Raw genomic sequence first — 226,097 nt, forward strand, 5'->3', positions numbered from 1 at the left:
TCGCCGCGCTGAGCCCCGAGGAGCGCGAGCGCACGCTCGTCTCCTGGCGTCGGGGCCAGGCCTGGAACCGTGAGGAGGGCGGCTACGCGGCGATCCAGGCGACCCGGCCCCAGACGCTCGCCTACGCCCTCACCGACTCGCCGGTCGGCCAACTCGCCTGGATCGCGGAGAAGTTCCGGCAGTGGACGGACTCGGGGGACCGCCCCGAGGACGCCGTGGACCGGGACCTGCTGCTCACCGACGTGATGCTGTACTGGCTGACCGGAACGGCCGGTTCGTCCGCGCGGATCTACTACGAGCGGGCCCACGCGGACTACTGGGGCAAGCCCCCCGAGCCGTCGGTCGCGCCGACCGCCCTCGCCGTCTTCCCCGAGGAGAACTTCGTCCCGCTGCGCCACGTCGCGGAGCGGACCGACCGGATCGTCCGCTGGACCGAGTTCGACCGGGGCGGCCACTTCGCCGCGATGGAGGCGCCGGACCTGCTCGTCGCGGACGTCCGGGCCTTCTTCCGCGAGCTGAGCGCGACCTCCTGAGCGGTCGGTCCCGGCCGCCCGGCCGGGGGACCGGGCCGGCTGATTCGGGGGTCGTGCCGTGCGGCTCTGCCAGGGGCGAATCTGCCGTGGGCCGAGAAGGCGGCTCCGGCGGCGCGGGCGGGTCAAGAGTGGAGTGAGCGGCGAAGCCCGTCGCGCCACGACCAGGAGGAACCATGACGCCAATCGTCACCGGCCGGTCCCCGGCCCTCGCCCCACGGGCCGAGGAGGGCGACACCCCCGCCACCCGCTTCGACGACCATCTGGCCGCGCAGTTGCTGGCACAGCGGATCGTCTTCCTCGGCACCCAGGTCGACGAGGTCTCCGCGAACCGGGTCTGCGCCCAGCTCCTCCTGCTGTCCGCGGAGGACGCCCGCACCGACATCGCCCTGTACATCAACAGCCCGGGTGGTTCGGTGACCGCGGGGCTCGCCATCTACGACACCATGCGGCTCATCCCCAACGACGTCTCCACCCTCGCCATGGGATTCGCCGCCAGCATGGGGCAGTTCCTGCTCAGTGTGGGGACGCACGGCAAGCGCTTCGCGCTGCCGAACGCGCGAATCATGATGCACCAGCCCTCCGCGGGCATCGGCGGCACCACCGCCGACATCGAGATCCAGGCGCAGAACCTGGAGTTCACCAAGCGGGCCGTCGAGCGGATCACCGCGCAGCACACCGGCCAGAGCGAGGAGACGATCTCCCGGGACGGCGACCGCGACCGCTGGTTCACGGCCGAACAGGCCAGGGAGTACGGCATGGTGGACCGGGTGGTGGAGTCGCTCGAGGACGTCCGCCCGGCCGCGTCACGACGACGGATGGGGCTCTGACATGGGGACGTACACGATTCCGAACGTCGTCGAGCGGACCCCGCAGGGCGAGCGGTCGTACGACGTGTTCAGCCGGCTGCTGTCCGAGCGGATCATCTTCCTCGGCACGGAGATCGACGACGGCGTCGCCAACGTCGTCATCGCGCAGCTCCTCCATCTGGAGTCGGCGAGCCCGGAGAGCGAGATCGCCATCTACATCAACTCACCGGGCGGCTCGTTCACTTCGCTCATGGCGATCTACGACACGATGACGTTCGTGCAGGCGCCGATCTCCACGTTCTGTGTGGGGCAGGCCGCCTCGACGGCCGCGGTGCTGCTGGCCGGAGGCGATCCCGGACGGCGGTTCGTGCTGGAGCACGCGCGGGTCCTGCTCGGTCAGCCGGCGAGCGCCGGGCGTCAGGGCACGGTGTCCGACCTCAGCCTTCAGGCCAAGGAGATGCTGCGGATCCGCTCGCAGGTCGAGGAGGTCCTGGCGCGCCACACGCACCACGACCCCGCCACCCTGCGCGCGGACATGGACCGCGACAAGTTCTTCACGGCGCACGAGGCGGTGGAGTACGGGCTCGCGGACGAGGTGCTGAGCCGCCGGCTCGCGCTGATCTGACCCCGGGCCGCCCCGGGGCCGTGGACGTCAGGCGGCGATGCACATGCCGTCGTAGCGGGAGGTCGGGGCGGAGCGGCCCCGGCCGGACACGGCTCCGGACGCCGGACGGCGGGTCAGCTCCCGCTGGGCCAGCGACAGCAGGTCGGTGAGGCCGAGACCGAGGGCGCGCGCGGCGGCGGCGAGGACCTCGGAGGAGGCCTCCTTGCGACCGCGTTCCAGCTCCGAGAGATAGGGCATGGAGATGCGGGCCGCGTCGGCCACGTCCTTGAGCGTGCGTTCCTGCGCGAGCCGCTCACGGCGCAGGACGTCGCCGACGACGTCGCGCCAGAGCGGCTCCTTGGCCGGCGGCCCCGCCGGGACCGCCCCCGGCGCGTGGAGCGGCCAGGGCTCCCGCGGTGTCCGGACCGGGGCGTCGGCCGTGACCGGGTGGCGGGAGGACCCCGCCGCTCCGGCCGGATTCGGGGTCCTGGCCGGAGCCGGACGCAGCGGGATGACGCGGGCTTCGTTCGGCACGTGGTCGCTCACCCCTCCAGCCTAGGAGCCCCGGGCCGTACGGGAAGGGATCGGCGTTGCGCTCTCGGTGAATCCGGCGGTCGGGTCGGGCCATCCGCGGGCGTGCGAGCCGCTCGGGGCGCCGTGGCGGGCCGTCGCTCAGAGCTCCGGGAAGGTGCCCGACGACTTCGGCGCACCGCCGGTCGTGGTGGAGGACGAGAGGTCCGAGGAGGCCGACGACGAGTGGGTCCTCAGGTCGTCGGAGGCCGAGCCGGACGCCGGGGCGGACTCCGTCGCCGTGGAGGGAGGCGCGCTGGACGGGGTCTTCGGGGCCTCCGAGGACGGGGACGACGAAGGCGGCGAACTGCCCGGTGACGCGGACGACGGCGGGCACGAGTCCCCCGCGTCGCACGGGGACGCGGACGTCGACTCGCTCACCGACGGGGAGGGGCTCTCCGGCGGACGGGTCTTCTCGTCGCGGTGCGTGTCGGCGCCCTTGTGCCGGGCGATCCACTCGTTGTTCTCGGGGTCGAAGATGACGAATACGTTGATGACCGTCTTCGAGGGCGCGACGACCACGACGTTCTGCGGCCGGTAGCCCGGCCAGGTGTCTCCGGTCGGCTTCGGCGTGCCCTTCTGCGGAACCGGCGCGAGGAGCGGGTTGCCGCACGCGCAGCGCACCCGGGGCACCCCGTGCGCGTCCACGAGGACGGCCGTCCCCGCTTGGAGGACGGCCTGGTAGCCGGTGGGGGCCCCGGCACGGTAGCCGTGGTTGGTGACGCGGGTGTCCATCCGCAGCTGTACCGGGGTCAGGGAGCGCAGGTACGCGGGGACCGCGGACGGCTGGATGCCCTCCACGGAGGCGAACGCCTTGTTCTTCGCCGGGTCCGCCTTGAGGACGCTGATCTGCTTCTCCACGTCGCAGCTCGCGACGTTGCGGGTACCGCCGTAGAGGCCGGGCGCGGAGCCGCTCACGGCACGGGTCACGTTGGCGGGCTCCGACGAGCCCGAGGCGGTCGGGGTCTGTGGTTCGGTGGAACTGTCGTTCGCGGTCGACTCGGTGAACGGGTCGGGCCCCGTCTTGTCCGCGGCCTGCAGGAAGACCTCGTTGCCGGCGTTCTCGGTCTTCCCGGTCCCTCCGCCGCCGCTGCCGCCGTCGCTGCCGGTGAAGACGATGCCGAGGATCACCGCCGCCGCCACGACGCCGGTGATGAGCGCGACCCGCGGCGCCGACTTCCACCAGGGCCGGCCGGGTCCGCCGCCCTTGCCGTCCGGGCCGGACGATCCGTCACCGGGCCCGGACGGACCGCCCGGCCCGCCTGCTCCCGAGTCGCCCGACCCGTGTCCGCCGGATCCGGGACCGCCCGCTCCGCCGCCCGCGCCGGAGGCGCCGCTGGGTGGTCCGGACGGCGGGGTGCCACTGGGCTGAGTGGGTGTCGGCTCGGAGGGACCTGGCTGCGAGGGGCCCGACAGCGGCCCCGAGGGCGGGCCGGTGGGGCGGCCGGAGGACGGCGGTTCGACGCTCACGAGCTCCTCTTCCCAGTGGAGGGGGCGTCACGGAGCCGAGGCGATATGCACCGGTGTGCGCCTACTTGTTCCACGACGGACCCATTGTGTGCTCCGGTCCGGTGGCACCCGCAAGCTGACGCGGTCGGCCCTCCCGAGGGGCGGAGCCCGCCACGGCTGCTTAGCGTGGCACCGTGAGCCACCAGACGCCGTCCGACCAGCCAGTCGACCGCCGAGCCGCGCGTCCGGCCGCCCGACACGGATGGCTCCAGGCCCTTTTGGCCGTGCTGGCGGGTCTGATCGGCATGTGGGTGGTCGCCGCGCTCGGGCTGTGGGCGTCCGGCGCCACCGACCTTCCCGACAACGCCTACCCGCGGGTGATCGCGGCCACGGTCGTGACCGCGGTCGGCGGCACCATCGCGTTCACCGGAGACGCCGGGGCGATCGCGGACACCAAGGCCGGTCTGACGGTGATTCCGCTGTCGGTGACCCTGGTCGGAGCACTCGTCCTCGCGGCGGGATTCCTGCGGCCGCTGCGACACCGCGCCGTCGCCGGAACGACGGAACTGGCCGGATGGGCCGGGCGGATCGCCCTCCTGTGGGTGCTCGCCCTGGTCGGTCTCGCCCTCGCGGCCCGCCAGGACTTCACCGTGTCCCTCGGCGACGGCACCATCGGAGCGATCGGCGACCTGTTCGGCGCGACACCGAAGGTCGGCTTCGAGGCGGAGACGGGCCCGACCGTCGGGTTCGGGCTGCTGTGGCTGGTGGGGGTGTTCGTGATCGCCCTGCTCGTGTCGCGCGGCGCCCCGCTGCCCGCGCGCCTGTTGCGCTTCCAGGAATCGGTGCGCCCGGCCGCGTACGCCATGGTCGTCCTGCTGCTCACCTGCGTCGGTATCGGCGTGGTCGTCGGGCTGGTGGTCGCGGCGACCCGCGGTCATGTGTCCGAGACGTTCGCCGTGCTGCTCCTCGGCCTGCCCAACCTCGTCTGGCTCGCCTTCACCATCGGGCTGGGCGCCACCTGGAACGGGCGCGTGGACGGGCCGTTCGGGCTGCCGATGCCGCGGGTGCTCGACGAGGTGCTGCGCACCCCGGACGTCTCCACGCTCAACCTGCACAGCCTGGCCGAGCACGACGGCCGGGTCTGGTGGCTGGTGGTGGTCGACGCGGTACTGCTGCTCGGTGCGGCCTTCCTGATGGCGGCCCGCTCACCGGCCCGGATGCGCGCCTGGCAGCACGCGGTGCACATGGCGGTCGCGCTGGCGCTCACCGTCCTCATGATCTGTCTCCTCGGCCGGCTCTCGGCGCACTACGGCCTGTCGATCCTCGGTCTCGGTGACATCGGCGGCGGCCTGAGCGGGGAGATCTTCCTGAAGGCCCAGGTCTGGGGCGCCCTCGGATTCGCCGTGCTGTGGGGGCTCGTCGCCGGTTTCCTCGGCGCGCTCCTGGCCAAGCGGGTCCGCCGCAGGGGTGAGGTCGCACCCCGCTGACACCGGCGCGGGTGCGCCGTCGTCCCGCCGCCGGACGGGTGGCGGACGGGTCAGGAGTGGAACACCGGCCTGGCCCACTCCGGCGGTTCCGGAGGCGGCCCGGGTGGGCCGCCCGTGGAAGGGGCTCCCGCGCGCGCACTCGGCCGTACGCCTTCACCGGTCGCGTCGCCGTGGGCGGCGATCCGCAGCGCGCTCACGAAGCCGAGACAGGAGTCGTAGCGGTCGTCGGGGCTCTTGGCCAGCGCCTTCGCGAGGACGGAGTCGACCGCGACCGGGATGTCGGGACGCTTCGTCGTCAGCGCCGGCGGCTGGTCGTACTGGTGGGCCCACAACAGCGCCATGTCGTCGTCCCGCTGGAACGGCGGCCGGCCGGCCATCGTCTCGTAGACGACGCAGCCGAGACTGTAGACGTCGCAGCGGCCGTCGACGGGCTTGCCGGAGATCTGTTCCGGCGCCACGTAGTCGAGTGTGCCGACGAACTGGCCCACGCTGGTGAACCCGGTCAGCGACAGCGACTTCTTCGTCAACCCGAAGTCCGTGAGGTAGACGTGCTCGGGGTGGTCGCTGTCGGTGCCCTGGGCGACCAGGATGTTGCCCGGTTTCACGTCCCGGTGGACGAGTCCGTGGTCGTGGGCCGCGTCGAGCGCCGAGGCGACCTGGAGCGCGATCCGGGCGGCCACCGTCACGGACAACGGCCCCTCGCGGTCGAGGAGATGACGCAGGTCGCGGCCCGCGACGTAGCGCATCGCGATGTACAGGACGCCGTCCGTCTCGCCCGCCTCGAAGACCGGCACGATATGCGGATGGTCGATCGCCGCGGCCACGCGCGACTCATGGGTGAACCGGCCGCGGAAGGTGTCGTTGCGGGCGAGTTCGGGGGCGAGGAGCTTGAGGGCGACGGTGCGGTCCAGACGCAGGTCCTTCGCCTGGTAGACGACGGCCATCCCGCCGCGGCCGATCTCCCGCTCGATGCGGTAGTCCGCGATGCGCCGTCCGATCAGATCGGACGGCCGTCCCGCGAACGGGCTGGTCTCGCGCCGGGACTCTTCGTCGTCCATCAGCCGTCACCGCCCCCGCGCCCGGCGCGGGCCATCAAGGCCGGCCCCGGTCGTCGTCGAAGGTGACCACGCGGGTGGGTTCGTGCCCGCCCGGTGCGGCGTCCGGCACCGCCCGTGTCTCCTCCTCCTCACGTTCGCGGACCCGGCGCTGCTCCCGCTCCCCGTCCGCAACCGGCTCCCGCTCACGATCCTGCTCCCGCTCGGGCTCCCGGCCCACGACCTCGGTCTCCCGGCCCGCGTCCCGCCGTCGCCCGGGCTCCCCGCCCGCAGCCCGCTCCCCGTCCGCAACCCGCTCCCGCTCACGCTCACGCTCACGATCCTGCTCCCGCTCGGGCTCCCGGCCCACGACCTCGGTCTCCCGGCCCGCGTCCCGCCGTCGCCCGGGCTCCTCGCCCGCAGCCCGCTCCCGCTCAGGTTCCTGGCCCTGGTTCTGCTCCCACTCCCGTTCCCCTTTCCGCTCTCGCTCCTGCTCTCGCTCTCGCTCGGGCGTCTTGTTCCGGGGTGGCTGCCGGTCCCCGACCGGGCCGCGCGCCGGTTCGGGCCGCTGAGGCTCGCGGGCCCGCGCCGGCGGCTGGGGCGGCGACGTGCTCGGGGCGCGTTCGGCCGCGAACGTGCTCAGCCGTGCCCCGTCGCAGAACACCCACCGCTCGTGCGCGCCGTCGTACAGCCACATCGACTCGCCGTCGACGACGACACCGATCCGCCGCCCCTGCGTCCGGGCGCGGAAGGCCTCCCCGTCGACCTGTCCGGCGGCCAGTTCCTCGGCGACCCTGCGGTACTCGGTGAGCGCTTCCTCCACCCGCGCCAGCAGCGGGCGCGGGTCGGCCGTGCGGGCGGGCGGTCCGGTCGCGTCGGGCGGCACCTGCGGTACGCCGATGAGCAGCCGCCCGTCGACCCAGGCGGACCACCCGTTCGCGCAGACGACCCTCCCCCAGTCGCCGAGCCGGTCGACGAGCTGGACGGGAAGCAGCGCGTCGAGCGGGACGGTGGGCCGGGAGGTGTCCGGTGTCTCCCAGGCGGACAGCCCGTCCTGCGGCACGACATGCGTGGGGCGGAAGGCGGGGCTCGTCATCGGCGCCTACTTCCGCATGACGGCGGGCTCGCGCCGCCGCAGCAGGCGGACGACCAGGTAGCCGAAGACGACGGAGAGCACGACGAGCATGCCCATGTTGAGCAGCCAGACGCCCGCCGAGTGCTTGAACAGCGGGTCGCCGGTCAGCTCGCCGGGGACGATACGGGAGAGGCCGATGGTCCCCGCCATCGCGCCCAGGGCCCATCGCGAGGGCACCAGCCAGGCCAACTGCTCGATGCCGGGCACGCCGTGCAGTTTCAGGAGCGCTCCGCAGAACACCACCTGGACGATGGCGAGCAGCACCAGCAGTGGCATCGTCACCTCCTCCTTGCGCACGACGGCGGAGACGAGGAGGCCCAGCATCATCGCGGTGAAGGCGAGCAGGGCCACGGCCAGGGTGATCTCCACCAGCGGGGGCATCAGAACCCCTTTACCGCCGGGCGCGTTGAGGTCGACGCCGAACAGGGCGACGAGGGTCAGCACGACGGCCTGGAGCACGGTGATGGTGCCGAGGACGACGACCTTGGACATCAGGTACGCCGATCTGGACAGTCCGACAGCCCGTTCTCGCTGGTAGATCACGCGTTCCTTGACCAGTTCGCGTACGGCGTTGGCCGCGCCGGTGAGGACTCCGCCGACGCACAGGATGAGCAGCGCGTTCATCGCCGTCTCCTGGGTCAGCTTGCCGCCGGCCAGGGCACGCCCCATCGCGCCCATCACGAAGGGCAGCGCGATCATGATGGCGAGGAAGGTCCGGTCGGCGCCGAGCGCCGCGGCGTAGCGGCGGACCAGGGTGCGCAGTTGGGAGCCCCAGCTCTGGGCCTTGGGCGGCGGCCCGACCACGGCGGCGCCGGTGTCCTCCGAGCGGCGCGGCTGCGAGCTGGAGTTGTCGATGTACTGGCTGTGGAACGGCGAGTCCCGGTACTCCGTCGCCCAGTCCCGGTCCGTGTCGCGCTCGAAGGCCTCGAAGGCCTCGGGCCACTGCTGGTAGCCGAAGAAGGCGAGGGTGTCGTCCGGCGGGCCGTAGTAGGCGACCTTGCCGCCGGGCGCGAGGACCAGGAGACGGTCGCAGACGTCGAGGCTCAGCACGCTGTGGGTGACGACGATGACCGTGCGGCCGTCGTCGGCGAGCCCGCGCAGCATGTGCATCACCGAGCGGTCCATGCCGGGGTCGAGGCCGGAGGTCGGCTCGTCGAGGAAGAGCAGGGACGGCTTGGTGAGGAGTTCCAGGGCGACGCTGACGCGCTTGCGCTGGCCGCCCGAGAGACTGTGGATGGGCTGGTCCACCCGCTGTTCCAGGCCCAGTTCGCCGATCACCTCGTCGACCCTCGCCCGGCGTTCGGCCTTGGCCGTGTCCTGCGGGAAGCGCAGTTCGGCGGCGTAGCCGAGAGCACGTCGGACGGTGAGCTGGGCGTGCAGGATGTCGTCCTGCGGGACGAGGCCGATGCGCTGGCGCAGTTCGGCGTAGTCGCGGTAGAGGTCGCGGCCGTCGTAGAGGACGGTGCCGTGGTCGGCGGGCCGCTGACCGGTGAGCGCGTTCAGGAGGGTCGACTTGCCCGCGCCGCTCGGGCCGACGACCGCAAGGAGGCATTTCTCGCCGACGGGAAACGACACCTGGTCCAGGAGCGTCTTGCGGCCCCGGTCCACCTCGACGGTGAGGTCCTGCACGTCGAGGGAGACCTCGCCGCTGTCGACGTACTCCTGCAGCTCGTCGCCGACCAGACAGAAAGCGGAGTGCCCTATGCCCACGATGTCACCCGGAGTGACCGGGGCGCGGGCGACGGGCTGGCCGTTGAGGAACGTGCCGTTGTGGCTGCCGAGGTCGACGATCTCGTACGTCCCGTCGGGGCTCGCCAGCAGCTCGGCGTGGTGCCGGGAGACGATCAGGTCGTCGACGACGAGGTCGTTGTCGCCGCCGCGGCCGATCCGGACGGTGCGGGACGGCAGTGGCCGCACCGTCGTGGGCTGCCGGAAGGTGCCGGTGGCGGCGGGCACGGAGACGGCGGAGGGGCGTTCGGCGACGGGCGGCGGCCTGCCCACGAGAACGGCGCGCGGGCCGTCGGCTGGACTGCCGAAGCGGATGACACTGCCTGGTCCGACGCCCCATTCGTGGATGCGCCGGCCGTCGGCGTACGTGCCGTTCGTACTGTTCTCGTCCTCCAGCGTCCAGTGCCCGGAGTCGGGGCGCAGCACGGCGTGGTGCCACGAGACCCGGACGTCGTCGATCACGACCTCGCAGAGTGGATCGCGCCCGACGTGGTAGTCGTGGCCCGGACTCATGACCGTCGAGCCCGTCTCGGTTTCGAGGACGAGCTGGGGTGCGATCGCCGCGACGGACCTCTCTGCCATGCCTGAATTCTAGCTATTCGCCCACATCTGCGCCTGATCTGCGCGGGCCGGCGGAACCGCGCCGAGCCTCAGGCGGCGGAAACGCCGAGCGCAGCGGCGGTGCGGTGCATGCGCAGCGCGTCCACCGACTCGGCGAGCAGTTCGTACTCGGTGGTGTCGTCGCTGGTGGAGACGCGGACGAGCTTCCCTGCCGCCAACTCCTCTGCCACCAGCTCCTGTTGGGACGTGTCGCCGCACCAGGCGCGCAGCATGGTGGGGACGTCCGGGACGCTTTCCCCCACCGGGGCGATCGAGTTGGGCGGGAACGTGGGGTCCTCGGGCTGCGGGTCGAGCCGTTCGGCCATCCAGGCCGCCCGGTCCCGCATCCACCACAGGGCGAGGGCCAGCGTGGGGGCCCGATAGGTGCCGAGGGGTACACCGACGCGCCGACCTCCGCACACTCCGTACGCGGTGACGTGGCACAGGAATTCGTCGTGCACGATCGTTCCCCCATAGGCGTCGCTCGTCGCCGGTCCGGCCTCGCTTTCAGTGCGGCTCATGTGCAGTGCACCGTGAGGGTGCGAGGGCGTGGCTGAATCGCCCTGTTAATTGAGTATCGCCACTACTGACACTCTGTCACCATGTGATTCCAGCCAGTCTCTTGGCATATTCAGCGCGGCTCTTGGCCGAAAGGGCATCGGCACTCTTCCGGTCCGCACGGCGGCGGGCGGGCGGGCCATTACCCGCGGGGTAATCGACGCTCCGGCCGGCGCCCGGCAGGGTGGTCGCATCGCGTCCCGGAGCGACACGAAGGCCCGGGACGCGGATCCCGACCATGGATACGTCCCCCGCTGGAGGCTGGTTCACCATGTCCGCGAACTCCGACCGCTACGAGACCGCCGTCACCCGCTACCTGGAGGCCTGGAACACCGGCGAACCCGACGCGCTGGCCAAGGCGGTCGCCGCCGCCTGGACCGCGGACGGCCGTTACACCGACCCGCTCGCCGACGTCAGCGGGCACGAGCAGATCGCGGCCGTGATCGCCGCCGCGCACGAGCAGTTCCCGGGATTCGCGTTCCGGCTGCTCGGCACGGTCGACGGGCACCACGACACGGCGCGCTTCGGCTGGGAGCTGGTCGCCGAGGCGGACGGCTCGGCACCCGTCGCCGGCTTCGACGTCGTGGTCCTGGACGCCGAGGACCGGATCCGCAGTGTGCACGGTTTCCTGGACCGCGTACCGGCCTGAGCCGCCGTACGGCTGCTCGGCAACGGGGGCCGGCAGCGGCGGCGCGGCTTCTCGCGATGAGTTCTCGCCGCTCCGGTGGTCTCTTGAAGAGAGGACCACCGGACCGGGAGGACCACATGAGCACGGTGAGCAAGGTCGACGCGGAATTCACTGCGGTGCTGCGGAAGAGCCCCGAGAAGGGCGGCTGGACCTACGTCGTCTGGCCCGAGTCCGTGACGTTCTTCGGGACCCGCGGACTGGTCAAGGTCGGCGGCACGATCGACGGGACGCCGTTTCGCAGCTCGTTCATGGCACTCGGCGACGGCACCCACAAGCTGCCGGTCAAGGCCGAGGTCCGCAGGGCGATCGGGAAGGAGGAGGGCGACACCGTGACCGTGCGCCTCGAGGAGCGGCTCACCGCGTAGCGGCCGGGACCACGGTGTCCGCGCCGGTGACAGCCGCGCGGGCGGCGTCCCGGTACCGGCGCGGGGCGACGCCGGTGGTGCGCTTGAAGGCGTTGCTGAACGCGCTCTCGGAGGTGTAGCCGACCTGCTGGGCGAGCGCCGCGACGGGCGTGCCGCCCTCCCGCAGGGCACGCGCGGCCAGTCCCATCCGCCAGTTCAGCAGGTAGGTCAGGGGCGGCACCCCGACGGCCGCCTTGAAGCGCAGGGCGAACGTGGTCCGGGACATCGCCGCCGCGCGGGCGAGTTCCTCCAGCTGCCAGGGGCGTACCGGATCGGCGTGCATGAGACGCAGGGACGGGGCGAGGCCGTCGTCGGCCAGTCCGCGCAGCCAGCCCGCCGGCAGACCCGGCGTGCCGTCGAGGCAGACCCGCAGCACCTGGACGAGGACGAGCTGGGCCAGCTGGTCCGCGGCGAAGTCGGCGCCCGCCCGGCCCGCGGTCATCTCCGCGAGGAGCTGCCCGATCAGCCAGCTCAGGACAGGCGCCTCGGCCGCCGACGCGCGCAGCCGCATCAGCGGCGGCAGGGCCGCGCGCAGCAGGTCGCCGCTGTCCCGGCTCAGGTCGATGTGGCCGGAGACGGCGACGAAGTCGTCGCCTTCGCCCAGGTGCGCCATGCGACTGCCGGGATCCACGGCCACGTCGGCCGACCGCACCGGCTCCAGTCCGGGATCGCTGCACAGGACGTACGAGCGCCGTCCGTCGGTGACGACGACGTCGCCCGCGTCGATCCGCAGAACCTCGCCGCCGTCCTCGGCGACCAGCAGGCAGCTGCCGCGGACGACCGCGTTGATCTTGAGCTTGTCCCGTCCCCTCAGCCGGATGGACCAGTCACCTCCGGCCGTGAAACCGCCGGAGAAGACACAGCGGGCATCGGCCACGGCCAGGGCGTCGGAGAGGGGATCGGCAGACATGCCTGAACTATCGCGCAAGTATTGCGGACTCTCAAGCATTCATCGTCCCGATCGACGGATCTACGGTGGACGGGACGGCTCAGCGAACGCCCACGCGAGGAGACATCCCATGACCACCGCACAACAGCCCCTGCACTCCGGTTTCGGCCCCGCCTCCACCGCCGAGGAGGTCGCCGCGGGCGTCGACCTGACCGGCCGGGTCGCGATCGTCACCGGCGGCTACTCCGGCATCGGCCTGGAGACGGTCCGCGTCCTGCGTGCCGCGGGGGCCGAGGTCGTCGTACCGGCCCGGGATCCGGCGCGGGCCGCCGCCGCGCTGGACGGGATCGACGGGGTCGAAGTCGCGGCGATGGACCTGATCGACCCGGCGTCGGTGGACGCCTTCGCGGAAGGATTCCTGGCCTCCGGACGGCCCCTGCGCCTGCTCGTGGCGAGCGCCGGGATCATGGCGACGCCGCTGACCCGGGACGCCCGGGGGTACGAGGCGCAGTTCGCGACCAACCACCTGGGCCACTTCCAGCTGGTGTCCCGGCTGTGGCCGGCGCTGCTCGCCGCCGACGGCGCCCGCGTGGTCGTGGTGTCCTCGCGCGGCCACCGGTTCTCCCCCGTCGACCTCGACGACCCGAACTTCGAGCACACCCCGTACGAGCCGTTCCTCGCGTACGGCAGGTCGAAGACCGCCAACGCCCTGTTCGCCGTCGAGCTGGACCGGCGGGGCCGGGCGGAGGGCGTACGGGCCTTCGCCGTGCACCCCGGCACCATCGTCGACACCGGGCTGGCGAAGCACCTCTCCGAGGACGCGCTCCGGGCGGCCGGAGCCGTCGAGGAGGACGGCACGCCCGTACGGGACACCGCCCGGCAGCTGAAGACGGTCCCGCAGGGCGCGGCGACGAGCGTGTGGTGCGCGACCAGTCCCCTGCTGGACGGGCTGGGCGGGGTCTACTGCGAGAACTGCGACATCAGCCCGCTCGTACCGCCGGAGGACCGGGACGCCTGGCTGCGGGACGAGAAGGCGCCGGCCGGCGTCCTCGCGTACGCGGTCGACCCGGAGCAGGCCGCCCGGCTCTGGGATCTCAGCGAACGCCTGACGGCCCGCTGAACCCCGAGGGCCCGACGGCCCGGCACCTGGCACCTGGCACCTGGCACCTGGCACCTGGCCGGACCGTAAGGCCGGGGCCCTTCGGCCGGCCCAGGGTGCTACCGCTTGACCACCTCGTCGATCCGGGCGAGCTCGTCGGCGCCGAACTCCAGGTTGCCGATGGCCGCGACGCTGTCCTCCAGCTGCCGCGGGCTGCTCGCGCCGATCAGGGCGGAGGTCACCCGGCCGCCGCGCAGCACCCAGGCGAGGGCCAGCTGCGCCAGCGACTGGCCGCGCGAGGCGGCGATCTCGTTCAGGGTGCGCAGTCGGCCGACGAGCTCCTCGGTGACCGTGTCCGCGCTCAGGAACGGGCTGTCGCTCGCGGCCCGCGAATCCTCGGGGATGCCGTCGAGGTAGCGGCCGGTGAGCAGCCCCTGCTCCAGCGGCGAGTAGGCGATGGACCCCACCTGCAGTTCGTCGAGCGTGTCCAGCAGGCCCTCGTCCTCGGGACGCCGGTCGAGCATCGAGTAGCGCGGCTGGTGGATGAGCAGCGGGGTGCCCAGTTCGGCCAGGATGCGGGCGGCCTCCCGGGTCTGCTCGGCCGAGTAGTTGGAGACCCCGACGTACAGCGCCTTGCCCTGCTGGACCGCCGAGTGCAGCGCGCCCATCGTCTCCTCCAGGGGAGTCTCCGGGTCGGGGCGGTGCGAGTAGAAGATGTCGACGTAGTCCAGGCCGAGGCGGCCGAGGCTCTGGTCGAGCGAGGACAGCACGTACTTGCGCGAGCCCCATTCGCCGTACGGGCCCGGCCACATCAGGTAGCCGGCCTTCGTGGAGACGACCAGCTCGTCGCGATGGTGCGCGAAGTCGGCCTTCAGCGCGTCGCCGAGGGCGGACTCGGCGGCTCCGGGCGGCGGGCCGTAATTGTTCGCCAGGTCGAAGTGGGTGACGCCCAGGTCGAAGGCGCGGCGCAGGATCGCACGCTGGGTCTCCGCCGGCCGGTCCGGGCCGAAGTTGTGCCACAGGCCGAGCGACAGCGCGGGAAGCTTCAGACCGCTGCGTCCGGTGCGCCGGTAGGGCATGTCCGCGTAACGGTCGGGGTCGGGGGTGTACAACGCGTGCTCCTGGGGGCCGGGGAAAACTGGCCTCCACTCTCGCGTGCTCCCCGGGCATCGGTCCAACGGGAGGATCGGATGGGATTGAGCGCTCCCATCGCTGAATCGGGTCCGGCTCACGCCCCAGGGAGGCCGGTCCGGATCGGTCCTGGACCGCTGCGCCCGGCCGTCTACCCTTGTGCTCCATGGAACTGCGCCACCTACAGCACTTCGTCGCCGTCGCCGAGGACCAGCACTTCACCCGGGCGGCCGAGCGGCTGATGGTGTCACAGTCGGGTCTGTCGTCGTCGATCCGCGCGCTGGAGCGCGAACTCCAGGCGCCCCTGTTCGTGCGCACCACCCGCCGGGTCACCCTCACGGAGGCCGGGCGGGCCCTGCTCGTCGAGGCGGAGCGGATCCTCGCCCAGGTCCGCTCGGCGCACGACGCCGTGGCCGCCGTGCAGGGTGTCCTGCGCGGCACGCTCTCCCTGGGCACCGAGCAGTGCATCGCGGGCGTGCACTGCGCCACCCTGCTCGCGGCGTTCCGGCGGCGGCACCCGGACGTCGAGATCCGGCTCCGCCAGGCGGGTTCCGAGGCGCTGGCCGAGGAGGTCGCGGCGGGCCGCCTCGACCTGGCGTTCGCGGTGCGGACCCGGGCCGACTCCGACCAGCTGCGGTCCGTGCCGCTGACCAGCGAGCCGATGACCGTGCTGTGCCACCCGGAGCACGGCCTCGCGACCGCCGCCGTGGTGACCCCCGAGGAACTGGGCGGGGAGGACTTCGTGGACTTCCACCCGGACTGGGGCCCACGGCGCACCACGGACGCGGCGTTCGCGGCGGCCGGTGTGCAGCGGACGGTGGCCCTGGAGGTCAACGACGTGCACAGCCTCCTGGAACTCGTCCACGAGGGCCTCGGCGTCGCCGTCGTGCCACGCCACTTCGGCCTCAAGCGCGAGGCCGAAGGCCTCACCGCCCTGCCGTTCAAGGGCACCTCGGAGACGTCGTACGAGACCGTCGCCATGCTGCCGCCACCGGAGGCCACGAGCCCCGCAGCCCGCGCCCTCATGGCACTTCTCGACACCCCCGGACAGGGGGGCTGACACCACCCCGGTCCGGGCCCCAGCACTCCTGACCCGGCGCTGCCGCCGCAGCAGACTCGTGGACGACCTTCACGAACTGCCGGGCGGGAGTGCGGACATGACGGATCACACACGACGGACGGTGCTGCGGGGTGCGGCTCTCACCGCGGCGGCCGGCATGGTCGGCGGCGCGGGCCTCCCCGCGGCGGCGGCGACACGCTCGGCCGCGACCGCGTCGCGACCGAGCCACCATCCCTTCCTCGAAGGGGCGTTCAAGCCGGTGACCGAGGAGCTGACCGCCTTCGACCTGCCGGTCACCGGACGCATCCCGCGTGACCTCAACGGCCGCTTCCTTCGCAACGGCCCCAACGTCCTCGGCCTGGAGGACCCGCTCGCCCACCACTGGATGCTCGGCGACGGCATGGTGCACGGGGTGCGGCTGCGTGAGGGGCGTGCCGAGTGGTACCGCAACCGCTGGGTGCGCTCCTCCCAGGTGGCCAGGAAGCTGGGCGAGCCGTACCCGGGCCCGGTGCCGCCGGACGACTTCCCCTGCAACACCCATGTGATCCCGTACCGCGGGCGGATCCTCGCGCTCCAGGAGAGCGGGCCCCTGCCGTACGAGCTCGACCACGACCTGAACACCGTGGGCCCCTACGACTTCCGCGGCACCCTGACGGGAGCCTTCACGGCGCACACCAAGTTCGACGCGGCGGCCGGCGAACTGCACGCCATCGCCTACTACCCGGCCTGGGACCACGTCCGTCATCACGTGATCGACCCCTCGGGCCGGGTCGTACGGACCACCCGCATCCCGGTGGCGGACGCGCCGATGATGCACGACTTCGCGCTCACCGAGAGGTACGTGGTGATCTTCGACCTGCCGGTCACCTTCGACCCCGCGGGCGCCGAGCGCGGCGACCTCGTGCCGTACGTCTGGAACGACCGGCACCCCATGCGGGTCGGGCTGCTGCCCCGGGCCGGAGGCCCCGTCCGCTGGTTCGAGGCCGACCCGGTGTTCTACTCCCACACGCTGAACGCCTACGACGAGGGCGCGTCCGTGGTCGTCGACATGACGACCTATCCGGCGCCCTTCTTCGTGGCGGGCCGCGGCACCGACGGGCCCTACGACGCGGGCACCGCGTCCCTCCGGCGCTGGACGATCGACCCGGTCCAGGGCTGTGTCCGCACCCGCGTCCTCGACGACCGGCCCCAGGAATTCCCGCGCGTCCGCGAGGAGTTGGTGTCCCGACGGCACCGGTACGCCTACACGGCGGCGGCCGCCGACATGACGCTGGCGTATCTCGCGGAGGACGGCAACCCGCCCGACCGGGCCTTCGGGAACGCCCTCATCAAGCACGACCTGCCGCGCGGGAGCACGCAGGTCCACCGGCTGCCGCGGGGCGCCGCGGCCGGGGAGGCCGTCTTCGTCCCGGCGGAGGGCGCGGGCGCCGAGGACGACGGCTACACGCTCGCCTATGTGCACGATCCCGGGCGCGGGGCGGCCGACCTGGTCGTGCTCGCCGCACAGGACTTCACCGGCGAGCCGCTCGCCCGGATCCATCTGCCGGGCCGTGTGCCCCTCGGCTTCCACGGGAGCTGGATCCCGGACGCGTGAACGGCGGGAGGGCCGGGTGCCCCACGGCTCCCGGTCCTCCCGGACTTCCGGACGCAAGGACGGGCCCGATGCGCGATGGTGGACCCATGCATGCAAAGGACATCCTCATCGACGCGTTCGGCCGCATCCAGGAAGAAGTCCATGCCACCGTCGAGGGCCTCCAGCCGGACGCCCTCAACGCCCGTCCCGGCGAGACGGCCAACTCGATCTCCTGGCTGGTCTGGCACCTCACCCGCGTCCAGGACGACCATGTCGCCGACGCCGCCGGAACCGAACAGGTCTGGCTGACCGGGGACTGGTCGAAGCGGTTCGGGCTCGACCTGCCGCGCCGGGACACCGGATACGGTCACACCGCCGCGAAGGTCGCCCGGGTCCGGGTGGAGTCGGGCGAGCTGCTGACCGGCTACCACGACGCGGTTCACGAGCGGACGCTCGAGTTCATCGGCGGCCTGGCCGCCAAGGACCTGGAACGCGTCGTGGACGAGCGCTGGGACCCGGTGGTCACCCTGGGCGTGCGCCTGGTCAGCGTCCTGTCCGACGATCTCCAGCACGTCGGACAGGCCGCCTACGTCCGCGGTCTGGTTCAGCGGGCGTAACCCGGGAGCACGACGTCCTCGATGAGCGCCTTGCGCTCGTCGTAGGGGATGAACGCGCTCTTGACCGCGTTCACCGTGACCGTGCGCAGGTCGTCGATGCCCCAGCCCGCCTCCTCGACGAGCAGCGCCATCTCGCGCGTCATCGTCGTGCCCGACACCAGACGGTTGTCGGTGTTGAGGGTGACGCGGAAGCCCAGGTCACGCAGCGCGGTGATGGGGTGCTCGGCGATGGAACGGGCCGCGCCCGTCTGGAGGTTGGAGGTGGGGCACATCTCCAGTGCGACGCGGTGGTCGCGGACCCAGCCCGCGAGACGGCCGAGCTTGCCGTCCACGATGTCCTCGGTGATGCGCACACCGTGGCCGATGCGCTGGGCGCCGCACACCTGGAGCGCCTGGTGGATGCTGGGCAGACCATGCGCCTCACCGGCGTGGATGGTGAACGGGACGCTCTCGCGCCGCAGGTGCTCGAACGCGGCCAGGTGGTCGGCCGGCGGGAAGCCGTCCTCGGCACCCGCGATGTCGAAGCCGACGACTCCGGCGTCCCGGAACGCCACGGCGAGGTCGGCGATCTCCCGCGTGCGGTCGAACATCCGCATCCCGCACAGCAGCGTGCCGACCCGCACCGGGGTGCCGGCCGCGGCGGCCTTGGCCATACCCGCCGCGAGGCCCTGCTGCACGGTCTCGACGACCTCGGGAAGGTTCAGCCCGCCGTTCACCATCAGCTCGGGCGCGTAGCGCACCTCGCCGTAGACGACACCGTCCTCGGCGAGGTCGAGGACGTACTCCTCGGCCGTGCGCAGCAGGCCCTCGCGGGACTGCATCACCGCGAGGGTGTGCTCGAAGGTGGCTATGTAGCGCACGAGGTCACCGGAGTTGGCGGCCTCGTAGTACCAGTCGGCCAGCGCCTGCGGGTCCGTGGTCGGCAGCTGGTGGCCGACGGTCTGCGCGAGCTCGACCAGGGTGGCCGGGCGCAGGCCGCCGTCGAGGTGGTCGTGCAGCACCGCCTTGGGCAGGCGGCGGATGGTGTCGATGTCGATGCGGGGCGCGGTCATGTGCGGTGTTCCTCGGCAGGTCGTTCGGAGCGGAAGGGTGCGGGAGGTGCGGGGATGCGCCGGGGGCAGGTCACCCGGCGGGCTGGAGCAGGTCCCAGCGGTTGCCGTACAGATCCTGGAAGACGGCCACCGAGCCGTACGGCTCGTGGCGGGGCTCCTCCAGGAAGGTCACGCCGGCGGCGAGCATCCGGGCGTGGTCCCGGGCGAAGTCGTCGGTGTGCAGGAAGAAGCCGACGCGCCCGCCCGTCTGGTCGCCGATCCGGCCGCGCTGCGCCTCGTTCTTGGCACGGGCCAGGAGCAGCCCGGTCCCTCCGCCGCCGGTGCCGGGCTCGACGACGACCCAGCGGGAGCCGTCCGGCCGCGGGGTGTCCTCGGCCAGGCGGAAACCGAGGGCTTCGGTGTAGTGGCGGATCGCCTCGTCGTAGTCGTCGACGACGAGGGTGACCAGGGCGACGCGTCGCATGGGACCTCTCCAGGGTTATACGTAACACGTAGCGTACGGCATCCCGTCAAGTGCTCCGGCGAGAGATTCGGGGCGCGGGTGCCGCCGTCCTCCCGGTGGCCCAGCCCGCCGGGTGGGCCACCGGCTCCGCGTCACCGGTGGCCCACCCGCCGCGACGGCGACGCGGCGCTCACGCGCCGACAGGAGTCAGGCGGCTACAAGAGTCCGTACGGCGACGGGCGGCCCTTCGCCGTGACGGTGCACCGCGCCCGCGCCGTCCTGCCCGTGCGGGGCGGGGGCCGGTGGCGCGGGCGCGCATGGCAGGGTGGTGATCGACTCGGGGCCGGCCCGCCGCGCCCCGCCCGACGCCGTCCCCCACGGAAGTTGAGTGACATGTCCGAGCTGCCGCAGCCGACCGGATCCCCGGCCCACCAGAACGTGACGTTCCCCAGCGCGGGAGGCACCGCGCACGGCTACCTGGCGCTGCCTCCGTCGGGGCGCGGCCCGGGCGTGATCGTCATCCAGGAGTGGTGGGGTCTGACCGACCACATCGCCGACGTCACCGACCGGCTGGCGGCCGAGGGCTTCGTGGCGCTCGCGCCGGACCTGTACGGCGGCAACGTCGCGCACGACAGCGAGGAGGCGTTCCGGATGATGCGGGAGCTGCCCGTCGCGCGCGGCGTGGAGCTGCTCTCCGGGGCGGTCGACCATCTGCTGGGGCTGCCCGAGGTCACCTCGGCGACGGTGGCCTCGGTGGGCTTCTGCATGGGCGGCGGCTTCGTCCTCCAGCAGGCCGCGGCCGACCCGCGGGTGACCGCGGCCGTGCCGTTCTACGGGGTGATCCAGGGCGACATGCCCGACTTCTCGGGCCTCACCGCGCAGATCCTCGGCCACTACGGCGAGGCGGACGACTCCATCCCCCCGGAGAACCTGGACCGGCTCCGCGAGGCGATCGAGGCGCAGTCGGGCATCGTCCCCGACCTGCGCGTCTACCCGGCCGGGCACGCCTTCTTCAACGACCGCCGGCCGACCCACGACGCGAAGTCCGCGGAGCAGGCCTGGAAGAGCACCCTGGCCTTCCTGCACGAGCAGCTGGGCTGACAGCCGGGGCGACACCCTCCCCGGCCCCGCGCGGGTGCGGCCTCCTGACGTACTTCCCGACGACATCCTTTCCGTGCACGGGAGTTACCTGGCAGTAATCGCCGGTGATTTGATGTGCGGCGCCACTCAAGCCCCCCTCACCCTCAGGGAGACCCAGTGCCGCACTTCCCACTGCGCCGTGCGCAGTGCGCAGCCACTCTCGTTCTGTCGCTGACCGCCGCGGGGCTCGCCGGGGCCTCACCCGCGTCTGCGGCCGGGGCGACGACGCCCTTGATGAAGGTGCTGACGTACAACGTCTTCCTCATGAGCAAGAACCTGTATCCCAACTGGGGCCAGGACCATCGGGCCGCCGAGATCCCGAAGACCTCGTTCTTCCGCGGGAACGACGTCGTGGTGCTGGAGGAGGCCTTCGACAACTCGGCGTCGGACGCGCTGAAGAGCGCGGCGGCGGCCGAATACCCGTATCAGACGCCCGTGGTGGGCCGCAGCAGGAGCGGCTGGGACGCCACCGGCGGGGCGTACTCCGCGACGACGCCCGAGGACGGCGGGGTCACCGTGCTGAGCAAGTGGCCGGTCCTGCGCAGGGAGCAGTACGTCTACAAGGACGCGTGCGGCTCCGACTGGTGGTCCAACAAGGGGTTCGCCTATGTGGTGTTGAACGTGAACGGGACCAGGGTCCACGTGATCGGCACGCACGCGCAGTCGACGGACTCCGGGTGCGGCACCGGTGAGGCGGCGTCGATGCGCGGCCGCCAGTTCAAGGCGATCGACGCCTTCCTCGACTCCAAGAACATCCCGGCGGACGAACAGGTGCTGGTGGCGGGCGACATGAACGTCGACTCGCGGAGCACGGAGTACGCCTCGATGCTCGCGGACGCGGGCCTGGTGGGCGCGGACGCGCGGACCGGGCACCCGTACTCCTTCGACACCCGGCAGAACTCGATCGCCCTCGACCGCTACCCGGACGACCCTCGTGAGGATCTCGACTACGTCCTCCACCGGGCGGGGCACGCGCGCCCCGCCGGCTGGACGAACGAGGTCGTCGAGGAGCAGTGCGCGCCCTGGACGGTGTCCAGTTGGGGCACCGACTCCACGTACACGAACCTCTCGGACCACTATCCGCTGAGGGCCTCGGCCGGCTGAGTCGGCGGGCTCCACGGGCCTCCGGGCCCCTGCCCCCGCCTCCGCGTGACCGAGGCGGGTGCCGGGGCCCGGTCTCAGGCCTTCGGGTGCGACGCGTCGAGGCGGGCGAGGTCCGTGTCCGTCAGGCGCAGGGCGCCGGCCGCGATGTTCTCGGCCAGGTGGTCGGGGTTGCCCGTGCCGGGGATGGCGAGCACGTTCGGACCCTGCCGCAGGGTCCAGGCGATGCGGATCTGCGTGGGGGTCGCGTCGTGCGCCGCGGCGACGGCACGCACCTCGGCATCCGTCGCGTCGCCCTCCGGGCCCAGCTCGCCGCCCTTGCCCGCGATGGCGTAGAACGGGACGAAGGCGATGCCGAGTTCGCCGCAGGACCGCAGGAGGGCGTCGTTCTCCGGTGAGGTGCCGCCGAGCCCGTACCGGTTCTGCACGGACACGACGGGGGCGATGGCGCGGGCCTCGTCGAGGTGGGTGATGCCGACGTCGGAGATGCCGAGATGCCGGATCATTCCCGCGTCGCGCAGTTCGGCGAGTGCTCCGAAGTGCTCGGCGATGGAGTCCTGTCGCATACGGCGGAGGTAGACCAGGTCCAGGTGGTCGCGGCCGAGCTGCCGCAGGTTCTCCTCGACGTGGGCGCGCAGTTGGTCGGGGCGGGCCGAGGTGCCCCAGTCCCCCGCGTAGTCGCGGAACGGCCCGACCTTGGTGGCGATGACCAGGTCGTCGGCATACGGGGCGAGCGCGCTGTTGATCAGTTCGTTCGCGGAGCGCAGCGAGGAGAAGTAGAAGGCGGCGGTGTCGATGTGGTCGACGCCCAGTTCGACCGCCCGCCGCAGCACGGCGATCGAGCGCTCGCGGTCGCTCGGCGTCCCGTGGTGGAAGGCCGCGCTGCCCGTCAGCCGCATCGCGCCGAAGCCGATGCGGTTGACGGTGAGGTCGCCCAGGGTCCAGGTGCCCGCGGCGGACGCGGTGATCGTTTCTGCGGTCATCGCGGCAGTTTCGCACACGCCCGGCAGGAGGCCGTTCGGGGAGGCGTGGCCGGTCAGGGCGCACATGGCAGTCGTGCGACGGTGCGGCCGCGGCCGGCTCGGCGTCGCCGGTCAGCGCCCCCGCCACCGGCCTCAGTTGGGGGGCGGCGCGCCGAAGTGGCCTCCGGTGGGCCGGGGTTCAGGTGGTGCCGAGGCGGGCGATCCGCGCGGCGAAGGCGGCGACGTCGGCGACCACGCGTTCCGGCTGTTCCCAGTGGACGGCGTGACCCGTGTTCTCGTACGGGAGGAAGTCGGCTCCGTGGACCGCGTCCAGGACCGTCCGCTGGTCCTCGCGGGTCAGGAAATTGTCCTGCTCGCCCCAGACGACGAGGGTGGGCACCAGGATGCCCGCGAGGGTCGCGCCGAGGTCGGCGTCGAGGAGACCGCGCCCGGTCTCCTGCCAGACGTGGGCCGGGAGTTTGAGGCCCTCCTCGACCATCGTCTCGACGAAGCCGCGGGCGAGCGGGGCCGCGGTCATGCCGGTGACGAACTCCTCGACGAACGCGCGGGGCACGGGGTCGGCGAGCCCGTCCAGGCGCTTTCGCCACGCGTCGGCCGCGGGCTTGTCCGCGAGGGTCCCGGGGACGCCGAGCAGGACGAGCCCGGCGACGCGGTCGGGATGGCTGCCGGCCACGATCCGCGCGGGTATGCCACCGGTGGACGCCGCGACGAGTACGGCGCGCGGGATGTCGGCCGCGTCGAGGAAGGCGACCAGGTCGGCCGCGAAGTCGTCGGGGGCGTAGCCGTCCGGCGGCCGGCCGGCGTCTCCGTGGCCGCGCTGGGTGGGCGCGTATCCGTGCAGGGACGCCGGAAGGCGCCGCAGGAGGGGCTCGAAGGACCACCAGGAGTCGGCGAGACCGTGCACGAAGACGACCGGCGTACCACTGGGGTAGCCGGCTTCGGCGTACGGAAGGGTCAGCCCCTCGTTCACCTGCGCGGACTTCAGGGAGATCACGGTCACGGCGCCCTGCCTCCTTCCGCCCGGCCACCCGGGTCCGGGAACCCGGGAACGGAGAGCGGGCGGCGATCACCTCCGACAGTACCGACGGGAGGCACCCGGCGCGCTGCGGGTGGCCCGACCGGGGCCGGTGGAGCGGTGCGGGCGGGCGCGGGCCGTTCCCGGCGGTCCGGGCCGCCGCGCGAGGGAGGTCGGTGAGTCCGGGCGGACCGGAACGGAGCGATGGGCGCAGGTCCGCCATACACAGGAGCGCGGGGATGGGGTTAGTGTGTCCGTCGTACCGGACACGGGGTGCCCCGTCCGAGGGCTGAGATCACACCCGTCGAACCTGAACCAGTTCGTACTGGCGGAGGGATGTCTTTCATGCCTTTGGCGCATGTTTCCGGCGGGCTGCCCGCCGACAGCCGGCCGACCGTCTTCGACGGGTCGATGCCCGCGGCTCCCGGCGATCTGCGGGTGGAGGGGCACGGCATCGAGCCGGTCCCCGAGAGCAACCGCTACGGCGGGCCCTGGCGCCTGTTCACCGTGTGGTTCGCCCCGAACCTGACGATGACGGGCGTGTTCACCGGCACCATCGGCATCGCGCTCGGCCTGGACTTCGGCACCGCCCTGACGGCGGTCGTCGTCGGGACCGTGATCGGGGCGCTGCCCACCGCCTACCTGAGCACCTGGGGCGGCCTCACCGGCACCGGCCAACTCCCCCTCGCACGGCTCGCGTTCGGCCGGACGGTGGCCCTGCCCGGACTGCTCCAGTGGCTGTCCTCGGTGGCCTGGGACGCGCTGATCGGACTGTTCGGCGGGGACGCGCTGGCGCGGCTGTGCGGCTGGCCCTTCTGGGTCGGGGTTCTCGTGATGATGGCGGCGCAGGGGGCGCTCGGTGTCCTCGGCTACGAGGCCATCCATCGCCTGCAGATCGTCATGACCTTCGTGCTCGCGGTCGCGTTCGCCGTGATCGCCTGGCGGATGCTGGACGGCGTCCACCCCGCCACGACCGGCTCCGCGACCGGCGCGGACCACATGGGGGCGTTCGTACTCACCAGCACCATCGCGCTCAGCCTGTCGCTGTCCTGGGCTCCGTACGCCAGTGACTTCAGCCGCTATCTGCCGCGCGCCACCTCCCGTCCGCGGATGTTCTGGTGCACCCTGCTCGGCCTCGTCGTGTCCTTCGTCGCCGTGCAGGCACTCGGCCTGTGGGGCGCGTCCGTGCTGACCGACCAGACGGCGGCGGGTGTCGAGGAGTTGCTGGGCGGCGGGGCGGCGGGCGCGTTCGGACTGCTCGCCGTGGCGCTGGCGGCGGTGTGCAGCAACGCGATGAACGACTACAGCGGTTCGCTGGCGCTGCAGACCTTGGGTATGCGGATCCCGCGCCCGGTGGCGGCCGCGCTGGCCGCTGCGCTCGGGTTCCCGCTCGTGCTGTGGATGCACGCGTCGGACACCACCGCCCGCTTCCAGAACGTGCTGCTGTTCGTGGGCTACTGGATCCCCGGGTTCGTCGCGATCGTCGTCGTCGACTGGATCGCCCGCGCCCGCGAGCGTGCCGGTGCCCCCGTCGACCTCGCCGTCGAGGCCGCCCGCCCGTTCGCCGCGTGGCCGTCGCTGCTGGCCTTCGTCGCCGCGTTCGGCGCGGCCGTTCCGTTCATGGACACCGGCCTGTACGTGGGTCCGGTGGCCGACGCGCTGCACGGCGCCGACCTCTCCTACTACGTGGCGTTCCTCGTCGCCCTCGCCCTCTACACACCCCTGCGGCTGCGTCGCCGCGCCTAGGACGGCTCCGGAGACCTCGTGTCGTCGAGCCACGCGTCCCGCGGGTCGTGGACCCGTTGCCGTACCCCGAGAGGAACCCTCGTATGACCACGCCGCCCCGCGTCCTGACGATCGCCGGATCCGACTCCGGTGGAGGCGCCGGAATCCAGGCCGACCTGAAGACGATGCTGGCGCTCGGCGCCCACGGCATGAGTGTGCTCACGGCGGTGACCGCGCAGAACTCCGTCGGTGTGCAGGGGGCTTGGGAGTTGTCCGAGGACGCGGTGCGTGCCCAGTACCGCAGCGTCGTCGACGACATCGGCGTCCAGGCCGTCAAGACGGGCATGTTGTCGTCACCCGCCCTCGTCACGACGGTCGCCGAACTCCTGGCGGACGTGGGGGCACCGGTCGTCGTCGACCCGGTGAGCGTCTCCAAACACGGGGACCGACTGCTGGCCGACGACGCGCTCGACGCCGTACGGAACCGGCTGTTGCCGCGGGCGACGGTGGCCACCCCGAACCTCGACGAGGTCGCCCAGCTCACCGGGGTGAAGGTGACGGACGAGGCGGGCATGCGGCAGGCCGCCGACCGACTTCTCGCCCATGGCCCGCGCTGGGTGCTGGTGAAGGGCGGTCATCTGCCGGGAGAGGCCGTCGACCTGCTCACCGACGGGACGGCGGAGCACTGGCTGCGCGCACCCCGCCACGACAACCGGCATACGCACGGCACCGGTTGCACCCTCGCGTCGGCCGTCGCGGTGGGCCTGGCCGAGGGTCTGGCGGTACCGGACGCCGTGCGGCGGGCCAAGGGGTACGTGACCGCGGCGATCGAGGCCGGATTCCCCCTCGGCTCCGGCATCGGACCGGTGGACCACGGATGGGCGCTGCGCCGGGGAGCGTAAGCCGGGCTCGCTCTGCCGGAGTCGGCCGTCGGACCGCCCTCCGGACGGGCCGGACACACACTCTCGTGCACCAGCCGGTGCCGGCGGTGAACATCACGGCCCCCGCCGCGCGTACTGATCGGCACAGCGACAGTCGACTGCTCGCCCGTCAGGTACGCGGGGACGCAGATCCGGATCCAAGGAGCACACCATGAAGGCGACCGCGCAGATCGGCGTCACAGGGCTCGCCGTGATGGGCCGCAACCTGGCCCGCAACTTCGCCCGGAACGGCTACACCGTCGCCGTCCACAACCGCACCCCAGCCCGGACCAAGGCGCTGATCGAGGAGTTCGGGCACGAGGGGGCCTTCGTGCCCGCCGAGTCCGCCGAGGAGTTCGTCGCGGCACTGGAACGCCCCCGCCGTCTGATGATCATGGTGCAGGCGGGTTCGGCCACCGACGCGGTCATCGACGAGTTCGTCCCGCTCCTCGAGGACGGCGACATGATCATCGACGGGGGCAACGCGCACTTCACCGACACCCGCCGCCGCGAGCAGTCGCTGCGCGAGCGCGGCATCCACTTCGTCGGCGCCGGAGTGTCCGGCGGCGAGGAGGGTGCCCTGCACGGGCCGAGCATCATGCCCGGCGGCTCACCGGAGTCGTACGCCTCGCTCGGCCCGATGTTCGAGTCCATCAGCGCCAAGGTGGACGGCGAGCCCTGTGCCACCCACATCGGCACGGACGGCGCCGGCCACTTCGTGAAGATGGTGCACAACGGCATCGAGTACGCCGACATGCAGCTGATCGGTGAGGCCTACGACCTGCTCCGCCGGGTGGGCGGCTACACGCCCGCGCAGATCGCGGAGATCTTCCGGCGCTGGAACAGGGGCCGTCTCGACTCGTACCTGATCGAGATCACCGCCGAGGTCCTCGCGCACAAGGACGCGGCCACCGGGGAACCGTTCGTGGACGTCGTGGTCGACGCCGCGGGGCAGAAGGGCACCGGCCGCTGGACGGTGCAGACCGCCCTCGACCTCGGCTCCCCGGTCACCGCCATCGCGCAGGCGACCTTCGCGCGCGCCGCCTCCAGTCAGGCCGCTCTGCGTGCCGCCTACCGCGACCTGCCCGGCGGCACCCACTGGGACCTGTCCGCGACGGAGGCCGAGCGGTTCACCAGCCAGGTCGAACACGCCCTGTACGCCTCGAAGTTGATCGCCTACGACCAGGGCTGGAAGATGATCCTGGACGCTGCCGCCGAGTACGGCTGGGACATCGACCTCGGCGAGGTGGCGAAGATCTGGCGCGGCGGCTGCATCGTCCGGGCCGCGTTCCTCGACCGGATCCGGGCCGCCTACGCCGTCGATCCGGGCCTCGTCAGCCTGCTCTCGGACGCGGGCTTCGCGACCGAGATCAAGGACGCGCAGGTTCCGTGGCGCGAGGTCGTCGCCACGGCCGCCCGCAGAGGCGTTCCGGTGCCCGCCTTCTCCGCCGCCCTGTCGTACTACGACACCCTGCGCGCCGACCGGCTGCCCGCCGCCCTCACCCAGGGCCAGCGGGACTTCTTCGGCGCCCACACCTACCGGCGCACCGACCGCGAGGGCAGCTTCCACACCCTCTGGGGGGAGAGCTCGCGGGAGGAGACCGAGGTGCTGTGACACCTCCGGGGACCAGGGCCGACGCCCGGTCTGCCGGGCGTCGGCAGGACGGAGCCCCGGCAGGTTCGGCCGGTCCCGGCGGTGCGCCCCGCGTCGCCCGCTCGGGCCGGCCGCCGGACCGCCGGTCTTCGCCGCAGCCGGCGCCGGGGCCCCGGCCGTGAACGCACCGCCACGGGCGCGAGTCGGACGGCGGCGGTCCGCGACGGCAGGACGAGCCGCCCCCGGCGTCCGATCCGACGCCGTCCGCCATCGGCACCGCCCCCCGGCATCGCCCGCCTGACCGGGCCTGATGCCGCCGCACGACGCCGACCGGTCCGCGTCCTCGGGCCGGTCGGCCACCGCCCCCGCTCGCGCCCGTCCCGATCCGCTTGCACTGTTGGGGGTGTAGCTAGGAGGTGCGGTGCCATGCGCGGAGCACAGGGAGCACAGGGTGCGAGGCAGTGGTGCTGGCGCTGGCGGAGGAATCCGCTGCGGCGCCGGGACGACGTCCTCGAGGCGTGGATCGTGCTGATCGTCTGGACGGTGATCCTGCTGGGCGGCGCCCTCGCCGGCCTGATGACGGCCCGCGCCGCCGAAGAGTCCTTCGACCGCCTGCGCAACGACCGGCACCCCCTCCCGGCCGTGCTGGTGGACAGCACCGGCTCGACGGTGCCGTCCGGTGAGGGATCGGGCTACGAACAGGTCCGGGCGGCGGTGCGATGGACCGCTCCGGACGGCTCGCCCCGGACCGACCGCGCCCTGGTGGACGCCGGGCACAAGGCCGGCTCGCACGTCGTGATCTGGATGAACGGCAAGGGGCAGCTCACCGGCGCGCCGCCCACCACCGGCGCGGCGGCCACCGAGGCGGGCCTGCTCGGAGCGGGCGCGGCGGTGGCCCTCGGCGGGGTGGCCCTCGCCGTCGGCGGATTCGCCCGCTGGCGGCTCGACCAGCGTCGCTACGACCGATGGGCACGCGAGTGGGAACGGCTCGGGCCGCAGTGGGGGCACAAGACACCGTGACGGCTGTCCGGCCGCACCCCACCGCTGACCCTCTCCCGTCGGTCATCCCCTGATCCGGGCACGTCTCCCGGCCCTGGACCGACCGGCTCGCCCCGTTCTCCGGTCTCCGTTCTCCGGTCTCCGTTCTCCGTTCTCCGTTCTCTGTTTCCCGTTCTGCGTTTCCCGTCCCGCTCAGCCGCTCCACGTCCAGTCCGCGACCTCGGGCAGGTCGGTGCCGTGCTCGCGGATCCAGACGTGGTGGCGGGAGCGGGCGTCCTCCATCCGCTGGCGCACGGTGGCGGCGCGGACGCCGAGACCCGGGACGCGGTCGATGACGTCCATGACGAGCCGATAGCGGTCCAGATCGTTGCGGACGACCATGTCGAACGGTGTCGTCGTGGTGCCCATCTCCTTGTAGCCGCGCACATGGAGGTTCGCGTGGCCGTTGCGGCGGTAGGCGAGGCGGTGGATGAGCCAGGGGTAGCCGTGGTACGCGAAGATCACCGGTTTGTCGGCGGTGAACAGCCCGTCGTACTCGAAGTCGCTCATACCGTGCGGGTGTTCCTCGCGCGGCAGCAGCCGGGTCATGTCGACGACGTTGACGACCCGGAAGGTGACATCGGGCAGATGGCGCCGGAGCAGATCGGCGGCTGCCAGGACCTCCTGGGTGGGGACGTCGCCCGCACAGGCGAGCACGACCTCCGGTTCACGCTCGACGCCGGGCGAGCCCGCCCACTCCCAGATGCCGGCGCCGCGCGCGCAGTGGTCGCGGGCCTGGTCCATCGACAGCCAGTCGAAGCAGGGCTGTTTGCCGGCGACGACGACGTTCACGTAGTCGCGGCTGCGCAGGACGTGGTCCGCCACGGACAGCAGGGTGTTGGCGTCCGGCGGCAGGTAGACCCTGACGACTTCGGGGCTCTTGTTCAGGACGTGGTCGACGAAGCCGGGGTCCTGGTGCGAGAAGCCGTTGTGGTCCTGGCGCCAGACATGCGACGTCAGAAGGTAGTTGAGGGAGGCGATGGGGGCGCGCCATGCCAACTCACGTGAGGTCTTGAGCCACTTGATGTGCTGGTTGACCATCGAGTCGACGATGTGCACGAACGCCTCGTAGCAGGAGAACAGGCCGTGCCGGCCGGTGAGGAGGTAGCCCTCCAGCCATCCCTGGCAGAGGTGTTCGGACAGCACCTCCATGACGCGGCCGTGCCGTTCGAGGTGTTCGTCCACCGGAAGGGTCTCGGCCTGCCAGGCCTTGCCGCTGGCGCGGAACACGGCGTCCAGACGGTTGGAGGCGGTCTCGTCGGGGCCCACGAGCCGGAAGTCGCGGCGGTCCGTGGTCTCCCGCATGACGTGTTCGAGGAGGTCGCCCAGGACCCGGGTCGGCTCGTGCTGGGTGGCGCCCGGATGGTCGACGGGGACGGCGAAGCGGTCCAGGGGCGGCAGCGGCAGATCCCGGACGAGCAGGCCGCCGTTGGCGTGCGGGGTGGCACCGAGCCGCCGGTCGCCGTCGGGCACGCAGGCCAGCACGTCGGCGACCGGGCGCCCCTCGTCGTCGAAGAGTTCCTCGGGGCGGTAGGAGTGCAGCCACGCCTCCAACTGCCTCAGGTGCTCCGGGTTCTCGCGGACCTGGGCCAGGGGCACCTGGTGAGCGCGCCAGGTGCCCTCGACGGGCTCGCCGTCGACCACGGCGGGGCCGGTCCAGCCCTTCGGGGTGCGCAGCACGATCATGGGCCAGCGGGCGCGCTCGGTCACGCCCTCCTCGCGCGCCGTGCGCTGGAGGATCGCGATCCGGTCGAGTGCCCGGTCGAACGCCGCGGCCATGGCGCGGTGCACCTCGGCGGGGTCGTCGCCGGTGACGTGGATCGGGTCGTGGCCGTATCCGCGCAGCAGCTCGTCGAGTTCCTCCTCGGGGAGCCGGGCGAGCACGGTCGGGTTGGCGATCTTGTAGCCGTTGAGGTGCAGGATCGGCAGGACCGCGCCGTCGTTGACCGGGTCGAGGAACTTGTTGGAGTGCCAGGACGCGGCCAGTGGTCCGGTCTCCGCCTCGCCGTCGCCGATGACGCAGGTGACCAGCAGGTCCGGGTTGTCGAGGGCGGCACCGTAGGCGTGGGCGAGGGAGTAGCCGAGTTCGCCGCCCTCGTGGATCGAACCCGGTGTCTCGGGCGCTACATGGCTCGGGACGCCGCCGGGGAAGGAGAACTGCCGGAAGAGCTTCCCCATGCCCTCGGCGTCGCGGGACACGGAGGGGTAGGTCTGGCTGTAGCTGCCCTCGAGCCAGGAGTTGGCCAGCACGGCCGGCCCGCCGTGACCCGGCCCCCACACGCACAGCGCGTCGATCCCACGTGCCTTGACGACCCGGTTGAGGTGGGTGTGGACGAGGTTGAGGCCGGGCGACGTACCCCAGTGGCCGAGGAGGCGGGGCTTGATGTGGTCGGGGGTCAGGGGCTCGGTGAGGAGCGGGTTCGCGAGCAGGTAGATCTGGCCCACGGCAAGGTAGTTGGCGGCCCGCCAGTGGGCGTCGAGAGTCCGGAGTTCGTCGTCCGTCAGTGCGGTGCTGTCCTGGTGTTCGGCCTCGGGCATGGTGACTCCGTACGTCATCGGGCTACGGCGGCGAGCAGGGCGTCGGGGAGCACGTCGGCGGGGCGGGCGGCGCGGGTCACCGGGAGTGGGGCGCCGTGCGGGTCGGGTGAGGGGCAGGCACCGGAGAACCGTGCCCGCTCGGTCCACGGTTCCGGTGAGCGGTGCGGAGGGGCGGACGACCACGGCGGTCACCCTCCCTCGCCGGGGTCGAAGACGATCCGGGGCGCGCGCCGCCGATCCTCGCGCAGCGCACGGCCGGACGACCCGGCCCGCCCACGCCGGGGGCGGCCGCCGACTGGCCGGCTCTGACACCGGCGGCCTTCAGGGCCTTGTACGTGGTGGCGCCGGCGCAGGTCAGCGGGCCGCGTCCAGCGGCTCGATCCCGTGGGGCACCGGCTGTGCCAGGTCGGCCCAGGCGGGCATCTTCTCGGCGCAGTCGCCGCCGCACCCGTATCCGGTGTTTGATCCGTCGCTCGCGCGGCGTCTCCCCGCCGGAGAGGCAGTGCTCGCGGCGTCCGCAGGTCCTGCCCGGCCAGGGCACGGCGACCCGCTGTCCCGGCGTCAGGTGGGTGACGGCGTCGCCCAGTGCCGCGACCAGGCCGACACCCTCGTGTCCGGGCACGAACGGCCGGCCCGGCCTGACCGGCCAGTCCCCGCGGGCCGCGTGGATGTCGGTGTGGCACAGCCCGGAGGCCTCCGCCCGGCCCCGGACCGGCCCGGGCCCCGGCTCGGGGTCGGGGCACTGCTCGAAGACCGGCGGCTCACCGAACGCCCGGACGACTGCTGCCTTCATCGAAGCCTCTCCTCGCGCACGCACGTGCCCTCGATACGGTGCCCGCAACCGCGCAGATCCGCAGCGCCATACCGCCGATCAGGGCCCGCCCGATCCCGGGCGGGCCCTGCGGTGGACGGTGTTCCGGCCGCGTCTCACCCCTCGTGTGACGAGGGGCGAGACGAGGGGTGAGGCGTGTGGAGAGTCGTGGACGGGCCGACGAGGCTTCGCCTTCTGCTTCCGTCGGCCCGTCGCACGCCTCGGACCGCTCAGGCCAGCGGCTTCTCCAGCACGGCCTTGCGGTGGCTGAACGTCTCGATCGAGTACCGGCCGTGGTAGCTGCCCATGCCGCTCTCGCCGACGCCACCGAAGGGGAGGTCGGAGACGGTCAGGTGGGCGAGCGGCAGTCCGAAGCCGAGGCCGCCGGAGGACGTCTCGGCGGCGATCCGCTCCCGGGTGGTGGCCGACTCGGTGAACACGTACAGCGCGAGCGGCTTGTCGCGGTCGTTGATGAAGCCGATGGCCTCGTCGAGGTCCGTCACGGTGACGACCGGCAGGATCGGGCCGAAGATCTCCTCGCCCATCACGGGGGACTTCGGGTCGACGTCGGCGAGAACGGTCGGCGCGATGTACTTGGCGGCCCGGTCGCTGTCACCGCCGGTTACGGTGCGGCCGGAGCCGAGCAGTCCGGTGAGCCGGTCGAAGTGGCGCTCGTTGACGATCCGCCCGAACGCGGCGGACTCCTTCGGCTCGGGGCCGAAGAGCGCCGCGACGGCCTCGGCGAGCTTCGGCTCCAGTGCGCGGGCGGTCTCGGGGTCGGTGAGGACGTAGTCGGGCGCGACGCAGGTCTGCCCGGCGTTGAGGAACTTGCCGCGCACGAGCCGGTCGGCGACGACGGCCAGATCGGTGCCGCGGTCGACGAACGCCGGTGACTTGCCGCCGAGTTCGAGGGCGACGGGGGTGAGGTGCTCGGCGGCTGCACGCATGACGATCCGTCCGACCGTGCCGTTGCCGGTATAGAAGATCTGGTCGAAACGCTCGGCCAGCAGGGCCGTCGTCTCGGGTACAGCGCCCTCGACGACGGCCACCGCGTCGGTGTCGAGGTACTGCGGGAGGAGGCGGGCCAGGGCGGCGGAGGTGGCCGGCGCCAGTTCGCTGGGCTTGGCGACCACCGCGTTGCCCGCGGCCAGCGCGCCGAGCATCGGGGTGAGGAGGAGCTGGACCGGATAGTTCCAGGGGGCGATGACGAGGACGACTCCCAGCGGGTCGTACCGCGTCCAGGCCGTGGCGTCCGTGCCGAGGTGCGCGGGGACCGGCGCCGGCTCGGGGCGCAGCCAGCCGTCGAGGTGCTCCAGGGTGTGGTCGATCTCGCGCACGGTGAAGTCGATCTCGGTACGGAAGGCTTCCGCGGAACTCTTGCCGAGGTCCTCGCGGAGGGCGGCGGCCAGCTCCTCGCCGTGCGCGGTGAGCAATTCGCGCAGCCGGCCCAGCTGCCCGGTGCGCCAGGAGAGCGGCTGGGTGCGGCCGGAGCGGAAGGCGGCGCGCAGCCGGGCGACGGTGTCGGCGGGCTCTTCGGTGGTCGAGTGATTCACGGTGCCTCGCTGGTCGGGGCGCGGTCCGGGGGCCGGACGCGCACGTGATCCGTGGCCGGCAGGGGGCACCGGCCACAGCTGGATGTATATGCCAACCTTTCACGGAGGGTGCGCATTCCGGGCTCGTGCCACTACTTTCCGTGACCTCGCGCTTCAGAGCGTGCTGCGCGCGCCCGTCGCGTCGAGCGTCTCGGCCAGCCGCTCCAGCAGGGAGCGCAGCAGCGCGTCGTCCCCGTCGTCCAGCACCGGCCACCGCGCCCGGACCTCGCGGTCGACGCGCCGCCAGTACGTCACGCCCCGCGGCGTGAGGTGGGCGAGGACGCGGCGCCGGTCGTGCGGATCGATCCGCCGGTAGACGAGGTTCTGGTCGACGAGATGGTCGATCAGCTTGGTGAGGGTGGCCGGGGGCAGGAAGACGGCCTCGGCGACGGCGGTCATGGGGTGGCCTGCGCCGTCGGAGAGCAGGACGAGCACCCGCCAGGCGTCGAGGGAGCAGCCGTCCTCGTCCAGGACGGCGCGCAGCCGCCGCGCGGCGAGACGCTCGGCCCGCGTCAGCAGGTGCATCAGGTCCTGGGGCTGACGCGGCGATGAGGTCGGCATCCTGCTCCTCGCTCCCGTGGGGGTGTACATGCTACGAGACGGATTGGAGTTCACCGTGAGGAGCCGGAATCATGACGCCATGTTCCGGCCCGCTTCGCCTTTGCCCGAGTGGTTCACGGCAGACGACTCCGTGTTCGGGGTGGCTCTCGTCTTCCCGCTGCAGGGACCGGCGGGCATGTTCGGGCCCGCCTGCGAGTTGTGCGCGCAGTTGGCGGCGGAGGAGGTCAACAGGGCGGGTGGGGTGCTCGGCAGGGAGTTGCGGCTGCTGCCGGTGGACGGCGGTGGCACACCGCGCGAAGTGGCCGACCACGTCGAGGCGTTGGTGGACGTGGGAGCCGTCCAGGGGGTGACGGGCTGGCACATCTCGTCGGTGCGCCAGGCACTCGCGCCCAGGATCGCCCACCGCGTGCCCTACGTGTACACCGCGCTGTACGAGGGCGGCGAGCGGACGGCCGGCGTCTTCCTCACCAGCGAGACGCCGCGTGACCAGTTACGCCCGGCCATGCGCCTGTTGGCGCAAGAGCGGGGTCTGCGGCGCTGGTTCGTGGTGGGCAACGACTACGTGTGGCCGCGCCGCACGGCCCGGGCCGCCCACGGGTACGCCCGGGAGTCCGGCGGCAGCGTGCGAGGAGAGGTGTATCTGCCGCTGGGCACACACGATTTCGGGGCAGTCCTGCGCCGCATCGAGCGCACGGACGCGGACGGTGTCATCGTGCTGCTGGTCGGGAGTGACGCGGTGCGCTTCAACCGGGCGTTCGCCGCGGCGGGACTCGACGCCCGGTGCGTCAGGCTGAGCACGCTGATGGACGAGAACATGCTGATGGCCAGCGGCCCTTCGGCGACCTCCGACCTCTACAGCACGGCCGGGTTCTTCGCCTCGCTGGCCAACCCGGGCACCCTCGACTTCCACGGGCAGTACGCCGACCGGTTCGGGACCGAGGCTCCGGCCCTCGGCAGTCTCGGCGAATCCTGTTACGAGGGCGTGCTGTTGCTGGCCGCGCTCATCGGCCGGGCGAGGACCCTCGACGTGTCCGCGATCGGCGCGGCGGCCGAGACCGTGTCGTACGAGGGACCGCGTGGGCTGCTGCATCTGCGGGACGGCCATGTACGCCAACGGATCTATCTGGCGCGGGCGGAGGGGCTGGACTTCGACGTGGTCGCCGAGCTCGACCTTCACGAACCCCGCCCTTGACAGCCCGTCACGTCCGCCAAGATACTTCCCGCAGGAACTAATCAGAATGCCTTGGGCGCATCATGAATTCGGCTGCCGAATTCCGTCCGGGGCATTTTTCTGTTGCCCCGGCGTTCCCCGCCGAAACCCCCATGAGAGCGGGAAGATACGGCCGGGAAAGTACAGTGAAACACCATGGAAACAGGGTGACTTGAGGCTGTGGACCGCACTTCAGGAGGTTGTCTCCTCCACAGCCCGAGGGGGTTCTATTGTCCAGCGGTACCCGTATTCTGCGACGCCGGATGGCAGCCGGCGCCGCCGCACTCGCGGCCGTCGTCGCGCTCTCCGCATGCGGCGCCAAGACCGACGCGGGCGGCACGTCCGACAAGGCCGCGCAGGCGGACGTCGGCGGCGACACCGTCAAGGTGGGCCTGCTCAACTCGCTGTCGGGCACGATGGCGATCAGCGAGGTGACCGTCCGCGACTCGCTGAAGCTGGCCATCGACGAGATCAACGCCTCGGGCGGGGTGCTCGGCAAGAAGATCAGGCCGATCAGCGAGGACGGCGCCTCGGACTGGCCGACCTTCGCGGAGAAGGCCGGCAAGCTGATCAGGGAGGACCGGGTCGCGGCCACCTTCGGCTGCTGGACCTCCGCGAGCCGCAAGGCGGTCAAGCCGGTCTTCGAGAAGAACAAGTCGCTGCTCTTCTACCCCGTGCAGTACGAGGGTCTCGAACAGTCGCCCTACATCTTCTACACCGGCGCGACCACCAACCAGCAGATCGTCCCGGCCCTCGACTACCTCAGGTCCCAGGGGAAGAAGCGCATCTACCTGGTGGGGAGCGACTACGTCTTCCCGCGTACCGCCAACAAGGAGATCAAGGCGTACGCGAAGGCCAACGGCATGACGGTGCTCGGTGAGGACTACGCGCCGCTCGGCTCCACCGAGTTCAGCACGATCGCCAACAAGGTGAAGGCGTCGAAGGCGGACGCGGTCTTCAACACCCTGAACGGCGACTCGAACGTGGCCTTCTTCAAGGAGTACAAGTCCGCCGGCCTGACGGCCAAGGGCATGCCGGTCGTCTCGGTGTCGATCGCCGAGGAGGAGGTCAAGTCGATCGGCGCGCAGTATCTGGCGGGCCAGCTGACGGCCTGGAACTACTACCAGACCACCGCGGGGGCGGCGAACACCAAGTTCGTCAAGGCGTACAAGGCCAGGTACGGCAAGGACAAGCCGACCAGTGACCCGATGGAGGCCGCGTACACCTCGGTCTACCTGTGGAAGGCGATGGTCGAGAAGGCGAAGTCCTTCGACCCCGAGAAGGTGAAGGCCGCCTCCGACGGCATCACCTTCGACGCCCCGGAGGGCAAGGTCACCGTCGACGGCGTGACCCAGCACATCTACAAGACCGCCCGCATCGGCAGGGTCGGCTCCGACGGGCTGATCGAGCAGGTCTGGGACTCCGGCAAGCCGATCAAGCCGGACCCCTACCTGAAGGGGTACGACTGGGCCTCCGGCCTCTCCTGACCACCCGTCGCGGGGGGGCCTCGGCGCCGAGGCCCCCGCGTCCCGACTCCCCGGAGCCGCCGTATGACCGTGATCCTCGGGCAGTTGTTCACCGGCGTCAGCATCGGTGCCGTCCTGCTCCTCATCGCGCTCGGCCTCTCGCTCACCTTCGGCCAGATGAATGTCATCAACATGGCCCACGGCGAGTTCATCATGGCCGGCGCCTACACCACCTATGTCCTGCAGAAGTCCATTTCGAGCGCGGGAATTTCACTCCTCGTCGCGCTGCCCGTCGCTTTTGTCGTGTCGGGCGCACTCGGCGCGCTGCTGGAATGGCTGTTGATCCGCCGCCTCTATCTGCGCCCTCTCGACACGCTTCTCGTCACATGGGGTGTCTCCCTGATGCTCCAGCAACTCGCCCGTGACATTTTCGGGGCGCCCAATGTGCAGACCCGGGCGCCCGACGTCCTCACCGGGAACATCACGGTCGTCGGCGGTGACGACCCGCTCACCTTCGCCAACAGCCGGCTGTTCATCCTCGCGCTGGCCGTGGCGGCGGTCGTGGCGCTGTCCCTGACGTTGCGGCTGACCCCGCTCGGGCGGCGGATCCGCGCGGTGGTGCAGAACCGCGACCTGGCGGAGGTGTCCGGCATCTCCACCGCCCGGGTGGACCGCACCGCCTTCTTCATCGGCTCGGGCCTGGCGGGGGTCGCCGGGGTCGCGCTGACCCTGGTCGGTCCGATCGGGCCGACGATGGGCACCAACGTCATCATCGACGCCTTCCTGGTGATCGTGGTCGGCGGCATCGGGCAGCTCAGGGGCAGCGTGATCGTCGCCTTCGTGCTGGGCGCGCTGCAGTCGGTCCTGGAGTACTCGACGACCGTCAGCATCGCGAAGGTGCTGGTCCTCGTGGCCATCGTCGCGTTCCTCCAGTGGCGGCCGCAGGGCCTGTACACGCTGCGCACGAGGAGTCTCGTATGACCACGACCACTCCCCTCCCCCCGAAGGCGGCGCAACGGCCCGGTGTCCGGGGCCGTTTCGCCGCCGCCCGTCCGGCGGCGGGGTTCGCCGTGGCGGCCCTGGTGCTCTTCGCCGGCGCCCCTCTCGCGCTGTCCGACTTCCGGCTCGGGCTGCTCGCCAAGTACCTGTGCACCGCGATGGTCGCGGTCGGCATCTGTCTGGCCTGGGGGCGCGGCGGACTGCTGACGCTCGGCCAGGGGGTGTTCTTCGGCCTGGGCGGCTACGCCATGGCCATGCACCTGAAAATCGCGGACGCCGGCCCCGGCAACCTGCCCGACTTCATGCAGCTGTACGGCAGCGCCACCGAACTCCCCTGGTGGTGGGAGCCCTTCGCGAATCCGGTGTTCGCCGTCGCGGCGACGGTCCTGCTGCCCATGGCGGTCGCCGCGATCCTCGGCTCCTTCATCTTCCGGCGCCGCGTCAAGGGGGCCTACTTCGCGATCCTCAGCCAGGCGCTCACCGCCGCCTTCGCGATCTGGCTGGTCGGCCAGCAGGCCACGACCGGCGGCACCAACGGACTGACCGACATCCAGGGCTTCTTCGGCTACGACCTCGACGACCCCGTCAACCAGCGGATGGTGTACTTCGTCATCGCCGCGGTGCTGCTCCTGCTGATCGCCCTGGCCCGCCAGCTGGTGCACAGCCGCTACGGCGAACTCCTCGTCGCCGTAAGGGACTCGGAGGAGCGGGTGCGCTTTCTCGGCTACAACCCGGCCAACGTCAAACTCGTGGCGTACGTCGTCGCGGCGGGCATGGCCGGTCTCGCGGGGGCGCTGTTCGTGCCCGCCGTCGGCATCATCTCCCCCGCACTCGTCGGCATCGTGCCGTCCATCGAGCTGGTCATCGGCGCGGCGGTCGGCGGGCGGGCCAGCCTCACGGGCGCGGTGCTCGGCGCGATCGGCGTGGCCTGGGCGAAGACGGCCCTGTCGGAGGAGTTCCCGGCGGCCTGGACCTACTTCCAGGGACTGCTGTTCATCGTCGCCCTGGCGTTCCTGCCGGGCGGCCTCGCCTCGCTGGCCGCCGTCGTCAGGCGGCGCCGCGCGGGCGGACGACTCGCTGGAGACACGGGATGATGGAGATCGGGCACAACGGGCCCGCGGGTCTGGAGATCCGGCGACTGCGCGTGAGTTTCGACGGGTTCACCGCCGTCGACGGGGTGGACCTGGACGTCCGGCCCGGCGATCTGCGCTTCCTGATCGGGCCGAACGGCGCGGGCAAGACGACGCTGGTCGACGCGGTCACCGGGCTGGTGCGCGCGTCGGGCTCGGTGCGTTTCGCGGGCACCGACCTCCTCGGCCGCAGTGTGCACCGGATCGCCCGCTCGGGCATCGGCCGCACCTTCCAGACGTCCACCGTGTTCGAGGAGCTGACCGTCCTGCAGAACCTGGACATCGCGGCGGGCGCGGGCCGGAGTGCCCTGACCATGTTGCGCCGCCGCAGGGGCGTGCCCGAGCCGGTCGCCCACGCGCTGGAGACGGTGGGCCTGACCGGTCTCGCCGACAGCACGGCGGGGACGCTCGCGCACGGTCAGAAGCAGTGGCTGGAGATCGGCATGCTGCTCGTGCAGGACGTACGGCTGCTGCTGCTCGACGAACCCGTCGCGGGCATGAGCCACGACGAACGGCAGGCCACCGGCGAGCTGTTGCGGCGCATCAGCGAGGAACGCACCGTCGTCGTCATCGAGCACGACATGGACTTCATGCGCTCCTTCGCGCGCAGCGTCAGCGTGCTGCACGCGGGCCGGGTGCTGAGCGAGGGCACCGTCGCCCAGGTCCAGGCGGACCCGAAGGTGCAGGAGGTCTATCTCGGGCACCCGGCCACCGGACCCGTCCCGGCGACGGAGGCTCCTGCGGCGACCGTGCCCGCACCGACCGCCGTACAGGAGGCGTGATGCTGGAGATCGACACCGTCCACGTCGGATACCACCGCAGCCTCGTGCTGCACGGCGTGTCCGTCGAGGTGCCGCGGGACGGGGTGGCGGCCGTGCTCGGCCACAACGGTGCGGGCAAGAGCACGCTGCTGCGGGCCGCCGTCGGACTGCTCGGCCCGCAGAGCGGCACGGTCCGCCTCGACGGCGAGGACATCACCCGCCGCACGCCGCACGAGCGGGTGGCCCGCGGAATGGCGTACGTCCCCCAGGGCCAGCAGGTCTTCCCGCACCTCACCACCGCGGAGAACCTCCAGCTCGTCGCGGACGGACGGCGGCGCGGCAAGGAGGCCGTCGCGGAGGCGCTGGACCTGTTCCCCGCGCTGCGCACGCTCTCGGGCCGCCGCGCGGGTCTGCTGTCCGGCGGCCAGCGGCAGCAACTGGCCATCGCCCGGGCTCTGGTGACGGAGCCCCGGGTACTGCTCCTCGACGAGCCGACCGAGGGCATCCAGCCCTCCGTGGTCACCGAGATCGAGCAGACGATCCTCTCCCTGGCGGCCCGGGGCGGTCTGTCGGTACTGCTGGTCGAGCAGCATGTCGGCTTCGCGATGCGGGCTGCGCAGCACTACTACGTCCTGGAGGCGGGCCGGGTCACCTCCTCCGGAGAAGGTGGTCAGGACGCGGAGCGGTCGGTGCGGGAGGCGCTCAGCGTGTGACCGTCCGGGCCGCCCGTGCGGGAGGCGCCCGCCTCCGGCGCGGGCGGGCCCCGCGTGCCGTCGCGGTCAGCTCTTCGCGAGGCCGGCCCGCACCCGTTCGAGATGGGCGCGTTCCGGCGCGCTTTCGGTCAGCGCGACGGCGTCGTCGTACGCCTCGACGGCCTCGCCGGTGCGGCCGAGCCGGCGCAGCAGATCCGCCCGTACGGCATGGAAGGCGGGGTAGGCCGCGAGGTCGAGGTTCTCGACGAGGCCGAGGGCCGTCCCGGGTCCCTCGGTCTCGGCCACGGCGACGGCTCGGTTGAGGGCGACGACGGGGCTGGGCGCGAGGGCCATGAGCTGGTCGTAGAGGCGGCGGATCTGGGCCCAGTCCGTGGCGGCCGCGGTCGGCGCGTCGCTGTGCACGGCGTTGACGGCGGCCTGGATCTGATAGGCCCCCGGCCGGTTGCGGCGCAGACAGCGGCGTACCAGGTCCTGTCCTTCGGCGATCAGGTCGCCGTCCCAGCGGGAGCGGTCCTGGTCGGCGAGGAGGACCAGGTCGCCGTCGGCGCTCGTGCGGGCGGGCCGACGGGACTCGATGAGCAGCATCAGCGCGAGCAGGCCGAGCGCCTCCGGCTCGTCCGGCATGAGCTCGACGAGGAGGCGTCCGAGCCGCACCGCCTCGGCGCAGAGGTCGGCGCGGCCTCCGTACCCCTCGTTGAAGACGAGGTAGACGACGGCGAGGACCCCTTCGACGCGGTCCGGGAGGTCGGCGTCGCGGGGGATGCGGTACGGGATGCCCGCGTCGCGGATCTTGGCCTTGGCGCGGACGATCCGCTGGGCCATCGTCGGTTCGGGGACCAGGAAGGCGCGCGCGATCTGCGGCGTGGTGAGGCCGCCCAGAAGGCGCAGGGTGAGGGCGACCTGGGCCTGGGGGGCGAGCGCCGGGTGGCAGCAGGTGAAGATCAGACGGAGCCGGTCGTCGCGCACGGGACCCTCCTCCGCGGGTTCGTCCGGGGCGTGCAGCCGGACCGCCTCGGCGTGCCGGGCCTCTCGCGAGGACTCGCGGCGGAGCCGGTCGACGGCACGGTTGCGCGCGGTGGTGATGATCCAGCCGGCCGGGCTCGGCGGTGTGCCGGTCTCCGGCCAGTTCGCGACCGCCGTGGTGAAGGCGTCCTGTACCGCTTCCTCGGCGAGGTCGATGTCGCCGAGGAAGCGGATGAGGACGGAGACCGCCCGGCCGTACTCGGCGCGGAAGACGGCCTCGATCCCGGCGGCGTCCGTGGTCATCGGTCGTCGGCCTCGTGCATGAACGGGCGCACCTCGATGGGCAGGGTGGTCGCGAGCGTCGCCTTGCGCCCCCAGGTGAGCGCAGCGTCCAGGTCGGGCGCCTTGATCAGGCAGATCCCGCCCAGGTACTCCTTGCTCTCGGTGTACGGGCCGTCGGTGACCAGCACGTCGCCGTCCCGGGCACGCAGCACGGTGGCGGTCTCCGGGCCGTGCAGTCCTCCGGCGAACACCCAGGCCCCGGCCTCACGCAGCTCCGTGTGGAACACCTCCAGGTTGTGCATGATCTCCTGCATGACCTCAGGCGCGGGCGGCTCGCCCTGCGGCTGCATCACGCTCAGCAGGTAGTACTTCATGGTGTCTCCTCGATGCTCGCTCGGTCGGTGTCTCACTGACTACACGAACGGGAGGGCGCCGGATCGACACACGCCACGACGACAGCGGGAGATTCCTTCGATGACCGCCACACCGCATCCGCTCGTCACCGCCGCCCGCAGGCTCGCGGCCGACGTGCTGGCGCCCCGCGCGGAGCGCGTGGACCAGGACGGCGTGCCCGTGAGCAGCATCGAGGCGGTCAGGTCGTCCGGGCTTCTCGGGGTGAGTGCCCCCGTGGCGTACGGCGGGTCGGCGGCGCCGTCCGCGGTGGTGCGGGAGACCGCGGAGATCCTGGCCGGGGCGTGCTGCTCGACGTGGTTCGTGCAGACCCAGCACCACACACCGGTGGCGACCCTGGCCAGGGCCGACCTCCCCGTACGGGAACGGCTGCTCGGTCCGCTCGCGCGCGGCGAGTTGCTGTCCGGTGTGGCGTACGCCCAGCTGCGCGCCCATCCGCGGGTGCCTGTGCGGGTCACCCCGGAGCGCGGTGGCTGGCGCTTCGACGGGAAGGTCCCCTGGTTCACGGGCTGGGGACTCAACGACGTCATGCTGCTGGCGGGGGTGACGGACGCGGACGAAGCGCTGTTCGCGTTCACCGAGGCGCGTGAGCAGCCGGGGCTGCGCCCGTCGCCGCCGATGCGGCTCGCCGCGCTCTCCGCGTCCCGCACGGTCTCGCTGGAACTGGACGGGCTGTGGCTGCCCGACGAGGCGGTGGCGCTCCGCGTCCCGTACGCGTCCTGGGCGGTCACCGACCGGCCGAAGAACACGAACGCGTCGCCGGCCGTGTTCGGAGTGACGGCGACGGCGATCGGCCTGCTGGAGGGCGACCCGGCGGCGAAGGACACCGCGGAGGTGCTGCGGGCGCGTCTGGACGAGGTGCGGCGGCAGGCGTACGCGCTCGCCGACCACCCGGTGCCGACGGAGCGGATCGACGAGCGGCTCGTGTGCAAGACGCGGGCGTACGACGTGATGCGGGCGGCGACCACGGCGGCGGTCGTCGCCGGGGGTGGGCGGGCCATGGACCTGCGCAGCCCCGCACAGCGGCTGGCGCGCGAGGGGATGTTCCTGCTGGTGCAGGGGCAGACGGCCGAGGTGCGCTCGGCACACCTCGGCTCGCTGGGTTCGCTCTGAGCCTCTCGCCTTCCGGCCTTCCGGCCTTCCGGCTCTCCAGGTTCGCTCAGCCCTGGAAGGGCACCTGCGCGGCCGGGCCGGTCGCGAACGGGTGCCGCCAGCGGCCCCGCGCGGCGAGGCGGGGCAGCACGCCCTCGCCGAACCAGTAGGCCTCCTCCAGGTGCGGGTAGCCGGAGAGCACGAACTCGTCGATGCCCAGGGCGTGGTACTCCTCGATGCGGTCGGCGACCTCGTCGTGGCTGCCGACCAGGGCGGTACCGGCCCCGCCGCGCACGAGGCCGATACCGGCCCACAGGTTGGGGTGGATCTCCAGGCCGTCGCGTCCGCCGCCGTGCAGCGCGAGCATGCGCCGCTGCCCCTCCGACTCGCTGCGGGCGAGCCCCTCCTGGACGGACCGTACGGTCGCCGGGTCGAAGCCGTCGAGGAGCCGCCCGGCCTCGGCCCAGGCCTGCTCGGAGGTGTCGCGGGTGATGACGTGCAGCCGGATGCCGAAGCGCACGGTCCGGCCCTCCCGCGCGGCGAGCCCGCGGATCCAGGCGATCTTCTCGGCGACCTGGGCGGGCGGTTCGCCCCAGGTGAGGTAGACGTCCGCGTACCGGGCGGCGACCTCACCCGCGGCGGGTGAGGAACCGCCGAAGTAGACCTCGGGCACGGGGTCGGGAACCCGGGCGAGCCGTGCGTCCTCGACGCGGAGGTGCTCGCCGGCCAGGTCGACGGTCTTGCCGTCCCACAGGTCCCGGACGATCGAGAGGAACTCGCCGGTCCGGCGGTAGCGGGCGTCCTTGTCGAGGAAGTCGCCGTAGGCGCGCTGTTCGTGGCTCTCGCCGCCGGTGACCACGTTCAGCAGCAGACGTCCGCCGGTCCGGCGCTGGTAGGTGGAGGCCATCTGCGCGGCGAGCGTGGGAGACACGAAGCCCGGCCGGAACGCCACGAGGAACTTCAGGCGCTCGGTGTGCTGGCTGACCATGGCGGTGGTGAGCCAGGCGTCCTCGCACCAGGCCCCGGTCGGGGTGAGGGCGCCGGTGAACCCCATGTCCTCGGCGGCGCGGGCGATCTGGCTCAGATAGGCGACCGTCGGCGGGCGGTCCTGTCCGGAGACGGTGGCGGGCGTGCCGTGGCCGCCGCCGACGACATGGCGACTGTCTCCGTTGGTGGGCAGGAACCAGTGGAAGGTGAGGGACACGGCGGGTGTTCTCCGATCATGGGCCGGGCGGGGCGGGCGGCTGTGCCGCGGGGCGGGGTGGGCGGGGCGGAGCAGGCCGTGCCGCGGGGGCCTGCCGTTCAGGACGTGACGGCCGAGGTCCTGGGTCTTTCAGCGGGCGGGGTCGTCAAGCGTGTGGGCGCGGGCGCCGCGCCGGTTCCGGCGCGCGTGACGGCGAGCGGGCCGGCGGCCTGAAGGGCTTCCGACCCGGCGCGCGGAAGGCGTCGTTCGGCGGAGCGCACCGGGGCTTCCGGCCGGAACACCTCCGCGAGCCCCACGGCGAGGGCGAGGGCCCCGGCGTCGTCGGCCAGCACGTGGGCGGTCACGGACGTCATCCGGTTGCGGCGAGCAGCGGGGTGCGGCCGAGGGCCACCGAGAACTGGTCCACCACCTGGGCCAGTGCCTCGGCGGTGCCGGGCGCCACGGTGACGCTTCCGTCGGGTGCCGTGGTGATGTCCTTGTCGAGCGTGAACCAGCCCTGGACTATGTGGCTCGCGCCCATGGAGTTGAGGACCGGGCGCAGGGCGTAGTCCAGGGCGAGCACGTGAGCCGTGCTGCCGCCGGTGACCAGCGGCAGCACGGTCTTGCCGGCCAGGGCGTACTGCGGCAGGAGGTCGAGCAGGGCCTTGAGGACGCCGGAGTAGGCGGCCTTGTAGACGGGGGTGCCGATGACCACGCCGTCGGCGCGGTCGAACAGCGCGGCCGCCTCCACGATGGCGGGGTGCCGGAAGTCCGCGCCGAGCAGGGCCTCGGCGGGGATCGTGCGGACGTCGAGGGGAATCACCTCGTGGCCCTGTGCGGCGAGCCGGGTGTCGAGGTGACGCAGGAGCTTGGCGGTGCGGGAGGAGACGGAGGGGCTGCCGGAGACGGACAGGACGGTGGCCATGAGTCCTCATTCCAAAGGGAGTTCACGGTGGCGGGCGACCGGGAGGGGCGGGGCACGGCCGTGTGCCGGGTCGGGGGGTGCGACGGCGGACTGCGTTGTCCGGTCGGGCGCTGATCCGGCCGGCCAGGGCAGGCCGGAAGAAGGCCCGGGAGTTCGGCGGGAGTTCGGCCGGCGCACGGCGGGGACGGGCAGGGGACGTCCTGTGGCGCGGCGCGAAGGCCGGCGCGGGAGAAACGGTCCGTGCGAAGGGGACCCTGCCGTCGGGACCGTCAGACGTCGCGACGACAGAAGGAGCTGGAGACACGCGCAAGGTCGACATGGCGTCGCCGCGTGAGGTCCAGTCGCATCATCATGACGCCGATCGTCGCAGCCCCCGCTCGGAGCAGTCAAGGAACGGCGGGCAGGTCTCGCATCCCGGACCGGTTCCGCGGGCGCGGCACGACGTCCGTCCGCCGTGCCGCGTGAGCTGCGGCGACCCGGACGGCGGGACGGGCCGGGCCATGTCACGGGGGATCACGGAAGGTGCGGGAGACCGCTCCCCTTCGGCATCTTCGCCGCCCTCGCCGTCGACGCCTCGCCTGTCGGGTCAGTCGTCGAGGCGCCGCGCCCGGCCTCCCTGCGTGGAAGCTCCCTGCCTCCGCGCAAGCGGCTTCGGGCGCCGTCCTCGGACAGCCGTCCTGTGACCATCCGAAGAGTCACTCGTTTGACGGAGCGGCGTGACACGGCGTCAGCTCCTTCGGAAGGCATTCGTTCCATGCCCATCCCCTCGCTACCGCGTGCGGTCCTCCGCGGCAGGACAGCACTCGACCGGGCCGAGACCGCCCTCGTCGAGGAGTACAGCGACCTGGTGCGTCTCGCGTACCTCACGCTGCCTCCCTCGCTGAACAGGCATCGCCGCATCCTCGTCGCCCACTCTCTGGTGCAGCGCTCGCTGCCGGGCACCCGGGAACGGTTTCCCGGGCCGACCGTGCCGACCCCCCGCGGCACGGCTCGCCGGTCCGTCGCCGAGAAGGACCGGCTGCGCGCCGCGGTCCTGCGCTCGGCGATCGCGTACGGGCGCTCACCGCGCGGCTGGCCCCGTCGGCTGCCGCCGCCGCGCACACTGATCCCCGCGCTGCCGGTCGTGTGGGGGCTGCGGCTGTTCCCCCGCGCGGGCGGTGCGGAGGAGATCGCGCTGAGCCAGGCCCTGTCGGGGTCGACGGCCGCGGGACGAGCCGCCTTCGTCCTGCGCAGCGTGGACGGGCGGACCGAACCGGCGGTCAGGACCCTGCTGGAGGCGGCGGGGACCGCCGACCCCGAAGCGGCCCTGAGGTCCGCCGCACGGCTCGGTGAGACGGCCGGCACGGCGGCGCAGACGCTGCTCAGGTCACGGGAGTTCGACGCCTGCACGGTGCAGACCGCGCCCACCGACCTGCTCCGCCGCCGGCGCCGCTTCCGCGTCCTGTGGGGCGCGCTCTCGGTCGTCGCGCTCACCGGGGTGCTGCTGGCTGTCTCGCTTCCCGGCTCGGGCCCGTCGTCCGGCCGCGTCCCGGCGGGCGCGTCGCTGCCCGGCCCCGCGGACCTGGTCCGTACGCCCTCGGACTCCTGGGCCGACACCTCCCGGGTCGACTTCACCGCGTGGCCCGCGCGCGGGGCCCGCGCCGACGACCGGGGCCTGCTGCGCCGGGCGCTGTCGGCCTGGGCCCGGCCCGCCCGCGCCGTACAGGTCACGACGACGGCGACCACGTCCATGGACCCGCCGCCCCGGGCACCCCGGCTCCTGTACGCGGGGAACGTGGACGGCGACGCCGTGGTCCTGCTGCACGACGGACAGCGCGTGGTGCGCTACAGCGAACCCGTCGACGGCCCCGGGCGCCGCGCGCTGGCGCTCGCGCGGACCGACGACGCCGACGTGACGACCGCGGCCGCCCTGGTCGTCGGGCGCGGCCCGCGGGGGACCAGGTTCCTGCTGGCTCCCTGGATCGCCGAGGCGCAGACCCGCGACCTGATGCGTCCGGACTCTCCCGCCCGCCCGGTGGACGTCGGGCGGGACGGGGTCACCGACCCGCTCTCCGCCCCCTCGGGGGGCGCGGCCTGCGACCGGCGGCCGGTGCTCCAACTGCGGTCGTCCGAGCGCATCGTGGAGAAGCACGCGTTCCTGCTGACCGACCTGGGCGAGCCGTCGCCGGTGCATCTGACGTACACGCCGCTGCCGGGTCACGGAACGCCTCCGGCACGTCAGCCGCGGGAGGCGACGGGCACACCGGCGCTGGTGGCGTGGGCGCACATGGCGTGCGGGCTGGAGAAGCTGCGGGGCGGCGGAGTGCGGGAGGTGAACGCCTGGGACTTCGCCGAGCAGGATCTGCCGGAGAACGGCGGGCACGCGGTGTGGGCCTGTGCGCGGGCCGGCACCTGGCGCGGTCCCGGGGATGTGCGGGTGCTGCTGCGGCTGCCGGCGTCGTCGCCGTCCGCTCCGGCCCGGGAGGTCGCGCGGGCCCGGTCCACCGCGGCCTGCAGCCGGTTCGGCCAGCATGTGGTGGCGGCCGCCCACTGGCGGTCGGACGCGGGTCACTGGTTTCTGCTCGCCGCGGGCAGCCGGGCCGTCACCGGGATCGAGGTGACCGGCGCGGTCAGGGCCCGGCGGGACGGCCGTACTCTCGCGGTGCGGGCTCCGGAGGGCGCGCGCCCGGGTCTGACGGCCCGTCTGGAGAACGGCTCTTCACTGGCCCCGGTCGGTGACAGGGCGAGCCGTTGAGCCGGCCCGGACCCGCGCGGCGGGGATCAGTCCTCTTCACCGAGGGGGACGACCACGAGGAAGGCGTCCGACTTCAGGTCCATCACGACCGTCGCCGGCAGTCCCTCGGTGCGGCGCCGGGCCGCGTACTCCTCAGCCGACCACGATCCGCGAGGAGCTCCCGCGGGAAATCGTTCCAGCACCTTTGTCCCCATAGCGGCAGGCACCTCCACCTCTGACCTCGGACCCGGAGCGACGGGTCCCGTGGAATGCGCTTGCCCGCGTTTCTCCGAGACATGTCAGGTGTGTTCACCCCCGTCGGCGGACGGTGAACCGGTGTACGGCGGAACGCGGGACCTGCCCGCCCCGCGCGGTCGGCGCGGGGCGGGCCCCGTCACACCCCGACGCGCTCGCCCTGATGGGGCGCGGGCGCGGGTTCGCGACTCAGCGCCCCCGGCCACCACGCGCGGCGGCCGATGTCGCGGACGAGAGCGGGCACCAGCAGTGAGCGCACCACCAGGGTGTCGAGCAGGACGCCGAACGCGACGATGAAGGCGATCTGCACCAGGAAGGCCAGGGGGATCACGCCGAGGGCCGCGAAGGTCGCGGCGAGGACGACACCGGCCGAGGTGATCACCCCGCCGGTGGCGACGAGCCCGCGGAGCACCCCTTGGCGCACGCCGTGCCGCAGCGATTCCTCACGGACCCGGGACATCAGGAAGATGTTGTAGTCGACGCCGAGGGCGACGAGGAAGACGAAGCCGTACAGCGGCACGGACGCGTCGGTGCCGCTGAAGCCGAAGACGTGCCGGAACACGAGCGACGAAATGCCCAGTGTGGCGGCGAAGTTGAGCGCCACCGTGGCCACCAGGAGCAGCGGCATCAGCAGCGAGCGCAGCAGGCCCGCCAGGATGATCAGGATGATGGCGAGGACCACGGGGACGATGAGGGTGCGGTCCCGTTCGGCGGTCTGCCGGGTGTCGTACTGCTGGGCGGTGTAGCCGCCCACGAGCGCGTCGGCGTCCGGGACGGCGTGGACGGCGTCGCGCAGCCGGGCGACGGTGTCCTTGGCCGTGTCGCTGTCCGCGGCGGACCGCAGGGTGACGTCGACGCGCACCCGGCCGTCGACGACCTTGGGGTCTCCCCCGCCCGGCCGCCCGGACTCCGTCACCGCGGCGGCCGAGGCGACGCCGTCCGTGGTGCGCGCCGCGGTGATCACCTGCGTTACGCGGCCGGCGTCGGCGATGATCACGGCGGGGTTCCCCGAGCCGCCGGGGAAGTGCTCCGAGAGGGTCTGCTGGCCGGCGACGGAGGGCGCGTCGTCGACGAAGATCTCGTCGAGGGGGACGCCCTTCGCGGTGAGGGTGGGGGCGAAGGCCGCGCAGGCGATGAGGCCCGCGAGGGCGATCGCCCAGACCTTGCGGGGTGCGCGGTCCACCAGGTCCGCGACCCGGCGCCAGACTCCGCTGCCGGCCCCGGCGTCCCCGGTCGGGCGGGGACGGGCCGGCCAGTAGGCGGCACGGCCGAGAAGGACCAGGACGGCCGGCAGGAAGGTGAGCGTGCTCAGTACGGCGCAGACGACGCCGATGGCGCCGACCGGGCCGAGCGCCCGGTTGTTCGTCAGGTCGCTGAGCAGCAGGGCGAGCAGACCGAGGGCGACGGTCCCGGCGCTCGCGACGATCGCACCCCACGACTGCCGCAGCGCCGCCCGGACGGCGGTGAACCGGTCCTCGTGCAGGGCGAGTTCCTCACGGAAGCGGGCGGTGAACAGGAGGGCGTAGTCGGTCGCCGCGCCGATCACGAGGATGGAGAGGATGCCCTGTACCTGGCCGTCCACCCGGACGACGTCGTGGTCGGCGAGGACGTAGACGACGGCGCACGCCAGGCCGAGCGCGAACACCGCGCCGAGGATGATGACGAAGGGCAGCAGCACGCTGCGGTACACGAGGAGCAGGATGACCAGGACGGTCGCGAGGGCCACGCCGAGCAGCAGGCCGTCGATGCCGGCGAAGGCGTCGGAGAGGTCGGCCTGGCTGGCGGCGGGCCCGGCGATGCGTGCCGTCGTTCCCGGGACGCGGTCGGCGGCGGTGCGGACACGGTCGAGGGTGTCCGGCAGCTTGTCGCCGAGGTCGGGCCGGAGCTGGACGACGCCCTCCAGGGCCTTGCCGTCGCCCGACGGCAGGGCGGGAGACGCCTGGCCGACGACGCCGGGCGAACCAGCGAGGGAGGCGAGTGCGCGGGTCGCGGCGGCCTGGCGCTCGCCGCGGGCCGACCCAGCACCGTCCACCGTCCACACGACGATCGCGGGCAGGGTCTCGTCCTGCTGGAAAGCGCGCTGCTCGGAGACCACCTTGGTGGATTCGGCGCTGCGCGGCAGGAAGGCGGCCTGGTCGTTGGTGGCGACCTCGCCGAGCTTGCCAGCGTAGGGGCCGAGGGTTCCCCCGATGCCGAGCCAGGCGACGAGCAGGACGACGGGGATCAGCCAAAGGGCCCGTCGTGGGGTGATGGACATCTCTCTCCAGGTGTCACGGCAGCACGGCGTTCGACGTACAGGTGTCCAGGTATCTCAATGACAAACAATCTCAATCATTGAGTTATCTCGCGGCCGGATCGTAGACCACGGAGGTGCTTCCTGGGACGCCGCCCTGCCGGATGCGGCGGGCGGCCGGAGGTTCCCGCCCGCCGGAGTGACGGGCCGACGGACGTCAGCGCCCGGGAGACCGTACGCCGGAGAGCTGCTCGTTCATGGCCGTCAGGAAACGCAGGACAACCGACAGTTCGTCCTCGCTGAAGCCGGACCGCACGCTGGCGGTGACCTCGGCGAGCGGCCGGAAGTGGGCGCGGGCCACCGACTTGGCGTCGGGGACCCAGTGCAGGTGGACCACTCTGCGGTCGGGGCTCTCCCTGACGCGCCGGATGTGGCCCGCGCGTTCGAGCCGGTCCAGGCAGGCCGTGACGGCACCCGAGGTGAGCCCGAGGTGTTCCCTGAGCCGGCCGGGGGTGAGCGGCTCGGGAGCGTCGAGGATCGCGGCGAGCGCCTGGACGTCCGTGGCGTGCAGTCCGTGTTCGCCGGCGAAGCCGTGCACCATCCGGTTGACCTCGCCGTTCATCCGGCGGAGCTGCACGGCGAAGGCCTGCAGGTCCGTCGGCGCGGCGCGTTCGCGCTCCGGTCCCCCACCGGGGTCCGGCTCACCCGCCCGGTCGTCGGAGTCATCTGCTCTGGCCACGCGCTCAGCCTATAGAAGTCGGCGGGGCGTCCCCCGTACGGCCGCGCCCTGCCGGGAGCGCCCGTCCGGCGCATCCGTGGGGGGTGCGGGCGGGGAAGGGATGCAGGAGGGGTGACTGACCGGGAGCTACGGCGGACAGCGACGGAGGATCCATGAGCGACGACGACACCCGCATCGGACTGCGGTGTCTGGTGACCGGTGCCACCGGCTACATCGGCGGACGGCTGGTCCCCGAACTGCTGGCCGAGGGGCATCAGGTGCGCTGTCTGGCCCGCTCCCCCGCCAAGCTCCGCGACTATCCCTGGGCGGGCGAGGCCGAGGTGGTGCGCGGGGACGTCACGGACGCCGAGTCCGTCGCCGACGCGATGCGGGGGATCGATGTCGCCTACTACCTCGTGCACGCCCTCGGCTCGGGCCGCGACTTCGAGGAGACCGACCGCGGAGCGGCCCGGATCTTCGGCGAGCAGGCCAAGGCGGCGGGCGTCCGCCGCATCGTCTATCTGGGTGGCCTCACCCCCGTGGGCGTGCCGGAGGACGAACTGTCACCGCACCTCAGGTCGCGGGCGGAGGTCGGGCGCATCCTGCTGAGCTCGGGCGTCCCGACCACGGTGCTCCGCGCCGCGGTGATCATCGGCTCCGGCTCGGTCTCCTTCGAGATGCTGCGCTACCTCACCGAGCGGCTGCCGGTGATGGTGACGCCGAGCTGGGTGAGCACCCGGATCCAGCCGATGGGCGTGCGCGACGTACTGCGGACCCTGGTCGGCAGCGCCACGATGCCCGCCGAGGTCAACCGCGCGTTCGACATCGGAGGACCCGACGTCCTGACGTACCTGGAGATGATGCGCCGGTACGCGACCATCGCCCGGTTGCCCCGCAGGCTCATCTTCCCGGTGCCGGTGCTCACTCCGCGACTGTCCAGCCACTGGGTCGGACTGATCACCCCGGTGCCCGCGTCCATCGCGAAGCCGCTCACCGAGTCACTGCGCCACGAGGTCGTGTGCCACGAGCACGACATCGCCCGCTACGTGCCCGATCCCCCCGGCCGACCGATCGGCTTCGACGCGTCGGTGGCCCTGGCGCTCCAGCGGGTGCGGGACGCGCAGGTCACCACGCGCTGGTCGTCCGCCTCGTACCCCGGTACGTCGAGCGACCCGCTGCCCACCGACCCGGACTGGGCCGGCGGCAGCCTGTACACCGATCGCAGGGAGATGGCCGTCGACGCCTCGTCCGAGGCGCTGTGGCGGGTCATCGAGGGCATCGGCGGCGACAACGGCTGGTACTCCTTCCCGCTCGCCTGGGCCGTGCGCGGCTGGCTCGACCGGGCGGTGGGCGGGGTGGGGCTGCGGCGTGGCCGCCGGGACGCGACCCGGCTGCGGGTGGGCGACTCGCTCGACTTCTGGCGGGTGGAGGAGATCGAGCCCGGTCATCTGCTGCGGCTGCGGGCCGAGATGAGATTGCCGGGACTCGCCTGGCTGGAGATGTACGCGGAGAAGGGCGACGACGGGCGCACCCGCTACCGGCAGCGGGCCCTGTTCCATCCGCACGGTCTGCTCGGCCACCTGTACTGGTGGAGCGTCTCGCCCTTCCACTCCGTCGTGTTCGGCGGCATGGCCCGCAACATCGCCAAGGCCGCCGCCAAGAACGCGCCCAGTGGGGTGAAGGAACCCTCGCTCACCCGCTGAGCACGCATCCGGCGGAGCCGGCCGAGCAGAAGCAGATCGACGCCGTACCCTCGCAGCCCTGCACCGGAGCAACGCCATGACCCTCTCGATCGTCCTGTTCACCTCGGACCTGCGCCTGCACGACCACCCGCCGCTGCGGGCCGCGCTCGACGGTTCCGACGCGGTGGTGCCGCTGTTCGTGCGTGACGAGGCCGTCGCGGAGGCCGGGTTCACCGCTCCCAACCGGATGGCGTTCCTGGCCGACTGTCTGTCGGATCTGGACGCCGGGCTGCGTGAGCGCGGCGGGCGGCTGGTGGTGCGGTCCGGCGATGTGGTGGCCGAGGTGTGCAAGGTGGTCGCCGAGGCCGACGCGGACGAGGTGCACATGGCGGCGGGCGTCAGCGGCTACGCGCACCGCCGGGAGGAACGGCTGCGTGCGGCGCTGGAGGCCGAGGGCTGCCGCCTGCACGTCCACGAGACGGTCGTCACCGCCGTCGCACCCGGCGCGGTCACTCCGGCGTCCTCGGACCACTTCGCCGTCTTCACGCCGTACCACCGCCAGTGGGCGCGGCAGCCGCTCCGGGACGCGGCCGCCGCTCCCCGGGTCGTCCGGGTGCCGGACGGCGTCGGCTCGGAGGAGCTCCCCGCCCGCTCGGACGTGTCCGGCGTGTCCCCGGGACTCGCCGCCGGCGGTGAGACGGAGGGCAGGAGGCGGGTCACGGCCTGGCTGCGGAGCGGGATCGGGGCGTACGAGGACCGGCACGACGACCTGCCGGGAGACGCGACCTCACGGCTCTCCCCGCACCTGCACTTCGGTACCCTCTCGCCGGTCGAGCTGGTGCACCGCTCGGCCGCGGCGGGCGGCGCGGGCGCGGAGGCGTTCGTACGGCAGCTCGCGTGGCGCGACTTCCACCACCAGGTGCTCGCCGTGCGACCCGAGGCGTCCACCGCCGACTACCGCACACGGCACGACCGTTGGCGTTCCGAGGACGCGGCGCGCGACGACATCGAGGCGTGGCGGGAGGGTCGCACCGGCTATCCGGTGGTGGACGCCGCGATGCGCCAGCTGCGCCACGAGGGCTGGATGCACAACCGGGGCCGGCTCCTCACCGCGAGCCTCCTGGTCAAGACGCTGTACGTGGACTGGCGGGTCGGCGCCCGGCACTTCCTGAGCCTGCTGGTGGACGGCGATGTCGCCAACAACCAGCTCAACTGGCAGTGGATGGCGGGTACGGGCACGGACAGCCGGCCCAACCGCGTCCTGAACCCGGTGACCCAGGCCAAGCGCTACGACCCGGACGGGGAGTACGTGCGGCGCTGGGTGCCGGAGTTGGCGGGCCTGGAGGGGCGTGCGGTGCACGAGCCGTGGAAGCTTCAGGGCCTGGACCGGGCGGCCTTCGACTATCCGGACCCGATCGTCGAACTGTCCGAGGGGCTGGCCCGGTTCAGGGAAGGCCGCGGTCTGACCGACTGACGCCCCCGGGCGCCCGCTCCTCGCGGAGTCGACGCGCGATCCGGCGGCCGGAGTCGCGAGCGGCCGCCGCTGACGACGCGACGGGTGGCGCGACGGACGACTCGACGGCCGGCGGGCAGCGGGCAGCGGGCAGCGGGCAGCGGGCAGCGGGCAGCGGGCAAGGATTTTACCCGCCGTAGAGATTTCTCCCGGGTGTGCGGCCGTACTGGTGGGCGTCCGAACCACTCGTACCGGATCCGTCTGCACCGGATCCATCGCGCGGCGGACCGGAGCGTCCCGCTCCGGACGCCGCCCCGGCCGCCAGGAGACTCCATGCGCATCGCACGGAACGCGGGAACACTCTTCGTGACCGGCGCGTTGACCCTGACCCTCGCCGCGCTCGCCTACCCGGCCATGCTGGGCGTGCAGAACACGTCCAGTGCCTCGACACGGATCATCGCGAACACGCCGTCGGGCCCGCTGACCGAGGCCGACCGCGACTTCGTCGTCAAGGTGCGCGCGGCCGGTCTGTGGGAGTACCCCGTGGGTCAACTGGCCCTGGAGAAGGGGACCATTCCGTCGGTGCGCACAGCGGGGCAGCATCTGGTCTCGGGCCACGCGGGCCTCGACGAGGCCTGCCGCAAGATCGCCCAGCAGCTGGGCATCACCCTGCCCAACAAGCCGTCGCCGCAACAGCAGGGATTCGTCGCGACGTTGAGCGGCGACAGCGGCAAGAAGTTCGACACCGACCTCGCCAACATCCTGCGGGTGACACACGGTCAGATCTTCTCGGTCATCGCGAAGGTCCGCGCCACGACCCAGAACACGCTGGTGCGTCAGCTCGCCAACCAGGCCAACTCCACGGTGCTGGACCACATCACGGTGATGGAGAAGACCGGGCTGGTGAACTTCGACCAGGTGATCATCCAGGAGACGACGGACCCGAAGCTGCCGAAGAACAACCTGACGCCTCCCCCGCCGCAGCCCGGCGAACCGACGGTCGTGCTGACACCGCCGGCGAGCGGGTCGTCGGGCGCCGCGAAGCCGTCGCCGTCGCCGACGGTGGGGTGAACTCCGGAGCGTGCGGGTACCTTTCGGGGTCTCGCACGCGCGGCTGACCGCTCGGCTCAGCCCGCGGCCAGGCTCGCCAGCGTGGTGAGCGCGTCCCGCAGTCCCGGCGGCCGGAGCATCCCCTGCTCGGGCCGCCCGGCCCAGCCCGGCCCGCCCAGGAGCACGACAGGGTTGCGGCGGGCGCCTTTCACGCCCCAGCCGGTGGCGGCGATGTGCCGGGCCAGTGGGCGGTCGGCGGTCGAGCGCGTCTGCGACCACAGCACGACGGCCAGCGGGCCCAGCCTCTTTACCGCCGCGGTCAGCGCCTCCGGGGGTACGGCCGGGCCGAACATCCGGGTGGGCAGGCCCTGTTCCACCAGACCGGCGTGCAGCGCCTCCAGTGGCAGGCAGTGCTGTTCGCCCGGGACGCACGCCAGCACGACCGGTCCGGCCGCGGGCGTGTCCGGACCGGACGGGTCCGAAGGGCCGGACGCGCGGTGCAGCGCCCGGGAGATGTGCCAGGACAGCAGGTGCTCCACCTCGACGTAACGGTCGCCGGCGGACTCCCACTTGCGTCCCACCGCGTGCAGGGTCGGCACCATCACCTCCTCCCAGCCGACGACCACGCCGTGCCGCTCGACGAGCGAGGTCAGCCGGTCGTCCACGGAGGGCGCGTCTAGGCGTACGGCAGCGCGCGCCAGTCCCTTGCACTCCTGCCGGGCGTCACCGAGGGGCAGCGGGCCTGCCGCCTTCGAACGGGGCCGGTACGCGTCCGCCGACGGCTTCGCCTCGGCAGGGGCCGCGTCGGACCCCTCCATCGCCGCCCTGGCCGCCTCGGCCGGCGGCACGCCTGCGGAGGTCAGCCGGCACATCTCCTCCAGCATCGCGACGTCCTGCGGCGTCCAGCGGCGGTGCCGTCCGTCGGAGCGGACCGCGGGTCCCACGCCGTACCTGCGGTCCCAGGACCGCAGGGTGGTGGGTGACACGCCGAGGCGGCGGGCCAGCGCTCCCGTGGTGACGCCCGCGTCGACCGACACGGCGCCCGCTCCCCGCTCCCGATCCGACCGGCTCTCACCCATACGGCCGACTATACGACGCAGAAACGATGCGAGTTGTCGCTTCTGTCCAACGGTTCACACGATGGGGGTGTCGGGGCCCGGAGCAGGAGGTGCCCGGAGCGAGGAGCGTGTCATGAGCGCAGATGCGACCGCCGCACAGCGGTCCGCCGGGCCTGCGGGCCCGGGCACGGACGCCGACCTCGCGCGCGCCATCGTCGAGGGCGACGAGACCGCCCTCGCCACCGTCTACCGGCGCTGGTCGCCCCTGGTCCACACCCTCGCCCGGCGCTCGCTGGGCGACCCGCGCGAGGCGGAGGACGTCACGCAGCAGGTGTTCCTCGCCGCATGGCGGGGCGGCCGGGGCTTTCGCCCGGACCGCGGCACGCTGGCCGGCTGGCTCGTGGGCATCACCCGGCGGAAGATCGCCGACGCCCTGTCCGCACGGACCCGGCGCACCGAGCTGGTGGGCGTGGCCGGTGCCCTGCTGGCCCTGTCCGACGAGGGGCGGGCCCGTCCCGAGGCGGTGCTCGACCGGGTGCTGGTGCGGCACGAGCTGTCCAAGCTGCCCCCGCCCCAGCGCGAGGTTCTGCACCTCGCGTTCTACGAGGACCTCACACAGACGCAGATCGCCCAGCGCACCGGCTGGCCGCTGGGCACGGTCAAGAGCCACGCGCGGCGCGGTCTGCACCAGCTGCGGCGCTGTCTGCCGTCGCCGGCGGAGGTCTGACCACCGGGCCCGTGCGGCGGTTGCCCCGGCCCGTGGTCCCGCGGGCCGGCCGCTCCGCGTCGCGCCGTCCACCGACCCGTCCGGAACTTTCCCGGCCGCGGGGCAATCCGTCGGCCGATCAGCTTCGGATCACCTGCGAATCAACAGCGCGTCCTGGAGGACCACACCGTGAAGGAAGCCGTGGAGATCGGGAGAAACCCGTCTGCGGAGCCGGATCTGCCGGAACTGATGGCCCGGGTCGCCCGGGGCGACCAGCAGGCGTTCGCCTCGCTGTACGACGTCGTGGCGGGCCCCGTCCTCGGCATCGTGCGCCGGGTGCTGCGCGACCGGGCCCAGTCCGAGGAGGTCGCCCAGGAGGTTCTGGTGGAGGCGTGGCGCACGGCCGCCCGCTACCGGCCCGAGCGGGGTTCGGTGATGAACTGGGTCCTCACGCTCGCCCACCAACGGGCCGTGGACCGGGTCCGTTCGGTCGAGGCGTCGGCGGCCCGCGAGCACAAGGCCGCGCTGCTCGACAGGACGCCCGAGTACGACGAGGTGACCGAACAGGTCGAGGCCCGTCTCGAACGGGAACAGGTGCGGCGCTGTCTGCGCACGCTGACCGAGCTCCAGCGCCAGTCGGTGACCTTGGCGTACTACCGCGGGCTGACCTACCGGGAGGTCGCGGAGCTTCTGGCGCTTCCCCTCGGCACGGTCAAGACGCGCCTGCGCGACGGTCTGATCCGACTGCGTGACTGCCTGGGGGTGACGGCGTGACCACGGTTGACCTGCACACACTGACCGGCGCTTATGCCCTGCACGCCCTGGCCGACGACGAGCGCGAGCTGTTCGAGCGGCACGCCGAGGACTGCGAGTCCTGTGCCCTGGAGGTCCGTGAGCTGACGGCCGCCGCCGCGCGGCTGGGCATGGCGGTCACCGAGACGCCTGCTCCGGCGCTCAAGGAGAACGTGATGCGACGCATCACCACGGTCCGGCAGGAGGCGCCGCGGACCGTTGCGGTCGCCACGCCCCGGCGGGTGGCCGGTCGCGGACGCCGGCCCGCGCGGTGGGCGCTCGCCGCCTGCCTGGCCGCCGCGGCCGGACTCGGCGGCACCGCGGTGTGGCAGCACGACCGCGCCGAGGACGCGCGGCAGCAGGCGCGGCAGGCCGAGCGGCGGACGAACGAGGTGGCCGCGGTGCTCGCCGCGCCCGACGCGAAGTCGCGTACGGCGACACTGGCGGACGGGGCGCGCGGCACGGTCGTGGTGTCCGAGAGCCGGGACCAGGCGGTGTTCGTCGCCGCGGGGATGGCGAAGCCGCCGACCGGCAAGGTCTACCAACTGTGGTTCAACGACGCGGGGACCATGCGGTCCGCCGGTCTCATGGACCCGGCGCGTACGACGGAGGCGGTGCTGATGGACGGCTCCGTGGACGAGGCGTCCGGGATGGGGATCACCGTGGAGCCGGCCGGTGGATCGGCCGAGCCCACCTCCGATCCGGTGGCCCTGCTGAACTTCCCCGCCTGAGCGTTCGTCCCCCCGGTTTTCGGGGGAGGGGACGAACGCCGGAAACATGTCGCCCCGCCGGGTCGAACCCGGCGGGGCGACGTGTTTCCGGCGTGGGGGGTCAGCCGCGCCGCTTCGGGGGCAGTGGGAAGAAGCCGCTGGTCCGGGCCACGTACTCGGCGAAGCCGGGACGCTGTGCCATGTGCCGTTCCAGCATGGGCTTGCCGCTGCCCCTGGCGAGCAGGTAGCTCATCACCAGCGGGGACACCGCGGACACGGCCGCCGCGGCGCCGCTGTCACAGGTGAACAGGAACAGGCCCCACCAGACGCAGAAGTCACCGAAGTAGTTGGGGTGGCGGGTCCAGCTCCACAGACCGCGGTCCATGACCTTGCCCTTGTTGGCCGGGTCCCTCTTGAAGCGGGCGAGCTGGGCGTCGCCCACCGCCTCGAAGAACAGGCCGCACGCCCAGAGCGCCACGCCCGCCCAGGCGAATCCCGTCACAGGCCCCGGCACGTACTGCGCCGCCTGGACGGGCAGGGACACCAGCCACACCAGCGCGCCCTGCAGGAGGTACACCATGCGCAGGGCGTAGAGGTCACGGTTGCCGGGGGCCTTGGCGAGCATGGCGTCGTAGCGCGGGTCCTCGCCGTGTCCCCGGCCGCGGCGCGCGATGTGCGCGGCCAGCCGCAGCCCCCACAGCGTGGTGAGGGCGGCGACCAGCACGCGCCGTACGTCGTCGCCCTCGCCGGCGGACGCCGCGAAGGAGACGAGGGCCACCGCGGCGAACCCGATCCCCCAGGCGACGTCCACGATGCGGTGCAGGCCCTTGCGCACGGCGACGGCGAACGTGACCAGCATGACGGCGAACGCGGCGGCGGCCGCGAACCCGAGGTTCTGGGCGAACGCGGCCCAGGGGAAGCCGCTCATCGCTCGTCCGTGCCCGCGTACCAGGTGTGCGGCACGGCGGGCATCCCCGCGGCCCCGCCGGGTGTGGGCCGCACGCTCAGGATCTGGTCGACGCCCATGCGCCGCTCCTCGAAGGCGAGTGCGCCGCCGACCAGGTAGAGCCGCCACACGCGGGCGGTCTCCTCACCGACGAGCCGCACGAAGTCGTCCCACCGCTCCTCCAGTGTGCTGTGCCAGGCGGCGACCGTGCGGACGTAGTGCTCGCGCAGCGATTCCACGGAGCGCACCTCGAGCCCGGCGCCCTCCAGGAGTCCGACGGTCTCCCCCAGTGGCCGCATGTGCATGTCGGGGGCGACGTACGCCTCGATGAACGCGCCGCCGCCGGGGGCGACCGACCCCCGGGACATCTGCTGCACGAGCACCCGCCCCTGGGGGCGGACCAGCCGGCGCAGGGCGGCCGCGAACGCCGGGTACTCGGCGTCGCCGACGTGCTCGCCCATCTCGACCGTGGCGACCGCGTCGTAGGCGCCGCCCTCGATGTCGCGGTAGTCCTGGCACACCACGTCGACGAGGTGCTCCAGCCCGCGCTCGCGCACCTGCTCGCGTACGTGGGCGGCCTGCTCGGCGGCGAGCGTGACGGCGGTGACCTGGGTCTTGTACTCCTCGGCCGCGTACAGGGTGAGGGAACCCCAGCCGCACCCGATGTCGAGGAGCCGGGCTCCCGGCACGAGGGCGAGCTTGCGGCAGATCAGCTCCAGCTTGGCGCGCTGGGCGTCGGCGGGCCCGAAGCCGGGGTCCTCGCTCGTCCAGTAGCCGCTGGAGTAGGCCATGGTCTCGTCGAGGAGGAGGCGGTAGAACGCGTTCGACAGGTCGTAGTGGTGGCTGATGGCGGCCCGGTCGCGGGACCTGCTGTGCAGGCCGCCGCGCAGGCGGGCCTGGGACGCGGGTGTCGGGGGCCGGGGGCCGACGGCTCCGAGTCGCACGGCGGCGCCGACGGCCCGCCCCCGGTCGGTGAGGCCGATCCGGGGCGTTTGCAGGCCGCGTTCGCGGACGGCTCCCCACATCACGCGCAGGGCCTCGGCGAGGTCGCCCTCGACGTCGAGTTCGCGGGTGACATAGGCCTGCGCGAGGCCGAGTTCGCCGGGCTGCCAGAGCAGCCGCCGCAGGGCGCGTCGCGAACGCACCACGACGACGGGGGTGTCGGGCGGTCCGGCCTCGCTGCCGTCCCAGGCGCGCACCCGCAGCGGGAGGGGGCCGCCGAGCGCCTCCTCGGCCAGGGCGGCGAGACGTTGGGCGGCGCCGCGTCGGACGGCGCGGGCGACGGGCGCGGTGCTCATGGGATGGGGACCTCCTTGGTGAACAGGTACTGCTGGACGTCGAGATAGCCGGAGCGGAACCCGGCCTCGGAGTAGGCGAGGTAGAAGGTCCACATACGGCGGAAGGTCTCGTCGAAGCCGAGGGCGGCGACCTTCTCGGCCCGCTCGGTGAACCGCTCGCGCCACAGGCGCAGGGTCTCCGCGTAGTGGGCTCCGAAGGCGTCCCTGCGGGTGGTGCGCAGCGTGGTGTGTTCGCGGGTCACGTCCTCCACGGCTTCCACGGAGGGCAGCAGTCCGCCGGGGAAGATGTACTTCTGGATCCAGGTGAAGGTGTCGCGCGAGGCGCGCATGCGGTCGTGCGGCATGGTGATCGCCTGGAGCGCGACGCGGCCGCCGGGGACGAGCAGGGTGTCGAGTGCGGCGAAGTAGGTGGGCCAGAACTCCTCGCCCACGGCCTCGATCATCTCGACGCTGACCACGGCGTCGTAGGTCCCCACGGCCTCGCGGTAGTCGCACAGTTCGATGTCGACGCGATCGTCGAGTCCGGCCTCGCGGACGCGCTGCCGGGCCAGGTCGCGCTGTTCGCGGGACAGGGTGAGCGAGGTGACGTGGGCTCCGCGTGCGGCGGCCCGGATCGCCAGCTCTCCCCAGCCGGTGCCGATTTCGAGGAGGCGCGTGCCGGGGCCGACCTCGGCGAGGTCCAGCAGCCGGTCGATCTTGCGGTGTTGGGCGGCGGGGAGGAGGTCCCAGGTGGCGGGGAAGCCGCGGAAGAGCGCCGCGGAGTAGCTGAGGGTGTCGTCCAGGAAGAGGGCGAACAGGTCGTTGGACAGGTCGTAGTGGCGGCTGATGTTGTCGCGGGCGCCGGTGGGGGTGTTGCGCTGGATGTCGGGCCGGCGCAGCGCCCAGAGTCCCCGCAGTTTCTGGAGGGGGGCGGGGATCAGTCCGGCCGCGTTCCCGGCGAGGACGGTGAGCGCGGCGACCAGGTCGGGCGCGTCCCACTCCCCCGCCATGTAGGACTCGCCGAAACCGATGAGCCCCGTGGTGCCGATGCGGGCGTGGAAGGCGGCCGGGTCATGGATGTCGATGACCGGGCCGCCGAGGCCGACGCGGGTTCCGTCGGCGAACCGGGCCTGCAGGGGCAGGCGTTCGAGTGCTCGGCGCAGGACGGCTCGAGTGACGGCGGTGCGGGCGCGGGAGGCGTCCGGTCGCGTCATCACGTCCGGCCGGCCGACCGGGTCGGTGTCCTGTCGTGGTGTCTCGACGGGGCAGGACTCGGCTGTCCTCATTTCACGTTCTCCTGGGTTCGACGTGGGGTGCGGGGCTGCACGGGCAGTCCCCGCAGATACAGGCGGACGCCGTGCAGCCGGATGGCGGCGGACACGGCGACGGTGGACCAGGGGTGGCGCAGCGCCTGACGCAGCAGCGCGCCGACGGTGGCCGTCCGGCGCGTTCCGCGTACGGTCGCGGTGAAGGGACGGGTTCCCGCGCGTTCCAGATGTACCGCCAGGTTCAGCCGGCTGTCGGGCTCGGGCAGCCGCATCCGGTACGCGCCGTCGACGGGGAAGAACGGCGAGACGTAGAACTCCTTGCGGGTCCGCGCGGTGTTGTCGGCGTCGGGATGGAGCAGATAGGTGTGCCGTTCGCCGTACGTGTTGTGCACCTCGGCGACGACACAGCGCTGTGTGCCGTCGGGGTCGTGGCACCAGTACACGGTCAGGGGATTGAAGACGTGGCCGAGGACGCGGGCGTGGGCGAGCATCAGCACCTCGCCGCCGCGCAGGTCGATGCCGTGCGACGCGAGGTACCGGTCCAGGCCGGCGCGGATGGTCGGCTGGTCGCCGTCGAAGTGGTCGCGGGCGTCGAACCGGGCCAACGGACGGAGCAGGTAGGGCAGTTCGGGAGGGCTGTCCGGGTCCGTCAGCCACATGTACGTGCGGTGCCGCAGGGCGTACCGGCTGGGCGCGGTCCGTACGTGGGCGACCGTGCAGGGGTAGAGGGCGGGGGCCGCGGTCACCAGGTCACCCCGAGCGCGGCGGCGGCCTCGACACCGGAGCGGCAGCCGTCCTCGTGGAAGCCCCAGCCGTGGTACGCGCCGGCGTAGGCGGTCACCGGGTCGTTGAGGGCGGGGAGTTGTCGCTGTGCGGCGACCGACTCGGGGGTGTACACGGGGTGTTCGTACTCCATGCGTGCCAGCACCCGGGTCGGGTCGACGCGGTCGCCGCCACCCAGGGTGACGACGTACGTCTCGGGTGCGTCGAGCCGCTGGAGGCGGTTCATGTCGTAGCTCACCCGGACCCGGTCCGCGCCCGCGTCGCAGTCCGGCATCAGGTAGTTCCAGGAGGCGCGTGCTCCGCGGGCGCGTGGCAGCAGTGTCGTGTCGGTGTGCAGGAGAGTGGCGTTGCGCGAGTAGCGGAACGCGCCGAGCACCTCGCGCTCCTTACCGCTGGGGTCGGCGAGCAGTCGCAGTGCCTGGTCGGGGTGGACGGCGATCACCACGGAGTCGTACGAGGCGGTGGTGCCGTCCTCGGTGGTGATGTCCACTCCGTCGCTGTGCCGGCGGACGGCCCGGACGGGGGCGGAGGTGTGCACGGCGTCGAGCTGCTTGGCGAGTCGGTCGACGTAGGAGCGGGAGCCGCCGGTCACCGTGCGCCAGACCGGTGAGTCGCTTACGGACAGCATGCCGTGGTGGTCCATGAAGCGGAACAGGTAGGCGGCGGGATAGCGGCGGGCGGTGGCGGCGTCGCAGGACCAGACCGCGGAGACGAGCGGGGTCATGAAGTGCCGGGTGAAGTAGGCGGAGAAGCGCTGCCGGACCAGGAAGTCGCCGAGAGTGAGGGTGTCCTCGCCGTCCTCGGTGCCCTCGGCGAGGAGGCGGCGGGCGGCCCGGTGGAAGGCCGGTACCTCCGTGAGCATGCGCAGGTACGGGCCGCGCAGCGCGTTGCCGGGCCGGGGGAAGAGACCTGCGGGGCCGCGGGCGCCCGCGTATTCGAGGCCGCATCCCTCGCACCGTACGGACATGCTCATCTCGGACTCCTGGGTGGCGACGCCCAGTTCGGCGAACAGCCGCAGGAGGTTGGGATAGGTGCGGTGGTTGTGCACGATGAAGCCCGAGTCGACGCGGTGCACCCGTCCGTCGGAGGAGGCGAGGTCGTGGGTGTGCGCGTGGCCGCCGAGCCGGTCGTCCGCCTCGTAGACCGCCACGGACCGCGTCCGGCTGAGCACGTGCGCGGCGGTGAGGCCGGCCACTCCCCCGCCGATCACGGCCGTGCGTCCCGTCCCCCGCCGTCCGGCGGGCCCCGCGTCGCCGTCCGAAGCGTCTGCGGACCTGTGCATCGTCGTTTCCTCCCGCCCGGCTCCTCGTCAGAGCTCTCGGTGGTATTCCGAAGCTGGGCCCTCTACGGATTGCCTTGGGCGCGATCTTCCTCAAATCGGGTGAGCGGACCCCGGAAGGCGGTACGGGAGGGCGTCGGAGCGGGGTAGGGAGGTACGCCCGCGGGGGCGGTCGCGGCATGGCCCGGGGCGGCTGATCCACTCGCGTGTGGGCCGCCCCGGTGCCGTGTCAGGCGGTGTACCGGGCCAGCTCCCAGGGGTCGTGCGCGCTGAAGACCTCGACCTCGTCGCCGTGCAGGCGGACGAGTTCCCGCAGCCGGGCGTGATTGCCGAGCCGCAGGGGCCGGTCCACCTCGGTGAGCTGCTGGAGGAGGTCCGTCCCGGGGTGGCCCTCCGGATGGTCGGGGTCGATCTCGCGATGGAAGTAGTAGGCGTCCCCGCAGTGCAGGAGCCGGCGCCCGCCGTCCTGGACGGCTATCGCGCTGTGGCCGTGTGTGTGCCCGCCGAGCGGGACGAGCAGGATCTCGGCGTCCATGCCCTCCAGCGGGCGGACCGCGTCGAACCCGAACCAGGGGTCTCCCGCGGACCCCGCGTACGTGACCCAGTGCGGGCGGTGGGCCCACTGGGCCGGGCGGTAGCGGACGCGGTCCTCGGGGTGGGGCCCGGGGGCCGCCATCGCCGCGCGGTGCTCCGCCTCGTTCAGGTGGACCTTGGCCCAGGGGAAGTCGGGGAGTCCGCCGGCGTGGTCGAGGTCGAGATGGCTGAGCACGATGTGCCGCACGCCCTCGGGCCGGAAGCCCAGGGCGGTGACCTGGTGGAGGGCGGTCTCCGCGAGGTCCAGGACCGGCTGGGCGCGGGCGAGGAAGTCGGCTCCGAGGTTCTCCTCGGGGCGCGCCACGTCGGCCGTGCCGATCCCGCTCTCGACGAGGACGAGCCCGTCGCGGTCGGTCTCGACCAGCAGGCAGTGGCAGACGGCGGGCAGGCTTCCCTCCTCGCTGTCGATCGTGCGCAGGGAACCGCAGTTGAGATGGTGGATCTTCACGATGAGTCCCTTCAGGGGTCGCGGATGCCGTCGGCGGAGCGGTGCGGGAGGCGGGACGGGGCTCGGCACGGGAGCCGGGCGACGAGGCGGGCGAGCCGGCCCGATCCGCTCCGGCCTGGATAGCGAACGCTCGTAAGCTAAAAGCGAACGGTCGTGAGGTTAAGCTGTCCGCATGAGCCCGCGCAAGTCCGTCGCCGAAACCGCCGCCACCCGCGACCGGATCCTCGGGAGCGCGTTGGCCCTGGCCTCGACCGAGGGCCTCGAAGGCCTCACGATCGGACGCCTCGCCATCGGCCTGGGCATGAGCAAGGCGGGCGTGATCGGCCACTTCGGCAGCAAGGAGGCGCTCCAGCTCGCCACACTGGACGCGGCCGTCGAGCGGTTCCGGCTGCGGGTGCCGGGGCGGGCCGTCGGCGCGCGGCCCGGAACGGAGCGGCTGGCGCGCGCCTTCGACGAGTGGATCTCGTACATGGCCGAGGACGAGGGGCACGGGGGCTGCTTCCTCACCTCGGTGGCGAGCGAGTTCGACGGCCGCCCCGGGCCGGTCAGGGACGCGGTCCTCGACGCGCTGACCGCATGGACCGCGTATGTCACCGCGGAACTGGACACCGCGATCGGCACCGGACAGCTCCCCGAGCGCACCGATGTGGAGCAGCTCGTCTTCGAACTGGGCGGCGTGATCCTGGCGGCCGACCAGGCGATCCAGCTCCACCGCGACCCCCAGGCGCCGACGCGGGCACGCCGCGCGATCGCCCGCCTGCTCATCGCCTTCTGACGCGGGCGCGCGTCGAATCGGTCCGGTCGGCGAACGTCACGGACGTGGGCCCGGTCTTCATTCAAAGCCGACATCTCTACACATAAGGGAGAAATAAGAGCAGACTGAAGGGAGGCGGTCCTGACCGCACCCCCTTCGGGCGCGGTCCGGCCGTGGAGATCGGATCGGACCAGATCGGAGGAGACGAGTCATGGCCAACGTCTCGCATCACACGGGAGACATCACCGGCCACCCCGACGCATCGGAGATGCGTGCCCGGTACGACCGCGTGATGGGGGGCCGCGACGTCGCGCTGGTGGACGGGCCGGTGTTCCTGCTCGGCCTGTACTGCGCCGTGTCGCCGTGGATCCTGCACTACACGTCGAGCCAGTCCGCACTGGCGACCCACAACCTGATCATGGGCATCGCGATAGCGCTGCTGGCCCTCGGGTTCACCGTCACTCCGGAGCGGATGTACGGCCTCAGCTGGGCGATCTGCGCGATGGGCGCGTGGATGATCATCTCGCCGTGGATCGTCGGCACCAGCCCGGACACCGGAGTGGTGGTCAACAGCATCATCATCGGCGCGCTCGCCGTGGCTCTAGGAGCGGTGTGCGCGCTGACGGCGACCAGAGGCGCCCGGAGGTAGCGCCCGTCAGGTGGCGCGACGGAACAGCGAAGGGAAGGTCCGGCCGGCCCGCCGGGAACGCGGGCCGGCCGTCTCGCCGGAACCCGGCCGCCGTCCCCGCCGGGGCTCCAAGCGCGCCCGGCCGGGAAAGCGGCCGGGTTCCGGCCGGCCTCAGCGGCTCGGCATGAGCCACGGTTCCTGCGGGAGCGGACTGCCGGTCTCCAGCAGGGACTTCAGGTTGGACAGGACCGCCGCCCAGCCGGAGGCCGCCTCGCGTCGCGCGTCCTCGTCCGGCAGGTCCTCATGGGTCAACGTCAGCCGGACGATGTCGGCGTACGGCTCGACGGCGAAGGTGACACGGCTGTACGCGTCCTCGTCGCCCTCGCCGGCGGGAGCGGCCCAGGTGGTGACCAGCCGGGTCGGCCGCTCGCTCTCCACGACCGTGCCGACCACGTCGGCGACGCCGGAACCGTCCGTGCGCCGGTGCTCCCAGCGCGAGCCGGGCCGCCAGTCCGGGGAGATGTTGCTGTGGCCCCAGTAGGCCGCGGTGAGGTCGGCGTCGGTGAGCGCGTCCCAGACCTTCTCGGGGGCGCTCCGGATGTAGGTGACGTACTCGAACTCCGGCTTGTCGTTCATGGCTTCCTCGGCTCGTTCCTTGAGGGCGGTCGGCACACGCGGCGGCGGGCGCTCGAACCTGTCGATCGACCGCTCCCGCGTCTCGTGGAGCGCCGGCGGGTCTCGGTGGTCGAACCGGGGCGGTCCGTACGCGGTCAGTTGACGCCTCGGTCGCGTCCCTCCCAGTACGGCCGGCGCAGCTTGTACTTCTGGAGTTTGCCGGTGGCGGTCCGCGCCAGCTGGTCCCGGAATTCGACCGAGGTCGGCGCCTTGAAACCGGCGAGGCGCTCCTTGCAGTACTGGATCAGTTCGTCCTCGGTCGCCTCCGCGTCGGGCGCGAGCACCACCAGGGCCATGACGGTCTCGCCCCACTTCTCGTGGGGTACGCCGATCACCGCGACCTCGGCGACGGCGGGATGGCTGAAGAGCGTGTCCTCCACCTCGATGGAGGAGACGTTCTCACCACCGGTGATGATCACGTCCTTCTTGCGGTCGCTGATCGTCAGATAGCCGTCCTCGCCGATCGATCCGCCGTCGCCGGTGTGGAACCAGCCGTCGGCCAGGGCCCGTTCGGTCTCCTCGGGCTGCTCCCAGTAGCCCTCCAGGACCACGTTGGAGCGTGCGAGGATCTCGTCGTCGGCGGAGGTGCGCAGGGTGACGCCCAGGGCCGGGGCGCCGGCGCGAACCAGCTTCTCCGCCCGGGCCTGCGGGGCGAGTTCGTCCCACTCGGACCGCGCGCGGTTGACGGTGAGCAGCGGCGAGGTCTCGGTGAGGCCGTAGATCTGGATGAACTCCCAGCCCAGTTCGGACTCGACGCGCGCGACGGTCTTCGTGGGCGGCGGGGCACCGGCGACGATGATGCGGACCCGGTCACGGCCGGGGATCTCGCCCTCCCAGGAACCGGCGGCGGCCAGCACGGCGTTGACGACGGCGGGCGCGGCGCACATCACGGTCACGCCGTGCTCGGCCACCCGGCGCAGGATCTCCGTCCCGTCGACCTTCCGCAGGACGATCTGGGGAACGCCCAGGCCCGCCATGCCGAACGGCATCCCCCACCCGTTCGCGTGGAACATCGGAAGGGTGTGCAGGTACACGTCGCGGTCGGTGACGCCCGCGTGCAGGGCGAAGGTCGTGGCGTTGATCCAGATGTTGCGGTGGGTGATCTGGACGCCTTTGGGCCGTGCGGTCGTGCCGCTGGTGTAGTTGATCGTCGCGGTGGCGTTCTCGTCGGCGTCCCAGGGGGCCGGTTCCGTGTCGAAGCGGTACAGCTCGGCGTCCGCCGCGGCGCCGAGGGTGAACCGGTGCTTGCAGGCGACGCCCTCGAAACGGTCGGCGAGTTCGGGGTCGACGAGCAGGACGCTCGCCCCCGAGTGCTCGACGACGTAGCTCGCCTCGTCCGCCGTCAGACGGAAGTTGACCGGCACGAGTACCCGGCCGTGGCCGCTGACGCCGAAGAACGAGGTGAGCAGCCGGGCGCTGTTGGGCGAGACGACGGCGACCCGCGCGCCATGCGGGACCCCCAGGGCGTCGAGCCCGGCGGCCTGGGCTCTGGCCAGCTCCCCGACGCGCCGGTACGTCAGGCCCTCCCAGGCCTCGGCGGGCTGGTCGGGTTCGTCGACGACGCCGACACGGTCGCCGTACACGGTGACGGCGCGGTCCAGGAAATCACGGGCCCCCAAAGGGACGAACATCAAGGCCTCCCGACGATCCGAACAAGTCCAGGGTCCATCCTGGCCATGCCTCAGCGCATCCGGACAGCCCCCGGTCGGGGTGGCGTGCCCCACGAGGCGCTCTTGGCCGCCGTCCGCCCGACGCGTAAGGATCGTCCGATGAACAGCCGACCGACGTTCCACTTCCCCGGGCCGCTGCGCATCGACGGACTGGGGCTGCTCCTGCGGGAGTGGTCCGACGACGACGTGGCGGATCTCGTCGCCCTCTACGACGATCCCGAAATCGACCGGTGGACTCCGGTCGCCTCACCGTTCGACACGGCGGCGGCGCTCGCCTACCTCGCGGCCGCCGAGCAGAAGAGCGCCGAGGGGCGGGCGGTACAACTGGCCATCACCACGGACGGTGGGCTGCCCCGGGGGGAGATCCTGCTGTTCCCCGGTTCGGGCGACGAGCGCGATGTCGAGCTCGCGTACGGAGTGGGGGCGGCCCACCGCGGCCGTGGCCTCGCGACCCGCGCGGTCCGGCTCGCCGTGGACTTCGCGCGCCGGCACGTCGGCGGGCGACGCGTCGTGCTGTGCATCGAGGACGGGAACGCCGCGAGCGAAGGGGTCGCCAGGTCGGCGGGTTTCTTCCTGGCCGACGACGACCCGGTGGTCCGTACGGCGAAGGGCCGCGACGTCGTCCTGCGGACCTGGAGCCGTTCCGCGGACGGCGAGGGGCCGTACGGGTGACGGCCCGGGCGAACAGCGGCTCCGGCACGCTCAGGTCCGCACCGGGTGCCGGGCCGGCCGCGGGCCGCGGCCCCGGCACCCAGGTGTTCGCGCCGGGCCGGCCCTGCCCGTACGCGGTCGCCTCCGACCGGGCGGCTCCGGAACCGCGCGTACCGAGGCCGCCGGCACAGGCCGGACGCCCCCGGTGTCCGTCGTCCGGAGGCGTCCGCGCCGTCACGCGCCGGCGGGCTCCGTCTCCGGGGCGGGTGCCGTCAGGTACTCCTCGCTGATCTCCCTCGGGCCGAACGGCCACACCTTCTCCAGGCGTGCCCAGACGACGAAGGCGACCAGGCCGAGGAGGAGCCAGGCCAGCGACCACTCGATGGGGTGGCGGCCCGGGGAGTTCTTGTCGGCGTAGCCGTAGATGGTGAGCCAGCCGACGAGGGCCAAGAGGCTCGGTACCGGGTAGAGCCACATCCGGTACGGGCGCCGCAGTCCCGGCTGCCGCCTGCGCAGCACCGACAGGGCGACGATCTGGGCGAGGGCCTGGACGATCACCATGACGGTGGTCAGCAGCTGGATCAGGGTGGCGAGGTCGGTGTGGCGGCCGATGAGGAACCCGATCGCGGTGATCACGCCCATGGTGGCCAGGCCGAGCATCGGGAAGCGGTGCTTCGGGTGCAGCTTCGCGTAGGGGCGGAAGAAGACGCGGTCGCGGGCGGCGTCGTAGGGCACGCGCGAGCCGCCCAGCAGCCCCGTGAAGACCGAGGCGAACGCGGTGATCAGGATGAGGACCGTGACCGTGTCCGCCGCACCCTTGCCCCAGGTCTCCTCCAGCACGGCCGAGGCCACGGAGGTGGAGGCGATGTCGCCGGGGTCGGTCATCCGGTGCCAGTCGACGACTCCGAGGGTGCCGATCTGGAGCAGCAGGTAGATCGCCATGATGCCGAGGATCGAGTAGATGACCGAACGGGGCAGGGTGCGGCCGGGGTCCTTGATCTCGGCGCCCATGTAGGCGGTGGTGTTGTAGCCGAGGTAGTCGTAGATGCCGATGGTCAGTCCCGCGGCGAAGCCGATCCAGAAGTGGCTGCCCGACAGGTCGAAGGCGTGCGCCGGGTAGGTGAACGCCAGGTGGGCGCTGAAGTGCGTGGCCGCGGCGATGATCACCAGGAGGACGGAGGTGATCATCACGGCCCACATGACGGCGGTGATCCGGGCGATGTGCTCGATCCCGCGCCACAGCAGGAGGACGACGAGGAGGATGACGGCGAGCCCGACGAGGTCGCCGGTGGTGCGCCCCATGCCGGGGGCCAGGTAGCCCAGGTACTGGACGAATCCGACCACCCCGGTGGACATGATCAACGGGATGAAGAGCATCGCCGTCCACACGAACAGGAACGGCATGAGGCGTCCCGTGCGGTACTGGAAGGCCTGGCGCAGATAGACGTAACTGCCGCCGGAGCCGGGCATGGAGGCGCCGAGTTCGGCCCAGATGAGTCCGTCGGCGAGCGCGAGCACGGCGCCCGCGACGAAGCCGATGACCGCCTGCGGGCCGCCGAACGCGGCGACCATGAGCGGGATCGTCACGAACGGCCCGATGCCGCACATCTGGCTCATGTTGATGGCGGTGGCCTGGAACAGGCCGACGCGGCGGACGAATCCGCCGTCGGGTGGCGGGCTACCGGACATGGGTCCTCCTCGGGACACGGCACGGCGAGCGGTACGGGGTGACGGCCCGCCTGGACGACGGCCGCCCGGGCGGATCGGGCGCGACGGGTGACCGGCCGGCGTGCGATCGCCCTCCACTCGGCGAGGGCGAACGCGAACGTCGACCGGCCGATAAAGTTAAGGAGCCTTACTAGATGCGTCAAGGGGGTGTCATGAATGCGTGAGAATGGTGCGATGCCCGCCAGCGAAGCCGCAGAGCAGCGAGAACCGACCTGGAACCGCAAGCGGCTGCGCAGCACCAACGAACGCCTGCTCCTCGACCGGCTGCGCACCGGCGGGGCCGCCTCCCGGGCCCAGCTCGCCCGGGAGACCGGCCTGTCCAAACCCACGGTCTCCAGCGCGCTCGCCGCCCTGGAGGAGGCGGGGCTCGTCCACGAGGTCGGCACCCACGCGCCGGAGCGCGGCCGGGTGGCCGTCCTGTACGCGCCCGACCCCGCGGCCGGCTACGCCCTCGGCATCGACATCGGCCGCAGTTGGCTGCGTCTCGCGGTCGCCGACCTCGACGGCTCGGTGGTCGCCCGCGCCGATGTCCGCAACCGCGCCCGCACCTCGGGGGCGATGGCCGACCTGGTGGTCGCCACGGCCCGTCAGGTCGTCACGGACTCCGGTGCGCGGGACGTGGCCCACGCGGTGGTCGGCACGCCGGGCGTGTACGACGGGGAACAGGGCCGCGTCCGGTACGCGATGCACCTTCCCGGCTGGGGTCGGGCGGGCCTCTTCGACCGGATGCGCGACGAGTTGGGCATCCCGCTGGAGGTGCACAACGACGCCAACCTCGCGGCGCTCGGCGAGTACACCTACGGGGTCGGGGCGGGCAGCCGGCTCTTCGCGTACATCATGATCGGCACGGGTCTCGGCATGGGGATCGTGAGCGAGGGGCGGCTGTTCACGGGGGCGCACGGCGGGGCCGGCGAGATCGGCTTCCTGCCCTGGCCGGGGCGGCACAAGCCCGGGACGCTGGAGGACGCGGTGTCCGGGGTGGCCGTGGTCGAGGCGGCACGGCATTTCGGCATGACCGGGCACCTCACCGCGAAGGCGGTCTTCGACGCGGCGCGCGAGGGACACCCGGCCGCGGTGGAGGCGGTACGGCTCGAAGGCGAGCGGATCGCGCACACGGTGGCCGCCGCCGCGGCGGTGCTCGACCCCGACCTGGTGGTGCTCGGCGGCGGCGTCGGCCACAGCGTCGACCTGCTGCTCGCGCCCGTCAGCGAGACCCTGCGCACCCTCACGCCGCTGCGCCCGAGGCTCGTGCCGGGCCGGCTGGGCGAGGACGCGGTCCTGCTCGGCGCGGTGGCCACGGCACTGGGCACGGCTCGCGACGTGGTGTTCGAACGCCGCTCGGCTCCCTGAGAGACGCGGCCGGCGCGGAGGACCGGGCGGCGATCGGCGCTGGGGGCGGGCCCGATGCCGGACCCGCTCCCAGGATGTACCGGTGTGCGCTCAGCTCACGCTGAGCGCCGTGTCGTCGAGGACGAACGACGTCTGCAGGGTGGAGCCCTCCGTACCGGTGAACCTGACGCCGACCGACTGTCCGGCGTACGTGGTACCGAGGTTGAAGGTCCGCTGCGTGAAGCCCGAGGCGGCGGTCAGGTTCGAGTACGTGGCGAGGGTCGCCAGCACGGTGCCGGAGCTGTTGACGACCTGGGCCTTGAGGGTGTCGTACGCGGTGCTCGTGGTCGTCTCGGCCGTGTCGACGTGGAGGTAGAAGCTCAGGGTCGCGGAGCAGCCCGAGGGGATCGTGACCGACTGGGAGAGCGTGTCGGTGTTGGCCGAGCCGTAGCCGTTCAGCCAGGCCTTGTACGAACCGGTACGGGCCGCCTCGCCGGAGTCGTCGGTGATCACGCCGCTGGTCGCGGTCCAGGACGTCGCGCCGGACTCGAACCCCTGGTTGGCGAGCAGTTGGGCGGCCGTGCAGGTCCCGCCGCCTCCACCGCCACCGCCGCTGCTGGTGCCGACGAGCCAGTCGGTGGCGTTGAGGGCGAGTGCGGCGTTGGTGGCGCCCGTGTCGTTCCAGCCGTCGTAGAGCGTGTTGCCGGACTGGCCGGTGCCGTCGTCGATCGGTGAACTGTCGCCCCAGAAGGCGACCTTGCCGCTGCCGAAGGTGCTGGTCGCGAAGAACGCGCCGGTGTTCCCGGAGTAACCGGTGCGGTACAGCAGGCCCTTGACGGCCGCGTTGTCGGCGGGCTTGAGGGTGACCGTCGTCCCGCTCGCGATGAGGCTCTTGGTGACGGTGCCGTGCGCGCCGTGCAGGATCGCGTCGGTGCTGTCGCCGACCGCGGCGGGGTAGTCCGAGCCGATGCTCAGCGAGTCGATGGAGAAGCCGAACGGATCGGTGCTGTCGACGCTGTTGTTGCTCATCAGGTCGTTGAGGACCTCGACCGCGTCGTATCCGTCGTTGTTGCGGTCGGCGCCGGTGTGGTCGGAGATCATGAACAGGCCGCCGCCGTTCTTGACGAACGTCATGATGGCGGTCTTCTCGGCGGTGGTGAAGAGCGTGTTGGGCTCAGGCAGGACCAGTTCGTCGAAGTTCGACAGGTCGGTCGCGGCCGTGCCGCCGTGGGTGAGGCTCGATCCCGAAGGCAGCGTCTTGAGGCTGTAGTCGCCCGTCTTCTGCAGGGCGACGCCCCACGAGGACAGAGCCCCGGTCCAGTCGGTCTCGGCGGACGGGGTCGAGTCCTGGCCGAGGGGGTCGGGCTGGCTGGTGGAGATGATCCAGTCGGCGTTGCCCGCGGTCTCGGCGTGGCCGTTGTCGAACAGGACGCGGTGGGGGGTGGCCGCGTGGGCGGGGGTGACGGTCGCCGCCTGGACGGCGGCGCCCGTGACGAGCAGTCCGAACACGGCGAGTGCCGTGGTGATGCGGGGGGATCTTCCGAGTCCGAGCATCCTGCAAACCTCCGTCGGGGTGGGGAGAGGCCGTGCGGGCGCCAAGTCTGCGCGCGTAGAACGGTAGTTGACCGTCCCCGGCACGGCAGGCGTTTGAACGGTACATGACCAAACCATGGGCCGCCGGGAGCATCGGCCGCTCTGTGACACGGCGACCGGCCCCGAGCGGACTGGCTCCCGCCCGCAGAGGGCAGACACATAACGGCGAGAGACCGACCTGGAGGGGCGGAGATGGAGATCTCAGGCATCATCAGCGCCATCGTCATCGGCATCATCATCGGCATACTGGGCCGGCTCGTCGTGCCGGGCCGCCAGCGCATCGGCATCCTGCTGACGATCGTGGTCGGCATCGTGGCCGCGTTCATCGGATCGGGCGTGGCCGCCGCGTTCGGCGTGGCCGACACCAAGGGTGTCGACTGGATCGAGTGGCTCATCCAGATCGGCCTCGCGGCCGTGGGCGTCGCGGCCCTGGACCGGACGAGGGCGCGCCGCTGAGCAGGCGCCACCGACACGACGGGAGTCCGCACGAGCGGTCCCGGCGGCCGTTCGCCGGTCCGCCTGGACCGCTCGTGCGGGCTCCCGTCAATTCCGTTGCGGAGCGCTCTCCCGTGCGGCTACGTTCTGCGGGCTTCCCACCCGCACGCCCGACACCCCGGAGCGACCTTGCCGCCACGCATCACCCCGCTGACCGATCCCGAGCCCGCGGCGTCGAGCCGGCGCCTGGCCTGGCTGGCCTCGGACGCCGAAGGAGCGCCGCTGGGTTCGGCGTTCGTCCGGCTGTTCACCGACGAGGGCCGGCATCACCTCGCCGAGCTGGAGATCGCCGTGCACCGCGCCGAGCGGCGCCACGGCGTGGGCGGTGCCCTCCTGGACGCCGCGACGGCGGCGGCGCGGGCCGACGGACGGCGGTCACTGGTCGCCCAGGCCACGACCGGCTCCCCCGGTGACCTGTTCCTCGCCGCACGGGGCTTCAGCCAGGTGCTGGCACTGACCTACGCGCGGCTCCCGCTGCCGGACCTCGACCTCGCACAGATCTACGGGATCGCCGAACGCCCGCATCCGGGCTACGAGTTGACGCACTGGGACGGTGTGGTCCCGTCGGCGCTCGCGGCCGGCTTCGCCCTGTCGCGGCGGGCCATGGACGACATGCCGATGGAGGAGACCGACCACGGGACCGTCGTCTGGGACGTGGACCGGGTCGTGGCCGTGGCCGAGGTCGTCCTCAAGCGCGGCGAGGCCCTGCACACGGTGGCCGTGCTGGACCGCTCGGACGGTTCGGTCGTCGGGTTCTCGGAGCTCGTGGTGCCCGGCGACGGCCGGGGCGACGCGCAGCACTACGGGACGGGCGTGCTGCCCGAGCACCGGGGCCACGGGCTCGGCCTGTGGATGAAGGCGGAGTCGATCCGGCTGGCCCGTGAGCGGTATCCGGAACTGACGGGCCTGCTCACGGACACGGCCGACAGCAACGCACCGATGCTCGCGATCAACGACGCCCTGGGCTACCGGCCGACGCACCGGGCCGTGGAGTACCAGCGGGTTCTGTGACGTGCTCCCCGGGCGGGACGCGTGAGCCACCCGGGGCCGGGCCCCCTGACATGCCGTGACGCCCCGCCCGGCCCGAGCGGCCCGGCCCCTGCTCAGACCGCCGCCCTGAGTGCGGCGAGGCCGTCCCGGCTCGACGCGTGCAGGGGCGTCCAGCCCAGCTCACGCTCAGCCTTCGCCGAGGTGGCGCGCAGCGCCGTCCGCATCATCACGTGCGCGTACGACAGTGGCCGCATCGTCCACAGCGGTACGGTCATCGGCCTCGGCAGGCCGAACTCCAGGGCCGCGGCGCGGACATGGGCGGCGAAACCGAGCGGGGTGCGGTCGGTGACGTTGTACGCCTCCCCGGGGCGGCCGCGGTCCATCGCGGCGGCCACCGCTCGTGCCGCGTCGGCCAGGTCGACCCACGGCAGCACCCGGCCGTGGTCGTCGGCCACGGGGAGCTGCCGCCGGCGCAGCATGGGCAGCAGGGCGTCCGTGCCTCCGGCGCCGTAGAACAGGCCGAAGCGGAGGGCGATCCCCTCCATGTCCGTGGCGCCAAAGGTGAGTTGCTCCTTGATGCGCATGGCGGCGATGTGCTGCTCCAGCGCGGGTGTGGTTCCTGGAGGGCCGTAGGGATCGTCCTCGGTGAGGACGTGGTCGCCGTGATCGCCGTATCCGTAGCCGAAGACCATCGACTCGGCGATGATCCGGCGGGCGCCGGTGGCTCGGGCGGCCTCGACGAGGTGGGCGGTGCCGTCGACGCGCAGGGCGTCGGTGGCTCGCATGTCCCGGTGGCGCAGAGGCGCCTTGCTCAGGGCTGTCGCGGCCAGGAACACGGTGTCGTAGTGCCGGCCGTCGACGGCGCGCAGCGTCGCCTCGCGGTCCAGGACGTCGGCGCGGACCTCGTTGGCCGGGCCCCGGCCGAGGCCGGTGACCGTGTGGCCCGCCTCGGTCAGTGCGCGGGTGATGTGCCGGCCGAGGACGCCGCTCGCGCCGGCCAGGAGGATGTTCTGGTGCGTGGTCATGCCGATGCGACGGACCGTGGGGGCCGGAATGTGACATCGGCGCCTGCCGCACCGGCACCGCGACGGGCGTCACCCCTCGTGGACGTACGGTGTCGTCGTGGTGAGCGGCTGGAAGCCGAGTCGGGCGAGAACGGGGCGGCTCTGGCTGGAGGCGTCGACCTGGACGTAGCGGTAGCCCCGGTCCGCCGCGACGCGGGCGCGATGGGCGACCAGGGCGCGGTAGATGCCGCGGCCGCGCCAGGCCTCGACGGTGCCGCCGCCCCACAGTCCGGCGAACCGCGCTCCGGGCAGGAGTTCCATGCGGGCCGCGCTGACCGGGACGTCGCCGGCCAGGGCCACGACGGCGACCACGGTGTCCGCGTCGCCGGTGAGCTGCGCGAGCAGCTGGTGACGCAGGCGGGTGCTGTCCGTTCCGAAGGCCTGCTGGTGGACCTCGGCCACGAGGTCCACTCCGGCGCGGTCGGTGACGGGCAACAGACGGACGCCCTCCGGTGGTTCGGCGTCGAGGGTCAGATCGCCCAGCTCGGCGATCATCAGTGTCTCCTCGGGCTGGGCGGTGAAGCCCGCTCCCTGCAGCCGCCGGCCGAGGTCCTCGGGACGATCGTGTCCGTACAGCTTCCACTCGAACTCCCGGCCGAGGCCGGTGAAGTGGCGTATCTGTTCGGCGACGGCCTCGTCGGCGTTCGTGCCGTCGAGGTCGGACCAGATCACCCCGTTCCATCCGCCCTCGGCCCCGACCTGGCGCACCACACGCCCGGCGCGTTCGATCCGGGCGCCCGGCGCGTCGGGGCGTGCCGACTCCCGCATGTCCCGGTCGAACAGGGCAAGTACCGCTACGTGATCCATGGGCTCACTCCAGCACCCCGGGACCTCCGGGGCAACGGAGATTGCGGGCCGCGGGCCCTGGCGGAGTGCCCGGCACCCGCCGCGCGGCCCGGGCCGGGGACGCCGACGCCCGGGCGGACCCCTCGTCGGGTTCCGCCCGGGCGCCCCCTCGAGTGCGCCGGGATCAGCGGGTGACGGTCAGTTCCTGGTGCGGTGCGGTGCTCGGCGGTGTCGTCCTGACGCGGCGCAGGCCGGTCAGGCTGACGAACACCAGGGAGAAGACCCCGGCGGCTGCGAACGCGGTGAAGCCGGCCGTGGTCGAGCCGGTGGCGAGGAGCTGCCCGCCGAGCCAGGGACCGAAGACGGCGCCGAAGCGGCCCATGCCCGAGGTCCAGCCGACCGCGGTGGCGCGGTTGTCGTCCTCGGAGCGGTGCGCCACCGTCGCGTAGATCATCGCCTGTGCGCTGAAGAGGAACAGGCCGGTCAGGAAGACGACGGTGTAGGTGAGGGGCAGCGGCATCTTGACGCTCAGCGAGTAGATGCCGACGGCCGTCGCGCCGAACCAGATGGCGGAGATGAGCGAGCCGCCGAACCGGTCGGTGAGCCGGCCGCCGATCAGCATGCCGACGATGCCGCCGAGGTTGATGACGATGACGAAGCCGATGGAGGAGCCGAGGTTGTAGCCGTTGGCCTTCATCAGCGAGGGCAGCCACTGGGAGACGCCGTAGACGAGGAGGAGGCCGCCGAAGGAGGCGAGCCAGAAGAACAGGGTCTCGACCCACTGGCCGCCGCGGAAGAGGGCGGCGAGGGCGCTGAAGCGGTCGGCCGTGGCCCGGCGTTCCGTGTCGCGGGCGGCGAGGTCGACGCCGTAGCGGTCGGCGAGCGCGCGAGCCTCGTCGGTGCGGCCCTTGGCCTGGAGGAAGGCCATCGACTCGGGCAGGAACCGGACGGCCAGCGGGACGCCGACGAACAGCGGTATCACGCAGATCCAGAACGAGATCCGCCAGTCGCCCGTCCCGAGCGCGACGAATCCGGCGACGATGCCGCCCGCCTGGTGTGCCGTCATCAGAGAGCCCACGATCAGGGCGCGGTGACCTCGCGGGGCGTACTCGGTGACCATCGTGATCGCGCTGGGCAGCAGACCGCCGAGGCCGAGACCGGCGAGGAAGCGGCCGAGGCTGAAGACGCCCAGGCTGGACGCCGAGGCACAGACGGCGGAGGCCAGGGAGAACACGGCGGTCGACACGACGATCGTCTTCTTGCGGCCGACCCAGTCGCTGACGGTGCCGGAGGACAGGGCGCCGATCAGCATGCCGAAGGTGGCGTAGGAGCCGACGTCGCCGGCCTTGCCGGGGTCGATGCCGAGCGCCTTCGTCTCCAGCATGTGCGGCAGCACGGAACCGTAGATGAACATGTCGAGGCCGTCGAAGAGGACGACCAGCCAGCAGAGGCCGACGACCAGTGCGGCCATTCTGCTGCCGCCGCGCGCGGGCAGGGCGAGGGAGGAGGACATCGTTGTTTCCTCTCGTCCAGGAGGTGTGGGCCCTGGAAGGGGATCGGGGATGCGGGTCGGCGCGGCTCGTGCGGCCGACCCGGCGATGCGCTAGACGCTAAGGAGTGAACTCCAGAGTGTCAACGCTTTTGTCAACAATCCAGGGAGGAATCAGGCCACCCTCGCGACGGTGCCACGACCAGCTGAGAAGCAGATGAAATGGGCGCGGGCGGCACACGGTCCGGTGCCGCCCGTACACCCGTACTGGCCTGTTCTGTTCGCTCAACCGATCGGTCGACAACGGCTGTCCTGAACCTCGCCGTGAACGACCGCTGGGGCGTGGACGACCGTCGAGCCGTGGACGACCGCCGGTCCGGGTGGGCGGACCCTTCAGCCGATGGGCGGCGTTCCGTGGGTGTGGAAGGACTCGATGGTCTTCAGCCCCCAGGCCTGGCCTTTCTTCCGCTCGTTCTCGGTCCAGGTCACCAGAGGCCAGTCGGGGGCGAGGACGAGACGGGTGAGCGGGTTGCACAACTCGACGCGGTTGCCGCCGGGTTCGTACACGTAGAGGAAGAACGTCTGCTGGATGGCGTGCTTGTGCGGGCCCGTCTCGATGAACACGCCGGTGTCCAGGGCGAGATCGGCGGCGCGCAGGATGTCCTCGCGGGTGTCGGTGGCGAAGGCGATGTGGTGCAGCCGTCCGTTCGACCCGGTCCAGTCCTCCGTGTACACGATGTCGTACGACTTGTTGCTGAACGTCAGCCACTGTGCGGCGATCCTGCCGCTGTCGAGCTGGATCTGCTCGGTCGGGCGGGCCCCGAGCGCGTCCCGGACGAAGTCGCCGCTGGCCGCCACGTCGGCGGCGAGGAAGTTGACGTGGTCCAGACGTCGCACTCCGACGCCGTGACCGGGCTTGGCCTGGGGCTGGTTCTTCAGGCCCGGCTTCAGGTGGTCCGGCGCGCGGTACCACTCGCTCTCCCAGTACAGGGCGAGTTCGTGGCCGTCGGGGTCGGTGGTGACGAAGACGGGGCCGATGCCCGGCTCGTCGTCGGTCCAGCGGCCCTCCCGCCCGGTGCCCTCGATCTCCTTGACCCGGCGCTGGAGGGCTTCCTCGCTGGAGGCGCGCAGGGCGGTGCGGCGGATGCCCGAGGTGGAGTGGGCGGTGAGGGTCAGGCTGTGGTGCTCGTAGTCGTCCCAGGTCCGCAGGTGGACGGAGTCGCCGGAGCGACCGTTCTCGGTCAGGCCGAGGTAGTCCGTGAAGAACCGGACGCTCGCGTCCAGGTCGGGGGTGAGCAGTTCGACGTGCCCGAGGTGGGCGATGTCGCCGAGCGGCGGGGCCATGGGGCCTCCTCAGGGTTGATGTGCGGCTCCGGCCGGCCGGGGGAAGACCGTGCCGTCGAAGATCTTGCGTGCGGTGCGGACGACCGCGGTGCGCCCGGCCTCGGGGACGCCTCCGGGGCCGTGCGCGAGGCCGGACTCGATGTCGAGGAATCCGGTCGGGTGCTCGATCCGCAGCCGGTCCCCGCGTTCGGGCAGCCGGGCCACGGTTCTGCCGACGCCGCCCTCCACGCGCAGCCCGGCGGCGACGCTCGCGGCGCCGAGGACGCCGATGGAGGTGTGGCAGCGCACCGGGATGAACGTGCGGGTGGTGACGGCTCCCCCGGCGCGCGGCGGCGCCAGCAGCGTCACCTTGGGCACGGTGGCGTTCTCGACGTCCCCGAGGCCCATCAGCTTGCCCGCCTCCAGGCGGATCTCGCGGAGCCGGTCGGCCAGCGCGAGATCCTCCTCCAGGTCCTTGGGAGCCTCGTAGCCGCTGACGTCCAGCGAGGCCGCGGCGACGAGCACGGTGGGCATCCCGTTGTCCACGCAGGTCACGGCGGTGCCGGCGACGGTGTCACGAGCGTGGCCGGTGGGCAGCAACGGGCCGCTCCCCCGCGGGAACTCGACGACCACCGGCGCGGCGGTCCCCGGCACCCCGGAGATCTCGGCCGAGCCCGCGTAGACGACGCGCCCTTCCTCGGTGGGGAAGCTCACGACCGCCAGGTCACCGGAGTTGACCATGCGGATCCGTACGGAGGTATGTCCCCGGCCCGGCTCGACGAGACCGCGCTCGACGGCGAACGGGCCGACTCCCGCGAGAAGGTTGCCGCAGTTCTGACGGTCCGACACCTCCGCCCGGTCGACGCCCACTTGGAGAAACAGGTAGTCGATGTCGGCGTCGGGGCCGGCGGAGACCGAGACGACGGCCACCTTGCTGGTCAGCGGGTGCGCGCCGCCGAGGCCGTCGACCTGACGCGGGTCGGGGCTGCCCATCACGCGCAGCAGCAGGTCGTCGCGCTCCGCCCGTTCCGCGGGGAGGTCCCCGGCCAGGAAGTAGGCGCCCTTGGACGTGCCGCCGCGCAGGAGCATGCAGCGCAGCTCCTCGGGCCCGCTCACGGCGCGGCTCCGTCCCGGACGTAGGCCTCGTAGGGCGTGTAGGTGACACCGAGGCGGGCCAGGGTGTCACGCAACCCGTAGCGGTCCAGGCCGAGTTCGCCTTCCTGGAAGGCCGCGCGGGCCAGTGCCTCCTTGCGCTCGCGGGCCTCGGCCGCCTCGGCGGTACGGCGGGCGTCCTCACGGGGTACGCACACCACGCCGTCGTCGTCGGCGAGGATCACGTCACCGGGCCGGACGATCTGGCCGCCGAGGACGACCGGGACGTTCACGGAGCCGCCGGTCGCCTTCACCGTGCCCTGCGGGCTGACCGCGGCGGCCCAGGCGGGGAAGCCCATCGTGCGCAGTTCGCCGGTGTCGCGGACGCCGGCGTCGATGACCAGGCCGCGTACACCGCGCCGTTGGAGCGCGGTGGCGAACAGTTCGCCGAACATGCCGTCCGTGGAGGGGGACGTGGTGGTGACGACGAGGACGTCACCCTCGCCGCACTGCTCCACCGCCGCGTGGATCATGAGGTTGTCGCCGGGCCAGGAGAGCACGGTGACCGCGGTGCCGGCGACGCGGATGCCCTGCTGGACGGGGCGCAGCCGGGTGCCGAGCAGGCCGGTGCGGCCCATCGCCTCGTGCACGGTGGCGGTGCCGTACGTGGCGATCGCGTCGACGTCCTTCGGGTCCGCCTTCGGTGGGCCGGTGACGATCACGCCGCTCATGCCAGCTCCTTCGCGATCTGCGGGTAGGGGCGCATGTACGCCTCGGCCATGGTCCGGTGGGCGAGACCCAGGTTGGGCCCGGCGTTGCGCTTGAGCTGCACCCCGCGGCGTACGGCCAGGTCGGTGTAGTAGTCCCACAGGTGCTGCTGGGCGCCGAGGCACTCCATGGCCCGGCGCTTGGTCTCCCACACCTCGGTGATGTCGAGCAGCACTTCGGGCCGGAAGCCGCTCATCTCGGGCTGGTGGGGTTCGAAGTAGAAGACGGGCGGGGCGCCGATGATCTCGCCCTCGCCGGGGTAGCCGATGGCCTGGGCGAGGACGCGGGCCTCCAGCGCCATGCGGTTGGCCGCCGGGTGGTCGCCGTTGTACGGGTCCTCGGTGGGGTGGGTGAGCACGACGTCCGGCTGGGTCGCGCGGTAGACCGCCACCAGACGGTCGGTGAGCTCGGCGGTGGGGGTCAGCGGGTAGTCGCCCGCGTCGAAGAAGCGGATCTCGGCGCCGAGGGTGGCGGCGGCCTTCTCCGCCTCCTCGCGGCGTATCGCCTTGATCTCCTCCAGGTTCCGGCCGGCGCGCCACGCCTTGGCGGACTCGCCGCGCTCGCCGAAGGTGAGGCAGGCGATGGTGACCTCCTCGCCCCGGGAGGTGGCCAGGGCGATGGCGCCGCCGGCCCGCCACACGAAGTCTCCGGCATGCGCGGTGACGACCAGGGTCGTCCGTGCGGAGGGTGCACCCCGGCCCGGTGGGGCCGTGGGTTCCGGGGAGGCGGGCGCGTCGCCGAGCGTCATGGCAGAGATCTCCTTGGTGGACAGGTGCGCGCCCGCCTCGGATGTCCGTCGTGCCGCGCGTCGCCGCGCGGGACGTCAGTCGCGCAGCGCTTCGATCACGCTGCCGAGGTGGGCGCGGACGGCCGCTTCGGCCGCCTGGGGGTCCCTGGCGCTGATCGCCTCGATCATGGCCAGGTGTTCACTCAGGGACTGCTGCGCACGACCGGGACGCAGCGCCAACTGGAAGCGATGGCGCACCAGTTGGGCGTTGAGCCGTTCCAGGAGTTCAACGGCCGTCCGCTGGCCGGAGATCTCCCTGATCCGGGCGTGCACTTCGTGGTTGAGCTCGGAGTAGGTCAAGGGCTCGCCGTCGGCGACCGCCTTGGTCATCGCGGCGCCCAGCTCGGCCAGTTCGGCCAGCTGGTCGTCGGTCGCCGCGACGGCCGCCTTGGCCGCGCAGAGTCCTTCGAGTGCCATCCGGCACTCGGTGATGGCGACCGCCTCTTCGACGGTCACGACCCGGACCCGCGATCCGCGGTTGCGGATGCGCTCGACCAGTCCCTCCGTCTCCAGCTCGATCAGCGCCGCCCGGGTGCTGGCCCGGGTGACACCGAACTGCTCGGCGAGTTCGTTCTCCACCAGCCGCTGGGCCGGTGCCATCTCTCCGCGCAGAATCGCCTGCCGCAACTGCACCAACGCGTGCTGCTTGGCCTGCTCGCCGGTGCCTGGACGGGCTTCCTTCTGCATTGCGCCCTCCCTGAGTGAGTGCCTGTCGAACGTAAATCTAGACCAACAAGATTGTCAACAATTTTGTTCGGTATGTTGCCGACATGCCGCACCCCGGCGGCCGGTCCGCCCCCGCACCGGGAACGGCCCCGTCTCTCCGCGCGCCGGAACACGGAAGGTGTTCCGGCGCGGCGGTTCCGTCACGTCGGGCGGGAGCGACGCCCCCGCCCTCATTCACCGGGCCGCGCCCCCCGCCGAGGCCGTCGGACTCGGCGCCGGTGCCGGTGCGAGGCCCGTGGGCCGGGTCGTGAAGACACCCCGGCCCTGGGTCCGGCTGCGCAACCGGGTCGCGTAGCCGAAGAGTTCGGCCAGCGGCACGGTGGCGGTGAGGACCGCCGCACCTCCGCGGGCGAGCGAGCCCGTTACCCGGCCGCGCCGCGCCGCGAGGTCGCCGAGCACTCCGCCGACCGCGTCCCCGGGCACGGTGACCGTGACCTCGACGACCGGTTCCAGCAGCTGCATCGCACAGGCGCGCAGTGCCGCGCGGAGCCCGAGCCGGCCCGCCGTACGGAACGCCATCTCCGACGAGTCCTTGGCATGGGTCGCCCCGTCGGTGAGCGTGACGCGCAGTCCGGTCACCGGGTGACCGCCGAGGGGACCCTCGGCGAGCGCGTCCCGGCAGCCGGCCTCCACGGCGCGGACGTACTCCTGCGGCACCCGTCCGCCGACCACGGCCGAACGGAACACGAAGCCCGCCGCGCCCCCTTCGGCGCCGTCCGGGGCGGTGGTCCCGAGCGGCTCGACATCGAGCACGACATGGGCGAACTGCCCCGCGCCGCCGTCCTGTTTGACGTGCCGGTACACCAGACCGGACACCCCGCGGGCCACGGTCTCGCGGTAGGAGACGCGAGGCCGCCCGACGGCGACGTCGAGCCCGTGAGCACGCCGGACCTTCTCCACCGCGACCTCCAGATGCAGCTCTCCCATACCGGACAGCAGTGTCTGACCGGTTTCCGCGTCCGTTCGGACGACCAGCGAGGGATCCTCCTCGACCAGCCGTGTCAGGGCCGACACCAGACGGCCGGTCTCGGTGTTCCCGCGCGCCTCGACCGCCACGGACACGACGGGATCCGCGACGGCGGGCGGTTCGAGGAGCAACGGCGCCGCCGGGTCGCAGAGTGTCGCCCCGGCACGGGCGGACTTCGGCCCGATCACCGCGACGATGTCACCGGCCACGGCGCGCTCCAGTTCCGCGTAGCGGTCGGCGCGGACCCGCAGGATCCGTCCGACGCGTTCGGTGCGTCCCGTACCCACGTCCGTCACCGCCTGTCCCTTCTCCACCGTGCCCGCGTACACCCGCAGGTACGTCATCCGTCCGGTCGCCGTGGCGTTCACCTTGAACACCAGCCCGGCGAACGGGGCTTCCGGGTCCGCCGCCCGTTCCTGCTCCGCCCCGCCGTGCGTACCGCGTACGGCGGGCACGTCGAGCGGCGAGGGCAGATACGCCACCACCGCTTCCAGCAGGGGTTCGATCCCCCGGTTGCGGTAGGCCGAGCCGCACAGCACGACGACACCCTCGCCGGTGCGGGTCAGGTCGCGCAGGGCGGCGGCCAGGGTCTTTGCGGAGACCGTGGACCGGGTGCAGAACTCCTCCAGAGCCCCTGGGTGGAGGTCGGCCACCGCCTCCTCCAGGAGCCGGCGGCGTCGGTGCGCCTCCTCGGTCAGCGTCTCGGGCACCGGCCCCTCCTCGGCCGACTCGGCTCCGTCGGCCCACACGTGGGCGCGCATCCGCAGCAGGTCCACCACTCCGGTGAAGGCGTCCTCGGTGCCGATCGGCAACTGGACGACCAGGGGCGCCGGATGGAGCCGTTCACGGATCGACGCGACCGCCGTGTCCAGGTCGGCGCCGGCGCGGTCCAGCTTGTTCACGAAGGCGATTCTCGGAACTCCGTGCCGGTCGGCCCGCCGCCACACTGATTCGCTCTGCGGCTCCACGCCGGCGACGGCGTCGAACACCGCGACGGCACCGTCGAGGACGCGGAGCGAGCGCTCCACCTCGTCGGAGAAGTCGACGTGGCCCGGGGTGTCGATCAGGTTGATCCGGTGGCCGTCCCAGGCGCAGCTGACGGCCGCGGCGAAGATGGTGATGCCGCGGTCGCGTTCCTGGGGGTCGAAGTCGGTGACGGTGGTGCCGTCGTGGACCTCGCCGCGTCTGTGGGTGGTCCCGGTGGCATAGAGGATCCGTTCGGTGACGGTGGTCTTGCCGGCGTCGACGTGGGCGAGGATGCCCAGGTTGCGGACGGCGGTCAGGGAGTCGGTGAGGTGTCGGTGCAGGTGGGTACGCACGGCCCTTGGCCTTTCGGACGATCCGGAGCGGGTCGGCGCGATTCCCGTACGACACGCCTGTGAACAGGCGGTTGAGGGCCTTTGGCCGGCAGGAGTACGGCGACCGGACGTGCGGTCACCGCCGTGCGGGCGGAGGTCAGAAGGTCGTCACGGGCATCCGGTTCCGGCCGCGCAGCCGGTTCCGGGCTCCCGGAGACACGAGGATCACCTCGAACTGTGACCGGGGAACGACGACAGCGGTGCGGTAACGCATGGCCCGTCTCCCCTCGTCGGTCACGACACGCGGCGCCGGGCGGGCGGCGCGTGATTCCGTGGCGAGTGTAGGGAGTTGGGAGGCCCGGGCGCACCACCATTTCCCGGCCCGGTGTCCGATCCGGACCACGGCCCGGCGCACCCGGCCCCCGGCCGCCCGCACCCCGTCGTCACCGATCCCGGGCGTGCCGCCTCAAGTACGCCGCGTGGGGCGCTCGTTCAGCCTCGGTACGCCGGGCCGGGTCCGCTCGGGCCAGGGGCCTCGCGATACGTTCGACCTGGCCCGGCCCGCCGGTCGGGCGGCACGTCCTCAACATCGGGATCGGGATGGTCATGCGCGAGGAAGCGATCGTCGAGGCAGCCGCCGGAGTCCATCTGGTGCACGGCAGCGACACGAACTGGGTGGTGCTCAGCGAAGGCGAGTCGGTCACCCTGATCGACACGGGGTACCCCGGCGACCGCCCTGAGCTGCTGGCGTCGCTGGCGGTCCTCGGTCACCGGCCCGAGGCAGTGACCGCCGTCCTCATCACGCACGCGCACACCGACCACCTCGGTTCCGCCGAGTTCCTGAGCGGCGCGTTCGGGACACCCGTTCTGCTGCACGAGGACGAAGTGCCGCACGCGCGGCGCGAGTTCCTCCACCAGGTGGGTATCGGCGAGGTGATGCTGCAGGCGTGGCGTCCCGGTGTGCTGCCCTGGGCGGTGCGCGCGCTGCGCTCCGGCGGGAAGGCGGACGTCCGCATGGCGAAGCCGGAGGCGTTCACCGGAACGGAGCCGCTCGATCTGCCCGGCCGCCCCGTCCCGGTGCACACGCCCGGGCACACCCCCGGCCACTGCGTCTTCCACCTGCCGGACGCGGGCGTCCTGATCTCCGGCGACGCGCTGGTCAGCGGTCATCCGACGTCGCGGACCCGAGGCCCGCAACTGCTGCCCGCCATGTTCGACACCGAACGCGCCACCGCCCTCGGCTCGCTGCGGCACATCGAGCGACTGGACGCCGACGTCCTGCTGCCGGGGCACGGGCCCGTGCACCGCGGCCCGGTCGGCGAGGCGGCCCGGCGCGCGCGGGAACTCGCCGGCTGACCGGCGGCGGCAGGCGACTCAGCTCTCTGCCGGGGTCCGTTCCGCGCGACGGGCGCTAGCCGAGTTCCAACGTGGTGACCCCGTGGACGCGTTCCGTCGCGAAGGGCCGGACCGGGCCGGTGTACATGCGGGCCGTCTCGAACGAGGGGGCGAGGCCGAGCTTCTCGACGAGCGCGACGGCCGGGGCGTTGGTCTCGGGCACGTCGATGGCGAGCGCCCTGCCGTCGGCGCCGGCGCCCAGCGCGGCGAACAGGGCCCGGGCGTCGTCGGCGGTGTCCGCGAACAGCGGCCCGACGCGCAGCGCGTCACGTGCCGGACGGAGCACGGCGTATCCGGTCGGCCGGCCGTCGTCGGCGTGCCGTACGAAGGTGCGGTGGCCGGGTGTGGTCAGCCAGGACGCCAGGAACGCCGGCCGGTCGGCGGGGGTGCACGCCCCGTCGTACGCGACGATGGCCGCGTGGTCGGCGGGCCCGGCCTGTCGTACTCCCGACGGTTCCTCGCCGGGCGGCACCACACCGCCGAACCGGACGGTGCGGTGGGCGAGTTCGAACCCGGACTTGCGGTAGTTGTCCTGCTGCGCGACCACTCCGTCGAGGCCCACGGTGCGGCCGCCCGCGTGGGCGAGGGCGGCCTTCCAGGTGGCGAGGCCGTAGCCGTGTCCGCGCACATCGGGGCGTACGAGGTAGAAGCCCAGGAAGGCGTAGTGCGCGCCGTGGTTGACCACCGAGATGGCCGAGACCGGCTCACCGTCGACCCGCCCGACGAAGAACCCCTCGGGGTCCTGGGCGAAGAAGCTCGCGCTGTCGGACAGCCCCGGATTCCACCCCTCGTCCGCCGCCCAGCCGGTGACCACAGTCCAGTCCGCGGGCGAGGCCTGGGCGACGACGAGGCCGTCGGGTCCCGGAGAGGTCATGGAGGCGCTCCAATGCGTGGGGGTCACGGAGTGCGCCCGCCGGACGCACGCGCAGCATCCTTGCCGATCTCCGTGTCGATGGCAGCGACGAGCCCCTCGTACGCGACGGGATTCGGCCAGCCCGCGGGACGTCCGCACGGTGTCGCCCGGACGGCGGAGAGGCACTCGGCCGAGACCAGGACGGGGGCAAGTCGGACGGGGGACGAGAGGGAGGCCCCGCCGGTCACCCGTCCGGTGGGGCCTCCTGTCCGCGATCGGTCAGCGCACCGCGGCGGGGCGGAACCGGCGGAACATGACCGCGCCGCCCAGCAGCATGGCCGCGCTCGCCGCGATAGCGGGCAGCGTCCCGTCCGCACCGGTGTGGGCGAGGGTGGCCTCGGAGGCACCCATCGTCCGCAGCTCGCCCGGCACGGCGGGCTCGGGGTGCTCGGCCGGCGGGGCGACGGACGGCCTCGGAGCCGGGTTCCCGGGCCGCGAGGGCTCGGGCCGCTCGCCCGAGGTGTTGGTGGACTCGTTCCCCACGGAGGCGTTGCCGAGGCCGACCACCGTCACGGAGTTGCCACTCACGTTGACGGGGAGGTGCACCGGCAGTTGCAGACCGTTGCCGGAGAGCAGGCCCGGCGAGTTCTCCGCACCGCCGTGGGCGACCGCGCCGCCCCGGTCGTTTCCGGCGGCCCCACCCGTGTGGCGCCCGCCGGCGTCACCATGGGCGACCGGCGGGACGCTCCGCCGGGTGCCGGACGATCGGGTCGGGGCCCCGCCGCCGCTCTCGTCGGCACAGCGGTTGCCGGCGGCCGGGTTGAGCAGACCGACGACGTTCACCGTGTTCCCGCACACGTTCACCGGAACGTGGACCGGAAGCTGCACGGTGTTGCCCGAGATCACCCCGGGCGATCCGGCCGCGGTGCCGTCCGCCGCCGAGTCGGCGTGGGCCGGCATGGTCGCGGCCAGCGCGCCTGAGGCGGCGGCCGCGGCGATCAAACCATTTCGGGTCACCCGTTTCATAGGTTCACTGCCTTCCAGACAAGGTCACGGGCACTCACCCGCACTGCCTAAAACGCACAAGACCCATCCGAGTTATGGCTAAACGGTCTTTCACCCCATCGAGCGTCAGACATATCGAACTGCCACCGTGACCCGTCCGAGCGAACCGGTCACGCAGAGTAGGGCACGCCGAGCGGTCCCGCGCGCTCGGCGGGCCGGAAGAGTCCGCCCGGAGGCGTGCCTCCGTGGCCGCGCCTATCGTGATCCAGGGGGTACGCCGGTCCACCGCAGGGCGACCCTGGAGGCTTGCATGCTGTCCATGCACCAACGCTGCGCGGTCGTGGGAACCGCGACCGCGACGCTGACGCTGCTGGCGGCGGGTCTGCCGACGACGGCGACCGCCGAGGATCCCGACCTGTCCCGGTTCTACCGCCAGAAGGTCGCCTGGGCGGCCTGCGACGGGGAGGGCATGCCCAAGGATCTGCAGTGCGGCAAGGTCACCGTGCCCCTCGACTACGGGAAGCCGGACGGCGGCACACTGGACCTGGCCCTGGCCCGCTACCGGGCGACGGGCTCCTCGCGCGGCTCGGTGCTGCTGAACTTCGGCGGGCCCGGTGGTGCCGGAATACCCCAACTCGCCCTGGGCGGGAAGGAGTTCATGGGACTGACCAACGGCTACGACGTGGTGACGTTCGACCCGCGCGGGGTGGGCCGGTCCTCGCCGGTCAGCTGCGGCGAGGGGGTCGACGACATATCCCGGGCCACGGACGACAGCGCGGAGGGCACCGACAGTGCCTCGGTGCGGTCGGCGCTCAAGGCGGTGAAGAAGGCCGCCGAGGAGTGCGCCCAGCACTCGGGTGCCGTCCTCCCCCACATCGGCACGGTCAACGCCTCCCGGGACATGGACGTCATGCGGCAGGCCCTGGGCGACAAGAAGCTCAACTACCTCGGCTTCTCGTACGGAACCCGGCTCGGCGCGGTGTACGCGGCCCAGTTCCCCAAGAAGACGGGCCGGATGGTGCTCGACGGAGTCGACACCCTCACCGAGCCGATCGCCGAGCAGGGACTGACCGGCGCCGAGGGCCAGCAGACGGCGCTCGACGACTTCATCACCTGGTGCACGCAGAACATGGCCTGCCCCTTCGGACAGGACGCCCGCAGCGCCCGTGAGCAGGTGGTCCAGCTCGTCGACTCGCTCGACGACGAGCCCGTGCCGTCGGACTACGGCCAGGAGTTCTCCGGGCAGGACCTGGTGGGGTCGATCAGCCAGGCCCTGTACAGCAAGGAGATGTGGCCCTCTCTCGAACAGGCGCTGAGCCTGCTGATCCAGGACGGCGACACGCACGGACTCACCCAGCTCTCCGGCGGCGCCTCGCTGCCCGACGTGTCGGCTCCCGTCCGGGAGAAGGCCGGCCACCGGGAGAACGCCCGGGACAAGCAGAAGCACGGTGGACTCGTGGACGACGAGGAAGTCCCGCTCGACAACCTCCCGGCCGCCCTGATGGCGATCAACTGCGCCGACGACCCCGATCGCCCCAGCGCCGACGAGATCACCCGTGACATGGGCAAGCTGCGCGCGGCCTACGAGGAGGCGTCCCCGGTCTTCGGGCAGTACCGGCTCACCCAGGTCCTGATGTGCTATGGCCGGGCCAAGGGCACCGACTACATCCGCGACGACGTCCGCGACGTGAACACCTCGAAGATGCTGCTCGTCGGCACCCGCGGGGACCCCGCGACGCCGTACCGGTGGACGCAGGAGACCGCCGAACGGCTCGGCTCCGCGGCGGTCGTGCTCGACAACAAGGGCGAGGGGCACACCGGATACGCCTCCTCGAAGTGCGTGCACCAGAAGGTCGACGACTACCTGCTGTACGGCTCCCTGCCGGACAGCGGCAGTTCCTGCGGCCCGGAGGACACGGACGACTGACACCTGGCGGCGCCCCGCGGGCAAGGACGGTCGCGGCGGCCCCCGCCCGGTCCGCCGCACCCCGAACGGCCCAGGCACCTCCCCCGGACTTCACGCCCCGCCGACTCCGACGCCGGGCAGCGCACGGACACCAGGCCAGGACACGGACACGCTCGGACACGCACGTGGACAAGCCGGGTACAACCTCTCGTACCCGCCGAAGGTCACACTGGGCAAGCACCGGCCCGCCGACCGGACGGGCCGCACCCGCACCCGCACCCGCACCCGCAGCCGCACCCGCACCCGCACCCGCACCCGCACGTGACCACACAGCAGGGGGAACACCACCGATGCGTATCCGACCCGTACTCGCCGTACCCGCCGTCGCCGCCGCACTGCTCCTCGCGGCCTCCGCAAGCACCGCGGTGGCCGCGCCGTCCAGTCCGGCCGGCGCCCCGTCCCCGAAGGCCGCGGCACCCGCGAAGTGCACCGCGAAAGCCCTCAGCCTGCGGGCGGAACGGTCGTCGGACGCGCGTGTCCTGCACCTCCGCGTGACCAACCGATCGGCCCGCGCCTGCACGGTCGACCGCATCCCCACCGTCACCTTCGGCGACCTCGACGGGGCCGCCCTGCCGAAGCCCGCCGGGGAGAGCGGTCCGTACCGGCTCCCCGCGGGCCGGACCGCGTACGCGTCCGTGCTGACGATCGCCGACCGGGCCGATCCGGAGGCCCGCCGGGTCCGTTCGGTCACCGTCTCGGCCGACCCCTCGCTCGCCGGCCGGTCCTTCACGGCGCGTGAGCTGGGCGCCGGCGCCACCGTCCGGGTGTGGGAACCCGTGACGACGTGGTGGAAGCCGTCCGTGGCCGCCGCCGACAGGGCGCTCGGACTCCGCTGACCCGACGTGCCGAGCGTGCGCGGACGTCCGCGCACGGCGGAAGCACGAATCCGATCATGGCCGTCGGCCACGGCACCCGTGTGGTCGGCGGGCGTCCCGGTCGGCGGCTTTCGCCCCCATGGGTTTGACTCGGGGGGTGCGCCGGATGATCTCTCTGCTGCTCGTCGCCCTCGGTGCGGCCGGGGCGCTGCTCCTGGTGGGCGCCGTCTCGGCGTGGTGGTGGTGCGCGGCGGGCCCGCTGCTGGCACTGACCGCGCTCGGCGGCTGGGACCTGGCGCAGCGCCGCCACTCCGTGCTGCGCAACTATCCGCTGCTCGGCCATCTGCGCTTCCTCCTGGAGGTGCTGCGCCCCGAACTCCAGCAGTACTTCGTCGAGCGGAACTTCGACGGGCGGCCCTTCGACCGCGAGGTCCGCAGCATCGTGTACGAGCGGGCCAAGGGGGTCGAGGCGGAGGAGCCGTTCGGCACGGAGCGTGACGTGTACGAGGACGGCTACGAGTTCCTGGAGCCGTCGATGCGCCCCGTCGAGGTGCCCGAGGAGCCCCCCGTCGTGCGAGTCGGTGGCCCGGACTGCACACAGCCCTACGACATGGCCCTGCTCAACGTCTCCGCCATGAGCTTCGGAGCCCTCTCGGCCAACGCCATCCTGGCCCTCAACAGGGGTGCGGCGCTGGGGGGTTTCGCGCACGACACCGGCGAGGGCGGTCTGTCGGACCACCATCTGCGGGGCGGCGGCGACCTCGTCTGGGAGATCGGCACCGGGTACTTCGGGTGCCGCACCGCCGAAGGAGGCTTCGAGGCACGGGAGTTCGCGGACAAGGCCGCGCTGCCCGAGGTGAAGTGTGTGTCGCTGAAGCTCTCCCAGGGCGCGAAGCCGGGGATCGGCGGGGTGCTGCCCGGGGCGAAGGTGAACGCGGAGATCGCGCAGGCACGCGGTGTGCCCGAGGGCCGGACCGTGGTGTCGCCGCCGTACCACCGGGTCTTCTCGACGCCCCGTGAGCTGGTGCGGTTCATCGCGCGGATGCGGGAGCTGGCGGGCGGCAAGCCGACCGGATTCAAGCTCTGCGTCGGTTCGCGGCGTCAGTTCCTGGCCGTCTGCAAGGCGATGCTCGCCGAGGGGGTGACGCCCGACTTCATCGTCGTGGACGGATCGGAGGGCGGCACGGGGGCGGCGCCCCTGGAGTTCGCCGACAACATCGGCACGCCGCTGACCGAGGGGCTGATCACGGTGCACAACGCGCTGGTCGGCACCGGGCTGCGCGACCGGATCCGGATCGGCGCGAGCGGCAAGGTCGCGACCGGCTCGGACATCGTCAAGCGGCTCCTCCAAGGCGCCGACTACACGAACGCGGCCCGCGCGATGATGTTCGCGGTCGGCTGCCTCCAGGCCCAGCGGTGCCACACCAACACCTGTCCCGTCGGTGTGGCCACCCAGGACCCGCGCCGGGTCCGCGCACTGGACGTGGCCGACAAGTCCGAGCGGGTGCACCGCTACCAGCGCGCCACCGTGCGCAGCGCGAGCCAGATCATGGCCGCGATGGGCGTACGCGATCCGGCCGAACTCACGCCCCACCGCCTGCTGCGCCGCATCGGGCCGACGACCGTACGGACCTACGCGGAGCTCTACGAGTGGCTGGCGCCCGGGGTGCTCCTGGCCGATCCTCCACTGTCCTGGGACGCGGACTGGGCGGCCGCCGACCCGGACACCTTCTGACGTCGGACGGCGGCGACCGGCGACCGGAGCGGGGCGAGCGGCCACACGCACCAAATGCCCGATAAGTGGATCCGCCCTATGGTGCTCGTATGGAGCACGCACTCAGCCCCGCGACCCTGACCGAGCTGCGCCGGCCGCGGCCCTATCCGGCGGTGTCGGTGCTGACGCCGACCCACCGCCGCGAGCCCGACAACGCCCAGGATCCGGTGCGGCTGCGCAATGTCGTGGCCGAGGCCAGGAAGCAGCTGGAGGCCGACCCGGCAGTCACCCGCGAGCTGCGGGCGGACGTCGTCGAGCAGCTGGACCGGGCGGTCGCCGAGATCGACCTGGCCCACGCCGAGGAGGGTCTGGTGATCTTCGCGGCCCCCGGCGAGCACCAGGTCTGGTCGCTGACCCGTTCCGTGCCGGAGCGGGTCGTCCTGTCGGACACCTTCCTGACCCGCAACCTCGTCGCGGCCCAGGCCGCCGAACGTCCGTTCTGGGTGCTCTCGGTCTCCGCCGACCGGGTCACGCTGTGGAACGGCGGAGCCGACCGGGTCACCGAGGAGCACCGGGGCGGCTTCCCGCTCACACGGAGCCTGGAGGACCCGGACGCCGAGCGCAAGGAGCGCGTCGGCGACCTGCCGAGCACCTTCCGCGACGAGCGGACCCGGCAGTTCCTGCGCGACGCGGACACGGCGATGAGCGCGGTCCTGCGCGAGCACCCGCGACCGCTGTACGTCACCGGCGACGCCGCCGCCCTGTCGCTGCTCGACGAGATCGGCACGGTCACCAAGGAGGGCGGCCACATCGCGCACGGCGGCCTGGCGAACGGGTCGCCCGACGCCGTCTGGCAGGCGGTCCGCCCGATGATCGCCGCACAGGCGCGGAAGTCCGCCGACGAGGTGGCCAGGGAACTGGACTCGGCGCGCGGTCGCAAGGAGTTCGCCGCCGGGGTCGACGAGGTGTGGCAGAACGCGGCCGACGGCCGGATCAGGCTGCTCGCCGTCGAGGAGAACTACCGCGCCACGGTCCGCGACGACGGGGACCATCTGGTCCCGGCCGCCGGCGGTGACCTCGACGCGCGGGAGGACATCGTCGACGAGATCGTCGAGCGCTGCCTGGAGACGGGCGCCGATGTCCGGTTCGTCCCGGACGGGGGCCTGGGTGACGCGAAAGGCATCGCCGGGGTGCTGCGTTATTGATCTCTCCGGCCGACAATCGGATCGCCGGGACGAACGATCCGAGCTGTCGTCGGAGAGGTGCGCAACACGTGAGTGAGCTGTTGGGTGTGGCGGTACTGGGTGCCGGACACATGGGAGCCGACCACATTCGTCGGCTCGACCGGGCGGTGAGCGGCGCCAGGGTGGCCGCCGTGGCCGATCCCGACACGGCACGGGCGGAGGAGGCCGTGGCGGGCATCGACGGGGTGTCGGTGCATACGGAGGCGGAGGCGGCGCTCGACGCGCCCGGCGTCGACGCCGTACTGATCGCCTCCCCCGGTCCCGCGCACGAGGAGGCCCTGCTCGCGGCGTTCGCGCGCGGCCTGCCGGTGCTCTGCGAGAAGCCGCTGGTGCCGGACTCGTCCGGTGCGCTGCGGGTGGTGGAGGCGGAGGTCCGGCTCGGGCGGCGGCTGGCGCAGGTCGGCTTCATGCGGCGGTACGACGCCGAGTACGAGCGCCTCAAGTCACTGCTGGACAGCGGGCGGCTCGGCCGCCCGCTCATGCTCCACTGCACGCACCGCAACGTCGCCTCACCGCCTCACTTCACGTCGGCGATGCTGGTGAACAGCTCCGTCTCGCACGAGATCGACGCGGCGCGCTGGCTGCTGGGCCAGGAGCTGACGGCGGTGACCGTGCTCCGTCCGCGGCCGGCCTCGAACGCCCCCGAGGGCTTGCTCGACCCGCAGTTCGTGGTGTTCGAGACCTCCGGCGGCGCGCTGGTCGACGTGGAGATCTTCGTCAACTCGGGGTTCGGCTACCAGGTGGCGTGCGAGGCGGTCTGCGAGACGGGCAGCGCCCGCGTCGGGGACGAGCGCACGATGTCCGTGACCACGGCCGCCGGCCGGCACGAGGAGGTGGCGCGGGACTACCTCGTGCGCTTCGCCGACGCCTACGACCGTGAGGTACGGGCGTGGGTCGACGCCACCCGGGCCGGCCGGGTCACCGGCCCCGGTGTCTGGGACGGGTACGCGGCGTCCGCAGTCGCCGAGGCGGGTGTCCGGGCGCTGGAGAACGGCGGCCGCGTGGCCGTCGACCTCGCTCCGCGCCCGGAGCTGTACGCGTGACCGGCTGATCAGCCGCTGACGCTCGCGGCGCCGGTCTCGATGTGCCCGGTGAACCGGCGCGACCAGGTGGTGTCGGAGTCGACGGTCACGGTGAAGTCGTACCAGCCGTTCTGGTAGGCGACCGCGTTGAAGAAGTCCTCCGCCGAAGCGCCGGCGGCGACGGTGTACGTCCAGGGGCCGTCACCGCGGTAGTGGGTGGAGGTCACGGTGAACTTCACCGACGCGGCGGAGGAGTTGGCCATCTTGAGGTAGAGGGCCGTCTTTCCCGTGCCGGGCTCGGTCGCGTAACGGGAGGCCACCTCGGCCGACCTGCCCGCCTTCGTGGCGTCGCCCCTGAAGCGGCGCAGGAAGCGGTTGGGGCCGACCATCGAGAAGTCGTACTTTCCGTCGCCGTACCCGGTGCCGATGCTGAAGGAGTCGGTGGCGGTCCCGCCCGCGTCGACGGTGTACTGCCAGGGCGTGGTGTCGCGGTAGGCGTTCGGGTGCAGCGAGAAGTGCGCGGCCCGCTTGGCGGGGGTGCCCTGGTTTGCCATGGTGAACCAGGCGAGAACCTTGCCCGCGGCCCCGAACTCCAGGTGGTCCAGGTAGCCGTTGGGCTGGTACGGCAACGCCCGGGCGGGCCGGGTGCCGGACTCCTGGACGGGCATCGCGTTGGTGGCGGGCACCGGGTTGGGCAGCGGGCCGCAGGTGGCCATGCCGATGACGCTTGTGGCGGGCAGCGCGGGAGTGCCGTGGACGGGGTTCGCGAAGTCGAAGACGCCGGTCAGGTCGCCGGTGACCTTGCGTCGCCAGGCACCGATGTTGGGGCAGGCCGCGGGCTTGCCGAGGGCTCCGGTCCAGGTCTCCAGGAAGCGCAGCACGGAGGTGTGGTCGAAGACCTCGGAGGAGACCCAGCCGCCGCGCGTCCAGGGCGAGATGACGAGCAGCGGGACGCGGAAGCCGAGCCCGTACGGGACACCGTTGAGGAACTCCCCCGCGGTGCCGGCGGGCGGCGCGGGCGGCGGCACGTGGTCGAAGAAGCCGTCGTTCTCGTCGTAGTTGAGGAACAGGACGGTGGAGTCGAAGACGTCGGGGTCGGCTGCGAGGGCCTTGTACACCAGGTCGACGAAGTGGGCGCCGTCGCCGGGCGGGGCGTAGGGGTGCTCCGAGAAGGCCTGGTTGGCGACGACCCAGGACACCTGCGGCAGGGTGCCGGCGACCACGTCGGCCCTGATGGCGGCGGCGATGTCGTCGGGCGTGGAGCCGGTGACCCTCGGGACGGACGCCATGCCGCGGTCGTACAGGGGGTCGCCGGCCTTGGCGGAGGCGAACTTCTTGAAGTAGGCGCAGCCGTTGTCGCCGTAGTTGTCCTGGGCGTTCTGGTAGACGTTCCAGGTCACTCCCGCCGCATGGAGCGCCTCGGCGTAGTTCTGCCACGTGAGTCCGGACTCGTCGCCGCCGTCGTAGCTGGAGCCGTCGACCTTGCCGCTCCACAGGTAGGTGCGGTTGGGGCCGGTGGCGCTGAGCGTGGAGCAGAAGTAGGCGTCGCAGATCGTGTAGTTGTCGGCGAGCGCGTAGTGGAACGGGATGTCCGTGCGGTCGAGGTAGCCGAGCGAGCGGACGTTGCCGACGCCTGAGACCCAGGTGTCGAGCCGTCCCTTGTTCCAGGCGGAGTGCTGGGAGGTCCAGGAGTGCGGGAGGTCGCCGTTGCACTGCGCGAGGGTCGCGCCGTCGGCGCCGCCCGCCGCGGGTGTGGAGCTGAGCTTCCACGGGAACTGCCGGCCGGCGCCGTTCGGCTGGTTGAAGACCGGGTAGCCGCCGGACAGCGTGATGCCACTGCGGTCGTCGAAGCCGCGGACGCCCTTGAGGCGCCCGAAGTAGTGGTCGAAACTGCGGTTCTCCTGCATCAGGACGACGACGTGCCGTACGTCCGTGATGGTGCCGGTGGCGGCCGCCGCGGTGGTGGTCGCCGCCGCGGGTCGCGCTGAGACGGCCATCGTGGTTCCGGCCGCCACGGATGCGCCGAGCCCCACGAAGCCTCTTCGGCTGATCGGTGTCATTCGCCCGCCCTCGTCACTGAATGGAGTGCCCCTGTGGCACACCGCGCGCAAGCGTGCACCGGGTGATCGTCGAAGGCCATGGCGGTGCGGTGAGAGACGGGTGAACAGCGGCGGAACCTGTGCGCGAAACCGCTGGACCACGCCAGGCCCGTAACTCCTTATTGCGTGCGTGATAATATCTAACACTCCTGCTCCTCCGAGAGACGAAGAGGCGATGACATGGCCGCAGCCACCCGGACGGGGACAGGTCCGCGCGACCGGTTCCGCGCGCAGGTGCGGCAGGAAGTGAAGACCGCGGCACTGCGCCAGCTGGCCGAGGGCGGCCCGGAGGCCCTGTCGCTCAACGCGATCGCCAAGCAGCTGGGCATGACGGGCCCCGCGCTCTACCGCTACTTCACCAACCGCGACAGCCTCCTGACGGAGCTGGTCATCGACGCCTACGCCGATCTGACCTCGACTCTCGCCCGCACCGCCGAGGCGTCCCGGGGCGAAGCGGCCACCCGCCTCAAGGAGCTGGTCCGGGCGTACCGCGCCTGGGCTCTGGCCGAGCCGCACCGCTACCGCCTGCTGTTCCGGGCCCCGCTCCAGGGCTACGACGCCCAGTCGACCCGCCTGGTCGAGGCCGCGCAGCCCGCCATGACCGTACTCCTGGAGGCCGTGGGCGCTCTGGCGGAGTCGGAGACGGAGGTACCGCAGGGCGCGGCGGCCGAGTTCCGGGCGTGGATGGAGCGGCACACCTTCGAGAACCTGCCGGAGGCGGTGGCCGTGCGGTCCACCATGCTCTGGGCGCACCTGCACGGCCTGGTCGGCCTGGAGATCGAGGGCAACTTCGCCTCCATGGGGATCGATCCCTCCTTTCTCTACGAGACCGCGGTGACCGACTTCCTGCGCTCGCTCTGAGTCACGCACGGGGGCCCGGCACCCGCACCGGGCACACGAAGGATCACCCGGCACGGTCGGCACGACAGACGAACGCGTGACGCCCCGGACTCGCACAAATAACCCTCGAACAGGCGAATGAGAAGTCGGTCCGGGTCCATCGCCCCGGGCTCAAGTCACGTACTCTGTCTACGACTTGGCCTCCCGAGCGACTACCGCATCAGGACCGGTCGCCCACTCCGGGAGGACTGCGGCATATACCAGAAGCACCACCGTATCGGGTGTTGCCAAATCCCTTACAGCGCGTCGCGGGCTGTGCGACAGTCGTAACGGTCCTTCCGTCAACCCAGGTCGTACCGTTCCCGCATCGGAGTACGTCATGCCTCCCCATCTCTCTGCGGACCGCCCAGCCGCCCAGCCGCCGCAGCACGGCTCCGTCGACGCGCTCATCTCGCAGACGCGCCGCCTGCGCGGCGAGGTGGACGCCGTCCGGCGTGAGGCACCCGCCGACGGCGAGGACGTACAGGGACGCTGGCAGCGCGCGCTGTGCACCCTGGCGCTGCATCAACTGAACGACCTGGACGAACACTTGGCGCAGCTCCGGGAAGGGCCACCGGCCGCGCCCGCTCAGCCTCCCGCCGTCGCCGTCGCCGTCCCCGCACCACCGGCCGCTCCGGCACCTCCCCGGCGCGGCTCCCTGCTGAGTCGGGTCGGCAGCGCCGAGTGGAACCTGCTGACGGACGAGGCGAGTTGGTCCGGGGAGCTCTACCAGATCCTGGGACGTGACGACTCCGCTCCCCCGCTCACCCTCGACGAACTGCCGTCCCTGGTCTTCGACGAGGACCGGTCGATGCTGACGACGATGGTCACGGACTGCCTCATCGACGCCAAACCCATCGACGGGGAGTTCCGCATCGTCCGGCCCGACGGCGGCGTCCGCACGGTGCACATGATGGGTGAGCCCGTACTGGGCGCGGACGGCAGCACCGCCGCGATGTGGGCCGTGCTGCGCGACGTCAGCGAACTGCGCCGCAGCCAGCGGAACATGAGCGAGACCCGTGACTCGCTGGAGCGGGAACAGCGGGTCGCCCGGACCGAGCACCGGCTCGCGGTCGAACTGCAGGAGGCCGTACTGCCCCCCTGGCGCGGCTCGCTGCGATTCCCACGCCAGGGCCCCCGGACACTCGACCTCGCCGCCCACTACCTCCCTGCCTCACCCGCCGCCCTGATCGGCGGCGACTGGTACGACGCGCTCGAACTGCCGGGCGGCGACACACTGTTGAGCGTCGGCGACCTCTCCGGTCACGGCGTGGCCGCGACCTCGGGCACGGCCATGCTGCTCGGGGCCCTGCGCGGCATGGCCGTGGCGGGCACCCAGCCCGGTCAGCTCCTCTCCTGGCTCAACCACCTGCTCGACACCACCGTCCAGCCGGCCCTCGGCAGCGCCCTCTGCTGCCGCTACCGGCCCGAGACCCGCACCCTCACCTGGGCGCAGGCCGGACACCCCGCCCCGCTGCTGTTCCGCGACGGGACGGGGCGCGCGCTGACCCCGCCGGACGGCGTCCTGCTGGGCGCCACCCCCGGCGCCGCCTACGGGCAGGCCGAGGAGACCCTCCACGAAGGCGACGTACTGGTCCTGCACACCGACGGGCTGGTCCCGCGGCGACCGGAGTCCTCCCGCCCCGGCGAGACCGGGCACGAGACCGGGTCGGAGGCCGCCCGACGCCTGCTCGGCATGGCCCCGCGCTTCGACGGGGCCCGTACGGCCCAGGACTGTGCACGGCTGGTCATCGAGGAATTCGGCGAGACCGAGCGCACGGAGGACGGCTGCGTTCTCGTCGTCAAAATCGGTTCCTGACCGGCCGATTCCTGACCCGTCAGTACCCTGTCCCGAGTGCCTGCCCGTCGACTCCTCGTCACGGAGGCGACCAACGCGACCGGGGTTTCCCGGCCGGACCTCTCTCCTCAGGCCCGCGCGCTGTTGCCGCCCCGGGGCTTCGACGCCATCTTGGGCAGCGAGAGCTTGATCTCCTCACGCAGATCACTGATCTTCGGATAGCTGGAGTACTGCCCGGTGAGCCGGTACATCTCGCGCAACCGGTCCCAGGTGCGGTGGGAGGAGTTGGATCCCATCGACGTCAGGGCCAGCCGCGCGTACCGGTCGGCCTGTTCGGGGTCGTCGGCGATGAAGCAGGCCGACGCAAGGGAGATGTGGTCGAAGATCTTCGACCGGTCCCGCCCCGACTCCCGCAGCTTCAGCGCCTCCTTGGCGTGCCGCTGCGCCGTCGCCGCCGCGGCCGGCTCGTGCTCGGCGAGGGTGCGGTAGGCGAGCGCCTGCATGCCGTGCATGTCGGCCTCGTCGAACAGTTGCATCCAGCTCGGCGGAGGCACGTCACCGCGGTCGGAGACGAACAGGTCCTCCGCCACGCCGAGGGTGCGCCGCATCGCCTGCCCCTTGCCCATCGAGGCCTGTGCCCAGGCCTCGATGGTGTGGAGCATGGCCCGGGTACGAGGCAGCACCTCGTCGCCGGAACCGGACTTGGCGAGCTTCATCAGGTCGAGCGCGTCGTCCGGCCGGCCCAGGTGCACCATCTGGCGGGCCGCCCGGGAGAGCGCCTCGCCGGCCCGGGGCCGGTCACCGCCCTCCCGGGCCGCGTGCGCGGCGATGATGAAGTACTTCTGGGCCGTGGGCTCCAGGCCGACGTCGTGCGACATCCAGCCCGCGAGGACGGCGAGATTGGCGGCGACGCCCCACAGGCGCCGCTGGAGATGGTCGGGGTGATGGTAGGAGAGCATGCCTCCCACTTCGTTGAGCTGGCCCACCACGGCCTTGCGTTGCAGCCCGCCACCGCGGGCCGCGTCCCAGGCCCGGAACACCTCGACGGAGCGCTCCAGTTCCTCGATCTCCTGCGACCCGATGGGGGCGGCCTCGTAGCGGTCGAACCCAGCGGGGTCGGCGTGCAGGGGGTCTTCGAACTGCGGAGCGTCGGCCGCGAGGGCCGGATCGTTGCGGAGCCAGTCGTGCATGGCAGGGCTGAGTACGGATCCCGCGGCGAGCGCGGCACCCGCGCCCACCAAGCCGCGTCGGTTGAGCATGAGGTCCATTCCCGTGAATTCGGTGAGGACCGCGGCGGTTCGCTCGGGCGCCCACGGCACTCCGTCGGGATGTTCCACACTCCCGCCGCCCTGCCGTTTCCCCGCGCGCCCGTGCCTGACCAGACCGAGGTCCTCGATGGTCACGACACGGCCGAGACGCTCGGTGAACAGAGCCGCCAGCACCCGCGGCACCGGATCGCGCGGGATCTCTCCCATGTCGATCCACCGCCGCACCCGCGAGGTGTCGGTCGCCAGCTGGGGGTGGCCCATGGCCGCCGCCTGCCGGTTGACCATTCTCGCGAGTTCACCCTTGGACCAGCCGGTCAGGCCGAACAGGTCCGCCAGGCGGGTGTTGGGTTGTCCGTTCACGTCAAGCCCCCAGGTTCTCGGCTGATTTCGACAGTAACCGCCTGTCAGTTGCTGAGCGACTATTCGCCAGGGTTCGCCAGGGTGCGCCAGATGGTGTGCCAGTGGACGCCGGGTGTCAGGTAGGAATGCGCCACCCCGACCCGGTTGCCGCAGGACCATTCCCCAGGATGAAACCCGGGGGCGACCGGTCGGGGAGCGCAGCAACTTGCAGGCACACGAAGGGATCTGTTTCGCCCATGTACACAGCATCGTCCTCCGTGTCCGCTCCGCCCCGGTCGTTGCACTCCCGCCCGGTGGGCAGCGGCCCTTACCTCGACCCCGCGCGCCAGGCGGCTCCCGTACTCGGGGCCGGCCGGGCGCGGCGCGTGCCGGGGCTCGGCACCCAACCGCTCAGCGGGAGACTCGACTTGTCCGGCCCTCAGGGCGCCCAGCTGCGCACGGCGATCGCGTCGGTGCACCGGATCTGTCCGGAGTTCGCTCCGGTCCAGGTGCTCAGGCGCAGCGGACGCTCCGTGCTCCTCGTCGGTACGACGGGACGCAGCACGGCCGTCGCCAAGTGTTTACTGGACCACTCCCCCGTCTGGGCCGAGCGGATCCGGCATGAAATAGCTGCTTACCGCTCGTTCGTCCGGCACCGCCCGCCCGTGCGGGTGCCCCGACTGATCGCGGCGGACCCGGAGAACTGCACCCTGGTGATCGAGCGGATGCCCGGCCGGGTGGCAGCGCTCCAGCGGCACCCGGCCGAGGCCCCGCCCCGCGCGGACATCCGGGCGGCGCTGGGCGCCATCTGCCGGCTGAACACCTGGCGGCCGCCGGCCGGTACGTTCAACGCCCCGCTGAACTACGCGGAACGGATCTCCCGCTTCCACGAACTGGGTCTGCTCACGGACCGGGACATGGGCGATCTCCAGAAGCTCGTGCACGGCATCGCCGCCTCCTCGGGGCGCCAGGGCATGGGCCAGTTCTGCCACGGCGACGCCCTCCTGTCGAACATCCTGCTCTCACCGGCCGGTCCAGTGCTGGTGGACTGGGAGCACGCGGGCTGGTATCTCCCCGGGTACGACCTGGCGACCCTGTGGGCCGTCCTCGGTGACGCCCCCGTGGCGCGCCGTCAGATCAGCCAGCTCGCCCAGTCGGCGGGCCCGGCGGCCCGGGACGCCTTCCTGGTCAACCTGATGCTGGTCCTGACCCGTGAGATCCGTACCTACGAGATGGCCGTGCAGCGTTCCCTGCACGACCCGGCCCCGGCGGCACCGGGCCAGACCCCGCCGGCTGCCGCGCCGTCCGGCGAGGAACAGCGGTTGCTGCTCAGGCGGCTGCACGACGACTGCCAGATGGCCCGCCGGGCGGTTCGCGCGGCGGTCGGCACTCGCTGACCGGGGACGAGGGCCCGCGGAGCGCACCGCAAGGTGGCGCACCGCGGGCCTTCGGCATGTCCCGGCCTGCCGCCGTTCGGGTCATTGGTCCACGCCACTGATGCCGCGCAGGCGGGAGGGCCACCGCCGCGGAAACCTCCTCGCTCGTCGCTGACATGGGAAATCGCCTCGCGCTGGGCATGATTGACGGATCGTCCGGGACCCGGTAGCACTGACGCGTTCGGCCCGCACGCCCCACCGCGCTCGACCGTCCCAGGAGGCTGCATTGCACCGGTCCGCCACCGACCCCAACGGCACCACCGGACACAGACGCGTCCGAAGGGCAGCGGGGACCGTCGCCTCGGCGGCGCTGCTGCTGCCGTTGCTGGGCGCCGCTCCCGCGAGTTCCGCCGCCGAGGTGCCCGAGGCCGCAGGGCTGCAGCGGGCCTTCGCCACCGCGGCCACCGAGTACCACGTACCGCAGAGCGTGCTGCTCGCCGTGTCCTATCTGCAGTCCCGCTGGGACACACACGCGGGCGCCCCGAGCGTCAGCGGCGGCTACGGCCCCATGCACCTGACCGACGCCCGGACCGCGATCGCCGGTTCCCCGCACCACAGCGACGGCACGGAGGACGCCCGCGGGGACAGCTCGCGTCCGCCGCTGCTGCCGGACACGAAGGTTCCCACGAACGCCGAACTCCCGGCACGGCTCAAGACGTTGACGAAGGCGGCCCGTCTCACCGGGCTGCCGGCGGAGCGGCTGCGCACGGACGCGGCGGCGAACGTCGAGGGCGGTGCCGCCCTGCTCGCCGCCGCACAGCGTGACCTCGGCCGGCCGCTGAGCGCGGACCCGGCCGACTGGTACGGGGCGGTCGCGCGCTTCTCGGGAGCGGACGACAGCTCCACGGCGGCGACGTACGCCGACGACGTGTACGCGGTGCTGCGGACCGGTGAGGCGCGCACGACGGACTCCGGCCAGCGGCTGGCGCTCGCCGCGCAGCCGAAGCTGAGCCCCGACACGGCGCAGCTGCGCGGCGCCGGGCTGCGGACGGCCTCCGCCGACGGCACCGAGTGCCCGCGGACCGTGTCCTGCGAGTGGATCCCGGCTCCGTACGAGGAGTTCGGGGACGGCGACTACGGCAACCACGACCTGGGCGACCGGCCGGCGTCGCAGAGCATCAAGTACATCGTCATCCACGACACGGAAGGGACCTGGGACGGTGTGCTGAACCTCGTCCAGGACCCGACCTACGTGTCGTGGAACTACACGCTGCGCTCGACCGACGGTCACATCGCCCAGCATGTGAAGGCCAAGGACGTGGCCTGGCACGCGGGCAACTGGTACATCAACGCGAAGTCGATCGGCCTGGAGCACGAGGGCTTCCTGACCTCGCCGGACGCCTGGTACACCGAGGAGATGTACCGGGCCTCGGCGCGCCTGGTGCGCTACCTCTCCGCGAAGTACTCGATCCCGCTGGACCGGCAGCACGTCCTCGGCCACGACAACGTGCCCGGACCGACCACGTCGACGATCCCGGGCATGCACACGGACCCGGGCCCGTACTGGGACTGGCAGCACTACTTCACGCTGCTCGGGCACCCCTTCCACCGGACGCTCGCGAAGAGCGGCGCGCTGGTCACGGTGCTGCCGGACTTCGCGAAGAACCAGCCGGTGTACACGGGCTGCGTCACGAAGGACGTGCCCTGCGCCCCGCACGGCTCCAGTGAGGTGCGGCTCTACTCCCAGCCGGACGATACCTCGCCCCTCGTCAAGGACGTCGGCCTGTACCCGAGCGGTGCCGCCTCGACGATCGACGTGAACGACCTGGCCTCGCGCGTCTCCACCGGACAGCGCTACGCGGTGGCCGAGCGCGCCGGGGACTGGACGGCGATCTGGTACCTGGGCCAGAAGGCCTGGTTCAAGAACCCGAAGAAGCAGCCGACCGCGGTGACCGCGTCGGGCCCGGTCGTGACGCCCAAGGCGGGTCTCACGGAGGTCCCGGTGTACGGGAGGGCGTACCCGGAGGCGGCGGCCTACCCGGCGGGAGTTCCCGTCCAGGCGGTCTCCCCGTTGCCGTACAAGATCCTCGCGGGCCAGCGCTACGCGGCCGGTGACAAGGTGCCGGGCGAGTACTTCTTCTCCCCGACCTTCGACACCACGGGGCACAAGGTCGTGATCGGCAAGGACATGTACTACGAGATCCAGTACGGACACCGGGTGGAGTTCGTGCGGGCCGCGGACGTCGATCTGATTCCGTAGCCGTTTCCGTCCGTCCGGGGCCGGGTCCGCAGGTGCGGGCCCGGCCCCGCTGTTCTCCCTGACGGTGATGACCGGGGCAACCGACCAGGGAATGTGCCCGCGAGGTCAGGTTCGGCCGGGCTCGGGCCAGTTAACGACATGTCGCCGCGTCGGGGGTCCGTTTGCGCTGGGATGGGCCGAATCACATCAAGCGGCACATCTGGGGCGGACATGGGCGACTTCGTCAAGGGGACTTCAACGCGTCCCGCCGACACGGCGGACCCGGGGCGGTGCCAGTGCGGTGGCGATCCGCCCGGCACCGTGCCGGCAGGGGCGGAGGAGAGGTTCCGCGGGCTGCTGGAGGCGGCGCCGGACGCCATGGTCATCGTCGACGACACCGGCACCATCCGCCTCGTCAACGCCCAGACCGAAGCCCTCTTCGGCTACCGACGCGAGGAACTCCTCGGCCACCCCGTCGAACTCCTCGTCCCCGGCCGCTTCCGCGCCCACCACACCATGCACCGCGACGGATACGCCACCAACCGCCAAGTCCGCCCCATGGGCGCCGAACTCGAACTCCACGGCCTCCGCAAGGACGGCACCGAGTTCCCCGTCGAGATCAGCCTCAGCCCCCTGGAGACCAACGACGGACTCCTCGTCTCCGCCGCCGTCCGCGACGTCAGCGACCGCAAGGCGGCGGAGGAGAGGTTCCGCGGGCTGCTGGAGGCGGCGCCGGACGCCATGGTCATCGTCGACGACACCGGCACCATCCATCTCGTCAACGCCCAGACCGAAGCCCTCTTCGGCTACCGACGCGAGGAACTCCTCGGCCACCCCGTCGAACTCCTCGTCCCCGGCCGCTTCCGCGCCCACCACACCATGCACCGCGACGGATACGCCACCAACCGCCAAGTCCGCCCCATGGGCGCCGAACTCGAACTCCACGGCCTCCGCAAGGACGGCACCGAGTTCCCCGTCGAGATCAGCCTCAGCCCCCTGGAGACCAACGACGGACTCCTCGTCTCCGCCGCCGTCCGCGACGTCAGCGACCGCAAGCGCGCCGAGGCCCGGATCAACGAACTGGCCGGTCTGGTGGAGTCCTCGCAGGACGCGATCCTCGCCAAGACCCTCGACGGCGAGATCACCTACTGGAACGCGGCGGCCCAGCGGCTGTACGGCTACACGCGGGCCGAGATGATGGGCCGGCACGTGTCGCTGCTGGCCACCACGGAGCGGCGGGACGAGATCGACGCGCTGCTGGACCGGCTGCGCCGCGGTGAGAAGGTCGAGCACTTCGAGACGCTGCGGCTGACCCGCTCGGGCGATCTGCTGGACGTCGACATCACGCTGTGGCCGACGCGCGCCCCGGACGGCTCGGTCGTCGGCGCGTGCGCCATCGTCCGGGACATCAGCGACCGCAAGAAGGCGGAGGAGGAGCTGACGTTCCTCTACGAGCAGCAGCGGCACATCGCGCTGACGCTCCAGCGCAGTCTCATGGGCACGCCGCCCGCGATCCCGGGTCTGACCACCGCGAGCCGCTACCGGCCCGCCACGCAGGGAGCGGGGGTGGGCGGCGACTGGTTCGACCTGATCCCGCTGGGCGCGGGCCGGGTCGGTGTCCTGATCGGCGACGTGATGGGCCGCGGCCTGGAGGCCGCCGCGGTGATGGGCCAGCTGCGGTCGGCGGCGCACGCGCTCGCCAAGACGGGGATGCAGCCGCGGCAGCTGATGCAGGCACTGGAGACGGTCGTCGGCGATCTGGACGTGCCCGACCAGCTGGTGACCTGCTGCTACGTGGTGGTCTCCGCCGACGCCGGAGAGGTGACGGTCTGCTCGGCGGGCCATCTGCCGACCCTGGTGGCGTTGCCGGGCAGCGGCGCCCGCCAGCTCCCGGCCCCGGTGAACGCGCCTCTCGGCGTCGGTGACGTGCTCTACGAGCAGGCCACCGCGGTCATACCTCCGGGTGCCACGCTCGTCCTCTACACCGACGGTCTCATCGAGACGCCCGGCACCGACATCGAGGACCAGCTCGCCCAGCTGACGGCGACGCTGGCGGACCTCTTCGCCAGCGCACCCGATCTGGAGGTGGCCGCCGACCATGTGCTGGCGGCGCTGCTGCCGGACGCGGAGGGGCACAACGACGACGTGACCCTGCTCCTCACCCGGCTGCCCGACGCGCCCCTGGCCACGGTCGGCATCGACCTGGCGGCGGTGCCCGAGTCCGTGCCGGAGGGCCGCGCCTTCCTCGGCAAGGCCCTGACCTCGTGGGACTGCGCGCCGACCGCGGACGACGCACGGCTGCTGCTGTCGGAGATCCTCACCAACGCCGTCCAGCACGCGCAGGGGCCCATCCGCCTGCACCTGTGTCGCACCGCCACGGAGCTGACCGTGGAGATCAGCGACCACAGCACGCATCTTCCGCGGCCCCGGGCGGCCACGGAGGACGAGGAGTCGGGACGGGGGCTGATCCTGGTGCGCGCGCTCGCCGACGACTGGGGCGTGCGGCCGACGGAGGAGGGCAAGACGACGTGGTTCACCCTCAAGCTGTGACGCCGGAAGGGGTGTTCGGTCTCAGCTCTGCTGGAAGAGTTCCGCGGGCAGCGGCTTGAGCAGCGCGTACAGGTCGTCGGTGATCGGGCGGTCCCAGGCGGCGATGGTCACCAGGACGTTGTCGCTGCGGTCGAACTGGACGCAGGAGATGCGGGTCTCGGAGAGCTTCAGCCGGCGCACGATGAGCAGGTTGTCGCCCTGCATCACCGGCATGTCCTCGGTGCCGGTGACGGTGACCTCCTCGTCGTTCTCCAGCGCGATCAGCAGCTGGGCCACCTCGAAGGGGACCTCGCCCTCGGCGACGTCGCGGGCCGGGGAGCCCTCCGGCAGGTTGCCGATGATCATCGCGGGGCCGCGGCCGCCGAACAGGTCGTAACGCAGGAAGACGCCTTGGCAGCTGCCGTCGGGAGCGGGCAGCAGGCCCGCGCCGAGGTTGCCCGGCCAGTCGCCCGGGTCCATGGCCAGAACGTCGAAGTCGGGCCCGGCGGGCGTGGCGCTGCGGCGGCGGAGGAAGGACATGCCGCAATGGTACGTGCACAGGGGGCGCACCGGGTCCCGTGGGCGCCGCCCGCTCGGGCCCGGGAGAGAGGCCTGCCTGCGCCGGGCGGGCCGCTGTTTCCGGCACCGCCGCCCGGCGCCTCGCGGGACGTCCTCCCGGACGCCGCCGCCTCAGGTCACGGCTGCTCCCCCGACCGCTGTGCGCGTCAGGACGTGGCCTGCTCCCGGAGGGCGGCGGCGAGCCCCGTGCGGTCCGTGCCGACCTTGCGGTAGACCGCCGAGAGCAGCCGGACGACGGCCTGCTCGTCGATGCGCAGTTCCTTCGCGACCTGGGCCGGGGTCCGGTCCCGCGCGGTCAGCGCGGCGGCGGCGCGCTCGCGGGCGGTCAGGGTGTCCGTCTCGGTGCTGTGCAGGCGGCGGGGTCGCAGTCCCGCGTTCGCCAGCTCCTCACGGGCCTCGTCGACCAGCCCGTCGGCGCCGCACTGGACGGCCGCGTCGAGTCCGCGGTAGAGGTGCTCGGCGGCTTCCCTGGGCCGTCCCGCGCGGCGCAGTTCGGTACCGAGGGCGACCAGGGCGCAGGCCAGTTCGTACGCGGCGGGGGAGCGCTCCAGGTGGTCGACCGACTCTTCGAGGAGGCTGACGCGGTCCGGAACCGGGGAGACCTCCGCGGCGGCGCGCAGGGCCTGGCCGATCGCGGAGGGGGTGCCGTACTGGCGGGCCCGGTGCACCGCGTCGAGTGCCGTGGCGACGGCACGCTCGGGGGCGTCGCGGCTCTCGGCGCGGGCGAGGTGGAGTTGCCAGGGACACCACGAGGGGTTGCGCATGCCCCGCTCGTCGAGTCGGCGTCCCGCGGAGGCGAGCTCGACGGCCGCCTCCTTGGCGAGGCCGCGAGCGAGCAGGAGTTCGCCGTACACGGTCTGGGCGTCCGGGAAGGTGACGGCGGCGGGGAAGGGTGCGCGCAGCGCGTAGTGCTCGCCGGCGCGGGTGGCCTGGTCGACCCGGCCGCGGGCCAGCAGGACCTGGACGAGGGTGCCGACCGCGTACCAGTGGACGGGGGTGCCCGGCCCGACGCGTTCGGCGAGCCGGAGGCCGGCGCGGACGAAGTCCTCCGCCTCGGCGAGGCGGCCGCGGCGGAAGCGGACGTATCCGAGGATCGTGTAGCCGAACGAGAGGTGGGCGCCGTGCCAGCCCTGCGTCTCGAAGTCGGCGATGCCGGTGGCGAAGAGTTCCTCCGTACGGCCCGGCCGGTCGGCGTACGTGAAGGTCATCGCGACCAGCACCGGGACCTCGAAGCCTCGGTCGGCCTCGGCCCATCCCAGGCCGCCGGCGAGGGCTCGTTCGGCGTGGTGGAGGGCGACGGGGGCGGGTTCGCCGCGCAGGGTGGCGTCCCAGGCGCGCAGCCCGATGACGTACCGCTCGGTGAGGTCACGGCCGGTGAGCCGGTCGGCGAGGCGGGCCAGCCTGCGGGAGCGGGCGGGCGAGTCGGGTTCGTCGGCTCGGAAGGCGTCCCACATGAACTGCTCGGACTGCATGCGCAGCCGTACCCGCGCGTCGCCGGTGACGTGGATCTCGCGGTCGAGGGTCTCGGAGGCCTCGGCGAGCCGGTCGCTGTGCGCGAGGACCTGGGAGAGGCGGTAGACGATGTTGTGGCGCAGCTCGGGGTCGGCGATGGGCTCTTCGAGGGCCGCGCGCAGGTGGTTGACCGTGGTCGCCGGCTCGGTGAGCAGGGAGGCGCAGCCCAGTTCGTACAGGACGGCGGCGCGCTCCGCGGGCGGCGGCGGTTCGCGCAGGGCGCGGGCGAGGCAGCGGCGGGCGGCGTCGGGGGCTCCGGCGCGCTGGGTCTCGCGGGCCGCTGCGCGCAGCTGCTGGACGATCCAGGTGTCGCCGTCGGGGTGGGTCTCCATGAGGTGGCGGGCGGCGGCGGCCGGGCCGAGTCCCTCGTCGATCACGCACCAGGCGGCCTGGCCGTGCAGGGCGACGCGCACGGCGCCGGGGATGTCCCGGTAGACGGCGGTGGCGATGAGCGGGTGGACGAACTCCAGGGGGTCGGCGCCGGTGAGGATGCGGGCGGTGCGCAGGGCGTCCGCCGCGTCGGCGGCCTCCTCGGAACCGAGTCCGGCGACGGCGGCGGCGAGGGTGGGACGGATCTCCGTGCCGAGTACGGCGCAGGCCCAGGCGAAGCGGACGGTCGCGGGGCCGAGGCGTTCGAGGCGGGCGACGAGGCCGCTGCCCTTGACGGCGGCGGCGAGGTCACGCAGCAGGTGCGCGCCGTCCTCGGTCGGGTTCAGTCCCCGGTCGCGGACCTTGGCGGTCAGTTCGACGGCCTCGAAGGGGTTGCCCGCGGTGACCGCCCAGCATTCGCGGCAGAACGCGTCGTCGGCCTGGGTGCCGAGGTCCTCGCGGACGAGCCGGGCGACGGCCGCCGCGCTGAGCGGTTCGAGTCCGATGGGGCGTTGGCCGGCGCGGCCGGGCAGGCTCCTGAACGCCTCGGCGTGTTCGGGCAGTTCGTCGGGCCGGTAGGCGACGGCGACGAGCAGCGGGAGTTGTTCGGCGCGGGGTGCGAACGCGGCGAGCCAGCTGAGGGATTCGGCGTCGGCCCAGTGCGCGTCGTCCAGGACGAGCACCATCGGGGCGCGCTGCACGGCGAGGTGGGTGAGGACCCAGTCGAGGCCCGCGCGCAGTCCCTGCTGGTCGGGCGGGGCACCTTCGGAGGGCGCGCAGAGCCCGAGTGCGGGGCCGACGATCGCGTACCAACTGCCCAGTGTCGTGCGGAGTTCGGCCTCGGAGAGGCCGGCGAACTCCGGCTGGAGTAGCTGGCGTGCGACGTGGAAGGCGACGCGCTGCTCCTGCTCGCCGCCGCGCGCGCTCAGGACGGTGCAGCCCTTGGCGGCGGAGCGGCGGCGTACTTCGGTGAGGAGGGTCGTCTTGCCGATACCGGCGTGGCCCGCGAAGGACAGCAGTGCTCCGCGGGAACGGCCGGGTGGTTCGCCGGTGTTCGCGCGCGGCCCGGCGAGGTCCCTCAACGCCTCTTCCACAGTGGACAGTTCGCTCTCGCGCTCGAAGAGCGTACGACGGCCACGCAGGCTGCGCTGCCCCATGATCACCCCCTGTCACGGTCGCGCCCACGCGGGGACGCGTACCGTGACCTACAGGCGCCTCAGCGTACGCCGGGATCATCGGTGGGGCAGCCTGTTCGAGCGCTCCTGCTCAGGGAACATTTTCGGGCTCGCGGGCGGGCGGCGGGACGGCGTCGCGCACGGCTTTTTGCGGGCCCGTCCGGGGACGGCCTCCGACCGTCCCCGGACGGGCCCGGGGACAGGGAGGGCGCGGCCGGCCGGCGTCGGTTCAGGTGAGGTCGAACTCGCCCTCGCGGGCCCCCGACACGAACGCCCCCCACTCCGCGGGGGTGAAGATCAGGGAAGGGCTCTGCGGGCTGCCGCTGTTGCGCATCGCGATGAAGCCCTCGACAAAAGCGATCTGGACATCTCCGCGTCCTCGGCTGCTGGACTGCCATTCGGCTTTGCTGAGGTCCAGCTCCGGCTTGTCCCAGCCCGCGAGCGGGTGTTGCTCGATGGTGCTTTCGGCCACGTCCGTGCTCCTCCCGGTTCGTCGTCCGCGGCCAGCCTAGCGATCGGTCCGGGTGGCGGACAGGCCACGTGAGGGGGACGGTGTCAGGATGCGGGCGGCGCGGCGCCGACCAGCCACATGGAGAAGAACTGGGATCCGCCTCCGTAGGCGTGTCCGAGGACCCGTCGCGCCCCGTCGACCTGGTGCTCTCCTGCCTGGCCACGGACCTGAAGTGCCGCTTCGGCGAAGCGGATCATGCCGGAGGCGCCGATCGGATTGGTGGACAGGACTCCGCCCGACATGTTGACGGGGAGGTCGCCCTCCAGTTCGGTCACGCCCGATTCGGTGAGTTTCCATCCCTCGCCCTCGTCGGCGAAGCCGAGGTTCTCCAGCCACATGGGCTCGTACCAGGAGAAGGGCACGTACATCTCGACGGCGTCGATGTCCCGGCGGGGGTCCGCGATCCCGGCCTGCCGGTACACGTCGGCCGCGCAGTCCTTGCCGGCCTGCGGGGACACGAAGTCCTTGCCCGCGAACAGGGTGGGTTCGCTGCGCATCGCGCCGCCGTGCATCCAGGCGGGCGGGCGGGGCGAACGGGCGGCTCCGGCACGGTCGGTGAGGATCATGGCGCACGCGCCGTCGGAGGACGGGCATGTCTCCGAGTAGCGGATCGGGTCCCAGAGCATGGGTGATGCCTGGACCTTCTCCAGGGTGATGTCGTGTTCGTGGAGGTGCGCGTACGGGTTCTTCAGGGCGTTGCGCCGGTCCTTGTAGGCGACGAGCGAGCCGACGGTGTCGGGGGCACCGGTGCGCCGCATGTAGGCGCGCACGTGCGGTGCGAAGAAGCCGCCGGCGCCGGCGAGGAGGGGCTGCTGGAAGGGGACGGGGAGGGACAGACCCCACATGGCGTTCGACTCGGACTGTTTTTCGAAGGCGAGGGTGAGGACGGTGCCGTGGACGCGGGCGGCGACGAGGTTGGCGGCGACGAGGGCGGTCGATCCTCCGACGGAACCGGCGGTGTGCACCCGGAGCATCGGTTTGCCGACGGCGCCGAGCGCGTCGGCGAGGTACAGCTCGGGCATCATGACGCCCTCGAAGAAGTCGGGCGCCTTCCCGATGACCACGGCGTCGATGTCGGCCCAGGTCAACTCGGCGTCGTCGAGGGCGCGTCGGGCGGCCTCGCGGACGAGGCCCGCGATGGACACGTCCCGTCGCGCCGCCACGTGCTTGGTCTGGCCGATGCCTACGACGGCCACGGGCTCCTTGCTCATCGGACGTCCCCTTCGAGTACGGCGACCAGGTTCTGTTGGAGGCAGGGGCCCGAGGTGGCGTGGGCGAGTGCCCGGTCGGACTCCCCTCGATGGACACGCGCGGCGGCCTCGCCGATGCGGATCAGCCCGGCCGCCATGACGGGATTGGCGGCGAGCGGACCCCCCGACGGGTTGACGCACACGCTGTCGTCGAGCCGCAGCGCCTTGCGCAGGACCACTTCCTGCGAGGTGAAGGGGGCGCACAACTCGGCGGTGTCGACGGGCCGTTCGAAGGCTCCGGCGTGTTCCGCGGCCAGCCGGGTGGACGGGGAGTCGGTCAGGTCGCGCACGCCGAGGGAGTGCGCCTCGACGCGGTGGTCGATGCCCCGGATCCAGGCGGGCCGTTCGCAGAGGTCACGGGCGCGTTCCCCGGCGGCGAGGATCACGGCGGCGGCTCCGTCGCCGATGGGCGGGCAGTCCCCGGTGCGCAGCGGCCGGACGAGGTAGTCGCCCTGCGGGACCGGACCACGCAGCTGGGCATGGGAGTTGGCACGCGCGTCGGCGCGGCTGCGGGCGGCGACACCGGCGAGCGCGGGTTCGTCGGTGTCGCCGGCGTCGATGAGCGCCTGCGCCTGAAGCGCGGCGAGCGCGACGGAGTCGGGCCACAGCGGGGCCACGTAGTACGGGTCGAGCTGCCGGGTCAGGACGTCGCGCACGGAACCGGGCGAGGACTTGCCGTAGGCGTACACGAGCGCGGTGTCGGCGTCGCCGGTGAGCAGTTTCGTCCAGGCCTCGTACAGGGCCCAGGCGCCGTCCATCTCGACGTGCGACTCGGAGATCGGCGGCCAGGCGCCCACCCCGTCGAGCGCCATGGTGAAGGAGAAGGCGCGGCCGGCGAGGTAGTCGCTGGAGCCGGAGCAGGTGAAGCCGATGTCGCCGGTCCGCAGGCCCGTCCGGTCGAGGACGTCGTGCAGGACCGGGAGGAGCATCTCCACCTCGGAGTGCTCGTCGGAGGTGCGCCGGTGGTCCGTCTGCCCGAAGGCGACGACGGCGATGTCCCTGACGGTCCGCATCTACAGCATCTCCTTGTACGTCTCGTAGTCCGCGTCCGGTTCGCCGGTGGGCCGGTAGTGGTCGGGGTGGCGGCCGCCCTCCGTCCACACGGGTTCGACCCTCAGGCCCATCCGCACCTCGTCGTAGGGGATGCCGCCGATCCGGCCGTGCAGTGCGAGTCCGGCCCCGTCCAGGGCGATGTGCGCGTAGACGTAGGGCACTTCGATGTCGAGGTTCTTCGCCTTGATGTTGACGATGCAGTACGTGGTGACGGTGCCGCGCGGCCCGACCTCGACCTGTTCGGAGGTGGCCAGGCCGCAGGTGGGGCAGGCGCCCCTGGGCGGGACGTAGACCTTGTGGCAGGACGGGCAGCGTTCGCCGACCGTGCGCCGTCCGGAGAGGTTCTCGATGTAGGCGGTCTGGGCGCGGCCCGGGGAGTAGACGTAGTCGAGCCGGGCGGCCGCGACGATGCCGGTCACCGGGCCCTCGAAGCGGCCGTCGTGACCGGTGGGTTCACCGGGTCCGCCGTCGTACGGTTCGAAGCACGCGATGTCGGTGATGGCGCCGGAGCGTTCGGGGGCCCAGCGGACGCGGACGCGCATCCCGGTGCGGACGGCGTCGGGGCCGGGAACGTCGAGGGCGTGCAGCAGGGCTGTGTCGGCACCGTCCAGTCGGACGAGGACCCAGGCGAACGGGGTGTCCAGGGGCTGGCCGCGGCGGGGTTCGTGGTTCCAGGCCCAGGTGGTGACCGTGCCGGTGGGGGCGACCTCGACGAGGTCGCTTATCTCCTCGGCGGTGACCGGGTCGTACTCCACGGGTGGGACGAGGGTGCGTCCGTCGGTGGTCCGTACGCCGAGGACGACGCGTTCGCGCAGCCCGGTGAGGAAGGCGCTCTGCACGGGGCCGAGCGAGCGGGTGAAGGGGAACTCGACGACGAGGGGGGCTTTGAGGACTTCGGGCATCCCGGATCTCTCCTTCGGAGGTCGGACGCGCCGCGTCGGCGAGCGGCTCGGCGCGGGGGCGGGCCGGGGCGCCGTGCCAGGCGCCGCAGCCCCGGACTGATCCGAACGACACCCCCCTAAGCGCGCCGGTAGACGGGCGGGCGCTTCTCGGCGAAGGCCCGGGAGCCCTCCTTGGCGTCGGCGGTGTCGAAGACCGGCCAGCCGCGCCGCAGTTCGGCGGCGAGGCCGTCGGTCTCGGTGAGTTCGGCGGTCTCGTACACGGACGCCTTGACGGCTTCGACGGCGAGCGGCCCGCAGGCGTTGATCTGTTCGGCGACGGCGAGGGCTTCGGTGAGGGCGGTGCCGTCGGGCACGACCCGGCCGACGAGGCCGATGTCGGCGGCCTCGCGGGCGGAGTACGCGCGCCCGGTGAGGAGCATTTCGAGGGCGTGGGTGCGTGGGATCTGGCGTTGCAGCCGGACGGTCGAGCCGCCGATCGGGAAGAGACCGCGCCTGACCTCGAAGAGCCCGAAGGTCGCGGAGGCGCCGGCCACCCGGATGTCGGTGCCCTGGAGGATCTCGGTGCCGCCGGCGACGCAGTGCCCCTCGACGGCGGCGATCACCGGTTTTCGGGGGCGGTGGTGGCGCAGCATGGCCTTCCAGTGGAGGTCGGGATCGGCCTTGAGCCGGTCCCGGTACTGCTCGCCCTCCATGCCCTTGCCGGCCAGTGCCTTGAGGTCCATCCCGGCGCAGAAGGTGCCCCCGGCGCCGGTGAGCACGATCGAGCGGACCGTGTCGTCCTCGTCGGCCTCGACCCAGCCGTCGTACAGGCCGACCAGCATCGGCAGTGAGAGCGCGTTCCTGGCCTCGGGCCTGTTGAGCGTGAGCACCAGTGTGGCGCCTTCGCGCTGCACGGTGAGGTGTTCCGTCCCACCCATAGCCGTCCTCCCGTCTCGGATGCGAGAACAGGTTGCAGGAGGTGTGCGGCCAGTACAAGGGTTTTCTGACAGACAGTCAGATTTCTTCTGCCGTGGCCCTTCCCAGTTCGTTCGGGCTTTGCTCTGATGACCGTCGGGCGGAGGCCCGCCCGGTGCCGGACGGACGTACACGGTCAGGAGGAACGGTGGAGTACAACCTTGCCGACCTGTTCGAGTCGGTCGTCGACGTGGTCCCGGACCGCGAGGCGCTCGTGTACGTCGACCATCCCGGCACCGGCGCGGAACAGCGCCTGACGTACACCGAGTTGGACGCGGCCGCGAACCGTCTCGCCCACCATCTGATCGACAGCGGCATCCGCCCGGGTGAACACCTCGGACTCCACCTCTACAACGGCGTCGAGTACCTCCAGACCGTCCTGGCCTGCCTGAAGGCGAGGGTGGTCCCGGTCAACGTCAACTACCGCTATGTGGAGGAGGAGCTGGCCTACCTGTACCGGGACGCGGATCTGGTGGCGCTGGTCTTCGACGCGGAGTTCACCGAGCGGGTGGTGGCGGCGCGGCCGCGTGCCGCGCGGCTGCGGCACCTCGTCCGGGTGGGCGCCCCGGGAACCGCGGCCGAGGGACCGCACGGGGCGAGCGCCCCGGACCTGGTGGAGTTCGACGCCGCGGCGGCAGCCGGATCACCGGAGCGCGGCTTCCCGGCCCGGTCGGCGGACGACCAGTTCATCATCTACACCGGCGGCACGACGGGGATGCCGAAGGGGGTGATGTGGCGGCAGGAGGACCTCTTCTTCGCCGGCCTCGGCGGAGGCGCACCGACCGGCGAGCCGGTCGCCCGGCCGGAGGAACTCGCCGAGCGCGTCGCGGCCGGCGGTGCGGGCATCACCTTCTTCCCCACTCCCCCGCTGATGCACGGCACGTCGACGCTCACCGCGTTCATCGCCTTCAACTTCGGCCAACGCGTCGTGATCCACCGCAAGTTCGCGCCCGAGGAGGTCCTGCGCACGATCGAGCGGGAGAAGGTCACCAGCGTGTCCCTGGTCGGCGACGCGATGCTGCGCCCGCTGATCGACGCCCTGAGCGGCCCCCTGAAGGGGACGGACTGCTCCTCCCTGTTCAGCGTGTCCTCGTCCGGCGCGATCATGTCGGACACGGTGCGCGAGCAGTTCCAGTCCCTCGTGCCGAACGTGATGCTGCTCAACAACTTCGGGTCCTCCGAGTCCGGTTTCAACGGCACCGCGACGCCCGACTCCGGCCCGGAGCGCGGTTTCCGGATCCGCGTCAACTCCCGTACGCAGGTCGTCGACCCGGCCACGTACGAGCCGGTGGCGGTGGGTGAGCCGGGCCGGGTCGCGCAGCGCGGCCATGTGCCGCTCGGCTACTACAACGACCCCGCGAAGACGGCCGAGACGTTCTTCCGGCGGGGCGAGGAACGCTGGGTGCTGCTCGGCGACATGGCCACGGTCGACGAGGAGGGCATCGTCACCGTCCTCGGCCGCGGCTCCCAGTGCATCAACACCGGCGGCGAGAAGGTCTACCCCGAAGAGGTCGAGCAGGCTCTCAAGTCGCATCCGGACGTGTACGACGCCCTGGTCGCCGGAGTGCCCGACCCGCGGTGGGGCAACCACGTGGCGGCGGTCGTGCAGCTTCGCGCGGGTGCGCCGCTGCCCTCGCTCGACGACATCCAGGCCCACTGCCGCACCCACCTGGCGGGCTACAAGATCCCGCGCCGGCTCGTGATCGCCGACTCCATCCAGCGCTCCCCGAGCGGCAAGGCGGACTACCGCTGGGCGCGGGCGGTCGCCGCCGACGGGGCCCCCTGACCGGCCCCCCGCAGACCTGGCGAACTCTTTGCCCGGCACGGACGCCGCAGGTTGAACGATGAGTGAAGATCAGCCGTACGGATGATGGCACCGCTGCCCTGCCCCGGGGCGTGGTCGGTCGAGTCATCACGGGGCCCGTACGGAAGGACCATCGGCGTGTCGCACACCACGCGCTCCAATCGACTCCCGGAGCAGCCACGGCCGGACCAGGACGCGGGCCCCGGCCCGGAGTCCGGCGGGGCGGGCGGAACATCCGCGGGCGCGGCCCCGGACACTCCCGCCGACACGGACACGCCGGCGAACGACGCGGACGTCCCGGACGCCGACGCCTCCGGAAACACCGCGGCCGACGCGGAACCCGTCGGCTCGACCGACTCGGGCGCTGACCCGGACCCGGACCTGGACCCGGTCCCGAGCCAGGAGGCCGCACCCGGCCACGACACGGACGCCGCCGGGACCCCTGACGCCGGACGGCAGCCGGACGACGGCGCGGACGCCGAGGCGGACGCGGAGCCGGAGAACCAGGAGCCGTCCGCCGCCCCGGCGAAGCCCGGAGCCGTCGCCGGACGGGCCGGATGGCGTGGCTGGCGGGTGACGTACCCGCGTGCGGCGCGCGGTGTGACCGTCGGGACGACCGTCCTCTCCGGCGTCCTCGTCCTCTTCGCCCTCGTCGTGCCGAACCGGCTGGACCACCTCAGCGTCGGCGCCTTCCTGCGCATCCCCGCGGAGGGGGTGCTCCTCGCGGCACTGCTGCTGGCGCTGCCGCCGAGGCCACGGCGGATCATGTCGTACGTCGTGGGCGCCCTGCTCGGTCTGTTGACCGTCCTCAAGCTCGTGGACATGGGCTTCTACTCCGTCCTGGTCCGGCCGTTCGACCTGGTGCTGGACTGGAGCCTGTTCGGCAACGCGGCGGACTGGGTGCGGGAGTCGTTCGGCCGGACCGGCGAGACGGTGGCGCTGATCGCGGTGGCCGCACTCGTCGTCGCGCTGCTCGTGCTGATGACGCTCGCCGTCGCACGGCTGACCGACGTCATGGTCCGCAACCGGCCCGTCGCCGGCCGCACGGTGCTCGTCCTCGGCACCGCCTGGATCACCTGCGTGACGCTCGGGGTGCAGTTCTCCGGCGTCCCCGTCGCCTCGCAGATCGACGCCAGGATCGTCCAGAACCGGGTGCGCCAGGTACAGGCCGGCCTGCGCGACGGCCAGGTCTTCGAACGGCAGGCCTCGGTCGACGCGTTCGCCGACACCCCGCCCGACCAATTGCTGACCGGACTCCGCGGCAAGGACGTCCTCTTCACGTTCATCGAGAGCTACGGCCGTACGGCGATCGACGACCCGGCGATGTCCCGGCAGATCGACACGGCCCTCACGCAGGGGAACAGCCGGCTGAAGTCGGCCGGGTTCTCCTCGCGCAGCGGCTGGCTGCGCTCTCCCGTGACGGGCGCCGGCAGCTGGCTCGCCCACTCCACCTTCCTGTCCGGCCTGTGGATCAAGAACCAGCAGCGCTACCGGAGTCTGACCACCAGCGACCGCTCCACGCTCACCAGCTACTTCCGCAAGACCGGCGCCTGGCGCACCGTCGGCATCGTGCCGGGCGTCCGACGGGCCTGGCCCGAGGGGAAGTTCTTCGGCCTCGACCACATCTACGACTCCGAGCACCTCGGCTACAACGGCCCGTACTTCAGCTGGACACCCGTGCCCGACCAGTTCAGCCTCGGCGCCTTCGAACGACTGGAGCACGGCAAGAAGGACCGCGGGCCGATGATGGCGGAGATCATCCTCGCGTCCAGCCACAACCCCTGGGCGCCCATCGCCCACATGATCGACTGGGACGACCTCGGGGACGGCTCGGTGTACGACAAGATCAAGAAGGAGGGCAAGGACCCCAAGGAGGTCTGGAAGAACCCGGCGAGCGTACGCACGGAGTACCGGCGGGCCATCGAGTACTCACTGCACAGCCTCACCGAGTACGTGCAGAAGTACGGCGACAAGAACACCGTGCTGGTCTTCCTCGGCGACCACCAGCCCGTCCCGACCGTCACCGCGGGCAGCACCAGCCGCGACGTCCCCGTCACGATCGTGGCGCACGACCAGAAGGTGCTGGACAGGGTCGCCGACTGGGGCTGGACGGACGGGCTGAAGCCCGCCGACGACGCGCCGGAATGGCGCATGGACACGTTCCGGGACCGCTTCCTGACGGCGTTCGGCCCGCACCCGGAAGGCTCCGCCGACACGGCGTCGAAGCCCTGATCCCCTCGGCCGCGCCGGTGGCTGCCGTACGCCCCGGCGCGGTCCGGCGCGTCCGCCCCGCGGTCAGCGCCAGTCCGGTGTGCCCGAGGCAGCCGGCCGGAGCGTCTCGATGGTGGCCCGCGTCTCCCGCATGACGGCGACGACGCGGGCCTCGTGCTCCGCGGTGAGCCGGGCCACCGGAACCGAGCAGCTGATGGCGTCGGCGGCCGGTGTGTCGTAGCGCAGGGCGAAGCCGAAGCCCACGATGCCGGGCACCGTCTCCTCGCGGTCGACGGAGTAGCCGCGCTCGCGCACGCCGGCGAGATCGGCGAGCAGACCGGCGCGGAGCGTGTGGGTGTTGGCCGTGAGGGCGGCCAGCGGCTCGGCGGGGATCGGCAGGTCGCCGTCGGAGCGCTCGGCGAGCAGGGCCTTGCCGAGCGCGGTGGCGTGGGCCGGGATACGGCGGCCGACGCGGCTGATGGTGCGCGCGTACTCGTGCGATTCCCGAGTGGCGAGGTAGACGACGTCGCCGCCGTCGAGCCGGCCGAGGTGCAGGGTCTCGCCCAGCACGTCGGAGGCCGCGTCGAGGTGAGGGCGGGCCGCGCGCACCCGGCGGTCGCTGTCCAGGTAGCTGGTGCCCGTGAGCAGGGCACGGATCCCGATGCCGTACAGCGAGCCGGTGGTGTCGGCGCGCACCCAGCCGCAGTCGACGAGGGTCTGCAGCAGTTGGTACATGCTGCTGCGCGGCACGTCGAGCGCCCCGGCGAGTTCATCGAGACGCGCGGGCCGGTCGCCGCGGTCGGCGAGCAGCTCCAGCAGCGCGACGGTGCGGGCCGCCGACTTCACTCCGCGCACCCCTGGGCTCTCCGGCATGGCGCCCATCGTAAATCCGTGCCGCCTCCCATATTGACCGGAGGGATTCACGAACCTAACCTCTGTTCCCATACATAGACGTCATCTGCATACGGGGATGAGCATCATGGCAGGGTTCGACGCGGGGACGGAGCGCGTGGTCCGGCGGCTGCGCGACGGCATGGCGAGCGGGGTGCTGTCGTTCCCCCTCACCAGCTTCACCGACGACGGCGATCTGGACCCGGAGGCCTACCGGGCCTGTCTGGCCCGCCAGTTGGCCACCGGACCCGGCGCCGTGTTCCCCGCCTGCGGGACCGGCGAGTTCAGCGCGCTGGACGAGGACGAGTACCGTTCGGTGGTCGCCGACACGGTCCTGATCGCGGACGGCCGGCTGCCGGTGGTCGCGGGTGTCGGATACGGCTGGGCGCAGGCGCTGCGGTTCGCCCGGATCGCCGAGGAGGCCGGCGCGGACGCGCTCCTGGTGCTGCCGCACTATCTCGTCGAGGCGCCCGAGGAGGGTCTGGTCGAGCAACTGCGCCGGATCGCCGCGGGCACCCGGCTGCCACTGATCGCGTACCACCGCGGACCGGTCGCCTTCACCCCGGAGGGGCTGCGCGCCATCGCGGAGATCCCCACCGTCGTCGGGCTCAAGGACGGGCACAGCGACCTCGACCGGCTCCAGCGCCTCACCCTCGCCGCGCCCGACGACTTCCTCTTCTTCAACGGGGCCGCCACCGCCGAGATCCAGGCCCGCGCCTACGCCACCGTCGGTGTCCCCGCCTACTCGTCGGCCGTGCACGCCTTCGCCCCCGAGATCGCCGACGCCTGCTTCGGCGCCCTGCGCGCGGGCGACGACGCGACGGTGAACGAACTGCTGCGCGACTTCTACGTCCCGTTCGTCGCCCTGCGCGACCGGGTGCCCGGGTACGCGGTCTCACTGGTCAAGGCCGCGGCCAGACTGCGCGGCCTGCCGGTAGGCCCGGTGCGCGCACCGCTCACCGATCCGGGCCCCGCCGACCTCGCCGAACTGGAGCGCATCCTCGACACCGGCCTGGCCCTCGTCGGAGCGGTACGCCGGCCCGCCTGACGCGTCGCACGGCCCGGTCCGCGCCCTCGTGGTCGAGTGGGCCTCGACGCCCTCCCCCGGGGGTCACCGGCCGCGGTCACCCTCGTACACAAGGACTTTGATGAGCAGTCAGCAGCCGACCGTCAGCGAGTTCTCCGTCTACCCCGTCGCGGGACGGGACTGCATGGAGCTGAACCTCTCGGGCGCCCACGGTCCCTACTTCACCCGCAACGTCGTCGTCCTCAAGGACTCCGAGGGGCGGACCGGGCTCGGCGAGGTGCCCGGCGGGGAGCGGATCACCCGGACGCTGCGCGATGCCGAACCCCTCGTGCTCGGGGCGAAGGTGGGGGACTTCCAGCGGGTGCTGCGCGCGATCGGGGACCGGTTCGGCGACCGGGACGCCGGCGGGCGCGGCGCCCAGACCTTCGACCTGCGGACGACGGTCCACGCCGTCACCGCTGTCGAGTCGGCACTGCTCGACCTGCTCGGCCAGCACCTCGACGTGCCGGTGGCCGCACTGCTCGGCGACGGCCAACAGCGCTCTTCCGTAAGGGTGTTGGGGTATCTCTTCTACGTCGGGGATCCCGGCCGAACAGACCTGGAGTACGTGCGGGAGCCCGACGCAGACGTGGACTGGTACCGCCTGCGGCACGAGGAGGCGCTCACTCCGCAGGCCGTCGTCCGGCAGGCCGAGGCGGCCCACGAGCTCTACGGCTTCCGGGACTTCAAACTCAAGGGCGGTGTCCTGGAGGGCAGCGAGGAGGTCCGGGCCGTCCGTGCGCTCAAGGACCGGTTCCCCGAGGCCAGGATCACCCTCGACCCGAACGGCGCCTGGTCGCTGCGCGAGGCGGTCGAGCTGTGCGCGCCCCTCGTCGGCACGCTCGCCTACGCGGAGGACCCCTGCGGCGCCGAGGACGGCTACTCGGGCCGAGAGGTCCTGGCCGAGTTCCGCCGGGCCACGGGACTGCCCACGGCGACCAACATGGTCGCCACGGACTGGCGGCAGCTGACGCACGCCCTGGCACTCCAGTCGGTCTCCATCCCCCTGGCCGACCCGCACTTCTGGACCATGCGGGGCTCGGTGCGCGTGGCCCAGCTGTGCAACGCGATGGGGCTGACCTGGGGCTGCCACTCCAACAACCACTTCGACATCTCCCTCGCGATGGTCACCCACTGCGGCGCCGCGGCCCCCGGCCCGTACAACGCCCTCGACACGCACTGGATCTGGCAGGAGGGCCTGGAGCGGCTCACGGTCGCGCCGCCCCGGATCGTCGACGGCGAGATCGCCGTTCCGGACGCCCCCGGTCTGGGCGTCCAACTGGACATGGACCGGCTGCTGGCGGCGCACGAGCTGTACCGGACGAAGGCGCTCGGCGCCCGCGACGACGCCGTCGGCATGCGCCATCTCGTCCCCGGCTGGGAGTTCGACCCGAAACGCCCCTGCCTGGTGCGTTGACCGCGCCTCCACCGCCCCCTTCCCGCAAAAACCGCGGGCGGACCCCTTGCACGGACGCGGCACACCTGAATTACTGATCCGGAACAGAACGACCGAATGATCGGTCGTCCGGAATGGCACGGTTGGTGAGGGAGAAGTGGCGATGACGGACTCCACGGATCCGAAGGGCCTGCTCGACGCGGGCGAGCGGCTCGACGCGGAAGGACTGCGCTCGCTCCAGCTGGAGCGGCTGCGCGCGTCACTGCGGCACGCGTACGAGAACGTGCCCTTCTACCGGGAGTCGTTCGACAAGGCGGGCCTGCGTCCGGACGACTGCCGCTCGCTCGCCGACCTGTCCCGCTTCCCCTTCACGGTCAAGGCGGACCTGCGCGCGAACTACCCGTACGGGATGTTCGCCGTACCGCAGGACCGCGTCCGTCGCCTGCACGCGTCGAGCGGGACGACCGGACGGCCCACCGTCGTGGGGTACACGGAGAACGACCTGTCCATGTGGTCGGACATGGTGGCGCGTTCGATCCGCGCGGCGGGCGGGCGATCCGGCGACATCGTCCATATCGCCTACGGATACGGCCTGTTCACCGGCGGACTCGGCGCGCACTACGGCGCCGAGCGGCTCGGCTGCACGGTGATCCCCGCGTCCGGCGGCATGACGGCACGTCAGGTCCAGCTGATCCAGGACCTGAAGCCGCGGATCATCATGGTGACGCCGTCGTACATGCTGACCCTCCTCGACGAGTTCGAGCGGCAGGGAGTGGACCCGCGGGGCACCTCGTTGCGCGTCGGGATCTTCGGGGCCGAGCCGTGGACCGAGGAGATGCGGCGCGAGATCGAGGAACGGTTCGCGATCGACGCGGTGGACATCTACGGCCTGTCCGAGGTGATCGGTCCGGGTGTCGCCCAGGAGTGCGCGGAGACCAAGGACGGTCTGCACATCTGGGAGGACCACTTCTACCCGGAGGTCGTCGACCCGATCACCGGCGAGGTGCTCCCCGACGGCGCGGAGGGCGAGCTGGTGTTCACCTCGCTCACCAAGGAGGCCATGCCGGTGATCCGCTACCGGACGCGGGACCTGACCCGGCTCCTGCCGGGCACGGCGCGGGCCTTCCGCCGGATGGAGAAGGTCACCGGCCGCAGCGACGACATGGTGATCCTGCGCGGGGTCAACCTGTTCCCGACGCAGATCGAGGAGATCGTGCTGCGGACACCGGGGGTCGCCCCGCACTTCCAGCTCCGGCTGACCCGCGAGGGCCGCATGGACGCGCTGACCGTGCGCGCCGAGGCCCGCTCCGGCGCGACCCCCGAGCAGCGCGAGGCGGCCGCCCGGACGATCGGCAAGGGCATCAAGGACGGCATCGGCGTCTCGGCGGACGTGGAGATCGTCGAACCGGAGTCGCTGGAGCGGTCGGTGGGCAAACTGAAGCGGATCGTGGACCTGCGCCAACGCCCGTGAGAGGGCTCGGCGCGTCGGCGGACCGGTGCGGGTGAGGCCGTCCACGACGGTGCCGACCCGGCTCGCCGGTCCGCGGGGGTCCTGGCCCTGCCGGTGCGGCTCCGGAGCCGGGAAGGCTCACACGCCGGAGGCCGTGGCGCGCAGTTCCCTCACCAGGGCGCGCACGGCGGCGGACGTGGCCAGTTCCGGGGTGGTGACATAGCCGATCCGGCGGGTCGGGCGCCGGGGGCCGAGATCGGTGATCCCGACCGAGTCCGGTGCCCCGACCATGGAGAGCGCGGGCATGATCGCCATCCCGTGACCTCCGCTCACCAGGGAGAGCACCGCTCCGTCGTCCTCGGCCTCGACGGTCGCCTTCGGGATCCAGTCCTGTGCGGCCCACCAGTCGCGGGTGTACGAACCACAGTTCTCGGCCCAGTCGACCAGCGGCAGCGCGCGCGGGGAACCGTGCCCCGCGGGGTGCACCAGGGCATAGGGATCCTCGAGGAGTTCACGCGCGACCAGACCCGGTGGAAGCGGTGCGGAGCCGCCCAGCGTGGCGATGGCCATGTCGGCCTTCCCGTCGGCGACTTCGCCCGCGGTGCCGCGCCCCACCTCGCGTACGATCCGCACCCGCGGCTCGATCCCGGGGTGCCGGGCGCGGAGCCGCCGCAGGACGTCCGGGAGCAGGTGGAGTGCCGCGCTGCGGAAAGCCGCGATCCGCAGCTCGCCCTGCGCGGCGCCGGGCCGGGAGGCGTCGCGTGCCTCGACGGACAGGACGTCCAGCAGGCGCAGGACGCGCCGGGCGTGTGCGACGGCCTTCTCTCCGGCGGGGGTGGGGTGGGCTCCGGCGCGGCCGCGTTCGAAGAGGACGGCACCGATCTTGCGCTCGCTGCCGCGCACCGAGTGGGAGACCGCGGACTGGGTCATGCCCAGTGTGCCGGCGGCGGCCGAGAAGGCACCGGTGTCCGCGACCGCCACCAGGACGCGCAGTTCCTGCGGGAGGAGATCGGAGTCGGTCGTACGGGCCACGGGGCGCTCACCTCATGTATGAGAACTGCTCATGGAACGGTGCGTCGCATGAGCCCAACGGGCTGCCCGCGATGCGCATTCCCGTCCTACGGTCCGGTCATGAACGAGACCGCGCTCACCGTGCACCAGACCGCCCGCCCCCACGGCTTTCCCACCGCCGGGCACTTCGCCCTCGTCGAGTCCTCGCTCACCGACCCCGCCGCCGGCAGCGCGCTCGTGGAGAACCTCTACTGGTCCGTCGACCCCTACCACCGCGAGATGATGGACGACGTGCCCGGCGGCTTCGCGCTCGACGCACCGCTGGAGGGCCGCGCCATCGGGCGGGTGATCGCCTCGCGCACTCCTCGGCTGGCCGAGGGCGAGATCGTGTTCCACCGGCGGGGCTGGCGTACGCACGCGATGGTCACACCCGAGGAGGTACGGCGGTTGCCCCGCTTCGACGGGGTACCGCTGACCGCGTACTTGAGCACCCTGGGTGGCACCGGCCTGACCGCCTACGTCGGCCTGACCCGGATCGCGCGGCTTCGAGCAGGAGAGGACCTGTTCGTGTCCGCCGCCGCGGGCGGGGTCGGCACGGCGACCGGGCGGTTCGCCAGGTTGCTCCATGCCGGGCGGCTCGTGGGCAGCGCGGGCTCGGCGGCGAAGGCCGCCCACCTCGTGCGGGAGGTGGGCTATGACGCGGCCTTCGACTATCACGACGGGTCCGCGGCCGTCCTGCTCGCCGAGGCCGCGCCGGACGGCATCGACGTGTTCATCGACAACGTCGGCGGCGGGCAACTGGCCGCCGCTGTGGGAGCGCTGCGCACGTTCGGGCGGATCGTCCGCGTCGGCACGATCAGCCAGTACAACACCCCCGGCGCGCCGTCGCCGCGCTTCGACTACGCGGACATCGTCGAGAAGAGCATCCGCATGGAGGGCTTCCTGGTCAGCAACCACCTCGCTCTGCAGGAGGAGTTGTACGAGTTCGCCGTGCCGCACCTGCAGAGTGGCCGACTCGCGCTGGACGAGACGGTCGTCGACGGGTTCGAGCACATCGTGGACGCGTTCCTGGGCATGCTGCGCGGCGAGAACACCGGCAAGATCATCGTCCGGGACCGCTCGCAGGTCAGGATCCCCAGCGCTCGCGCAGCTCACGCTTGAGGATCTTCCCGCTGGCGTTACGGGGCAGTTCGTCCACGAAGAGGACCCGCTTGGGCGCCTTGAAGTGCGGGAGCTTCTCCCGTGCGTGGGCGATGAGTTCGGCCTCGGTGACCTCGCCGCGCGACACGACGACCGCGGTGACGGCCTCGATCCAGCGCTCGTCGGGGAGGCCGACGACCGCGACCTCGGCGACCTGCTCATGGGTGTAGAGGGCGTCCTCGACCTGGCGTGAGGCGACCAGTACGCCACCGGAGTTGATGACGTCCTTCACCCGGTCCACGACGGTGAAGTACCCGTCCGTGTCCCGCACGGCGAGGTCGCCCGAGTGGAACCAGCCGTCGCGGAACGCGTCGGCCGTCTCCTCGGGCTTGTCCCAGTAGCCGTCGCACAACTGCGGTGAGCGGTAGACGACTTCGCCCGCCGTGCCGTCGGGTACGTCCTTGCCGTTCTCGTCGACCACCCGTGCGTCCACGAAGAGGACCGGGCGTCCGCAGGAGTCCATCCGGCCCTTGTGCTCGTCGGGGGCGAGGACGGTGGCGAGGGGGCCGATCTCGCTCTGCCCGAAGCAGTTGTAGAAGGCCAGCTTCGGCAGCCGCTCGCGCAGCCGCTCCAGGACGGGCACCGGCATGATCGAGGCGCCGTAGTACGCCTTGCGCAGTCCGCTCAGGTCGCGGTCGGCGAAGTCGGGGCGGTTGGCCAGGCCGATCCACACGGTGGGCGGCGCGAACAGGCTGTCCGCGCGGCCCGCCTCGATCAGGTCGAAGAGCTGCCCGGCGTCCGGCGCGTCGAGGATGGTGTTCGTCGCGCCGATCGCGAGGTACGGCAGCAGGAACACGTGCATCTGCGCCGAGTGGTAGAGCGGCAGCGAGTGGACGGGGAGGTCTCCGGCGCTCAGATCGAGAGCCGTGATCGCGCTCAGGTACTCGTGGACGAGGGCCCGGTGCGTCATCATCGCGCCCTTGGGCAGGGCGGTGGTGCCCGAGGTGTAGAGCAGCTGCACGAGCGTGTCGCCGCGCGGCTCGTCCCCGTCGTACGGGAGGGCCGTGTCCAGGCGGGCGAGAAGCGAGTCGTCGGCGTCGCGCAGCGGCAGGGTCCGCACACCGTCGGGGAGCCGCCCGGCGAGGTCGGGGTCGGTCAGCACGAGGCTGCTGCCCGACTGACCGACGATGTACGCGAGGTCGTCGCCGGTCAGGTTCTGGTTCACCGGCACGTGCACGAGGCCGGCGCGGGCACAGGCGAGGAAGCCGATGAGGTAGGCGTCCGAGTTGTGGCCGTAGGCACCGACCCGGTCGCCGGGGACCAGCCCCTCGCCGAGCAGCACGGTCGCCGCGCGGGAGACGGCCTCGTCGAGTTCCGCGTACGTCCAGGAGCGCTCGCGGTAGTCGACCGCGCGCCGCGCCGGAGTCCGCCGGGCACTGCGCCGCAGCACCCCGTCAACCGTACTGCCGTGTCCAGGCGTCATGACACGTGATCCTCGATCCACACAACGAGGAGGTCAAGTACCACAGCGCCCCGAGCGGACTGTTCGTCCCGGACCCCCTCAGGGGCCGGACGGCCTTGTCGAACTCTCCGAGTGGGTGCGCGGCGTCCGGATCCCCGGGCGCCGCGCACGGCCGAGGGCCGTGCCCCGTTCACACCACCCGGGTCCGCCCCTCCCAGTACGGGTCCCTCAGGCGTCGTTTGTAGAGTTTTCCGTTGGGGTCGCGGGGCATCGTTTCGACGAAGTCGACGCTCTTGGGGCGCTTGTAGCCGGCCAGCAGGGTCGCGCAGTGGGCGAGGACGGCCTCGGCGAGAGCGGGGCCGGGTTCGTGGCCGGGGGCGGGTTCGACCACGGCCTTGACCTCCTCGCCCCATTCGTCGTGCGGAATGCCGAAGGCCGCGGCGTCGGCCACCGCGGGGTGGGTGAGCAGCGCGGACTCGATCTCGGCCGGGTAGATGTTCACGCCGCCCGAGATGATCATGTCGATCTTGCGGTCGCGCAGGAAGAGATAGCCGTCCTCGTCCAGGTAACCCAGGTCGCCGACGGTGAAGAAGTCGCCGATCCGGTTCTTCCGCGTCTTGCTCTCGTCCTTGTGATAGGTGAACCCGCCGGTGCTCATCTTCAGGTAGACGGTGCCGAGTTCACCGGGCGGCAGCCGGTCTCCGGCGTCGTCGAAGACGGCGAGTTCGCTGATGGGCCAGGCCTTGCCGACGGTGCCGGGCTTCTTCAGCCAGTCCTCGGCGGTCGCGAAGGCCCCGCCGCCCTCGCTGGCCGCGTAGTACTCCTCGACGCTGTGGCCCCACCACTCGATCATGGCGCGCTTCACATGGTCGGGACAGGGGGCCGCGCCGTGGATGGCGTGCCGCATGGAGGAGACGTCGTAGCGTGCCCGCACCCCCTCGGGCAGGGCCAGCAGCCGGTGGAACTGGGTCGGCACCATGTGGGTGTGGGTGCACCGGTGCGCGTCGATGACCCGGAGCATCTCCTCGGGCGTCCACTTGTCCATCAGGACCAGCCGGTGGCCGATGTGCAGGGACGCGCCCGCGAACTGGAGCACCGCGGTGTGGTAGAGCGGCGAGCAGACGAGGTGCACGTTGTCGTCGAAGGGGCGGATGCCGAAGATGGCCAGGAATCCGCCGAGGTACGACTCCTCGGGGAGCTTGCCGGGCAGCGGGCGCCGGATGCCGCGCGGACGGCCGGTGGTTCCTGAGGTGTAGTTCATGACCCAGCCGAGGGTGCGGTCGGCGGGCACCGACTCCGGCTGCCCGTCGAGGAGTTCGGCGTAGGGGCGGAAGCCGTCGATCGCGCCGACGGCGTAGCGCCGGTCGCCGGGCAGCTTCGCCTCGTCGGCCGCGTGCCGGGCCGCGTCGGCGAACCGCTCATGGGCGATGAGGACCTTGGCACCGGAGTCGGAGACGATCCAGGCGATCTCCGGGCCGACGAGGTGATGGTTCACGGGGACGAGGTAGAGGCCGGCCTGCGAGGCCGCCAGGTAGGCGACGAGGAACTCGACGCCGTTCGGGAGCACGACCGCGAACGCGTCGCCGCGGGAGAGGCCCGCCGCGCGCAGTGCGTGGACGAGCCGGTTGGAGGCGGCGTGCAGACGTCCCGCGGTCCACTCCTCGCCCGCGGGGGTGACGAGGACGACGCGGTCGGGGTCGGCCGCGGCCTGGGCCCAGAAGCCGTTCGGGGCGGTGCTCATGCGTGGTCCTCCCTGCCGGCGATGCGGTTGACGCGGTCCACGGCGCGCTCGAAGCCTCGGGTCAGGTCGTCGAAGACCTCCTGGACGGCGCGTTCGCTGTTCATGCGGCCGACGATCTGCCCGACCGGCGTGCCGAGCAGTGGCTCCACCTCGTACTTCTGGATGCGGGAGACGGCGTCGGCGACCAGGAGTCCCTGGAGCGGCATGGGCAGGGTTCCGGGACCGTTCGGGTCGTCCCAGGCGTCGGTCCACTCGGTGCGGAGCTGGCGCGCGGGCTTGCCGGTCAGGGCCCGCGAGCGCACGGTGTCCCCGGATCCGGCGGCCAGGAGCTTGCGGGTGACGCCGGGCGCGTGCAGGTCGGCCTCGGTGACCGTCAGCCAGATCGAGCCGAGCCACACGCCCTGGGCACCGAGGCTGAACGCGGCGGCGACCTGCTGTCCGCTGCCGATGCCGCCGGCGGCGAGGACGGGCAACGGGTCGACGGCGTCGACGACTTCGGGGGTGAGGACCATCGAGGCGATCTCCCCGGTGTGGCCGCCCGCCTCGTAGCCCTGCGCGACGACGATGTCGATGCCCGCCTCGGCGTGCTTGCGGGCGTGCCGGGCGCTGCCGGCGAGGGCCGCGACCAGCACTCCCTGGGCGTGCGCGCGCTCGATGACGTCGGCGGGCGGTGAACCGAGCGCGTTGGCGAGCAGTGTGATCGGGTGCTCGAAGGCGACGTCGAGCTGACCTCGGGCGACCTCTTCCATCCAGCCGGTGATGCGCCAGCCGGACGCCTCGCCCTCGGCGAGTTCGGGCACGCCGTACTTCGCGAGGGTGTCCCTGACGTACTGGCGGTGTCCCTCGGGAATCATCGCCTCGACCTCGGCCTCACTGACCCCTTCGACCTTCTTCGCGGGCATGACGACGTCGAGTCCGTAGGGCCTGCCCTCGATGTGCGCCTCGATCCAGTCGAGGTCGCGTTCGAGTTCGTCGGGGGCGGTGTAGCGGACCGCTCCGAGCACGCCGAGTCCACCGGCACGGCTGATGGCCGCGGCGACGGCGGGAAACGGCGTGAAGCCGAAGATGGCGTGCTCGACTCCCAGTCTCTTGCTCAGCTCCGTCTGCATGGCCGCAGGATGCCGCAGACCTCCGGACGAGGGAAGGCCTTTTCTGATGCTCCGTCAGATTTCTGGACACCCGCGCGTTCGCCGCGGAGGGGTTGACACGCCCACGCCTGACGGGAAACTTTCACCCGGCACGGTAGATCAGAAAGATACTTTCAGGTGGCCCGAGCGGGAGGATCCCCGATGACCGAAGGCGCGAAGGACGGAACGGCGGAGGAGCGGTACAGAACCGGCGGCGGACTGACGCGTCGTCAATGGGGCGCGGGTGTACTGGCGGTGGGCGGCTCGCTGGCTCTCGGCCCGTTCCCGGCAGGGCCTGCCGCGGCCGCGGCGGCGGACGGCCGGCGGACCCTGCGGCACGGAACACCGGAACAGGCCGGCCTGCTCGGCGGACCCCTGCGTCAACTGGTCACGGACGCCGAGGCGTTCCTCGGGCCCTCACCCCGGCACCCCTGGTACGCCGGTGCCGTCCTGCTCGCCGGACGGGGTTCCACCGTGGCCCTGCACCAGCCGATCGGCAAAGCCGTGCGATACGCGGGCTACGACGAGAGCACCGACTCGGGCGTGGAGTTCCCGGCCGACGAGCAGATCGCGGCGACACGCGACACGGTCTACGATCTCGCGTCGGTCTCGAAGCTCTTCACCTCGATCCTCGCCGTGCAGCAGATCGAGCGGGGCACCCTGGAACTGGAGGCCACCGTCGCCTCGTACCTCCCGGAGTTCGCGGGCGGCGGCAAGCAGGGTGTGACGATCCGTCAACTACTGACGCACACCTCGGGGTTCCGTTCCTGGATCCCTCTCTACAACGCGCCGACCCGGGAGGGGAAGCTCCAACTCGTCTGGGACGAGAAGCTCCTCAACCCGCCCGGCGCCGCCTACCTCTACTCCGACCTGAACCTCATCTCGCTCCAACTGGTCCTGGAGAAGCTCACCGGCCGGACCCTCGACGTGCTGCTGCGCGACGAGATCACCGGCCCGCTCGGCATGGACCGCACCCGCTACAACCCGCCCGCCTCCTGGAAACCCCGGATCGCGGCCACCGAGGACGCCCGGCTGCCCTGGTCGGGACTGGACCGCGGACTGGTGTGGGGCGAGGTCCACGACGAGAACGCGTACTCCCTAGGCGGGGTCGCCGGTCACGCCGGTGTCTTCTCCTGCGCCTGGGACCTGGCGGTCCTCGGCCGGACGCTGCTCAACGGCGGCGCCTACGGCAGGGCCCGCATCCTGCGACCGGAGACGGTGGACCTGATGTTCACCGACTTCAACACCGCCTTCCCGGGCGACGAGCACGGCCTGGGCTTCGAGCTCTACCAGCACTGGTACATGGGCGCGATGGCGACGCCGCGCACGGCGGGCCACACCGGTTTCACGGGCACCTCGATCGTCCTCGACCCGACGACCGACTCGTTCCTGATCGTGCTCGGCAACTCCGTCCATCCCGTGCGCACATGGCGATCCGGCTCCGCTCCCCGGGTCGCCGCGGGCACCGACATGGCGCGCGCCGTCCCGGTGCGTCCCGCGTCCGGCCGTACGTCCTGGTTCGCCGGGACCGCGAGCGGCACGACGGCGACCCTGACGCTGCCCCCGCTCGACACCGGCGCCGGTTCCCCGCGCCTCGGCTGCGCCCTGTGGTGGGACACGGAGCCCGGGTCGGACCTGCTCGTCCTCGAAGCGTCCACCGACGGCGGCGCGAGCTTCACGCCCGTCCCCTTCACGACCCGGCGCGGGTCCGAGGACCCGCAGGAGCATCCGGACGGCACGGCCACCGGCTGGTCGGGGCGGGTCTGGCACCGGCTCGGAGCGGACCTGCCGGCCGACCGGGCGCTCACGCTGCGCTGGAGGTACACGACGGACACGCTGTACGTCGGCCGGGGCGCGTACGTCGACGCCCTGCGGGTCAGCTCGGGCGGGCGCGTCGTCTTCGACGAGGGACGCCCCGCCGACGCCGCACGGATCACGCCGACGGGCTGGGTGCCGTCCCGGGACTGACGCCACGCCCCACCGCTCGAAGCCGGTTCCGTCCCCGCCCCGCCTGTGGAAGGGACGAGGACGGAACCGGTGCGCCGTCTAGCCGGCCGCGCCCAGAGCGTCCAGCACGGCCTTCGCGGCGTTGTGGCCCGGTACCCCGCTCACCCCGCCGCCCCGCACGGCACCCGCCCCGCACAGCATCACGTTGGCGTGCCGCGTCTCGACGCCCCAACGGCCGGTGCCCTCCTGCACGTAGGGGAAGGCGAGGTCACGGTGGAAGATGTTGCCGCCCGGCAGCCGCAGGTCGCGCTCCAGGTCCAGCGGGGTCTTCGCCTCGATGCACGGCCTGCCGTCCGCGTCGGTGGCCAGGCAGTCCGCGAGCGGCTCGGCGAGGTGCGCCTCCAACTGCGCCAGCGTCGACTTCAGCAGCTCGTCCCGCACGCCGTCGTTGTCGCGCTCGAAGAGCCGGGCCGGCGTGTGGAGTCCGAAGAGCGTGAGCGTCTGGTACCCCTGCTCGGCCAGGTCCTGGCCGAGGATGCTGGGGTCGGTGAGCGAGTGGCAGTAGATCTCCGAGGGCGGCGCGGCGGGCAGTTCCCCGGACGCGGCCTGCGCGTGCGCGGCGGCGAGCTGCTCGTACCCCTCGGCGATGTGGAAGGTCCCGGAGAACGCCTCGCGCGGGTCGACGGAGGTGTCGCGCAGCCGCGGCAGCCGCTTCAGCAGCATGTTCACCTTGAGCTGCGCCCCCTCGGCGGGGGCCGGCGGCTCGTCCCCGGTGAGCCGTGCGAGTTCCTGCGGTGAGGCGTTGACCAGCACGTGGCGGGCCGCGACGACGCCCTCGCCGTCGGCCGTGCGGTAGGTGATCTCGGCGGACTCGCCGTCGGTGTCGATGCGGAGCACCTCGTGCCCGGTGGCGATCACCGCGCCGGCACCGCGGGCGGCGCCGGCGATCGCGTCGGTGAGCGCACCCATGCCCCCGACGGGCACGTCCCAGGCGCCGGTGCCGCCGCCGATCACGTGGTAGAGGAAGCAGCGGTTCTGGCGCAGGGACGGATCGTGGGCGTCGGCGAAGGTGCCGATGAGCGCGTCGGTCAGGACGACGCCACGGACGAGGTCGTCGGTGAAGTACTCCTCGACGGCCGCGCCGACGGGCTCCTCGAACAGGATCCGCCAGGCCTCCTCGTCGTCGACGCGCGCCCGCAACTCCTCGCGGGTGGGCAGGGGTTCGGTGAGGGTGGGGAACACGTTCCGGGCGACGCGTCCGGTCAGCGCGTAGAAGCGCTGCCACGCCTCGTACTCGCGGTCCGAACCGGTCAGCCGCGCGAACGCCTCGCGGGTACGGCGCTCGCCCCCGCCGACGAGCAGCCCCGTGGGCCGTCCGTCCCGCTCGACGGGCGTGTACGAGGAGACCGTGCGGCCTCGGACGCGGAAGTCGAGGCCGAGGTCCCGCACGATCTTCCGTGGCAGCAGGCTCACCAGGTACGAGTAGCGCGACAGGCGCGCGTCGACCCCGGCGAACGGCCGGGTGGACACGGCGGCGCCGCCGGTGGTCCCCAGCCGCTCCAGCACCAGCACGGACTGTCCGGCCCGGGCCAGGTAGGCGGCGGCGACGAGTCCGTTGTGGCCCCCGCCGACGATCACGGCGTCGTATCCCTCGTGTGCAGGCATGGTTCTTCGTAGCACGTGATGATCTACGTCGGCCAGGGGTGCGCGGCAGGCGGCGGGCGGCCGGACGAGCGGGCGCCGGCCCTCCCAGGGTCCTTTCCCGCAGGTCAGGACCCGGACCCGGCCCCGGGCTGTCGGCGAAGACCCCGCTAGCGTCCTCCGGCGGCCCGCTGCTGCCGCAGCACGGCCACTCTCCGGTACAGCTCCACGGCCTCCTGGCGGTGGCCCAACTGCTCCAGGCAGTGCGCCTCGTCGTTGCGGCTGGCCAGGGTGTCGGGGTGGTCGGCGCCCAGCACCTGCTCGCGGGCGGTCGCCACGCGGCGGTACTCGGTGAGGGCGTCGGCCCAGCGGCCGAGCCAGCCGAGGCCGACGGCGACCTCACGGCGGCTGACGAGGGTGTCGGGGTGGTCTCCGCCGAGGACGCGCTCGCGCAGCGCGCACACGTCACGGGACTCGGCGAGCGCCTCTTCCCAGCGCGCCATGCGGCCGAGGTTCACCCCGAGGCCGTGGCGGGCGCGCAGGGTCTCGGGGTGGGCGGGGCCGTGCGCCCGGGTGCGGTCGTCGACGAGCGCTCTGTACAGGTCCAGGGCCTGCGCGCTGCGGCCGAGCCGGCCAAGGCTGATACCCACCTCGTAGCGGGCGGCGAGGGTGTCCGGGTGGTCGGGGCCGAGCGCCCGGGAGCGCGTCTCGGCGACCTCCCGGTAGGTCTGCAGCGCCTCGGTCCAACGCCCCAACTGGCCTAGTGCGTAACCGACTTCGAAGCGCGTGACGAGGGTGTCGGGGTGCGCCGCGCCGAGCACCCGGCCACGGGCGGCGGCGACCTCGCTCGCCATGCGGTACGAGTCCTCCAGGCGTCCGAGCCGGCTGAGGTTGAAGGCGAGGTTGTGGCGGCAGCGCAGGGTGTCCGGATGGTCGGTGCCCATGACGCGTTCCCGGGCCGCGAGTACCGACGTGTACGCCTGGTGGGCCTCGAAGTGGCGGCCCAACTGGCCGAGTACATAGGCCATTTCCTGCCGGGCGGCGAGGGTGTCGGGGTGTTCGGCGCCGAGCACGCGCTCGCGGGACTGCGCGACCCCGGCGTACTCGCCCAGTGCCTCGGCGGGGCGGCCGGTGCGGCTGAGGGTGAAGCCGACCTCGTAGCGGCTGGTGAGCGTGTCGGGGTGGTCGGGTCCGAGGAGGTGTTCGCGTTCGGCGGCGACGGAGCGGTGGGCCTCGCCCGCCTCGGTCCACCGGCCGAGCCGTCCGAGGCTCAGTCCGGCGTCGTGCCGTCCGGCGAGCGCGGTGAGCGACTCCGTCGACGGTGCGGGTCGTTCGGGGGCGGACCGCTGGGGTGTCACGGTGGTGGAGGGGCGGGCGATCCACTCGCCGGTGAGTCCGGCCGAGGGGTCCGGTGGTGTGGTGCGCAGTCCCGCGCCGGTGGCCTTGTGGCCGGTCGTCATGCCCTGGGTCCAGGAGGGCAGACGCGACGCTCGGGCGGACTGCTCCGGACCCGACGGGGTGACGGACCGGAGCGACCGGTGCGCGGAGGAGGACTGCCCGATGGCGGGGGTGACGACCGTCGGCACGTACAGGGGTGTGCCGCGTCCGGCGTCGATGCGGTGGGCGAGCTCGCGGGCGTCCTGGGGCCGCCGCTCGGGCTCCTTGGCGAGCAGGTCGAGGATGATCCGCTCCAGGTACTCGGGCAGTTCGGCGCGGTGGCGGCGGGGCGGCTCGGGCACGGTGTCGCGGTGCCCGACGAGGACGGACCAGGCGTCTTCGAGGTCGAACGGCGGTGCCCCGGTGGCTATCTCGTAGAGCACGCAGCCGAACGAGTAGAGGTCGCTGCGCTCGTCGACCTCCGAACCGCTGATCTGTTCCGGTGACATGTAGTGCGGGGTACCCATCGCGATGCCGGTGCCGGTGAGCCGTGAGGTGAACCCGATGTCGTGCCCGAGCCGGGCGATGCCGAAGTCGCAGATCTTCACGGTGCCGTCGTTCAGCCGCATGATGTTCGCCGGCTTCAGGTCCCGGTGCACGATGCCCTGACGGTGGGTGTAGTCGAGCGCGGCGGTCACCTGTCCGGCGATGTCGATCACCTGGTCGACGGCGAGCGGGCGGTGGTCGTTCTCCTCCAGGGCCTGGCCGAGGTTGAGTCCCTCCAGCAGTTCCATCACCAGATACAGCAGGCCGTCGGCCTCGCCGAAGTCGTGGACCACGGTCACCCCGCGGTGCTGGAGGGCGGCCGCCACCCGGGCCTCGCGCCGGAACCGCTCCCGCAGAACGCCGGTGAAGGCCTGGTCGTGGTGCGGGCCGAGCGGTTTGAGGCACTTGACGGCCACGTGGCGCCCCAGCGACTCGTCGCGCGCCCGCCACACCTCGCCCATGCCGCCGCGCCCGATGAGATCCAGCAGCCGGTACCGGCCCTGGATCAGCCTGCTCTCCGCCATCGCGTGTGATCGCCCCCGTCACTGCTCAACCTCGGGCCCTCCCCCGGGCCCCGTCCAGTATGGCGAGCCGTCAACCGACTTTGTACGGCGCCGGGCGGGACCCGGGGCCGAGCCGTGACACGGCCGAGAGAATGTGCTTGGGCGGGAGTTGCCAGCGAAGCGTCGCGGGCACGAGGCGCAGCGTGGTGCCCGTGGTGCGCAGACTCCGGCTCACCGCGGCGGGCGGAGGGGCCGGCCGGCCGTACAGCGCGTGGGCGTACGGCGGCAGAGCCGCGTACGCGAGGCGGGCCACGCGCCGCCACAGCAGGGCGCGCGCCGGTACGAGCAGCGGGTGGACGGGGGGACACACGAGGAATTCGTCCACGTCACGGGCCTCGGCGCCGGCGGCCAGTTCCGGGCGCGTCTTGTCGAAGTAGGCGGCCAGTTCGGCCTGGTCCGCCGGCACTCCGGCGGGGTCGAGTCCGACGAGGCGGGCGCCGACCCGGTTCTCCGCGACGTACCGGTCGGCCTGCGCGTCCGTGAGGCGGAACCCTGAGCGGCGCAGTACGTGGAGGTAGGAGTCGATCTCCGCGCAGTGCACCCACAGCAGCAACTCCGGCTCGTCGACCCGGTACGGCTCACCGGTGTCCGGGTCGGTGACGGTGAGCCTGCGGTGGATCCCGCGCACTCGGGCGCCGGCCTGCTCGGCGGCGGCGGTCGTGCCGTACGTGGTCGTTCCGACGAAGTGGGCGGTGCGCATCAGGCGGCCCCAGGCGTCGCGCCGGAAGTCCGAGTTCTGGAAGACCCCCCGTACGGCTCGGGGGTGCAGCGCCTGGAGGTAGAGCGCGCGGATCCCGGCGACCCACATCATGGGATCGCCGTGCATCTGCCAGGTGACCGAGCCGGGTCCGAAGAGGCCGGGGTCACCGCGTCCGTCGTGCTCCATCCGATCAGTGTGACCAGGATCGATGGATGGCACCAGCCAACGTCAGTGATCTGCGCTGATGTCTGCGACGGCTCACGGCACCTGCCGTGAGCCGTCCGGACCGCGTCGTCGGTGGCGTTCGCCCTCAGGCGGGGTTCACCGGCGCGGGTCCCTGCCGCGGGAGGCCCGACGGGATGTCTCGCGGGTCGGCGGGGCGAGGGACGTAGACCGGCGAGTCCGATTGGTAGAAGAGATCGATGTCGGCCTCTTCACCGCCGACGATCAGGGTGTCCCACGCGCCGCTCTCCCGGAGCGTGCGCAGCGTGGCGGGCTCCAACGCCGAGAGATGGCTTCGCAGTTCCTCATCGGTGGGCATGCCTGGCAGACGCGACGCGAGCCGCTCACGTATCCCGCTCATTCGCTCCAACAGGGCGTCGAGGTGGGTCTGCCCGAACGTGGGATCCTCGCCGGGCACCGGTTCCATGCTCTGGGCGATGATGTCCTTGATGGCACGGGTGGCGCCCTGTTCGTCGGTGGTGACCATGGCGTTCCAGGCGCGGCTCTTGTGCCGGTACTGAAGCATGGACATCGCCGCCTCGTGCCGGATGAAATCGGCGTCACGCAGCGGCCTTCCCTGCCATGCGCGGCTGAGGGAGCGGGCGAGCGAAGTGGCGGAGGCCAGACCGCTGTTGAGGCCCCGGCCCGGCCAGAAGTGGATGGCGTTGGCGGCGTCGCCGAGCAGGAAGCCGAACGTGCCGGGGCTCGTCGAGGTCGGCCGGCTGAGCTGCGCCGTGAACCGTGGGCGTTGCACCATGTCCAGCCGGAACGACGTGACCGCGGTGAGATCGTTCTCGGCCATGCCGTACAGCTTCAGGCCCTCCCGGATCCGCTTCCACAGCGGCGAGCTGCGCAGCAGGGCGGGCAGGAAGAGGGTTCCGTGCGAGGGACAGCGGAACTCGTTGTCCTCTTCGCGGCTCATGACGCAGGGGCGAGCGGCGATGCACTCCTCGAACACCTGGCGGACCGGGTCGATGCCGACGACGTTCTTGGCCTCTTCGCGGGTGAGGCGCATGTTCAGGAAACCCTCGCCGCGCAGCGAGTTGAGAAGGAATCTGTTCTGCGACACGGTCAGCAGGACGCTCATCGGGTCGGAGAGCGGGGACTTCACCCGCAGCCCCAGCACCACGTCCTGCAGGTGGTCGCCTTCGAGGGAATAGATCGAGGCGTCGGCCGCGCCGAAGCGGTCGCTGTAGTGCTCCCGGGTGCGGGACCGTCCGCCCTCGCAGACCACCAGGACGTGTTCCTGCGCGAGCCGGCCCTGGTGCTCCGAGGGGTCGAACCGTTGCGGTATCAGCCGGATCGCGGTTCTCTTGTTCGCCAGTTCCAGCAGGCGGTCCTCGATGTAGGCGATCCGGATGTTGCGGGGAGGCCGGCCCTCCACGGAGTCCGGTCCGACGGGCCACATCTCCGCGTACTCACCCGAGTCGAACAACGCCGACTGCATCGCGTCATGCAGGGCGAGGTACTGCCGGCTCTGGATGGTCACGACCTGTTGCCGACGGGTGTTTCCGTGGGTCTCGTCCTTCCAGACCACAGTGGCGCCGTTCTTGATCCACCGACCTTCGTAGATCTTGATGGCGACGCGCCCGCGCAGCATGTTCTCCAGCAGCAGCGCGAAGGCGAGGCCGACCGGGCCTCCGCCGGCGATCGTGACGCGGAGCAGACCGGGATCCTCGGATGCCTTTGTCCGGGGCATGTCGAGGAGGGAAAGGTCCATGACCGTCTCCATGGCGTCCTGCGACTCGAAGAGGAAGGTCTCGTCACCGATCCGAACGCAGTCGTTGGCACGCAGTACATGCCGTGTGATGCGCTGGTCGTTGACGAAGGTGCCGTTCCGGCTGCGGTCGTACAGGACGAAGCCGGCATCCTCCTCGACGATTTCGGCATGCAGACGGGAGGCGCTGGCACTGACGATCACGACGCCGTTGTCGCTCTTGCGGCCGAACGTCAGTGGAGCGGCGCTCAGGACCACGCTCTGACCGGTGAAGGGACCCGTCTGCCCGACGATGACCGATGGCACTCGTACTCCTTGTGGACGACACTCAACAGAAAAGGGAGGCCGCGGGACGCGGCTGACCCGGCATGCGGACGGAGCTGTCGCTCACGTGGGGGCGGGGGCCCCGATCGGTTCGACCCTTCCGAAGGGGACTTCCCCGTGCCTGGTGGCGGGCCGAACCCTTGTCCTGGTCGACCGGTGCCGGGCATGGCCGCCAGTGGCGGATGACGGACGGCGCGGTCCCGGTCCCGCGCCCGGCGCCGAACCGGCCGGGCGGCCGCGTGCCGGAACCCGGTCACGCGGCCCGAACCGTCAGCGACCGGACCTCGCGCCTCCGGTCATCCCTTCTCGCATGTCAACGACAGGGGAACCGTGTTGGACCGGCCCTGAAGAGGGGCATTGAGCTCCACTCCGATGTCGCTCTGGAACGTTCCGGCCTTCGACCATGTGGTCAGGCTGACCGAGACCGACTTGGTCAGACTTCCGCCGTTCGGGAACGACAGCGTCCTCCACTGCTCATCGGTGACCGAGCCGTCCTTGGACACCCACCGGTAGGAGAACTGCGCCGGGAGCCGGTCCACCGAGAACGTCGCCGTGAAGGTGGGCGCCTCCCCGCTCGGAGGCGGGCATGGTCCCGAGTACGTCGTCTGTGAACCCGTCACCTTCATGCGCACCCCCTCGGACGGTGAGGTGTCCTGGTCGTCATCCCCTGCGCCGGGCGCCGTGGCGTCCTCGGCTTTGCGAGAGGCGTCCTTCGCATCCGGAGAGGACGAACCGTCGGCCGCGTTCTGCTGCCTTCCGTCGTTGTCCCCGTCCCCGTCGTTCATCAGGGCATAGCCCGTTCCGGCCAGCGCCAGAGCGCACAGTGCCCCGCCCACAGCCACGAGGGCGGTGCTGCGGCGGTTGCGCCGCGAGGGGCTCGGGGCGGGGGGCGGCGCGGGATGGGTGGGCGGCGGTTGCGCCGAGGGATGAGCGGCGGCCGGCTGTGCCGAGAGCTGCGTGGCGGCTTGCTGTGTCGAGGCATACGCGGCTGCGGGCTGCGTCTCGGTTCGGCGCGGGGATACCTGCGTCGTGTGCTGCGTCTCGGTTCGGGCCGGGGCCGGCTGCGTCGTGTGCTGCGTCTCCGCCTCGGCGGGGGCCGACCGCGTCGTGTGCTGCGTCCCCGCCTCGGCCGGGGATGCCTGCGTCGTGTGCCGCGTCTCCGCCTCGGCAGGGGATGCCTGCGTCGTGAACTGCGTCTCGGGCTCTTCCACGGCGGTCGGTGAATGGGGAGCCGGTTGCACGGTTCCCGTGTCGGGGGCGCTCCCCTCGCTGACCAACCGCAGCTCGCGCGCGGCCTCTTCGGCGCCCAGGCGTTCGGCGGGATCCTTGCGCAGCAGTCCTTCGATGACCGGGGTGAGGGCCCCGGCCCGGCGGGCAGGCGGCAACTCGGCGTCCACGATCGCCCGCAGGGTACTGAGCGGGGTGTTCTGACGGAAGGGTGAACCTCCCTCGACCGCCGCATACAGCAGGACACCGAGCGACCACAGGTCCGACGCGAATCCGGGCTGCTTGCCCAACGCGCGCTCAGGGGCCAGGAATTCGGGCGAGCCGACCACCTCACCGGTCATGGTGAGCGCCGTACTGCCCTCGACCACGGCGATGCCGAAATCGGTGAGTACCACCCGACCGTCCTTGGCGATCAGCACATTGGCCGGCTTGACGTCACGGTGCAGCACGCCGACCTCGTCGGCGGCGCGGAGAGCCGCGAGCACCTCACCGCCGATGGAGGCGGCGCGCTGCGCGGTGAGCGGGCCCTCGGCCCTGAGCAGGTCGGCCAGCGACTGACCTCGTACCAGCTCCATGACGATCCAAGGGTGCCCCTCTTCCATGGCCACGTCGTGGACAGTCACCACGTTCCGGTGCGACACCCGTGCCGCGGCCCACGCCTCACGCTCCAGCCGCGTGTACATCCGCTCGATGGCGGACGCGGCCAGCCCGGCAGGCGCCCGGACCTCCTTGATCGCGACCTCGCGCTGCAGTACCTGGTCGCGGGCCCGCCACACGGTACCCATGCCGCCTTCACCCAGGGGCGAGAGCAGAGCGTAGCGGCCGGCGATCACGCGCGCGTGGCCCGACCCCTCGGCCACGGTGTCCTCACTGGTCATCGGGGCAATTCTTCCTTTCCTCATGCAAGCGACTCGTCAGAGCGCGGACGTCGCCCCTGGTCCATCGATTCCTGCGTACGACCGGGGTCGGAAGGAACGCTGTGCGGCCGCGTGATCGCCCGCTGCGTCCCTGTCTCGAGATGGGGTACGGAAAGACGAGCCCGCACCGGGTCTGTCCGGGGAGCGGGGCACGGACGAGCGAGCCCACGGCGGATGGATCCGACGCGAGTTCACGGGTACCTCCGGTGATGAGCCTAGTGCCACGCGAGGGCGGCGGGTGCCGAAGTCTGCACGGTTCCGCCTACGTCTGATCAATCATCAACTGCATTTGTCAGCAACCCTGTTGATGGACCCCTCGATCGGCATGACGACACCGCCGCCCCGTCGTTCGGAGTGCTCCGATCACACCGCAGGCATCGAGAGGAGCATGAGCCGCCGGCAACTCCACGTACGACCGGGGCCCCAGGTTCAAGTTCGCGCCCAGAAGCCTCGACCAATTTCCGGTGCCGGAGCGGTCAGGCCTCCGACCCAACGGCGCCCGTGGGCTCGTCTGCCGGCGACGCCTGACGAGGGCGCGCTCGTGATCGCTGGCTGCGGCTGCATCGGGCTAACGCCGTACCCGGGGCATCCCCAGGCCGATCCAGGCGATGATCTCCCGCTGGATCTCGTTGTTCCCGCCGCCGAAGGTGAAGATCACCGCGGACCGGTAGCCGCGTTCGAGTTCGCCGTGCAGGACGGCTCCGGCCGAGCCCTCCTTGAGGACGCCGGGCGCGGCGACGATCTCCATGAGCGCGGCGTACGCGTCCCGGCGGGCCTCCGAGCCGTAGACCTTGACGGCGGAGGCGTCCTGCGGGGTGAGCGTGCCGTGCTGGACGGCGTTCACCATCTGCCAGTTCATGAGCTTCATGGCGTCGAGACGGGTGTGCGTGCGGGCGAGGCCTCGGCGCACCCAGGGGAGGTCGACGACGCGGCGGCCGTCGCCGAGTTTGGTCTCCATCGCCCAGCGCTGGACGTCGTGCAGGGCGCGGATGGCCATGGTGCCGTGCGCGGCGAGGGTGACGCGTTCGTGGTTGAGCTGGTTGGTGATCAGCCGCCAGCCCTTGTTCTCCCGGCCGACCCGGCGCGTGGCGGGGACGCGGATGTTCTCGTAGTAGCTCGCGGTGGTGTCGTGCGAGGCGAGCGTGTTGATGAGGGTGCAGGAGTAGCCGGGGTCGCTGGTCGGGACGAGGAGCATGGTGATGCCCTTGTGGGGCGGAGCGTCGGGGTCGGTGCGGACGGCGAGCCACACCCAGTCGGCGGTGTCGCCGTTGGTGGTCCAGATCTTCTGTCCGTCGACGGTGTAGTGGCCGGTCTCCTCGTCGCCCTCGCGTACGGCCTTGGTCCTGAGGGCGGCGAGGTCGGTTCCGGCGTCGGGCTCGCTGTAGCCGATCGCGAAGTCGAGTTCGCCGGAGAGGATGCGCGGCAGGAAGTAGGCCTTCTGCTCGTCGGTGCCGAACTGCATGATCGTGGGTCCGACGGTGTTGAGGGCCATCAGCGGCAGTGGTACGCCCGCCTGGGCGGCCTCGTCGAAGAAGATGAACTGCTCCATCGGGCTCAGGCCGCGCCCGCCGTACTCCTCGGGCCAGCCGACGCCCAGCCAGCGGTCCGTGCCGAGCCGTCGGACGGTCTCGCGGTAGAAGCGTTTCTGGGCCGCCGGGTCGCCGTAGCGCGCGTAGGCGTTGTCCGGCACCAGTTCGGCGAAGTAGTCCCGCAGTTCGGTCCGCAACCGCTGCTGCTCCGGCGTGTATTCGAGATGCACGGTGCCTCCTTGCCTTCCCGGGCCCGACCTGACGGCGCACACCGTAGAACGTGTTCCATAAATGGGGAATGGCGATGACGCGGGCACGTGGTCCGGGGCGCGCGGGGGAGCGCCCGCCGGGTGCGGCGCGGTGGGCCTTAGGGTGGCGCGACCGGGTGCGGCAGGCCCGTCGGACGGCCGGCGGGGCAATTCCCCTACAGGGCAGGGTTCTTGCGTCCGCAGGGGTCCGACGACGCGTGAGAGTGATGGCATGACGAGCCGAGTGACGCTGATCTCAGCGGCGATCAGTGAGGCGCTGCGCGCGGCCCGCTTCGACGACGGGAGCCCGGTGGACGCCTCGGGTCTGCGGGCCGCCGCAGCGGTGGCCGACGCGGGTGCCGTGCCGGCCGGGGACCGGCTGTGGGTCTCCCCCGGCGTGCGTTGCCGGCAGACCGCGCGGGCGCTCGGTCTCGACGACGCCGTCGACGTGCCGGAGCTGGCCGGTCTGGACGTGGGCCGCTGGCGCGGGGCGACTCTGGGCGAGGTGAGCGGGGCGGAGCCGGAGGCGGTCGCGCGGTGGCTCGCGGACCCCATGGCGGCGCCGCACGGCGGGGAGTCGGTGCGGACGTTCTGCGACCGGGTGGCGGGGTGCCTGGAGCGGGCCGCCGAGCAGGACGGCAGGATCGTCGCGGTGGTGGAGCCCGAGGTCGTACGGGCCCTGCTGGTACGGGCGCTGGGGGCGCCGGAGTCGGCGTTCTGGCGGGTGGACGTGGCGCCACTCACTGCCACGGAGTTCAGCGGGCGCGCGGGGCGGTGGAACGTCCGCGCGGGACGCCCCCTGGAGGGACGGGCCTGATCCGGCGCGTCCGCGCGTTCAGCGCAGGGTGGCGAGGAAGTCGGCGCAGGCCTGGGCGCATTCGCGGCAGGTCTTGGCCGAGCCCTCGGCGCCGGGGAAGCCGTCGAAGACCTCCGCGCACTCCAGGCAGACGTCACGGCACCACTCCAGCTGGGCCCGGACATCTCGCTCGTCCTGTCCGACCTGCCGGGACAGCATGTGGCAGGTCGCCTCGCAGACCTCCGCGCACAGCACGCCCTTGCGCCGCAGCAGAGCCTGCTCCTCGGGCCCGTCGGGGTTCATGAGGCTCGCGCGCAGCGCGCAGGCCCGGGCGCATTGGCTGCAGGCCTGGGCGCAGGCGAAGCGGTCCTCCAGGAAGCGGAAGAGCTCCTGCTGGGATGTAGTGGAAGTCACAACAACCGTGTTGCCACGGGGAGTCGGTTCAAACGGCGCGGGAGGGAAGCCTCACGCGTCGGCCGCCTCCCGGGAGATCTGCTCGAACTCCGCGCCCATCGCCGCGGAGAGCGCCCGAGCCGCCGACAACGGGCGTACCATCACCATCAGTTCGTCGATCCGGCCGTCCTCGTCGAAGTGCAGGAAGTCGCAGCCGTTGATCTCCTTGTCGCCCACCTTGGCGGTGAAGACGAGCGCGTGGTCGCGGCCGTCGGCCCCGGCGATCTCACGGACGTAGCGGAAGTCGCTGAAGACGCGCCAGACCCCTCGGAGGATGGCCGCCGTGATCGGCTTGCCCGGGTAGGGCTTGAAGGCCACGGGGCTGGTGAACACGACGTCGTCGGCCAACAGGTCCTCGACAGCGGCGAGATCTCCGGCCTCCACGGCCTTGCGGAACGCGTTCATCACGTCCACCTCTCATACTCAACTAATTGATTAGGTGCGCATGAGATTAGTCGTGCCGGTGTATGCCGTCTAGCCTTGGGCCATGGCATTGCGACACGCGGTTCTGGCCGCGCTCCTGGAGGGCGAGGCGTCGGGGTACGACCTGGCCAAGGGGTTCGACGCCTCGGTGGCCAACTTCTGGATGGCGACCCCGCAGCAGCTCTACCGCGAGCTGGACCGGATGGAGTCCGAGGGGCTCATCGAGGCCCGGCTGGTGCGCCAGGAACGCCGGCCCAACAAGAGGGTGTTCTCCCTGACCGCGCCGGGCCTGGACACGCTCGCCGCCTTCACCGCGGAGCCAGCGCGGCCCACCGCCCTGCGCGACGAACTGATGGTCAAGGTGTACGCCCTCGACGAAGGGGACGACGACGCCGTACGGGCGGCGATCGCCGAGCGGCTGGAGGGGGCGCGCGCCAAGCTGGAGCACTACGACCGGATCGGCGCCCGCCTGCTCGACGGGCGGACCGAGGAGACGTACCTGGCCACCGCCGAGCGCGTCGGCCCGTACCTCACCCTCCTGGGGGGACGCGCCTTCGAGCAGGCGAACATCGCGTGGGCGGAACGGGCCCTGCTCGTCCTGGAACGCCGCGCGTCCGTGCCGCGGTAGGGCGTCCGGGAGCGCCGGGCGCGCCTCGGTTGGTCTCCCGCGTCCGGCCCGCCTACGGTCGAGGAGGCAACCGCCCCCGACGATCCGTGTACGGAACACCTGGACGGGTAACCGGAATCCCGGCCCAGCAGGGTCCGCACACCCGGAAGGACGCACCATGTCGAAGATCCTTTTCGTGATGACCGGCGCCGATCACTGGACGCTCGCCGACGGCACCCGCCACCCCACCGGCTTCTGGGCAGAGGAGGCCGCGGCCCCGTACGAGGCCTTCAGGGCCGCCGGCCACGACGTGGTCGTCGCCACGCCGGGCGGCGTCGAGCCCACGATGGACCAGGGCAGCCTGGCGCCCGAGTTCAACGGCGGCCAGGAGGGCTCCGACCGGGTCGCGCGCACCGTCGCGTCCATGAGCGAGCTGAAGCACCCGGTCAAGCTGTCCGACGTGGACCTCGACGACTACGCCGCCGTGTTCTACCCGGGCGGCCACGGTCCGATGGAGGACCTGTCGGTCGACACCGAGTCGGGCGGGCTGCTCACCGCCGCGCTGGACTCGGGCAAGCCGCTCGGCGTCGTCTGCCACGGTCCGGCGGCCCTGCTGGCGGCGACCAGGGACGACGGCTCCAACGCGTTCGCGGGCTACCGGGTCACGGCGTTCACCAACGCCGAGGAGACACAGGCCGGTTTCGCGGACAAGGCCGCGTGGCTGCTCCAGGACCGGCTCGTCGACGCCGGCGTCGACTTCCAGGAGGGCGAGGCGTGGGCCCCGAAGGTCGTCGTCGACCGCAACCTGGTGACCGGACAGAACCCTGCCTCGGCCGCCCCGCTCGCCACGGAGCTGCTGAAGAAGGTGGCCTGAGCGGCATGGCGGCCGGCCGGCCGTGGAAGACCCTCGGCGACCGCTGACACGTCCTGGGCGACGCGGCCGTGCGACGCGGGTGTCGAACCGGTCCGAGGAAGGGGCAGTCATGATGCGTACGCTCGGCGTCGCCGTCGTGGGGTTCGGCTGGATGGGCCGGGTGCACACCCAGGCCTACGCGCGCGTGCCGCACCATTTCCCGGGGCTCGTCCTGCGGCCCGTGCTGGTGGCCGTCGCCGACGAGGTGCCCGGCCGGGCCGAGGAGGCGGCGGCGCACTACGGCTTCGCCACCGCGGCCCGCGACTGGCGCGAGATCCTCGCCGACCCCCGGGTCGAGGCCGTGAGCGTCACCGCGCCGAACTTCCTGCACCGTGAGATCGGCACGGCCGTGGCGGAGGCAGGCAGACACCTATGGATCGAGAAGCCGGTGGGACGGGACGCCGACGACGCCCGGGCGGTCGCGGACGCGGTGGCCGAGGCGCGCGTCCAGGGCACGGTCGGCTTCAACTACCGTTGTGCGCCCGCCGTCGTGGCCGCCCGTGAGCTGATCGCCTCCGGCGAGCTCGGCGACGTCACGCACGCGCGCGTGCGGCTCTTCAGCGACTACGCGGCGCACCCGGAGTCGGCGCTCACCTGGCGGTTCGAACGCGAGCGGGGCGGCAGCGGAGTCCTCGGCGACCTGGCGTCGCACGGAGTCGACCTGGCCCGCTTCCTGCTCGGCGAGATCGAGGCGCTGGCGGCGGACACCGCGGTGTTCGTGCCGCGGCGACCCCGCCCCGCCGGGGACACGGCGGGCCACGTCCGCGCCGCCGGCGGCGACCTCGGGCCGGTGGAGAACGAGGACTACGTCAGCTGTCTGCTGCGATTCGCCTCCGGGGCACGCGGTGTCCTGGAAGCGTGCCGGGTCTCGGTGGGCGAGCAGAACAACTACGGCTTCGAGGTCCACGGCACACGGGGCGCGGTGTTCTGGGACTTCCGCCGCATGGGCGAACTGGGGGTCAGCCGCGGCACCGGCTACCAGGACCAGCCGGTCGCCACCGTGTACGTCGGCCCGGGCGCCGGGGAGTACGGCGCCTTCCAGCCGGGCGCGGCGAACAGCATGGGCTACGACGACCTCAAGGTCATCGAGGCGTACACCTTCCTGAGGTCCATCGCCGACGGCGCGTCCCACGGCGCCACGCCGGAGGACGCCGTGCGCAGCGCGACGGCACTCGACGCGATGGCGCGCTCCGCGGCGTCGGGGGGCTGGGTCGCCGTCGACGGGTGAAGGCCCGCTCCGACGGGTTGTCGGAGCGGGCGCGGGAGCCGTCGGCACGAAGGGGTCAGAGGTGGTGGCGGCGGGCCGTCACCTGACGGTCGTAGCGTTCACGGGCAGCCGACGCGGCCTCGCGCGAGGCGACCTCGGCGACGGGCACGTCCCACCAGGCCGCCGCGGGCGGTGCGGTGGGCGCCGGGTCGGTCTCGACGTGGACGCAGGTCGGCCGGTCCGAGGCGCGGGCCGCGGCGAGCGCCTCGCGCAGTTCCCCCACGGTCTTGGCCCGGATGACGTCCATGCCGAGGCTGGCGGCGTTGGCGGCGAGGTCGACGGGGAGCGGGTCCCCGGTGAAGGTGCCGTCGGCGGCGCGGTAGCGGTAGGCCGTGCCGAAGCGCTCACCGCCGGTCTCCTCGGAGAGGCCGCCGATGGAGGCGTATCCGTGGTTCTGGACGAGGACCAGGTTGACGGGCAGTCCCTCCTGCACGGCGGTGACGATCTCGGTCGGCATCATCAGATACGTGCCGTCGCCGACGAGGGACCAGACGGGCGTGTCCGGGGCGGCGAGCTGGACACCCATGGCCGCCGGGATCTCGTAGCCCATGCAGGAGTAGCCGTACTCCAGGTGGTACTGGCGGGGGCTTCGGGTCCGCCACAGTTTGTGCAGGTCGCCGGGGAGCGATCCGGCCGCGTTGATGACCACGTCGTCGTCGCCGACGACCGCGTCGAGCGCGCCCAGGACCTGGGTCTGGGTGGGCACCGCGGAGTCCTCGGCCGCGTAGGCCGCGTTCACCACGGAGTCCCAACGCGCCCGTCCCGCGCGGTACTCGGCCTCGTAGGAGGCGTCGACGCGGTGGCCGGAGAGTGCCTGGGCGAGGGCCGTGAGGCCGGTCCGGGCGTCCGCGACGAGGGGGCGCCCGGCCAGCTTGTGGGCGTCGAAGGCGGTGATGTTGAGGTTGACGAACCGGACGTCCGGATGCTGGAAGAGGGTGCCGGAGGCAGTGGTGAAGTCGCTGTAGCGGGTGCCGACGCCGATGACCAGGTCGGCGGTCCGGGCGATGTCGTCGCTGACGGCGGTGCCGGTGTGACCGATGCCGCCGAGATCGGCGGGGTGGTCGTACCGCAGGGAACCCTTGCCTGCCTGCGTGGAGGCGACGGGGATGCCGGTCGCGTCCACCAGGGCCTCGAGCGCCGCCTCGGCCTCGCTGTGGTGCACTCCCCCGCCGGCCACGATCAGCGGGCGCCGCGCCGTACGGATCGCCCCGACGGCCGCGGCGAGTTCGACCGGGTCGGGACCGGGACGGCGGACCCGCCAGACGCGTTCGGCGAAGAACTCCTCGGGCCAGTCGTGGGCCTGCGCCTGCACGTCCTGCGGCAGGGCGAGAGTGACGGCGCCCGTCTCGGCCGGGTCGGCGAGGACGCGCATCGCGTGCAGCGCGGACGGGATCAGCGTCTCGGGGCGCGTCACGCGGTCGAAGTACCGCGACACCGGACGCAGGGTGTCGTTGACGGACAGGTCGGCCTCGACGGGGTGCTCCAGCTGCTGGAGCAGCGGGTCGGCGGGGCGCGTCGCGAAGTAGTCGCCGGGCAGCAGCAGGACGGGGAGCCGGTTGATCGTCGCGAGGGCCGCGCCGGTGACGAGGTTGGTGGCTCCGGGGCCGATCGACGTGGTGACGGCCTGGGCGGAGAGGCGGTTGAGGTGGCGCGCGTGACCGACGGCCGCGTGCACCATGGCCTGTTCGTTGCGGCCCTGGTGGAAGGGCATGACGTCCTCGCCGGCCTCCAGGAGCGCCTGGCCGATGCCCGCCACGTTGCCGTGGCCGAAGATTCCCCAGGTCCCGGTGATGAGCCGGCGGCGGACCCCGTCGCGCTCGCTGAACTGCGCGGCCAGGAAGCGGACGAGAGCCTGGGCCGTCGTCAGCCGGCGGGTGGTCGTGCTCATCATGACCTCTCGGGAGCGGTGTAGAGGGGCAGCCGGGGGTCGACCGACTGATCGGGCCAGGTGGTGCGGATCCAGGCGTGGTCGGGGTGGTCACGGATCAGCCAGGCGCGGTCGGGATCGGGTCCCGCCATCACGTTGAGGTAGTACATGTGGTGGCCCGGCAAGGCCATCGAGGGGCCGTGCCAGCCGTCCGGGATGAGCACGACGTCGCCGTCGCGCACCTCGGCGAGGACATCGGTTCCGGTGCCGCGGCCGGAGGGCGAGACCCGCTGGTAGCCGAGGCCGGGGATGCCCTCGTGCGCGGCGAACTCGAAGTAGTAGATCTCCTCCAGCTCGGACTCCTCGCCGGGCCGGTGCTCGTCGTGCTTGTGCGGCGGGAAGGAGGACCAGTTGCCGCCCGGTGTGATCACCTCGACGGCGATGAGCCGGTCGCAGTCGAAGACACCCGCCGCGCCGAAGTTGTTGACCTGCCGCGAGCAGGTGCCGGTGCCGCGCAGCTCGACCGGCACCGAGGACGCGGGAACGTGGCGGGCGGGCAGCCGGCGGTCGCAGCGGGCGCCGGTGAGCGCGAACCGGCCGCCGTCGCGGGAGGTGATCGCGGCCTCGGCGTCGCGCGGGACGTACGCGAAGTCGGTCACTCCGTCGAACACACCGGTCCGCCCGGCCAGCGGGAAGGTGTCCTCGTCGACGGCGACGGTGCAGCCGCCCGCGAGCGGGAGGACGATCCACTCGCTGTCGCCGGTGGCGAACGTGTGCCGGCCGCCGGGCGGCAGCTCCAGTACCCGCAGGGACGAGTGGGCCCAGCCGGCCGACGCGGGCGAGACCTCGACGGCGTAGACGTCGGTGCCGGCCTTGCCGGCGGGCAGATGGTGCGTGGTGGTCATCGGGTGGCTCCTGTACGGGGGTGCGCGCTGTGACGCGGTACGGGGCGGCTGCGGCTCGGTGGGGGTCGGTGGGGGGTGATTCCCCCCGGGGCAGGGGCGTTCGCGGGGCGGTGCGGGTCCGCGCGGTGCCCGGGATACCCGTACCCGCTTTCCGCACCGCAGTCGTACGGGCTTTCAGAGCAGGCCGACCGCGGTGTCGACCGCCGTTTCCACATCGCCCTCGGCCGGGTAGAGCAGCGAGCGGCCGACGACCATGCCCTGCACGGTCGGGAGGCGCAGCGCCTTGCGCCATCTCTCGTAGGCGGCCTCCTGGTCGCTGCCGACCTCGCCGCCGAGCAGGACGGCGGGCAGGGTGGACGTCTCGAGGACCTGGGCCATGTCGTCGGGGTCGCGGGTGACCGGCAGTTTGAGCCAGGTGTACGCGGAGGTGCCGCCGAGTCCCGAGGCGATGGCGATGGAGCGGGTCACCGCCCCGGCGCTGAGGTCGTTGCGGACCTCGCCCGCCTCCCGGCGGGAGATGAACGGCTCGACGAACAGAGGCAGTCGGCGCGCTGCCATCGCGTCGACTGCGCCCGCGGCGCCGGCGAGGGTCTCCAACGAGCCGGGGTCGTCGTAGTCGATGCGCAGCAGGAGCTTCCCGGCGTCGAAGCGGAGCCGCTGGACGTCCTCGGGCCGGTGTCCGGTGAAGCGGTCGTCCATCTCGAAGGAGGCGCCGGCGAGTCCGCCCCGGTTCAGGGAACCCATCACGACCCTGTCCTCCAGGACGCCGAGCAGCAGCAGGTCCTCCAGGATGTCGGCGGTCGCGAGCACGCCGTCGACGCCGGGCCGGGACAGCGCCACGCAGAGCCGTTCGAGGAGGTCTGCGCGGTTGGCCATGGCGAACCGGCGGTCTCCGACGCCGAGGGCGCCGCGCGCCGGATGGTCGGCGGCCACGATCATCAGGCGCCCGGTGGAGCCGACGAGGGGGCGGCGGGTCCGGCGCGCGGCCGCTTCGGCGATGGCCTCGGGGTGGCGGGCTCGCACCGTGACGAGGTCGGGGATGGTGATGCTCACGTCGGGCTCCGTTCGGGGGTGGCGTCGGTCAGCCCGTTCACACGCCCCTCGGTGGTGGGCCGGGGTACGGCCGGCCTGGACCGGCGTGACGCTCCCGATGGGGGGGATGCGGGCCACGGGACGCCCGGTGGATCCAGGTCTAGGACCCGCGGCTCCCCACTGTCAAGACTTTGTACGGACATTCGGACCTGCTTCTGAAATGATGTCTTAACAAAGTCTTGACAGCGGGGTGGTGCAGGGGCTTGTATCCCGTCCCAACGAACCGCCGCTCCACCGGCTCACGCCCGGACCTCGCCGTCCGGGTCCCGCACGGGCCCCGCTCCCGGCGCTGCCCCGTTCCCTTTCCCCGGCCGCACAGTGAGGTGCTGGAAAGATGGATCGCACGCCCCACCCCCGTTCACGGAGAATCGCCCCCCTCGTGGCCCTGGCCGCCGCGTCCGCCCTGCTCGCCGCCGGCTGCTCCAGCGGTTCGGGTGGCAAGAAGGCCGAGGAGAGCGCGGACGGCGCCGCCGCCGGCAAGGCCAACACCCCTGCGATGAAAGTGGCCCTGATCACCCATCAGGCACCAGGGGACACGTTCTGGGACATCGTCCGCAAGGGGGCCGAGGCCGCCGCCGCCAAGGACAACATCAAGCTCGTCTACTCCGCCGACCCGAACGCCGGCAGTCAGGCGAACCTCGTACAGAACGCGATCGACCAGAAGGTCGACGGCATCGCGATCACCCTCGCCAAGCCCGGCGCCATGAAGGCCGTGGTGGGCAAGGCGACATCGGCCGGCATACCGGTCGTGGGCCTCAACTCCGGTGTCAGCGACTGGAAGCAACTCGGCCTGATGGAGTTCTTCGGCCAGGACGAGACCGTCGCGGGCGAGGCCCTCGGCAAGCGGCTGAACTCCGAGGGCGCCAAGAAGGCCGTCTGTGTGGTCCACGAACAAGGCAACGTCGGGCTCACCCAGCGCTGCGACGGCGTGAAGAAGACGTTCGACGGGAAGACCGAGACGCTGTACGTCAACGGCACCGACATGCCGTCCGTGAAGTCGACGATCACCGCGAAACTCAAGCAGGACACGGCGATCGACTACGTCGTCACGCTCGGCGCCCCCTACGCCCTGACCGCCGTGCAATCGGTCGCCGACGCCGACAGCAAGGCGAAGATCGCCACCTTCGACCTCAACAAGGAACTCACGGGCGCGATCAGCAAGGGCACCATCCAGTTCGCCGTCGACCAGCAGCCCTATCTCCAGGGCTACTTGGCGGTGGACTCGCTGTGGCTCTACAAGAACAACGGCAACTACAGCGGCGGCGGCGAGCAGCCGACCCTGTCCGGTCCCGCCTTCGTCGACAAGAACAACGCCGACTCCGTCGCCAGGTTCGCCACGAAGGGCACCAGGTGATGAGCGCCCAACAGGCCGAACCGGCGGTGAGCGCGCCGCCGGATCCCGGCCCTGCGCAGTTCGAGGGGCGGAGGGTGCGACGCCCCCTCACGCTGCGGCTGCTCGCCCGCCCGGAGGTAGGGGTCTTCCTCGGCGCGGCCGCCGTGTTCGTCTTCTTCCTGATCGCGGCGCCGCCGGTGCGCTCGGGCGCTTCGATGGCGACCGTGCTCTACCAGTCGTCGACGATCGGCATCATGGCCCTGCCCGTCGCCCTGCTGATGATCGGCGGCGAGTTCGACCTGTCCTCCGGTGTCGCGGTGATCGCCTCGGCGCTGACCGCGAGCATGCTCAGCTATCAACTCACCATGAACGTATGGGTGGGTGTGACCGTCGCGCTCGTCGCCTCCCTCGCGATCGGGGCGTTCAACGGCTGGATGACGGTCCGCACGGGACTGCCCAGCTTTCTCGTCACGCTCGGTACGTTCCTCATCCTCCAGGGCGTGAACCTCGCGGTCACGAAGCTGGTCACCGACAACGTCGCCACCGACGACATCAGCACCATGGACGGCTTCGGCCAGGCGAAGAAGATCTTCGCCTCGTCCTTCGACGTCGGCGGCGTGCAGGTGAAGATCACCATCGTCTGGTGGCTGGTCTTCGCCGCCCTGGCCACGTGGGTGCTGCTGCGCACCAAGTACGGCAACTGGATCTTCGCGGTCGGCGGCGACCGGAACAGCGCCCGCGCGGTCGGCGTCCCGGTGACGTTCACCAAGATCACACTGTTCATGGCGGTGGGCTTCGGCGCCTGGTTCGTCGGCATGCACCAGCTGTTCTCCTTCAACACCGTGCAGTCCGGCGAGGGCGTCGGCCAGGAGCTGATCTACATCGCCGCCGCCGTGATCGGCGGGTGTCTGCTCACCGGCGGCTACGGCTCGGCGATCGGCCCGGTCTTCGGCGCCTTCATGTTCGGCATGGTGAACCAGGGCATCGTGTACGCCGGTTGGAACCCCGACTGGTTCAAGGCATTCCTCGGCGTGATGCTGCTCGGCGCCACGCTCGTCAATCTGCTGGTCCGCCGCACGGCGACCCGGAGGTGAACCGACCCATGACAGCCAACGGACCCGGACCATCGGGCGCCGCCGTCCTCCCGGACAATCCGCCCGAGGAGGGCACCGGCGCGATCGTCGAACTGCGCGGGGCCGGTAAGTCGTACGGCAACATCCGCGCCCTGCACGGGGTTTCACTGACCGTCCACCCCGGCCGGGTGACCTGCGTCCTCGGCGACAACGGCGCCGGCAAGTCCACCCTCATCAAGATCGTCTCCGGGCTGCACCGGCACACCGAGGGCGAGTTCCTCGTGGACGGCACGGCGGTGCGCTTCAACACTCCGCGCGAGGCGCTCGCCAAGGGCATCGCGACCGTCTACCAGGACCTGGCGACGGTGCCGTTGATGCCGGTGTGGCGGAACTTCTTCCTCGGCTCCGAGCTGACGAGGGGCCCGTGGCCCGTACGCCGTCTCGACATCGCGCGGATGAAGCGGAGCGCGGACGAGGAACTGCGCACCATGGGGATCGCCCTCGACGACCTCGACCAGCCGATCGGCACCCTCTCCGGAGGCCAGCGCCAGTCCGTGGCGATCGCCCGCGCAGTCCACTTCGGCGCCCGCGTCCTCATCCTCGACGAACCGACCGCCGCGCTCGGCGTCAAGCAGTCCGGTGTCGTGCTGAAGTACATCGCGGCCGCACGGGAGCGGGGTCTCGGCGTCATCTTCATCACCCACAACCCGCACCACGCCTACATGGTCGGCGACCATTTCAGCGTGCTGCGCCTCGGCACTCTCGAACTCAGCGCAGCCCGGAACGAGGTGAGCCTGGAGGACCTCACCCACCACATGGCGGGCGGCACCGAACTCTCCGCGCTCAAGCACGAGTTGGCGCAGGTGCGCGGTGTCGACGTGGCGGGGCTGCCGGACGCGGACGATCCGCGCACGCCGGTCCCGGAGTCGGCGACCGAAGGGACTCCCTGAGACACGGGCGCCCCTCGTTCACCGGAGCGCCCTGCCTTCGATCGCCGGGCCGCCGCGGTGAGGGCCCGCGGAGATGCTCCTCGCGTCGGCCGAGGGCGGACCGGCCCGTCGGGGCGGGCGGAGAGGCTCGAAGGCCGGGGCGGAGGCGTCAGGGAGAGACGGCGTGGACGATCAGGGAGGCCAGTTCGGCGTAGGCCTCGGCGTCGCTCAGCCCCGTGCGCGCGGCCACCTCGCCGCGCTGGATCTCCTGCATGGTGGCGGCGACGACCTCGCCGACGAAGGCGGCATGGACGTCGCGGAAGGCTCCCGCGGTGACGCCGTCCGCGATCAGCTGCCTGATCCTGGCCGCGGCCAGGCGTGTGTTGGCCTCGTACACCTCGCGGGCCGGCTCGAACCCGGCCATGTCGTCGAGGAACTGGCGGGACAGCGGCCTCAGCTGCTGCGCGACCGCGCTCAGGTAGACCACCACACGCTCGGACGGGGCGGAGGTGTCGGCGACCTGCTTCTCGACGGACTGGGCGGCCTCGCGGAAGTAGTGCTTCACCGCCTCACGCACCAATTCCTGCTTGCTGCCGGCCAGTTGGTACAGGGTGGTCTTCGAGCAGCGCAGCCGCTCGGTCAGCTCGTCGAGCGTGAAGGCCGCGAACCCCTCGGCCACCAGCAGCGCGACGAGCCGTTCCAACAGATCGGTCTGGCGCGCGGTGCGGCGAGGGGACGGCATGATCTCAGCGTAACCGCTCCTCCTCGGAGGTAACCGTCTCCCCTGGGAGGGGCCGTCCGGGCACGCGGATTCCGCCCACTGACCCGGTGACCCGGCGACCGGGGGCGACGAACCCTCCGTGGAGATCCCGGCGGGGAGGGCGGACACGACTAAACGCCCCTCCGCCCGGGTCCTTGGCGCCCGGGACGCGCCTCGCGACACGCAGGCACGGCCCGCCATGGCCGGGTGGTACCAAAAACGATACTCTTGTATCGCCTGGAGTATCAAAATCCCGCAGCGCGGGACCGCACCCCCCGAGGACGTCCCATGCCCGCGACCCGCACGCTCCCCTCACCGGAAGCCGTCGACCTGATCGCCCTGACGCGCGAGCTCGCCGAGAAGGAACTCGCCCCGCGCGTCGCGGAGGCGGAGGCCGAGGGACGCTTCCCCCGTGACGTCTTCCGCACGCTCGGACAGGCCGGCCTGCTGAGCCTGCCGTACTCCGAGGAGTTCGGCGGCGGCGACCAGCCGTACGAGGTCTACCTCCAGGTGCTGGAGGAGATCGCCGCCGTGTGGGCGAGCGTGGCCGTCGGTGTCTCGGTGCACGCGCTGTCCTGTTACGCGCTGGCCGCGTTCGGCACCGAGGAGCAGAAGAAGGAGTGGCTGCCCGACATGCTCGGCGGCGAGCTGCTCGGCGCCTACTGCCTGTCCGAGGCACACGCGGGCTCCGACCCGGGGGCGATGCGCACCCGCGCCGTACGGGACGGCGACGACTACGTGCTGAACGGCGCCAAGGCCTGGACGACCCACGGCGGCCACGCGGACTTCTACACGGTCATGGCCCGCACCTCGGACGAGGGCTCGCACGCCATCTCCTGCTTCCTCGTCCCCGCCGACACACCGGGCGTGGTGGCCGATCCCCCGGAGCAGAAGATGGGTCTGACCGGGTCCGCGACCGCCACGGTCCGCTTCGAGAACGCCCGGGTACCCGCCGGCCGCCGGCTCGGCGGGGAGGGCGAGGGCCTGCGGATCGCCTTCGCCGGACTGGACTGCGGACGGCTCGGCATCGCCGCCGTGGCGACCGGCCTCTCCCAGGGGGCGCTGGACCACGCCCTGCGCTACTCGCGCGAGCGGGAGACGTTCGGCCGGCCCATCATCGAGCACCAGGGCCTCGCCTTCGTCCTCGCCGACATGGCCGCGGCGGTCCAGGCCTCCCGCGCCACCACACTGGCGGCCGCTCGACTGAAGGACGAGGGCCTGCCCTTCCAGTCCGAGGCCTCGATCGCCAAACTCATCGCGACCGACAACGGCATGAAGGTCACCACCGACGCGGTCCAGGTACTGGGCGGCGCGGGCTACACCCGCGACTTCCCGGTCGAGCGCTACATGCGCGAGGCCAAGGTGATGCAGATCTTCGAGGGCACCAACCAGATCCAGCGCCTGATCATCGGTCGCGGCCTGAAGGAGAGCGAACGCGGCACCCTCCAGGTGCGCAACGCGACGAAGTAGGGCCCGGCCGAGCGACAGGCCTCGGCGCGCCCCACGCGAAGACGGCGTACCGGAAGCGTGCCGGACCGGTGCGGGTGCGCGCCGCCTGCATCCAAGGACGTCCGCGCACGTGACCATCGCCGCCCGAGCGCCGATACTTCCGAGGGTGAGCTCCTCGCACCGCCGATCCGCTCGCCGGCCGGGACGGCCGGCCGGTCGGGCGCGTTCGCGGCCTGCGGGGCCGGTCCTCTCCGGCCCGCGTCGGCCCGAGCGGGGCCGCGCCGCGGCCGCCGACCGACGGACCTGCCCCAAACGTGGGCATTATGGGAGAAGGAGCCCAGCGACTCTTCTCACCAGGAGGTTCCCATGAAGATGCTCATCAACGTGGCGGAGACGGTGGTGGCGGACGCACTGCGGGGCATGGCGGCAGCTCATCCCGAGCTCACGGTGGACGTCGAGAACCGCGTGATCGTCCGCCGGGACGCCCCGGTCGCGGGAAAGGTGGGCCTCGTCTCCGGCGGCGGTTCCGGGCACGAGCCGCTGCACGGGGGATTCGTGGGCCCCGGCATGCTGTCCGCGGCCTGTCCCGGCGAGGTCTTCACCTCTCCGGTACCGGACCAGATGCTGCGGGCGGCGGCGGCCGTGAACAGCGGCGCGGGCGTGCTCTTCATCGTGAAGAACTACACCGGCGACGTCCTGAACTTCGACATGGCGGCCGAGCTGGCCGAGGACGAGGGCATCCAGATCGCCAAGGTGCTCGTCAACGACGACGTGGCCGTCACGGACAGCCTGTACACGGCCGGCCGTCGCGGCACGGGCGCGACCCTGTTCGTCGAGAAGATCGCGGGCGCCGCCGCCGAGGAGGGCGCCCCCCTCGACCGCGTCCAGGCACTGGCCACGCAGGTCAACGAGAACTCCCGCAGTTTCGGCGTCGCCCTCAGCGCCTGCACGACTCCGGCCAAGGGCAGCCCTACCTTCGACCTGCCGGCCGGGGAGCTGGAACTCGGCGTCGGCATCCACGGCGAGCCGGGGCGGGAACGGCGCGCGATGATGACCTCGCGGGAGATCGCCGACTTCTCCGTGCAGGCGATCCTGGAGGACCTCCCGCCGCGCAACCCGGTCCTGGTCCTGGTGAACGGCATGGGCGCCACTCCCCTGCTGGAGCTGTACGGCTTCAACGCGGAGGTACAGCGCGTCCTGACCGAGCGCGGCGTCGCGGTGGCCCGCACACTGGTCGGCAACTACGTCACCTCCCTGGACATGGCCGGCGCCTCGGTGACGCTGTGCCAGGTCGACGAGGAGCTGCTGCGCCTGTGGGACGCGCCGGTGAAGACGCCGGGCCTGCGCTGGGGCGTGTGAACGCGGTCGGCACGACAAACACAGGCAGCCGGGCAACCTGGCAACGGAACAACACGGTCACCGCGCCGGTGGCCGCGAGCCCGGTCCGCGGGAAGTCGGCCGCCACCGGGGGTCGAGGGGCCGACTCCAGATCAACTTCCGTACCACGCAAGGAGATTCCGTGCTCGACGCCGATTTCTTCCGCCGTTGGATGACGGCGACCGCCGCGTCCGTGGACCGCGAGGCACAGCGGCTCACCGACCTGGACTCGCCGATCGGCGACGCCGACCACGGCAGCAATCTGCAGCGCGGGTTCGTCGCCGTGGCGGCCACGCTGGAGAAGGAGGCCCCGGACACCCCCGGCGCCGTACTCACGCTCGCCGGCAGGCAGCTCATATCGACGGTGGGCGGCGCGTCCGGGCCGCTGTACGGAACCCTGCTGCGCCGGACGGGCAAGGCGCTCGGGGACGCCGGTGAGGTCAGCCAGGAACAGCTCGCGGAAGCGCTGCGCGCGGGCGTCGACGCGGTCATGGCGCTGGGCGGAGCCGCGCCCGGCGACAAGACCATGATCGACGCCCTGGTTCCCGCCGTCGACGCGCTGGGCGAGTCGTTCGGGGCCGCGAAGGCGGCGGCCGAGGAGGGAGCGGCGGCGACGACGCCGCTCCAGGCCCGCAAGGGCCGGGCGAGCTACCTCGGCGAACGCAGCATCGGCCATCAGGACCCGGGCGCGACGTCCGCGTCACTGCTGATCGGAGCACTGCTGGAGGCAGCCGGTGAGTGACACCACGAACACCACCGAGACCACGCGAAAGCTCGTGGGCATCGTGCTGGTCTCCCACAGTGCCGCCGTCGCGTCGTCCGTCGCCGAGCTGGCGACGGGCCTGGCCGGTGGCGGCGCGACCGCTCCCGTCGCCGCGGCGGGCGGCACGACGGACGGCGGTCTCGGCACCAGCTCGGAACTCATCGCCGCGGCGGCCGCCTCCGTCGACGGCGGCGCCGGTGTGGCCGTGCTCATGGACCTGGGCAGCGCCGTACTGACGGTCAAGGCGCTGCTCGCCGAAGGCGACGAACTCCCCGACAACACCCGCCTGGTGGACGCCCCGTTCGTCGAGGGCGCGGTGGCCGCGGTGGTCACGGCGTCGGCCGGCGGCGACCTCGCCGCGGTGGAGGCGGCGGCAGCGGAGGCGTACAGCTACCGCAAGGAGTGAGGACGACCCGCTCCGGCGAGTCCGAGGCGTCCAGGCAGCCGCGACGGAGTCCGCGTCGCCGCTGTCGCCGTACCGGGCGGGTCGGTGCGCCGGGTCAGGAGATCCCTCGCGCCGCCACTCCGAGGGCCGACCGGACGGTCGCGGTCACCTCGGAGTGCGTGGACTCCGGGCCGCTCTCGCCCTCGTCGGTGCGCCACGCGTAGTGCTCGACCGCCGCGCGCAGCGCCGCGTTGAGCATGGCCGCCTGGATCTCCGAGCGCAGGTCGACGGCGGCGAGCCCGGCCCGGTCGGCGAGGGCGCGGGCGAAGGCCGGCTCTGCGTCGTCATGGGCCTGGAGCCAGACGGCCCGCAGTCCCGGCTCGGTGCGGGTGAGCCGCAGCAGGGCGCGGACCCGTGGCACCTGCGGGAGCGGCATGAGTCCCTCGCCGCTCGTGGCGCGTTCCAGCGCGTCCTCCAGCGGGCCGCCCTCGGGCCAGGCCCGCAGGGCCGCGGCGATCGCGTCGATCCCGGCCGCGAACAGCGGGCTGACACAGCTCTCCTTGCTCGGGAAGTAGCGCCACAGCGTCCGCGACGACACGCCGACGACCTGGGCGATCTGCTCTCCGGTGGTGGCGGTGACGCCCTGGTCGACGAAGAGTTCCACCGCCGCGCGGGCGATCTCCTGGCGGAACGCGGCCCTGCGCTCGTCGGTGAGGGGGGGTCGGCCGGTGCGGCCGCGCCCCCGTCCCGCGTGATCGCCGATCGCACCGTCCGACACCGCTGACTCCTCGGATCCGCCCGCGTCCGCCGTCCGGGACCGGGGGCGGGGCCCGAGTCTAGCGATCTCCTCACAGCCTCCGAGACTTTCTGTCATTGAGCGACATTAAGTCGTACTGTTACCGCGCGGCACCTCCGCCGCACCCTCGTACACACCTCTGGGAGAACGTCATGACCACCACGGGACTGGACGGCCGCAGCGTCATCGTCACGGGCGCGGGCTCGGGCATCGGCCGTGCCGCAGCGCTCGCGTTCGCGGCCGAGGGCGCACGTGTGGTCGTGGCCGACCTGAATCCGGGGGGCGCCGCGGCGGTCGTGACGGAGATCGAGGCGGCGGGTGGCACCGCCGTGTCCGTGACGGGCGACCTGAGCGAACAGGCCGTCGTCGACCGGGTGACGGCCACCGCGGTGGAGCGGTTCGGCGGCGTCGACGTGCTGGTGAACAACGCCGGGATCATGGACCGCATGTCGGCTGTGGCCGAGGTGAGCGACGCGGAGTGGGAGCGGGTCATCCGGGTCAACCTGACCGCCCCTTTCCTGCTGGCCCGCGCCGTACTGCCGCACATGCTCGCCGCGGGCCGGGGCGCCATCGTGAACACCGCCTCCGAGGCGAGCCTGCGCGGCAGCGCCGCCGGAGCGGCGTACACCGCCTCGAAGCACGGTGTCGCGGGGCTCACCAAGTCGCTGGCCGTGATGTACCGGGACAAGGGCATCCGCACCAACGCCGTCGCTCCGGGCGGCACGCGGACCGCGATCACCGTGGACGTCGAGGCGGGCGCCCACGGCCCCGCCGCCCTCGCCGCCTACATGGGCAACGTCGGCCGCCCCGCCGAGGCCGAGGAGCAGGCGGCCGCGATCGTGTTTCTCGCCTCGGACGCCGCGAGCAACATCAACGGCGTGATCCTGCCCGTGGACAACGGCTGGGCCGCCGTCTGACGGCCCTTGCCCAGCGAACGCGATCACCGTCGGGCCGCCGGCACGCACACCGCGGCGCCGGCGAACGCCCGTCGCCACGCGGCCGGTCGGGACGCCGCGGCGGTCTCAGCCCCCGTTCACGAACGTCCGGGCCAGCCGCTCCCCCGCCGTCACCGCGGCGGCGTGGTCCTCGATGGGTGAGACACGGGAGTTCTTGAACACGATGTAGGTGACCCCGGACGGGGTGCCTCCGCCGCGTGGGTCGGGGCGGATCCCGAGGGCCTCGGCCGTCGCGTACGAGGCCTCACCGATGATGTCGCTCGGGCCGGTGTCGCCGACGACGGCGTACTGAACGCGGTCGCGGTAGATCACTGCGGCCACCGAGCCGGCCCCGATGCCCTGGTCCCGGTGGTCCCAGATGCCGCTGGGGGCCGGGACGACGATGTAGGGCAGGGTCTCGGCACTCAGGTAGCGGCCGTCGGACTGCTCGAAGGCCGTGGCGTCGGAGAAGAGCGGGTCGGTGCGGCTGTTGCACAGGCTGCCCGGTCTGCCGTCGCAGTCGATGTCCATGTCGGCCTTCCAGAAGACGACGCTCCCGGTGCCGCAGACCGGGACGTCGGCGGGGGTTCCGTCGTCGGTGCGGTAGCGCCCCTTGGAGACGGGAGCGCAGTCGCGCGTCCTCGCCAGCAGGTCGGCGGCCCCGACGGCGCCCTCCCGGGCCGCCGGGGCGCGGCTTCCCGGATGGCCGGCCGTGGGGGCCGCGGGCAGCGCCGCCGGAGCGGCGGCGAACAGGGCGGCGGCGGCCGCGGCCAGCGTCAGCGACTGGACACGCACGATGGGAGACCCTCTCCTGGGGGACACGGAGTCACCTGCCCCAATGTGGTGGGCCTCTGACAGCGCGTCCACCGGAGGGGGGCCGGACGATGCACGCGGGTCCTCGGGTCCCAGGCGACGGGTCCGGGGTGTGACGGCCGGTCCGCCGCACGGCCGAGGGCCCGAGCCGCAGTCGGCTCCGGCCACTCGACCGCACGCGCCGGCGCGGGATCAGCGACGACAGCGGGTCCGCGCCGTGGGCAGGAACTCCCCTGAAAGCGGGGCGAGTTCGGGCCGCGTCAGGGATCAGCATACGTACCTCCCGAATGCTCCGGCCATCGACCCGTCACCCCTCTTGATGTGGCCGCGTCAGCCGTGTCTTATAGGTACAGACCAATCCCGTGTAGGGAAGGCGGACCCGTGCGAGGCGTTCCCCCCACCGTCCTGCGCGTGCTGGTGTGCGGCGCGCTGCTCGTGCTGGCCTCCTGCGGATGGGGCGCGCCGTCGGCGGAGCGGGGCGAGCGTCTGCCCGCGGCGCCGCTCGGCGTGACCGCCGCGGCGGGCACCGCGACCAGCGTCCACGTCATGTGGAACCTGGCCGCCGAGGACCCCCCCGTCACCCACTACACGGTGTACCGCGGGAACACCGAGGTCGACGAGGTCCCCGGCTCCGAGCACATGGTGGACGTCGCGCGGCTCGAACCCTCCACCGCCTACGTCTTCACGGTCCGGGCGCGGAACTCCGCCGGGGCCCTGGGACCGGCGAGCAAACGGGTGCGGGCCACCACCCCGGCCGCCGTCGCGGCCGATCGCACGCCCCCCACCCGCCCCGGCGGCCCGCACGGCAAGGCGGTCGGCAGCCGGGCGGTCCAGCTGTCGTGGACCCGGTCGACGGACAAGGGCGGCGTGGCCTCGTACGACGTCTACCAGGGCGCCTCGAAGATCCACAGCGTCGGCGGCGCGCAGACGGCGACGGTGGTCACGGGACTGCGGCCCGGCACGGCCTACGCCTTCACCGTGCGCGCCCGCGACGCGGCGGACAACACCTCACCGGCGAGCGAGACCGTCCGGCTCAGCACCGCGCCCGGTTCCGACGACGGCCGGGGCACGGCGCCGACCGCCTTCAGGGCGACGACCCACCGGACGGACGGGGCGTACTACGTCGACCTGTCCTGGGTCGCGCCCCGGGTGGACGGCGTGATCAGCGAGTACCAGATCCATCTCGACGGACACGCCGCGACCTCGCTCGTCTGGGGCGGCAACCCGCCCCACGGCACCGCCACCTACAGCTTCTACGTGGGCCGGGAGGCCGCCGTGGCACACCGGGTCCGGCTCAGGGCGAAGCTGCCCGACGGCACATGGGGCGGGTTCTCGGCGGAGCGCTCCGTGACGACCGGGAGCTGACGCCCGCGCGGCGGCCCGGTGGGGTGCGCGCTTCGCCGGGCGGCCGGGCCGGCACACCGTCCGCAGTCCGCCGGACGATGGAATCCGTCACCTGCCCGGTCCCCGTCGGCGTGCGGACCGGGCCCGGGGCGCTTTTGCTCTCCCTGAGGCAGCACGGGCCCTCCGATCCTCGGCGGCGCACGGGAAGTACCGCCAACCGTGCCGCTGGAGGGCAGTTCCTATGCGTACCACTCAGACACTTCTCCGCTCGGGCCTGACCGTGGCCGCCGCCGCTGCGCTTCCGCTCACCCTGGCCGCTCCTGCGGCCGTCGCATGGGGTTCCGGGATCTCGGTGAGCACCAGCGGTACCTCGGTCTCGGTCACCACCAGCGCCTGCCCGAGCAACGGAAGCAGCTTCGGCAACGCCTCGCTGCTCTCCAGCGGGCAGGCGAACTTCGCACAGGGGCGGCAGATGTCGCTCACCGGCACCAGCACCAGTCAGTCCGCGTCCTGGACGGGCGTGGGCGCCGGCACGTACACGGTCATCGTGGTGTGCGGGGACGGGTCGACGGCGGGCACCCAGTCCATCATCGTCTCGGCCCCCTCGACCCCCACGATCTCGGCGACCGCCTCGGCCTCGCCGTCACGCGGCGTCATGGGCGGCCTCGGCGGCGCCGTGAAGGACTACGGCACGGCCACCGTCGCCGGCGGCGCGGCCCTGGTCGTGACCGGCACGGTGGCGGCGGCCTGGTTCCTGCGCCGCCGCTCCAAGCCCCACCGCCTCTGATCCGGCACCCGGGGTCCATGAACACCGGGCGACCGCCCGCGACGCGCGTCGCGGGCGGTCACTAGGGTTTGTCCAGCTCGGCGAACTCCTCGATCGCGTGGGTCAGCCACTGGGTCCAGAAGGTCTCCAGGTCGATGCCCGCCCGCAGGACGAGGTGGCGCAGCCGGTCCTCGGGGGTGTCCTTGCCCGGCGGGAAGTCCCGCTCCTGGATCTCCTCGTACTCGGCCAACTGGGTCCGGTGCAGGGCGAGATGGCGGCGCAGGTCCGCCTCGACGCCCTCGGTGCCGACGACGGCCGCGGCGCGCAGCCGCAGCAGCATCGTGTCCCGCAGCGGTTTGGGGTCCTGGGGGGCCGCCGTCCAGCGGGCGAGTTCGGCGCGGCCCGCGGGCAGTACCTCGTAGCTCTTCTTCTGGCCCCGGGCCGGCTGTTCCGAGGGCAGCTCCCTGATGTACCCCTCGGCCTCCAGCTTTCCCAGCTCGCGATAGATCTGCTGGTGCGTCGCCGACCAGAAGTAGCCGATCGACCTGTCGAACCGCCGGGTCAGTCCGAGGCCCGACGAGGGCTTCTCGACCAGGGCGGTGAGGATCGCGTGCGGGAGTGACATGAGGTCATCCTAGGGAGCGCCCGGGACGCCGCCCGATGGCCGGCAGGACACCGCCGGACACCGCGACAGGCGGCTCGCCCCGGCGGAACTCGGTGAGTCCGCCGGGGCGAGTCGGACCAGGCGCCCCCGCACGCCACCGGGTTGCGCGCGGTGGCGTGCGGAGGGGCGGGTCAGCGCGTGAAGGTGACGCGCTGCTCCTTGAAGGCGCCGCAGTTGGAGCCGGACACCTGGGTGTACACGTTCTTGATCTGGCCGCCCCAGTCGACGCAGTGGCCCTTGCCGTACACGTACGTCGGTCCCGCGTACGACGTGTACCGCCCGTAGTCGTCGTCGCCCAGGCCTGTGTCGGAGACGTAGACCCATGCGGCCATGTCCACGGCGGTTCCCGGGCTGTTGCGGATGGTCGTGACGCAGTTCTTGCCGTTGGAGGCGTTGTACGTCAGGTAGACGGTGCCCAGAGAGCCGACGGGCGCCGAGTTCACCGTCTTGTAGGCGCTGCCGCAGACCTTCTGCGGCGTGGTGTTGGGCGCGGCCGAGGCGGGCGCCGCCAGTGCGGTCGTGCCCCCGACCATCAGTGCGGCGAAGGCGCCGGCCACCAGGGCGGAACGGTTGAATCGCATATTTCCCCCTTGCGATCTTTGGAGACGTTTGCTCCTGCCTCATGTGACCCGCGACACTCGGAAACGGTTGTGCGCCTCCACGAAAGATGTTCGGCCGGAACGGCATCCGGTGGACGAGCCCGCCGAGCAGGCCGCCCACCATCGCCGCCGACCAGGTCAAGGACGCTCCCCGAGCGGCCCCCTGGCGCGGGAACCTAGAGCGCCGCCGCCAGTTCGGTGCCCTGCTTGATCGCGCGCTTCGCGTCCAGCTCGGCCGCCACGTCGGCGCCGCCGATGAGGTGGACGCCGCGGCCCGTGGCGCGCAGCTCCTCGTAGAGGTCGCGGCGCGGGTCCTGCCCGGTGCACAGCACGATGGTGTCGACCTCCAGGACCTGGCTGTGTCCGTCGACGGTGACGTGCAGTCCGGCGTCGTCGATCCGGTCGTACCGGACGCCCGGGACCATGGTGACGCCCCGGTGCTTCAGCTCGGTGCGGTGGATCCAGCCGGTGGTCTTGCCGAGTCCCGCTCCGACCTTGGTGTCCTTGCGCTGCAGGAGGTGGACGGTGCGCGGCGGGGCCGGCCGCTCGGGCGCGGTGAGACCGCCGGGTGCCCGGTAGTCCATGTCGACGCCCCAGCTGCGGAAGTACGTCGCCGGGTCCTCGCTCGCCTTGTCGCCGCTGTCGGTGAGGTACTCGGCGACGTCGAAGCCGATGCCGCCGGCGCCGAGGATGGCGACGCGGTCGCCGACGTGGACGCCGTCGCGCAGCACGTCGAGGTAGCCGACGACGCTCGGGTGGTCGACACCCGGGATCTCGGGGGTGCGCGGGCTGACGCCGGTGGCGACGACGACCTCGTCGTAGGACTCCAGGGTGTCGGCGGTGGCCCGGGTGTTCAACCGGACGTCCACGCCGTGCAGTTCGAGCTGGGTGCGGAAGTAGCGGATCGTCTCGTCGAACTCCTGCTTGCCGGGGACCTTGCGGGCCACGTTGAGCTGGCCGCCGATCTCGGCCGCCGCGTCGAACAGGGTGACGTCATGGCCGCGTTCGGCCGCGCTGACGGCGCAGGCGAGTCCGGCGGGTCCGGCGCCGACGACGGCGACGCGCTTGCGCAGCCGGGTCGGTGCGAGGACGAGTTCCGTCTCGTGACAGGCGCGCGGGTTGACCAGGCAGGAGGTGATCCTGCCGCTGAAGGTGTGGTCGAGGCAGGCCTGGTTGCACCCGATGCAGGTGTTGATCGCTTCCGGGCGCCCCGCCTCGGCCTTGGCGACGAAGTCGGGGTCCGCGAGCATCGGGCGGGCCAGCGAGACCATGTCGGCGTGCCCGTCGGCGAGCAACTGCTCGGCGATCTCAGGGGTGTTGATGCGATTGGTGGTGACGAGGGGTATCGAGACGGAGCCCATGACCTTCTTGGTCACCCAGGCGTACGCGCCGCGCGGCACCGAGGTCGCGATGGTGGGGATCCGGGCCTCGTGCCAGCCGACGCCGGTGTTGATGATCGTGGCCCCGGCGGCCTCGACGGCCCGGGCGAGGGTGATGACCTCGTCGAGCGTGGAACCGCCGGGCACCAGGTCGAGCATCGACAGACGGTAGATGATGATGAAGTCGTCGCCGACGGCCTCGCGCACGCGGCGGACGATCTCGACCGGGAAGCGCATCCGGTTCTCGTACGAGCCGCCCCAGCGGTCCTCGCGCCGGTTGGTCTGCAGGGCGATGAACTCGTTGATGAGGTAGCCCTCTGAGCCCATGATCTCGACGCCGTCGTACCCGGCGCGCCGGGCGAGGCGGGCGGCGCGCGCGTAGTCGTCGATGGTCCGCTCGATCTCGGCGTCGCTCAGTTCGTGCGGCGGGAACGGGCTGATCGGGGCCTGGAGGGCGCTCGGGGCGACCAGGTCCTGGTGGTAGGCGTACCGGCCGAAGTGCAGGATCTGCATCGCGATCCTGCCGCCCTCGCGGTGCACCGCGGCGGTGATCCCGGCGTGCTGGTCGGCCTCCGCCTCGGTGGTGAGCTTGGCGCCGCCCTCGTACGGCCGTCCCGCGTCGTTCGGGGCGATGCCGCCGGTGACGATCAGGCCGACACCACCGCGCGCACGGGCGGCGTAGAACTCCGCCATGCGCTCGAAGCCGCGCTCGGCCTCCTCCAGGCCCACGTGCATGGAGCCCATGAGCACGCGGTTGGGCAGGGTGGTGAAACCCAGGTCGAGCGGGTTCAGCAGGTGCGGGTAACGGCTCATCGGCCCCTCCGTGCGCGGTGTCGTACGTCTGTTGTAGACGACGCGCCACGCATTGTGCAACTAGTTGCACAATGAGGAGGGTCACTCGGCCGACGGACGTTCGGGCCCCGGTCGGGGAGTGTTTCGGGCGGGTCGCTCAGCTCAGGGCGACCCGGGCGACGAGTTCCGCGACCACCACGGGCTGGTCGATCATGACCAGGTGACCGGCGTCGGGGACGTCGACGAGCGTCACCTGGGGACCGGCCTCGAGCCCGGCCCGCTCCTCCGGCGAGAGGCCCACGTCGTCGTGGTCGCCGCGCACGACCCAGGCGGGCACTCCGGAGTCACGGAGTCGGTCGACGAGGGAACCGTGCCGGCCGAAGTACGCGAAGTAGTGCCGGACCGCCTTGCGGCAGAAGGCGGCGTCGTTCTTCTCGAACTCGGCGGTGAGCGCCTCGCGGCGCCCCTCGGGGAGATGGCCGGCCATCGCGCGGGGCGCCAGTTTCAGGAGCCCCGACCAGGTCAGCGCACCGACGCCGGGAACCCTCCCGAGGGTGTCGGCGATCGCCAGCACCTTGTCCTCGTCGGACGCCGAGAAGGCCGGGGACAGCAGGACGACGGGCCCGGCGAAGTGGCCTCCGGCCGCCATCTCCAGGGCGATGTTGGCGCCGAGGCTGTGGCCGACGACGACGTCGCAGCCGCGCTCGGCGGCCAGCGTGCCGGCGAGCGCCGCGTAGTTCTCCAGGGAGAGGTCCTCGGGCGGGGTGCTACCCGCGTGGCCGGGGAGGGTCGCGGCCACCAGCCGCACCGGAGCGGAGGCCAGCGGCGGCGCGGCCGCGAGGTCGTCGTAGAACGCGGCGCTGCACAGCGCGCCGGCCAGCAGCAGCACCCGGGTCGGCGCGTCGGCCGGCCCGGACTCCTCGGTCTCCCATGCGTCGAACTGCTCGGGGGCACTGCTCATGTACGGGCCTCCCTCTGGCCTTGCGTGGTCAGAGGGAGTGTGGCGCGTGGGGCGGTGCGAACGGTCGATCGGGGTCCGTACGCGGCATGTCGCGCCCCTCGCCCCGTACGGTCAGGGCTTCACACCGACCACGACGTGGGCCCAGCCCTCCTCCGAGACGGCGAGCCGGGCGATCAGGCCGGCGCGGGCGAAGGCCTCGACGGCGGTCGCGGCCTGCTCCTCGCTCGTCTCGACGAGGAGGCAGCCACCGCGGGCGAGCCAGCGCGGCGCACCCTCGGCGACGCGGCGCACGAGGTCGAGTCCGTCCGCTCCGCCGTCGAGCGCGACCAGGGGTTCGTGGTCCCGGGCCTCCGCCGGCAGCAGCCCGACCTCGTCGGTGGGCACGTACGGCACGTTGGCGGCCAGGATGTCGACGCGCCCGCGCAGGGTGTCGGGCAGGGCCGAGAAGAGGTCGCCCTCGTGGACCCGGCCGGCGAACGGCGCGACGTTGCGGCGGGCGCAGCGGACGGCGGACGGGTCGATGTCGGACGCGTGCAGTTCGGGGCCGCCGAGGGACGCGGCCAGCGCGGCGCCGACCGCGCCCGAACCGCAGCACAGGTCCACGACGACCGACGCACCGGGCGCGAGCGCCACCGCCTGGTCGACGAGGAACTCGGTGCGGCGGCGGGGCACGAAGACGCCGGGTTCGAGGGTGATGCGCAGGCCGTGGAACTCCGCCCAGCCGAGGACCTGTTCGAGGGGGAGCCCGGCGACGCGCCGGCCCACCATCGAGGCGGCCTCGTCCGGTGTGCGGGCGGCGGTGAGGATCAGTTCCGCCTCGTCCTCGGCGAACACACAGCCGGCGGAGCGGAGAGCGGCGACCACGGAGTCCGTGGCGTCGCAGGAAGACGCGGAACCGGAACCATCAGGAGACAGAGGCATGGAGCCGAGGGCCTTTCGACGAACCGAAGGGCGCTCTCGCGGTCACCTGGAAACGGCGACCTGGTCACTCGTGGAGGAGAGCACCCGACCTGACACAGCGGTAATGGGTCTCACCTCCTCGACAACTCGTCCGGCGGCGACGGTCCGCGGCCGGGACGGCCACCTTACAGGAGCGATCGGCGCCGGACGATCAGACGCCGACCGACTCCTCCAACTCCTCCTCGGCGCTCTCCGTCGCGCGCGTCGTCGACGGCTCCGGCCGCTCCGGTACGACGGGACCGTGTGCGGCGTGCCGGCCGCGCGACCGCTCGACGACACCGGCGACCGCGGTCACCGCCAGACCGGCCAACAGCCAGCCCACGAGCGTCCCCACGTTGCCGGACAGTCCGTCACCGTCGAAGTAGAGGAGGCTGCGGACGCCCTCGACGAAGCCGGCGCCGTTCCAGAAGGAGTGCAGGGTGCCGAAGAAGCCGTTCTGCAGCTCCGGCCGGAACAGGCCTCCGGAACTGGTGAAGTTGAGCATCACGAACAGCACCATCATCGCGAGCGTGGTCCACCGCTTGAGGAAGGTGTGGAGTCCGACGCCGATGAAGAGGATGCCCGCAGAGTAGAGCCAGCTCATCGCCCAGACGGTGGCGAGGTCGTGGTGCGCGAGATGGAAGACCGGCCCGGCGAGCGCCGCGCCGATACCGCTCACCACGGCGGAGACGCCGACGGCGAGCAACGCCCGTACGCGCAGGGCCAGTCCGGTTCCCGCGGCGCCGAGCGCGGCGACGGAGGCGTACGAGCCGATGCTGAGCGCGATGAGCAGGAAGAACAGCCCCTGCCCCGTGGGGTCGTCGTCGACGGGTGCGGCGACGTCGGTGACCTTCAGAGGCAGCCCCTGCTGCGCGGCGACCGGTGTGAAGACCCGCTCGACGGCGGTGGCGCCCATGTCGGAGGCAGCCGTGGCGACGACGAGTTCGGGCGCCCTGGCGGCGGGCACGTAGGCACCCGTGATGTCACGGGACCTGAGGAGGTCCACGGCCGCCGCGCGGTCGGTGACGGTACGGACGTCGAGCTTGTCCCCGGCCCGGTCCTTGACCGTCTGCGCGAAGGCCTTGGTCTCGGGACCGCTGCCGACGACGGCGACGGGAAGGTGGTGGGGCTCCGGCGTCACGAACGCACCCATGTAGGCCAGCCCCATGCCGAGACACATCAGCAACGGGGTGACCAGGTGCGTGAGCACATGGCGCAGGGCCGGTGAGCGCAGGCCGGTGAGCACGCGAACTCCTTTGGTTGGCATATACAACTCTCTATCCAGTTGTACTATACAACCAGAACTGGGAAGGGAGGTCCCGTGATGGCATCCGAAGCCTCCGGTGAGACCGTTGTCACCACCGGGACGCCGTCCACGACGGACGGCGGGGCACGCGACGGCTCGGCGTCGGGCGGCATGACGGCCGACGCGGCGGTCGAGACCATCCAGCGCGAGATGACCGTGTTCGCCCGGCGGGCCCGCGCCTCGGCGGGCCGTATGCACCCCGAGCTGTCCCTGGTCTCGTACACCCTGCTCGGGCATCTGGAGGAGGTCGGCGGCTGCCGGGCGACCGACCTCGCCGCGCACTACGCGCTCGACAAATCGACGGTGAGCCGGCAGGTGGCGGCGCTGGAGCGGGCCGGCCTCATCGAGCGGCGCACGGACCCCGAGGACCACCGTGTCCAGGTGCTGCATCTGACCGGCACGGGTACCGAGATCCTCGCCCAGGTGACCCGCAGCCGCCGCGTCGCGTTCCGGGAGCGGTTGACGGGCTGGCCCGAGGAGGACCTCGCCCGTTTCGCCTCGTATCTGCTGCGCTACAACGCGACGGGCACGGACCTCGCCGCGCCGGGCGGGCCCGCCGCAGGTCCGTCCGGCCGCTGAGCCGACGGCCCGCGCGGCCTGCCGGGGTTCAGCGGTGGAGGGTCACCCCACGCGCACGGGCCGCCCGTCGTCCAGGTGCTCCGGCACACGAGCGGCAAGGAAACGGGTCGGGCGCCGCAGCCGGAACCCCAGGGACTCGTAGAGCCGGATGGCGTTGGTGTTGCCCGCCCCGGTGTGCAGGAAGGGCGTCTCGCCGCGCTCGCGGATGCCGTGCGCGACCGCCAGGATCAGCCGGCCGGCCAGGCCCTTGCCCCGGTGGGCGGAATCGGTGCAGACCGCGCTGATCTCGGTCCAGCCCGGCGGATGCAGCCGCTCCCCCGCCATGGCCACCAGGGCGCCCTCGTGGCGGATCCCGAGGTACGTGCCGAGTTCGACGGTGCGGGGCAGGAACGGGCCGGGCCGGGTGCGTTCCACCAGGTCGAGCATCTCCGGGACGTCCGCCGGGCCGAGCGGCACCGCCTCGGGATCCGGCGCCGCGGCGAGCCCGGCGTCGACGAGCTGGACACCCTCGATGCTGAACGTCACCTCCCAGCCCTCCGGCGTCGCTCCGACGTAACCGGCGAGCGGTGCCTCGCCTCCGGGCCCCACCAGAGCCGCCAGATCCGCCCAGTCGTCGGCGTCCGGCTCGTCCGGGAGGGCCAGCCAGGGCGACACGTCCACCGGGTAGCGCAGGACACGCCCGCGCCGTTCGGCGAAGTGGGCGTGCGGGCCGGTGAGCGAACCGAGGGCCGGGTTGTCGAGGGGGTGCGTGCTCACGCGGGCACCTCGATCACGATCTTGCCGCGGGCGTGCCCGTCCTCGACGGCGCGCAGTGCCTCACCGGCGCGGTCGAGCGGGAACGTCCGGGTGACGAAGGGCCGCAGCGTGCCGTCGGCGGCGAGCCGGCCCACCTCGTCGAGCACGGCCGCCGTGCGCGCCCGCTCGACTCCGGTGCCGCCCAGCTTGGCGACCGTCTCGCGGTCGGCGCCGGTGATCAGCTTCCCGACGTCGTCCAGCACGGTCGCCGCGTCCTCCAGCGCGTCTCCCCCGACCAGGTCGAACACGCCGTCCACGCCGTCCGGCTCCGCCGTGCGCAGCCGCTCCGCGAGGCCGGGCCCCGACGGGACGTGCACGGCGCCGAGCGACTCGACGAAGCCCTTCTTGCTCTCGCTCGCGACCCCGACGACGCGCAGCCCCGCGTCCCGCGCGATCTGCACGGCGGCCACACCCACTCCGCCGCCCGCTCCGGTGATCAGCAGGGTGGCACCCGCGGGAAGACCGAGCTGGCGGATGCCGTCGTACGCGGTCGCCGCCGCGACCGGCAGGGCCGCGGCGTCCGTGAACGAGAGGCCGGCGGGCTTGCGGGCGGTGACGGCGACGGGCAGCAGGGCGTACTCGGCGTATCCGCCGTCCACCGGGTTGCCGAAGACCTCGTCCCCGACGGCGAACGCGGTCACGCCGGCGCCCGTCTCCACGACGACTCCCGCGACCTCGTTGCCGAAGACGGCGGGCAGCGGGCGCGGCTCGCCCCCCGGGCGGCGGTGACCGGTGCGCTGCTTCCAGTCCACGGGGTTCACGCCGGCGGCACGCACCGCGACGAGGACCTCGCCGGACCCGGCGCTCGGCCGGTCCCGCTCCACCAGGGCCTCGGCCTCCGGGCCCCCGTAGCGTGTGAAGACGTACGCCTTGGGCATCTGCTCCCTCACTCTCCCTCGCTGTCGTCACCGTTCGCCGCGGTCCGCTCACCCGTTGTGGGTGTACGGGCCACCGGAGTCGGCTTCAGCAGCAAGGATGATCGCGGCGCGGCTATTCCCGGCCGCCGGGAGAGTTCATACGGCCGCAATGATCAGCGTGCCGCCCGGGCTCGGCACGGGGGTGCGGCGGCGTGCGCGGCCGCGTCCCGTGCGGGCATCGGCGGAGCGCAGGCCAGGGCGTCAGCCGTGGGGAACGACGACGACCGGGCAGGTGACCTGGTGGATCAGGGTCTGCACGGCGCGGCCCAGGCGTTCGCCCGCGCGGCGGCCGACCACCAGCAGCCCTGCACCGGTGCAGGCGCCGAGGAGGTGGTGGCCGGGGCGTCCGTGGACGACCTGCTCCGCGACCGGCGTGTCCGGGAACCGGCGGCGCCACGGCCGCAGCGCCCCGGTCAGGGCGTGTCGGCGGGCTGTCTCCTCCTCGGGCGCGTCCCCGGGCGGAACGGCGCCCGCGCCACCGTCCGGCGCGGGCAGCGTCCAGGCGTGCACCACATGGAGCGGAGCGCCGCGGACGGCCGCGGTGTCGAAGGCATGGCCGATCAACTGGTCGGCGGGGCGCGCCAGGTCGAGGCCGAGGACCACGGGACGGTAGGCCGCCGCGCTCGGCGAGGCGCCCGCGGGGACGGGAACCCGTTCGTCCTCGGGGAGTTCGCCCGCGGGGACGAGGACCACCGGGCGTTCGGCGCCCGCGGCGACGGCCAGGGCGACGGAGCCGGCCGGGAATCCGGCGACGCCTGTGTGGTCGGTGTGGCCGCGGGAGCCGAGCACGAGCGTCTGCGACGCGGCGGCCGCCTCGATGAGCGCGGGCACGACCGGCCTCTCGGCGCCCCGCGCGACGATGTCCAACGCCGGGTGGGCGTAGGAGAGCTGGATGGCCGCGCGGTCGAGCGGGGACCTCGTCCGGCCGGCCGGCACGTCGACGTCCGGGACGCGCACGGGCACGTGCGGCCGTGGACTCGCGTGCAGCAGGCGCAGCGGGAGCCGGCGGCGTCCGGCTTCACGGGCCGCCCAGTCGGCCGCGTCCAGACTGGCTCGCGATCCGTCGATCCCCACGGTGATGGTGCGGGTGCCGGGGTTCATTCTGCTGCCTCTCGTCGTTCGAAGGTGGTCGGTCGGTGGCCGGTCTTCGGTGGCCCCTCTCCGGTGATCGGTCGCCGGGCCGCATGCCGTCGGCCGCTGTCGCCGGTGCTCCGCCCGGGGGGACCCGGGCGTCTGCCGGCCCGCACGGCACCGGAGTTGCCCGCATGACCTGGTCCGTCGACGGGCAGGTGTATCCGGCCGACGGCGGGGCAGCCGGGTTGCACCGGGTGTCACGGCGGAGGCTGCCGGAGTCACGTCATCGGGGCTCCTGTTCGCCGGCGCAGTGGTACGCGGGTTCCACGGCGGGCGCGGATCAGTCGTACGGCGTCGGAATCGGCGCGGTGATGGACTTCCGGCACCGCGCGCGGTACGCCGGGAGAGGCCTTCCGGTGCGCTGCGGGGTCTGTTTCGGCCGGGCGTCCACGGCGGCGCACGGCAGTGAGGAGGGGACATGCGAACCCGGGTGCTCGGCTGGCGCTGGCGGCGCAACTCCTTGCGACGCCGATCCGACGTCGTCGAGGCGTGGTGTGTGCTGGTGGTCGGCGTTCTGCTGCTGGTCGGCGCGCCACTGGCCGGGGCGGCCGCGGGATGGTGGACGTACGACGTGGCCCGCGCGGAGGCGGCGGCGGAGCGCGCCACGCTGCACCAGGTCCGCGCCGTCCTCGTCGACGACACACCGGCGGCGGTACCCGCTACGCCGGGCGGCATCCAGCGCTCCTTCCCCGCCCTGATCCGCTGGACCGGGACGGACGGACAGGCGCGGACGGACCTCGTGCGGGTGCCATCGGGCGTGCGGGGCGGTGCGCACATCGACGTCTGGACCGACGCCCGGGACCGGATCGTCCGGGCGCCGTCGAGCATGTCGGTGATCTGGCAACGCGCTCTGGCCGTGGGCCTGTTCACCGCCATGGGCGCGGTCCTCGCCGTCCTCGTCACACGGCTCGGCGTGCGCCGGTCCGTCGAACGGCGCCGGCTCGACCAGTGGGCGCGCGACTGGGCGCTGACCGAACCCGGCTGGACCCGGCGCACCGCCTGACCGGTGGCTCCCGGAGGACCGCACGGGGTGGGTCCGGCCGGGGTGGCGACTGGGAGGGAGGAGCCGTGGCGGGTCCAACGAGGCCGCACGTACGGTGTGATCACCCGCACCCGTACGCCGAAAGGTGATCCTCGATGGCCCTGTTCGATCTCCCCCTCGACGAACTCCGCACCTACCGCAGCGCGTCCACGGAGCCCGGGGACTTCGACGCCTTCTGGGCCAAGACGCTCCAGGAGGCGAGGGAGCACGAACGCGCCGAGCGTTTCGAGCCGGTGGAGTCGCCGCTCAAGACCGTGCGGACCTTCGACGTCACGTTCGCCGGGTTCGGCGGCCATCCGGTCAAGGGCTGGCTGACCGTGCCGTCCTGGGCGAGCGCGCCGCTGCCGACGGTCGTCGAGTTCGTCGGGTACGGCGGCGGCCGCGGACTCGCCCACACCCATCTGCTGTGGGCCTCGGCCGGCTACGCGCACTTCGTGATGGACACGCGGGGTCAGGCCAGCGCCTGGGGCGGCGGCGGGACACCCGACCCGGTGGGCAGCGCGCCCGCCTTCCCCGGTTTCATGACGCGTGGCGTCGAGGACCCCGAGACCTACTACTACCGCCGCCTGTTCACGGACGCGGTGCGGGCCGTGGAGGCCGCTCGTTCGCATCCGCTGGTCGACGGGGCGCGTGTCGCGGCGCTGGGCGGGAGCCAGGGCGGCGGCATCGCGATCGCGGTCGGGGGGCTGGTGCCGGACCTCGCCGCGGTCCTGCCCGACGTGCCGTTCCTGTGCGACTTCCCGCGTGCGACGGTCGTCACGGACCGCTCGCCGTACCGGGAGATCGGCAACTACCTGAAGACCCATCGCGGGCGCACCGGGCAGGTGTTGCGCACCCTGTCGTACTTCGACGGGGTGCACTTCGCCGCGCGCGGCCGGGCGCCCGCCCTGTTCTCGGTGGCCCTGGAGGACCAGACCTGCCCGCCGTCGACGGTCTTCGCCGCGTACAACGCCTGGGCGGCCGGCGAGAAGCGGATCGAGGTGTACGACTTCAACGACCACGAGGGCGGCGGCCCCTACCAGCAGGCAGCCCAGCTCGACTGGCTTCCCGCACACATCTGAGCCGGGCGCCGGAACGGACGTGACGCCCCGGGCGGCGTCCGTGCGTCCCGCGTCTTCCCTCCAGTCCGACCAGTCGGTACGTTCAACGGGCCCGGACCCCTTCCCGGTTCGCCCGGGGACGACTCTCGGAGAACTCATGCCTCAGCCGGCCCCCCTGATCGACGGCCACTGCGATCCTCGCTTCACGGCGGTGCGGACCGCGTTCGAGGACAACTTCCGCGACCGCGACGAGCTGGGGGCCGCCGTGTCCGTCACGCTCGGCGGGGAGACCGTGGTGGACCTGTGGGGCGGCTGGTCCGACGCGGCTCGCACCCGCGCGTGGGAGCGGGAGACCCTGGTCAACGTCTGGTCGACCTCGAAGGGGCCGACCGCGCTGTGCGCGCACATCCTCGCCGACCGCGGACTCCTGGACCTCGACGCCCCGGTGGCCGCGTACTGGCCGGAGTTCGCGGCGGCGGGCAAGCAGGACGTCCTCGTACGGCATCTGCTCTCGCACCGGGCGGGGCTGTCGGGGCTGCGTGAGCCGCACTCGTTCACGCAGCTCTGCGACTGGGAGCTGACCGTCGGGCGGCTCGCGGCGCAGGAGCCGTGGTGGGAGCCGGGGACCCGGTCCGGCTATCACGCGCTGACGTTCGGTTTCCTGGTCGGCGAGGTGGTGCGACGGGTGTCGGGGCTGCTGCCCGGCGCGTTCCTGGAGCGGGAGGTGACGGGGCCGCTCGGGATCGACTTCACGATCGGGCTGCCCGAGAAGGAGGCCGGGCGAGCGGCCGAACTGGTGCATCCGCCGGCCGCGTCCGGCAGCGAACAGGCCGCGCTCCTCTCCCGGTTGGCGCCCGCGGCTCTCGCGGCCGTCGCCAACCCGGCGTTCGGCGCCGCCGAGGCGAACACCGCGCAATGGCGGGCGGCGGAGATACCGGCCGCCAACGGCCACGGAACGGCCAGAGCGGTCGCCGCGCTGTACGGAATCCTCGCGTCGAAGGGCACCTACGGCTCCCTGCGGGTACTGAGCCCGGCGGCGGCCGAGCGGGTCCGCGAGGGGCAGGGCAGCTGCGTCGACCTGGTGCTGGGCGCCGGGTTCGCGCACGAGACGGAGGTGGGGCTCGGTCTGTGGCTGAGCGGGGCCAACGGCTCGTACGGTCCGAACCCGAGGGCTTTCGGACACGACGGGTTCGGCGGTTCCTGCGGGCTCGCCGACCCGGAGGCGGGGGTCTCCCTGGGGTACGTGATGAACCGCATGGGCCCGCACATCGCAGACGACCCAAGGAAGACGGCCCTCGTCGACGCGCTGTACGACGCGCTCGGACGGACTCCCGGGCGGTCCGGCGAGGCGGGCTGAAACCGGCCGAAGTCTCCGGCCGCTCTTTCCAGGTGGTTTAGACCAATGCTAGATGTGGTGCCGCAATGAGCCCGCACGGCTACGTCGAGTCACCACACAGGAGGCGCGGACATGGCCCGCACCACCCACACGTCCGAGCACGAACCGCTCTACGCACGCATCGCCACGCAGCTGCTCGGCGAGCTGCGCGACGGGTCCGTTCCGCCCGGTGAACGCCTGCCGGGAGAAAGGGAGTTGGCCACGCGGTTCGGCGTCAGCCGGGAGACCGTACGCCAGGCACTGCAGTTGCTGCGGCGCAGCGGCCAGGTCTCCACCGACCGGCGCGGCAGCCACGCCACCCTGTCCGGCGCCCCCGCCGAACCCGTGCCGTCCCTCGACTTCCCCGTCGGGGCGCACACCGGTCAGCCCTGCGCGCGCCGCCGGACCACGGTGACCTGGGAGACTCCCCCGCCCGAGCACGCGAAGGCCCTCGGACTCGCCCCGCGGCGTGCCACGTTGGTCCACCGCTACGAGTCGGCCGCCGCGGACGGCAGCGGGCTGCGGACGGCCGTCACGTCCTTCTCGGCGATCGCCGTGTCCGAGGTCGAGGAGCTGGCCCGCTACCGCGACCGCGCGGACGGCCACTCCTCGGCCCAGCTGTCGCGCGCCTACGACTGGATGCGCAAGGCGGGCCTGACGCTGCACCACCGGGACGCCATCACCCGCCTCCCCCAGTCCGTACGCGTCACCCGGCGCGTGCACGACCAGTACGACCGCCCGCTGGAGATCACCGACCTCACCGTGGACGCCCAACAGGACGCCCTGGTATACGAGTTCACGCTGCCGGCCGCCTGACGAGGCACTGGGGGCGCCGGTGGGGCGCACCCCCGCCACCCGTGCGGGGCGTCGACCGACGTCTCATCATGCCGAGCGGCGGGTTCCTGGGCCGACGTCCCGGGGACCCGTCGTGCCGCCGGAACGGGTGGTACGACGGGTGGATGTCACCCGCGGCCGGTGGCCGTCTCCGGGGCCGGCGCGCCGGGCCGGGTGGCCACCACCATCCGGGCCCGCGGGCTGCCGTCCTCGCGGCGGCCGAACTCGGGCAGCGCGTGCAGCTCCGTCCGGAAGCCGGCCCGCGCCAGCTTCCGCCGCACGTCCGCGAGCCGGAACTCCCGGTAGTACATGACGAACGGGGGACGCAGGACGGCGTTGCGCACCCGCATCACCGAGTCGAAGCCCAGCAGCGCCCAGTACCAGGGCGAGCCGATCCGCGGGGGCGCGGCGATCGGGAACGCGAAGCGTCCACCGGGGCGCAGCACGGAGTGGACCCCGGCGAACAGGCCCGGGAGTTCGTCCGCGAGGAAGTGCCCGAACGCGCCGAAGCTCACGGCCAGGTCGAACGCGGACCCGAAGGGCAGAGCGCGGGCGTCACCGCGCACCCAGGAGACCGCGGGCGAACCGCCGCCCCGAGCGGGGACGGCCGACGGTGACACCCCACAGGCCGGTGCCACCGCGGACCCAGCCGTGCCGGCGGAGAGCCGCTGTCGTCCGACTGTGAGCATCCCGGCGCTGATGTCGACGCCGGTCACGCGCTCACGGCACAGCTCGCGCAGGACCTCCATGCCCGCCCCGGTTCCGCAGCACAGGTCGAGTCCCGCGGCGAACGGCCCCAACGGCTCCAGTGCCCGCCCCACCGCGTCGAGGATCGTGTCCGGCGTCCGGAACGGTGTGTGGTCGAACTTGGGTGCCAGCAGGTCGTAGCCGTGCTCGACGGACGACAGGGCCTGCACGGTCAGTTCGCGGAGGGTGGGACCTTGCGGGGAGAACATTTCGCCGAGCTTAGAGGCACCGGCCCCCGGGCGGGTTGCCCGTCCCGCACCCCGCGCCCCTCTTCCTGCCGTCGTTCCGCGCGGATTCCGCGGCGGGGCCGCCGGGAGGGGCCGCGGGTCCCGCGCAGCAGGGTCAGGGCGCAGCCGAGGCCGAGTGCCGCGAGCAGGACGCACGCCGTGAACGCGGCCCGGTATCCGGCCGTCGGACCGGCGAGGCCCGGCCCGTCCGCGCCGGACAGGGCGACCGAGGAGACGACGGCGACCCCGAAGGCTCCGCCGATCTGGAAGGCGGCCGTGTTGATGCCGGACGCCACGCCCGACGCACGTTCCGCCACGCCGGTGAGTGCGGCGATGGATCCGGCGACCGCGCAGGACCCGAGGCCGAGTCCGAAGAGCAGCAGCCCGGGGAACAGGTCCCGCACGAACCCGCCGTCCACGGGGACCCCGGCCAGCAGCAGGCTGCCCGCTCCGACCAGGGCGAGGCCGGCGGCCGCGACCGGGCGGGCGCCCAGCCGGGTGACCAGGGCCTGACCGGCGTACGAGCCGACGACGGCCGTCACGGGCATCACGACGTTGCACAGTCCGAACCGCAGCGGCGAGTAGCCGAGGACGCCCTGCCCGTACTGGGAGAGGGTGTAGGACATCCCGAAGGCGCAGCTGCCGAGCAGGAACACCACGAGGTTGCCGCCGCTCACCGCCCGCGAGCGCAGCAGGCGCGGCGGAACGAGTGGATGCGCCGAGCGGGCCTCGATGCGCGTGAAGAGCGTCAACAGCGCGGCGGAGAGGGCGAGGAGGCCGGTCGTCCGCACGGACAGCCATCCGGCGCCGGGTGCCTCGACCACGGCGTACACGCAGGCGACGACGGCGGCGGTGACGGTGAGCGCGCCGGCCGGGTCGTAGGAGCGGGAGCGCGTGTCGGACCGGCTCTCGCGCAGCAGGAGCGGGGTCAGGGCGATGAGGACCAGCGCGGCGGGGACGTTCAGGAAGAAGATCCACCGCCAGCCGAGGAGGTCGGTGAGCGGTCCGCCGATCAGCAGCGCGGCGGTGGCGCCGAACCCGCCGCAGCCGGACCAGACGGCCAGTGCCTTGTTGCGTTCGGGGCCCTCCGCGAACGTGTCGAGCAGCAGGGCGAGCGCGGTCGGCGCCATCACGGCGGCCGAGACGCCCTGCACGGCGCGCGCGGCGACCAGCAGGCCCGCGCTCCAGGCGAACCCGCACAGCAGCGAGGACGTCCCGAACAGGAGCGTGCCGGTCATGAAGACCCGGCGGCGGCCCAGCAGGTCCGCGATGCGGCCACCGAGCAGCAGCAGTCCGCCGAAGCTGAGCAGATAGGCGCTCATGACCCACTGGGCGCCGCCGGGGCCGAAGTCGAGGCCGGTGGCGATGGACGGCAGGGCGAGCACGACGATCTGGGAGTCCAGGATCACCATGAATCCGGCCAGGCAGAGCAGCGCGAGAGCGCGCCGACGGCGCGGGTCGGGGGTGCCGACGGTGGCCGTGGAGGTGGTGGCGGACATGGTCAGCTCCCGAGGCGCAGTCCGGCGAGCCAGACGTCCGGGGCGCCGGGATCCGTGCGCCGCATCTCCCGGGCCGGGGCCGACGGGACGGAGGCGCCGGACCGGGGGCGGGCCCGGCGTGCGAACAGGGCGCGGAGGCTGTTGTGGCCGTCGGGCCGGGGCGTGGTCGGTGAGATGGTCATCGGGTCCTCCTGGGCGTCCGGTGGGCGGTGCCGACACCTCCCGACCGACGGCGCGGAAGATGTCTTCACCCCACCGACGAAGACGCCCTAGGCAGATCGACACTCCGCGAGCCGTCTCTCCAGGAACCTCCGCTCGGCCGCGTTCTCCACGAGGGCGAGCGCCCGCTCGTACGCCGTGGCGGCCTCCTTCGTCCGGCCGTCGCGGCGCAACAGGTCCGCGCGGGTGGCGGGGAGCAGGTGGTACGCGACCAGCTCGCCCTCCTCCTCCAACTCGGCGACCAGCGCGAGCCCGGCGTCGGCGCCCTCGGCCATGCCCACGGCGACCGCGCGGTTGAGGCGGACGACGGCGGAGGGGACGAGGCGCCGGAGCTCGCCGTAGAGGGCCGCGATGTCGGCCCAGTCGGTGTCGCCGGCCGTCGCGGCGGTGGTGTGACAGGCGGCGATGGCGGCCTGGATCTGGTAGGGCCCGGGGCGTCCCCGGCGCAGCACGGCCTCCAGGAGCGCCGCGCCCTCGTCGATCTCGGTCCGGTCCCAGGCGCCGCGGTCCTGGTCCTCCAGGGTGACGAGGTCGCCCGCCGCGTCGACGCGCGTGCCACGCCGGGCGTCGTGCAGCAGCAACAACGCGAGCAGGCCGAGGACTTCGGGCTCGTCGGGCATCAGGCGGGCCAGGACGCGGGCGAGCCGGATCGCCTCGGCGGACAGGCCGGTACGCACCAGGTCGGCGCCGGTGGTGGCGGCGTACCCCTCGTTGAACAGCAGGTACAGCACGCCGAGGACGCCGGTGGTGCGCTCGGGCAGCAGATGCGCGGGCGGTACGCGGTACGGGATGCCCGCGTTGCGGATCTTGCGTTTGGCGCGCACCAGCCGCTGGGCCATGGTCGCCTCCGGGACGAGGAAGGCCCGCGCGATCTCGGGCGTGCTCAGCCCGGCCAGGGTGCGCAGGGTGAGCGCCACCCGGGCCTCGATGGGCAGCGCGGGATGGCAGCAGGTGAAGATCAGCCGGAGCCGGTCGTCCTGGACTCCGCTCCCGTCCTCGGACTCCGGGTCTCGGGCTCCGTCGTCGCGTGCCAGCACCGCCACCTCCCGCAGTTTGCGCGCGCCGACCGCCTCCCGGCGCAGCACGTCCAGGGCACGGTGGCGCGCGGTCGTGGTCAGCCAGGCGCCGGGGCGGCGCGGCACTCCGTCGCGCCGCCACCGGTCGAGGGCCTGGGCGAAGGCGTCCTGTGCGCACTCCTCCGCGAGGTCCCAGTCGCCGGTCACCCGGATGAGGGTGGCGACGACCTGGCCCCATTCCTCGTGGAAGGCGGCGGCGACCGCCTTCTCGACGTCGTCGTTCACTCCCAGACCGGCCGCACCTCCACCGATCCGCCGCCGAGCGCCGCCGGATGGCGGGAGGCGAGGGAGATGGCCTCGTCGAGGTCCGCGACCTCGATGATGTCGATGCCCGCGACGTACTCCTTGGACTCGACGAACGGGCCGTCGCTGAGCAGGACTTCGTCGCCCTGGACGCGGACCGTGGTGGCGTCGGTGGACGGCCGCAGCCGGGCGCCGCCGTTCACGATGTCGCGCGCGCGGACCTCGTCGATGTACGAGGTGAAGCGGGGGTCGTCGGTGATCTCCTCGGGGCTGAGTTCCTCACCGCCGACGGGCGTGCAGATGAACAGGGCGTACTTCATGACCGGACCTCCTCGGCTCCGGGGGCGCCGGTGCCGGCCGGGACCGACCTGTGCTCGTGGACGATCTGCCAGCGGTCGCCCGCTTCCCGGTAGCCGGTGGTGACGCGTTCCGTGGTGTCCAGTGTCCCGCCGTCCGCGAGCGTGGCGCGTGTCCGCACCAGGGCGTGGCTGAAGGCGATGCTCTCGTCGATGCGGAGGCGGTAGTCGGACACCTCGCGCTCGACGGGCCCGGTGATCGTCGGGAACCGGAGTTCCTCGGCCTTGCGGAGGGCCTCGATTCCGCTCTGCTCCTGGCCGCTCGTGGGGTGGAAGACCTCGACGTCCGGGGCGTAGCAGGCCATCGCGCGCTCGACGTCGCGCTCGCGGGCCGCCTCGGTCAGCTCCGTGTCGAGGCGGCGGATCGCGGTCTCGGCGTCCTCGTCGTCCCAGAACGCGCGGACCTCCATGGCTCCGACGGACGCGACCGGGTGCTTCGCGGCGGCCGCGAGGGCCTCCTCCATGGTGGCGCAGTCGAGGACGTCGAAGCCGGCGACGTACTCCTTGGTCTCGGCGAACGGGCCGTCGGTGCGCAGTACTTCACCGTCGCGCACCCGGACGGTGACCGCGTCGGCCGGCGGCCGCAGCCGGTGGCCGTGCAGCCGTACCTCGTGCTCGACGCTCAGTTCCTCCACCCAGGGTTCGACGGGCGCCGTGCCCGACCAGTCCGCGGTGTCGTCGCCGCAGACGAGCAGCATGTACTTCATGGTTCCTCCTGGTGCTCAGGTGCTTCCTACACCCCACCGACGAACGGGGTCACGGCGAATCGACAGGGGTCGCGGATTTTTTCGCACCCGAACCACCGGAGCGGAGAAGCCGCAGGTCAGATGCGGGCGGCACCCGGGCGGACCGGAAGGGCCCGGACGCTGTTCCCCACGAAGCTGGCGTGCCGGGTGAGGTCCGTCCCGGGCACGGCGAGGTCGAGGTCCGGGAAGCGGGTGAAGAGCCGTCGCAGGGCGATGGTGGCCTCCGTCCGGGCGAGCGGGGCCCCGAGGCAGTAGTGCGCGCCGTGGCCGAGGGAGAGGTGGCGGGCGGCGCCGGTCCGGCTGCCTCGGGTGACGTCGAAGAGATCGGCGTCCGGCCCGTGCGCGGCCGGGTCGCGTCCGGCGGCCGAGTATCCGGCGAGGACCGGTGTGCCCCGCGGGATGACGGTCCCGTCGAGGGTCAGGTCCCGCACGGGGTAGCGGAACGGGAAGTAGCTCACCGGCGCGTCCCAGCGCAGCGTCTCCTCGACGACGTCCGCCCAGTCCGCCTCGCCGCGCAGCACCGACTCCAGTTGGTCCCGGTGCCCGCAGAGCGCCCGTACGGCGTTGGTGATGAGGTTCAGGGTGGTCTCGTGCCCGGCGATGATCATGAGGACCAGGGTGCCGATGAGTTCCTGCTGGCTGAGCCGGTCGCCGTCCTCGTCCCGGGCGGCGATCAGCGCGCTGGTGAGGTCGTCGCCGGGGTTCTCGGCGCGTGCGGCCACCACCGCGGCGAGCACGGCGACGAGTTCGCGGTTCGCGGCGACGACCTGCTCGGGGCCGATGTCGGTGGCGACGACCTGGCTGGACAGCTGGTGGAGCCGATCGAGGTACTCGGCCTCGACCCCGAGGAGTTCACCGATGACGCCCATCGGCAGCGGCAGCGCGAAGTGCCGGCGCAGGTCGGCCACTCCCCCGCCGTCCCGCGCCGCCGCGTCCAGGTCGTCGAGCAGGCGGTCCGTCAGATCGCTGATGCGGGGGCGCAGTTGTTCCACCCGGCGGGCGGTGAAGGCCTTGCTGACCAGGGACCGCAGCCGCCGGTGGTCGTCGCCGTCCGCGGTCGTCATCCCCCGCACGGTGGCGAAGGTGAGCAGCGGCCAGCCGGCGCCGACGTGTCCCTCGCGCAGCGCGGTGAAGTGCTCGGCCCCCTTCGCGACGTCGGGGTGGGCGAGGAACTCCCGCAGCGCGTCGTGTCCGAGCACCGCCGCGCCCTCCACCCCGCCGGGCAGGACCACCGTCGCGACGGCGCCCCGTGCGAGCAGCCGCGCGTTGTCGGCGTGCGGGCAGCCGCCGGCGGGGTCGAGGCGGTGCGGCGTGAGGGGCGGGTTGTCCACCGGATTCTCCTTGCTGCGGGGCCGAGTTGACGGTCGCACGACACCGTCGGAGTCCTGCGACGATCGATTGTGTCCGCTCGGAGCAGCGCGCGCAGCACCTCCGGGAGGGCTTTCGGGCCCGCGGGGAGCCCGCGTCCGGGATTCGGCCGGAAAGCGTCAGCTGTCCAGGTCGTCGGCGAAGTGCCGGAAGCCGTGGCGGTCCCGGTGCATGGCCCAGAGGGTCTCCGCGAGCACCCGCGGGTCCTTGCGGGGGTGTCCGGGGCTGATGGCGCCGGGAATGATCAGCTGTCCGACGTGGATGCCGTCGGGGGCGAGGGTGTCGTGCAGCAGATGGCCGTACGCGCTCTCCGCGGCGAACGCGATCGATGTGCCCGCCCGCTCGGCGTGCGGGATCACCGCGCTGCCGCCGTTGACGAACAGGAGGGTGCCGCGGCCGAGGGAGCGCATGCCGGGCAGCACCTGCCGTACGGCGGCCACCGGCCCGTAGAGGGAGAACTCGATCGGTCCGACGAGGTCGTCGGGGCGGGTCTCCAGGACCGGCCGCATGAAGTCCGGGTGCGGAATCGGGCTGTACTGCAGCACCTCGATGGGGCCGAGGGCCTCGGGAACGGCGTCCAGAGCCGCCGCGAGGGCTTTCGGATCGCGTACGTCGGCGGCGAAACCGCGTGCTGTGAGGCCCGCGCCCGCGAGTTCGGCGGCCAGCGCGTCCACCCTCTCCTGGTTGCGCGAGACGAGGGCGATCCCGAAGCCCTCGCGGCCGAACCGCCGGGCGACGGCCGCGCCAAGACCCGGACCGGCTCCGATGACGGCGATCGTGGTCATGTCCTCACCTCGGGTGATCTGTGCGGATCGAAGGGGCCGGCGGACTGCTCGAAGGCGGCCAGTTCAGCGTAGATGCGCCGCCGCCGAACCGACACCGCACGCCGGGAGCGGGGATCCCCGGTCTCCGCCCCGCCCACACCCCGCGCACACGTCCGAGCCGAGCGTCGGCCCGGTGGTGATGCCGACAGCACGGCCTCAACCAGGCCAGCTGCCGGGCGAGTTCGCCGATCCAGTCCGCTGCCCGCGCCCTCTTCCTCCGAGCGCTTCGAGAGACACGGAAAGGCCCCGAGGGCGCGCGGGAATAGGCCGGACCATTGGCGCGTTGACAGGGAAGAACGTGAGCCGCCGAGAGGCGGATCACTGTCGGGCCCGCCACACCAGTGGTACGGTAACCCCAGCACTTGTGTACGCCTCTTCGTTCAGGCGCCGGTGCCGGTTCATTTCTCTCTCCCGCTGACACGCCGTCGATTCCGACCGGCGGACCAGCTTCCCGCACCACCTCCCGCGCACGACCAGGGACGCGTTCCCGTCGTACCCGAGGTGATGCCCTCGCCGCCCCGAGGCGCGCCCCGCGCCCTCCTCTCCGCGGCCTCTCCCCCCTTCCTTCCGCATGTCCCATGCGTCCCGTCCCCGAGAGGACATCCCATGACCACCACACTCGAACGCCCCCCTGTACAGGAGCGGCCCCGGACCCAGACCGCCACCGGTGTCCTCGACATCGACGGCAACGGGAAGGGGCACCTGCGCTCCGCCGACTGCCTGCCCTCGTCCGCCGACCTCCAGGTCTCCCCCGCGCTCATCCGCCTGCACGGCCTGCGCAAGGGCGACGCCGTCGAAGGCGTACGCGGCGGGCCCCGCACCCTCACCGAGATCCAGCGCGTGAACGGACGCCCGCCCGAAGAGCTGCGCCACCGCCCGCACTTCCGTGACCTCACCCCGCTCCACCCTCGTGACCGGCTGCGCCTCGAACACCCGGCGAGCGGAGCCGCCGGACGCGTCGTCGACCTGTTCGCACCGGTCGGCAAGGGCCAGCGCGGCCTGATCGTCGCCCCGCCCAGGACGGGCAAGACGGTCCTGCTCCAGCAGATCGCCGCCGCCGTCGCCGGCAACCACCCCGAATGCCACCTGATGGTGGTGCTGCTCGACGAGCGGCCCGAGGAGGTCACCGACATGCGGCGTTCCGTACGCGGCGAGGTCTTCGCCTCCACCTTCGACCAGACGCCCCGGCAGCACATCGCGCTCGCCGAACTCGTCGTCGAGCGGGCCAAGCGGCTCGTCGAGGCGGGCCAGGACGTCGTGATCCTGCTCGACTCCCTCACCCGGCTGTGCCGCGCCCACAACAACGCGGCCTCCGCCGGTGGCCGTACCCTCAGCGGCGGTGTCGACGCCGCCGCGCTCCAGGGCCCCAAGCAACTGTTCGGCGCCGCACGCCTCGCCGAGGAGGGCGGCTCCCTCACCATCCTCGCCACCGCCCTGGTGGAGACCGGCTCCCGCGCCGACGAGTACTTCTTCGAAGAGCTGAAGGGCACCGGCAACATGGAGCTCCGGCTCGACCGGACCCTGGCCTCCCGCCGCGTCTTCCCCGCCGTCGACATCAACCCGTCCGGCACCCGCCGCGAGGAACTGCTCCTTCCCGCCGCCGAGTTGCAGACCGTGCGAGGACTGCGCCGCGCCCTGCAGACCCGGGACGGCCAGACCTCCCTGGAGACCCTCCTGGAGCGTCTGCGGGCCACGCCCGACAACGCGGCCTTCCTGCGGCAGGTGCAGCCCACCCTGCGCCCCTGACCTCTCCCGTTGCGGCATCCGGGTGCTCGGCGCCGCCGCTCGGCCCGGGCATCCCGGCGTGTCGCGACTCCGTTCCTACGTTTGCGGTATGACCATCGGATTCTCATTCCGGACTGCCGCCTCTCGTTCCGCCGTCACCCGCGTCGCCGCCCGCTGCTCCGCCCTCTGCGTGGCCGGCGCGCTGGCCGTCACACCGGGCCAGGCCGCCGCCCTGTCCGGCAAGGACCCGGGGACACCGCGGCCCACGGTCTCCCCGGCCTCGTCGCTGTACCAGGAGGGGACCCAGGCACGGCTCCGGGCCGGGGCACCCGGCGTTCCCGAGGACATCTCCGCGCTGTCGTGGCTGGTCGCCGACGCCCGTACGGGGGATGTGCTCGCCGCCCACGACGCCCACCGGCCGCTGCCGCCCGCCAGCACGCTCAAGACGCTCTTCGCGCTCACCGTCCTCCCGGCCCTGCCCGGAGGCATCCGGCACACCGTCACCGAGCGCGAGCTGGAGGGCATCGGCGCGGGCAGCAGCATGGTCGGCGTCGCCGAGGGACACACCTACCGCGTCGCGGACCTGTGGCGCGGGGTCTTCCTCAACTCCGGCAGCGACGCCGTGCACGTCCTCGCCTCGATGAACGGCGGCTGGACGAGTACGGCCACCCAGATGCAGGCCAAGGCCCGCGCCCTCGGCGCCCGCGACACCCATGTCGTGTCGCCCGACGGCTACGACACGCCGGGCCAGGTCTCGTCCGCGTACGACCTGGCGGTCTTCGGCCGCACCGGGCTGCGCAACGCCGACTTCGCCCGGTACTGCGCCACGGTCGACTCCATGTTCCCCGGCAACGGCTCCCCGTACGGGATCCAGAACACCAACCGGCTACTGACCGGCGCCGACGGGGTGGAGCGGTACCCGGGAATGATCGGCATCAAGAACGGCTACACCACCAACGCGGGCAACACCCTCGTCGCCGCCGCGCGGCACGGAGGGCGCACCCTCGTGGTCACCCTGATGAATCCTCAGGCGGGTGGCGGGTTCACCGTGTACGAGGAGGCGCGCTCGCTCCTCGACTGGGGCTTCGCGGCGGCCGGCCACGTCGATCCCGTGGGCACGCTGCTGGACACCCGGTCCGTTCCGGCGGCCGGCCCCGCCGCGCGCCCCGTGGCCACCGCGCGTCCCGTGGCCACCGCCGCCCTGCCGGACGACGAGGGGATCGGTTGGCCGGGGGTCGCGGGCATCGCCGGCGCCGCCGTCCTGGGCGCAGCGAGCGTCGCCCTCGCCCTACGGCTCAAGGCCACCCGGGGGCCGCGCGGCTGACCTAGGGGCTGCCGTTCGGATCGGCCCGGCTCGGGGATGCCCGGTCCGGCCGCTCGCGGCGTCGTCCTGTCACCCGAGGACGACCCCGACGTGGGTGACGGCCCGTCAAGTCGCTTGCCCGCACGGCCGGAAAGGCGGGGAAAGCCGTCCCGGCACCGGACAGCGCGGCCCGGTCCGGACCGGGCCGAAGGACCTCCCCCACCGGCAGCCACAGCAGCAGCCCGAGTGTGATCCACGTATAGGTGTTGCCGCCGAGGAACCCGTCGAGCCCGGACGCGTCGTCGAACCACAGCCAGACCACACTGCTGCACAGCACCCCGTACAGCGCCGCCGCGATCCGGAGCCTGCGGTGGCGCAGCAGCACGGCGAAGGACGGCAGCAACCAGACGAGGTGGTGCACCCAGGTGATCGGGCTGACCAGGCAGGCGGCGAGACCGGTGAGGGCGAACGCGGCGGCCCAGTCGTCGGCTGCGAGGGCGCGCGAGGTCCGCCATGCCCAGACGCACAGGACCAGCAGGACGGCCGTCGCCCAGAGGGCCCGGCTCGGTTCCCCCGGCGCGGCGATCCGGGCCAGCACGCCCTGCACCGACTGGTTGGAGACATAGGCGAGCCGGCCGACCCGGGCCGTGTCCCACAGGGCGTCGGTCCAGTAGAAGCGCGAGGCGTCGGGCGCGGCCCAGGCGGCCAGCCCGGTGGCCGCAGCGGCGACGGCCGTGGCGACACCGGCGGCGCGCCAGCGGCGGCCCAGCAGCAGCAGTGCGATGAACAGCGCCGGGGTGAGCTTGACCGCCGCGGCGAGGCCGATGCCGACACCCGCCCAGCGCCCGCGCCCGCGGGACAGCAGCCGGGCGTCGCCGAGCACGAGGGCCAGCAGGACCAGGTTGACCTGCCCGAAGCTGAACGTGTCGCGGAGGGGCTCGAACAGGGGCAACAGACAGGCCGTCAGGGCGAGACCGAACCAGCCGTGGCGGCGCAGCGCGGGCCCCGCCAGGAATCCCAGCACGACGGCCAGGGCCGCCAGGTTGAGCAGCAGCCCGAGGACGATCGCGGTGCGCAGTCCGACCAGCGCCATGGGCAGCATGCCGAGGGCCGCGAAGGGCGGATAGGTGAAGCCGTACGTCGTGCCCGGCACCCGGTAGTCGTAGATCCGGCCGCCGTGGTGGACCCAGGCGTCGACCGTGCCGTAGTAGACGCGCAGGTCGAACCAGTCGCGCAGCAGCGGCACGGTGGCCGTGAACACGCCGACGGCCGCCGCCAGGACGAGGACGAGGGCGAGCCGTCTGCGGTCGGTGCTCAGCAGCGCCGTCACGCCGTCGGGACCCCGCACGTCACCGCTGTGCCCGCGCGCCCCGTACATTCCTCTCACCCTGCTCCGGACCGTTCCGCCGGGCGGGGTCCTCGTCGTGCGGTCCGTCGTCATGCCGTTCGCTCCCGCACCGGTGACTGCGGCCGGGCCGCCTGGTGTGCCTGCCAGAGGACGACGAGGGCGAGCACGCCCCCGGAGACGGCGAGGATCACCTGTTCCACGTCGGCGGGGGCGCCGCTCGGCAGCACCGTGAGGGCGAGGACCGCGCTGGCGGCGGCGACCCGGGTCCGCACCGAACCGGTGGGGGCCGCCGCGGCGATGAGGAACAGACCCCACAGCGCGTACCAGGGCCGGACGGCCGGTCCGAAGACGGCGACGGCGGCCAGGCTCAGGCCGAGCGCGTAGACGGGGCCGGGCCGCAGCCGCAGCCATATGAACAGCAGCAGTACCGCGGTCACGAGGAGGCCGGCGGCGTGCCAGGCGGGCAGGGCGAACGGCGCGAGCCCGCTGCCCAGTTGCTGGAGCGCGGCACCGGTGACGCGCCCCAGGAGGCTGGTGGGTGACCAGTTGTGCGGTGAGACGGGAGTCTTCAGAGCGGCGATCCAGCCGTACCCGGTCCCGGCGACCGCGGTCGCCACCACGGTCGTGGCGACCGCGGCCGTCGTCGTGGTCACCGTGTGCCGCAGCGCGGCCCGTGGTCCTCGCCCGCGCGAGCGCAGCGCGACGACCGCGACCAGGCCGAGCGCCGCGGGCGCCTTGACCAGGGCGGCGAGCGTGATCAGGACGACGCCGAGGACGGGCCACCGGCCGCGCGCGGCCGCCAGGCCGACGCCGAGGAGGCCGAGCATGATGGCGTCGTTGTGCGCGCCGGCCACCAGGTGCAGCAGGACGAGCGGGTTGAGGGCGCCGAGCCACAGCGCGGCGGCCGGATCGGCGCCGCTGTGCCGGGCGAGGCGGGGCAGTGCCGCCGCCATCAGGGCGACGCCGAGCAGCGCGACCAGGCGCATGCCGAGCAGTCCCGCCGGCAGCTGACCGCGGGTCAGGGCCGACAGGACGGAGGCGACCACGAGGAAGACCGGTCCGTAGGGCGTAGCCGTCTGCTGCCAGACGGGCGCGACCTCGTCGGCGAGCGGGCCGCCGAGCTGCGCGGGCCCGTACGCGTACACGTCGATGTGGGCGTCGACCATCGCGCCCTGCGCGAGGTAGCTGTAGACGTCCCGGCTGAACAGGGGTGGCGCGAGCAGCAGCGGCGCGGCCCAGACGGCGAGGACGAGCAACAGGGAACGCGGGGTGGGCGGTTCGGGCCCGCGGACGACGGTGCCGAGCAGCACCCAGGCCGCTATCAGCAGGACGACGCCGAAGTACACGCCGACGAGGCCCAGTACGGCCTGCCCCGAGCCGGGGGCGAGGAAGTCGTGGGCGGGGAGCGCCCCGGCGGTCTCGCCGCCCAGCGCGAGGAAGGCGGTACCCGCCAGGCCGAGGGCCTGACAGCGGCGGAGATCGACGGGGAAAGCCATGGCCAACACTCGGTCAGGGTGTCAACGCCGAGTGGCCGGAAGGCGACGCGGCGCTCTCCTGACGGGGTCCGGCGCGTGACCTCCCTGTGCCTGCTGTCGGGGTCGGGGTCTAGAACACGGAAACTCCCGTGAGGGTGGTGAAGCGGTCCAGGGCCGCCACGCCCGCGACCGAGTTGCCGCGCTCGTCGAGTCCCGGACTCCAGACGCAGAGCGTGCAGCGGCCCGGCACCACGGCGATGATCCCGCCGCCCACCCCGCTCTTGCCGGGGAGCCCCACCCGGTACGCGAAGTCGCCCGCGGCGTCGTACGTCCCGCAGGTCAGCATGATCGCGTTGATCTGCTTGGCCTGGCTCTGGGTCAGCAGCCGGCCCCCGTCGGCGCGGATCCCGTGCCGGGCCAGGAAGCCGGTGGCGAGGGCGAGGTCGGCGCAGGACGCGGCGATCGAGCACTGCAGGAAGTACTGCTCCAGGAGCACCGGTACCGGGTTGTCGATGTTGCCGTACGACGCCATGAAGTGGCCGAGTGCCGCGTTGCGGTCGCCGTTCGCGGCCTCGGAGGCGGCGATGTCCTGGTCGAAGGCGAGATCGGGGTTGCCGCTCTCGGCGCGCAGGAACTCCAGCAGGGCGCCGGCCGCGTCGCCGGTCCGGGTCTGCAGCCGGTCGGTGACGACGAGGGCACCGGCGTTGATGAAGGGGTTCCGCGGGATGCCGTTCTCGTACTCCAGCTGGACCAGGGAGTTGAAGGGGTTGCCGGAGGGCTCGCGCCCGACGTGCTCCCAGAGTGCGTCGCCCTCGCGCGCCAGGTCGAGGGCGAGGGTGAAGACCTTGGTGATGGACTGCGTGGAGAACGGCTCGCGCCAGTCCCCCACGCCGTACACCGTGCCGTCGAGCTCGGCGACGGCCATGCCGAAGCGGCGCGGGTCGCAGGCGGCCAGCGCCGGGATGTAGTCGGCCGGCCGGCCGCGTCCGGGCGTCTGGGCGACCTCGGTGGCGATCCGCTCCAGGACCGGCTGGAACGTCAGCGACGACGGATACGACGATTCCCCAGGCATGATCACCATTGTGCGGCCCTCCCGGTCGCGCGGCTCGCCCCGGACCCGATGCTTCGGCGGGTCGGGGCGGGAAAGGACGGGCGCCCGTCCGGCCTCCTCAGGCGTGGGTCGCCGCGCCGAGCGGGTCGAGAGCCCGGACGGGACGGATGTGCCCGACCACCGCGCCGCCGCCGAGGAGCGGCGCGCCGGCGAAGGCGGTCAGGGCCGCCGGGTCGACCCCGGCCCGGGCGAGCGCCGCGGCGGCCACCGGGACGCGTGCCCGGTCGGCGCCGTCGGCGATCTTCACGGCGACGGCGCGGCCGTCCGGCAGGGCGGCGACCTGCACGCCCTCGAAGCCGTCCTTGGCGACGAGCCCCGGGACGGCGCGCATGAGGGCCGCCACGTCGCGGCCCTCCCCCGAGACCATCTCGGCGTGCTCGCGCATCGCGCGGGCCACCCGTGCCTCGGGGGTGCCCGGAGCGGCTCCGGCGATCCGGACGAGGGCGCGGGCGAGGCCGTGCAGCGAGACGGAGAACAGGGGCGCGCCGCAGCCGTCGACGGTGACCTGGGCGACGGCCTGACCGGTGAGGTCCTCGACGGTCGCGGCGACGGCCCGCTGGAGCGGGTGCTCCGGGTCGAGGTAGTCGTCGAGCGTCCAGTCGTTGAGGCGTGCGGTGTACAGCATGGCCGCGTGCTTGCCGGAGCAGTTCTGGGCGAGCCGGGAGGCGGGCCGGCCGTTGCGGGTCCAGGTGTCCCGGACGGCGGGGCCGTAGGGCAGGTCGGGGGTGTTGCGCAGCCGCTCCTCGGGGAGTCCGGCCAGCTCCAGGATGCGGCGGGCTCCGGCGAGGTGCCGCTCCTCGCCGGAGTGGCTCGCGGCGGCGAGGGCGAGCAGTTCGCCGTCGAGCGGGAGCCCGGCGCGCAGCATCGCGACGGCCTGTACCGGTTTGAGGGCGGAGCGCGGGTAGAAGGCGGCCTCGATGTCGCCGAGCTGGAGCTCCACCCCTCCGTCGGCGGCCAGGACGACGACCGAGCCGTAGTGGATGCCCTCGATGACGCCGCCGCGGACGAGCTGGGCGACGGGTGCGTGCAGGGGTTCGCGGATGACGGGCGCCGCCGCGGAGCGCGGGCGGTCGTGGACCAGGGCCGGGTTCACGCCTGGGCCCCGTTCCGTATCCGGGTGCGCGGGATGCGCGCCGGGCCGTCCTGGCTTCGGGTGTGCTCGCTCATGACTCGGGGCGGCCTTTCGTGGGGGTGTCCGCGCGCTCGGGGCGCGCGATGGAGGCGAGGGTGGTCTCCACGCGGTCCAGGTGGTGGGCCATCGCGTCGACGGCGTCGCGTTCGCTGCCGTCGGCGAGCGCTTCGAGGATCGCCCGGTGTTCGCGGTCGGACTGTTCGCGCCGGCCGCCCAGTTCGTTCAGGAAGGCCGACTGGCGTGCGAGCGCGTCCCGGATCTCCTCGATGACGCGGCGGAAGACGGGGTTCTGGGAGGCCTCGGCGACGGTGATGTGGAAGACGGTGTCCATGGCGACCCAGGCCGTGGTGTCGGTCTCCCGCTCCATCCGGTCCAGCAGTCGCGTGAGGCGGTCGAGGTCCTCCGGGGTGCGGCGCACGGCCGCGTAGCCGGCGACGGGGAGTTCGACGTGGCGGCGCACCTCCAGCAGGTCGCCCGCCGTGTAGTCGCCGAAGGTGGGGTCCTGGACCGTGGCGGCGACCACGAAGGTGCCCTTGCCCGTGCGGGACACGGTCAGGCCCATCGCCTGGAGGGCCCGCAGCGCCTCGCGGAGCACCGGGCGGCTCACTTCGAGCCGCCGGCACAGCTCCGCCTCGGAGGGGAGCTTGTCGCCGACGGCGTGGTCGCCGCGCTCGATGGCGTCGCGGAGGTGGGTGAGCACCGCTTCCATCGCGCTGACGCGCCGCGGCACCGGCCCACCTGTCTGGCTGTCTGACAGGTTCACGCTCGCGATACTCCGGATGGGTGAGGCACCTGTCAAACCGGGCACGGCACGCACCAGGGGGCGCGAAGCCCGGTCTCTCGGCTTCGCGCCCCCTGCGAGCGGCTCGTACGTGGCCCGGGGCGGCACTCGCGCCGTCGCCCCGGGTGGTCTCAGCTGTCGAGGACCCCGGCGCCGAGCAGCCCGAGGAGCGCCACGCCGATGACGAGCCGGTAGATCACGAAGGCGTTGAAGGAGTGCTTGGCGACGAACTTCAGCAGCCAGGCGATCGAGCCGTAGGCGACCACGAACGACACGACGGTGCCGGCGACGAGCGGCGCGGCGCCCACACCCGTGCCGAGGGCGTCCTTCAGCTCGTAGAGGCCCGCGCCGGTGAGGGCCGGGATGCCGAGGAAGAAGGAGAGCCGGGTGGCGGCGACACGGTCCAGGTCGAGGATGAGCGCCGTCGACATGGTGGCGCCGGAGCGCGAGAAGCCGGGGAAGAGCAGGGCGAGGATCTGCGAACTGCCCACCAGCATGGCGTCCTTGAACGAGGTGTCGTCCTCACCGCGCTTGTGGCGGCCCATCTGGTCGGCGGCCCACATCACACCACTGCCGGCGATCAGCGATCCCGCGACCACCCACAGCGAGGCGAGCGGACCCTCGATCAGCGGCTTGGCCGCGAGACCCACGATCACGATCGGGATCGTCGCGTAGATCACCCACCAGGCGAACTTGTAGTCGTGGCTGGTCCGCTGCTCCTTGTCGCGCAGCCCGCGGCCCCAGGCGGAGACGATCCGCACGATGTCCTTGAAGAAGTACACGAGCACGGCCGCGATCGCGCCGACCTGGATGACCGCGGAGAAGCCGACGACGGCGTTGTCGTCGACGGGGATCCCCATCAGCCCCTCAGTGATCTTGAGGTGGCCGGTCGAGGAGACGGGAAGGAATTCGGTCACCCCCTCGACGACTCCGAGGACGACGGCCTGACCGACGTTGATGACGCTCATGGGATCCAGTTCTGAGGAGATGGACGACAGTGCTGTAGACAGTGCAGGAGACAGTGTTGCCTACGCACGGCGCAGCACGGTACCTACGTCCACACGGCGTGCGCGAACGCGACCCCGGCGAACGCCGCGCCGAGGCCCGCCGTCACGCTGACGATCACGTTGGCGGCAGCGTAGAACCCCGCCCCGGTCTCCGTCAGTCTCAGGGTCTCGTACGAGAACGTCGAGTACGTGGTGAGGGCCCCGCACAGGCCCGTGCCGACCAGGAGTTGCAGGTGCTCCGAGGCGTGTCCGGCAGAGGCGGCGCCGGTCAGCAGGCCGAGCACCAGGCAGCCCGCCACGTTGACGACGAGGGTGCCCCACGGGAACAGCGTGTCGTGTCTCACCTGCACGGCCCGGTCGGTCAGATAGCGCAGGGGCGCGCCGACCGCGGCGCCGAGGATCACCAGCAGCCAGTTCACAACCAGTTCTCACCTTCGCCAGGTGCCCGGTCGCCGGTTCCCGGGCGCCCTTCACCGGGTGTGCCGTCCCGTCCCACGTACCGGATGACCTCGCAGTCGTCGAGGATCACGAGCCCCTCGGTGACGAGTCCGTCGAGCTGGGGCAGGAAGGCCCGTACGCGCTCCTCGGTGTCCACGACGATCACGGCGACCGGCAGGTCCTCGCTCATCGACAGCAGCCGCGAGGTGTGGATCAGGGAGGAGGCGCCGAAGCCCTCGATGCCCCGGAAGACACTGGCGCCCGCGAGGCCGGCGGCGTGCGCGCGGTGCACGATCTCCGCGTAGAGCGGTTTGCGGTGCCAGGTGTCGTTCTCGCCGATGAAGATCGTCACCCGCAGGGCGCTGCCTGTCAGCCTCGTCATCGCTGCCTCCGTGCCAGGGCGCGCCGGGTCGCCGTCACGGCCAGCCACACCGCCGTGAGCGCCGCGAACAGGGTCGCGGCGAGATAGCCGAGCCCGACGCCGGGGTGGCCGTCGTCGACCAGTTTCTGGATGTCGACGGCATAGGTCGAGAAGGTGGTGAAGCCGCCGAGCACGCCGGTGCCGAAGAAGGGGCGGACGAGGCGGTGCGCCGCCCACACGTCGGTGATCAGCACCATGAAGGCGCCGATCACCGCGCAGCCGACGACGTTGACCGTGAAGGTGGTCCAGGGGAAGGTGCCGGCGGGCGCGGGCCACAGCTCGCCCGCTCCGTAGCGGGCGGTGGCGCCGATGGCGCCGCCGAGGGCGACCATCGCGACGACGGGGCCCTGGCCGTGCCAGGGGGAGGCTCCGCGCGCGGGTGCCCGTACCGGGCTGCCGGACTCGTCGACGCGGTCGGGGTGCGGGACCGTCATGTTCCTCGTGCTCCTACTCGCCGGGCCGGTGCGGGCGCACGGCATCGCAAGCAGGGACCGTTGGCGGCTCGAATGCCGCGGTTCGGGTACGGCGGGCCCCACCGCCGCGCCACGACACAAGATCGCGGCCGGTGAAAAGCGTACCGCCGCGCGCGCGGGCGGCGCACGCGCGCCCCGCCGCCGGCGGCCCGGGCGATCGGCTCCCGCGCGGCCGGTTCGCGCGCCGACGGATCCGTCCGGCGGCTCAGCCCGGGGTGCCGGGCAGGTCGCAGACCGCGAGGCCGCGCTCCCAGATGCTGCCGAGGATCAGCCGGCCGTCGGACTCGCAGGCGCTGGTCACCATGCGGAACCGGGAGCGGCGGCCTTCCAGGTGGTGCAGGACACGGCCCGCGTCGTCGACGGCGAGCACGCCGGTCGTGCGGGGTGGGCGGAACGGGGCGCGGACGGCGATCCGGGCGGCGGTGTGCCGCACGGCGGGACCCCGGCGGTGCAGGAGTTCCAGGGCGCCGACGCGGGGTCCTGCGAGCGCCACCCAGACCGGCCCGCCGGGGGCGCGCCAGAGGTTGTCCGGCTGGCCGGGCAGGTCGTCGAGGAAGGTCTCGCCGCGGCCCTGCTTCGGCCCGGTGAGCCAGAAGCGGGTGAGGCGGCACGCGCCGGTCTCCGCGACGACGAGGAAGGACTCGTCGCCGGCGACGGCGAGGCCGTTGGCGAACTGCAGGCCGTCCAGCAGCACTTCGGGTTCCGTCTCGCCCGGCGCGAGGCGCAGCAGGCGGCCGGTTCCGGTGTGCTCGACGAGATCGCCGATCCAGTGCGCGAGGGGGTAGCTCCGGCTGGAGACGGTGAAACAGACGGTGCCGTCGGCGAGGGCGATCACGTTGCTGCAGAAGCGCAGCGGTTTGCCCGCGACGGTGTCGGCGAGGACGCGGACCACCCCGTCGTCGAGCCCGACGCGCAGCAGACCTCGTTCGGCGTCGCATACCAACAGGGCGTTCTCCGGCAGGAGTTCGAGGCCCAGTGGCCTGCCGCCCGTCTCGGCGAGGACACGTACTCGGGTGCGGTCGGCGTCGCCGGGCCGCTCCACCCGGACGATGCGGCCGTCCTCCAGGCCGGTCAGCACCCCGCCGCGGTGGTCGGCCACCACGTCCTCGGGGCCGCGGCCGCCGAGCGGCACGAGACGCCGGGGCGAAAGGGCCTTGGGGCGTGCGGCGGCGGAAGCCCGGTCCACGCGGCTACCAGCCCTTCTCGAAGAAGTGGCTGACCTCGGCGATGCGGTACTCGTCGCGGCGGTAGTAGGTGCGCCGTCCGACCTTCTTGGCACGCAGCAGACCGACCCCGGTGAGGAGGTCGAGGTGGGTACGCGCCACGGCCCGGCTCACGCCCAGCTTGTGGGCGAGGGACTCGGGGCTCACGCCGTCCTCGACGAGGTCCCCGTGCCGCTGCCGCGGGAAGTGCTCCGCCGGGTCTCGCAGCCACTCCAGAATGTCCAGCCGATGCCCGTTGTCGGGAACCTTCAGCATCTCGTCCCCCTCCGTCGTGACGGTCTCCCGCTACTCTCCCGCAGCCCGGAGCGGCCCGCACGGCCTTCGGCGAGCCTGGCCGGACCCGCACGGCGGCCGAACGTACGGGCCCGGCCGCAACGGCGGCCGGGCCCGTGGTCTCAGCGGTGGCTGAACAGGGACATGGCCGGCAGGGCCTTGTCGTCGAAGCCGAACAGGGCCTGGTTCTCCCAGCCGTTGCCGGAGGCGGGGTCGGCCGGGTCCCAGCCGTTGCCGGTGACCGCCGTCCAGGTGGCCTCCCAGTAGAAGACGCCGAGGCCGCGGCCGTTCGGAACGGCCTCCACGATGTTCATGACGTCACGCAGCCAGGCGGACTGCCCGGCGGTCGTGGCGGGGTAGCCGGAGACCAGTTCGCCGGTCGTGTCGATCTGGTTGACGAGCGCGTCGTCACTGTCCAGCCGGAACGGGTAGGCCGTCTCGGCGAGGAACACCGGCTTGGCGTAGCGGGCGGCGGCGTCGTCCAGGGTCGTCTGGAAGGCGTCGAGCGAGCCGTGCCAGTAGCCGTAGTACGAGAGGCCGATGGCGTCGAACCTCACGCCGTTGGCCACCGCGTTGTCGAACCACCAGCGGGTGCCGGTGAGATCGCCGCCCTGGGCGAGGTGGAGGCCCACGAAGGTGGAGGAGCTGACCGCCTTGGCCGCGGAGTAACCGGAGTTGAGGAGGCCCGCGAGCTGCGGCCAGTTGTCCGTGGAGCCCTCGGACCAGAGCATGCCGCCGTTGATCTCGTTGCCGATCTGCACCGTGTCGGCCGTGGTGCCCTGCGCCTTCAGGGAGTTGAGCACGTCGTACGTGTGGTTGTAGACGTCCGTCTTGAGCTGACTGTACGAGTGCCCTGACCAGGCGGCCGGTTTGGTCTGCTTGCCGGGGTCCGCCCATGTGTCCGAGTAGTGGAAGTCGACCAGGAGTTTCATGCCCTGCGCCTTGACGCGCTTGGCCATGGCGAGGACGCGTGCCTTGTTGTTGTAGCCGTCGGCCGGATTCACCCAGACCTTGAGGCGTGCGTAGTTCATCCCGGAGGACCGGAGGATGGTCAGCGCGTCCCCGGCCGTCCCTGAGCCGGTGCGGTAGACCCCGCCGAGTGCCTCGCTCTTGGCGAGGGAGGAGATGTCGGAGCCCTTGACGGACAGTCCGGTGGTGCCGGCGGTGAAGGTCAGGTCGTCGACGTTGACCCAGTTTCCGGCGTTGGCGTCGGAGACCACGCCGATCGTGCACTGGCCGCCGGTCACCGCGACGGGCACGACCAGGTGGATCCATCCGCTCGCGGAGACCGGCAGGTCGGTGCGCTGCTCGGTGCCGCCGCAGTTCTTGAGGGCGAGGTAGGCGGATTTCTGTCCGCCGCCCGAGCGGACCCAGGCGGTGAGTCTGTAGTTCCCGTTGGTGAGTCCGGAGAGGTACTGGTACGTCTCGACCTTGTAGGCGGCGGCGGAGTAGTGGCTGAGGCGGTAACTCCCGCCGTGGCCACCGGCTTCGACGTAGGAGGCGCCGGTGTCGCCGTACTCCGACCAGCCGTTCGGCGTCGCGGCGCCGGCGCCGTCTGCCTCGAATCCGGCGTTGGTCAGGGTGCTCGCCGCGTGCGCGGGCTGTGCGGGCAGAGCGGTGAGGGCGAATCCGGCCGCGAGCGGTATCAGCAGGGCTCTGAGGGTGCGTCTGGGATGGAACATCATCGTCCGTCGTCCCTTCGACGTGGTGGGGAGAGAGGCCCCCTGCCTGGGGGCTGTTCCCCCCGCCCGCGGACTGTGGCTCGCGCGGGCGGAGGGGGTCGGTGGGCCGTCGGGCTCCTGGCCGGACGGCAGTGGGTCGGCGGCCGTCGGCGCGGAGCGCGTCCGTCGACGAGCCGAACGGGCCTGCACGGCTGCTGCGCCGAGCGGTCGCGGGCGGGCCCGCCGGCTCAGCTGTCGAGTCGTACGACCCGCACGGTGCCCGCCGGGACCGCGAGGCGGCCGGCGGCGCGTTCGCCCGTCAGGAGTTCGGTGCCGTGCGCGTCCAGCGTGACCTTGGCGTCGGAGCCGGTGTGGTTGACGGCGAAGACGAAGGTGCCCGACTCGCCGGTGCGGCGCACCACTTCGACGTCGCGGGGCAGGTCGGTGCGCGGTGCGATGCGCGCGTCGTCGGCGGCGGAGGCGATGAGCGTGTCCAGTCCCTCGGCTCCGAGGCGGGTCGACACGTACCAGGCGCTCCCCGTGCCCAGTTCGTGGCGGGTCACGGCGGGGTGTCCGGCGGTGAGGCCGTCGGCGTACGTCCAGACGGTCTCGGCGCCGCGCGGCACGACGAACTCGGTCCACACGTCGCCGGTGAGTTCGGAGCCGTCGGGCCCGGTGATACGGACCTGGTCGCCCCGGAGCAGCGGGGAGAACTCCTCGACGGTCAGGCCGAGTACGTCCCGCAGGGCTCCGGGGCAGGGGCCGTCGTGCACGGCGTCGTGCTCGTCGACGATGCCGGAGAAGTAGGAGACGAGCAGGGTGCCGCCGCTCTCGACGTACCGGCGGAGGTTTTCCCCCGCGGCCTCCGTCATGAGGTACAGGGCGGGTACGACGACAAGGGGATAGGCCGACAAGTCGCTTTCCGGGTGGGCGAAGTCGACCGTCAGGTGCCGGTCGTAGAGGGCCTCGTAGAACGTGTCGGCGCGTTCGCGGGCGTCGTGGTCCTCGCTGGGCCGCCACTGGAGGTTCTGCGCCCACCAGGAGTGCCAGTCCCACAGCACGGCCACGTCGGCGATCGTCCGCGTCCCCTCGACGGGGGCCAACGCTCCGATCGAGGAACCGAGTTCGACGACCTCGCGCCAGACCCGGGAGTCGGTGCCGGCGTGCGGGAGCATCGAGGAGTGGAACTTCTCGGCGCCGCGCCGGGACTGCCGCCACTGGAAGAACAGGGCGCCCTCGGAGCCGCGCGCCACGTGGGACAGGGAGTTGCGGGCCATCTGGCCGGGCGCCTTGGCGGGGTTGCGGGGCTGCCAGTTGACACCCGAGGTGGAGTGTTCGAGGAGGAGCCAGGGTGCGCCGCCCGCGACGGAGCGCGTGAGGTCTGCGGCCATCGCGAGGTTGACGTGGGTGCGGCGGCCGTCGGTCATCAGGTAGTGGTCGTTGGTGACGAGGTCGACCTCGCGGCCCCACGCCCAGTAGTCCACGGAGTCGCACTGGCTGAGGGCGGTCATGAAGTTCGTGGTGACGGGGACGCCCGGGGCGAGGCGGTGCAGGATGTCCCGCTCGGCGACGAAGTTCTCGCGCATGGTGGCGTCGGCGAACCGGCGGTAGTCCAGGGCCTGGGCGGGATTGCCGACGGTGGGGGTCACGCGCGGCGGGTCGACCTGGTCGAAGGCGGTGTAGTGCTGGCCCCAGAAGGCGGTTCCCCAGGCCTCGTTGAGCGCGTCGACCGTGCCGTAGGTGTCGGCGAGCCAGCGGCGGAACGTCGCGGCGCAGGAAGTGCAGTAGCAGGCCGAGACGGGGACGCCGTACTCGTTGTGGACGTGCCACAGGGCGAGCGCGGGGTGGTCGGCGTACCGGGTGGCGAGCCGCGTCGTGATGGACGCGGCGGCGGCGCGGTAGTGGGTGTTGCTGTGGCAGATGGCGCCCCGTGAGCCGAAGGCGTGGCGGGTGCCGTCGGCGGTCACCGGCAGTGCCTCGGGGTGCTCGCGGTAGAACCAGGCGGGTGGCGCGACGGTGGGGGTGCCGAGGTCCACGCGTATGCCGTTCTCGTGCAGCAGGTCGAGCACGCGGTCGAGCCAGCCGAACTCGTAGGCGCCCGGGGCCGGTTCGAGCAGCGCCCAGGAGAAGATCCCGACGCTCACCATCGTGACGCCCGCCTCGCGCATCAGCCGGACGTCCTCGGGCCAGACGGCCTCCGGCCACTGTTCGGGGTTGTAGTCCCCACCGAAGGCGAGCCCGGTGCGGCTCTGGGGGTTGGTCTCCGGCATCGGATCTCTCCCGTTTAATCGATCATTTGGGAACGTGCACACACACCATCAGGAGCGCGAGGCCAACATAACCGCACAGCAACAACCATTGACAAGTGTCCGGGATGTTTCTCTACTGTGAACGCTCACAGAAGCACGGAGCGCATACCGCGCACCAACAGGGCAGGCCTTCGCGACAGGCGGAGGCCCAGGTCAGGGGAGAACGATCCATGCCCATCACAAAGCACAGCCGCCTCGCGGCCGGCACCGTCGCGGTCGTCCTCGGCGCCGCCTCGCTCACCGCCTGCGGCTCGTCCGACGACGACAAGAGCGCAGACTCGTCCGGTCCCGTGTCGCTGACGTACTGGACGTGGGCGCCGGGCATGGACAAGGTCGTCGACCTGTGGAACAAGGGGCCGGGCAAGCAGCAGCAGATCTCCGTCACCGTGAAGAAGCAGGCGTCGGGCGACACGCTCGTCACCAAGATCCTCACCGCGCACAAGGCGAAGAAGGCGCCGGACCTCGTCCAGGCCGAGTACCAGGCGCTTCCGACACTGGTCAGCAATGACGCGCTCGCCGACATAGCCGGTGAAGCGAAGGACGCCAAGAGCAAGTTCGCCGAGGGTGTGTGGCAGCAGACGACGCTCGGGACGGACGCGGTCTACGCGATCCCGCAGGACATCGGCCCGATGATGTTCTACTACCGCGCGGACCTCTTCAAGAAGTACGGACTGACCGTCCCGGCCACCTGGGAGCAGTTCGCCGAGACCGCCCGCGCCCTCAAGAAGAAGGCGCCGGACAAGGCCCTCACCACGTTCTCCGCCAACGACTCCGGTCTCTTCGCGGGTCTCGCACAGCAGGCGGGCGCCCGGTGGTGGACCACGTCCGGCGACAAGTGGAAGGTCGGGATCGACGACGCGGCCACCGAGAAGGTCGCCGACTTCTGGGGCGGTCTCGTCAAGGAGGGCGCGATCGACAACCAGCCGATGTACCAGCCCGCCTGGAACAAGGCGCTCAACACCGGCAAGCAGATCGCCTGGGTGAGCGCGGTGTGGGCGCCCGGCACCCTGACCACGGCGGCCCCGGACACCAAGGGCAAGTGGGCGATGGCCCCGCTGCCGCAGTGGTCGGACGGCGGCCACACCACGGGCAGCTGGGGCGGTTCCTCCACGGCCGTCACCACGGACTCGCCGCACCGGTCGGCCGCCGCCAAGTTCGCCGCCTGGCTGAACACGGACCCGAAGGCGGTGGCCGCGCTGGCCAAGGAGAGCGGCATATACCCGGCCTCGACGAGCGCCCAGACCGGCGACGCGTTCGCCCAGCCGCCGGCGTTCTTCTCCAACCAGCCCGACTTCTACACCAAGGCCGCGGAGATCGCGAAGAACACCGCCCCGTCCGCCTGGGGCCCGAACGTGAACGTCGCCTACACGTCCTTCAACGACGCGTTCGGGGCCGCCGCGAAGAACAGGTCCGACTTCGGGGACGCCCTGAAAACCATGCAGGACACCACGGTCGCCGACCTCGAGAAGCAGGGCTTCGGGGTAGCCCGGTGACCACCGCACGCCGGAGGCCGTACGGGGTCAAGGGGGCCCCGTACGGTTTTCTCCTCCCCGCCGCCGTCCTCTTCGTCCTGTTCTTCGCGCTGCCCATCGGCTACGCCCTCTGGCTGAGCCTGCACAAGGTCGAGGTCAAGGGCCTCGGCCTCGGCTCCGGAGCCCGCAAGGAGGTGTGGGCGGGCCTGCGCAACTACACGGACGCCCTCACCGACAGCGAACTGCTCCACGGCGCGCTGCGCGTGGCCGGCTACGGAGCCATCGTGGTCCCGGTGATGCTCGGCCTCGCGCTGCTCTTCGCGCTGATGCTCGACGCGGACAAGGTCCGTCTCGCCCCGTTCACCCGGCTCGCGATCTTCCTGCCGTACGCCATCCCTGGCGTCGTCGCCGCGCTGCTCTGGGGGTTCCTCTACCTCCCCGACGTCAGCCCCTTCTACTTCGTCCTCGACAAACTGGGCATGCCGCAGCCCAACCTGCTGGACGGCGGTCCGCTGTACGTCGCGCTGTCGAACATCGCGGTCTGGGGCGGCACCGGCTTCAACATGATCGTCATCTACACCGCGCTCCAGGCCATCCCCGTCGAGGTGCACGAGGCGGCCAGGCTGGACGGCGCGACCCCGCTGCAGATCGCCGTGCGCATCAAGGTCCCGATGGTGGCCCCCTCCCTGGTGCTCACCTTCTTCTTCTCGATCATCGCCACCCTCCAGGTGTTCAGCGAGCCGACCACTCTCAAACCCCTCACCAACTCCGTCTCCACGACGTGGAGTCCGCTGATGAAGGTCTACCGGGACGCGTTCGGCGCCGGCGACATCTACGCGGCCGCCGCCGAGGCGGTGATCATCGCGGTGGTGACGCTGGTGCTGTCCTTCGGATTCCTGCGCGCCGCGAACTCCCGTACCCAGCAGGAGGATGCACGATGAGCACGCTCGCCGTCCGCAAGGCCGCGCCGGCCGCGGGAACGACGCCCGGCACCGCCCAGGGACCGCCCCGGCGCGGCCGGATCGCCCTGGTCCCGACCCTCACACTGCTGCTCGGCGCCCTCTACTGCCTGCTCCCCGTCGCCTGGGTGCTGATCGCGGCCACCAAGTCGGGCAGTGAACTGTTCTCGACGTTCACGTTCCTGCCGGGCACGGGATTCACTCAAAACGTCACCGATCTCAACGCCTACCGCGACGGCATCTACTGGACGTGGATGGGCAACTCCGCCCTCTACGCCGGACTCGGCGCCCTCCTGTCGACGGCCGTCTCGGCGGTCAGCGGCTACGCCCTCGCGATCTACCGCTTCCGCGGCCGGGAGACCATCTTCAGCGTCCTGATGGCGGGCGTGCTGATGCCCCCGGTGATCCTCGCGATCCCCCAGTACCTCCTCCTGGCCAAGGCCGACCTCACCGACTCGTACGCCTCCGTGCTGCTGCCGCTCGTCCTCTCCCCCTACGGCGTGTACCTCGCCCGGATCTACGCCTCGGCCGCCGTGCCCGGTGACGTGGTCGAGGCGGGGCGGATGGACGGGGCCGGCGAGTGGCGGATCTTCACCCGGGTCGCGCTGCCGATGATGGTGCCCGGCCTCGTGACCGTGTTCCTGTTCCAGTTCGTCGCGGTGTGGAACAACTTCCTGCTCCCGTACATCATGCTCAGCGACGACGAGAAGTTCCCCATCACACTCGGTCTGTTCACCCTCCTCGAACAGGGCTCCAACACTCCGGCGCTGTACACGCTGGTGATCACCGGCGCCCTGCTCGCGATCGTTCCGCTGGTCGCCCTGTTCCTGGTGATCCAGCGCTTCTGGAGCCTCGACCTGCTGTCCGGAGCCGTAAAGTCATGACCATGAGCAACACGGGGGGCCGGCGCCGACCGCCGACGATCCACGACGTCGCGCGCGAGGCCGGTGTGTCCCGGGGCACCGTCTCGCGAGTGCTCAACGGCGGCCACTACGTGAGCCCGGCGGCACAGGAGGCGGTCAACGCCGCCATCCGCAGGACCGGCTACGTCGTGAACCGGCACGCCCGCTCGCTGATCACCGGACGGTCGGACTCGGTCGGTTTCCTGCTGACCGAGCCGCAGGAGCGGTTCTTCGAGGACCCGAACTTCAACGTGCTGCTGCGCGGCTGCACCCAGGCGCTCGCCGCGCACGACGTCCCGCTCCTGCTGATGCTCGCCGGCACCGAGGACGAGCGCCGGCGCATCACGCGCTACATCACGGCGGGCCACGTCGACGGCGTGCTGCTGGTCTCCAGCCACTCCGGGGACCCGGTCGCCGAGGAACTGCGCGAGGCGGGCGTACCGCTCGTCGCGTGCGGCAAGCCCATCGGCATGGGCTCCAAGGTGAGTTACGTCGCCGCGGACGACCGGGACGGCGCCCGGGACATGGTCGGACACCTGCTCTCCCTCGGACGGCGCCGGATCGGCATGGTCACCGGCCCCCTGGACACCCCGGGCGGTGTGGAACGCCTGGCCGGCTACCGGGAGGTGCTGGCCGAGGCGGGCGTCGAAGCCGACGACCGGCTGATCGCCTCCGGCGACTACAGCCGCGCAAGCGGCGAGGCGGGCGCCGTTCAACTCCTGGACCGCGCACCGGACATGGACGCCGTGTTCGTCGCCTCCGACCTGATGGCCCAGGGGGTGCTGGCCGCGCTGCACAAAGCCGGCCGGCGGGTCCCCGAGGACGTGTCGGTCGGCGGCTTCGACGACTCCCCGGCCGCCACGGCCGTCACCCCGGCCCTCACGACGATCCGCCAGCCGTGGGACCGCATCAGCGCCGAGATGGTGCGGGTGCTGCTCGCGCAGATCGGCGGCGAGGATCACGCGGCGGTGATCCTGCCGACCGAACTGATCCGGCGGGAGTCCGCCTGAGGCGGAGCCGTCGGGTAGAGCCGTCGGGCGGACCGACGCTCCAAGGTTCTCGCCCCCCGTTCGGCGGGCCCCCTCCCCCGCCGCTCCGGTGTCTTTTCTCCCGGGCGGCGGTACCGGTCAGGATTCGAGAAGCCACCGGACGGTCTCCCGGCCTAGCGTGAAGGGACCGCCGGAACAGCCGACGGGACGAGGGCCGGCCGACCCGGCCGCCACGCACACGGAGGACTCGCCATGACCGCCGGACTCAAGACCGTCATCTACCCCGTCAAGGACATCGCGAAGGCGAAGGCACTGTTCACGGCGCTGCTCGGGGTGGAGCCGTACGTGGACGAGCCGTACTACGTCGGATTCAAGGACGCGGGCCAGGACGTCGGGCTGGACCCGAGCGGCCACTCCAAGGGACTGACCGGGCCGGTGCCGTACTGGCACGTCGACGACATCAAGGAGACCCTGTCGGGCCTGCTCGCGGCCGGCGCCGAGACGCTCCAGGACGTCCAGGACGTGGGCGGCGGCCGGCTCATCGCGTCGGTCAAGGACGCGGACGGCAACCAGGTCGGGCTGATCCAGGACACCGCCGCGTAGCCACAGCCGTGCGGGCCCGGGGCGAACGGATCGCCCCCGGGCTCGCGGCGGGCGGGCACAGTGGATGCGAATGCACTAGTTGCACAGTCAATGAATGGACCGATCTCCAGTATCATTCGGTTATGGCAACGCAGACGCCCGATGTCCAGCTCGAGGACCAGTGGCGGGACATCCTCTCGGTGCACGCCCGCACCATGTGCGAGATCGACCGTGCCCTGCACCCGCACGGCCTCGGAGCCAGTGACTTCGAGGTCCTGGACATCCTCGCCTCGGGCGCCGTGTCGGAGCCCGGCGAGCACTGCCGGGTGCAGAACATCGCGGGCCGGGTCCATCTCAGCCAGAGCGCGCTGTCCCGCCTGATCGGACGTCTGGAGAAGGACGGCCTGGTCGAGCGCACCGTCTGCGAGGAGGACCGCCGCGGGGTCTGGGTCGCCCTCACCGGGAAGGGCCGTGACCTGCACGCCGAGGTGCTCCCCCTGCAGCGGTCCGTACTCGCCCGCATGCTGCGGGGCTGACCTCCTCCACCCTGCCGTCGCCGGGTGACCCCGAGGCCCCGGCGTTCAGCCGAGCGGCCGGGCGAGCAGCGTGCGGACACCCTCCGAGCTGAGGGTCAGACCGTGCGGCGAGCTGGCGTCGATCGTCAGGGCGAGATCGCCCGTCGGCCACTGCGAGGCGAGGGCGCCGAGCGGTACGAGGCGGTAGCGCGAGACCGACGGAAGCAGCTCGGCCATCTCCAGCTCGGAGGTGAAGACCGGGACGACCTGTTCCCCGCCCGGCTGGTCCAGGACGGGCAGTGCGACGGCCGTGGGATCGGCGACGTCCGCGTCCGTGACGTCGTCCGGCACGGGGACCAGTACGTCACTGCCGGCGAGCGTGTTCAGCGCCGCGGCGTCCTGGGTGTTCTCGGCGAGGGTGTTCAGTGCCTCCTGGGCGGGGGTCGCCTCGGCCGCGGTGGGGTGGTGGTTGTTCTGGGGGGTGTCCATGGCAGATCCCTCGGTCGTGGTCGGTGGGTGACCACCCGGGCGGGTTTCGGTCTTCCCGGGTGCAACGACCGTCGCGTACCCATCGCACACCGTGCCATTCATCCTGGCCCCGACCCATCCATGATCGGGTGCGCCGATCACACCGGTCATGCGGCCACCCCGGGCATCCGATACCCGGGGTGACCACGGCCGCAGCCCCTTGGACCGTTCGCCGGTCCGGAGTGCGGGCTACTTCAGATACGGTCCGTCGGTGCCGATCTTGCCGGGACCGTTCAGGACGTACACCCGCAGGTTCCCCGTGCCGGGCGCCGCCACGGACAGCGTGCCTCCGGAGACGGTCTTCACGTCACCGGTGACGGCGTCCGTGTACGTGCCGTTCGGTATGCCGCTGTAGGTCGCCCCGCCGGTGACCGTGACCAGCGCGAAGCTGTCGGTCGAGCCACTGGTGTAGCGGCGCTTGAAGGCCATCGATCCGCTGATCCCGTCGGTGGAGTACTGACCCGACTGGAGGGCCGGGATCGCCCGGCGGATCAGGTTGAGCCGCTGGAGGTGCTTGACCAGCGGCTGGGCGAGGGTCGTGGCGACCTCTCCGCTCGCGGAGGCGACCGTCCCGAAGCCGGAGGCCGTGACGCTGCCCGCGAGGTGGTCCCCGTAGTAGGCGCGTCCGGTGGTGGCCAGCGGGCAGGTCGGCCCGCAGTCGATCTGCTTGCCCTTCTGGAACTCGATCTCCGATCCGTAGTACAGCGTGGGGATGCCGCGGAAGGTCCACATCAGTGCCATGTTCTCGGCCCAGGCGTCGGTGCCGCCGCTGTAGCGGGTGCTCGACTTGTTCGGTCCGTAGTCGTGGCTGTCCACGTAGACGACGTTGTACGTGGCGTCGTTGACGGAGTCGTCGGAGTCCTTGCCGTTGTTGTACGCGTTCTGCGCGTCGCCGAAGTTCATGTGCATACGCATGTCGATGATGTTCATGCCGGAGAACTGGCTGCGGTCCGGGGTGTGGTAGCTGTTCCCGCTCAGGAAGGCGTTGGCGGAGGTCGGCTGGTTCCCGGTGCCGAGCTGCTCCTCGTAGTCGTACTGCTCGATCGCCGCCTTCTCGTCGTCCGCGCTGTACTCCTTGCGCTCCTTCCAGGTGAAGAACTGCGCGGAGTGGTTCACCGAGCCGCGGTTCCACTTGTCGTTCACGAAGGCGCCCACCTCGCCGAAGACGAAGAAGTTCTTCGCCGCGTCCGTGCCGAACCGCTGCGTGACCCGGTCGTAGATGGCGGGCAGGAAGCGGCGGTTCCAGGTGACGCGCGGTATGTGGACGGCGGTGTCGACGCGGAATCCGTCGACGCCCATGTCGATGTACTTGTCGTACGCGCCGATCAGGTAGTTCTGGACGGTGGCGTTCTCGGTGTCGAAGTCGGCCAGGTCCTCGTGCAGCCAGCACGAGCGGGAGTCCTCGCCCTCCCAGTTGCCGATCCAGCACTGGTGGTAGTACGCCTTGGGGAACATGCCCGAGGTGGGGCTGGGCCACTGGCAGTTGTAGACGGTGTACCCCTCGGCACTCCTGCCGCCGGTGGGCTTGCCCCAGTTGAGGCAGGTATTGCCGGTGGGCTCGGCGGTCGACCACAGGTCACCGTTGTAGTAGGACCTCCCGGACTTGGGCTCGACGGTCAGGCCGTCGTACTCGAAGCCGTCGCTCTTCTCGTCGTAGTACCAGCTCCACTGGGAGTCGCGCACGCCGTAGACGGTCGGGGTGAACAGGCCCTTCGCGCCCCAGCGGGAGCTGTGGTTGTAGACCACGTCCTGGTAGATCTTCATGCCCTTGGCGTGGGCCGCGTTGATCAGGTCCTGGTAGGAGGCGCCGGCCGACTCCAGGCGCGGGTCGACCTTGTAGAAGTCGTATCCGTGATAGCCGTGGTAGTCGTAGTCCGAGCGGTTGAGGACGACCGGCGTGATCCAGACGGCGGAGAAGCCGAGCGCCTTGATGTAGTCGAGTTTGTCGACGAGACCCTTGAAGTCGCCGCGGAACATGGGGTCGTTGTTGGCCGCGTTGCCCGACTTGACGTCCTGGCTGCCGCCCCGGTCGTTGGAGGTGTCGCCGTCCTGGAAGCGGGCGGTGAGGACGAAGTAGATCGGGTCCTTGCGCGGGTCGGTGCCGAGCGGGGTTCCCGCGGCCGGGGCGGGCGCCTTCTCGCCCGTCGTGACGGGGGCCGCGGAGGAGGCGGCCGAGGTGTTTCCGGCCGCGTCGACGGCCTTCACCGTGTAGGTGTAGGTGGTCTTCTCCTCGAGTTCCGTGTCGGAGTGGACCGTCGAGCCGACGTCGGTGACGACGGTGCCCTTGGTGCCGCCGGCCCGCGTGAGCTGATACTTCGTCACGGCGGTGTTGTCGGTGGCCGGCTGCCAACTCACCACGACAGAGGTGCCGGTGGCATTCGCCGTGATCCCGGTGGGCGTGGTAGGTGCCTGGGTGTCGGGCTCCTGGGCCGCACACGGGTTCGCCGCGCCGGCCGTGACGGTCCGGTCCTTCACCGTCGTGGTGCCCGAACCGAGCGCGTAGTCGGTGCCGTTGTTGTTGTCCCAGACGCCGTTGCCGTTGTTGAACGCCGCCTTGAGCGAGGTGGCCGAGCCGAGGTCCACGGTCCTCTTCCACCAGCCGGTGCAGGCGGACTCCATGCCGATGCCGGGGACCGTGGTCCAGGAGCCGCCGGTGGGCGCGTAGTGGAGGTTGGCCGTGCTCCAGCCGGACGTGGCGGTCGAGTAGTAGACGGTGGCCTGGTTGCCGCTGCCCGTTCCGGTGTCGGCGCACGGGTCGCTGTGGGCGATGACGCCGTCCTTGACGGTGACGGTCCCGGTGCCGAGCGCGTAGTTGTTGCCGCCGTTGTTGTCCCAGGTCCCGCTTCCGTTGTTGAAGGTGGCCTGCAGGCCGGCGGCCGAGCCGAGGTCGACGGTCTCCTTCACCCAGTCCGTGCAGGCCGTCTCCATCCGGACGCCGGGGACGGTCGTCCACGAGCCACCGTCGGGCGCGTAGTGCAGATAGGTGGCGGGCCAGTTCTTGGTCTTCGTGTAGTAGAAGACCGTCGTCGTGGCCGAGGTGGCGGCCGTCTCCGACAGGGGGACGGAGCCCGCGTTCGGTGTGGCGGTCGCGAAGATCCCGGTCACCGCGGCGAGCGCCACCAGCGGTCGCAGCAGGCGGTGTCGGTGTCTGCGTCTCATGAGGCGTCTCCAATGCGGGACGGGGAGCGGGGAGTTGCCTTGCAAGAACAACCGGCAAGTTCCTGAAAGGTCTTGCGGGCCGGAAGCTACAGGTACATGACAGCGACGTAAAGACATCTCACAGCGCCCGGGACACAGGGTGAGAACGGACCAGTGATGGTGATGGGCGCCCACGCGCCCGCCGGGGGTCCGCGCCTAGCGTGTGGGCATGCCGATGCAACCCTGGTTCACCGACGCCAAGCTGGGCATCTTCCTCCACTACGGCATCTACGCCGTCGACGGAGTGGCCGAGTCCTGGTCCTTCTACACGGGCGAGGTCACCCACGAGCGGTACATGAAACAGCTCGAACGCTTCACCGCTTCGCACTACGACCCACAGGCCTGGGCCGACCTCTTCGCCCGCGCGGGCGCCCGGTACGCCGTGCTGACCGCCAGGCACCACGACGGCGTCGCCCTGTGGGACACCGCCCACCACAACCTGGACGTGGCACGGGACACCCCCGCCGGACGGGACCTGGTCGGCGGCTTCGCGGACGCCCTGCGCGGCCGCGGCCTCAAGGTGGGCCTCTACTACTCGCACTCCGACTGGAACCACCCGGACTACCCGAGCCTGCGGCACGTACAGCCGGGCGACGTGCCGCCGAGCCGCTTCTCGCACGCCGAGCCCGGCGCGGAGGACCCGGCCGCCTGGGAGCGCTATCTGGCCTACCGCGACGGTCAGGTCGGCGAGCTGGTCGACCGCTTCCGACCCGACCTGCTCTGGTTCGACGGCGAGTGGGAGCGCACCGAGGGGCAGTGGCGGATGCGCGAACTCGCCGACCTGATCCTCGCGGGCAACCCGGACACCGTCCTCAACGCCCGCATGCTCGGCCACGGCGACTACGCCACCCCTGAACAGGGGGTCCCGCTCCGGGCGCCCGACGGGCCGTGGGAGCTGTGCCTGACGGTCAACGGCTCCTGGGGGCACCGGCCGGACGACCGCGACTTCAAGTCCGTCGGCCGGTTGGTGCGCTACTTCACGGAGACGATCGGCCTGGGCGGCAACCTGCTGCTCGCCGTCGGCCCCCGCGAGGACGGGACGATCCCCCGGGAACAGACCGAGCGTCTGGAGGGGCTCGGCGCGTGGATCGCGCGGCACGCCGACGCCGTGTACGGCACGGTCGCCGGACTGCCCGCCGGGCACCACTACGGTCCGAGCACCCTGTCCGCGGACCGCCGCACCCTGTACCTGGTGTGTTTCGACGCCCCCCGGGAGTCGGTGTCGATCCGCGGCCTGCGGAACGCGGTCCGGCGGGTGACCGTCCTCGGCACGGGCAGCGAACTCGGCCATCGCGTAACCGGCGGGCTGCACGCGGTCCCCGGCGTGACCTGGATCGACGCTCCTGCGGCGGACGACCTGGACGCCCACGCGACGGTGCTGGCCGTCGAGTTGGACGGCGAACTGGACCTCTACCGCGGCTCGGGACGCGACTGACAGCGGGGCGGCGTACGGCGCCGCACCGTCCCGCACCTCACCACAAGGTCAAGATTTCCCCTGGTGCGGGCCATGTCGGCGACCCCGGTGAGACGCTCGGGCCGAACCGGCGTATTCACGGTGGAGGGGCGACAGCAGCCGGCGGGCCCCTCCCGACCGGAGGTAGCACACGCGTGACCATGACCCGACCGGCCCCGCCGCCGGTGCATCCGCACGACGACGCGAAGCAGCCGCCCCCACAGGGCTGGCACGTCAGCTCCCCGCTGGCCCTGACCATGCTTCTGCTGCTGGTCGTCGCGGCGCAGGGTCCGGTCCGGCGGGCGCTGTCCACGCCGGTCATGCAGAGCTGGATGACGGTGTTCGTCGCCGTGGTCGTCCAGGCGCTTCCGTTCCTCGTTCTCGGTGTGCTGCTGTCGGCTGTCATCGCGGTGTTCGTCCCGCCGTCGTTCTTCGCCCGGGCGCTGCCGAAGCGTCCGGCTCTCGCGGTGCCGGTCGCCGGGATGGCCGGGGCGATCCTGCCGGGCTGCGAGTGCGCCTCCGTTCCGGTGGCGGGCGCGCTGGTGCGGCGCGGGGTGACCCCGGCGGCCGCTCTCGCGTTCCTGCTGTCCGCGCCGGCGATCAACCCGATCGTGCTGACGGCCACGGCGGTCGCCTTCCCCCGCAACCCGGAGATGGTCCTCGCCCGCTTCGTGGCCAGTCTGCTCGTGGCCTGCGTCATGGGCTGGCTGTGGCAGCGGCTCGGCCGGGCCGACTGGATGCGCCCGCCGGAACGCCCCGCGCACGAAGGGCTCGGCAGAGGAGCCGCGTTCTGGGGGTCGGTACGGCACGACGTGATGCACGCGGGCGGCTTCCTCGTGCTCGGCGCGATGGCCGCCGCCACGCTCAAGTCCGTCGTACCGGCGAGCTGGCTGCAGGCCGCGGCCGGGAATCCGGTGCTGTCGGTGCTCGCCCTCGCGGTGCTGGCCGTCCTCCTGTCGATCTGCTCGGAGGCCGACGCCTTCGTGGTGGCCTCCCTGACCCAGTTCTCCTTCACCGCGAAGCTGGCGTTCCTCGTGGTCGGGCCGATGATCGACCTGAAGCTCTTCGCGATGCAGGTCGGCACATTCGGGCGTGGCTTCGCGACCCGGTTCGCGCCCACCACCTTCGCCCTCGCGATCCTCATGTCCGTGCTGGTCGGGGCGGTGCTGCTGTGAACCGGCAGGCGCAGGCGGCGGTGCTCTTCCTGGTCGGCGCGGCGGTGCTGCACGCCGGCGCCACGGATCTCTACCTCCGGTACGTCAAGGCGGGGTTGCGGCCACTGCTGCTCGCGGCCGGCGTCGTGCTGATCGCGACGGCGCTCGCCACGGTCTGGTACGAGGTGCGCGAGCGGCGGACCGCGTCCTTGAGCACGGGGGGCGACGGTCATGCGCACCCGCACCCGCACCGCGAGCCGCGCATCTCCTGGCTCCTGGTCCTGCCTCTGCTGGCGCTCATCCTGGTCGCCCCGCCCGCGCTCGGCTCGTACAGCGCGATGCGTACGGGCACGGCCCTTCAGGCCCCCTTCGGATACCCCGCGCTGCCCGCGGGCGACCCGGTCCGGCTGGGCCTGGTCGACTACGCGGGCCGGGCCGCGTACGGCCACGGGCACACGCTCGGTGACCGACGGATCAGGATCACCGGATTCGTCGCGCTCGACCACGCCGGCACCCCGTACCTCGTCCGCATGGCTCTCAACTGCTGTGCCGCCGACGCCCAGCCGGTCAAGATCGGGCTGTCCGGACGGATCCCGCCCGTGCTCCAGCCCGACACCTGGCTCGAAGTGACCGGCACCTACAGCAGCCGGCGCACGAAGGACTCCGTGAACGGCGGCATCATCCCGTTCTTCGACGTCAGCACCGCGCGACCGGTCCCGACGCCGCGCGACCCGTACGACGAGAGCTGGAACAACTGACCGCGCCCCGCGGCCTGTTCACTCAGCCGCGGGGTCCGGCAGATAGCTCGCCAGGCCGCGCAGGATGATCTCCAGGCCGATGTCGAACCGCTCGTCGGAGGAGTCCGTCACCATGACCCCGGCCAGGGCGCGCAGGTGGGGGAAGTCCGCGGCGGGCAGGGACGCGAAGTAGGTCTGCATCTCGTCGGCCATCTCGCGCCAGTCGGGTCGGGCGGGCGAGGAGGTGCCGGCGCTCTGCCGCGCGGCCCGGTCCCGCCACATGCCCTCCTCCAGGGCGAACCCGTCGATGTACGTCGAGATGAGGTCACCGGCCTCCGCCGCGATGCGGTCGGGGAGTCCGGCGGTACGGAACACGGCGAGCAACGCCTCGACGTGCGGCAGCAGTTCGGCGGTGAAGGGGACGTGCGCCATGGAGATCCTCGCCATGTCCCGGTGGGACAGCAGGCGTTGCCGCCCCGCGCGGGCGTAAGCCCGCACCTCCTCCTGCCAGCGCTCCGGGTCGGCCTCGGGCGGCTCGAAGCCGTCGAAGAGCCGGGTGTACATGAGCTCCAGGAGATCGTCCTTGGAACTGACGTGGGCGTAGAGGGCGGAGACCGTGACGCCCAGCTCGGCGGCCACCTGACGCATCGACAGGCCGTCGAGTCCCTGGCGGTCCAGGACGGTGAAGGCGGCTTCGACGACGCGCTCGCGTGACAGCGGTGTGCGGGCCGGGGCGACGCGGGCACGGGCCGGGCGCTCGCGCTCCCAGGGGGACGGCGGGGGCTGTGCGGGGGTGCCGTCGGCCGCGTCGGTCATGAGGACAGTCTAGGCGCCGGGAGAGCGGTGTTCTCTCCGGGTGAGCAGCGTTCATCCGGAGATACGCGATATATCTTGTCCTGGTCCTCAGGTTGCGCTATATCTTAATGAACGCCGTTCTCCCGGTGAGCACTGTTCTGTTAAGGTGAACAGCGTTCTCCGGTGTCTGGTCGCCTCTCCCCCGCGCTCACCAGGGAGCCGGGCAGTCGCATTCCATCCGCCCCGCCGCGCTCGCCGATCGTCGTCGCGCGGGTCCTTTTCGAGGAGTTCCGATGTCCACCACCGGTGTCGCGTCCGCCGAGACGCCCATCGACTCACCAGCCCCCTATCGGTGGCGCTGGGCTGCGCTCTTCGTGATTCTCGCGGCCGAGGTGATGGACCTCCTCGACGCCGTCGTCACGAACATCGCCGGCCCCTCCATGCGGGCCGACCTCGGAGGCGGCGCCTCCACGCTGCAGTGGCTGGCCGCCGCGTACACCCTGTCGATGGCGGTCGGGCTCGTCACCGGCGGACGCCTCGGCGACATCCACGGGCGCCGCCGGATGTTCCTGGTGGGAGCCGCCGGGTTCACGCTGGGTTCGCTGCTCTGCGCGATATCCGTGTCCCCGGAGATGCTGATCGGCGCGCGCATCGTGCAGGGCCTGTTCGGCGCGGTGATGCTGCCGCAGGGCCTCGGCATGATCAAGGAGATGTTCCCCCCGAAGGAGTCGCAGAAGGCCTTCGGCATGTTCGGTCCGGTCATGGGGCTGTCCGCGGTGTGCGGGCCGATCCTGGCGGGCTGGCTCGTGGACGCCGACTACTTCGGCACCGGCTGGCGCATGATCTTCCTGATCAACCTTCCGCTGGGTGCCGCCGCGATCGCCGGCGCCCTGCACTACCTGCCGAAGGGACGCTCCGAGACCAAGCCGCGCCTCGACATCCCGGGCATGCTCCTGGTCTCGCTGGCCGCGCTGCTCATCATCTTCCCGCTGGTCCAGGGCCGTGAGTACGACTGGCCCCTGTGGACCTTCGCGATGATGGCCGCCTCGGTCGTCGTCTTCGCGGTCTTCGCCCGGTACGAGTCGCACCGCGGCAGCACCGGCCAGGACCCGCTCGTCGTCCCCAGCCTCTTCCGCAAGCGTGGCTTCAGCGGCGGCATGGTCCTCGGACTCGTCTTCTTCTCGACCATGCAGGGCTTCATGCTCGTGTTCAACCTGTACACCCAGATAGGCCTCGGCTACTCGCCGCTCAAGGCCGGCCTGGTGATGGTGCCCTGGTCGGGGGGCATGATCGTCGGCTTCGGACTCGCCCAGGGTGTCGTCCGGTTCGGACGGGCCGTGCTGCAGGCGGGCGCGCTGGTCATGGCGCTCGGCGTGTTCGGTGTCTGGCTGACCCTCGACCAGGTGGGATCCGGCGTCGGCCCCTGGCAGTTGCTGCCCTCGCTCCTCGTCACCGGCATCGGCATGGGCCTGCTCATGGCGCCGTTCTTCGACATCGTCCTCGCCAGCGTCGAGCAGCACGAGACGGGTTCGGCCTCCGGCACGATGACCGCGGTGCAGCAGCTCGGCGGCGCCTTCGGCGTGGCCATCCTCGGCACCGTGTTCTTCGGACTGCTGGGCGGCGGGATCGCCACGGCGGTCGACCACCGCTCGGACGACCTGCGCGGGCAGCTGACCGCGGCTCACGTCGCCCCCGCCGCACAGGACCGCATCGTGGCCGACCTGCGCCGGTGCGCCGCGGACCGCGCCACCGCCAAGGACCCGGCCGCGACCCCGGCGTCCTGCGCTCTCCTGACGAAGGAGACCCGGTCCGCGGTGACCTCGCCCGAGGCGGCCGCCCGCGTGCCCGCCGCGCTGGAGGCCACGGCGTCGTCGGCCTTCCGCAGCGGCTTCGGCTCGGTCATGCAGACGGTGCTCTGGATCGTCGACGGCATGCTCGCCCTGACCTTCCTGCTCGCGTTCCTCCTGCCGCGCCGCGCGCGCCCCGAGGAGTCCGCCGGGCACTGAGCCGTCCGTACGGCATCGCGGACGGGACGGTCGGAGAGCCCTTCAGGAGGGTGGCCGGCCGTCCCGTCGGTGACGGTGGTGCATCGCGGACGGGCTTCCCCTGCCGCGATGCACCCCGGCGCGTGGCGACGGCCGCACGCCACCCGCCCGGAGGCAGGCCCGCCCGCGGCGCGATGGCCCCCCTTTCCCAGGCGCCGCCGCCAACGCGCCGGGACCCGAGGCCGCCGCGCGTCGCGCGTTCCCGGAGTCCGCGCCCGACGCTCGGCGGGTGCCCGGCACGCCGCCGCCCGGGGCAGGACACGGTCCACCCCGGTCAGGTACACACGGGGTGCGCCGCGTACCGTTCGAGCAGGCGGAAGGGCACACGCGGAGCCCGGGAACGGGACGACGCCCGCCGGGCGCGAGGCACTCCGCCCGGACGCACCTGCCGTCGCCCGACCCGCACCCTCCCGGAAGGACGAGCCCCGTGCTCACGTCGTACGCAGACCACTTCGACACGCCTGCCGGGTATCTCGACTTCGCACGGTTCGGGCCGCCCTCGCGTGACGTCGTGGCCGCGACGGCCCAGGCGATGGAGGAGTCCGCCCGCGCCGACCACACCACCGTGGACGGCCTGATGCGCGCGGAGGGCGTCGCACGGGACACGGCCGCCCGACTCGCCGGGACCGACAGCCGTCACACCGTGCTTCTCCCGAACGCGTCCACGGGGCTGTTCCACGCCGCTCTCGGGATCCGCGAGGGCGTGGTCCTCGCGCCGCGCACCGACTTCCCCGCCAACCACTATCCGTGGCGGCGCAGTGCCGACCTGGGCCGGGCCACGCCCCGCTGGCTCGATCCCGCGCCCGGCGGCGGCGTCACCCCCGACCTGGTCCGCGCCGCGCTGACCGACGACGTCGTCGCCGTGTCGGTCAGCGCCGTCGACTTCCGTACCGGCTTCCGTGCCGATCTCGCGGCGCTGCGCGAGGCGATCGGACCGGACCGGCTGCTCGTCGTGGACGCCATCCAGGCGTTCGGGGTGGCGCGGATGGCGTGGGACGCGGCCGATGTCGTGGTCGCGGGCGGCCAGAAGTGGCTGCGCGCGGGATGGGCCACCGGCTTCGCGGCACTGTCCGATCGTGCGCTGGAGTCCCTGGAGCCGGTCCTCACCGGCTGGACGGGAGTCGAGGACGTCGGCGTCTTCGACGGGACGGAGCACGTGCCCGCCGTGGACGCGCGACGGTGGTCGATCACGAACCTCAGCCCGGTGACGGCCGCCGCGTTCGCGACCGCTCTCGGCCTCGTCGAGCGGTACACGGTCGCGGCGATCGAGGCCGCGATCGCCCTGCGGGTCGCCGAGTTGACCGAGGTCGTCGAGGAACACGGCGGTCATGTCATCTCCCCCGCCGATCCGGCACGGCGTGCGGGCGTCCTCGCGTTCACGATGCCGGACCACGATCCCTCCGTCGTCGCGAAGGCCCTGCACGCGGAGGGCGTCACGCCGACGGTGCGCGCCGACTCCCTCAGGTTCTCCCCGCACGCCTCGACGCCGCCTGAGGCCCTCACCCGGGTGGCCACCGCACTGGCGTCGCTGCGCGACTGAACGCGGCGGACCCGCGCACACGGACGGATCGCCCGGTGGCGCGCGACGAGCGGTCGGTCCGCCTCCGGGTCGGCACGCGCAGTTCCGACACCAACGCCGACTTCCCGGGTGGCCCGCCGAGGGGCGTCGCGCGGGGTCGGCCGCGACGGTGATCCGACCGGCGCGGCGGCGGAGCCGGCCGGGCCGGCGTCAGGTCGCGGGCTCGAACCAGGCCGGCTCCTCCACCAGCGCCTGCTTGATCCGGAAGTGGGCGTGCTCGCTCAGCTCCGGCAGGGCGTCCACGGCGAACCAGCCGACCTGGAGCGACTCGTCGTCGTTGACGCGGGCCTCGCCGCCGACGGCGCGGCAGCGGAACGTGGTGTCCATGAACTGGCAGACGTCGCCGTTGTCGAAGGTCACCTGCTCGCCCGCCTGGACCACGACGACGCGCTCGACCTCGATGTGCACGGCGGTCTCCTCGTACACCTCGCGCACGGCGCAGGCGGCGGGCTGCTCGCCGGGCTCCGGCATCCCCGAGATGAGCGCCCACCGGCCGTTGTCGGAACGCTGCCCGAGCAGCACTCTGCCCTCGTCGTCGAAGACGACGGCGCTCACTCCGGGGAGCCAGAGGAGCTGGTGGCCCGCGGAGGCCCGGATCGCGAGGATGAAGTCGGGAGTTGCCATGCTCCCGACCCTAACCGCGCGTCCTGGCCCCCTCGGAGCCGACCCGGTTCAGCGCTGCGCGGCGGTGTTCCGCCGGGCGCGCACCGCCGTCGTGGCGGCCCGGCCGAGACCGCCGGCGGCGACCAGCACCAGGAGCATCTCCGGGAGGGTCCCGAGCTTCGTGGCCGGGGTCTGGGAGGAGCGCAGCGGCACCTTCTGCACCAGGGAGTCGGCGACGAACATGCCGGTCTTCTGGGTGATCCGTCCGTCCGGCATGATCACGGCGCTGACACCGCTCGTCACCGGCACGGTGACGGTACGGCTGTGCTCGACGGCCCGGATGCGGGACATGGCGAGCTGCTGGTAGGTCATCTCGCTGCGGTCGAAGGTGGCGTTGTTGCTGGGCACCGAGATGATCTGGGCGCCGTCGGTCACGGTGCTGCGCACGGCCCAGTCGAAGGCCGCCTCGTAGCAGGTGACCAGACCGACCCGGGTGCCGTTCATGGTGAAGACGCCCGCCTCGGTGCCCCGGCTGAAGTCCTGGCTGACCATGGTCGTCCAGTCCTTGTTGATGGCGCCGAGCAGCGAGCGCATCGGCAGGTACTCGCCGAACGGCTGGATCTGCCGCTTGTCGTACGTGTCCACCGGGCCCTTGGCCGGATCCCAGAGGATCTGCTCGTTGTAGAGCCTGCCGTCACGTTCGACGACCCCTCCGACCGAGATGGGGGCTCCGATCGCCCGGGCCGCCTCGTCGATCACGGCGCGGGCGTCGGCGTTGGCGAACGGGTCGATGTCGGAGGAGTTCTCGGGCCACAGGACCAGTTCGGGCCGCGCGACCTTGCCGGCCCTGACCTCGGCGGCCAGCCGTTCCGTCTCCCGCACGTGGTGGTCGAGGACGGCCCGCCGCTGGGAGTTGAAGTCGAGTCCCGCGCGCGGGACGTTGCCCTGGATGAGCGCGACGGTCGCGGTGCCGTCCTCGGCCTTGTCGCTGACCAGGGTGCGTGCGGCCAGCGCTCCGACGACGGGGACGGCGATGCTGAGCAGTGCCGCCGCCGCCGCGCCCCGGCGCAGGACACCGGTGCCGCGGGCCTCGACGGCCAGCCGGACGATCTCGTAGAGCCCGAATCCGCAGAGCACGACGGCGAAGCCGACCACCGGGGTGCCGCCGAGCGCGGCGAGCGGCAGGAAGACGCCGTCGGCCTGGCCGAACGCGATCTTCCCCCAGGGGAACCCGCCGAAGGGGGCACGCGCGCGTGCCGCCTCCCCGGCGATCCAGACGGCCGCCGCCCACAGCGGCCACCCGGGCAGCCGGGAGACCAGGGTGATCCCGGCGCCGACGAGCGCGACGTAGACCGCTTCCACCACGACGAGCGCGATCCACGGGCCGGGGCCGACCTCGACGCCCGTCCACACGAGCAGGGGCAGCAGGAATCCGAGGCCGAACAGGTAGCCGAGGCCGAGAGCGGCCTTCCAGGAGCGGCCGCGCAGGGTCCACCCGAAGACCGCGAAGGCGGGCAGCGCCAGCCACCAGAGCGTCCGTGGCGGAAAGCTGACGTACAGCAGTACGCCGGAGAGCGCCGCGGCGGCGGCCGGGACGAGACGGCGGACCAGAGCGGCCCCGCGCGAGGCGGGCGCCGTCCGGGGTTCGAGCTGTTCCGGCTCGTCTACGGTGGTTGCGGTGGCGGTCACTCCGGGAGTGTACGGCGGCTGACCTGGGGGCCGACAGCTCGGTCCGCCCGGCCCAGTGGGGCGGGACTGGGCTCCGCGGATGGTCGCGCCGCCGCGTGCAGCAACGTTCCTGCACAACTTCTCCCCAAAGCGGCACATCACCCGTTACGGTGTGCCCGAGCCTCTGACGTGCGGCCCGTTGCGGTGACGGCGCCCGAGGTACGGCGACGTCGGGGGGCGACGGGGTGGGTTCCACGGGGACGGCGTCCGCAACGGACGCCTCGGCCACGGGAGAGAGACGCAGTTCTTCCGACGCGGCGGGCATGGCCGTGCTCGCGGCCTGTGCCGCCTGGGCGCTCATCACGGCGGCCGCGCACGACGGCCGGCCCGAGGGTGTGCTGCTCGCGGTGCTCGCCGTGACCGCGGGCTACGCCTCGGGACGGATCCTCGGCGTGCTCCTGCCGGTCGCCGCACCCTGCGCCGGAGCGCTGACCGGTCTCGGCCTCGCCATCGCCACACCCGGCCCGCAGATCAGCCTGCAGCTCGGCCACAGCGGAGCCACGGCCGCCCTGCTGACCCTCTCCGCCGGTGCCGCGTGCTGTGCCGCCTGGGCGGCCGGCCCGCCCGCCCTCCGGCTCGCGCTGCGCCTGCTGGCCGCGGCGATCGCGGTGACGGCGGCGCTCCTCGGGTCGATCACCGGTCTCGTCACGTGCGCCGGGGTCCTGTTGTGCTCGCTCGCCGCCGCGCGGATGCGCCGCCGCGCTGTCGGCCTCACGGGGTTCGCGGCCGCCGCGGTGGTGGTGACCGGAACGGCCTGGGCGATCGCCGAGGACGCGCTGCCCGACGGTCTGACGGCGTCCCTGCAGGGCGGGCTCACCGGGCACCGGATGCTGCTCTGGCACGACGCGCTGCGGATGGTCCGGGCCGATCCCGCACTGGGCGTCGGGCCCGGGCGGTACGGCGACCTCAGTCCCACCGTCGCCCAGTCGCTGCTGCCGGACGGCAAAGCCCACTCCGCGCCCCTCCAGCAGGCGGCGGAGCAGGGGCTGATCGGCGTCGCCCTGCTCGCGGCGGCGTTCTGCTGGATGCTCTACGCGCTCCTGCGCAGCCCGCGCTCCACACCGATCGCCCTGACGGCGGGCGCGGCTCTCACCGCACTGGCCGTGATCGCGTCGATCGGCAACGCACTCAGTTTCATGACGGTCACCGCCGGGGCCGGACTGCTCGCGGGCCTCGCGACGGCCCGCCCGCTCAGCGCCGGGGAACGGGACGACCCCGTCGGCGCGAACCCACGTCCGTCAGGTGAGCCGGGACCCTGAGGACCCGGGTGGGGCGTCAGCGCACCGCGCCGGACGAGCCGGGCCTCAGGTGGTCGCGGATGATCCGTACCGCCGCCTCGGCGTTGTCCACGGTGATGGTGAACGTATGGCCGTCGCCCAGGCGCAGCACGACGCCCTCGCCGCGGCGGACGATCACGGCGGTGCCCTGTTCGGGCCGCCATCGGTAGCCCCAGCCGCCCCACTGGCGCGGGGTGACCTGGGGCGCGAAGTCGGCGCCCACGACGGTCGACAGGGGGATGCGGCGACGCGGGAGCCCTATGTGGCCGCACCGCACTTCCAGGCAGTCCTTGTCCACCTTCACGGCGACATGCACGAACGCGAGCGTGCCGAAGAGGATGAGCAGTCCGGCCGCGATGCAGCCGACCACGGACATGATCAGCGGCGCTGTGCCCGAGGTCCAGCCGGAGTCGACCGCCAGCTCGATCCCGAGAGCCAGACAGGCCACGCCGCCGAGGGCGGGCAACAACTGGACGCGGTTCCTCGCACGACCGGTCCAGAGCTCCGGCTGCGGGATGGTTTCGCCGTGGGGGTGGTCCCTCATACGTATGAGACTACTCAGGTTCCGCTGAGCGGGCACCGGGTCGCGGAGCGTTACTCCCCCGGGTGGGCGATCCACCGGGCGACGCCTTCGCTGTGGTGACAGCGCGTGCTCGTACCCAGGGTGTCCACCCGCGAACCACCGGTGTCCGGGGTGTATG

General features: G+C 72.3%; 196 protein-coding genes, 1 pseudogene and 1 riboswitch (1 of these 198 only partly in view). Of the genes and pseudogenes, 87 read left to right on the top strand and 110 right to left on the bottom strand.

Features of this window, described 5'->3' with window-relative positions:
- The 3 genes from ACIRQH_RS15850 to ACIRQH_RS15860 all read left to right on the top strand — a co-directional run.
- Window positions 1–533: the 3' end of an alpha/beta fold hydrolase gene (locus tag ACIRQH_RS15850; RefSeq protein WP_404226221.1), read on the top strand. It extends 664 nt beyond the left edge of the window; the window shows 533 of its 1,197 coding nt (coding positions 665–1,197); the start codon falls outside the window, past its left edge; it ends in the stop codon at window positions 531–533.
- Between the two features lie 173 nt (window positions 534–706).
- Complete coding sequence (locus ACIRQH_RS15855) at window positions 707–1,360, top strand: ATP-dependent Clp protease proteolytic subunit (protein WP_358820296.1); 654 nt, start codon at window positions 707–709, stop codon at window positions 1,358–1,360.
- Between the two features lies 1 nt (window position 1,361).
- Window positions 1,362–1,964 (top strand): ATP-dependent Clp protease proteolytic subunit, encoded by a 603-nt coding sequence (locus ACIRQH_RS15860; RefSeq protein WP_358820295.1) that lies wholly within the window; start codon window positions 1,362–1,364, stop codon window positions 1,962–1,964.
- A gap of 27 nt (window positions 1,965–1,991) precedes the next feature.
- Here ACIRQH_RS15860 and ACIRQH_RS15865 read toward each other — a convergent pair whose 3' ends face one another.
- Window positions 1,992–2,489 (bottom strand): helix-turn-helix transcriptional regulator, encoded by a 498-nt coding sequence (locus ACIRQH_RS15865; RefSeq protein WP_358820294.1) that lies wholly within the window; start codon window positions 2,487–2,489, stop codon window positions 1,992–1,994.
- Between the two features lie 126 nt (window positions 2,490–2,615).
- Entirely contained in the window at window positions 2,616–3,983 is a 1,368-nt protein-coding gene (locus ACIRQH_RS15870; protein ID WP_404226224.1) for a DUF6777 domain-containing protein, read from the bottom strand.
- 173 nt (window positions 3,984–4,156) lie between these two features.
- Here ACIRQH_RS15870 and ACIRQH_RS15875 point away from each other — a divergent pair, with 173 nt between their 5' ends.
- Window positions 4,157–5,449: a streptophobe family protein gene (locus tag ACIRQH_RS15875; protein WP_358820292.1), complete on the top strand. Its 1,293-nt coding sequence runs from the start codon at window positions 4,157–4,159 to the stop codon at window positions 5,447–5,449.
- Between the two features lie 50 nt (window positions 5,450–5,499).
- On the opposite strand, the gene ACIRQH_RS15880 is transcribed toward ACIRQH_RS15875, so the two are convergent.
- From ACIRQH_RS15880 to ACIRQH_RS15895, 4 genes are all read right to left on the bottom strand, one after another.
- Window positions 5,500–6,507 carry a serine/threonine-protein kinase gene (locus tag ACIRQH_RS15880; protein WP_404226227.1) on the bottom strand — a complete coding sequence of 336 codons (1,008 nt, stop codon included), beginning with the start codon at window positions 6,505–6,507 and terminating at the stop codon, window positions 5,500–5,502.
- Between the two features lie 34 nt (window positions 6,508–6,541).
- A complete protein-coding gene (locus ACIRQH_RS15885) occupies window positions 6,542–7,579 on the bottom strand; it encodes a hypothetical protein (protein ID WP_404226230.1) in 1,038 nt (345 codons plus the stop codon).
- A gap of 6 nt (window positions 7,580–7,585) precedes the next feature.
- On the bottom strand, window positions 7,586–9,928 hold the full coding sequence (locus ACIRQH_RS15890) for an FHA domain-containing protein (protein ID WP_404226233.1): 2,343 nt from the start codon (window positions 9,926–9,928) through the stop codon (window positions 7,586–7,588).
- 68 nt (window positions 9,929–9,996) lie between these two features.
- The gene (locus ACIRQH_RS15895; protein WP_388873082.1) at window positions 9,997–10,407 is read right to left on the bottom strand and encodes a hypothetical protein; all 411 of its coding nucleotides are present in this window, start codon (window positions 10,405–10,407) and stop codon (window positions 9,997–9,999) included.
- Window positions 10,408–10,775: 368 nt separating this feature from the next.
- On the opposite strand from ACIRQH_RS15895, the gene ACIRQH_RS15900 reads away from it, so the two are divergent.
- Complete coding sequence (locus ACIRQH_RS15900) at window positions 10,776–11,153, top strand: nuclear transport factor 2 family protein (protein ID WP_355877559.1); 378 nt, start codon at window positions 10,776–10,778, stop codon at window positions 11,151–11,153.
- Between the two features lie 116 nt (window positions 11,154–11,269).
- Window positions 11,270–11,557 carry a DUF1905 domain-containing protein gene (locus tag ACIRQH_RS15905; protein ID WP_358820289.1) on the top strand — a complete coding sequence of 96 codons (288 nt, stop codon included), beginning with the start codon at window positions 11,270–11,272 and terminating at the stop codon, window positions 11,555–11,557.
- Here the strand turns inward: ACIRQH_RS15905 and ACIRQH_RS15910 are convergent.
- Window positions 11,547–12,506 (bottom strand): AraC family transcriptional regulator, encoded by a 960-nt coding sequence (locus ACIRQH_RS15910; RefSeq protein WP_404226236.1) that lies wholly within the window; start codon window positions 12,504–12,506, stop codon window positions 11,547–11,549. The genes ACIRQH_RS15905 and ACIRQH_RS15910 overlap by 11 nt on opposite strands.
- A gap of 109 nt (window positions 12,507–12,615) precedes the next feature.
- Here ACIRQH_RS15910 and ACIRQH_RS15915 point away from each other — a divergent pair, with 109 nt between their 5' ends.
- Window positions 12,616–13,605, top strand: a complete 990-nt coding sequence (locus ACIRQH_RS15915) for an oxidoreductase (RefSeq protein ID WP_404226239.1) — start codon at window positions 12,616–12,618, stop codon at window positions 13,603–13,605.
- Between the two features lie 98 nt (window positions 13,606–13,703).
- On the opposite strand, the gene mgrA is transcribed toward ACIRQH_RS15915, so the two are convergent.
- Window positions 13,704–14,696 (bottom strand): L-glyceraldehyde 3-phosphate reductase, encoded by a 993-nt coding sequence (gene mgrA, locus ACIRQH_RS15920; RefSeq protein WP_358820286.1) that lies wholly within the window; start codon window positions 14,694–14,696, stop codon window positions 13,704–13,706.
- Window positions 14,697–14,881: 185 nt separating this feature from the next.
- On the opposite strand from mgrA, the gene ACIRQH_RS15925 reads away from it, so the two are divergent.
- The 3 genes from ACIRQH_RS15925 (at window position 14,882) to ACIRQH_RS15935 (ending at window position 17,965) form a co-directional block, all read left to right on the top strand.
- On the top strand, window positions 14,882–15,775 hold the full coding sequence (locus tag ACIRQH_RS15925; protein WP_358820285.1) for a LysR family transcriptional regulator: 894 nt from the start codon (window positions 14,882–14,884) through the stop codon (window positions 15,773–15,775).
- A 97-nt stretch (window positions 15,776–15,872) separates the two neighbouring features.
- On the top strand, window positions 15,873–17,369 hold the full coding sequence (locus tag ACIRQH_RS15930) for a carotenoid oxygenase family protein (RefSeq protein WP_388872751.1): 1,497 nt from the start codon (window positions 15,873–15,875) through the stop codon (window positions 17,367–17,369).
- Window positions 17,370–17,455: 86 nt separating this feature from the next.
- Window positions 17,456–17,965 (top strand): DUF664 domain-containing protein, encoded by a 510-nt coding sequence (locus tag ACIRQH_RS15935; RefSeq protein ID WP_358820283.1) that lies wholly within the window; start codon window positions 17,456–17,458, stop codon window positions 17,963–17,965.
- Here the strand turns inward: ACIRQH_RS15935 and ACIRQH_RS15940 are convergent.
- Both ACIRQH_RS15940 and ACIRQH_RS15945 read right to left on the bottom strand, forming a co-directional pair.
- Window positions 17,953–19,017: an adenosine deaminase gene (locus ACIRQH_RS15940; RefSeq protein ID WP_388934405.1), complete on the bottom strand. Its 1,065-nt coding sequence runs from the start codon at window positions 19,015–19,017 to the stop codon at window positions 17,953–17,955. The genes ACIRQH_RS15935 and ACIRQH_RS15940 overlap by 13 nt on opposite strands.
- Before the next feature lie 70 nt (window positions 19,018–19,087).
- Window positions 19,088–19,480 carry a VOC family protein gene (locus ACIRQH_RS15945; RefSeq protein WP_358820281.1) on the bottom strand — a complete coding sequence of 131 codons (393 nt, stop codon included), beginning with the start codon at window positions 19,478–19,480 and terminating at the stop codon, window positions 19,088–19,090.
- A 372-nt stretch (window positions 19,481–19,852) separates the two neighbouring features.
- Between ACIRQH_RS15945 and ACIRQH_RS15950 the strand changes: the two genes are divergently transcribed.
- A complete protein-coding gene (locus ACIRQH_RS15950; RefSeq protein WP_404226243.1) occupies window positions 19,853–20,560 on the top strand; it encodes a dienelactone hydrolase family protein in 708 nt (235 codons plus the stop codon).
- A 156-nt stretch (window positions 20,561–20,716) separates the two neighbouring features.
- Complete coding sequence (sph, locus tag ACIRQH_RS15955) at window positions 20,717–21,703, top strand: sphingomyelin phosphodiesterase (protein ID WP_404226246.1); 987 nt, start codon at window positions 20,717–20,719, stop codon at window positions 21,701–21,703.
- A 74-nt stretch (window positions 21,704–21,777) separates the two neighbouring features.
- Here sph and ACIRQH_RS15960 read toward each other — a convergent pair whose 3' ends face one another.
- A complete protein-coding gene (locus ACIRQH_RS15960) occupies window positions 21,778–22,683 on the bottom strand; it encodes an aldo/keto reductase (RefSeq protein WP_404226249.1) in 906 nt (301 codons plus the stop codon).
- Between the two features lie 178 nt (window positions 22,684–22,861).
- Entirely contained in the window at window positions 22,862–23,683 is an 822-nt protein-coding gene (locus ACIRQH_RS15965; protein ID WP_404226252.1) for an alpha/beta fold hydrolase, read from the bottom strand.
- 274 nt (window positions 23,684–23,957) lie between these two features.
- A riboswitch (TPP riboswitch) is annotated at window positions 23,958–24,052 on the top strand.
- Between ACIRQH_RS15965 and ACIRQH_RS15970 the strand changes: the two genes are divergently transcribed.
- The 4 genes from ACIRQH_RS15970 (at window position 24,044) to ACIRQH_RS15985 (ending at window position 28,957) form a co-directional block, all read left to right on the top strand.
- Entirely contained in the window at window positions 24,044–25,444 is a 1,401-nt protein-coding gene (locus tag ACIRQH_RS15970) for a purine-cytosine permease family protein (protein ID WP_388872768.1), read from the top strand. (Overlaps the previous riboswitch by 9 nt.)
- An 83-nt stretch (window positions 25,445–25,527) precedes the next feature.
- Window positions 25,528–26,325 carry a bifunctional hydroxymethylpyrimidine kinase/phosphomethylpyrimidine kinase gene (thiD, locus tag ACIRQH_RS15975; protein ID WP_388872771.1) on the top strand — a complete coding sequence of 266 codons (798 nt, stop codon included), beginning with the start codon at window positions 25,528–25,530 and terminating at the stop codon, window positions 26,323–26,325.
- Between the two features lie 190 nt (window positions 26,326–26,515).
- A complete protein-coding gene (gene gndA / locus ACIRQH_RS15980) occupies window positions 26,516–27,958 on the top strand; it encodes an NADP-dependent phosphogluconate dehydrogenase (RefSeq protein WP_358822375.1) in 1,443 nt (480 codons plus the stop codon).
- A gap of 405 nt (window positions 27,959–28,363) precedes the next feature.
- Window positions 28,364–28,957 carry a hypothetical protein gene (locus ACIRQH_RS15985; RefSeq protein WP_404226255.1) on the top strand — a complete coding sequence of 198 codons (594 nt, stop codon included), beginning with the start codon at window positions 28,364–28,366 and terminating at the stop codon, window positions 28,955–28,957.
- A 171-nt stretch (window positions 28,958–29,128) separates the two neighbouring features.
- Here the strand turns inward: ACIRQH_RS15985 and ACIRQH_RS15990 are convergent, their stop codons facing one another.
- From ACIRQH_RS15990 to ACIRQH_RS16005, 4 genes and pseudogenes are all read right to left on the bottom strand, one after another.
- Window positions 29,129–31,513, bottom strand: a complete 2,385-nt coding sequence (locus ACIRQH_RS15990) for a phosphoketolase (RefSeq protein WP_388934374.1) — start codon at window positions 31,511–31,513, stop codon at window positions 29,129–29,131.
- 223 nt (window positions 31,514–31,736) lie between these two features.
- Window positions 31,737–32,306 (bottom strand): annotated as a pseudogene (locus tag ACIRQH_RS15995) (alcohol dehydrogenase catalytic domain-containing protein); the annotation flags it as partial.
- A 248-nt stretch (window positions 32,307–32,554) separates the two neighbouring features.
- Window positions 32,555–33,877, bottom strand: a complete 1,323-nt coding sequence (locus tag ACIRQH_RS16000) for an aldehyde dehydrogenase family protein (RefSeq protein ID WP_388872774.1) — start codon at window positions 33,875–33,877, stop codon at window positions 32,555–32,557.
- A gap of 153 nt (window positions 33,878–34,030) precedes the next feature.
- Window positions 34,031–34,477: a MarR family transcriptional regulator gene (locus ACIRQH_RS16005; protein ID WP_358822371.1), complete on the bottom strand. Its 447-nt coding sequence runs from the start codon at window positions 34,475–34,477 to the stop codon at window positions 34,031–34,033.
- Window positions 34,478–34,556: 79 nt separating this feature from the next.
- Here ACIRQH_RS16005 and ACIRQH_RS16010 point away from each other — a divergent pair, with 79 nt between their 5' ends.
- From ACIRQH_RS16010 to urtE, 6 genes are all read left to right on the top strand, one after another.
- Window positions 34,557–35,669, top strand: coding sequence for a substrate-binding domain-containing protein (locus tag ACIRQH_RS16010; RefSeq protein WP_404226258.1), 1,113 nt, complete (start codon window positions 34,557–34,559; stop codon window positions 35,667–35,669).
- Window positions 35,670–35,950: 281 nt separating this feature from the next.
- Window positions 35,951–37,174 (top strand): urea ABC transporter substrate-binding protein, encoded by a 1,224-nt coding sequence (urtA, locus tag ACIRQH_RS16015; protein WP_404226260.1) that lies wholly within the window; start codon window positions 35,951–35,953, stop codon window positions 37,172–37,174.
- A 63-nt stretch (window positions 37,175–37,237) separates the two neighbouring features.
- Window positions 37,238–38,134: an urea ABC transporter permease subunit UrtB gene (gene urtB / locus ACIRQH_RS16020; protein WP_358822257.1), complete on the top strand. Its 897-nt coding sequence runs from the start codon at window positions 37,238–37,240 to the stop codon at window positions 38,132–38,134.
- On the top strand, window positions 38,131–39,246 hold the full coding sequence (gene urtC / locus ACIRQH_RS16025; protein WP_404226262.1) for an urea ABC transporter permease subunit UrtC: 1,116 nt from the start codon (window positions 38,131–38,133) through the stop codon (window positions 39,244–39,246). The genes urtB and urtC overlap by 4 nt, the downstream gene beginning before the upstream one ends.
- Window positions 39,243–40,064, top strand: a complete 822-nt coding sequence (gene urtD / locus ACIRQH_RS16030) for an urea ABC transporter ATP-binding protein UrtD (protein WP_404226263.1) — start codon at window positions 39,243–39,245, stop codon at window positions 40,062–40,064. Before urtC ends, urtD begins: the two co-directional genes overlap by 4 nt.
- Complete coding sequence (gene urtE / locus ACIRQH_RS16035) at window positions 40,064–40,756, top strand: urea ABC transporter ATP-binding subunit UrtE (protein ID WP_358822254.1); 693 nt, start codon at window positions 40,064–40,066, stop codon at window positions 40,754–40,756. The genes urtD and urtE overlap by 1 nt, the downstream gene beginning before the upstream one ends.
- A gap of 66 nt (window positions 40,757–40,822) precedes the next feature.
- Here the strand turns inward: urtE and ACIRQH_RS16040 are convergent, their stop codons facing one another.
- Window positions 40,823–42,022, bottom strand: a complete 1,200-nt coding sequence (locus ACIRQH_RS16040) for an RNA polymerase sigma factor (RefSeq protein ID WP_404226265.1) — start codon at window positions 42,020–42,022, stop codon at window positions 40,823–40,825.
- The gene (locus ACIRQH_RS16045; protein WP_358822252.1) at window positions 42,019–42,375 is read right to left on the bottom strand and encodes a YciI family protein; all 357 of its coding nucleotides are present in this window, start codon (window positions 42,373–42,375) and stop codon (window positions 42,019–42,021) included. The genes ACIRQH_RS16040 and ACIRQH_RS16045 overlap by 4 nt, the downstream gene beginning before the upstream one ends.
- Window positions 42,376–42,475: 100 nt before the next feature.
- Between ACIRQH_RS16045 and ACIRQH_RS16050 the strand changes: the two genes are divergently transcribed.
- Window positions 42,476–43,525, top strand: a complete 1,050-nt coding sequence (locus tag ACIRQH_RS16050) for an acyl-CoA dehydrogenase family protein (protein WP_388872790.1) — start codon at window positions 42,476–42,478, stop codon at window positions 43,523–43,525.
- Window positions 43,526–43,571: 46 nt separating this feature from the next.
- Here ACIRQH_RS16050 and ACIRQH_RS16055 read toward each other — a convergent pair whose 3' ends face one another.
- The 3 genes from ACIRQH_RS16055 to ACIRQH_RS16065 all read right to left on the bottom strand — a co-directional run bounded on the left by ACIRQH_RS16055 (window position 43,572) and on the right by ACIRQH_RS16065 (window position 45,965).
- The gene (locus tag ACIRQH_RS16055; RefSeq protein WP_388872793.1) at window positions 43,572–44,708 is read right to left on the bottom strand and encodes an LLM class flavin-dependent oxidoreductase; all 1,137 of its coding nucleotides are present in this window, start codon (window positions 44,706–44,708) and stop codon (window positions 43,572–43,574) included.
- Window positions 44,709–45,057: 349 nt separating this feature from the next.
- On the bottom strand, window positions 45,058–45,612 hold the full coding sequence (gene ssuE, locus ACIRQH_RS16060) for an NADPH-dependent FMN reductase (protein WP_358822249.1): 555 nt from the start codon (window positions 45,610–45,612) through the stop codon (window positions 45,058–45,060).
- A gap of 269 nt (window positions 45,613–45,881) precedes the next feature.
- Window positions 45,882–45,965, bottom strand: a complete 84-nt coding sequence (locus ACIRQH_RS16065) for a putative leader peptide (RefSeq protein ID WP_351421473.1) — start codon at window positions 45,963–45,965, stop codon at window positions 45,882–45,884.
- A gap of 401 nt (window positions 45,966–46,366) precedes the next feature.
- On the opposite strand from ACIRQH_RS16065, the gene ACIRQH_RS16070 reads away from it, so the two are divergent.
- The gene (locus tag ACIRQH_RS16070; protein WP_404226269.1) at window positions 46,367–48,346 is read left to right on the top strand and encodes a hypothetical protein; all 1,980 of its coding nucleotides are present in this window, start codon (window positions 46,367–46,369) and stop codon (window positions 48,344–48,346) included.
- A gap of 26 nt (window positions 48,347–48,372) precedes the next feature.
- On the opposite strand, the gene ACIRQH_RS16075 is transcribed toward ACIRQH_RS16070, so the two are convergent.
- The 3 genes from ACIRQH_RS16075 to ACIRQH_RS16085 form a co-directional block, all read right to left on the bottom strand.
- Window positions 48,373–48,540, bottom strand: a complete 168-nt coding sequence (locus ACIRQH_RS16075; protein WP_355877445.1) for a hypothetical protein — start codon at window positions 48,538–48,540, stop codon at window positions 48,373–48,375.
- A gap of 179 nt (window positions 48,541–48,719) precedes the next feature.
- Entirely contained in the window at window positions 48,720–50,837 is a 2,118-nt protein-coding gene (locus ACIRQH_RS16080) for an MMPL family transporter (RefSeq protein WP_404226271.1), read from the bottom strand.
- 193 nt (window positions 50,838–51,030) lie between these two features.
- Window positions 51,031–51,552, bottom strand: coding sequence for a MarR family winged helix-turn-helix transcriptional regulator (locus tag ACIRQH_RS16085; protein ID WP_404226273.1), 522 nt, complete (start codon window positions 51,550–51,552; stop codon window positions 51,031–51,033).
- A gap of 152 nt (window positions 51,553–51,704) precedes the next feature.
- Between ACIRQH_RS16085 and ACIRQH_RS16090 the strand changes: the two genes are divergently transcribed.
- From ACIRQH_RS16090 to ACIRQH_RS16100, 3 genes are all read left to right on the top strand, one after another.
- Window positions 51,705–53,234 (top strand): SDR family oxidoreductase, encoded by a 1,530-nt coding sequence (locus tag ACIRQH_RS16090; RefSeq protein ID WP_404226276.1) that lies wholly within the window; start codon window positions 51,705–51,707, stop codon window positions 53,232–53,234.
- Between the two features lie 76 nt (window positions 53,235–53,310).
- Window positions 53,311–54,687, top strand: a complete 1,377-nt coding sequence (locus tag ACIRQH_RS16095) for a cryptochrome/photolyase family protein (RefSeq protein WP_404226279.1) — start codon at window positions 53,311–53,313, stop codon at window positions 54,685–54,687.
- A gap of 312 nt (window positions 54,688–54,999) precedes the next feature.
- Entirely contained in the window at window positions 55,000–55,737 is a 738-nt protein-coding gene (locus tag ACIRQH_RS16100; RefSeq protein WP_388872809.1) for a DUF4142 domain-containing protein, read from the top strand.
- Between the two features lie 56 nt (window positions 55,738–55,793).
- Here the strand turns inward: ACIRQH_RS16100 and ACIRQH_RS16105 are convergent, their stop codons facing one another.
- Window positions 55,794–56,795: a MerR family transcriptional regulator gene (locus ACIRQH_RS16105; protein WP_404226281.1), complete on the bottom strand. Its 1,002-nt coding sequence runs from the start codon at window positions 56,793–56,795 to the stop codon at window positions 55,794–55,796.
- Between the two features lie 112 nt (window positions 56,796–56,907).
- On the opposite strand from ACIRQH_RS16105, the gene ACIRQH_RS16110 reads away from it, so the two are divergent.
- From ACIRQH_RS16110 to ACIRQH_RS16120, 3 genes are all read left to right on the top strand, one after another.
- Entirely contained in the window at window positions 56,908–57,501 is a 594-nt protein-coding gene (locus ACIRQH_RS16110; RefSeq protein ID WP_388872815.1) for a sigma-70 family RNA polymerase sigma factor, read from the top strand.
- A 168-nt stretch (window positions 57,502–57,669) separates the two neighbouring features.
- Entirely contained in the window at window positions 57,670–58,254 is a 585-nt protein-coding gene (locus tag ACIRQH_RS16115) for a sigma-70 family RNA polymerase sigma factor (RefSeq protein WP_081222772.1), read from the top strand.
- Window positions 58,251–59,003 carry an anti-sigma factor domain-containing protein gene (locus tag ACIRQH_RS16120; RefSeq protein ID WP_404226284.1) on the top strand — a complete coding sequence of 251 codons (753 nt, stop codon included), beginning with the start codon at window positions 58,251–58,253 and terminating at the stop codon, window positions 59,001–59,003. Before ACIRQH_RS16115 ends, ACIRQH_RS16120 begins: the two co-directional genes overlap by 4 nt.
- Window positions 59,004–59,103: 100 nt before the next feature.
- On the opposite strand, the gene ACIRQH_RS16125 is transcribed toward ACIRQH_RS16120, so the two are convergent.
- The 6 genes from ACIRQH_RS16125 to ACIRQH_RS16150 form a co-directional block, all read right to left on the bottom strand.
- Window positions 59,104–59,910, bottom strand: a complete 807-nt coding sequence (locus tag ACIRQH_RS16125) for a DUF1295 domain-containing protein (protein WP_404226287.1) — start codon at window positions 59,908–59,910, stop codon at window positions 59,104–59,106.
- Window positions 59,907–61,226, bottom strand: a complete 1,320-nt coding sequence (locus ACIRQH_RS16130) for a class I SAM-dependent methyltransferase (RefSeq protein WP_404226289.1) — start codon at window positions 61,224–61,226, stop codon at window positions 59,907–59,909. Before ACIRQH_RS16130 ends, ACIRQH_RS16125 begins: the two co-directional genes overlap by 4 nt.
- The gene (locus ACIRQH_RS16135) at window positions 61,223–62,491 is read right to left on the bottom strand and encodes a class I SAM-dependent methyltransferase (RefSeq protein ID WP_404226291.1); all 1,269 of its coding nucleotides are present in this window, start codon (window positions 62,489–62,491) and stop codon (window positions 61,223–61,225) included. The genes ACIRQH_RS16130 and ACIRQH_RS16135 overlap by 4 nt, the downstream gene beginning before the upstream one ends.
- Complete coding sequence (locus tag ACIRQH_RS16140; RefSeq protein WP_388872830.1) at window positions 62,488–63,219, bottom strand: DUF1365 domain-containing protein; 732 nt, start codon at window positions 63,217–63,219, stop codon at window positions 62,488–62,490. Before ACIRQH_RS16140 ends, ACIRQH_RS16135 begins: the two co-directional genes overlap by 4 nt.
- Window positions 63,216–64,538 (bottom strand): NAD(P)/FAD-dependent oxidoreductase, encoded by a 1,323-nt coding sequence (locus ACIRQH_RS16145; RefSeq protein ID WP_404226293.1) that lies wholly within the window; start codon window positions 64,536–64,538, stop codon window positions 63,216–63,218. The genes ACIRQH_RS16140 and ACIRQH_RS16145 overlap by 4 nt, the downstream gene beginning before the upstream one ends.
- 226 nt (window positions 64,539–64,764) lie before the next feature.
- The gene (locus ACIRQH_RS16150; RefSeq protein WP_404226295.1) at window positions 64,765–65,577 is read right to left on the bottom strand and encodes an MBL fold metallo-hydrolase; all 813 of its coding nucleotides are present in this window, start codon (window positions 65,575–65,577) and stop codon (window positions 64,765–64,767) included.
- A 172-nt stretch (window positions 65,578–65,749) separates the two neighbouring features.
- On the opposite strand from ACIRQH_RS16150, the gene ACIRQH_RS16155 reads away from it, so the two are divergent.
- Window positions 65,750–66,352, top strand: a complete 603-nt coding sequence (locus ACIRQH_RS16155) for a TetR/AcrR family transcriptional regulator (protein WP_358822659.1) — start codon at window positions 65,750–65,752, stop codon at window positions 66,350–66,352.
- A gap of 190 nt (window positions 66,353–66,542) precedes the next feature.
- Window positions 66,543–66,980 carry an SPW repeat protein gene (locus tag ACIRQH_RS16160; RefSeq protein ID WP_358822658.1) on the top strand — a complete coding sequence of 146 codons (438 nt, stop codon included), beginning with the start codon at window positions 66,543–66,545 and terminating at the stop codon, window positions 66,978–66,980.
- 150 nt (window positions 66,981–67,130) lie between these two features.
- Here the strand turns inward: ACIRQH_RS16160 and ACIRQH_RS16165 are convergent, their stop codons facing one another.
- Window positions 67,131–67,595: an SRPBCC family protein gene (locus ACIRQH_RS16165; RefSeq protein WP_404226298.1), complete on the bottom strand. Its 465-nt coding sequence runs from the start codon at window positions 67,593–67,595 to the stop codon at window positions 67,131–67,133.
- Window positions 67,596–67,729: 134 nt separating this feature from the next.
- On the bottom strand, window positions 67,730–69,265 hold the full coding sequence (locus ACIRQH_RS16170; protein WP_358822383.1) for an AMP-binding protein: 1,536 nt from the start codon (window positions 69,263–69,265) through the stop codon (window positions 67,730–67,732).
- Window positions 69,266–69,403: 138 nt separating this feature from the next.
- Here ACIRQH_RS16170 and ACIRQH_RS16175 point away from each other — a divergent pair, with 138 nt between their 5' ends.
- Window positions 69,404–69,976 carry a GNAT family N-acetyltransferase gene (locus ACIRQH_RS16175; protein ID WP_404226301.1) on the top strand — a complete coding sequence of 191 codons (573 nt, stop codon included), beginning with the start codon at window positions 69,404–69,406 and terminating at the stop codon, window positions 69,974–69,976.
- Window positions 69,977–70,189: 213 nt separating this feature from the next.
- Here the strand turns inward: ACIRQH_RS16175 and ACIRQH_RS16180 are convergent, their stop codons facing one another.
- Entirely contained in the window at window positions 70,190–71,644 is a 1,455-nt protein-coding gene (locus ACIRQH_RS16180; RefSeq protein WP_388872849.1) for an APC family permease, read from the bottom strand.
- A gap of 213 nt (window positions 71,645–71,857) precedes the next feature.
- Here ACIRQH_RS16180 and ACIRQH_RS16185 point away from each other — a divergent pair, with 213 nt between their 5' ends.
- Window positions 71,858–73,033 (top strand): ROK family protein, encoded by a 1,176-nt coding sequence (locus ACIRQH_RS16185; RefSeq protein WP_388934326.1) that lies wholly within the window; start codon window positions 71,858–71,860, stop codon window positions 73,031–73,033.
- 90 nt (window positions 73,034–73,123) lie between these two features.
- Here ACIRQH_RS16185 and ACIRQH_RS16190 read toward each other — a convergent pair whose 3' ends face one another.
- Window positions 73,124–74,566 carry a hydrolase gene (locus ACIRQH_RS16190; protein WP_404226303.1) on the bottom strand — a complete coding sequence of 481 codons (1,443 nt, stop codon included), beginning with the start codon at window positions 74,564–74,566 and terminating at the stop codon, window positions 73,124–73,126.
- Window positions 74,567–74,797: 231 nt separating this feature from the next.
- Between ACIRQH_RS16190 and ACIRQH_RS16195 the strand changes: the two genes are divergently transcribed.
- Window positions 74,798–75,061, top strand: coding sequence for a GlsB/YeaQ/YmgE family stress response membrane protein (locus tag ACIRQH_RS16195; RefSeq protein WP_355884296.1), 264 nt, complete (start codon window positions 74,798–74,800; stop codon window positions 75,059–75,061).
- Window positions 75,062–75,229: 168 nt separating this feature from the next.
- Window positions 75,230–76,111, top strand: a complete 882-nt coding sequence (locus tag ACIRQH_RS16200; protein ID WP_404226305.1) for a GNAT family N-acetyltransferase — start codon at window positions 75,230–75,232, stop codon at window positions 76,109–76,111.
- Between the two features lie 92 nt (window positions 76,112–76,203).
- Here ACIRQH_RS16200 and ACIRQH_RS16205 read toward each other — a convergent pair whose 3' ends face one another.
- The 9 genes from ACIRQH_RS16205 to fusA form a co-directional block, all read right to left on the bottom strand.
- Window positions 76,204–77,115, bottom strand: coding sequence for an NAD-dependent epimerase/dehydratase family protein (locus tag ACIRQH_RS16205; RefSeq protein ID WP_404226307.1), 912 nt, complete (start codon window positions 77,113–77,115; stop codon window positions 76,204–76,206).
- Between the two features lie 69 nt (window positions 77,116–77,184).
- Complete coding sequence (locus ACIRQH_RS16210) at window positions 77,185–77,961, bottom strand: GNAT family N-acetyltransferase (protein WP_404226309.1); 777 nt, start codon at window positions 77,959–77,961, stop codon at window positions 77,185–77,187.
- A 163-nt stretch (window positions 77,962–78,124) separates the two neighbouring features.
- The gene (locus ACIRQH_RS16215) at window positions 78,125–79,453 is read right to left on the bottom strand and encodes an MFS transporter (protein ID WP_388872868.1); all 1,329 of its coding nucleotides are present in this window, start codon (window positions 79,451–79,453) and stop codon (window positions 78,125–78,127) included.
- A gap of 369 nt (window positions 79,454–79,822) precedes the next feature.
- Window positions 79,823–80,773, bottom strand: a complete 951-nt coding sequence (locus ACIRQH_RS16220; protein ID WP_388872871.1) for a catechol 2,3-dioxygenase — start codon at window positions 80,771–80,773, stop codon at window positions 79,823–79,825.
- 9 nt (window positions 80,774–80,782) lie between these two features.
- Window positions 80,783–81,868 carry a 4-oxalomesaconate tautomerase gene (locus ACIRQH_RS16225; RefSeq protein ID WP_388872874.1) on the bottom strand — a complete coding sequence of 362 codons (1,086 nt, stop codon included), beginning with the start codon at window positions 81,866–81,868 and terminating at the stop codon, window positions 80,783–80,785.
- Window positions 81,865–82,575, bottom strand: coding sequence for a 4-carboxy-4-hydroxy-2-oxoadipate aldolase/oxaloacetate decarboxylase (locus tag ACIRQH_RS16230; protein ID WP_388872877.1), 711 nt, complete (start codon window positions 82,573–82,575; stop codon window positions 81,865–81,867). Before ACIRQH_RS16230 ends, ACIRQH_RS16225 begins: the two co-directional genes overlap by 4 nt.
- Window positions 82,572–83,360 (bottom strand): PIG-L deacetylase family protein, encoded by a 789-nt coding sequence (locus tag ACIRQH_RS16235; RefSeq protein ID WP_358822395.1) that lies wholly within the window; start codon window positions 83,358–83,360, stop codon window positions 82,572–82,574. Before ACIRQH_RS16235 ends, ACIRQH_RS16230 begins: the two co-directional genes overlap by 4 nt.
- Before the next feature lie 75 nt (window positions 83,361–83,435).
- Window positions 83,436–84,086, bottom strand: a complete 651-nt coding sequence (locus ACIRQH_RS16240; RefSeq protein ID WP_388872883.1) for a GntR family transcriptional regulator — start codon at window positions 84,084–84,086, stop codon at window positions 83,436–83,438.
- A gap of 213 nt (window positions 84,087–84,299) precedes the next feature.
- The gene (gene fusA / locus ACIRQH_RS16245) at window positions 84,300–86,411 is read right to left on the bottom strand and encodes an elongation factor G (RefSeq protein ID WP_404226313.1); all 2,112 of its coding nucleotides are present in this window, start codon (window positions 86,409–86,411) and stop codon (window positions 84,300–84,302) included.
- 585 nt (window positions 86,412–86,996) lie between these two features.
- Here fusA and ACIRQH_RS16250 point away from each other — a divergent pair.
- Window positions 86,997–87,746 (top strand): MBL fold metallo-hydrolase, encoded by a 750-nt coding sequence (locus ACIRQH_RS16250; protein ID WP_388872889.1) that lies wholly within the window; start codon window positions 86,997–86,999, stop codon window positions 87,744–87,746.
- 55 nt (window positions 87,747–87,801) lie between these two features.
- Here ACIRQH_RS16250 and ACIRQH_RS16255 read toward each other — a convergent pair whose 3' ends face one another.
- Both ACIRQH_RS16255 and ACIRQH_RS16260 read right to left on the bottom strand, forming a co-directional pair.
- Window positions 87,802–88,659: a GNAT family N-acetyltransferase gene (locus ACIRQH_RS16255; RefSeq protein ID WP_388872892.1), complete on the bottom strand. Its 858-nt coding sequence runs from the start codon at window positions 88,657–88,659 to the stop codon at window positions 87,802–87,804.
- Between the two features lie 258 nt (window positions 88,660–88,917).
- On the bottom strand, window positions 88,918–89,664 hold the full coding sequence (locus ACIRQH_RS16260; protein ID WP_388872895.1) for a chaplin: 747 nt from the start codon (window positions 89,662–89,664) through the stop codon (window positions 88,918–88,920).
- Window positions 89,665–89,953: 289 nt separating this feature from the next.
- Here ACIRQH_RS16260 and ACIRQH_RS16265 point away from each other — a divergent pair, with 289 nt between their 5' ends.
- From ACIRQH_RS16265 to ACIRQH_RS16285, 5 genes are all read left to right on the top strand, one after another.
- Entirely contained in the window at window positions 89,954–91,570 is a 1,617-nt protein-coding gene (locus ACIRQH_RS16265) for an alpha/beta hydrolase (RefSeq protein ID WP_388872898.1), read from the top strand.
- 329 nt (window positions 91,571–91,899) lie between these two features.
- Complete coding sequence (locus ACIRQH_RS16270) at window positions 91,900–92,445, top strand: DUF4232 domain-containing protein (protein ID WP_404226316.1); 546 nt, start codon at window positions 91,900–91,902, stop codon at window positions 92,443–92,445.
- Window positions 92,446–92,590: 145 nt separating this feature from the next.
- Window positions 92,591–94,159: an FMN-binding glutamate synthase family protein gene (locus ACIRQH_RS16275; protein ID WP_404226318.1), complete on the top strand. Its 1,569-nt coding sequence runs from the start codon at window positions 92,591–92,593 to the stop codon at window positions 94,157–94,159.
- Between the two features lie 89 nt (window positions 94,160–94,248).
- Entirely contained in the window at window positions 94,249–95,343 is a 1,095-nt protein-coding gene (locus ACIRQH_RS16280) for a chemotaxis protein (protein ID WP_358818684.1), read from the top strand.
- A 68-nt stretch (window positions 95,344–95,411) separates the two neighbouring features.
- Window positions 95,412–96,425 carry a Gfo/Idh/MocA family oxidoreductase gene (locus ACIRQH_RS16285; RefSeq protein ID WP_358818683.1) on the top strand — a complete coding sequence of 338 codons (1,014 nt, stop codon included), beginning with the start codon at window positions 95,412–95,414 and terminating at the stop codon, window positions 96,423–96,425.
- An 8-nt stretch (window positions 96,426–96,433) separates the two neighbouring features.
- On the opposite strand, the gene ACIRQH_RS16290 is transcribed toward ACIRQH_RS16285, so the two are convergent.
- Window positions 96,434–98,464 (bottom strand): phosphocholine-specific phospholipase C, encoded by a 2,031-nt coding sequence (locus ACIRQH_RS16290; protein ID WP_404226321.1) that lies wholly within the window; start codon window positions 98,462–98,464, stop codon window positions 96,434–96,436.
- A 219-nt stretch (window positions 98,465–98,683) separates the two neighbouring features.
- On the opposite strand from ACIRQH_RS16290, the gene ACIRQH_RS16295 reads away from it, so the two are divergent.
- Both ACIRQH_RS16295 and ACIRQH_RS16300 read left to right on the top strand, forming a co-directional pair.
- Complete coding sequence (locus ACIRQH_RS16295; RefSeq protein ID WP_358818681.1) at window positions 98,684–99,364, top strand: TetR/AcrR family transcriptional regulator; 681 nt, start codon at window positions 98,684–98,686, stop codon at window positions 99,362–99,364.
- Window positions 99,365–99,722: 358 nt separating this feature from the next.
- Complete coding sequence (locus ACIRQH_RS16300) at window positions 99,723–101,201, top strand: SpoIIE family protein phosphatase (protein ID WP_358818680.1); 1,479 nt, start codon at window positions 99,723–99,725, stop codon at window positions 101,199–101,201.
- Window positions 101,202–101,308: 107 nt separating this feature from the next.
- Here the strand turns inward: ACIRQH_RS16300 and ACIRQH_RS16305 are convergent, their stop codons facing one another.
- Window positions 101,309–102,808: a hypothetical protein gene (locus ACIRQH_RS16305; protein WP_358818679.1), complete on the bottom strand. Its 1,500-nt coding sequence runs from the start codon at window positions 102,806–102,808 to the stop codon at window positions 101,309–101,311.
- A 236-nt stretch (window positions 102,809–103,044) separates the two neighbouring features.
- Between ACIRQH_RS16305 and ACIRQH_RS16310 the strand changes: the two genes are divergently transcribed.
- From ACIRQH_RS16310 to ACIRQH_RS16320, 3 genes are all read left to right on the top strand, one after another.
- Window positions 103,045–104,184 (top strand): aminoglycoside phosphotransferase family protein, encoded by a 1,140-nt coding sequence (locus ACIRQH_RS16310; protein WP_358818678.1) that lies wholly within the window; start codon window positions 103,045–103,047, stop codon window positions 104,182–104,184.
- 265 nt (window positions 104,185–104,449) lie between these two features.
- Window positions 104,450–106,423: an N-acetylmuramoyl-L-alanine amidase gene (locus ACIRQH_RS16315; RefSeq protein WP_404226324.1), complete on the top strand. Its 1,974-nt coding sequence runs from the start codon at window positions 104,450–104,452 to the stop codon at window positions 106,421–106,423.
- Window positions 106,424–106,633: 210 nt separating this feature from the next.
- Complete coding sequence (locus ACIRQH_RS16320) at window positions 106,634–108,952, top strand: PAS domain S-box protein (RefSeq protein ID WP_388872920.1); 2,319 nt, start codon at window positions 106,634–106,636, stop codon at window positions 108,950–108,952.
- A 21-nt stretch (window positions 108,953–108,973) separates the two neighbouring features.
- Here the strand turns inward: ACIRQH_RS16320 and ACIRQH_RS16325 are convergent, their stop codons facing one another.
- The 7 genes from ACIRQH_RS16325 to ACIRQH_RS16355 all read right to left on the bottom strand — a co-directional run bounded on the left by ACIRQH_RS16325 (window position 108,974) and on the right by ACIRQH_RS16355 (window position 117,199).
- Complete coding sequence (locus ACIRQH_RS16325) at window positions 108,974–109,471, bottom strand: hypothetical protein (RefSeq protein WP_355872644.1); 498 nt, start codon at window positions 109,469–109,471, stop codon at window positions 108,974–108,976.
- Window positions 109,472–109,656: 185 nt separating this feature from the next.
- Complete coding sequence (locus ACIRQH_RS16330; RefSeq protein ID WP_388933536.1) at window positions 109,657–112,548, bottom strand: ATP-binding protein; 2,892 nt, start codon at window positions 112,546–112,548, stop codon at window positions 109,657–109,659.
- Between the two features lie 247 nt (window positions 112,549–112,795).
- On the bottom strand, window positions 112,796–113,038 hold the full coding sequence (locus ACIRQH_RS16335) for a DUF397 domain-containing protein (RefSeq protein WP_358818674.1): 243 nt from the start codon (window positions 113,036–113,038) through the stop codon (window positions 112,796–112,798).
- 83 nt (window positions 113,039–113,121) lie between these two features.
- Window positions 113,122–114,288 carry a thiolase domain-containing protein gene (locus ACIRQH_RS16340; protein WP_388872926.1) on the bottom strand — a complete coding sequence of 389 codons (1,167 nt, stop codon included), beginning with the start codon at window positions 114,286–114,288 and terminating at the stop codon, window positions 113,122–113,124.
- A complete protein-coding gene (locus tag ACIRQH_RS16345) occupies window positions 114,285–115,340 on the bottom strand; it encodes a thiolase domain-containing protein (protein WP_404226329.1) in 1,056 nt (351 codons plus the stop codon). The genes ACIRQH_RS16340 and ACIRQH_RS16345 overlap by 4 nt, the downstream gene beginning before the upstream one ends.
- Window positions 115,341–116,282 carry a Zn-ribbon domain-containing OB-fold protein gene (locus tag ACIRQH_RS16350; RefSeq protein WP_404226332.1) on the bottom strand — a complete coding sequence of 314 codons (942 nt, stop codon included), beginning with the start codon at window positions 116,280–116,282 and terminating at the stop codon, window positions 115,341–115,343.
- A 116-nt stretch (window positions 116,283–116,398) separates the two neighbouring features.
- On the bottom strand, window positions 116,399–117,199 hold the full coding sequence (locus ACIRQH_RS16355) for a crotonase/enoyl-CoA hydratase family protein (RefSeq protein WP_358818670.1): 801 nt from the start codon (window positions 117,197–117,199) through the stop codon (window positions 116,399–116,401).
- 185 nt (window positions 117,200–117,384) lie between these two features.
- Between ACIRQH_RS16355 and ACIRQH_RS16360 the strand changes: the two genes are divergently transcribed.
- Complete coding sequence (locus ACIRQH_RS16360) at window positions 117,385–119,022, top strand: acyl-CoA synthetase (RefSeq protein ID WP_404226334.1); 1,638 nt, start codon at window positions 117,385–117,387, stop codon at window positions 119,020–119,022.
- Window positions 119,023–119,178: 156 nt separating this feature from the next.
- Window positions 119,179–121,272, top strand: coding sequence for a sulfatase (locus ACIRQH_RS16365; protein WP_404226336.1), 2,094 nt, complete (start codon window positions 119,179–119,181; stop codon window positions 121,270–121,272).
- Between the two features lie 63 nt (window positions 121,273–121,335).
- Here ACIRQH_RS16365 and ACIRQH_RS16370 read toward each other — a convergent pair whose 3' ends face one another.
- The gene (locus ACIRQH_RS16370) at window positions 121,336–122,124 is read right to left on the bottom strand and encodes an IclR family transcriptional regulator (RefSeq protein WP_358818667.1); all 789 of its coding nucleotides are present in this window, start codon (window positions 122,122–122,124) and stop codon (window positions 121,336–121,338) included.
- Between the two features lie 106 nt (window positions 122,125–122,230).
- Between ACIRQH_RS16370 and ACIRQH_RS16375 the strand changes: the two genes are divergently transcribed.
- The 3 genes from ACIRQH_RS16375 to paaK all read left to right on the top strand — a co-directional run bounded on the left by ACIRQH_RS16375 (window position 122,231) and on the right by paaK (window position 126,075).
- Entirely contained in the window at window positions 122,231–123,190 is a 960-nt protein-coding gene (locus ACIRQH_RS16375) for a 5-dehydro-4-deoxyglucarate dehydratase (protein ID WP_404226338.1), read from the top strand.
- Between the two features lie 100 nt (window positions 123,191–123,290).
- Complete coding sequence (locus tag ACIRQH_RS16380) at window positions 123,291–124,625, top strand: enolase C-terminal domain-like protein (protein ID WP_404226339.1); 1,335 nt, start codon at window positions 123,291–123,293, stop codon at window positions 124,623–124,625.
- Window positions 124,626–124,767: 142 nt separating this feature from the next.
- Window positions 124,768–126,075 carry a phenylacetate--CoA ligase PaaK gene (gene paaK, locus ACIRQH_RS16385; RefSeq protein WP_404226341.1) on the top strand — a complete coding sequence of 436 codons (1,308 nt, stop codon included), beginning with the start codon at window positions 124,768–124,770 and terminating at the stop codon, window positions 126,073–126,075.
- 117 nt (window positions 126,076–126,192) lie between these two features.
- Here paaK and ACIRQH_RS16390 read toward each other — a convergent pair whose 3' ends face one another.
- Entirely contained in the window at window positions 126,193–127,086 is an 894-nt protein-coding gene (locus ACIRQH_RS16390; protein WP_404226343.1) for a LysR family transcriptional regulator, read from the bottom strand.
- Window positions 127,087–127,185: 99 nt separating this feature from the next.
- Here ACIRQH_RS16390 and ACIRQH_RS16395 point away from each other — a divergent pair, with 99 nt between their 5' ends.
- Window positions 127,186–128,226, top strand: a complete 1,041-nt coding sequence (locus tag ACIRQH_RS16395) for a zinc-binding dehydrogenase (protein ID WP_404226345.1) — start codon at window positions 127,186–127,188, stop codon at window positions 128,224–128,226.
- Here ACIRQH_RS16395 and ACIRQH_RS16400 read toward each other — a convergent pair.
- From ACIRQH_RS16400 to ACIRQH_RS16410, 3 genes are all read right to left on the bottom strand, one after another.
- Window positions 128,192–129,688, bottom strand: coding sequence for an acyl-CoA synthetase (locus ACIRQH_RS16400; protein ID WP_388872953.1), 1,497 nt, complete (start codon window positions 129,686–129,688; stop codon window positions 128,192–128,194). The genes ACIRQH_RS16395 and ACIRQH_RS16400 overlap by 35 nt on opposite strands.
- A gap of 169 nt (window positions 129,689–129,857) precedes the next feature.
- Entirely contained in the window at window positions 129,858–131,408 is a 1,551-nt protein-coding gene (locus ACIRQH_RS16405) for an acyl-CoA synthetase (protein WP_388872956.1), read from the bottom strand.
- Window positions 131,405–132,517 (bottom strand): NAD(P)H-dependent flavin oxidoreductase, encoded by a 1,113-nt coding sequence (locus tag ACIRQH_RS16410; RefSeq protein ID WP_388872959.1) that lies wholly within the window; start codon window positions 132,515–132,517, stop codon window positions 131,405–131,407. Before ACIRQH_RS16410 ends, ACIRQH_RS16405 begins: the two co-directional genes overlap by 4 nt.
- Before the next feature lie 180 nt (window positions 132,518–132,697).
- Here ACIRQH_RS16410 and ACIRQH_RS16415 point away from each other — a divergent pair, with 180 nt between their 5' ends.
- Entirely contained in the window at window positions 132,698–134,503 is a 1,806-nt protein-coding gene (locus tag ACIRQH_RS16415; protein WP_404226348.1) for a serine hydrolase, read from the top strand.
- Window positions 134,504–134,581: 78 nt separating this feature from the next.
- Here the strand turns inward: ACIRQH_RS16415 and ACIRQH_RS16420 are convergent, their stop codons facing one another.
- The 6 genes from ACIRQH_RS16420 to ACIRQH_RS16445 form a co-directional block, all read right to left on the bottom strand.
- Window positions 134,582–136,147 carry an NAD(P)/FAD-dependent oxidoreductase gene (locus ACIRQH_RS16420; protein ID WP_358818658.1) on the bottom strand — a complete coding sequence of 522 codons (1,566 nt, stop codon included), beginning with the start codon at window positions 136,145–136,147 and terminating at the stop codon, window positions 134,582–134,584.
- A gap of 146 nt (window positions 136,148–136,293) precedes the next feature.
- Window positions 136,294–138,570: a tetratricopeptide repeat protein gene (locus ACIRQH_RS16425; protein ID WP_388872965.1), complete on the bottom strand. Its 2,277-nt coding sequence runs from the start codon at window positions 138,568–138,570 to the stop codon at window positions 136,294–136,296.
- Window positions 138,571–138,640: 70 nt separating this feature from the next.
- Window positions 138,641–139,495: an oxygenase MpaB family protein gene (locus ACIRQH_RS16430; protein WP_388933519.1), complete on the bottom strand. Its 855-nt coding sequence runs from the start codon at window positions 139,493–139,495 to the stop codon at window positions 138,641–138,643.
- Between the two features lie 124 nt (window positions 139,496–139,619).
- Window positions 139,620–141,554, bottom strand: a complete 1,935-nt coding sequence (locus tag ACIRQH_RS16435; protein WP_404226351.1) for an FHA domain-containing protein — start codon at window positions 141,552–141,554, stop codon at window positions 139,620–139,622.
- A 314-nt stretch (window positions 141,555–141,868) separates the two neighbouring features.
- Entirely contained in the window at window positions 141,869–143,677 is a 1,809-nt protein-coding gene (locus ACIRQH_RS16440; RefSeq protein ID WP_404226353.1) for a protein kinase, read from the bottom strand.
- Window positions 143,678–144,284: 607 nt separating this feature from the next.
- A complete protein-coding gene (locus tag ACIRQH_RS16445; protein WP_358818650.1) occupies window positions 144,285–145,475 on the bottom strand; it encodes an acyl-CoA dehydrogenase family protein in 1,191 nt (396 codons plus the stop codon).
- Between the two features lie 250 nt (window positions 145,476–145,725).
- Between ACIRQH_RS16445 and ACIRQH_RS16450 the strand changes: the two genes are divergently transcribed.
- Complete coding sequence (locus ACIRQH_RS16450) at window positions 145,726–146,310, top strand: histidine phosphatase family protein (protein ID WP_388933512.1); 585 nt, start codon at window positions 145,726–145,728, stop codon at window positions 146,308–146,310.
- 18 nt (window positions 146,311–146,328) lie between these two features.
- On the opposite strand, the gene ACIRQH_RS16455 is transcribed toward ACIRQH_RS16450, so the two are convergent.
- Both ACIRQH_RS16455 and ACIRQH_RS16460 read right to left on the bottom strand, forming a co-directional pair.
- Window positions 146,329–146,703 carry a four-helix bundle copper-binding protein gene (locus ACIRQH_RS16455; RefSeq protein WP_388870181.1) on the bottom strand — a complete coding sequence of 125 codons (375 nt, stop codon included), beginning with the start codon at window positions 146,701–146,703 and terminating at the stop codon, window positions 146,329–146,331.
- Window positions 146,704–146,754: 51 nt separating this feature from the next.
- Entirely contained in the window at window positions 146,755–147,147 is a 393-nt protein-coding gene (locus tag ACIRQH_RS16460) for a nuclear transport factor 2 family protein (protein ID WP_388870184.1), read from the bottom strand.
- Between the two features lie 82 nt (window positions 147,148–147,229).
- Between ACIRQH_RS16460 and ACIRQH_RS16465 the strand changes: the two genes are divergently transcribed.
- From ACIRQH_RS16465 to ACIRQH_RS16475, 3 genes are all read left to right on the top strand, one after another.
- The gene (locus ACIRQH_RS16465) at window positions 147,230–147,793 is read left to right on the top strand and encodes a PadR family transcriptional regulator (RefSeq protein WP_388870187.1); all 564 of its coding nucleotides are present in this window, start codon (window positions 147,230–147,232) and stop codon (window positions 147,791–147,793) included.
- A gap of 157 nt (window positions 147,794–147,950) precedes the next feature.
- On the top strand, window positions 147,951–148,646 hold the full coding sequence (locus ACIRQH_RS16470) for a type 1 glutamine amidotransferase domain-containing protein (protein WP_388933504.1): 696 nt from the start codon (window positions 147,951–147,953) through the stop codon (window positions 148,644–148,646).
- Window positions 148,647–148,755: 109 nt separating this feature from the next.
- Entirely contained in the window at window positions 148,756–149,913 is a 1,158-nt protein-coding gene (locus ACIRQH_RS16475) for a Gfo/Idh/MocA family oxidoreductase (protein WP_358818644.1), read from the top strand.
- A 55-nt stretch (window positions 149,914–149,968) separates the two neighbouring features.
- Here the strand turns inward: ACIRQH_RS16475 and iolD are convergent, their stop codons facing one another.
- From iolD to ACIRQH_RS16490, 3 genes are all read right to left on the bottom strand, one after another.
- On the bottom strand, window positions 149,969–151,840 hold the full coding sequence (gene iolD / locus ACIRQH_RS16480) for a 3D-(3,5/4)-trihydroxycyclohexane-1,2-dione acylhydrolase (decyclizing) (RefSeq protein ID WP_404226579.1): 1,872 nt from the start codon (window positions 151,838–151,840) through the stop codon (window positions 149,969–149,971).
- Window positions 151,840–152,724 (bottom strand): 5-deoxy-glucuronate isomerase, encoded by an 885-nt coding sequence (iolB, locus tag ACIRQH_RS16485; RefSeq protein ID WP_388933501.1) that lies wholly within the window; start codon window positions 152,722–152,724, stop codon window positions 151,840–151,842. Before iolB ends, iolD begins: the two co-directional genes overlap by 1 nt.
- A 174-nt stretch (window positions 152,725–152,898) precedes the next feature.
- Window positions 152,899–153,777, bottom strand: coding sequence for a deoxyribose-phosphate aldolase (locus ACIRQH_RS16490; protein WP_404226357.1), 879 nt, complete (start codon window positions 153,775–153,777; stop codon window positions 152,899–152,901).
- A 373-nt stretch (window positions 153,778–154,150) separates the two neighbouring features.
- On the opposite strand from ACIRQH_RS16490, the gene ACIRQH_RS16495 reads away from it, so the two are divergent.
- Genes ACIRQH_RS16495 through ACIRQH_RS16505 form a run of 3 tightly spaced genes read left to right on the top strand, consistent with a single transcriptional unit; the run spans window position 154,151 to window position 157,172 of the window.
- A complete protein-coding gene (locus ACIRQH_RS16495; RefSeq protein ID WP_404226359.1) occupies window positions 154,151–155,170 on the top strand; it encodes a sugar ABC transporter substrate-binding protein in 1,020 nt (339 codons plus the stop codon).
- Window positions 155,170–156,243, top strand: coding sequence for an ABC transporter permease (locus ACIRQH_RS16500; RefSeq protein WP_388870199.1), 1,074 nt, complete (start codon window positions 155,170–155,172; stop codon window positions 156,241–156,243). Before ACIRQH_RS16495 ends, ACIRQH_RS16500 begins: the two co-directional genes overlap by 1 nt.
- Window positions 156,244–156,251: 8 nt before the next feature.
- Window positions 156,252–157,172 carry an ATP-binding cassette domain-containing protein gene (locus ACIRQH_RS16505; protein ID WP_404226361.1) on the top strand — a complete coding sequence of 307 codons (921 nt, stop codon included), beginning with the start codon at window positions 156,252–156,254 and terminating at the stop codon, window positions 157,170–157,172.
- Between the two features lie 148 nt (window positions 157,173–157,320).
- On the opposite strand, the gene ACIRQH_RS16510 is transcribed toward ACIRQH_RS16505, so the two are convergent.
- Window positions 157,321–157,893: a TetR/AcrR family transcriptional regulator gene (locus ACIRQH_RS16510; protein WP_358818638.1), complete on the bottom strand. Its 573-nt coding sequence runs from the start codon at window positions 157,891–157,893 to the stop codon at window positions 157,321–157,323.
- 306 nt (window positions 157,894–158,199) lie between these two features.
- Between ACIRQH_RS16510 and ACIRQH_RS16515 the strand changes: the two genes are divergently transcribed.
- The 4 genes from ACIRQH_RS16515 (at window position 158,200) to ACIRQH_RS16530 (ending at window position 161,906) form a co-directional block, all read left to right on the top strand.
- The gene (locus tag ACIRQH_RS16515; protein ID WP_388870207.1) at window positions 158,200–159,381 is read left to right on the top strand and encodes an acyl-CoA dehydrogenase family protein; all 1,182 of its coding nucleotides are present in this window, start codon (window positions 158,200–158,202) and stop codon (window positions 159,379–159,381) included.
- A 345-nt stretch (window positions 159,382–159,726) separates the two neighbouring features.
- Complete coding sequence (gene dhaK, locus ACIRQH_RS16520) at window positions 159,727–160,719, top strand: dihydroxyacetone kinase subunit DhaK (RefSeq protein ID WP_358818636.1); 993 nt, start codon at window positions 159,727–159,729, stop codon at window positions 160,717–160,719.
- Window positions 160,720–160,879: 160 nt separating this feature from the next.
- Complete coding sequence (dhaL, locus tag ACIRQH_RS16525; RefSeq protein WP_358818635.1) at window positions 160,880–161,479, top strand: dihydroxyacetone kinase subunit DhaL; 600 nt, start codon at window positions 160,880–160,882, stop codon at window positions 161,477–161,479.
- Entirely contained in the window at window positions 161,472–161,906 is a 435-nt protein-coding gene (locus ACIRQH_RS16530; RefSeq protein WP_388870212.1) for a PTS-dependent dihydroxyacetone kinase phosphotransferase subunit DhaM, read from the top strand. The genes dhaL and ACIRQH_RS16530 overlap by 8 nt, the downstream gene beginning before the upstream one ends.
- A gap of 94 nt (window positions 161,907–162,000) precedes the next feature.
- Here the strand turns inward: ACIRQH_RS16530 and ACIRQH_RS16535 are convergent, their stop codons facing one another.
- Window positions 162,001–162,663, bottom strand: coding sequence for a helix-turn-helix domain-containing protein (locus ACIRQH_RS16535; protein WP_358818633.1), 663 nt, complete (start codon window positions 162,661–162,663; stop codon window positions 162,001–162,003).
- Window positions 162,664–162,833: 170 nt separating this feature from the next.
- Between ACIRQH_RS16535 and ACIRQH_RS16540 the strand changes: the two genes are divergently transcribed.
- The gene (locus ACIRQH_RS16540; protein ID WP_358818632.1) at window positions 162,834–163,598 is read left to right on the top strand and encodes an SDR family NAD(P)-dependent oxidoreductase; all 765 of its coding nucleotides are present in this window, start codon (window positions 162,834–162,836) and stop codon (window positions 163,596–163,598) included.
- A 105-nt stretch (window positions 163,599–163,703) separates the two neighbouring features.
- On the opposite strand, the gene ACIRQH_RS16545 is transcribed toward ACIRQH_RS16540, so the two are convergent.
- A complete protein-coding gene (locus tag ACIRQH_RS16545; RefSeq protein ID WP_404226365.1) occupies window positions 163,704–164,411 on the bottom strand; it encodes a glycoside hydrolase family 75 protein in 708 nt (235 codons plus the stop codon).
- 399 nt (window positions 164,412–164,810) lie between these two features.
- Between ACIRQH_RS16545 and ACIRQH_RS16550 the strand changes: the two genes are divergently transcribed.
- Both ACIRQH_RS16550 and ACIRQH_RS16555 read left to right on the top strand, forming a co-directional pair.
- Entirely contained in the window at window positions 164,811–165,794 is a 984-nt protein-coding gene (locus tag ACIRQH_RS16550; protein WP_388870224.1) for a fibronectin type III domain-containing protein, read from the top strand.
- Window positions 165,795–166,014: 220 nt separating this feature from the next.
- A complete protein-coding gene (locus tag ACIRQH_RS16555; protein WP_355872765.1) occupies window positions 166,015–166,560 on the top strand; it encodes a hypothetical protein in 546 nt (181 codons plus the stop codon).
- Between the two features lie 61 nt (window positions 166,561–166,621).
- Here the strand turns inward: ACIRQH_RS16555 and ACIRQH_RS16560 are convergent, their stop codons facing one another.
- The 6 genes from ACIRQH_RS16560 to ACIRQH_RS16585 form a co-directional block, all read right to left on the bottom strand.
- The gene (locus ACIRQH_RS16560; protein WP_358818629.1) at window positions 166,622–167,164 is read right to left on the bottom strand and encodes a PadR family transcriptional regulator; all 543 of its coding nucleotides are present in this window, start codon (window positions 167,162–167,164) and stop codon (window positions 166,622–166,624) included.
- Between the two features lie 170 nt (window positions 167,165–167,334).
- Window positions 167,335–167,784 carry a spore-associated protein gene (locus tag ACIRQH_RS16565; protein ID WP_358818628.1) on the bottom strand — a complete coding sequence of 150 codons (450 nt, stop codon included), beginning with the start codon at window positions 167,782–167,784 and terminating at the stop codon, window positions 167,335–167,337.
- Window positions 167,785–167,978: 194 nt separating this feature from the next.
- Complete coding sequence (locus ACIRQH_RS16570; RefSeq protein ID WP_358818627.1) at window positions 167,979–169,994, bottom strand: NADPH-dependent 2,4-dienoyl-CoA reductase; 2,016 nt, start codon at window positions 169,992–169,994, stop codon at window positions 167,979–167,981.
- Window positions 169,995–170,130: 136 nt separating this feature from the next.
- A complete protein-coding gene (locus ACIRQH_RS16575; protein WP_404226368.1) occupies window positions 170,131–170,934 on the bottom strand; it encodes an alpha/beta fold hydrolase in 804 nt (267 codons plus the stop codon).
- 111 nt (window positions 170,935–171,045) lie between these two features.
- Window positions 171,046–171,855 carry a putative protein N(5)-glutamine methyltransferase gene (locus ACIRQH_RS16580; RefSeq protein ID WP_358818625.1) on the bottom strand — a complete coding sequence of 270 codons (810 nt, stop codon included), beginning with the start codon at window positions 171,853–171,855 and terminating at the stop codon, window positions 171,046–171,048.
- A 190-nt stretch (window positions 171,856–172,045) separates the two neighbouring features.
- Window positions 172,046–173,107 (bottom strand): hypothetical protein, encoded by a 1,062-nt coding sequence (locus tag ACIRQH_RS16585; protein ID WP_404226580.1) that lies wholly within the window; start codon window positions 173,105–173,107, stop codon window positions 172,046–172,048.
- Between the two features lie 183 nt (window positions 173,108–173,290).
- Between ACIRQH_RS16585 and ACIRQH_RS16590 the strand changes: the two genes are divergently transcribed.
- Window positions 173,291–173,758: a MarR family winged helix-turn-helix transcriptional regulator gene (locus tag ACIRQH_RS16590; RefSeq protein ID WP_358818692.1), complete on the top strand. Its 468-nt coding sequence runs from the start codon at window positions 173,291–173,293 to the stop codon at window positions 173,756–173,758.
- A gap of 42 nt (window positions 173,759–173,800) precedes the next feature.
- Here the strand turns inward: ACIRQH_RS16590 and ACIRQH_RS16595 are convergent, their stop codons facing one another.
- The 3 genes from ACIRQH_RS16595 to ACIRQH_RS16605 form a co-directional block, all read right to left on the bottom strand.
- On the bottom strand, window positions 173,801–174,514 hold the full coding sequence (locus tag ACIRQH_RS16595) for a GNAT family N-acetyltransferase (protein WP_358818624.1): 714 nt from the start codon (window positions 174,512–174,514) through the stop codon (window positions 173,801–173,803).
- The gene (locus tag ACIRQH_RS16600) at window positions 174,511–175,431 is read right to left on the bottom strand and encodes an NADP-dependent oxidoreductase (protein WP_388870241.1); all 921 of its coding nucleotides are present in this window, start codon (window positions 175,429–175,431) and stop codon (window positions 174,511–174,513) included. Before ACIRQH_RS16600 ends, ACIRQH_RS16595 begins: the two co-directional genes overlap by 4 nt.
- Before the next feature lie 240 nt (window positions 175,432–175,671).
- A complete protein-coding gene (locus ACIRQH_RS16605; protein ID WP_388870244.1) occupies window positions 175,672–176,571 on the bottom strand; it encodes a universal stress protein in 900 nt (299 codons plus the stop codon).
- Window positions 176,572–177,022: 451 nt separating this feature from the next.
- Here ACIRQH_RS16605 and ACIRQH_RS16610 point away from each other — a divergent pair, with 451 nt between their 5' ends.
- The 4 genes from ACIRQH_RS16610 (at window position 177,023) to ACIRQH_RS16625 (ending at window position 180,877) form a co-directional block, all read left to right on the top strand.
- Window positions 177,023–177,607, top strand: coding sequence for a hypothetical protein (locus ACIRQH_RS16610; protein WP_358818621.1), 585 nt, complete (start codon window positions 177,023–177,025; stop codon window positions 177,605–177,607).
- 134 nt (window positions 177,608–177,741) lie between these two features.
- Window positions 177,742–178,707: an acetylxylan esterase gene (locus tag ACIRQH_RS16615; protein ID WP_358818620.1), complete on the top strand. Its 966-nt coding sequence runs from the start codon at window positions 177,742–177,744 to the stop codon at window positions 178,705–178,707.
- 136 nt (window positions 178,708–178,843) lie between these two features.
- On the top strand, window positions 178,844–180,043 hold the full coding sequence (locus tag ACIRQH_RS16620; RefSeq protein WP_358818619.1) for a serine hydrolase domain-containing protein: 1,200 nt from the start codon (window positions 178,844–178,846) through the stop codon (window positions 180,041–180,043).
- A 111-nt stretch (window positions 180,044–180,154) separates the two neighbouring features.
- On the top strand, window positions 180,155–180,877 hold the full coding sequence (locus ACIRQH_RS16625) for a GntR family transcriptional regulator (RefSeq protein WP_358818618.1): 723 nt from the start codon (window positions 180,155–180,157) through the stop codon (window positions 180,875–180,877).
- Between the two features lie 146 nt (window positions 180,878–181,023).
- Here ACIRQH_RS16625 and ACIRQH_RS16630 read toward each other — a convergent pair whose 3' ends face one another.
- The 8 genes from ACIRQH_RS16630 to ACIRQH_RS16665 form a co-directional block, all read right to left on the bottom strand.
- On the bottom strand, window positions 181,024–181,851 hold the full coding sequence (locus ACIRQH_RS16630; protein ID WP_404226372.1) for a class I SAM-dependent methyltransferase: 828 nt from the start codon (window positions 181,849–181,851) through the stop codon (window positions 181,024–181,026).
- A complete protein-coding gene (locus ACIRQH_RS16635; protein ID WP_404226374.1) occupies window positions 181,815–183,368 on the bottom strand; it encodes an MFS transporter in 1,554 nt (517 codons plus the stop codon). The genes ACIRQH_RS16630 and ACIRQH_RS16635 overlap by 37 nt, the downstream gene beginning before the upstream one ends.
- A gap of 2 nt (window positions 183,369–183,370) precedes the next feature.
- On the bottom strand, window positions 183,371–183,550 hold the full coding sequence (locus ACIRQH_RS16640) for a hypothetical protein (protein WP_404226376.1): 180 nt from the start codon (window positions 183,548–183,550) through the stop codon (window positions 183,371–183,373).
- Window positions 183,551–183,637: 87 nt separating this feature from the next.
- On the bottom strand, window positions 183,638–184,894 hold the full coding sequence (locus ACIRQH_RS16645; protein WP_404226581.1) for an RNA polymerase sigma factor: 1,257 nt from the start codon (window positions 184,892–184,894) through the stop codon (window positions 183,638–183,640).
- Complete coding sequence (locus ACIRQH_RS16650) at window positions 184,885–185,226, bottom strand: YciI family protein (RefSeq protein WP_388933472.1); 342 nt, start codon at window positions 185,224–185,226, stop codon at window positions 184,885–184,887. The genes ACIRQH_RS16645 and ACIRQH_RS16650 overlap by 10 nt, the downstream gene beginning before the upstream one ends.
- Window positions 185,223–185,969 (bottom strand): SgcJ/EcaC family oxidoreductase, encoded by a 747-nt coding sequence (locus tag ACIRQH_RS16655; RefSeq protein ID WP_358818612.1) that lies wholly within the window; start codon window positions 185,967–185,969, stop codon window positions 185,223–185,225. Before ACIRQH_RS16655 ends, ACIRQH_RS16650 begins: the two co-directional genes overlap by 4 nt.
- A 116-nt stretch (window positions 185,970–186,085) precedes the next feature.
- A complete protein-coding gene (locus tag ACIRQH_RS16660) occupies window positions 186,086–187,339 on the bottom strand; it encodes a cytochrome P450 (protein ID WP_404226378.1) in 1,254 nt (417 codons plus the stop codon).
- 156 nt (window positions 187,340–187,495) lie between these two features.
- Window positions 187,496–188,161 (bottom strand): SDR family NAD(P)-dependent oxidoreductase, encoded by a 666-nt coding sequence (locus ACIRQH_RS16665; protein ID WP_358818610.1) that lies wholly within the window; start codon window positions 188,159–188,161, stop codon window positions 187,496–187,498.
- A 645-nt stretch (window positions 188,162–188,806) separates the two neighbouring features.
- Here ACIRQH_RS16665 and rho point away from each other — a divergent pair.
- Both rho and ACIRQH_RS16675 read left to right on the top strand, forming a co-directional pair.
- Window positions 188,807–189,946 carry a transcription termination factor Rho gene (rho, locus tag ACIRQH_RS16670; RefSeq protein WP_404226380.1) on the top strand — a complete coding sequence of 380 codons (1,140 nt, stop codon included), beginning with the start codon at window positions 188,807–188,809 and terminating at the stop codon, window positions 189,944–189,946.
- 88 nt (window positions 189,947–190,034) lie between these two features.
- Window positions 190,035–191,249, top strand: coding sequence for a D-alanyl-D-alanine carboxypeptidase (locus ACIRQH_RS16675; RefSeq protein WP_358818608.1), 1,215 nt, complete (start codon window positions 190,035–190,037; stop codon window positions 191,247–191,249).
- A 1-nt stretch (window position 191,250) separates the two neighbouring features.
- On the opposite strand, the gene ACIRQH_RS16680 is transcribed toward ACIRQH_RS16675, so the two are convergent.
- The 13 genes from ACIRQH_RS16680 to ACIRQH_RS16740 all read right to left on the bottom strand — a co-directional run bounded on the left by ACIRQH_RS16680 (window position 191,251) and on the right by ACIRQH_RS16740 (window position 204,841).
- Entirely contained in the window at window positions 191,251–192,606 is a 1,356-nt protein-coding gene (locus ACIRQH_RS16680) for a glycosyltransferase 87 family protein (RefSeq protein ID WP_404226382.1), read from the bottom strand.
- A gap of 59 nt (window positions 192,607–192,665) precedes the next feature.
- Entirely contained in the window at window positions 192,666–194,072 is a 1,407-nt protein-coding gene (gene mptB, locus ACIRQH_RS16685; protein ID WP_404226384.1) for a polyprenol phosphomannose-dependent alpha 1,6 mannosyltransferase MptB, read from the bottom strand.
- A gap of 109 nt (window positions 194,073–194,181) precedes the next feature.
- Window positions 194,182–195,123 carry a glutaminase gene (locus tag ACIRQH_RS16690; RefSeq protein ID WP_388870280.1) on the bottom strand — a complete coding sequence of 314 codons (942 nt, stop codon included), beginning with the start codon at window positions 195,121–195,123 and terminating at the stop codon, window positions 194,182–194,184.
- A gap of 97 nt (window positions 195,124–195,220) precedes the next feature.
- Window positions 195,221–196,255, bottom strand: coding sequence for an asparaginase (locus tag ACIRQH_RS16695; protein ID WP_388870283.1), 1,035 nt, complete (start codon window positions 196,253–196,255; stop codon window positions 195,221–195,223).
- A gap of 70 nt (window positions 196,256–196,325) precedes the next feature.
- The gene (locus tag ACIRQH_RS16700; protein WP_358820521.1) at window positions 196,326–197,003 is read right to left on the bottom strand and encodes a FadR/GntR family transcriptional regulator; all 678 of its coding nucleotides are present in this window, start codon (window positions 197,001–197,003) and stop codon (window positions 196,326–196,328) included.
- Window positions 197,004–197,206: 203 nt separating this feature from the next.
- The gene (locus ACIRQH_RS16705; RefSeq protein ID WP_358820513.1) at window positions 197,207–198,043 is read right to left on the bottom strand and encodes an undecaprenyl-diphosphate phosphatase; all 837 of its coding nucleotides are present in this window, start codon (window positions 198,041–198,043) and stop codon (window positions 197,207–197,209) included.
- Between the two features lie 83 nt (window positions 198,044–198,126).
- A complete protein-coding gene (crcB, locus tag ACIRQH_RS16710; RefSeq protein WP_388933462.1) occupies window positions 198,127–198,501 on the bottom strand; it encodes a fluoride efflux transporter CrcB in 375 nt (124 codons plus the stop codon).
- The gene (locus ACIRQH_RS16715) at window positions 198,498–198,902 is read right to left on the bottom strand and encodes a DUF190 domain-containing protein (RefSeq protein WP_358820511.1); all 405 of its coding nucleotides are present in this window, start codon (window positions 198,900–198,902) and stop codon (window positions 198,498–198,500) included. The genes crcB (ACIRQH_RS16710) and ACIRQH_RS16715 overlap by 4 nt, the downstream gene beginning before the upstream one ends.
- Window positions 198,899–199,375, bottom strand: a complete 477-nt coding sequence (gene crcB / locus ACIRQH_RS16720; protein WP_404226388.1) for a fluoride efflux transporter CrcB — start codon at window positions 199,373–199,375, stop codon at window positions 198,899–198,901. The genes ACIRQH_RS16715 and crcB (ACIRQH_RS16720) overlap by 4 nt, the downstream gene beginning before the upstream one ends.
- A 244-nt stretch (window positions 199,376–199,619) precedes the next feature.
- Complete coding sequence (locus ACIRQH_RS16725; RefSeq protein WP_404226391.1) at window positions 199,620–200,600, bottom strand: SMP-30/gluconolactonase/LRE family protein; 981 nt, start codon at window positions 200,598–200,600, stop codon at window positions 199,620–199,622.
- Between the two features lie 4 nt (window positions 200,601–200,604).
- Window positions 200,605–200,892, bottom strand: coding sequence for a helix-turn-helix domain-containing protein (locus ACIRQH_RS16730; protein ID WP_358820508.1), 288 nt, complete (start codon window positions 200,890–200,892; stop codon window positions 200,605–200,607).
- A gap of 140 nt (window positions 200,893–201,032) precedes the next feature.
- A complete protein-coding gene (locus tag ACIRQH_RS16735; RefSeq protein WP_404226582.1) occupies window positions 201,033–202,592 on the bottom strand; it encodes an arabinogalactan endo-beta-1,4-galactanase in 1,560 nt (519 codons plus the stop codon).
- A gap of 227 nt (window positions 202,593–202,819) precedes the next feature.
- The gene (locus ACIRQH_RS16740) at window positions 202,820–204,841 is read right to left on the bottom strand and encodes a beta-galactosidase (RefSeq protein WP_404226393.1); all 2,022 of its coding nucleotides are present in this window, start codon (window positions 204,839–204,841) and stop codon (window positions 202,820–202,822) included.
- Window positions 204,842–205,050: 209 nt separating this feature from the next.
- Between ACIRQH_RS16740 and ACIRQH_RS16745 the strand changes: the two genes are divergently transcribed.
- The 6 genes from ACIRQH_RS16745 (at window position 205,051) to ACIRQH_RS16770 (ending at window position 210,320) form a co-directional block, all read left to right on the top strand.
- Window positions 205,051–206,373, top strand: a complete 1,323-nt coding sequence (locus ACIRQH_RS16745) for an extracellular solute-binding protein (protein ID WP_358820506.1) — start codon at window positions 205,051–205,053, stop codon at window positions 206,371–206,373.
- A complete protein-coding gene (locus ACIRQH_RS16750; RefSeq protein ID WP_358820505.1) occupies window positions 206,370–207,293 on the top strand; it encodes a sugar ABC transporter permease in 924 nt (307 codons plus the stop codon). Before ACIRQH_RS16745 ends, ACIRQH_RS16750 begins: the two co-directional genes overlap by 4 nt.
- The gene (locus tag ACIRQH_RS16755) at window positions 207,290–208,195 is read left to right on the top strand and encodes a carbohydrate ABC transporter permease (protein ID WP_404226396.1); all 906 of its coding nucleotides are present in this window, start codon (window positions 207,290–207,292) and stop codon (window positions 208,193–208,195) included. Before ACIRQH_RS16750 ends, ACIRQH_RS16755 begins: the two co-directional genes overlap by 4 nt.
- On the top strand, window positions 208,192–209,223 hold the full coding sequence (locus ACIRQH_RS16760; protein ID WP_358820503.1) for a LacI family DNA-binding transcriptional regulator: 1,032 nt from the start codon (window positions 208,192–208,194) through the stop codon (window positions 209,221–209,223). Before ACIRQH_RS16755 ends, ACIRQH_RS16760 begins: the two co-directional genes overlap by 4 nt.
- 231 nt (window positions 209,224–209,454) lie before the next feature.
- Window positions 209,455–209,805, top strand: a complete 351-nt coding sequence (locus tag ACIRQH_RS16765; RefSeq protein ID WP_358820502.1) for a VOC family protein — start codon at window positions 209,455–209,457, stop codon at window positions 209,803–209,805.
- Window positions 209,806–209,927: 122 nt separating this feature from the next.
- On the top strand, window positions 209,928–210,320 hold the full coding sequence (locus ACIRQH_RS16770; RefSeq protein ID WP_404226399.1) for a MarR family winged helix-turn-helix transcriptional regulator: 393 nt from the start codon (window positions 209,928–209,930) through the stop codon (window positions 210,318–210,320).
- Window positions 210,321–210,365: 45 nt separating this feature from the next.
- Here the strand turns inward: ACIRQH_RS16770 and ACIRQH_RS16775 are convergent, their stop codons facing one another.
- Window positions 210,366–210,788, bottom strand: a complete 423-nt coding sequence (locus ACIRQH_RS16775) for an SseB family protein (protein WP_358820500.1) — start codon at window positions 210,786–210,788, stop codon at window positions 210,366–210,368.
- A 228-nt stretch (window positions 210,789–211,016) separates the two neighbouring features.
- Window positions 211,017–213,986, bottom strand: a complete 2,970-nt coding sequence (locus ACIRQH_RS16780; protein WP_404226401.1) for a carbohydrate binding domain-containing protein — start codon at window positions 213,984–213,986, stop codon at window positions 211,017–211,019.
- 208 nt (window positions 213,987–214,194) lie between these two features.
- Here ACIRQH_RS16780 and ACIRQH_RS16785 point away from each other — a divergent pair, with 208 nt between their 5' ends.
- The 3 genes from ACIRQH_RS16785 (at window position 214,195) to ACIRQH_RS16795 (ending at window position 217,390) form a co-directional block, all read left to right on the top strand.
- Entirely contained in the window at window positions 214,195–215,460 is a 1,266-nt protein-coding gene (locus ACIRQH_RS16785) for an alpha-L-fucosidase (protein WP_388870308.1), read from the top strand.
- Between the two features lie 173 nt (window positions 215,461–215,633).
- The gene (locus ACIRQH_RS16790; RefSeq protein WP_388933448.1) at window positions 215,634–216,653 is read left to right on the top strand and encodes a permease; all 1,020 of its coding nucleotides are present in this window, start codon (window positions 215,634–215,636) and stop codon (window positions 216,651–216,653) included.
- Window positions 216,650–217,390: a TIGR03943 family putative permease subunit gene (locus ACIRQH_RS16795; protein WP_388870311.1), complete on the top strand. Its 741-nt coding sequence runs from the start codon at window positions 216,650–216,652 to the stop codon at window positions 217,388–217,390. Before ACIRQH_RS16790 ends, ACIRQH_RS16795 begins: the two co-directional genes overlap by 4 nt.
- 18 nt (window positions 217,391–217,408) lie before the next feature.
- Here the strand turns inward: ACIRQH_RS16795 and ACIRQH_RS16800 are convergent, their stop codons facing one another.
- Entirely contained in the window at window positions 217,409–218,185 is a 777-nt protein-coding gene (locus tag ACIRQH_RS16800; RefSeq protein WP_388870314.1) for a TetR/AcrR family transcriptional regulator, read from the bottom strand.
- Between the two features lie 272 nt (window positions 218,186–218,457).
- Here ACIRQH_RS16800 and ACIRQH_RS16805 point away from each other — a divergent pair, with 272 nt between their 5' ends.
- Both ACIRQH_RS16805 and ACIRQH_RS16810 read left to right on the top strand, forming a co-directional pair.
- On the top strand, window positions 218,458–220,170 hold the full coding sequence (locus tag ACIRQH_RS16805; protein ID WP_404226404.1) for an MFS transporter: 1,713 nt from the start codon (window positions 218,458–218,460) through the stop codon (window positions 220,168–220,170).
- A 466-nt stretch (window positions 220,171–220,636) separates the two neighbouring features.
- Window positions 220,637–221,749: an aminotransferase class V-fold PLP-dependent enzyme gene (locus ACIRQH_RS16810; protein ID WP_388870320.1), complete on the top strand. Its 1,113-nt coding sequence runs from the start codon at window positions 220,637–220,639 to the stop codon at window positions 221,747–221,749.
- Window positions 221,750–221,938: 189 nt separating this feature from the next.
- Here the strand turns inward: ACIRQH_RS16810 and ACIRQH_RS16815 are convergent, their stop codons facing one another.
- Together ACIRQH_RS16815 and lnt are read right to left on the bottom strand one after the other, a co-directional pair.
- Complete coding sequence (locus ACIRQH_RS16815; protein ID WP_388870323.1) at window positions 221,939–222,412, bottom strand: NUDIX domain-containing protein; 474 nt, start codon at window positions 222,410–222,412, stop codon at window positions 221,939–221,941.
- Window positions 222,413–222,460: 48 nt separating this feature from the next.
- Window positions 222,461–224,080 (bottom strand): apolipoprotein N-acyltransferase, encoded by a 1,620-nt coding sequence (gene lnt / locus ACIRQH_RS16820; RefSeq protein WP_388870325.1) that lies wholly within the window; start codon window positions 224,078–224,080, stop codon window positions 222,461–222,463.
- A 302-nt stretch (window positions 224,081–224,382) separates the two neighbouring features.
- On the opposite strand from lnt, the gene ACIRQH_RS16825 reads away from it, so the two are divergent.
- Window positions 224,383–225,378 carry an O-antigen ligase family protein gene (locus ACIRQH_RS16825; RefSeq protein WP_358820491.1) on the top strand — a complete coding sequence of 332 codons (996 nt, stop codon included), beginning with the start codon at window positions 224,383–224,385 and terminating at the stop codon, window positions 225,376–225,378.
- A 16-nt stretch (window positions 225,379–225,394) separates the two neighbouring features.
- Here ACIRQH_RS16825 and ACIRQH_RS16830 read toward each other — a convergent pair whose 3' ends face one another.
- Complete coding sequence (locus ACIRQH_RS16830) at window positions 225,395–225,940, bottom strand: hypothetical protein (RefSeq protein WP_358820490.1); 546 nt, start codon at window positions 225,938–225,940, stop codon at window positions 225,395–225,397.
- Between the last annotated feature and the right edge of the window lie 157 nt (window positions 225,941–226,097).

The sequence above is a fragment of the Streptomyces sp. NPDC102279 genome (assembly GCF_044766365.1).
Lineage (GTDB): Bacteria > Actinomycetota > Actinomycetes > Streptomycetales > Streptomycetaceae > Streptomyces.

Coding starts and splice junctions, on each gene's coding strand:
- ACIRQH_RS15855 (WP_358820296.1), top strand. CDS start 707: ATGACGCCAATCGTCACCGGCCGGTCCCCGGCCCTCGCCCCACGGGCC.
- ACIRQH_RS15860 (WP_358820295.1), top strand. CDS start 1,362: ATGGGGACGTACACGATTCCGAACGTCGTCGAGCGGACCCCGCAGGGC.
- ACIRQH_RS15880 (WP_404226227.1), bottom strand. CDS start 6,507: ATGGACGACGAAGAGTCCCGGCGCGAGACCAGCCCGTTCGCGGGACGG.
- ACIRQH_RS15885 (WP_404226230.1), bottom strand. CDS start 7,579: ATGACGAGCCCCGCCTTCCGCCCCACGCATGTCGTGCCGCAGGACGGG.
- ACIRQH_RS15890 (WP_404226233.1), bottom strand. CDS start 9,928: ATGGCAGAGAGGTCCGTCGCGGCGATCGCACCCCAGCTCGTCCTCGAA.
- ACIRQH_RS15900 (WP_355877559.1), top strand. CDS start 10,776: ATGTCCGCGAACTCCGACCGCTACGAGACCGCCGTCACCCGCTACCTG.
- ACIRQH_RS15905 (WP_358820289.1), top strand. CDS start 11,270: ATGAGCACGGTGAGCAAGGTCGACGCGGAATTCACTGCGGTGCTGCGG.
- ACIRQH_RS15910 (WP_404226236.1), bottom strand. CDS start 12,506: ATGTCTGCCGATCCCCTCTCCGACGCCCTGGCCGTGGCCGATGCCCGC.
- ACIRQH_RS15915 (WP_404226239.1), top strand. CDS start 12,616: ATGACCACCGCACAACAGCCCCTGCACTCCGGTTTCGGCCCCGCCTCC.
- ACIRQH_RS15925 (WP_358820285.1), top strand. CDS start 14,882: ATGGAACTGCGCCACCTACAGCACTTCGTCGCCGTCGCCGAGGACCAG.
- ACIRQH_RS15930 (WP_388872751.1), top strand. CDS start 15,873: ATGACGGATCACACACGACGGACGGTGCTGCGGGGTGCGGCTCTCACC.
- ACIRQH_RS15935 (WP_358820283.1), top strand. CDS start 17,456: ATGCATGCAAAGGACATCCTCATCGACGCGTTCGGCCGCATCCAGGAA.
- ACIRQH_RS15940 (WP_388934405.1), bottom strand. CDS start 19,017: ATGACCGCGCCCCGCATCGACATCGACACCATCCGCCGCCTGCCCAAG.
- ACIRQH_RS15945 (WP_358820281.1), bottom strand. CDS start 19,480: ATGCGACGCGTCGCCCTGGTCACCCTCGTCGTCGACGACTACGACGAG.
- ACIRQH_RS15950 (WP_404226243.1), top strand. CDS start 19,853: ATGTCCGAGCTGCCGCAGCCGACCGGATCCCCGGCCCACCAGAACGTG.
- ACIRQH_RS15960 (WP_404226249.1), bottom strand. CDS start 22,683: ATGACCGCAGAAACGATCACCGCGTCCGCCGCGGGCACCTGGACCCTG.
- ACIRQH_RS15970 (WP_388872768.1), top strand. CDS start 24,044: ATGCCTTTGGCGCATGTTTCCGGCGGGCTGCCCGCCGACAGCCGGCCG.
- thiD (WP_388872771.1), top strand. CDS start 25,528: ATGACCACGCCGCCCCGCGTCCTGACGATCGCCGGATCCGACTCCGGT.
- gndA (WP_358822375.1), top strand. CDS start 26,516: ATGAAGGCGACCGCGCAGATCGGCGTCACAGGGCTCGCCGTGATGGGC.
- ACIRQH_RS15985 (WP_404226255.1), top strand. CDS start 28,364: ATGCGCGGAGCACAGGGAGCACAGGGTGCGAGGCAGTGGTGCTGGCGC.
- ACIRQH_RS15990 (WP_388934374.1), bottom strand. CDS start 31,513: ATGCCCGAGGCCGAACACCAGGACAGCACCGCACTGACGGACGACGAA.
- ACIRQH_RS16005 (WP_358822371.1), bottom strand. CDS start 34,477: ATGCCGACCTCATCGCCGCGTCAGCCCCAGGACCTGATGCACCTGCTG.
- ACIRQH_RS16010 (WP_404226258.1), top strand. CDS start 34,557: ATGTTCCGGCCCGCTTCGCCTTTGCCCGAGTGGTTCACGGCAGACGAC.
- urtA (WP_404226260.1), top strand. CDS start 35,951: ATGGCAGCCGGCGCCGCCGCACTCGCGGCCGTCGTCGCGCTCTCCGCA.
- urtB (WP_358822257.1), top strand. CDS start 37,238: ATGACCGTGATCCTCGGGCAGTTGTTCACCGGCGTCAGCATCGGTGCC.
- urtC (WP_404226262.1), top strand. CDS start 38,131: ATGACCACGACCACTCCCCTCCCCCCGAAGGCGGCGCAACGGCCCGGT.
- urtD (WP_404226263.1), top strand. CDS start 39,243: ATGATGGAGATCGGGCACAACGGGCCCGCGGGTCTGGAGATCCGGCGA.
- urtE (WP_358822254.1), top strand. CDS start 40,064: ATGCTGGAGATCGACACCGTCCACGTCGGATACCACCGCAGCCTCGTG.
- ACIRQH_RS16040 (WP_404226265.1), bottom strand. CDS start 42,022: ATGACCACGGACGCCGCCGGGATCGAGGCCGTCTTCCGCGCCGAGTAC.
- ACIRQH_RS16045 (WP_358822252.1), bottom strand. CDS start 42,375: ATGAAGTACTACCTGCTGAGCGTGATGCAGCCGCAGGGCGAGCCGCCC.
- ACIRQH_RS16050 (WP_388872790.1), top strand. CDS start 42,476: ATGACCGCCACACCGCATCCGCTCGTCACCGCCGCCCGCAGGCTCGCG.
- ssuE (WP_358822249.1), bottom strand. CDS start 45,612: ATGGCCACCGTCCTGTCCGTCTCCGGCAGCCCCTCCGTCTCCTCCCGC.
- ACIRQH_RS16065 (WP_351421473.1), bottom strand. CDS start 45,965: ATGATGATGCGACTGGACCTCACGCGGCGACGCCATGTCGACCTTGCG.
- ACIRQH_RS16070 (WP_404226269.1), top strand. CDS start 46,367: ATGCCCATCCCCTCGCTACCGCGTGCGGTCCTCCGCGGCAGGACAGCA.
- ACIRQH_RS16075 (WP_355877445.1), bottom strand. CDS start 48,540: ATGGGGACAAAGGTGCTGGAACGATTTCCCGCGGGAGCTCCTCGCGGA.
- ACIRQH_RS16080 (WP_404226271.1), bottom strand. CDS start 50,837: ATGTCCATCACCCCACGACGGGCCCTTTGGCTGATCCCCGTCGTCCTG.
- ACIRQH_RS16090 (WP_404226276.1), top strand. CDS start 51,705: ATGAGCGACGACGACACCCGCATCGGACTGCGGTGTCTGGTGACCGGT.
- ACIRQH_RS16095 (WP_404226279.1), top strand. CDS start 53,311: ATGACCCTCTCGATCGTCCTGTTCACCTCGGACCTGCGCCTGCACGAC.
- ACIRQH_RS16100 (WP_388872809.1), top strand. CDS start 55,000: ATGCGCATCGCACGGAACGCGGGAACACTCTTCGTGACCGGCGCGTTG.
- ACIRQH_RS16105 (WP_404226281.1), bottom strand. CDS start 56,795: ATGGGTGAGAGCCGGTCGGATCGGGAGCGGGGAGCGGGCGCCGTGTCG.
- ACIRQH_RS16110 (WP_388872815.1), top strand. CDS start 56,908: ATGAGCGCAGATGCGACCGCCGCACAGCGGTCCGCCGGGCCTGCGGGC.
- ACIRQH_RS16125 (WP_404226287.1), bottom strand. CDS start 59,910: ATGAGCGGCTTCCCCTGGGCCGCGTTCGCCCAGAACCTCGGGTTCGCG.
- ACIRQH_RS16130 (WP_404226289.1), bottom strand. CDS start 61,226: ATGAGCACCGCGCCCGTCGCCCGCGCCGTCCGACGCGGCGCCGCCCAA.
- ACIRQH_RS16135 (WP_404226291.1), bottom strand. CDS start 62,491: ATGAGGACAGCCGAGTCCTGCCCCGTCGAGACACCACGACAGGACACC.
- ACIRQH_RS16145 (WP_404226293.1), bottom strand. CDS start 64,538: ATGCACAGGTCCGCAGACGCTTCGGACGGCGACGCGGGGCCCGCCGGA.
- ACIRQH_RS16155 (WP_358822659.1), top strand. CDS start 65,750: ATGAGCCCGCGCAAGTCCGTCGCCGAAACCGCCGCCACCCGCGACCGG.
- ACIRQH_RS16160 (WP_358822658.1), top strand. CDS start 66,543: ATGGCCAACGTCTCGCATCACACGGGAGACATCACCGGCCACCCCGAC.
- ACIRQH_RS16165 (WP_404226298.1), bottom strand. CDS start 67,595: ATGAACGACAAGCCGGAGTTCGAGTACGTCACCTACATCCGGAGCGCC.
- ACIRQH_RS16170 (WP_358822383.1), bottom strand. CDS start 69,265: ATGTTCGTCCCTTTGGGGGCCCGTGATTTCCTGGACCGCGCCGTCACC.
- ACIRQH_RS16175 (WP_404226301.1), top strand. CDS start 69,404: ATGAACAGCCGACCGACGTTCCACTTCCCCGGGCCGCTGCGCATCGAC.
- ACIRQH_RS16180 (WP_388872849.1), bottom strand. CDS start 71,644: ATGTCCGGTAGCCCGCCACCCGACGGCGGATTCGTCCGCCGCGTCGGC.
- ACIRQH_RS16185 (WP_388934326.1), top strand. CDS start 71,858: ATGCCCGCCAGCGAAGCCGCAGAGCAGCGAGAACCGACCTGGAACCGC.
- ACIRQH_RS16190 (WP_404226303.1), bottom strand. CDS start 74,566: ATGCTCGGACTCGGAAGATCCCCCCGCATCACCACGGCACTCGCCGTG.
- ACIRQH_RS16195 (WP_355884296.1), top strand. CDS start 74,798: ATGGAGATCTCAGGCATCATCAGCGCCATCGTCATCGGCATCATCATC.
- ACIRQH_RS16205 (WP_404226307.1), bottom strand. CDS start 77,115: ATGACCACGCACCAGAACATCCTCCTGGCCGGCGCGAGCGGCGTCCTC.
- ACIRQH_RS16210 (WP_404226309.1), bottom strand. CDS start 77,961: ATGGATCACGTAGCGGTACTTGCCCTGTTCGACCGGGACATGCGGGAG.
- ACIRQH_RS16215 (WP_388872868.1), bottom strand. CDS start 79,453: ATGTCCTCCTCCCTCGCCCTGCCCGCGCGCGGCGGCAGCAGAATGGCC.
- ACIRQH_RS16220 (WP_388872871.1), bottom strand. CDS start 80,773: ATGGCCCCGCCGCTCGGCGACATCGCCCACCTCGGGCACGTCGAACTG.
- ACIRQH_RS16230 (WP_388872877.1), bottom strand. CDS start 82,575: ATGAGCGGCGTGATCGTCACCGGCCCACCGAAGGCGGACCCGAAGGAC.
- ACIRQH_RS16235 (WP_358822395.1), bottom strand. CDS start 83,360: ATGACGCTCGGCGACGCGCCCGCCTCCCCGGAACCCACGGCCCCACCG.
- ACIRQH_RS16240 (WP_388872883.1), bottom strand. CDS start 84,086: ATGCAGAAGGAAGCCCGTCCAGGCACCGGCGAGCAGGCCAAGCAGCAC.
- ACIRQH_RS16250 (WP_388872889.1), top strand. CDS start 86,997: ATGCGCGAGGAAGCGATCGTCGAGGCAGCCGCCGGAGTCCATCTGGTG.
- ACIRQH_RS16255 (WP_388872892.1), bottom strand. CDS start 88,659: ATGACCTCTCCGGGACCCGACGGCCTCGTCGTCGCCCAGGCCTCGCCC.
- ACIRQH_RS16260 (WP_388872895.1), bottom strand. CDS start 89,664: ATGAAACGGGTGACCCGAAATGGTTTGATCGCCGCGGCCGCCGCCTCA.
- ACIRQH_RS16265 (WP_388872898.1), top strand. CDS start 89,954: ATGCTGTCCATGCACCAACGCTGCGCGGTCGTGGGAACCGCGACCGCG.
- ACIRQH_RS16270 (WP_404226316.1), top strand. CDS start 91,900: ATGCGTATCCGACCCGTACTCGCCGTACCCGCCGTCGCCGCCGCACTG.
- ACIRQH_RS16275 (WP_404226318.1), top strand. CDS start 92,591: ATGATCTCTCTGCTGCTCGTCGCCCTCGGTGCGGCCGGGGCGCTGCTC.
- ACIRQH_RS16280 (WP_358818684.1), top strand. CDS start 94,249: ATGGAGCACGCACTCAGCCCCGCGACCCTGACCGAGCTGCGCCGGCCG.
- ACIRQH_RS16290 (WP_404226321.1), bottom strand. CDS start 98,464: ATGACACCGATCAGCCGAAGAGGCTTCGTGGGGCTCGGCGCATCCGTG.
- ACIRQH_RS16295 (WP_358818681.1), top strand. CDS start 98,684: ATGGCCGCAGCCACCCGGACGGGGACAGGTCCGCGCGACCGGTTCCGC.
- ACIRQH_RS16300 (WP_358818680.1), top strand. CDS start 99,723: ATGCCTCCCCATCTCTCTGCGGACCGCCCAGCCGCCCAGCCGCCGCAG.
- ACIRQH_RS16310 (WP_358818678.1), top strand. CDS start 103,045: ATGTACACAGCATCGTCCTCCGTGTCCGCTCCGCCCCGGTCGTTGCAC.
- ACIRQH_RS16320 (WP_388872920.1), top strand. CDS start 106,634: ATGGGCGACTTCGTCAAGGGGACTTCAACGCGTCCCGCCGACACGGCG.
- ACIRQH_RS16325 (WP_355872644.1), bottom strand. CDS start 109,471: ATGTCCTTCCTCCGCCGCCGCAGCGCCACGCCCGCCGGGCCCGACTTC.
- ACIRQH_RS16330 (WP_388933536.1), bottom strand. CDS start 112,548: ATGGGGCAGCGCAGCCTGCGTGGCCGTCGTACGCTCTTCGAGCGCGAG.
- ACIRQH_RS16340 (WP_388872926.1), bottom strand. CDS start 114,288: ATGAGCAAGGAGCCCGTGGCCGTCGTAGGCATCGGCCAGACCAAGCAC.
- ACIRQH_RS16345 (WP_404226329.1), bottom strand. CDS start 115,340: ATGCGGACCGTCAGGGACATCGCCGTCGTCGCCTTCGGGCAGACGGAC.
- ACIRQH_RS16350 (WP_404226332.1), bottom strand. CDS start 116,282: ATGCCCGAAGTCCTCAAAGCCCCCCTCGTCGTCGAGTTCCCCTTCACC.
- ACIRQH_RS16355 (WP_358818670.1), bottom strand. CDS start 117,199: ATGGGTGGGACGGAACACCTCACCGTGCAGCGCGAAGGCGCCACACTG.
- ACIRQH_RS16370 (WP_358818667.1), bottom strand. CDS start 122,124: ATGCCGGAGAGCCCAGGGGTGCGCGGAGTGAAGTCGGCGGCCCGCACC.
- ACIRQH_RS16375 (WP_404226338.1), top strand. CDS start 122,231: ATGGCAGGGTTCGACGCGGGGACGGAGCGCGTGGTCCGGCGGCTGCGC.
- ACIRQH_RS16380 (WP_404226339.1), top strand. CDS start 123,291: ATGAGCAGTCAGCAGCCGACCGTCAGCGAGTTCTCCGTCTACCCCGTC.
- paaK (WP_404226341.1), top strand. CDS start 124,768: ATGACGGACTCCACGGATCCGAAGGGCCTGCTCGACGCGGGCGAGCGG.
- ACIRQH_RS16395 (WP_404226345.1), top strand. CDS start 127,186: ATGAACGAGACCGCGCTCACCGTGCACCAGACCGCCCGCCCCCACGGC.
- ACIRQH_RS16400 (WP_388872953.1), bottom strand. CDS start 129,688: ATGACGCCTGGACACGGCAGTACGGTTGACGGGGTGCTGCGGCGCAGT.
- ACIRQH_RS16405 (WP_388872956.1), bottom strand. CDS start 131,408: ATGAGCACCGCCCCGAACGGCTTCTGGGCCCAGGCCGCGGCCGACCCC.
- ACIRQH_RS16410 (WP_388872959.1), bottom strand. CDS start 132,517: ATGCAGACGGAGCTGAGCAAGAGACTGGGAGTCGAGCACGCCATCTTC.
- ACIRQH_RS16415 (WP_404226348.1), top strand. CDS start 132,698: ATGACCGAAGGCGCGAAGGACGGAACGGCGGAGGAGCGGTACAGAACC.
- ACIRQH_RS16420 (WP_358818658.1), bottom strand. CDS start 136,147: ATGCCTGCACACGAGGGATACGACGCCGTGATCGTCGGCGGGGGCCAC.
- ACIRQH_RS16425 (WP_388872965.1), bottom strand. CDS start 138,570: ATGGCGGAGAGCAGGCTGATCCAGGGCCGGTACCGGCTGCTGGATCTC.
- ACIRQH_RS16430 (WP_388933519.1), bottom strand. CDS start 139,495: ATGGAGCACGACGGACGCGGTGACCCCGGCCTCTTCGGACCCGGCTCG.
- ACIRQH_RS16440 (WP_404226353.1), bottom strand. CDS start 143,677: ATGACCAGTGAGGACACCGTGGCCGAGGGGTCGGGCCACGCGCGCGTG.
- ACIRQH_RS16450 (WP_388933512.1), top strand. CDS start 145,726: ATGACGAGCCGAGTGACGCTGATCTCAGCGGCGATCAGTGAGGCGCTG.
- ACIRQH_RS16460 (WP_388870184.1), bottom strand. CDS start 147,147: ATGAACGCGTTCCGCAAGGCCGTGGAGGCCGGAGATCTCGCCGCTGTC.
- ACIRQH_RS16465 (WP_388870187.1), top strand. CDS start 147,230: ATGGCATTGCGACACGCGGTTCTGGCCGCGCTCCTGGAGGGCGAGGCG.
- ACIRQH_RS16470 (WP_388933504.1), top strand. CDS start 147,951: ATGTCGAAGATCCTTTTCGTGATGACCGGCGCCGATCACTGGACGCTC.
- ACIRQH_RS16475 (WP_358818644.1), top strand. CDS start 148,756: ATGATGCGTACGCTCGGCGTCGCCGTCGTGGGGTTCGGCTGGATGGGC.
- iolD (WP_404226579.1), bottom strand. CDS start 151,840: ATGAGCACGACCACCCGCCGGCTGACGACGGCCCAGGCTCTCGTCCGC.
- iolB (WP_388933501.1), bottom strand. CDS start 152,724: ATGACCACCACGCACCATCTGCCCGCCGGCAAGGCCGGCACCGACGTC.
- ACIRQH_RS16495 (WP_404226359.1), top strand. CDS start 154,151: ATGGATCGCACGCCCCACCCCCGTTCACGGAGAATCGCCCCCCTCGTG.
- ACIRQH_RS16500 (WP_388870199.1), top strand. CDS start 155,170: ATGAGCGCCCAACAGGCCGAACCGGCGGTGAGCGCGCCGCCGGATCCC.
- ACIRQH_RS16505 (WP_404226361.1), top strand. CDS start 156,252: ATGACAGCCAACGGACCCGGACCATCGGGCGCCGCCGTCCTCCCGGAC.
- ACIRQH_RS16510 (WP_358818638.1), bottom strand. CDS start 157,893: ATGCCGTCCCCTCGCCGCACCGCGCGCCAGACCGATCTGTTGGAACGG.
- ACIRQH_RS16515 (WP_388870207.1), top strand. CDS start 158,200: ATGCCCGCGACCCGCACGCTCCCCTCACCGGAAGCCGTCGACCTGATC.
- dhaK (WP_358818636.1), top strand. CDS start 159,727: ATGAAGATGCTCATCAACGTGGCGGAGACGGTGGTGGCGGACGCACTG.
- ACIRQH_RS16540 (WP_358818632.1), top strand. CDS start 162,834: ATGACCACCACGGGACTGGACGGCCGCAGCGTCATCGTCACGGGCGCG.
- ACIRQH_RS16555 (WP_355872765.1), top strand. CDS start 166,015: ATGCGTACCACTCAGACACTTCTCCGCTCGGGCCTGACCGTGGCCGCC.
- ACIRQH_RS16560 (WP_358818629.1), bottom strand. CDS start 167,164: ATGTCACTCCCGCACGCGATCCTCACCGCCCTGGTCGAGAAGCCCTCG.
- ACIRQH_RS16565 (WP_358818628.1), bottom strand. CDS start 167,784: ATGCGATTCAACCGTTCCGCCCTGGTGGCCGGCGCCTTCGCCGCACTG.
- ACIRQH_RS16570 (WP_358818627.1), bottom strand. CDS start 169,994: ATGAGCCGTTACCCGCACCTGCTGAACCCGCTCGACCTGGGTTTCACC.
- ACIRQH_RS16575 (WP_404226368.1), bottom strand. CDS start 170,934: ATGAGCAGTGCCCCCGAGCAGTTCGACGCATGGGAGACCGAGGAGTCC.
- ACIRQH_RS16580 (WP_358818625.1), bottom strand. CDS start 171,855: ATGCCTCTGTCTCCTGATGGTTCCGGTTCCGCGTCTTCCTGCGACGCC.
- ACIRQH_RS16590 (WP_358818692.1), top strand. CDS start 173,291: ATGACGGCCGACGCGGCGGTCGAGACCATCCAGCGCGAGATGACCGTG.
- ACIRQH_RS16600 (WP_388870241.1), bottom strand. CDS start 175,431: ATGCCCAAGGCGTACGTCTTCACACGCTACGGGGGCCCGGAGGCCGAG.
- ACIRQH_RS16605 (WP_388870244.1), bottom strand. CDS start 176,571: ATGAACCCCGGCACCCGCACCATCACCGTGGGGATCGACGGATCGCGA.
- ACIRQH_RS16610 (WP_358818621.1), top strand. CDS start 177,023: ATGCGAACCCGGGTGCTCGGCTGGCGCTGGCGGCGCAACTCCTTGCGA.
- ACIRQH_RS16615 (WP_358818620.1), top strand. CDS start 177,742: ATGGCCCTGTTCGATCTCCCCCTCGACGAACTCCGCACCTACCGCAGC.
- ACIRQH_RS16620 (WP_358818619.1), top strand. CDS start 178,844: ATGCCTCAGCCGGCCCCCCTGATCGACGGCCACTGCGATCCTCGCTTC.
- ACIRQH_RS16625 (WP_358818618.1), top strand. CDS start 180,155: ATGGCCCGCACCACCCACACGTCCGAGCACGAACCGCTCTACGCACGC.
- ACIRQH_RS16630 (WP_404226372.1), bottom strand. CDS start 181,851: ATGTTCTCCCCGCAAGGTCCCACCCTCCGCGAACTGACCGTGCAGGCC.
- ACIRQH_RS16635 (WP_404226374.1), bottom strand. CDS start 183,368: ATGTCCGCCACCACCTCCACGGCCACCGTCGGCACCCCCGACCCGCGC.
- ACIRQH_RS16640 (WP_404226376.1), bottom strand. CDS start 183,550: ATGACCATCTCACCGACCACGCCCCGGCCCGACGGCCACAACAGCCTC.
- ACIRQH_RS16650 (WP_388933472.1), bottom strand. CDS start 185,226: ATGAAGTACGCCCTGTTCATCTGCACGCCCGTCGGCGGTGAGGAACTC.
- ACIRQH_RS16655 (WP_358818612.1), bottom strand. CDS start 185,969: ATGAAGTACATGCTGCTCGTCTGCGGCGACGACACCGCGGACTGGTCG.
- ACIRQH_RS16665 (WP_358818610.1), bottom strand. CDS start 188,161: ATGACCACGATCGCCGTCATCGGAGCCGGTCCGGGTCTTGGCGCGGCC.
- rho (WP_404226380.1), top strand. CDS start 188,807: ATGACCACCACACTCGAACGCCCCCCTGTACAGGAGCGGCCCCGGACC.
- ACIRQH_RS16675 (WP_358818608.1), top strand. CDS start 190,035: ATGACCATCGGATTCTCATTCCGGACTGCCGCCTCTCGTTCCGCCGTC.
- ACIRQH_RS16680 (WP_404226382.1), bottom strand. CDS start 192,606: ATGTACGGGGCGCGCGGGCACAGCGGTGACGTGCGGGGTCCCGACGGC.
- mptB (WP_404226384.1), bottom strand. CDS start 194,072: ATGGCTTTCCCCGTCGATCTCCGCCGCTGTCAGGCCCTCGGCCTGGCG.
- ACIRQH_RS16690 (WP_388870280.1), bottom strand. CDS start 195,123: ATGCCTGGGGAATCGTCGTATCCGTCGTCGCTGACGTTCCAGCCGGTC.
- ACIRQH_RS16700 (WP_358820521.1), bottom strand. CDS start 197,003: ATGGAAGCGGTGCTCACCCACCTCCGCGACGCCATCGAGCGCGGCGAC.
- ACIRQH_RS16705 (WP_358820513.1), bottom strand. CDS start 198,043: ATGAGCGTCATCAACGTCGGTCAGGCCGTCGTCCTCGGAGTCGTCGAG.
- ACIRQH_RS16715 (WP_358820511.1), bottom strand. CDS start 198,902: ATGACGAGGCTGACAGGCAGCGCCCTGCGGGTGACGATCTTCATCGGC.
- crcB (WP_404226388.1), bottom strand. CDS start 199,375: ATGACGGTCCCGCACCCCGACCGCGTCGACGAGTCCGGCAGCCCGGTA.
- ACIRQH_RS16730 (WP_358820508.1), bottom strand. CDS start 200,892: ATGCTGAAGGTTCCCGACAACGGGCATCGGCTGGACATTCTGGAGTGG.
- ACIRQH_RS16735 (WP_404226582.1), bottom strand. CDS start 202,592: ATGTTCCATCCCAGACGCACCCTCAGAGCCCTGCTGATACCGCTCGCG.
- ACIRQH_RS16740 (WP_404226393.1), bottom strand. CDS start 204,841: ATGCCGGAGACCAACCCCCAGAGCCGCACCGGGCTCGCCTTCGGTGGG.
- ACIRQH_RS16745 (WP_358820506.1), top strand. CDS start 205,051: ATGCCCATCACAAAGCACAGCCGCCTCGCGGCCGGCACCGTCGCGGTC.
- ACIRQH_RS16755 (WP_404226396.1), top strand. CDS start 207,290: ATGAGCACGCTCGCCGTCCGCAAGGCCGCGCCGGCCGCGGGAACGACG.
- ACIRQH_RS16760 (WP_358820503.1), top strand. CDS start 208,192: ATGACCATGAGCAACACGGGGGGCCGGCGCCGACCGCCGACGATCCAC.
- ACIRQH_RS16765 (WP_358820502.1), top strand. CDS start 209,455: ATGACCGCCGGACTCAAGACCGTCATCTACCCCGTCAAGGACATCGCG.
- ACIRQH_RS16770 (WP_404226399.1), top strand. CDS start 209,928: ATGGCAACGCAGACGCCCGATGTCCAGCTCGAGGACCAGTGGCGGGAC.
- ACIRQH_RS16775 (WP_358820500.1), bottom strand. CDS start 210,788: ATGGACACCCCCCAGAACAACCACCACCCCACCGCGGCCGAGGCGACC.
- ACIRQH_RS16780 (WP_404226401.1), bottom strand. CDS start 213,986: ATGAGACGCAGACACCGACACCGCCTGCTGCGACCGCTGGTGGCGCTC.
- ACIRQH_RS16785 (WP_388870308.1), top strand. CDS start 214,195: ATGCCGATGCAACCCTGGTTCACCGACGCCAAGCTGGGCATCTTCCTC.
- ACIRQH_RS16800 (WP_388870314.1), bottom strand. CDS start 218,185: ATGACCGACGCGGCCGACGGCACCCCCGCACAGCCCCCGCCGTCCCCC.
- ACIRQH_RS16805 (WP_404226404.1), top strand. CDS start 218,458: ATGTCCACCACCGGTGTCGCGTCCGCCGAGACGCCCATCGACTCACCA.
- ACIRQH_RS16815 (WP_388870323.1), bottom strand. CDS start 222,412: ATGGCAACTCCCGACTTCATCCTCGCGATCCGGGCCTCCGCGGGCCAC.
- ACIRQH_RS16825 (WP_358820491.1), top strand. CDS start 224,383: ATGGCCGTGCTCGCGGCCTGTGCCGCCTGGGCGCTCATCACGGCGGCC.
- ACIRQH_RS16830 (WP_358820490.1), bottom strand. CDS start 225,940: ATGAGGGACCACCCCCACGGCGAAACCATCCCGCAGCCGGAGCTCTGG.